The organism is Curtobacterium sp. PhB130, from assembly GCF_003755165.1.
In the GTDB taxonomy this organism is placed as follows: domain Bacteria; phylum Actinomycetota; class Actinomycetes; order Actinomycetales; family Microbacteriaceae; genus Curtobacterium.
Window position 1 is genome coordinate 253,687 of record NZ_RKII01000006.1, and the last position, 223,365, is coordinate 477,051.

Annotated in this window: 226 protein-coding genes and 1 pseudogene; 66 read left to right on the plus strand and 161 right to left on the minus strand. The window is 70.9% G+C overall.

The features are described from left to right. A pseudogene (locus tag EDF24_RS01300) lies at window positions 1-188 on the minus strand (tRNA pseudouridine(38-40) synthase TruA); the annotation flags it as partial. Window positions 189-278: 90 nt separating this feature from the next. On the opposite strand from EDF24_RS01300, the gene EDF24_RS01305 reads away from it, so the two are divergent. Next, complete coding sequence (locus tag EDF24_RS01305) at window positions 279-1,271, plus strand: ATP-binding cassette domain-containing protein (RefSeq protein ID WP_123654806.1); 993 nt, start codon at window positions 279-281, stop codon at window positions 1,269-1,271. Further along, on the plus strand, window positions 1,268-2,098 hold the full coding sequence (locus EDF24_RS01310; RefSeq protein WP_123654807.1) for an ABC transporter permease: 831 nt from the start codon (window positions 1,268-1,270) through the stop codon (window positions 2,096-2,098). Before EDF24_RS01305 ends, EDF24_RS01310 begins: the two co-directional genes overlap by 4 nt. A 6-nt stretch (window positions 2,099-2,104) precedes the next feature. Here the strand turns inward: EDF24_RS01310 and EDF24_RS01315 are convergent, their stop codons facing one another. From EDF24_RS01315 to infA, 8 genes are all read right to left on the minus strand, one after another. Beyond that, window positions 2,105-5,320, minus strand: a complete 3,216-nt coding sequence (locus EDF24_RS01315; RefSeq protein WP_123700875.1) for a BTAD domain-containing putative transcriptional regulator — start codon at window positions 5,318-5,320, stop codon at window positions 2,105-2,107. 28 nt (window positions 5,321-5,348) lie between these two features. Then, the gene (locus EDF24_RS01320; protein ID WP_123654809.1) at window positions 5,349-6,467 is read right to left on the minus strand and encodes a hypothetical protein; all 1,119 of its coding nucleotides are present in this window, start codon (window positions 6,465-6,467) and stop codon (window positions 5,349-5,351) included. A 124-nt stretch (window positions 6,468-6,591) separates the two neighbouring features. Then, window positions 6,592-7,158 carry a 50S ribosomal protein L17 gene (rplQ, locus tag EDF24_RS01325; protein ID WP_123654810.1) on the minus strand — a complete coding sequence of 189 codons (567 nt, stop codon included), beginning with the start codon at window positions 7,156-7,158 and terminating at the stop codon, window positions 6,592-6,594. 65 nt (window positions 7,159-7,223) lie between these two features. Further along, window positions 7,224-8,219: a DNA-directed RNA polymerase subunit alpha gene (locus tag EDF24_RS01330; protein ID WP_056121453.1), complete on the minus strand. Its 996-nt coding sequence runs from the start codon at window positions 8,217-8,219 to the stop codon at window positions 7,224-7,226. Between the two features lie 207 nt (window positions 8,220-8,426). Then, entirely contained in the window at window positions 8,427-8,825 is a 399-nt protein-coding gene (rpsK, locus tag EDF24_RS01335; protein ID WP_017885507.1) for a 30S ribosomal protein S11, read from the minus strand. A gap of 9 nt (window positions 8,826-8,834) precedes the next feature. Beyond that, window positions 8,835-9,209, minus strand: a complete 375-nt coding sequence (gene rpsM / locus EDF24_RS01340) for a 30S ribosomal protein S13 (protein ID WP_071299484.1) — start codon at window positions 9,207-9,209, stop codon at window positions 8,835-8,837. A gap of 169 nt (window positions 9,210-9,378) precedes the next feature. After that, entirely contained in the window at window positions 9,379-9,495 is a 117-nt protein-coding gene (gene rpmJ, locus EDF24_RS01345) for a 50S ribosomal protein L36 (RefSeq protein ID WP_071276701.1), read from the minus strand. 70 nt (window positions 9,496-9,565) lie between these two features. Next, on the minus strand, window positions 9,566-9,787 hold the full coding sequence (gene infA / locus EDF24_RS01350; protein ID WP_017885509.1) for a translation initiation factor IF-1: 222 nt from the start codon (window positions 9,785-9,787) through the stop codon (window positions 9,566-9,568). 263 nt (window positions 9,788-10,050) lie between these two features. Here infA and EDF24_RS01355 point away from each other — a divergent pair, with 263 nt between their 5' ends. Then, window positions 10,051-11,322 carry an LCP family protein gene (locus EDF24_RS01355; RefSeq protein WP_260233326.1) on the plus strand — a complete coding sequence of 424 codons (1,272 nt, stop codon included), beginning with the start codon at window positions 10,051-10,053 and terminating at the stop codon, window positions 11,320-11,322. Window positions 11,323-11,439: 117 nt separating this feature from the next. Here EDF24_RS01355 and map read toward each other — a convergent pair whose 3' ends face one another. The 44 genes from map to EDF24_RS01580 all read right to left on the minus strand — a co-directional run bounded on the left by map (window position 11,440) and on the right by EDF24_RS01580 (window position 55,343). Beyond that, window positions 11,440-12,219: a type I methionyl aminopeptidase gene (gene map, locus EDF24_RS01360; RefSeq protein WP_243698228.1), complete on the minus strand. Its 780-nt coding sequence runs from the start codon at window positions 12,217-12,219 to the stop codon at window positions 11,440-11,442. A 59-nt stretch (window positions 12,220-12,278) separates the two neighbouring features. Further along, window positions 12,279-12,869: an adenylate kinase gene (locus EDF24_RS01365; RefSeq protein WP_123654813.1), complete on the minus strand. Its 591-nt coding sequence runs from the start codon at window positions 12,867-12,869 to the stop codon at window positions 12,279-12,281. Next, window positions 12,866-14,188, minus strand: a complete 1,323-nt coding sequence (gene secY / locus EDF24_RS01370) for a preprotein translocase subunit SecY (RefSeq protein ID WP_123654814.1) — start codon at window positions 14,186-14,188, stop codon at window positions 12,866-12,868. The genes EDF24_RS01365 and secY overlap by 4 nt, the downstream gene beginning before the upstream one ends. 176 nt (window positions 14,189-14,364) lie before the next feature. Further along, on the minus strand, window positions 14,365-14,829 hold the full coding sequence (gene rplO / locus EDF24_RS01375; protein ID WP_071299488.1) for a 50S ribosomal protein L15: 465 nt from the start codon (window positions 14,827-14,829) through the stop codon (window positions 14,365-14,367). Beyond that, complete coding sequence (gene rpmD, locus EDF24_RS01380; protein WP_082517835.1) at window positions 14,826-15,011, minus strand: 50S ribosomal protein L30; 186 nt, start codon at window positions 15,009-15,011, stop codon at window positions 14,826-14,828. Before rpmD ends, rplO begins: the two co-directional genes overlap by 4 nt. After that, window positions 15,011-15,823: a 30S ribosomal protein S5 gene (gene rpsE, locus EDF24_RS01385; RefSeq protein ID WP_123654815.1), complete on the minus strand. Its 813-nt coding sequence runs from the start codon at window positions 15,821-15,823 to the stop codon at window positions 15,011-15,013. The genes rpmD and rpsE overlap by 1 nt, the downstream gene beginning before the upstream one ends. Then, entirely contained in the window at window positions 15,820-16,191 is a 372-nt protein-coding gene (gene rplR / locus EDF24_RS01390) for a 50S ribosomal protein L18 (RefSeq protein WP_123654816.1), read from the minus strand. Before rplR ends, rpsE begins: the two co-directional genes overlap by 4 nt. Before the next feature lie 2 nt (window positions 16,192-16,193). Continuing rightward, window positions 16,194-16,730, minus strand: coding sequence for a 50S ribosomal protein L6 (rplF, locus tag EDF24_RS01395; RefSeq protein ID WP_123654817.1), 537 nt, complete (start codon window positions 16,728-16,730; stop codon window positions 16,194-16,196). Window positions 16,731-16,736: 6 nt separating this feature from the next. Further along, window positions 16,737-17,135 (minus strand): 30S ribosomal protein S8, encoded by a 399-nt coding sequence (gene rpsH, locus EDF24_RS01400; RefSeq protein WP_071276748.1) that lies wholly within the window; start codon window positions 17,133-17,135, stop codon window positions 16,737-16,739. A 153-nt stretch (window positions 17,136-17,288) separates the two neighbouring features. After that, on the minus strand, window positions 17,289-17,879 hold the full coding sequence (rplE, locus tag EDF24_RS01405) for a 50S ribosomal protein L5 (RefSeq protein ID WP_123700877.1): 591 nt from the start codon (window positions 17,877-17,879) through the stop codon (window positions 17,289-17,291). After that, complete coding sequence (gene rplX, locus EDF24_RS01410; RefSeq protein WP_123654819.1) at window positions 17,879-18,238, minus strand: 50S ribosomal protein L24; 360 nt, start codon at window positions 18,236-18,238, stop codon at window positions 17,879-17,881. Before rplX ends, rplE begins: the two co-directional genes overlap by 1 nt. Before the next feature lie 3 nt (window positions 18,239-18,241). Beyond that, window positions 18,242-18,610 (minus strand): 50S ribosomal protein L14, encoded by a 369-nt coding sequence (gene rplN / locus EDF24_RS01415; protein WP_017885523.1) that lies wholly within the window; start codon window positions 18,608-18,610, stop codon window positions 18,242-18,244. Between the two features lie 35 nt (window positions 18,611-18,645). Next, window positions 18,646-18,930: a 30S ribosomal protein S17 gene (rpsQ, locus tag EDF24_RS01420; protein WP_071276754.1), complete on the minus strand. Its 285-nt coding sequence runs from the start codon at window positions 18,928-18,930 to the stop codon at window positions 18,646-18,648. After that, entirely contained in the window at window positions 18,930-19,250 is a 321-nt protein-coding gene (rpmC, locus tag EDF24_RS01425) for a 50S ribosomal protein L29 (RefSeq protein WP_123654820.1), read from the minus strand. The genes rpsQ and rpmC overlap by 1 nt, the downstream gene beginning before the upstream one ends. Then, a complete protein-coding gene (gene rplP / locus EDF24_RS01430; protein ID WP_123654821.1) occupies window positions 19,250-19,669 on the minus strand; it encodes a 50S ribosomal protein L16 in 420 nt (139 codons plus the stop codon). Before rplP ends, rpmC begins: the two co-directional genes overlap by 1 nt. 2 nt (window positions 19,670-19,671) lie before the next feature. After that, complete coding sequence (gene rpsC, locus EDF24_RS01435; protein WP_123654822.1) at window positions 19,672-20,487, minus strand: 30S ribosomal protein S3; 816 nt, start codon at window positions 20,485-20,487, stop codon at window positions 19,672-19,674. After that, the gene (gene rplV / locus EDF24_RS01440) at window positions 20,487-20,882 is read right to left on the minus strand and encodes a 50S ribosomal protein L22 (protein ID WP_123654823.1); all 396 of its coding nucleotides are present in this window, start codon (window positions 20,880-20,882) and stop codon (window positions 20,487-20,489) included. The genes rpsC and rplV overlap by 1 nt, the downstream gene beginning before the upstream one ends. A 25-nt stretch (window positions 20,883-20,907) precedes the next feature. Then, window positions 20,908-21,189 carry a 30S ribosomal protein S19 gene (gene rpsS / locus EDF24_RS01445; protein WP_071276761.1) on the minus strand — a complete coding sequence of 94 codons (282 nt, stop codon included), beginning with the start codon at window positions 21,187-21,189 and terminating at the stop codon, window positions 20,908-20,910. 11 nt (window positions 21,190-21,200) lie between these two features. Then, entirely contained in the window at window positions 21,201-22,040 is an 840-nt protein-coding gene (rplB, locus tag EDF24_RS01450) for a 50S ribosomal protein L2 (protein WP_123654824.1), read from the minus strand. Window positions 22,041-22,058: 18 nt separating this feature from the next. Beyond that, entirely contained in the window at window positions 22,059-22,358 is a 300-nt protein-coding gene (gene rplW, locus EDF24_RS01455) for a 50S ribosomal protein L23 (protein ID WP_056121415.1), read from the minus strand. Beyond that, window positions 22,355-23,014 carry a 50S ribosomal protein L4 gene (gene rplD / locus EDF24_RS01460; protein WP_123654825.1) on the minus strand — a complete coding sequence of 220 codons (660 nt, stop codon included), beginning with the start codon at window positions 23,012-23,014 and terminating at the stop codon, window positions 22,355-22,357. Before rplD ends, rplW begins: the two co-directional genes overlap by 4 nt. Window positions 23,015-23,016: 2 nt before the next feature. After that, on the minus strand, window positions 23,017-23,673 hold the full coding sequence (gene rplC / locus EDF24_RS01465) for a 50S ribosomal protein L3 (RefSeq protein ID WP_123654826.1): 657 nt from the start codon (window positions 23,671-23,673) through the stop codon (window positions 23,017-23,019). Window positions 23,674-23,685: 12 nt separating this feature from the next. Next, a complete protein-coding gene (gene rpsJ, locus EDF24_RS01470) occupies window positions 23,686-23,994 on the minus strand; it encodes a 30S ribosomal protein S10 (RefSeq protein ID WP_017885534.1) in 309 nt (102 codons plus the stop codon). A gap of 611 nt (window positions 23,995-24,605) precedes the next feature. Next, window positions 24,606-25,433 carry a DarT ssDNA thymidine ADP-ribosyltransferase family protein gene (locus tag EDF24_RS01475; protein ID WP_123654827.1) on the minus strand — a complete coding sequence of 276 codons (828 nt, stop codon included), beginning with the start codon at window positions 25,431-25,433 and terminating at the stop codon, window positions 24,606-24,608. 91 nt (window positions 25,434-25,524) lie between these two features. Continuing rightward, window positions 25,525-26,502, minus strand: a complete 978-nt coding sequence (locus EDF24_RS01480; RefSeq protein WP_123700878.1) for a DNA topoisomerase IB — start codon at window positions 26,500-26,502, stop codon at window positions 25,525-25,527. A 100-nt stretch (window positions 26,503-26,602) separates the two neighbouring features. Beyond that, window positions 26,603-35,125: an isopeptide-forming domain-containing fimbrial protein gene (locus EDF24_RS01485; RefSeq protein WP_123700879.1), complete on the minus strand. Its 8,523-nt coding sequence runs from the start codon at window positions 35,123-35,125 to the stop codon at window positions 26,603-26,605. Between the two features lie 285 nt (window positions 35,126-35,410). Then, complete coding sequence (gene tuf / locus EDF24_RS01490) at window positions 35,411-36,598, minus strand: elongation factor Tu (RefSeq protein ID WP_123700880.1); 1,188 nt, start codon at window positions 36,596-36,598, stop codon at window positions 35,411-35,413. Between the two features lie 156 nt (window positions 36,599-36,754). After that, entirely contained in the window at window positions 36,755-38,872 is a 2,118-nt protein-coding gene (fusA, locus tag EDF24_RS01495) for an elongation factor G (protein WP_123654832.1), read from the minus strand. An 87-nt stretch (window positions 38,873-38,959) separates the two neighbouring features. Continuing rightward, a complete protein-coding gene (gene rpsG / locus EDF24_RS01500) occupies window positions 38,960-39,430 on the minus strand; it encodes a 30S ribosomal protein S7 (protein ID WP_056121395.1) in 471 nt (156 codons plus the stop codon). 5 nt (window positions 39,431-39,435) lie between these two features. Continuing rightward, on the minus strand, window positions 39,436-39,804 hold the full coding sequence (rpsL, locus tag EDF24_RS01505) for a 30S ribosomal protein S12 (RefSeq protein WP_058728453.1): 369 nt from the start codon (window positions 39,802-39,804) through the stop codon (window positions 39,436-39,438). 293 nt (window positions 39,805-40,097) lie between these two features. Beyond that, window positions 40,098-41,279: a hypothetical protein gene (locus EDF24_RS01510; protein WP_123700881.1), complete on the minus strand. Its 1,182-nt coding sequence runs from the start codon at window positions 41,277-41,279 to the stop codon at window positions 40,098-40,100. A 177-nt stretch (window positions 41,280-41,456) separates the two neighbouring features. Next, entirely contained in the window at window positions 41,457-41,879 is a 423-nt protein-coding gene (locus EDF24_RS01520) for a DUF6121 family protein (protein WP_123700883.1), read from the minus strand. Window positions 41,880-41,950: 71 nt separating this feature from the next. Continuing rightward, complete coding sequence (locus EDF24_RS01525) at window positions 41,951-42,481, minus strand: hypothetical protein (RefSeq protein ID WP_132047575.1); 531 nt, start codon at window positions 42,479-42,481, stop codon at window positions 41,951-41,953. A gap of 225 nt (window positions 42,482-42,706) precedes the next feature. After that, window positions 42,707-43,441: a type 4a pilus biogenesis protein PilO gene (pilO, locus tag EDF24_RS01530; protein ID WP_123700885.1), complete on the minus strand. Its 735-nt coding sequence runs from the start codon at window positions 43,439-43,441 to the stop codon at window positions 42,707-42,709. Window positions 43,442-43,446: 5 nt separating this feature from the next. Further along, window positions 43,447-44,217 carry a hypothetical protein gene (locus EDF24_RS01535; RefSeq protein WP_123700886.1) on the minus strand — a complete coding sequence of 257 codons (771 nt, stop codon included), beginning with the start codon at window positions 44,215-44,217 and terminating at the stop codon, window positions 43,447-43,449. Next, complete coding sequence (gene pilM / locus EDF24_RS01540; protein WP_123700887.1) at window positions 44,214-45,266, minus strand: type IV pilus assembly protein PilM; 1,053 nt, start codon at window positions 45,264-45,266, stop codon at window positions 44,214-44,216. The genes EDF24_RS01535 and pilM overlap by 4 nt, the downstream gene beginning before the upstream one ends. Window positions 45,267-45,288: 22 nt before the next feature. Beyond that, window positions 45,289-46,140 carry an A24 family peptidase gene (locus tag EDF24_RS01545; protein WP_123700888.1) on the minus strand — a complete coding sequence of 284 codons (852 nt, stop codon included), beginning with the start codon at window positions 46,138-46,140 and terminating at the stop codon, window positions 45,289-45,291. Continuing rightward, window positions 46,137-47,975 carry a hypothetical protein gene (locus EDF24_RS01550; RefSeq protein ID WP_123700889.1) on the minus strand — a complete coding sequence of 613 codons (1,839 nt, stop codon included), beginning with the start codon at window positions 47,973-47,975 and terminating at the stop codon, window positions 46,137-46,139. The genes EDF24_RS01545 and EDF24_RS01550 overlap by 4 nt, the downstream gene beginning before the upstream one ends. Beyond that, window positions 47,975-48,679: a prepilin-type N-terminal cleavage/methylation domain-containing protein gene (locus EDF24_RS01555; RefSeq protein WP_132047573.1), complete on the minus strand. Its 705-nt coding sequence runs from the start codon at window positions 48,677-48,679 to the stop codon at window positions 47,975-47,977. Before EDF24_RS01555 ends, EDF24_RS01550 begins: the two co-directional genes overlap by 1 nt. Beyond that, window positions 48,679-50,058, minus strand: a complete 1,380-nt coding sequence (locus tag EDF24_RS01560) for a prepilin-type N-terminal cleavage/methylation domain-containing protein (protein WP_123700891.1) — start codon at window positions 50,056-50,058, stop codon at window positions 48,679-48,681. The genes EDF24_RS01555 and EDF24_RS01560 overlap by 1 nt, the downstream gene beginning before the upstream one ends. A 98-nt stretch (window positions 50,059-50,156) precedes the next feature. Beyond that, window positions 50,157-50,618, minus strand: a complete 462-nt coding sequence (locus EDF24_RS19620) for a type II secretion system protein (RefSeq protein ID WP_123700892.1) — start codon at window positions 50,616-50,618, stop codon at window positions 50,157-50,159. A 191-nt stretch (window positions 50,619-50,809) separates the two neighbouring features. Then, window positions 50,810-52,033: a type II secretion system F family protein gene (locus EDF24_RS01570; protein WP_123700893.1), complete on the minus strand. Its 1,224-nt coding sequence runs from the start codon at window positions 52,031-52,033 to the stop codon at window positions 50,810-50,812. Beyond that, complete coding sequence (locus EDF24_RS01575; RefSeq protein WP_123700894.1) at window positions 52,033-53,655, minus strand: type IV pilus twitching motility protein PilT; 1,623 nt, start codon at window positions 53,653-53,655, stop codon at window positions 52,033-52,035. The genes EDF24_RS01570 and EDF24_RS01575 overlap by 1 nt, the downstream gene beginning before the upstream one ends. A gap of 17 nt (window positions 53,656-53,672) precedes the next feature. Beyond that, window positions 53,673-55,343, minus strand: a complete 1,671-nt coding sequence (locus EDF24_RS01580; protein WP_123700895.1) for a GspE/PulE family protein — start codon at window positions 55,341-55,343, stop codon at window positions 53,673-53,675. A gap of 233 nt (window positions 55,344-55,576) precedes the next feature. On the opposite strand from EDF24_RS01580, the gene EDF24_RS01585 reads away from it, so the two are divergent. Then, window positions 55,577-55,975 (plus strand): VOC family protein, encoded by a 399-nt coding sequence (locus EDF24_RS01585; RefSeq protein ID WP_123654847.1) that lies wholly within the window; start codon window positions 55,577-55,579, stop codon window positions 55,973-55,975. 134 nt (window positions 55,976-56,109) lie between these two features. Further along, window positions 56,110-57,261: a hypothetical protein gene (locus EDF24_RS01590; protein ID WP_132047571.1), complete on the plus strand. Its 1,152-nt coding sequence runs from the start codon at window positions 56,110-56,112 to the stop codon at window positions 57,259-57,261. A 72-nt stretch (window positions 57,262-57,333) separates the two neighbouring features. Here the strand turns inward: EDF24_RS01590 and EDF24_RS01595 are convergent, their stop codons facing one another. The 6 genes from EDF24_RS01595 to EDF24_RS01620 form a co-directional block, all read right to left on the minus strand. After that, entirely contained in the window at window positions 57,334-61,215 is a 3,882-nt protein-coding gene (locus EDF24_RS01595; protein WP_123654849.1) for a DNA-directed RNA polymerase subunit beta', read from the minus strand. Window positions 61,216-61,262: 47 nt separating this feature from the next. Then, on the minus strand, window positions 61,263-64,751 hold the full coding sequence (gene rpoB / locus EDF24_RS01600) for a DNA-directed RNA polymerase subunit beta (RefSeq protein WP_123700897.1): 3,489 nt from the start codon (window positions 64,749-64,751) through the stop codon (window positions 61,263-61,265). A 347-nt stretch (window positions 64,752-65,098) separates the two neighbouring features. Continuing rightward, window positions 65,099-65,710: a hypothetical protein gene (locus EDF24_RS01605; RefSeq protein WP_123700898.1), complete on the minus strand. Its 612-nt coding sequence runs from the start codon at window positions 65,708-65,710 to the stop codon at window positions 65,099-65,101. Window positions 65,711-66,056: 346 nt separating this feature from the next. Beyond that, the gene (locus EDF24_RS01610; RefSeq protein ID WP_123700899.1) at window positions 66,057-66,692 is read right to left on the minus strand and encodes a response regulator transcription factor; all 636 of its coding nucleotides are present in this window, start codon (window positions 66,690-66,692) and stop codon (window positions 66,057-66,059) included. Next, window positions 66,689-67,960 carry a sensor histidine kinase gene (locus EDF24_RS01615; RefSeq protein ID WP_123700900.1) on the minus strand — a complete coding sequence of 424 codons (1,272 nt, stop codon included), beginning with the start codon at window positions 67,958-67,960 and terminating at the stop codon, window positions 66,689-66,691. The genes EDF24_RS01610 and EDF24_RS01615 overlap by 4 nt, the downstream gene beginning before the upstream one ends. Next, window positions 67,957-68,457 carry a hypothetical protein gene (locus tag EDF24_RS01620; protein ID WP_123654854.1) on the minus strand — a complete coding sequence of 167 codons (501 nt, stop codon included), beginning with the start codon at window positions 68,455-68,457 and terminating at the stop codon, window positions 67,957-67,959. Before EDF24_RS01620 ends, EDF24_RS01615 begins: the two co-directional genes overlap by 4 nt. Window positions 68,458-68,589: 132 nt before the next feature. Between EDF24_RS01620 and EDF24_RS01625 the strand changes: the two genes are divergently transcribed. The 5 genes from EDF24_RS01625 to EDF24_RS01645 all read left to right on the plus strand — a co-directional run bounded on the left by EDF24_RS01625 (window position 68,590) and on the right by EDF24_RS01645 (window position 72,531). Beyond that, a complete protein-coding gene (locus EDF24_RS01625) occupies window positions 68,590-69,432 on the plus strand; it encodes a spermidine synthase (RefSeq protein ID WP_123654855.1) in 843 nt (280 codons plus the stop codon). 83 nt (window positions 69,433-69,515) lie between these two features. Next, the gene (locus EDF24_RS01630) at window positions 69,516-70,238 is read left to right on the plus strand and encodes a DUF4064 domain-containing protein (RefSeq protein ID WP_123700901.1); all 723 of its coding nucleotides are present in this window, start codon (window positions 69,516-69,518) and stop codon (window positions 70,236-70,238) included. Between the two features lie 96 nt (window positions 70,239-70,334). Further along, entirely contained in the window at window positions 70,335-71,204 is an 870-nt protein-coding gene (locus EDF24_RS01635; protein ID WP_123700902.1) for a hypothetical protein, read from the plus strand. Next, window positions 71,201-71,704 (plus strand): SprT-like domain-containing protein, encoded by a 504-nt coding sequence (locus EDF24_RS01640; RefSeq protein ID WP_123654858.1) that lies wholly within the window; start codon window positions 71,201-71,203, stop codon window positions 71,702-71,704. The genes EDF24_RS01635 and EDF24_RS01640 overlap by 4 nt, the downstream gene beginning before the upstream one ends. A gap of 131 nt (window positions 71,705-71,835) precedes the next feature. Continuing rightward, window positions 71,836-72,531, plus strand: a complete 696-nt coding sequence (locus EDF24_RS01645; protein WP_123654859.1) for a CGNR zinc finger domain-containing protein — start codon at window positions 71,836-71,838, stop codon at window positions 72,529-72,531. A gap of 87 nt (window positions 72,532-72,618) precedes the next feature. Here the strand turns inward: EDF24_RS01645 and EDF24_RS01650 are convergent, their stop codons facing one another. Further along, window positions 72,619-73,182, minus strand: coding sequence for a hypothetical protein (locus tag EDF24_RS01650; protein ID WP_148070770.1), 564 nt, complete (start codon window positions 73,180-73,182; stop codon window positions 72,619-72,621). A 123-nt stretch (window positions 73,183-73,305) separates the two neighbouring features. Between EDF24_RS01650 and EDF24_RS01655 the strand changes: the two genes are divergently transcribed. Continuing rightward, entirely contained in the window at window positions 73,306-74,562 is a 1,257-nt protein-coding gene (locus tag EDF24_RS01655) for an Nramp family divalent metal transporter (protein WP_123700904.1), read from the plus strand. A gap of 212 nt (window positions 74,563-74,774) precedes the next feature. Here EDF24_RS01655 and EDF24_RS01660 read toward each other — a convergent pair whose 3' ends face one another. Both EDF24_RS01660 and EDF24_RS01665 read right to left on the minus strand, forming a co-directional pair. Next, window positions 74,775-75,077, minus strand: a complete 303-nt coding sequence (locus EDF24_RS01660; RefSeq protein ID WP_123654862.1) for a DUF427 domain-containing protein — start codon at window positions 75,075-75,077, stop codon at window positions 74,775-74,777. A 46-nt stretch (window positions 75,078-75,123) separates the two neighbouring features. After that, window positions 75,124-75,732, minus strand: coding sequence for a 2-phosphosulfolactate phosphatase (locus tag EDF24_RS01665; RefSeq protein WP_185021535.1), 609 nt, complete (start codon window positions 75,730-75,732; stop codon window positions 75,124-75,126). 95 nt (window positions 75,733-75,827) lie between these two features. Between EDF24_RS01665 and EDF24_RS01670 the strand changes: the two genes are divergently transcribed. After that, complete coding sequence (locus EDF24_RS01670; protein ID WP_123654864.1) at window positions 75,828-76,460, plus strand: GNAT family N-acetyltransferase; 633 nt, start codon at window positions 75,828-75,830, stop codon at window positions 76,458-76,460. Window positions 76,461-76,497: 37 nt separating this feature from the next. On the opposite strand, the gene EDF24_RS01675 is transcribed toward EDF24_RS01670, so the two are convergent. Then, window positions 76,498-77,280 carry a carbonic anhydrase gene (locus EDF24_RS01675; RefSeq protein WP_185021536.1) on the minus strand — a complete coding sequence of 261 codons (783 nt, stop codon included), beginning with the start codon at window positions 77,278-77,280 and terminating at the stop codon, window positions 76,498-76,500. A gap of 73 nt (window positions 77,281-77,353) precedes the next feature. On the opposite strand from EDF24_RS01675, the gene EDF24_RS18980 reads away from it, so the two are divergent. From EDF24_RS18980 to EDF24_RS01690, 3 genes are all read left to right on the plus strand, one after another. Continuing rightward, window positions 77,354-77,830 carry a hypothetical protein gene (locus tag EDF24_RS18980; RefSeq protein WP_185021537.1) on the plus strand — a complete coding sequence of 159 codons (477 nt, stop codon included), beginning with the start codon at window positions 77,354-77,356 and terminating at the stop codon, window positions 77,828-77,830. 158 nt (window positions 77,831-77,988) lie between these two features. Then, window positions 77,989-78,558, plus strand: a complete 570-nt coding sequence (locus EDF24_RS01685) for a DUF1684 domain-containing protein (RefSeq protein ID WP_123655419.1) — start codon at window positions 77,989-77,991, stop codon at window positions 78,556-78,558. A gap of 10 nt (window positions 78,559-78,568) precedes the next feature. After that, window positions 78,569-78,955, plus strand: a complete 387-nt coding sequence (locus tag EDF24_RS01690) for a GntR family transcriptional regulator (RefSeq protein WP_123654867.1) — start codon at window positions 78,569-78,571, stop codon at window positions 78,953-78,955. A 66-nt stretch (window positions 78,956-79,021) separates the two neighbouring features. Here the strand turns inward: EDF24_RS01690 and EDF24_RS01695 are convergent, their stop codons facing one another. Beyond that, on the minus strand, window positions 79,022-79,888 hold the full coding sequence (locus tag EDF24_RS01695; RefSeq protein ID WP_123700907.1) for an endo alpha-1,4 polygalactosaminidase: 867 nt from the start codon (window positions 79,886-79,888) through the stop codon (window positions 79,022-79,024). A 343-nt stretch (window positions 79,889-80,231) separates the two neighbouring features. Here EDF24_RS01695 and EDF24_RS01700 point away from each other — a divergent pair, with 343 nt between their 5' ends. Beyond that, complete coding sequence (locus EDF24_RS01700) at window positions 80,232-81,824, plus strand: DEAD/DEAH box helicase (protein ID WP_123654869.1); 1,593 nt, start codon at window positions 80,232-80,234, stop codon at window positions 81,822-81,824. Window positions 81,825-81,948: 124 nt separating this feature from the next. Next, on the plus strand, window positions 81,949-82,149 hold the full coding sequence (locus EDF24_RS01705; RefSeq protein ID WP_123654870.1) for a CsbD family protein: 201 nt from the start codon (window positions 81,949-81,951) through the stop codon (window positions 82,147-82,149). A gap of 238 nt (window positions 82,150-82,387) precedes the next feature. On the opposite strand, the gene EDF24_RS01710 is transcribed toward EDF24_RS01705, so the two are convergent. Further along, a complete protein-coding gene (locus tag EDF24_RS01710; protein ID WP_123700908.1) occupies window positions 82,388-82,930 on the minus strand; it encodes an NUDIX hydrolase family protein in 543 nt (180 codons plus the stop codon). A gap of 85 nt (window positions 82,931-83,015) precedes the next feature. On the opposite strand from EDF24_RS01710, the gene EDF24_RS01715 reads away from it, so the two are divergent. Further along, window positions 83,016-83,633, plus strand: coding sequence for an alpha/beta hydrolase (locus tag EDF24_RS01715; protein WP_123700909.1), 618 nt, complete (start codon window positions 83,016-83,018; stop codon window positions 83,631-83,633). Window positions 83,634-83,713: 80 nt separating this feature from the next. Here EDF24_RS01715 and EDF24_RS01720 read toward each other — a convergent pair whose 3' ends face one another. Continuing rightward, window positions 83,714-84,397: a PadR family transcriptional regulator gene (locus EDF24_RS01720; RefSeq protein WP_123700910.1), complete on the minus strand. Its 684-nt coding sequence runs from the start codon at window positions 84,395-84,397 to the stop codon at window positions 83,714-83,716. Window positions 84,398-84,571: 174 nt separating this feature from the next. On the opposite strand from EDF24_RS01720, the gene EDF24_RS01725 reads away from it, so the two are divergent. Together EDF24_RS01725 and EDF24_RS01730 are read left to right on the plus strand one after the other, a co-directional pair. Further along, window positions 84,572-89,254: an ATP-dependent helicase gene (locus EDF24_RS01725; RefSeq protein ID WP_123700911.1), complete on the plus strand. Its 4,683-nt coding sequence runs from the start codon at window positions 84,572-84,574 to the stop codon at window positions 89,252-89,254. Beyond that, window positions 89,247-90,026 carry a DNA-formamidopyrimidine glycosylase family protein gene (locus EDF24_RS01730; protein WP_123700912.1) on the plus strand — a complete coding sequence of 260 codons (780 nt, stop codon included), beginning with the start codon at window positions 89,247-89,249 and terminating at the stop codon, window positions 90,024-90,026. Before EDF24_RS01725 ends, EDF24_RS01730 begins: the two co-directional genes overlap by 8 nt. A gap of 57 nt (window positions 90,027-90,083) precedes the next feature. On the opposite strand, the gene EDF24_RS01735 is transcribed toward EDF24_RS01730, so the two are convergent. Further along, window positions 90,084-91,127, minus strand: coding sequence for an aldo/keto reductase (locus EDF24_RS01735; protein WP_123700913.1), 1,044 nt, complete (start codon window positions 91,125-91,127; stop codon window positions 90,084-90,086). 120 nt (window positions 91,128-91,247) lie between these two features. Here EDF24_RS01735 and EDF24_RS01740 point away from each other — a divergent pair, with 120 nt between their 5' ends. Continuing rightward, on the plus strand, window positions 91,248-91,793 hold the full coding sequence (locus tag EDF24_RS01740; protein WP_123654877.1) for a TetR/AcrR family transcriptional regulator: 546 nt from the start codon (window positions 91,248-91,250) through the stop codon (window positions 91,791-91,793). Here EDF24_RS01740 and EDF24_RS01745 read toward each other — a convergent pair. Then, on the minus strand, window positions 91,775-92,719 hold the full coding sequence (locus EDF24_RS01745) for a LysR family transcriptional regulator ArgP (RefSeq protein WP_123700914.1): 945 nt from the start codon (window positions 92,717-92,719) through the stop codon (window positions 91,775-91,777). The genes EDF24_RS01740 and EDF24_RS01745 overlap by 19 nt on opposite strands. Window positions 92,720-92,787: 68 nt before the next feature. Here EDF24_RS01745 and EDF24_RS01750 point away from each other — a divergent pair, with 68 nt between their 5' ends. Then, a complete protein-coding gene (locus EDF24_RS01750; protein ID WP_123700915.1) occupies window positions 92,788-93,612 on the plus strand; it encodes a LysE/ArgO family amino acid transporter in 825 nt (274 codons plus the stop codon). Window positions 93,613-93,721: 109 nt separating this feature from the next. On the opposite strand, the gene EDF24_RS01755 is transcribed toward EDF24_RS01750, so the two are convergent. From EDF24_RS01755 to EDF24_RS01775, 5 genes are all read right to left on the minus strand, one after another. Next, window positions 93,722-95,197 carry an APC family permease gene (locus EDF24_RS01755; RefSeq protein ID WP_123654880.1) on the minus strand — a complete coding sequence of 492 codons (1,476 nt, stop codon included), beginning with the start codon at window positions 95,195-95,197 and terminating at the stop codon, window positions 93,722-93,724. Between the two features lie 130 nt (window positions 95,198-95,327). Continuing rightward, window positions 95,328-96,203 carry a hypothetical protein gene (locus EDF24_RS01760; RefSeq protein WP_123654881.1) on the minus strand — a complete coding sequence of 292 codons (876 nt, stop codon included), beginning with the start codon at window positions 96,201-96,203 and terminating at the stop codon, window positions 95,328-95,330. A gap of 12 nt (window positions 96,204-96,215) precedes the next feature. Next, window positions 96,216-97,025 (minus strand): alpha/beta fold hydrolase, encoded by an 810-nt coding sequence (locus EDF24_RS01765; RefSeq protein WP_165931358.1) that lies wholly within the window; start codon window positions 97,023-97,025, stop codon window positions 96,216-96,218. Between the two features lie 151 nt (window positions 97,026-97,176). Then, window positions 97,177-97,689, minus strand: a complete 513-nt coding sequence (locus tag EDF24_RS01770; protein ID WP_123700916.1) for a methylated-DNA--[protein]-cysteine S-methyltransferase — start codon at window positions 97,687-97,689, stop codon at window positions 97,177-97,179. Continuing rightward, the gene (locus EDF24_RS01775) at window positions 97,686-99,236 is read right to left on the minus strand and encodes an AlkA N-terminal domain-containing protein (protein ID WP_123700917.1); all 1,551 of its coding nucleotides are present in this window, start codon (window positions 99,234-99,236) and stop codon (window positions 97,686-97,688) included. The genes EDF24_RS01770 and EDF24_RS01775 overlap by 4 nt, the downstream gene beginning before the upstream one ends. Before the next feature lie 82 nt (window positions 99,237-99,318). Between EDF24_RS01775 and EDF24_RS01780 the strand changes: the two genes are divergently transcribed. Beyond that, complete coding sequence (locus tag EDF24_RS01780; RefSeq protein WP_123700918.1) at window positions 99,319-99,882, plus strand: molybdenum cofactor biosysynthesis protein; 564 nt, start codon at window positions 99,319-99,321, stop codon at window positions 99,880-99,882. 3 nt (window positions 99,883-99,885) lie between these two features. On the opposite strand, the gene EDF24_RS01785 is transcribed toward EDF24_RS01780, so the two are convergent. The 5 genes from EDF24_RS01785 to folE form a co-directional block, all read right to left on the minus strand. Then, window positions 99,886-100,446, minus strand: a complete 561-nt coding sequence (locus EDF24_RS01785; protein ID WP_123654886.1) for a type 1 glutamine amidotransferase domain-containing protein — start codon at window positions 100,444-100,446, stop codon at window positions 99,886-99,888. A 122-nt stretch (window positions 100,447-100,568) separates the two neighbouring features. After that, entirely contained in the window at window positions 100,569-101,222 is a 654-nt protein-coding gene (locus EDF24_RS01790; RefSeq protein ID WP_123654887.1) for an HAD-IA family hydrolase, read from the minus strand. 143 nt (window positions 101,223-101,365) lie between these two features. After that, window positions 101,366-102,157 (minus strand): pyrimidine reductase family protein, encoded by a 792-nt coding sequence (locus EDF24_RS01795; protein ID WP_123700919.1) that lies wholly within the window; start codon window positions 102,155-102,157, stop codon window positions 101,366-101,368. Then, window positions 102,154-103,065, minus strand: a complete 912-nt coding sequence (gene folP / locus EDF24_RS01800; RefSeq protein WP_123700920.1) for a dihydropteroate synthase — start codon at window positions 103,063-103,065, stop codon at window positions 102,154-102,156. Before folP ends, EDF24_RS01795 begins: the two co-directional genes overlap by 4 nt. Beyond that, window positions 103,062-103,643 (minus strand): GTP cyclohydrolase I, encoded by a 582-nt coding sequence (folE, locus tag EDF24_RS01805; RefSeq protein ID WP_260233327.1) that lies wholly within the window; start codon window positions 103,641-103,643, stop codon window positions 103,062-103,064. Before folE ends, folP begins: the two co-directional genes overlap by 4 nt. A 55-nt stretch (window positions 103,644-103,698) precedes the next feature. Between folE and EDF24_RS01810 the strand changes: the two genes are divergently transcribed. Further along, entirely contained in the window at window positions 103,699-105,171 is a 1,473-nt protein-coding gene (locus EDF24_RS01810) for an NCS2 family permease (protein ID WP_123654891.1), read from the plus strand. Between the two features lie 198 nt (window positions 105,172-105,369). Here the strand turns inward: EDF24_RS01810 and EDF24_RS01815 are convergent, their stop codons facing one another. Then, on the minus strand, window positions 105,370-105,822 hold the full coding sequence (locus EDF24_RS01815) for a hypothetical protein (protein ID WP_123654892.1): 453 nt from the start codon (window positions 105,820-105,822) through the stop codon (window positions 105,370-105,372). Between the two features lie 99 nt (window positions 105,823-105,921). Between EDF24_RS01815 and EDF24_RS01820 the strand changes: the two genes are divergently transcribed. Then, the gene (locus EDF24_RS01820) at window positions 105,922-106,185 is read left to right on the plus strand and encodes a hypothetical protein (RefSeq protein WP_123654893.1); all 264 of its coding nucleotides are present in this window, start codon (window positions 105,922-105,924) and stop codon (window positions 106,183-106,185) included. 24 nt (window positions 106,186-106,209) lie between these two features. On the opposite strand, the gene EDF24_RS01825 is transcribed toward EDF24_RS01820, so the two are convergent. Together EDF24_RS01825 and EDF24_RS01830 are read right to left on the minus strand one after the other, a co-directional pair. Beyond that, a complete protein-coding gene (locus tag EDF24_RS01825) occupies window positions 106,210-107,499 on the minus strand; it encodes an MFS transporter (protein WP_123700922.1) in 1,290 nt (429 codons plus the stop codon). Continuing rightward, window positions 107,484-108,056, minus strand: coding sequence for a transcriptional regulator (locus EDF24_RS01830; protein ID WP_123700923.1), 573 nt, complete (start codon window positions 108,054-108,056; stop codon window positions 107,484-107,486). Before EDF24_RS01830 ends, EDF24_RS01825 begins: the two co-directional genes overlap by 16 nt. Before the next feature lie 100 nt (window positions 108,057-108,156). On the opposite strand from EDF24_RS01830, the gene EDF24_RS01835 reads away from it, so the two are divergent. Next, on the plus strand, window positions 108,157-108,672 hold the full coding sequence (locus tag EDF24_RS01835; protein WP_185017312.1) for a DUF1697 domain-containing protein: 516 nt from the start codon (window positions 108,157-108,159) through the stop codon (window positions 108,670-108,672). A gap of 211 nt (window positions 108,673-108,883) precedes the next feature. Here EDF24_RS01835 and EDF24_RS01840 read toward each other — a convergent pair whose 3' ends face one another. Continuing rightward, entirely contained in the window at window positions 108,884-111,394 is a 2,511-nt protein-coding gene (locus EDF24_RS01840; RefSeq protein WP_123700924.1) for a glycoside hydrolase family 65 protein, read from the minus strand. 67 nt (window positions 111,395-111,461) lie between these two features. Further along, window positions 111,462-112,229, minus strand: coding sequence for an HAD family phosphatase (locus EDF24_RS01845; RefSeq protein ID WP_123654897.1), 768 nt, complete (start codon window positions 112,227-112,229; stop codon window positions 111,462-111,464). 173 nt (window positions 112,230-112,402) lie between these two features. Here EDF24_RS01845 and EDF24_RS01850 point away from each other — a divergent pair, with 173 nt between their 5' ends. Both EDF24_RS01850 and EDF24_RS01855 read left to right on the plus strand, forming a co-directional pair. Continuing rightward, a complete protein-coding gene (locus EDF24_RS01850; RefSeq protein ID WP_123700925.1) occupies window positions 112,403-113,773 on the plus strand; it encodes an APC family permease in 1,371 nt (456 codons plus the stop codon). Between the two features lie 10 nt (window positions 113,774-113,783). Then, complete coding sequence (locus tag EDF24_RS01855; RefSeq protein WP_123700926.1) at window positions 113,784-114,251, plus strand: NUDIX domain-containing protein; 468 nt, start codon at window positions 113,784-113,786, stop codon at window positions 114,249-114,251. Here the strand turns inward: EDF24_RS01855 and EDF24_RS01860 are convergent. The 4 genes from EDF24_RS01860 to hxlB all read right to left on the minus strand — a co-directional run bounded on the left by EDF24_RS01860 (window position 114,196) and on the right by hxlB (window position 117,352). Beyond that, the gene (locus tag EDF24_RS01860) at window positions 114,196-114,939 is read right to left on the minus strand and encodes an alpha/beta hydrolase (protein ID WP_123654900.1); all 744 of its coding nucleotides are present in this window, start codon (window positions 114,937-114,939) and stop codon (window positions 114,196-114,198) included. The two genes, EDF24_RS01855 and EDF24_RS01860, sit on opposite strands and share 56 nt — an antisense overlap. After that, a complete protein-coding gene (locus tag EDF24_RS01865; protein ID WP_123700927.1) occupies window positions 114,936-116,012 on the minus strand; it encodes a bifunctional GNAT family N-acetyltransferase/class I SAM-dependent methyltransferase in 1,077 nt (358 codons plus the stop codon). The genes EDF24_RS01860 and EDF24_RS01865 overlap by 4 nt, the downstream gene beginning before the upstream one ends. Before the next feature lie 124 nt (window positions 116,013-116,136). Next, the gene (gene hxlA / locus EDF24_RS01870; protein ID WP_123700928.1) at window positions 116,137-116,775 is read right to left on the minus strand and encodes a 3-hexulose-6-phosphate synthase; all 639 of its coding nucleotides are present in this window, start codon (window positions 116,773-116,775) and stop codon (window positions 116,137-116,139) included. Between the two features lie 13 nt (window positions 116,776-116,788). Continuing rightward, window positions 116,789-117,352 (minus strand): 6-phospho-3-hexuloisomerase, encoded by a 564-nt coding sequence (gene hxlB / locus EDF24_RS01875; protein ID WP_123700929.1) that lies wholly within the window; start codon window positions 117,350-117,352, stop codon window positions 116,789-116,791. Between the two features lie 111 nt (window positions 117,353-117,463). Between hxlB and EDF24_RS01880 the strand changes: the two genes are divergently transcribed. Continuing rightward, window positions 117,464-118,321: a LuxR C-terminal-related transcriptional regulator gene (locus tag EDF24_RS01880; protein WP_123700930.1), complete on the plus strand. Its 858-nt coding sequence runs from the start codon at window positions 117,464-117,466 to the stop codon at window positions 118,319-118,321. On the opposite strand, the gene EDF24_RS01885 is transcribed toward EDF24_RS01880, so the two are convergent. The 6 genes from EDF24_RS01885 to kdpF all read right to left on the minus strand — a co-directional run bounded on the left by EDF24_RS01885 (window position 118,311) and on the right by kdpF (window position 126,230). After that, window positions 118,311-118,997: a response regulator gene (locus EDF24_RS01885; protein ID WP_123654905.1), complete on the minus strand. Its 687-nt coding sequence runs from the start codon at window positions 118,995-118,997 to the stop codon at window positions 118,311-118,313. The genes EDF24_RS01880 and EDF24_RS01885 overlap by 11 nt on opposite strands. A gap of 13 nt (window positions 118,998-119,010) precedes the next feature. Continuing rightward, window positions 119,011-121,503 carry an ATP-binding protein gene (locus EDF24_RS01890; RefSeq protein ID WP_123700931.1) on the minus strand — a complete coding sequence of 831 codons (2,493 nt, stop codon included), beginning with the start codon at window positions 121,501-121,503 and terminating at the stop codon, window positions 119,011-119,013. Between the two features lie 253 nt (window positions 121,504-121,756). After that, complete coding sequence (gene kdpC, locus EDF24_RS01895) at window positions 121,757-122,362, minus strand: potassium-transporting ATPase subunit KdpC (protein WP_123654907.1); 606 nt, start codon at window positions 122,360-122,362, stop codon at window positions 121,757-121,759. Between the two features lie 3 nt (window positions 122,363-122,365). Continuing rightward, window positions 122,366-124,462, minus strand: a complete 2,097-nt coding sequence (gene kdpB / locus EDF24_RS01900; protein ID WP_123700932.1) for a potassium-transporting ATPase subunit KdpB — start codon at window positions 124,460-124,462, stop codon at window positions 122,366-122,368. Beyond that, window positions 124,459-126,141, minus strand: a complete 1,683-nt coding sequence (kdpA, locus tag EDF24_RS01905) for a potassium-transporting ATPase subunit KdpA (protein WP_123700933.1) — start codon at window positions 126,139-126,141, stop codon at window positions 124,459-124,461. Before kdpA ends, kdpB begins: the two co-directional genes overlap by 4 nt. Further along, window positions 126,141-126,230: a K(+)-transporting ATPase subunit F gene (kdpF, locus tag EDF24_RS01910; RefSeq protein WP_123654910.1), complete on the minus strand. Its 90-nt coding sequence runs from the start codon at window positions 126,228-126,230 to the stop codon at window positions 126,141-126,143. The genes kdpA and kdpF overlap by 1 nt, the downstream gene beginning before the upstream one ends. Before the next feature lie 322 nt (window positions 126,231-126,552). Here kdpF and EDF24_RS01915 point away from each other — a divergent pair, with 322 nt between their 5' ends. Continuing rightward, on the plus strand, window positions 126,553-127,344 hold the full coding sequence (locus EDF24_RS01915; RefSeq protein WP_165931356.1) for an Abi family protein: 792 nt from the start codon (window positions 126,553-126,555) through the stop codon (window positions 127,342-127,344). A gap of 5 nt (window positions 127,345-127,349) precedes the next feature. On the opposite strand, the gene EDF24_RS01920 is transcribed toward EDF24_RS01915, so the two are convergent. Further along, window positions 127,350-128,315 (minus strand): YafY family protein, encoded by a 966-nt coding sequence (locus EDF24_RS01920; protein WP_123700935.1) that lies wholly within the window; start codon window positions 128,313-128,315, stop codon window positions 127,350-127,352. 62 nt (window positions 128,316-128,377) lie between these two features. Here EDF24_RS01920 and EDF24_RS01925 point away from each other — a divergent pair, with 62 nt between their 5' ends. After that, window positions 128,378-128,803, plus strand: a complete 426-nt coding sequence (locus tag EDF24_RS01925; RefSeq protein WP_123654913.1) for a VOC family protein — start codon at window positions 128,378-128,380, stop codon at window positions 128,801-128,803. 7 nt (window positions 128,804-128,810) lie between these two features. Here EDF24_RS01925 and EDF24_RS01930 read toward each other — a convergent pair whose 3' ends face one another. Further along, window positions 128,811-129,656, minus strand: a complete 846-nt coding sequence (locus EDF24_RS01930; protein WP_123700936.1) for a putative RNA methyltransferase — start codon at window positions 129,654-129,656, stop codon at window positions 128,811-128,813. A gap of 35 nt (window positions 129,657-129,691) precedes the next feature. On the opposite strand from EDF24_RS01930, the gene EDF24_RS01935 reads away from it, so the two are divergent. The 3 genes from EDF24_RS01935 to EDF24_RS01945 all read left to right on the plus strand — a co-directional run bounded on the left by EDF24_RS01935 (window position 129,692) and on the right by EDF24_RS01945 (window position 132,104). Further along, on the plus strand, window positions 129,692-130,447 hold the full coding sequence (locus EDF24_RS01935; RefSeq protein WP_123700937.1) for an SDR family NAD(P)-dependent oxidoreductase: 756 nt from the start codon (window positions 129,692-129,694) through the stop codon (window positions 130,445-130,447). Window positions 130,448-130,497: 50 nt separating this feature from the next. Next, window positions 130,498-131,100 carry a CG0192-related protein gene (locus EDF24_RS01940; protein ID WP_123700938.1) on the plus strand — a complete coding sequence of 201 codons (603 nt, stop codon included), beginning with the start codon at window positions 130,498-130,500 and terminating at the stop codon, window positions 131,098-131,100. A 77-nt stretch (window positions 131,101-131,177) separates the two neighbouring features. Continuing rightward, window positions 131,178-132,104 carry an aldo/keto reductase family oxidoreductase gene (locus EDF24_RS01945; RefSeq protein ID WP_123654917.1) on the plus strand — a complete coding sequence of 309 codons (927 nt, stop codon included), beginning with the start codon at window positions 131,178-131,180 and terminating at the stop codon, window positions 132,102-132,104. A 43-nt stretch (window positions 132,105-132,147) separates the two neighbouring features. On the opposite strand, the gene EDF24_RS18985 is transcribed toward EDF24_RS01945, so the two are convergent. The 5 genes from EDF24_RS18985 to EDF24_RS01965 form a co-directional block, all read right to left on the minus strand. Then, window positions 132,148-132,300 (minus strand): hypothetical protein, encoded by a 153-nt coding sequence (locus tag EDF24_RS18985; protein WP_165931281.1) that lies wholly within the window; start codon window positions 132,298-132,300, stop codon window positions 132,148-132,150. Window positions 132,301-132,422: 122 nt separating this feature from the next. Continuing rightward, window positions 132,423-132,911: a hypothetical protein gene (locus EDF24_RS01950; RefSeq protein WP_148070771.1), complete on the minus strand. Its 489-nt coding sequence runs from the start codon at window positions 132,909-132,911 to the stop codon at window positions 132,423-132,425. A 126-nt stretch (window positions 132,912-133,037) separates the two neighbouring features. Then, entirely contained in the window at window positions 133,038-133,892 is an 855-nt protein-coding gene (locus tag EDF24_RS01955) for a LamG domain-containing protein (RefSeq protein ID WP_260233328.1), read from the minus strand. Further along, complete coding sequence (locus tag EDF24_RS01960) at window positions 133,889-134,773, minus strand: S26 family signal peptidase (RefSeq protein ID WP_123654920.1); 885 nt, start codon at window positions 134,771-134,773, stop codon at window positions 133,889-133,891. The genes EDF24_RS01955 and EDF24_RS01960 overlap by 4 nt, the downstream gene beginning before the upstream one ends. 128 nt (window positions 134,774-134,901) lie before the next feature. Next, the gene (locus EDF24_RS01965; RefSeq protein ID WP_123654921.1) at window positions 134,902-135,555 is read right to left on the minus strand and encodes a hypothetical protein; all 654 of its coding nucleotides are present in this window, start codon (window positions 135,553-135,555) and stop codon (window positions 134,902-134,904) included. Window positions 135,556-135,740: 185 nt separating this feature from the next. On the opposite strand from EDF24_RS01965, the gene EDF24_RS01970 reads away from it, so the two are divergent. Then, window positions 135,741-136,211, plus strand: coding sequence for a MarR family winged helix-turn-helix transcriptional regulator (locus EDF24_RS01970; protein WP_165931355.1), 471 nt, complete (start codon window positions 135,741-135,743; stop codon window positions 136,209-136,211). A gap of 3 nt (window positions 136,212-136,214) precedes the next feature. Here the strand turns inward: EDF24_RS01970 and EDF24_RS01975 are convergent, their stop codons facing one another. From EDF24_RS01975 to EDF24_RS02030, 12 genes are all read right to left on the minus strand, one after another. After that, entirely contained in the window at window positions 136,215-136,421 is a 207-nt protein-coding gene (locus EDF24_RS01975) for a hypothetical protein (protein ID WP_123700940.1), read from the minus strand. A 33-nt stretch (window positions 136,422-136,454) separates the two neighbouring features. Beyond that, complete coding sequence (locus EDF24_RS01980; RefSeq protein ID WP_260233329.1) at window positions 136,455-139,577, minus strand: GH92 family glycosyl hydrolase; 3,123 nt, start codon at window positions 139,575-139,577, stop codon at window positions 136,455-136,457. 177 nt (window positions 139,578-139,754) lie between these two features. Beyond that, window positions 139,755-141,326, minus strand: coding sequence for a serine/threonine-protein kinase (locus EDF24_RS01985; RefSeq protein ID WP_123654924.1), 1,572 nt, complete (start codon window positions 141,324-141,326; stop codon window positions 139,755-139,757). A gap of 443 nt (window positions 141,327-141,769) precedes the next feature. Then, a complete protein-coding gene (locus tag EDF24_RS01990; protein ID WP_123700941.1) occupies window positions 141,770-142,576 on the minus strand; it encodes a phosphatase PAP2 family protein in 807 nt (268 codons plus the stop codon). A gap of 47 nt (window positions 142,577-142,623) precedes the next feature. Continuing rightward, window positions 142,624-144,309, minus strand: a complete 1,686-nt coding sequence (locus EDF24_RS01995; RefSeq protein WP_123700942.1) for a bifunctional 3'-5' exonuclease/DNA polymerase — start codon at window positions 144,307-144,309, stop codon at window positions 142,624-142,626. Between the two features lie 39 nt (window positions 144,310-144,348). After that, window positions 144,349-144,591 carry a hypothetical protein gene (locus EDF24_RS02000; RefSeq protein WP_123654927.1) on the minus strand — a complete coding sequence of 81 codons (243 nt, stop codon included), beginning with the start codon at window positions 144,589-144,591 and terminating at the stop codon, window positions 144,349-144,351. 34 nt (window positions 144,592-144,625) lie between these two features. Then, window positions 144,626-145,420 carry a hypothetical protein gene (locus EDF24_RS02005; RefSeq protein ID WP_148070772.1) on the minus strand — a complete coding sequence of 265 codons (795 nt, stop codon included), beginning with the start codon at window positions 145,418-145,420 and terminating at the stop codon, window positions 144,626-144,628. Between the two features lie 10 nt (window positions 145,421-145,430). Next, a complete protein-coding gene (locus EDF24_RS02010) occupies window positions 145,431-146,285 on the minus strand; it encodes a carbohydrate ABC transporter permease (RefSeq protein WP_260233330.1) in 855 nt (284 codons plus the stop codon). Then, window positions 146,282-147,268 (minus strand): carbohydrate ABC transporter permease, encoded by a 987-nt coding sequence (locus tag EDF24_RS02015; protein ID WP_123700944.1) that lies wholly within the window; start codon window positions 147,266-147,268, stop codon window positions 146,282-146,284. Before EDF24_RS02015 ends, EDF24_RS02010 begins: the two co-directional genes overlap by 4 nt. Window positions 147,269-147,293: 25 nt before the next feature. After that, complete coding sequence (locus tag EDF24_RS02020) at window positions 147,294-148,613, minus strand: sugar ABC transporter substrate-binding protein (protein ID WP_123700945.1); 1,320 nt, start codon at window positions 148,611-148,613, stop codon at window positions 147,294-147,296. Window positions 148,614-148,636: 23 nt separating this feature from the next. Beyond that, entirely contained in the window at window positions 148,637-149,842 is a 1,206-nt protein-coding gene (locus EDF24_RS02025; RefSeq protein WP_123654931.1) for a Gfo/Idh/MocA family protein, read from the minus strand. A 166-nt stretch (window positions 149,843-150,008) separates the two neighbouring features. Beyond that, window positions 150,009-150,797, minus strand: a complete 789-nt coding sequence (locus EDF24_RS02030) for a DeoR/GlpR family DNA-binding transcription regulator (protein ID WP_165931354.1) — start codon at window positions 150,795-150,797, stop codon at window positions 150,009-150,011. A gap of 133 nt (window positions 150,798-150,930) precedes the next feature. Here EDF24_RS02030 and EDF24_RS02035 point away from each other — a divergent pair, with 133 nt between their 5' ends. From EDF24_RS02035 to EDF24_RS02055, 5 genes are read left to right on the plus strand one after another with little or no spacing between them, the layout of a single operon-like run. Beyond that, window positions 150,931-151,809: an SIS domain-containing protein gene (locus tag EDF24_RS02035; RefSeq protein WP_123654933.1), complete on the plus strand. Its 879-nt coding sequence runs from the start codon at window positions 150,931-150,933 to the stop codon at window positions 151,807-151,809. Further along, window positions 151,809-152,744, plus strand: coding sequence for an ROK family protein (locus tag EDF24_RS02040; RefSeq protein ID WP_123700946.1), 936 nt, complete (start codon window positions 151,809-151,811; stop codon window positions 152,742-152,744). The genes EDF24_RS02035 and EDF24_RS02040 overlap by 1 nt, the downstream gene beginning before the upstream one ends. Beyond that, a complete protein-coding gene (locus tag EDF24_RS02045) occupies window positions 152,741-153,853 on the plus strand; it encodes an N-acetylglucosamine-6-phosphate deacetylase (protein ID WP_123700947.1) in 1,113 nt (370 codons plus the stop codon). The genes EDF24_RS02040 and EDF24_RS02045 overlap by 4 nt, the downstream gene beginning before the upstream one ends. After that, the gene (locus EDF24_RS02050; RefSeq protein ID WP_123700948.1) at window positions 153,850-154,806 is read left to right on the plus strand and encodes a 1-phosphofructokinase family hexose kinase; all 957 of its coding nucleotides are present in this window, start codon (window positions 153,850-153,852) and stop codon (window positions 154,804-154,806) included. Before EDF24_RS02045 ends, EDF24_RS02050 begins: the two co-directional genes overlap by 4 nt. Continuing rightward, a complete protein-coding gene (locus EDF24_RS02055) occupies window positions 154,803-155,639 on the plus strand; it encodes a class II fructose-bisphosphate aldolase (RefSeq protein WP_185021538.1) in 837 nt (278 codons plus the stop codon). The genes EDF24_RS02050 and EDF24_RS02055 overlap by 4 nt, the downstream gene beginning before the upstream one ends. A gap of 66 nt (window positions 155,640-155,705) precedes the next feature. Here the strand turns inward: EDF24_RS02055 and EDF24_RS02060 are convergent, their stop codons facing one another. From EDF24_RS02060 to EDF24_RS02075, 4 genes are all read right to left on the minus strand, one after another. Beyond that, window positions 155,706-158,003: a S8 family serine peptidase gene (locus EDF24_RS02060; protein WP_148070773.1), complete on the minus strand. Its 2,298-nt coding sequence runs from the start codon at window positions 158,001-158,003 to the stop codon at window positions 155,706-155,708. 179 nt (window positions 158,004-158,182) lie between these two features. Further along, window positions 158,183-159,562 (minus strand): L-serine ammonia-lyase, encoded by a 1,380-nt coding sequence (locus tag EDF24_RS02065; protein WP_123700950.1) that lies wholly within the window; start codon window positions 159,560-159,562, stop codon window positions 158,183-158,185. Window positions 159,563-159,608: 46 nt separating this feature from the next. Next, complete coding sequence (locus tag EDF24_RS02070) at window positions 159,609-159,800, minus strand: PspC domain-containing protein (RefSeq protein ID WP_123701415.1); 192 nt, start codon at window positions 159,798-159,800, stop codon at window positions 159,609-159,611. Between the two features lie 82 nt (window positions 159,801-159,882). Next, the gene (locus EDF24_RS02075; RefSeq protein ID WP_260233331.1) at window positions 159,883-160,809 is read right to left on the minus strand and encodes an NADP-dependent oxidoreductase; all 927 of its coding nucleotides are present in this window, start codon (window positions 160,807-160,809) and stop codon (window positions 159,883-159,885) included. An 82-nt stretch (window positions 160,810-160,891) separates the two neighbouring features. Between EDF24_RS02075 and EDF24_RS02080 the strand changes: the two genes are divergently transcribed. Then, a complete protein-coding gene (locus tag EDF24_RS02080) occupies window positions 160,892-161,710 on the plus strand; it encodes a shikimate 5-dehydrogenase (RefSeq protein ID WP_123700952.1) in 819 nt (272 codons plus the stop codon). A 61-nt stretch (window positions 161,711-161,771) separates the two neighbouring features. On the opposite strand, the gene EDF24_RS02085 is transcribed toward EDF24_RS02080, so the two are convergent. Genes EDF24_RS02085 through EDF24_RS02095 form a run of 3 tightly spaced genes read right to left on the minus strand, consistent with a single transcriptional unit; the run spans window position 161,772 to window position 164,396 of the window. Then, complete coding sequence (locus EDF24_RS02085; RefSeq protein ID WP_123654940.1) at window positions 161,772-162,215, minus strand: SRPBCC family protein; 444 nt, start codon at window positions 162,213-162,215, stop codon at window positions 161,772-161,774. Window positions 162,216-162,220: 5 nt separating this feature from the next. Further along, window positions 162,221-163,666, minus strand: a complete 1,446-nt coding sequence (locus EDF24_RS02090; protein WP_123700953.1) for an NAD(P)/FAD-dependent oxidoreductase — start codon at window positions 163,664-163,666, stop codon at window positions 162,221-162,223. Window positions 163,667-163,718: 52 nt separating this feature from the next. Next, window positions 163,719-164,396: a hypothetical protein gene (locus EDF24_RS02095; protein ID WP_123700954.1), complete on the minus strand. Its 678-nt coding sequence runs from the start codon at window positions 164,394-164,396 to the stop codon at window positions 163,719-163,721. Window positions 164,397-164,499: 103 nt separating this feature from the next. On the opposite strand from EDF24_RS02095, the gene EDF24_RS02100 reads away from it, so the two are divergent. Beyond that, complete coding sequence (locus EDF24_RS02100; protein WP_123700955.1) at window positions 164,500-164,775, plus strand: hypothetical protein; 276 nt, start codon at window positions 164,500-164,502, stop codon at window positions 164,773-164,775. A gap of 21 nt (window positions 164,776-164,796) precedes the next feature. Here the strand turns inward: EDF24_RS02100 and EDF24_RS18990 are convergent, their stop codons facing one another. From EDF24_RS18990 to EDF24_RS02115, 3 genes are read right to left on the minus strand one after another with little or no spacing between them, the layout of a single operon-like run. Further along, complete coding sequence (locus EDF24_RS18990; RefSeq protein WP_185017320.1) at window positions 164,797-165,324, minus strand: GNAT family N-acetyltransferase; 528 nt, start codon at window positions 165,322-165,324, stop codon at window positions 164,797-164,799. A 26-nt stretch (window positions 165,325-165,350) separates the two neighbouring features. Beyond that, window positions 165,351-166,628, minus strand: coding sequence for an ABC transporter permease (locus tag EDF24_RS02110; RefSeq protein WP_123700957.1), 1,278 nt, complete (start codon window positions 166,626-166,628; stop codon window positions 165,351-165,353). Then, the gene (locus EDF24_RS02115; RefSeq protein ID WP_260233332.1) at window positions 166,625-167,380 is read right to left on the minus strand and encodes an ABC transporter ATP-binding protein; all 756 of its coding nucleotides are present in this window, start codon (window positions 167,378-167,380) and stop codon (window positions 166,625-166,627) included. Before EDF24_RS02115 ends, EDF24_RS02110 begins: the two co-directional genes overlap by 4 nt. Window positions 167,381-167,460: 80 nt before the next feature. Between EDF24_RS02115 and EDF24_RS02120 the strand changes: the two genes are divergently transcribed. After that, the gene (locus EDF24_RS02120; RefSeq protein ID WP_123700958.1) at window positions 167,461-168,105 is read left to right on the plus strand and encodes a TetR/AcrR family transcriptional regulator; all 645 of its coding nucleotides are present in this window, start codon (window positions 167,461-167,463) and stop codon (window positions 168,103-168,105) included. Here EDF24_RS02120 and EDF24_RS02125 read toward each other — a convergent pair. From EDF24_RS02125 to EDF24_RS02160, 8 genes are all read right to left on the minus strand, one after another. Beyond that, complete coding sequence (locus EDF24_RS02125; protein WP_123700959.1) at window positions 168,092-169,102, minus strand: glycine betaine ABC transporter substrate-binding protein; 1,011 nt, start codon at window positions 169,100-169,102, stop codon at window positions 168,092-168,094. The genes EDF24_RS02120 and EDF24_RS02125 overlap by 14 nt on opposite strands. Beyond that, complete coding sequence (locus tag EDF24_RS02130; RefSeq protein ID WP_185017323.1) at window positions 169,099-169,866, minus strand: ABC transporter permease; 768 nt, start codon at window positions 169,864-169,866, stop codon at window positions 169,099-169,101. Before EDF24_RS02130 ends, EDF24_RS02125 begins: the two co-directional genes overlap by 4 nt. Continuing rightward, window positions 169,859-171,175, minus strand: coding sequence for an ABC transporter ATP-binding protein (locus EDF24_RS02135; protein ID WP_123700960.1), 1,317 nt, complete (start codon window positions 171,173-171,175; stop codon window positions 169,859-169,861). The genes EDF24_RS02130 and EDF24_RS02135 overlap by 8 nt, the downstream gene beginning before the upstream one ends. A gap of 7 nt (window positions 171,176-171,182) precedes the next feature. Beyond that, on the minus strand, window positions 171,183-171,833 hold the full coding sequence (locus EDF24_RS02140; RefSeq protein ID WP_123654950.1) for an ABC transporter permease: 651 nt from the start codon (window positions 171,831-171,833) through the stop codon (window positions 171,183-171,185). A 208-nt stretch (window positions 171,834-172,041) separates the two neighbouring features. Next, window positions 172,042-172,752, minus strand: coding sequence for a DinB family protein (locus EDF24_RS02145; protein WP_123700961.1), 711 nt, complete (start codon window positions 172,750-172,752; stop codon window positions 172,042-172,044). Then, on the minus strand, window positions 172,749-173,360 hold the full coding sequence (locus tag EDF24_RS02150; protein WP_123654952.1) for a hypothetical protein: 612 nt from the start codon (window positions 173,358-173,360) through the stop codon (window positions 172,749-172,751). Before EDF24_RS02150 ends, EDF24_RS02145 begins: the two co-directional genes overlap by 4 nt. 59 nt (window positions 173,361-173,419) lie before the next feature. After that, window positions 173,420-174,295 (minus strand): aminoglycoside phosphotransferase family protein, encoded by an 876-nt coding sequence (locus tag EDF24_RS02155; RefSeq protein WP_123700962.1) that lies wholly within the window; start codon window positions 174,293-174,295, stop codon window positions 173,420-173,422. Between the two features lie 136 nt (window positions 174,296-174,431). Continuing rightward, on the minus strand, window positions 174,432-175,091 hold the full coding sequence (locus tag EDF24_RS02160) for a ScbR family autoregulator-binding transcription factor (protein WP_123654954.1): 660 nt from the start codon (window positions 175,089-175,091) through the stop codon (window positions 174,432-174,434). Between the two features lie 94 nt (window positions 175,092-175,185). Here EDF24_RS02160 and EDF24_RS02165 point away from each other — a divergent pair, with 94 nt between their 5' ends. After that, a complete protein-coding gene (locus EDF24_RS02165) occupies window positions 175,186-175,647 on the plus strand; it encodes a hypothetical protein (protein ID WP_123700963.1) in 462 nt (153 codons plus the stop codon). Here EDF24_RS02165 and EDF24_RS02170 read toward each other — a convergent pair. Genes EDF24_RS02170 through EDF24_RS02180 form a run of 3 tightly spaced genes read right to left on the minus strand, consistent with a single transcriptional unit; the run spans window position 175,601 to window position 178,652 of the window. Further along, the gene (locus tag EDF24_RS02170) at window positions 175,601-176,782 is read right to left on the minus strand and encodes a GAF domain-containing protein (RefSeq protein ID WP_123700964.1); all 1,182 of its coding nucleotides are present in this window, start codon (window positions 176,780-176,782) and stop codon (window positions 175,601-175,603) included. The genes EDF24_RS02165 and EDF24_RS02170 overlap by 47 nt on opposite strands. Then, entirely contained in the window at window positions 176,779-177,531 is a 753-nt protein-coding gene (locus tag EDF24_RS02175; RefSeq protein ID WP_123654957.1) for a ThuA domain-containing protein, read from the minus strand. The genes EDF24_RS02170 and EDF24_RS02175 overlap by 4 nt, the downstream gene beginning before the upstream one ends. Beyond that, a complete protein-coding gene (locus EDF24_RS02180; RefSeq protein ID WP_123700965.1) occupies window positions 177,528-178,652 on the minus strand; it encodes a Gfo/Idh/MocA family protein in 1,125 nt (374 codons plus the stop codon). The genes EDF24_RS02175 and EDF24_RS02180 overlap by 4 nt, the downstream gene beginning before the upstream one ends. A 263-nt stretch (window positions 178,653-178,915) precedes the next feature. Between EDF24_RS02180 and EDF24_RS02185 the strand changes: the two genes are divergently transcribed. Then, a complete protein-coding gene (locus EDF24_RS02185) occupies window positions 178,916-179,371 on the plus strand; it encodes a DUF3817 domain-containing protein (RefSeq protein ID WP_123700966.1) in 456 nt (151 codons plus the stop codon). A 209-nt stretch (window positions 179,372-179,580) separates the two neighbouring features. Here the strand turns inward: EDF24_RS02185 and EDF24_RS02190 are convergent, their stop codons facing one another. After that, a complete protein-coding gene (locus tag EDF24_RS02190; RefSeq protein WP_123700967.1) occupies window positions 179,581-181,791 on the minus strand; it encodes an NADP-dependent isocitrate dehydrogenase in 2,211 nt (736 codons plus the stop codon). 170 nt (window positions 181,792-181,961) lie between these two features. On the opposite strand from EDF24_RS02190, the gene EDF24_RS02195 reads away from it, so the two are divergent. Both EDF24_RS02195 and EDF24_RS02200 read left to right on the plus strand, forming a co-directional pair. After that, on the plus strand, window positions 181,962-182,327 hold the full coding sequence (locus EDF24_RS02195) for a hypothetical protein (protein ID WP_123700968.1): 366 nt from the start codon (window positions 181,962-181,964) through the stop codon (window positions 182,325-182,327). Window positions 182,328-182,355: 28 nt separating this feature from the next. Further along, on the plus strand, window positions 182,356-184,053 hold the full coding sequence (locus tag EDF24_RS02200) for a sodium:proton antiporter (RefSeq protein WP_123700969.1): 1,698 nt from the start codon (window positions 182,356-182,358) through the stop codon (window positions 184,051-184,053). Between the two features lie 18 nt (window positions 184,054-184,071). Here EDF24_RS02200 and EDF24_RS02205 read toward each other — a convergent pair whose 3' ends face one another. Beyond that, window positions 184,072-184,566: a hypothetical protein gene (locus EDF24_RS02205; RefSeq protein WP_123700970.1), complete on the minus strand. Its 495-nt coding sequence runs from the start codon at window positions 184,564-184,566 to the stop codon at window positions 184,072-184,074. An 80-nt stretch (window positions 184,567-184,646) separates the two neighbouring features. Between EDF24_RS02205 and EDF24_RS02210 the strand changes: the two genes are divergently transcribed. The 6 genes from EDF24_RS02210 to EDF24_RS02235 all read left to right on the plus strand — a co-directional run bounded on the left by EDF24_RS02210 (window position 184,647) and on the right by EDF24_RS02235 (window position 189,947). Next, on the plus strand, window positions 184,647-185,261 hold the full coding sequence (locus tag EDF24_RS02210; RefSeq protein WP_123700971.1) for a TMEM175 family protein: 615 nt from the start codon (window positions 184,647-184,649) through the stop codon (window positions 185,259-185,261). Window positions 185,262-185,326: 65 nt separating this feature from the next. Further along, entirely contained in the window at window positions 185,327-186,163 is an 837-nt protein-coding gene (locus EDF24_RS02215) for a M23 family metallopeptidase (RefSeq protein WP_123700972.1), read from the plus strand. Window positions 186,164-186,220: 57 nt separating this feature from the next. Then, window positions 186,221-187,474 (plus strand): hemolysin family protein, encoded by a 1,254-nt coding sequence (locus EDF24_RS02220; RefSeq protein ID WP_123700973.1) that lies wholly within the window; start codon window positions 186,221-186,223, stop codon window positions 187,472-187,474. A 102-nt stretch (window positions 187,475-187,576) separates the two neighbouring features. Then, a complete protein-coding gene (locus tag EDF24_RS02225) occupies window positions 187,577-188,482 on the plus strand; it encodes a helix-turn-helix domain-containing protein (RefSeq protein ID WP_185017325.1) in 906 nt (301 codons plus the stop codon). 20 nt (window positions 188,483-188,502) lie between these two features. Next, the gene (locus EDF24_RS02230) at window positions 188,503-189,276 is read left to right on the plus strand and encodes a class I SAM-dependent methyltransferase (protein WP_123700974.1); all 774 of its coding nucleotides are present in this window, start codon (window positions 188,503-188,505) and stop codon (window positions 189,274-189,276) included. A gap of 188 nt (window positions 189,277-189,464) precedes the next feature. Continuing rightward, the gene (locus EDF24_RS02235) at window positions 189,465-189,947 is read left to right on the plus strand and encodes an FBP domain-containing protein (RefSeq protein ID WP_123700975.1); all 483 of its coding nucleotides are present in this window, start codon (window positions 189,465-189,467) and stop codon (window positions 189,945-189,947) included. 4 nt (window positions 189,948-189,951) lie between these two features. Here the strand turns inward: EDF24_RS02235 and EDF24_RS02240 are convergent, their stop codons facing one another. After that, window positions 189,952-190,938 carry an aldo/keto reductase gene (locus EDF24_RS02240; protein ID WP_123700976.1) on the minus strand — a complete coding sequence of 329 codons (987 nt, stop codon included), beginning with the start codon at window positions 190,936-190,938 and terminating at the stop codon, window positions 189,952-189,954. 32 nt (window positions 190,939-190,970) lie between these two features. On the opposite strand from EDF24_RS02240, the gene EDF24_RS02245 reads away from it, so the two are divergent. Both EDF24_RS02245 and EDF24_RS02250 read left to right on the plus strand, forming a co-directional pair. After that, window positions 190,971-191,498, plus strand: coding sequence for a thioesterase family protein (locus EDF24_RS02245; protein WP_123700977.1), 528 nt, complete (start codon window positions 190,971-190,973; stop codon window positions 191,496-191,498). A gap of 9 nt (window positions 191,499-191,507) precedes the next feature. Then, complete coding sequence (locus tag EDF24_RS02250) at window positions 191,508-193,082, plus strand: FAD-binding oxidoreductase (RefSeq protein WP_123700978.1); 1,575 nt, start codon at window positions 191,508-191,510, stop codon at window positions 193,080-193,082. A gap of 146 nt (window positions 193,083-193,228) precedes the next feature. Here the strand turns inward: EDF24_RS02250 and EDF24_RS02255 are convergent, their stop codons facing one another. Further along, the gene (locus EDF24_RS02255; protein ID WP_123654972.1) at window positions 193,229-193,612 is read right to left on the minus strand and encodes a hypothetical protein; all 384 of its coding nucleotides are present in this window, start codon (window positions 193,610-193,612) and stop codon (window positions 193,229-193,231) included. A 66-nt stretch (window positions 193,613-193,678) separates the two neighbouring features. Between EDF24_RS02255 and EDF24_RS02260 the strand changes: the two genes are divergently transcribed. Next, a complete protein-coding gene (locus EDF24_RS02260; RefSeq protein ID WP_123700979.1) occupies window positions 193,679-194,272 on the plus strand; it encodes a YdeI family protein in 594 nt (197 codons plus the stop codon). A gap of 34 nt (window positions 194,273-194,306) precedes the next feature. Next, window positions 194,307-195,188, plus strand: coding sequence for an aldo/keto reductase (locus EDF24_RS02265; protein WP_123700980.1), 882 nt, complete (start codon window positions 194,307-194,309; stop codon window positions 195,186-195,188). Between the two features lie 49 nt (window positions 195,189-195,237). On the opposite strand, the gene EDF24_RS02270 is transcribed toward EDF24_RS02265, so the two are convergent. Then, window positions 195,238-195,435, minus strand: a complete 198-nt coding sequence (locus EDF24_RS02270; RefSeq protein ID WP_148070774.1) for a hypothetical protein — start codon at window positions 195,433-195,435, stop codon at window positions 195,238-195,240. Window positions 195,436-195,518: 83 nt separating this feature from the next. Here EDF24_RS02270 and EDF24_RS02275 point away from each other — a divergent pair, with 83 nt between their 5' ends. Beyond that, window positions 195,519-196,064 carry a TetR family transcriptional regulator gene (locus EDF24_RS02275; RefSeq protein ID WP_123654976.1) on the plus strand — a complete coding sequence of 182 codons (546 nt, stop codon included), beginning with the start codon at window positions 195,519-195,521 and terminating at the stop codon, window positions 196,062-196,064. Window positions 196,065-196,080: 16 nt separating this feature from the next. Here EDF24_RS02275 and EDF24_RS02280 read toward each other — a convergent pair whose 3' ends face one another. Further along, window positions 196,081-197,103 (minus strand): SDR family NAD(P)-dependent oxidoreductase, encoded by a 1,023-nt coding sequence (locus tag EDF24_RS02280; protein WP_123701416.1) that lies wholly within the window; start codon window positions 197,101-197,103, stop codon window positions 196,081-196,083. An 86-nt stretch (window positions 197,104-197,189) separates the two neighbouring features. On the opposite strand from EDF24_RS02280, the gene EDF24_RS02285 reads away from it, so the two are divergent. Continuing rightward, a complete protein-coding gene (locus EDF24_RS02285; protein ID WP_123700982.1) occupies window positions 197,190-198,176 on the plus strand; it encodes an aldo/keto reductase in 987 nt (328 codons plus the stop codon). 4 nt (window positions 198,177-198,180) lie between these two features. Here EDF24_RS02285 and EDF24_RS02290 read toward each other — a convergent pair whose 3' ends face one another. Further along, on the minus strand, window positions 198,181-198,486 hold the full coding sequence (locus EDF24_RS02290; RefSeq protein WP_123654979.1) for an EthD family reductase: 306 nt from the start codon (window positions 198,484-198,486) through the stop codon (window positions 198,181-198,183). A gap of 38 nt (window positions 198,487-198,524) precedes the next feature. Then, on the minus strand, window positions 198,525-199,010 hold the full coding sequence (locus EDF24_RS02295) for a DUF4126 family protein (RefSeq protein WP_123654980.1): 486 nt from the start codon (window positions 199,008-199,010) through the stop codon (window positions 198,525-198,527). 70 nt (window positions 199,011-199,080) lie between these two features. Here EDF24_RS02295 and EDF24_RS02300 point away from each other — a divergent pair, with 70 nt between their 5' ends. Further along, window positions 199,081-199,611 carry a hypothetical protein gene (locus EDF24_RS02300; RefSeq protein ID WP_132047435.1) on the plus strand — a complete coding sequence of 177 codons (531 nt, stop codon included), beginning with the start codon at window positions 199,081-199,083 and terminating at the stop codon, window positions 199,609-199,611. 174 nt (window positions 199,612-199,785) lie between these two features. Further along, the gene (locus EDF24_RS02305; protein WP_123654982.1) at window positions 199,786-200,526 is read left to right on the plus strand and encodes an alpha/beta fold hydrolase; all 741 of its coding nucleotides are present in this window, start codon (window positions 199,786-199,788) and stop codon (window positions 200,524-200,526) included. Window positions 200,527-200,605: 79 nt separating this feature from the next. Here EDF24_RS02305 and EDF24_RS02310 read toward each other — a convergent pair whose 3' ends face one another. Further along, a complete protein-coding gene (locus tag EDF24_RS02310) occupies window positions 200,606-201,310 on the minus strand; it encodes an SDR family oxidoreductase (protein ID WP_123700984.1) in 705 nt (234 codons plus the stop codon). Between the two features lie 78 nt (window positions 201,311-201,388). On the opposite strand from EDF24_RS02310, the gene EDF24_RS02315 reads away from it, so the two are divergent. Then, window positions 201,389-201,772 (plus strand): MerR family transcriptional regulator, encoded by a 384-nt coding sequence (locus EDF24_RS02315; protein ID WP_260233333.1) that lies wholly within the window; start codon window positions 201,389-201,391, stop codon window positions 201,770-201,772. Here the strand turns inward: EDF24_RS02315 and EDF24_RS02320 are convergent. The 5 genes from EDF24_RS02320 to EDF24_RS02340 form a co-directional block, all read right to left on the minus strand. Further along, complete coding sequence (locus EDF24_RS02320; RefSeq protein ID WP_123654984.1) at window positions 201,729-202,355, minus strand: hypothetical protein; 627 nt, start codon at window positions 202,353-202,355, stop codon at window positions 201,729-201,731. The genes EDF24_RS02315 and EDF24_RS02320 overlap by 44 nt on opposite strands. Beyond that, on the minus strand, window positions 202,352-203,140 hold the full coding sequence (locus EDF24_RS02325) for an endonuclease/exonuclease/phosphatase family protein (protein ID WP_148070775.1): 789 nt from the start codon (window positions 203,138-203,140) through the stop codon (window positions 202,352-202,354). The genes EDF24_RS02320 and EDF24_RS02325 overlap by 4 nt, the downstream gene beginning before the upstream one ends. Before the next feature lie 50 nt (window positions 203,141-203,190). After that, complete coding sequence (locus tag EDF24_RS02330) at window positions 203,191-204,057, minus strand: glycosyltransferase (protein WP_123700986.1); 867 nt, start codon at window positions 204,055-204,057, stop codon at window positions 203,191-203,193. Between the two features lie 39 nt (window positions 204,058-204,096). Continuing rightward, window positions 204,097-204,417: a hypothetical protein gene (locus EDF24_RS02335; RefSeq protein WP_123700987.1), complete on the minus strand. Its 321-nt coding sequence runs from the start codon at window positions 204,415-204,417 to the stop codon at window positions 204,097-204,099. A 68-nt stretch (window positions 204,418-204,485) separates the two neighbouring features. Beyond that, window positions 204,486-205,736, minus strand: a complete 1,251-nt coding sequence (locus EDF24_RS02340) for an FAD-dependent monooxygenase (RefSeq protein ID WP_123700988.1) — start codon at window positions 205,734-205,736, stop codon at window positions 204,486-204,488. 157 nt (window positions 205,737-205,893) lie between these two features. On the opposite strand from EDF24_RS02340, the gene EDF24_RS02345 reads away from it, so the two are divergent. Next, a complete protein-coding gene (locus EDF24_RS02345; protein ID WP_123700989.1) occupies window positions 205,894-206,322 on the plus strand; it encodes a MarR family winged helix-turn-helix transcriptional regulator in 429 nt (142 codons plus the stop codon). 55 nt (window positions 206,323-206,377) lie between these two features. Here EDF24_RS02345 and EDF24_RS02350 read toward each other — a convergent pair whose 3' ends face one another. Genes EDF24_RS02350 through EDF24_RS02365 form a run of 4 tightly spaced genes read right to left on the minus strand, consistent with a single transcriptional unit; the run spans window position 206,378 to window position 210,446 of the window. Continuing rightward, the gene (locus EDF24_RS02350) at window positions 206,378-207,148 is read right to left on the minus strand and encodes a GntR family transcriptional regulator (RefSeq protein WP_123654990.1); all 771 of its coding nucleotides are present in this window, start codon (window positions 207,146-207,148) and stop codon (window positions 206,378-206,380) included. Between the two features lie 12 nt (window positions 207,149-207,160). Next, on the minus strand, window positions 207,161-208,072 hold the full coding sequence (locus EDF24_RS02355) for a PfkB family carbohydrate kinase (protein WP_260233334.1): 912 nt from the start codon (window positions 208,070-208,072) through the stop codon (window positions 207,161-207,163). Beyond that, window positions 208,069-209,016, minus strand: a complete 948-nt coding sequence (locus EDF24_RS02360) for a nucleoside hydrolase (protein ID WP_221181331.1) — start codon at window positions 209,014-209,016, stop codon at window positions 208,069-208,071. Before EDF24_RS02360 ends, EDF24_RS02355 begins: the two co-directional genes overlap by 4 nt. Next, window positions 209,013-210,446, minus strand: coding sequence for an MFS transporter (locus tag EDF24_RS02365; protein WP_123654992.1), 1,434 nt, complete (start codon window positions 210,444-210,446; stop codon window positions 209,013-209,015). The genes EDF24_RS02360 and EDF24_RS02365 overlap by 4 nt, the downstream gene beginning before the upstream one ends. A gap of 215 nt (window positions 210,447-210,661) precedes the next feature. On the opposite strand from EDF24_RS02365, the gene EDF24_RS02370 reads away from it, so the two are divergent. Further along, the gene (locus EDF24_RS02370; protein ID WP_123700990.1) at window positions 210,662-211,195 is read left to right on the plus strand and encodes a putative immunity protein; all 534 of its coding nucleotides are present in this window, start codon (window positions 210,662-210,664) and stop codon (window positions 211,193-211,195) included. A 38-nt stretch (window positions 211,196-211,233) separates the two neighbouring features. Here the strand turns inward: EDF24_RS02370 and EDF24_RS02375 are convergent, their stop codons facing one another. After that, window positions 211,234-211,800, minus strand: coding sequence for an isochorismatase family protein (locus tag EDF24_RS02375; protein WP_123700991.1), 567 nt, complete (start codon window positions 211,798-211,800; stop codon window positions 211,234-211,236). Between the two features lie 75 nt (window positions 211,801-211,875). Between EDF24_RS02375 and EDF24_RS02380 the strand changes: the two genes are divergently transcribed. Continuing rightward, window positions 211,876-212,337: a MarR family winged helix-turn-helix transcriptional regulator gene (locus EDF24_RS02380; RefSeq protein ID WP_123700992.1), complete on the plus strand. Its 462-nt coding sequence runs from the start codon at window positions 211,876-211,878 to the stop codon at window positions 212,335-212,337. A gap of 30 nt (window positions 212,338-212,367) precedes the next feature. Here EDF24_RS02380 and EDF24_RS02385 read toward each other — a convergent pair whose 3' ends face one another. The 4 genes from EDF24_RS02385 to EDF24_RS02405 form a co-directional block, all read right to left on the minus strand. Continuing rightward, entirely contained in the window at window positions 212,368-213,486 is a 1,119-nt protein-coding gene (locus EDF24_RS02385) for an IS30 family transposase (RefSeq protein WP_395867206.1), read from the minus strand. Window positions 213,487-213,663: 177 nt separating this feature from the next. Beyond that, window positions 213,664-216,027 carry an arylsulfatase gene (locus tag EDF24_RS02390; protein WP_123700994.1) on the minus strand — a complete coding sequence of 788 codons (2,364 nt, stop codon included), beginning with the start codon at window positions 216,025-216,027 and terminating at the stop codon, window positions 213,664-213,666. A gap of 405 nt (window positions 216,028-216,432) precedes the next feature. Beyond that, entirely contained in the window at window positions 216,433-217,008 is a 576-nt protein-coding gene (locus EDF24_RS02400; protein ID WP_185021539.1) for a PadR family transcriptional regulator, read from the minus strand. 87 nt (window positions 217,009-217,095) lie between these two features. Continuing rightward, window positions 217,096-218,286, minus strand: a complete 1,191-nt coding sequence (locus tag EDF24_RS02405) for a 4-hydroxybenzoate 3-monooxygenase (RefSeq protein ID WP_123700997.1) — start codon at window positions 218,284-218,286, stop codon at window positions 217,096-217,098. 87 nt (window positions 218,287-218,373) lie between these two features. On the opposite strand from EDF24_RS02405, the gene EDF24_RS02410 reads away from it, so the two are divergent. Continuing rightward, on the plus strand, window positions 218,374-219,162 hold the full coding sequence (locus tag EDF24_RS02410) for an SDR family NAD(P)-dependent oxidoreductase (RefSeq protein WP_123700998.1): 789 nt from the start codon (window positions 218,374-218,376) through the stop codon (window positions 219,160-219,162). Between the two features lie 289 nt (window positions 219,163-219,451). Here EDF24_RS02410 and dnaB read toward each other — a convergent pair whose 3' ends face one another. From dnaB to rpsF, 5 genes are all read right to left on the minus strand, one after another. After that, window positions 219,452-220,819, minus strand: a complete 1,368-nt coding sequence (gene dnaB, locus EDF24_RS02415) for a replicative DNA helicase (protein WP_123655006.1) — start codon at window positions 220,817-220,819, stop codon at window positions 219,452-219,454. Window positions 220,820-221,481: 662 nt separating this feature from the next. Continuing rightward, window positions 221,482-221,934, minus strand: a complete 453-nt coding sequence (gene rplI, locus EDF24_RS02420; protein WP_123655007.1) for a 50S ribosomal protein L9 — start codon at window positions 221,932-221,934, stop codon at window positions 221,482-221,484. A 14-nt stretch (window positions 221,935-221,948) separates the two neighbouring features. Continuing rightward, window positions 221,949-222,206, minus strand: coding sequence for a 30S ribosomal protein S18 (rpsR, locus tag EDF24_RS02425; RefSeq protein WP_071278496.1), 258 nt, complete (start codon window positions 222,204-222,206; stop codon window positions 221,949-221,951). Between the two features lie 48 nt (window positions 222,207-222,254). Continuing rightward, entirely contained in the window at window positions 222,255-222,824 is a 570-nt protein-coding gene (locus tag EDF24_RS02430) for a single-stranded DNA-binding protein (RefSeq protein ID WP_123655008.1), read from the minus strand. 3 nt (window positions 222,825-222,827) lie between these two features. Beyond that, window positions 222,828-223,220 carry a 30S ribosomal protein S6 gene (gene rpsF / locus EDF24_RS02435; RefSeq protein WP_123655009.1) on the minus strand — a complete coding sequence of 131 codons (393 nt, stop codon included), beginning with the start codon at window positions 223,218-223,220 and terminating at the stop codon, window positions 222,828-222,830. Between the last annotated feature and the right edge of the window lie 145 nt (window positions 223,221-223,365).

The window sequence follows — 223,365 nt, forward strand, 5'->3', positions numbered from 1 at the left end:
TGCACGCCCGCGTCGGTCCGCCCGGCCACGGTGAGCAGCGGCGGTGCACCCCACCGGGTGAAGACGGTGGCGAGCGCGGTCTCGAGCGCGCCCTGGGCGGTCCGCAGCCCGGGCTGCCTGGCCCACCCGGAGAACGCGGCCCCGTCGTACGCGACGTCCAGCCGGAGCCGCACGGTTCCTTCACTCACGCCCCAACGGTACCGATGTCAGCGCCGCGTCAGTGCCGCGTGAGCGCCCCGCGGCACGATCGTCCTCGACATCGACGAAAGGACACGACGATGACCACGACACCACTCGCGGTGGAGGCCACCGGCCTCGTGAAGACCTTCGGGCAGAACCGCGCTGTGGACGGTGTCGACCTCCGTGTCGAGGCCGGCACCGTGTACGGCGTGCTCGGCCCGAACGGGGCCGGCAAGACGACCACGATCAGCATGCTCGCCACGCTCATGAAGCCGGACGCCGGCGAGGCCCGCATCTTCGGCCACGACGTCCGCCGCGAAGCGCAGGAGGTCCGCCGGCTCATCGGCGTCACCGGCCAGTACGCCAGCGTCGACGAGACGCTCAGCGCGACGGAGAACCTGGTGATCTTCTCCCGGCTCCTCGGGCTCTCCCGGGCGGAGTCGAAGCGGAAGTCCGCCGAGCTCCTGGAGCGCTTCGGCCTGACCGAGGCCGCGACCCGCCCCTTGAAGAACTTCTCCGGCGGCATGCGCCGACGCCTCGACCTGGCGGCGAGCCTCATCGCGCAGCCGCCGCTGATCTTCCTCGACGAGCCGACCACGGGCCTCGACCCGCGGACCCGTGCGCAGATGTGGGACACGATCCGGGAGCTCGTCGCGACCGGCTCGACCGTGCTGCTCACGACGCAGTACCTCGACGAGGCCGACCAGCTGGCCGACCGGATCGCCGTCATCGACCACGGCCGTGTGGTCGCGGAGGGCACCGGCGACGAGCTCAAGGCATCGATCGGCACCGCCTCCCTGCAGCTCCGGCTGCAGGACGCGCTCCGCCTCGACGCGGCGCGCACGCTCGTCCGCCAGACGCTCGGCGTCGACGCGGTCGCGAGCCCGGAGGGCACCCGCCTGACGGCCCCGATGGCGGACCCGGACCGCGTCACCGACCTCCTCGTGTCGTTCCGCGACGCGGGCATCTCCCTCGCCGAGATGAGCGTGCAGAAGCCGACGCTCGACGAGGTCTTCCTCACCATCACGGGCGCCCCGGCCACGACCGACGACGCCGACACCACGCGCGAGCTCGAAGGGAGCAACGCATGACCACCATCGCCCCCACCCCGACCGCTGCGCCCCGCATCACCCCGCGCCCCGGCGTCGGTGGCACCGGACTCGGTGCCACGATCCGGCAGTCCTTCACGATGGCGTACCGCGGCCTGATCAAGGTCCGTCGCACGCCGGAGCAGCTGTTCGACGTCACCCTGATGCCGATCATCTTCACCGTGATGTTCACGTACATCTTCGGTGGCGCGATCTCTGGGAACGTGGCGGCCTACCTGCCGATCATCATCCCGGGCATCCTCGTCCAGACGAACATCACGTCGTCGATCGTCACCGGCGTCCAGCTCCGCGAGGACATGGACAAGGGCGTGTTCGACCGCTTCAAGTCGCTCCCGATCGCCCGGATCGCCCCGCTCGCCGGTGCGCTCCTCGCGGACACCGTCCGGTACGCCATCGCGACGACGATCACGTTCGTGGTCGGCATCATCATGGGACTCCGCCCGGCCGGTGGCGTCGGTTCGGTGGTCCTCGCCGGGCTCCTGGTGATCGTGGTCGCGTGGGCGATCAGCTGGATCTTCGCCTACTTCGGCGTGATCGCCCGGACCGCGTCGAGCGTCTCCGGCATCTCGAACATGGTGCTCTTCCCGCTGACGTTCCTCTCGAACGCCTTCGTCCCCGCTGACACCCTGCCCGACTGGCTGCGCTGGTTCTCCGAGGTCAACCCGATCTCGCACCTGATCACCGCGGTCCGCGAGCTCGTGAACCACGGCCAGGTGGGCGGCGACCTGTGGATCTCGCTCGTCGGTGCCGCCGTCGTGGTCGCGGTGTTCGCACCGCTCACGGTCCGCGCGTACATGCGGAAGGCGTGACGCCGCTCAGCGGCTGAAGCGCAGTTCCTCGAGCAGCAGGCGCGCCTGCGAGACGGCCTCGGCCCGGTCCCATCCGGCCGAGGCCGTTTCGGCGTCGAGGACCGTCGGGTCGCCGAGCACCTCGACCAGGAGCGGACGGATCCGGGCGTGCGCGAGCACCGCGAAGTCCTGCCGTGACCCGAAGCGGCTCGCCAGCCCCCAGCACCGTGCGGCCCGGTCGTGGTCGCCGAGCCGGGCCGCGGCGAGCGCCAGGCCCAGCAGGGCCGTCCCGATGACGGGCAGGTCCAGCCACCAGGGGTGCAGGCGCAGCATCACGAGTGCACCGACGCGCATGCGGCGCGCGATGGCGGACGTGGTGGCCACGGCCGGGAGGCCCGGCTCGGTTCCGTCGGATCGGCCCACCGTCGCCTCGTCCAGCGCCGCGAGCCGCGCGGCGCCCGCCATCAGCGTCCAGTGCGGCGTCTGCTTCCGGCGCGGCAGGACGAAGTCCCAGGCGTCCCCGTAGCGGGCGGCAGCAGCGTCGAGGTCGCCGAGACTCCGGCTGCACTCGGCGTCGATCGCGATCGCGAGGACCCCGATCTGCGCGGCGTCGCCGTCGAACCCGCCGCGGTTCGTGACGGGCTGGTTCCCGAGCTCGGCGGCGATGGAGCGGGCGAGTGTCACGTCCCCGGTCGCTGCGGCGCAGAGCCCGACGGTCCAGCCGATCTCGTACAGGTCGTCCTCGGCGCCGAAGACCTCGAGCCGCTCCCGCGCCAGGGCGGCTGCGGCGAGCGCATCGGTGTACCGGCCGGTCTGTGCGAGGAGCTGCGTCATCGTGACGGCGCCGGACCCCATCGCCCAGGCGTCGTCCACGGTGACCGCGAGGGTCTCGCCGCGCTCGGCGTACCGGAGCGCCAGGACGAACTCGCCGTCGTTCTCGGCGAGCGGCGCGCTGAGCATGTGCGCGAGGCACGCGACACCGTCGTCCGGGTCCTCGCGGTACCGGGCGAGGAGCGCCATCCCCTCCGCCGGCCGTCCGATGGTGAGGAGCAGCGCGGCCTGGGCGTCGAGCACCGGGAACCCGCTCCAGCCCGCACGCGTCACGTGCCGCAGCGTCGAGATGGCACGGACGGCGGTGCGTCGGTCGGAGAACGCCGACGACCCGCCGGTGAGCACGAGCCCGAGGATGGTTGCGGCACGGTCCTCCGCTGCCGGCGGCGCCTGCCGGAGCACCGTGACGACGTCCGCGGCGATCGCGACGACCTCGCCGTGCGCACCGCGGAGCGTCCAGTAGCCGCCGAGCGCCGAGAACACCTGCGCGACGGCGGGACGGTCCTCGGCCTGCAGACCCCAGCGGAGCAGGGTGACGAGGTTGTCGGCTTCGCGACCGACCTCTCTGAAGTACCGTCGCTGCGGCTCCCCGGTCGCGGCGAACATGTTCCGGGCGGCGGAGAAGTCGCGCCCCCACCGGATCATCGCGGCGCGGACCTCGTCCGTCCGGCCGCGTTCGTAGAGCCGGGCCGCGCCGAACTCCCGCACGGTCTCGAGCACGCGGTAGCGCACGGGGTCGCCCTCCCGCTCGACGAGCTGCACCAGGGACTGCTCGACCAGTTCGGCGAGGTCGTCGAGCGCGTCGTCCCGGCGCTCGTCCGCCGCGACGGCCTCCACCGCGTCGACGGCCAGTCCGTCCGGGAAGAGCGCCAGCCGGGTCAGCAGGTCCTGCGCGCCGTCGTCGAGGAGCCGCCAGCTCCACTCGATGACGGCCAGAAGCGTGCGGTGCCGCTCGGGGGCGGTGCGGTCGCCGCCGCGGAGCAGGGCGAACCGGTCGTCGAGCCGGCGTTCGATCTCCTCGGCGCTCATGCCGCGGATCCGGGCGGCGGCGAGCTCGATCGCGAGCGGGGTGCCGTCGAGCCGGGTGCAGATGCGCCGGACGGTGTCCACGGGGAGCACCGCGCCCGGTCGTGCCGCGCGGGCCCGCTCGGTGAACAGGCGGACTGCTGCCCCCTCGGCCTCGACCGGCAGCGGCGCGAGGGGCGCGACGACCTCGCCCGCGATGGCGAGCGGCGCACGCGAGGTCGTCAGGACCCGGAGCGCCGGCAGCACCGCGAGCAGGTCGGCGGTGAACGCGGCGACGTCCGCGACGAGGTGCTCGCAGTTGTCCAGCACCAGGACGGTCGGTTCGTCCCCGAGCGCCCGGACCACGCGGCCACGGAGGTCGGCGACGACGGCGTCCCGGAGCGCCCGGGCGGAGCGGACCTCGGCGATCCCGAGCAGGGCACCGAGTGCGGGGACGATGTCATCCCCCGCGGCGAGCGGTGCGAGCTCGAGCACCACGACCCCGCGGTCCGCCGGCACCGACGCGGCGACCGCCTGCGCGAGGCGGGTCTTGCCGAGCCCACCCGCACCGAGGATCGTGACGAGCCGTTCCCGCGACAGGAGGTCCGCGACCGTGGTGAGGTCGGCCTCCCGACCGATCAACGCGTTCGGCGATGCTCGGAGGCCGATCCGGCGGACGGCCCCCGAGGCGGACGCGGATCGTCGGAGGAGCTCCGCGTTGAGGCGGACGAGGTCGGCGGAGGGGTCGGCGCCGAGCCCGTCGGCCAGGCGTTCCCGGTGCGCTGCGAACGCGGCGAGCGCTTCCGTGGTCCGGCCGGCCGCAGCGAGTGCGCGCATCGAGCCGGCGACGGCCACCTCGTCGAAGGGGTCCGCGTCCGCCTGCTCGCGCCACAAGTCGACGGCGGCGTCCGCGTCGCCCGAGGCGAGGAGCGCCGAGCCGAGCGCACGTCGGAGTCCGCGTCGTGCCGTCGCTGCCCGTTCGCCGAGCGCGGCACCGAGGTCACCCTCGACGTCGGCACCCGGGTCGCCGCGCCAGAGCTCGAGCGCGGCGTGGACGTCGTCGTCCGCCGCACCCGCCGTCCCGGCGACGCGTTCGGCCGCGGCGAGGTCGACGTCGTCCGGGCCGACCCCGAGCGCGTACCCGGTGCTCGTCGACACGACGAGGCCGTCCGCGGTGCTCCGTCGCAGCCGCGACACGAGGGTCTGCAGTGCGGCCCGTGAGCCCTTCGACTGCGCCTCGCCCCACAGCTCGTCGATGATCGCGTCGGTGGACATGGCGTGCCCGCGGGCCAGGACGAGGGCGGTGACGAACGCCCGTGCCAACGCTCCCGGGACGGGCGTCGGCGTGCCGGTCGGATCCATGACCAGCACGGGCCCGAGGACGGCGATGCGGGGGTGTCCTGGCACGGGCCGAGTCTACGGGCGGAGGCCTCGTTCAGCGCCGCTGCCGACTGAACGCGGACGGACCGGTCGAGGTGTCCAGGTTCTCGGTCGCCCGGCGCTCCGACTCCACGATCCCGCGGAGCGACACCAGGGCAGCCGCGGTGACGGCGACGTGCGACGGGTTCTCCCGGCTCGCATCGAGTGCCCGTTCGACCTCCTCGATCGCCTCTTCGCCCGCGGTCTCCGGGCACTCGCCGCGGATCATGCAGGCGAGCTGCGTCATCGCCTTCGCCAGGGGCTCGGCGAAGGCCGGATCAGGGCGACCGACGCCCTCGGAGACCGGACCCGAGCGTGCGACGAGCTCGGTGAGGTCGGTCGTGTACCAGGCGACCCGTTCCAGGGCGCGGAAGCGGGCACCGTCCTGCTGGAGCCGCGCCCGTGAGCCCCGGAGTGCCCCGCGCGGGTTGATCTTGCGGCTCTCGTGCGCGATCGAGACCCGTGACCGGACGTCCGCGATCGCCCGGTCGAGACGGTCCTGCTGGCGGTCCCACGCCGGCTCGTCGCGCTTGCCCTCCCGCATGACCGCGGCGAGGCCGTCGAGGTGGTCGGCGAGGACGTCGTTCACCGCGTCGATCCGGTGTTCGGCGTCCCAGAAGTGCAGCGGCGGGAACACCAGGAAGTTCACGAGCAGCCCGACCACAACGCCGACGGCCATCTGCACGAGGTACCCGAGCGAGTAGCCCTCGGCGTGCGCACCGCCCACCAGCAACACGAACAGCGCCGCCGTGGACACCCACGAACTGCCCTCCCCGAGGATCCGGAACCCGCCGACGAGCACACCGACGCCGACCGCGAGGGCCACGGCGAGGATGCCCGGGTCCCCGACCCACATCGTGAACGCGGCGACGCCGATGCCGAGCGCGATGCCGACGAGCGTCTGGATCCCGCTCCGGAGCCCGGCGAACACCGTCGTCTGCATCGCGATGACGGCGCCGAGCGGGGCGTAGTAGGGGTAGTCGGACGCGACCCCGGGGACGTGCCGTGCGACGAACCACGCGAGCGCGGCGGCTCCGGCGGCCTTCGCGGCGTGGAGCAGGCGCGGCTGGGTGCCGGACGTCCGGCTCCATCGCCAGATCCTGGTCCCCACCCCCGCGACGTGTTCGAATCCCATGTGTCCTCCTGGTGTCGGCCCTCACCCGATGGGCCGACGCGTCACCCTACGGTGCGCCCGCTGACCGGACGCCAAACGGCCCCCGCAGCAGAGCTGCGAGGGCCGTTCGTGGTGGTGCGTGTGACTACTTGTCGTCCGACTTCTCGGCGGCGTCTTCCTCGACCTCGGCGGCAGCCTCGGTCTCGGTCTCCGACTCGACGGGAGCCGACTCCTCGGTGGTCTCGGTCTCCTCGACCGGGGCCTCCTCGGTGGTCTCCTCCGCGGCGGGCTCGGCGGCCGGCGCAGCAGCAGCCGGAGCCGAGTTGCGCGTGACGGGGGCCGGGGTGCCGGAAACGGGCTCGAGGACGAGCTCGATCGAGGCGAGCGGCGCGTTGTCACCCTTGCGGAAGCCGAGCTTCGTGATGCGGGTGTAGCCGCCCTGGCGGTCGGCCACCTGCGGCGCGATCTCCGTGAACAGCGTGTGCACGACGGTCTTGTCGCGGAGGGCCGCGATGACCCGACGACGAGCGTGCAGGTCGCCGCGCTTCGCGAACGTGATGAGACGCTCGGCGACCGGGCGGAGGCGCTTGGCCTTCGTCTCGGTGGTCGTGATGCGACCGTGCGTGAAGAGGGCGTTGGCGAGGTTGCTCAGGAGCAGGCGCTCGTGGGCGGGGCCGCCACCGAGGCGGGGGCCCTTGGTGGGCTTCGGCATGTCAGTTCTCCAGTGGTGAAAGAGTGGTGCGCGCCGTGACGACGCGCGTGCGCATCAGCGCGAGGTCAGTTGCTGGACTCGTCCTCGTCGTACCCGCTGTAGAAGTGGGCGCCGTCGAATCCGGGGACGGTGTCCTTGAGGGACAGGCCGAGCTCGGTGAGCTTGTCCTTGACCTCGTCCACCGACTTCTGACCGAAGTTGCGGATGTTCATGAGCTGCGTCTCCGAAAGGGCGACGAGCTCGGACACCGTGTTGATGCCCTCCCGCTTCAGGCAGTTGTAGCTGCGGACCGAGAGATCGAGGTCCTCGATCGGGGTCTGCAGCTCGTTCGAGAGCACTGCGTCGACCGGCGCGGGGCCGATCTCGATGCCCTCGGCCGCCGTGTTGAGCTCACGGGCGAGACCGAACAGCTCGACGAGCGTCCGACCAGCCGACGCGATGGCGTCGCGCGGCGTGATGGCCGGCTTCGACTCGACGTCGACGACCAGACGGTCGAAGTCCGTGCGCTCACCGGCACGCGTCGCCTCGACGCGGTAGGTGACCTTGAGGACCGGCGAGTAGATCGAGTCGATCGGGATCTGACCGGCCTCGCTGAACTCCGAGCGGTTCTGCGTCGCCGAGACGTAGCCGCGGCCACGCTCGATGGTGAGCTCGAGCTCGAAGCGCGCGGTGTCGTTCAGGGTCGCGATGACGAGGTCCGGGTTGTGGATCTCGACGCCGGCCGGCGCGGAGATGTCCGCGGCGGTGACCTGACCGGCACCCTGCTTGCGCAGGTACGCCGTGATGGGCTCGTCGTGCTCGCTGGAGACGACCAGGCTCTTGATGTTGAGGATGATCTCCGTGACGTCTTCCTTGACACCGGGAACGGTGCTGAATTCGTGGAGGACACCGTCGATGCGGATGCTGGTGACAGCCGCGCCGGGGATCGAGGAGAGGAGCGTGCGGCGCAGCGAGTTGCCGAGGGTGTAGCCGAAGCCAGGCTCGAGCGGCTCGATGACGAAGCGCGAGCGGTGCTCGGAGATCGACTCCTCGGTCAGGGTGGGGCGCTGTGCAATGAGCACTGTGGGATTCCTTTCGGCGAAGTGTCCGCTATATGACACTTGGCGGTACGACGGGGCCGACCGGGCCCCGACGGGTCTGTTGAGTTGTGATCACGCGCACCGAGGTGCGCGATCGAACGACCAGGAATGGCCGCCCCCGCTCGCTCCGGTCAGGGAACGAACTGTTCCGTCACGGATCGAGCGGGGAACGGCCGGTTGCTCCTCGCGTCAGACGCGACGGCGCTTGGGCGGGCGGCACCCGTTGTGCGCCTGCGGCGTGACGTCGTTGATCGAACCGACCTCGAGGCCAGCGGCCTGGAGGGAGCGGATCGCGGTCTCACGACCCGAACCCGGGCCCTTCACGAACACGTCGACCTTCTTGACGCCGTGCTCCTGCGCCTGACGCGCAGCGGACTCGGCGGCGAGCTGCGCCGCGAACGGCGTCGACTTGCGCGAGCCCTTGAAGCCGACGGCCCCGGAGGACGCCCAGCTGAGGACGGCACCCGACGGGTCGGTGATGCTGACGATCGTGTTGTTGAACGTGCTCTTGATGTGGGCCTGGCCCACGGCGACGTTCTTCTTCTCCTTGCGGCGCGGCTTGCGCGCGGCAGTCTTGGGGGTAGCCATGATGATCTCCTATCGGGCCTTCTTCTTGCCTGCCACGGTGCGCTTCGGGCCCTTGCGGGTACGCGCGTTGGTCTTGGTGCGCTGACCGCGCACCGGGAGACCACGACGGTGACGAAGACCCTCGTAGCTGCCGATCTCGACCTTGCGGCGGATGTCGGCTGCGACCTCGCGGCGGAGATCACCCTCGACCTTGTAGTTGCCCTCGATGTAGTCGCGGAGGGCGACGAGCTGGTCGTCGGTGAGGTCCTTGACGCGGATGTCACCGGAGATACCGGTGTCCGCGAGCGTCTTGACCGCGCGAGTGCGGCCGACGCCGTAGATGTACGTGAGTGCGATCTCCACGCGCTTCTCGCGCGGGATGTCGACGCCTGCTAGACGTGCCATGTGCTGGCTGCTCCTGTTGTCGATGGAGGTGTGGCGCAGTACCGGTGCTCGGGCCTCCGACCCGGGGTGTCCCCCGCTCGCGGACGAGCGGGATCTGGTACTGCGTTGTCGATGTTGAGTTGTGGTTCGTGCTCGAGCCGCCTGCGACGGCCCCGGTCACGCGCTGGGACTAGCCCTGGCGCTGCTTGTGACGCGGGTTGCTCTTGCAGATCACCATGACGCGGCCCTTGCGGCGGATGACACGGCAGTGCTCGCACATGGGCTTGACGCTGGGGTTGACCTTCATTGCTGATTCCTCGTGCTCGCTGGCTTCGTGCTCGGCGGGTTCGCCGAGTCGTTCCTTTCCAGCTCGCGGATCACTTGTAGCGGTAGACGATCCGGCCGCGGGTCAGGTCGTACGGGCTCAGCTCCACGATCACGCGGTCCTCTGGGAGGATGCGGATGTAGTGCTGGCGCATCTTCCCGGAGATGTGCGCGAGGACCTTGTGCCCATTGGTCAGCTCAACGCGGAACATCGCGTTGGGCAGAGCTTCGAGCACCGAGCCTTCGATCTCGATGACGCCGTCTTTCTTGGCCATAGCCTCACTGTCGCTTGGTTGGATTACCGGTGTGATCCCCGAGCCGGTCTGCGGGTCGGGCGCCACGCCCAGAAGGCATGGCACACCAAAGATCGATCTTATGGGATCTGCGCCCGATTGCCAAGTGCGCGCGCCGTGCCCCCTCCTCTGGGGTGTTCCTGAGGGGAGGGCCAGCGTTCCACAGTGGTTCCACGGCGCGCTCCTGGGGCCGCGCAGGACTCCGGCCCTACGGTGACAGTGCAGCCCCCCGAACGGAGACACCTGTGCCCGCCACCCGCAACCAGCGGACGATCGCCCGCCACGGCCGCCTCGCGCGCCGTCGGGGCTGGACCACACTCGTGTCCGTCGTCGCCTCCGCCCTCGCCGTCGTCCTCGTCAGCGGCACCAGCGTCGCCGCCATCGCCGGCGCCCAGCTCGCGACCGCACCGACCAGCGTCCAGCTCAGCACCGACGACCAGAGCACCGCGAAGACCGCCGACATCACGGCGATCAAGGGCGGCGCGAACATCCTGCTCATCGGCAGCGACACCCGCGTCGGCCAGTTCGACTCCGCGGACGACGTCGACGGCGCCCGCAACGACGTGACGATGCTCATCCACATCTCCGCGGACCACCAGCAGCTGACCGCGGTGAGCTTCCCGCGCGACCTGATGGTGCCGATCCCCGCGTGCACGAACCCGGAGACGGGGACCACCTACCCCGCCGCGTCCTCCGCGATGTTCAACACCGCGCTCGGCAACGGCGGCGTCTCGTGCGTCGTCGACACGGTCGAGAACCTCACCGGCCTGAGCATCCCGTACGCCAGCCTCATCACGTTCGACGGGGTCATCGAGATGTCGAACGCCCTCGGCGGCGTCGACGTCTGCGTGGCGAAGGCGATCGACGACACCTACACCGGCCTGCACCTCACCGCGGGCGAGCACACGCTCGAGGGCTCCGACGCCCTCGCGTTCCTGCGCACCCGGCACGGCGTCGGCGACGGCAGCGACCTCGCCCGGATCAGTTCCCAGCAGGTGTTCCTGTCGGCGCTGCTCCGCAAGGTCACGTCCGACGGCACGCTCTCGAACCCGATCACGCTCTACAAGCTCGCCGGAGCGGCGCTCAGCAACATGGTCCTCTCCGACGGGCTCGGCCAGGCGAAGACCCTCGTGGGCCTCGCCGGCATGCTCCGCGGGATGAGCACGTCGAGCATGCTCTTCGTGCAGTACCCGGTCGCGGACGACCCGGCGGACAGCGCCAGGGTGATCGTCGACCAGGACACCGCGCACGCGCTCAACGTCGCGCTCCAGACGGACGAGAAGACCACTCTCAGCGACTCGACCACCGGACGTGCGTCCGAGGAGAGCTCCAGCGGGACGTCGTCGAGCGCCTCACCGTCGGCCACGCCGTCGAGCGCTGCGTCCTCGTCCTCGTCCTCGTCCTCATCGTCGTCGTCGTCGAGCAGCACGAGCACGCCGAGTGCCTCCGCGACGCCGCTGCCGTCGTCGATCACCGGACAGAGCGCTGCAGAGGAGACCTGCTCCGTCGGCAACTGAGCCGGCGCGGCGGGCCCGCCCCGCGCCTCCCGTCCGATCGGGACGTGACCACCTGCGGACGCGACGGATCGGCTCGCGTCCGCAGTTCGGGACGACGAGCGGGCCGGGAGGCTCGTGCTACGGGATCGGGACGGGCGTCACACCCAGCGGGGTCAGGTGCGCGGCGCCGCCGTCGGCGGCCGTCAGGACCCAGATCCCGTCCGCGTGCACCGCGACGCTGTGCTCCCAGTGCGCAGCATCCGAACCGTCGAGGGTGCGGACGGTCCAGTCGTCGTCGTCGGTCGAGCTGTCGATCGTACCGGCGGTGACCATCGGCTCGATCGCGACCACGAGGCCCGGACGCACCGCCGGACCCGCGCCACGGATGCGGTAGTTGAAGACCGGGGGCTCCTCGTGCATGGACCGACCGATGCCGTGGCCGGTGAAGTCCTCGACGATGCCCCACTTGCCGGTCTCGTCGATGGCGTCCTCGACCGCGTCGCCGACCTCGTTGAGGTTCTTCGCCTTCGCGAGCGCCACGATGCCGTGCCAGAGTGACCGCTCGGTGGTGTCGCTGAGCCGCTGTCGGGCGGCCGACAGGGAGGCGTCGCCACCCGGGACCACCGTCGTGAACGCGCTGTCGCCGTTCCAGCCGTCGACCTCCGCACCGGCGTCCACCGACACGATGTCACCCGGCTGGAGCACCCGGTCCCCCGGGATGCCGTGCACGATCTCGTCGTTCACCGACACGCAGAGCGTGTGCCGGTACCCGGGGACCAGCTGGAAGTTCGGGATCCCGCCGCCGTCACGGATCGTCCGCTCGGCGATCGCGTCGAGCTCCCCCGTGGTGATGCCGGGCCGGATCGCCGCACGGACGGCGTCGAGCGCTGCCGCGGTCAGGAGCCCCGGGCGCACCATGGCGCGGAGCTCGTCCGGGGTCTTGTAGATCGAGGGCTTGCGGAACCGTGCCACGCGGGTCAGACGCCGGCGGTCAGCCCGCGCGACGCGAGCGCTGCCTGGATGCGGTCACCGACCTCGTCGATGGCGCCGAGGCCGTCGACCTCGACCACGAGCCCACGCTGCTGGTAGGCGTCGACGATCGGGGCGGTCTGCTCGGCGTAGACCTGCTGGCGACGACGGATCGTCTCCTCGTTGTCGTCGCTGCGGCCCTGCTGCTCAGCGCGCTTCAGGAGCCGCTCGACGAGCGCGTCCTGGTCGGCCACGAGCCGGATGACCGCATCGATCCCGGCGCCCTGCTCGGTCAGCAGCGCGTCGAGGTACTCGACCTGGCCGACCGTGCGGGGGTAGCCGTCCAGCAGGAAGCCGCTCTCGGCGTCCGGCTCTTCGAGGCGGGACTTCACGAGCTCGTTCGTCAGCGAGTCCGGGACGTAGTCGCCCGCGTCCATGATCGCCTTCGCCTGGACCCCGAGCGGCGTGCCTTCCGACACGTTCTTCCGGAAGATGTCCCCGGTGGAGACGGCCGGGATGCCGAAGGACTCGGCGATGCGGCCGGCCTGGGTGCCCTTCCCCGCTCCGGGAGGTCCGACGATGATGAGACGTGCGCTCAACGGAGAAGCCCTTCGTAGTGACGTTGCTGCAGCTGCGAGTCGATCTGCTTCACGGTCTCGAGACCGACACCCACGATGATGAGGATGCTCGCGCCACCGAACGGGAAGTTCTGGTTCGCGCCGAACAGCGCCAGTGCTGCCAGCGGGATGAGCGCGATGAGACCGAGGTAGAGCGAGCCGGGCAACGTCACCCGGGTCAGGACGTAGTCGAGGTACTCGGCGGTGGGACGACCGGCACGGATGCCGGGGATGAACCCGCCGTACTTCTTCATGTTGTCGGCGACCTCTTCGGGGTTGAAGGTGATCGCGACGTAGAAGTAGGTGAACCCGACGATGAGCAGGAAGTACAGGACCATGTAGAACCAGTTGTCACCCGAGGTCAGGTTGTTCTGGATCCAGGTCACCCACGCGGCCGGCTCGGAGCCGTCGGAGGGCTGGTTGAACTGCGCGACCAGTGCCGGCAGGTACAGCAGCGACGAGGCGAAGATGACAGGCACGACGCCGGCCATGTTCACCTTGATCGGGATGTACGTGTTGTTGCCGCCGTAGGTCCGACGGCCGACCATGCGCTTGGCGTACTGCACGGGGATCCGCCGCTGCGACTGCTCGACGAAGACGACGGCCATCATGATGACCAGGCCGACCAGGATGACGAACAGGAAGAGCTCGAACGACTGCGACTGCTCGATCGCCCAGAGCGCGGACGGGAACTGCGCTGCGATGGACGTGAAGATGAGGAGCGACATGCCGTTGCCGATGCCGCGCTCGGTGACGAGCTCGCCCATCCACATGATGAGGCCGGTGCCGGCGGTCAGGGTGACGACCATGAGCATGATCGCGTACCAGCTGTCGTTCGAGATGATCGACGAGCAGGAGGAACTGGCGTTCGTGCCGAAGAGCTGGCCGGAGCGGGCGACCGTGATCAGCGTCGTGGACTGCAGCACACCGAGCGCGATGGTGAGGTAGCGGGTGTACTGGGTCAGCTTGGCCTGACCGGTCTGACCCTCCTTGTAGAGGGCGTCGAAGTGCGGGATCACGACGCGCAGGAGCTGCACGATGATCGACGACGTGATGTACGGCATGATGCCGAGCGCGAAGACCGAGAGCTTCAGCAGCGCGCCGCCGGAGAACAGGTTGATCAGGTCGTAGAGACCGCCGGAGGACGAAGCGCTCGCGAGGCAGGTCTGCACCGCGGCGTAGTCGACGTACGGTGCCGGGATGTACGACCCGAGGCGGAACAGCGCGATGATCGCGAGGGTGAAGCCGATCTTCTTCCGAAGATCGGGGGTGCGCATGATGCGCGCGACCGCTCTGAACACGAGAACTCCGAACTTCTGGGGACCGGTCTTGCCGATCGTGCCGGGCGGATCCGCCCGTGGCCGGAAGCGCCGACCGCGTGGCCCGGCGTCCGTCGTCGAACCGACGGGGGGATCCGGGCCTCCATCAAGGAAACCGTAACGGCGGCCCGTGCGCAATGCACGGGCCGCCGACGGGACTACTCGGTGACGGTGCCGCCCGCAGCCACGATCTTGTCCTGGGCGGAGCCCGAGACCTTGTCGACCGTGACGGTGAGCTTCACGCTGATGTCACCCTGACCGAGAACCTTGACCTTCTCGTTCTTGCGGACGGCGCCCTTGGCGACCAGGTCCGCAACGGTGACGTCGCCACCGTTCGGGTACAGCTCCGCGAGCTTGTCCAGGTTCACGACCTGGTACTCGACGCGGAACGGGTTCTTGAACCCGCGGAGCTTCGGGGTGCGCATGTGCAGCGGCATCTGCCCACCCTCGAAGCCGACGCGGACCTGGTAACGGGCCTTCGTGCCCTTGGTACCGCGGCCCGCGGTCTTGCCCTTCGAGCCCTCACCGCGACCCACACGGGTGCGGTCCTTCTTCGAGCCAGCGGCCGGACGAAGGTGGTGCACCTTCAGGATCTGGACGCGCTCGTTCTTCTCGTCGCTCATGCGTCGACCTCCTCGACCTTCACGAGGTGCGCCACCGTCGCGATGTAGCCGCGGTTCTGGGAGTTGTCCTCACGCAGGACCGTACGGCCGATGCGCTTGAGACCCAGGCTGCGGAGCGTGTCGCGCTGGTACTGCTTCTCGCTGATGACTGACTTCGTCTGCGTGATCTTCAGCATGGCCATCAGGCACCTGCCTTCTCGCTCGCGGCGGCACGTGCGGCCGCCTCGGCACGGAGCAGGCGGGCCGGCACGACGTGGTCGATGTCGAGGCCACGACGTGCTGCGACGGCGCGGGGCTCCTCGAGCTGCTTGAGGGCCTCGACCGTGGCGTGCACGATGTTGATGGTGTTCGACGAACCGAGCGACTTGCTCAGGACGTCGTGGATGCCGGCGCACTCGAGCACGGCGCGGACGGGACCACCGGCGATGACACCGGTACCCGGGCCGGCCGGACGCAGGAGGACGACACCGGCTGCGGCCTCACCCTGCACGGGGTGCGGGATGGTGTTGCCGACGCGCGGGACGCGGAAGAAGTTCTTCTTCGCCTCTTCGACACCCTTGGAGATCGCCGTGGGGACCTCCTTGGCCTTGCCGTAGCCGACACCGACCAGGCCGTTGCCGTCACCGACGACGACGAGCGCGGTGAAGCTGAAGCGACGACCACCCTTGACGACCTTCGAGACGCGGTTGATGGTCACCACGCGCTCGAGGAACTGGCTGTCGCCACCGCGGTTGTTGCGGTCACGGCCCTGCTGACGGTCACGACCGCCACCACGACGGCCACGGTTGTCGGCCGAGTCGCGGTTGTTGGACGCGGAGCCTGCAGCGGTCTCGACCGGACGCTCGGCGACGGGGGCAGCTGCCTCCGCCTCCTTGCCCTTCGGGGTCTCCTCGGCGCTGGTGGCCTCGGTGGTCTCGCTGGTCTCTTCGACGCTGGTCGTCTCCTCGACGGCCGGGGTCTCTTCGGCGTTGCTGTTGTTCGCGATGTCGCTCACAGGTTCAGCCCTCCTTCACGGGCACCATCGGCGATCGCGGCGACGCGACCGGCGTACTTGCTACCACCGCGGTCGAACACGACGGCTTCGACACCGGCGGTCTTCGCACGCTCGGCGAGGAGCTCGCCGACGCGACGCGCCTTGGCGGTCTTGTCGCCGTCGAACGAGCGGAGGTCTGCCTCCATCGTCGATGCGCTGGCGAGGGTGTGACCCTTCGAGTCGTCGATGACCTGCACGAACACGTGACGTGACGAGCGGGTGACGGCGAGACGGGGACGTGCCTCGGTGCCGGTGATCTTCTTGCGGAGACGGTTGTGGCGGCGGGCCTTGGCGGCCGCCTTGCTCTTGCCTCGAGTTCCGATAGCCATGATCACTTACCTGACTTTCCGGCCTTGCGGCGCACGTTCTCGCCGGCGTAGCGGACACCCTTGCCCTTGTAGGGCTCCGGCTTCCGCAGCTTCCGGATGTTGGCCGCGACCTCGCCGACGGCCTGCTTGTCGATGCCGTTGACGGTGACCTTGTTGTTGCCCTCGACGGCGAAGCTGATGCCCGCCGGCGGCTCGATCGTGATCGAGTGGGAGTAGCCGAGCGCGAACTCGAGGTTCGAGCCCTTCGCCTGGACGCGGTAACCGGTACCGACGACCTCGAGGCCCTTGGAGTAGCCCTGGGTGACGCCGATGATCTGGTTCGCGATGAGGGTCCGGGTCAGCCCGTGGAGCGAACGCGAGGTGCGCTCGTCGTCCGGACGGGTGACGAGGACCTGGTTCTCCTCGACGTTGGCCTGGATGGGCTCCGCGACGACGAGCGAGAGCTCGCCCTTCGGGCCCTTGACCGCGACGTTCTGACCGTCGATGGAGACGGTCACGCCCGCGGGGATGTCAATGGGAAGACGTCCGATTCGAGACATGTTCGATCACCAAACGTAGGCGAGGACTTCCCCACCCACGCCCTTCTGCTCGGCTTCGCGGTCGGTCAGGAGACCCGAGGAGGTCGACAGGATCGCCACACCGAGGCCACCGAGGACCTGGGGGATCTCCGTCGACTTCGCGTAGACCCGGAGACCGGGCTTCGACACGCGCTTGATGCCGGCGATCGAGCGCTCGCGCTCGGGGCCGTACTTGAGCTCGATGGTGAGGGTCTTGCCCACGCGGGCATCCTCCACCTTCCACTCGCTGATGTAGCCCTCGCGCTTGAGGATGTCAGCGATGGTGGTCTTGAGCTTCGAGCTCGGAAGCGAGACGGCGTCGTGGTGCGCCGAGTTCGCGTTCCGCAATCTGGTCAGCATGTCTGCGACCGGATCGGTCATCGTCATGATGTGATTCCGTTTCTCACCTGGTTTCGACACCCGTTCCACGAATGCCGACCTGAGCGATCGAGTGACTCCAGGGCGATTCCCCGGAGTCCGTGTGTTCGTGCGGGCGGGCCGGAGGACTTGCATCCTCCGGCCCGCGTCGCTCGAAGTAGTTTAGACCGTCTGCTCGGCAGAGCGGAACGGGAAGCCCAGCTGCTTGAGCAGGGCACGTCCCTCGTCGTCCGTCTTCGCGGTGGTCACGACGGTGATGTCGAAGCCGCGGACACGGTCGATGCGGTCCTGGTCGATCTCGTGGAACATGCTCTGCTCCGTGAGACCGAACGTGTAGTTGCCGTTGCCGTCGAACTGGCGGTCGGAGAGACCTCGGAAGTCGCGGATACGGGGGAGGGCGAGCGAGAGCAGGCGGTCCAGGAACTCCCACGCACGGTCACCGCGGAGGGTGACGTGTGCGCCGATGGCCTGGCCCTCACGCAGCTTGAACTGCGCGATGGACTTGCGGGCCATCGTGACCTGCGGCTTCTGACCCGTGATCGCGGTGAGGTCCTTGATGGCCCCGTCCATGATCTTCGAGTCGCGAGCTGCCTCGCCGACACCGGTGTTCACGACGACCTTCACCAGGCCGGGGACCTGGTTCACGTTGCCGTAGCCGAACTGCTCGGTCAGCGCTGCCTTGATCTCGTTCTTGTACTTCTGCTTGAGGCGCGGCTGAACTTTCTCAGTCGTCGCGGCAGTCGTGTCAGTCATCAGAGCTTCTCACCAGACTTCTTGGCGTAGCGGACGCGGACGGTCTTCTTGACGCCGTCCTTCTCCACCTCTTCGGTGCGGAAGCCGACGCGGGTCGGCTTCTTCGTCTTGGGGTCGACGAGCGCGACGTTCGACACGTGGATCGAAGCCTCGTGCTGCTCGATGCCGCCGGTCTTGGAACCACGCTGCGTCTGGCCGACGCGGACGTGCTTCGTGACGAAGTTCACGCCCTCGACGACGACACGGTTCTTGCCCGTGATGACCTCGATGACCTTGCCCTGCTTGCCACGGTCGCCGCCACGCTCCTGCGTCGCGCCCGTGATGACCTGGACCAGGTCACCCTTCTTGATGTTCGCCATGGCTTACAGCACCTCCGGCGCGAGCGAGATGATCTTCATGAACTTCTTGTCACGAAGCTCGCGACCGACCGGACCGAAGATGCGCGTGCCGCGCGGGTCGCCGTCAGCCTTGAGGATCACTGCCGCGTTCTCGTCGAACTTGATGTAGGAGCCGTCCTGACGACGGGTCTCCTTCTTGGTGCGAACGATGACCGCCTTGACGACGTCACCCTTCTTCACGTTGCCGCCGGGGATGGCGTCCTTCACCGTGGCGACGATGACGTCACCGAGTCCGGCGTAGCGACGACCCGAGCCACCGAGAACGCGGATGGTCAAGATCTCCTTGGCACCCGTGTTGTCGGCGACCTTCAGGCGGGATTCCTGCTGAATCACTGCTGTCTCCTATTTCCGCAAGCGGGCCGCGAGGCCTACTTGGCCTTCTCGAGGATCTCGACCAGGCGCCAGCGCTTGGAGGCACTGAGGGGACGGGTCTCGCTGATCACGACGAGGTCGCCGACACCGGCCGAACCGGCCTCGTCGTGCGCCTTCACCTTGGAGGTGCGGCGGATGACCTTGCCGTAGAGGGCGTGCTTCACGCGGTCCTCGACCTCGACGACGATGGTCTTGTCCATCTTGTCGCTGGTCACGTAACCGCGGCGCGTCTTGCGGTAGCCGCGGGTGAGGGCGGCGGAGTCCTTCTCTTCGTTCGCCATCAGTTCTCCTCGGCGGTCTCGGCCTCGGTCGACTCAGCCGGCTTCTCGGCCTTCTTCGTCGACTTCTTGGCCTTGGTTGCGGTCTCGACGGGAGCGGGAGTGGCACGGATGCCGAGCTCGCGCTCGCGGAGGACGGTGTAGATCCGGGCGATGTCGCGCTTGACGGCACGGAGACGACCGTGGCTCTCCAGCTGGCCGGTGGCCGACTGGAAGCGGAGGTTGAAGAGCTCCTCCTTGGCCTTCTTCAGCTCGTCAGCGAGACGCTCGTTCTCGAACGTGTCGAGCTCCGTCGGACGGAGCTCCTTGGAACCGATCGCCATTATGCGTCGCCCTCCTCGCGCTTGATGATGCGTGCCTTGAGGGGCAGCTTGTGAATTGCACGGGTCAACGCCTCACGGGCGATGTCCTCGCTGACGCCGGAGAGCTCGAAGAGCACACGGCCGGGCTTGACGTTCGCGATCCACCACTCGGGCGAACCCTTACCGGAACCCATGCGGGTCTCAGCAGGCTTCTTGGTGAGCGGACGGTCCGGGTAGATGTTGATCCACACCTTGCCGCCACGCTTGATGTGACGCGTCATGGCGATACGAGCGGACTCGATCTGACGGTTGGTCACGTAAGCGGGCGTGAGGGCCTGGATGCCGTAGTCACCGAAGGAGACCTTGGTGCCACCGGTGGCCTGACCCGAACGCTTCGGGTGGTGCTGCTTGCGGTGCTTGACTCGACGGGGGATAAGCATGGTTACGCCTCAACTCCTGCGCCGGCCGGCGCTTCCTGCGGGGCCTGCTGCTCACGGCCGCCGCGGTCGCCGCGGTCGCCGCCACGACGGTCACCGCGGTCATTGCGGTCGCCACGCGGGCCGCCACGACGCTCCGGGCGCGACGAACGCTGGTTCGCCTGCTCGCGAGCGAGCTCCTTGTTCGTGATGTCGCCCTTGTAGATCCAGACCTTCACACCGATGCGACCGAACGTCGTCCGGGCCTCGTAGAAGCCGTAGTCGATGTTGGCGCGGAGCGTGTGCAGGGGCACGCGGCCCTCGCGGTAGAACTCCGAGCGCGACATCTCGGCGCCGCCGAGACGGCCGGCGACCTGGATGCGGACACCCTTGGCACCGGCGCGCTGTGCACCCTGGAGGCCCTTGCGCATGGCGCGACGGAACGCGACACGAGCGGAGAGCTGCTCCGCGATGCCCTGCGCGACGAGCTGGGCTTCGGTCTCGGGGTTCTTGACCTCGAGGATGTTGAGCTGGATCTGCTTCTTGGTGAGCTTCTCGAGCTCACCGCGGATGCGCTCCGCCTCGGCGCCGCGGCGGCCGATGACGATGCCCGGACGCGCCGTGTGGATGTCCACGCGGACACGGTCACGGGTGCGCTCGAGCTCGATGCGGGCGACGCCGGCACGGTCGAGGGTCTTCTTCAGGTACTGACGCACCTTGATGTCCTCGGCCACGTAGTCGGCGTAACGCTGACCCGGCTTCGTGCTGTCGGTGAACCAGTGCGAGACGTGGTCCGTCGTGATCCCGAGACGGAAGCCGTACGGGTTGACCTTCTGGCCCATTACTTGCTCGCCTTCTTGCTCGTCGCGGCAGCAGCCTCGGCCTCGTCAGGGGTCGCGAGGACCACCGTGATGTGGCTGGTGCGCTTGTTGATCCGGAAGGCGCGGCCCTGGGCACGCGGCTGGAACCGCTTGAGGGTCGTGCCTTCGTCGACGAAGACGCGGCTCACGTAGAGGTCGCGCTCGTCCAGGAAGCTGTTCGTCGAGTCCGCCTTGACACGTGCGTTGGCGATCGCCGAGGCGACCAGCTTGTACACGGGCTCCGAAGCGCCCTGGGGGGCGAACTTCAGGATGGCGAGCGCCTCGTGGGCCTGCTTGCCGCGGATCAGCTCGATGACGCGACGGGCCTTCTGAGGCGTGACGCGGATGTGTCGCACGCGTGCGATCGACTCCACCATTTCGTTCCTCCTCTGCGTCGCCGCCTTAGCGGCGACGGCCCTTCTTGTCGTCCTTCACGTGACCGCGGAAGGTACGGGTCGGCGCGAACTCGCCGAGCTTGTGACCGACCATCGATTCGGTGACGAACACCGGGATGTGCTTGCGTCCGTCGTGCACCGCGATGGTGTGCCCGAGCATGTTCGGGACGATCATCGAGCGGCGCGACCACGTACGGATCACGTTCTTCGTGCTGGCCTCGTTCTGCGTGACGACCTTGCGGAGCAGGTGCTCGTCGACGAAGGGGCCCTTCTTCAGACTGCGTGGCATCTTCTGAACTCCTACTTGCGCTTCTTGCCGGCGTTACGGCGACGGACGATGAGCTTGTCGCTCGGCTTGTTCGGCTTGCGCGTGCGGCCCTCGGACTGGCCCCAGGGGCTGACCGGGTGACGTCCACCGGAGGTCTTGCCCTCACCACCACCGTGCGGGTGGTCGATCGGGTTCATCGCGACACCACGGACGGTCGGGCGGACGCCCTTCCAGCGCATGCGGCCGGCCTTGCCCCAGTTGATGTTCGACTGCTCGGCGTTGCCGACCTCGCCGATCGTGGCGCGGCAGCGGGCATCGACGTTGCGGACTTCACCCGACGGCAGACGGAGCTGCGCGTAGGGGCCGTCCTTCGCGACGAGACGCACCGAGGAGCCGGCCGAACGCGCGAGCTTGGCGCCGCCACCGGGGCGGAGCTCGATCGCGTGGATGACCGTACCCACGGGGATGTTGCGGAGCGGCAGGTTGTTGCCGGGCTTGATGTCAGCACCGGGGCCCTGCTCGACGACGTCGCCCTGCTTGAGCTTGTTCGGGGCGATGATGTAGCGCTTGGTGCCGTCCACGAAGTGCAGGAGCGCGATGCGCGCCGTGCGGTTCGGGTCGTACTCGATGTGCGCGACCTTGGCGTCCACGCCGTCCTTGTCGTGACGACGGAAGTCGATCACGCGGTACTGGCGCTTGTGGCCACCACCGATGTGGCGGGTGGTGATGCGGCCCGAGCTGTTGCGGCCACCGGTCTTCGGCAGCGGACGAAGCAGGGACTTCTCCGGGGTCGAGCGGGTGATCTCGGCGAAGTCGGCGACCGAGGAGCCACGACGACCCGGGGTCGTCGGCTTGTAGTTACGAATAGCCATGATTTATCCCTCTGGTCCTCAGCCGACAGCCGTGAAGATGTCGATCGAACCGGACTTGAGCGTCACGATGGCACGCTTGGTGTCCTTGCGCTTGCCCAGACCGAACTTGGTGCGGCGGGTCTTGCCCGGACGGTTCAGCGTGTTGATGCCGGCGACCTTGACGTTGAAGATCTTCTCGATCGCGAGCTTGATCTCGGTCTTGTTCGCACGGGGGTCCACGATGAACGTGTACTTGCCCTGGTCGATGAGGCCGTAGCTCTTCTCCGACACGACCGGCGAGATGATGATGTCGCGCGGGTCCTTGTTGAAGCCGCTCATGCGGTGATCTCCTTCGCGGTCTTCGACGCGATGAAGGCGTCGAGGGCGCTCTTGCTGAAGACGATGGCGTCCGACACGAGGACGTCGTAGGCGTTCAGCTGGCCGTACGAGAGCGCGTGGACGTTCGGCAGGTTGCGGATCGACTTGAGCGTGAGCTCGTCGTCCGACTCGAGCACGACGAGCACGTTCTTGACGGGCGCGACCTTCTCGAGGAGCGTGCGGGCGGTCTTGGTCGACGGCACCTCGGCCGCGACGAAGCCCTCCACAGCGGAGATGCGGCCACCGCGGGCGCGGTCCGAGAGCGAGCCGAGCAGAGCCGCGGCGATCATCTTCTTCGGGGTGCGCTGCGAGTAGTCGCGCGGGGTCGGTCCGTGGACGACGCCACCGCCGGTGTGCTCCGGAGCACGGACGGAACCCTGACGGGCGCGGCCGGTGCCCTTCTGCTTGAACGGCTTGCGACCGGCACCGCGGACTTCGCCGCGGTTCTTGGTCTTGTGGGTGCCCTGACGCGAAGCGGCGCGCTGCGCGGTGACGACCTGGTGGATCAGCGGGACGTTGGTCTCGACGTCGAAGAGCTCGGCGGGGAGCTCGACGGTGCCGGACTTGACACCCGATGCGTCGAGGACGTCGATCGTGGTTGCGGTCGTGGTGGCCATGATCACTTACCCTTCACGGCGGTGCGGACGAAGACGGAGCGACCGCGAGCACCGGGGACGGCGCCCTTGACGAGCAGCAGACCCTTCTCGGCGTCGACGGCGTGCACCGTGAGGTTGAGGACGGTGACGCGCTCGCCACCCATGCGACCGGCCATGCGCATGCCCTTGAAGACACGCGACGGGGTCGAGGAAGCACCGATCGAGCCGGGCTTGCGGTGGTTGCGGTGCGAACCGTGCGAGGCGGAGACGCCGGCGAAGCCGTGGCGCTTCATGACACCCGCGAAGCCCTTGCCCTTGCTCGTGCCGACGACGTCGACCTTCGCGCCGGCTTCGAACGTGGCGTCCACGGTGAGCTCCTGGCCCAGCGTGTACTCGCCGGCGTCCGACGTGCGGATCTCGGTGAGGGTGCGGCGCGGGGTGACCCCGGCGGCCTCGAAGTGGCCAGCGGCCGGCTTGTTCACCTTGCGCGGGTCGATCTGGCCGGCGGCGATCTGGATCGCCTCGTAGCCGTCACGCTCGACGTTGCGGATCTGGGTGACCACGTTCGGGCCGACCTCGATCACGGTGACGGGGATGAACTTGTTGTTCTCGTCCCACACCTGGGTCATCCCGAGCTTCTTGCCGAGGAGGCCCTTGACGGACTTGGTTGAATTCGCCATCAGTCAGCCCCCTTACAGCTTGATCTCGATGTTGACGTCGGCCGGGAGGTCGAGACGCATGAGCGAGTCGACGGCCTTCGGCGTCGGGTCGACGATGTCGATGACCCGCTTGTGCGTGCGCTTCTCGAAGTGCTCGCGCGAGTCCTTGTACTTGTGAGGGGAACGGATCACTGCGATCACGTTCTTCTCGGTGGGGAGCGGCACCGGGCCGACCACGGTCGCACCGGCACGGGTCACCGTGTCGACGATCTTCCGGGCCGACGTGTCGATGACCTCGTGGTCGTACGACTTGAGCCGGATGCGGATCTTCTGTCCCGCCATGTGTTCTCTGTCCTCTCTGCGCCGCGCACCCTCGGGCCGCCTGACGCCGCCGGGTTCCGCCCTGTGCGGACCTGGCTGTTTGCGTGAATCACCGGACGCATCCGCTGGGGATGACCGCTGTTCTCCTGTCAACCGCGTGGGCGGGCATGCTGCTGGTGCTCACACCGGCCCACGTGGACGTGTCGCTTCCCACACACGCCGGCGGACCGGCGTGCTCCCTGGGATTCGAGCTGTTCTGCTGCCTGCGGCCCAACCCAGCCCTGCTGAACAAGGGGGTTGTGCACTGCCAGAGCAGTGATCCTTGCGGGCGCGGACGCCCGTGGAATTTCGGAACCGGACAAGTCTCCCATAGGCACAGCATCCGTGCAACCCGGGCGTGTCGCGCTTCACCGGGCGTGTCGGAACGGTGCCACTCCCCCGGTCTGCCGCGGATCCAGCGGCCTGGAGGCCCGGGTCGCGCCCGCCCCGGAACACGCCTCCGGAAGCCGCCCGGGACCACCGCCGGAAGCCGTCCGGAAGCCCGCCGCGGACCTGTCGAACCGCAAAACGGACACAGCACCACGCGATCGCGCGGTGCTGTGTCCGGAAGGTGGTGCGGTGACGACTGCGGGCTAGTCCTCGTCGTCGATCACCGGGGGCACGAACCACGGCGGGAAGACGGCGACGCGGGGAGCGTGACCGCCGTGCTCGGCGAGGATGTCCTTCACCGCGTGCCGGGCCCGGTCGTTCGGCACGCCGATGACCGCGACCGAGGTGAACGGGACGCTCGGGCCGGCGAGCACCTCGAGGCCGTGCATCTCCGGGTCGGTCAGGTCGGTGCGGCGCAGCATGTTCGCGGACGCCTCGGGGCCGACGGCGAACCGGACGTCCTCGGCGTCGGCGTCGGTGTCCGACAGGATCACGGAGGCGCCGAACGCCGCCGTGGGGACGACGAGCACGACGTAGTCGGTGCCACGGGTGTGCCGGGCGGCGTCCGACCAGCGCGTCTCGTCGAGCGCACCGCGGCGGACCTCGTCCCAGCGGGCCCCGTCGGGCGAGAGCGAGAACGGCACGTGCGCGGCGACGCTCGAACCGTCGGGAGCGGTCGCCGCTGCGCGGGACTCGCGGAGGGCCGGCGCGCTGATGTCGTACGACGGGGTGACCCGGTCGGACGCCAGGATCGCCTGGTCCGCGACGATGCCGTCGAAGTTGTCGATGTGGGTGACGTGGTGCGCCCGCAGCGTGCCGAACACCCGCGCGGCGGGCATCTCCGGCTCAGCGGTGCGCAGCGCGGTGGCCCGGGCACGTGCCGGGGAGCCGCCGGGGGTCGACCGGAGGGACGTGCTCACGCGGGTCCGCCGCGGTGCCGGGGTCTTGGGGACGTCCGGCAGCTCGCGCTGGCGCGGCGCGCAGATGTCGCAGAGTTCGGTGGGGAATCCGTGGATGCACTCGTCGGTCACGACTGGTGTGGGTCCTTCCGTGCCGCGTGGGGGTGGAACGGCACAAGGGTCAACGCTACGTCATCACGGCCGTTCTGCGGCACCGTCCAGCTCATTGGCGGTAGAGGAGCGCCCGGACCTCGGCCTCCGCGGCGTGCAGACGGGCCGGGTCGATGGTCTCACCGTGCTCGTACGCGTCGAGCAGGCGTGGGTCGATGTAGCTCTGCCGGGCGACGGTGGGGGTGTTCCCGAGGACCTCGCTCGCGGCCTTCACCGCGTGCGAGACGGCCTGCTTGCGACGGCTCGCGGCGGACTGCGGGCCGGTCTCGGCGAGGTCGACCGCGGCGGCCACCGTGCCGTGCAGGGTCCGGAAGTCCTTCGCGGTGAACTCCTCCCCCGCGCGCTCCTTCACGTAGGCGTTGATGTCCTCGGCGGAGAGCGGCTCCCAGTCGGCGCCGCGGGACTCCCGGTACGACAGCAGCCGGGCGTTCGGTCCGCGCCGCTTCATGCCGACGACCACCCGGGCCAGGTCTGCGTCGTGGATCGACGACGACCACTCCTGCCCGCTCTTGCCGGGGAAGTCGAGCTCGATGTCGTCCCCGGACACGTGGGCGTGGGCGCAGAGCAGCGTGGACAGCCCGCGGCTGCCGTGCTCGGACGCGTACCGCTCGGACCCGACGCGCAGCGAACCCTGGTCGAGCATCCGGAACGCGGCTGCGAGCGACCGGCGCTGGTCCGGCTCCGGTCGACGGAGGTCCTGCGTGACCATCCGACGCGCACCGGGGAGGGACTCGGCGAGGGCGAGCGCCCGGTCGTACTTGATCTTGTCCATCCGGTCACGCCAGGACGGGTGGTACATGTACTGCCGTCGCCCGGCCCCGTCGATCCCCGTCGCCAGGATGTGGCCGTTCTCGTACGGCGAGATCCAGACGTCGTCCCACGCGGGCGGGATGACGAAGTCCTCCAGGCGCTGCCGGACCTCGGGGTCGGTGACGGTGTTGCCGTCGGGGTCGCGGTACGTGAACCCGCGTCCGCTGCGGACCCGGTGGTAGCCACGACCGTTCGTCTTGGATCTGCGGAGACGTGTCACCTCTCCGAGGATGCACGCCCGGCCCTGGGCGCACGCACGTGACGGACGGGAGGCCCGGTACCAGCCGGCACTGGGCCTCCCGTCCGTCAGGTGGTCACCGTCACACGCGTCGGCGACGCAGCAGGAGCAGCACCAGTCCGGCCATCACCGCTGCCAGGGCGAGCAGGCCGCCCAGGCCGAGGCCGACGGCACCGGTGAACGCGAGCTCGCTCGCCGGCTTCGGCGCCGCGTGCACCGGGGCCGGGTCGCTCGCGCGGAGCGGGTCGCCCGCCGTCACCGTGCTGGGGTCGCTCGGGACGACCTGCGCCGTCGAGGACTGCACGGTCGCGACGTTGGTGATCCGGTCCGGCGCGTCCGCGGCGACGCGGACCGTCAGCTGGAACGCGACCTGGCTGCCGCTCGCGAGCGGCTCCGACAGCGTGCAGGCCACGGTCGACCCGGTGGTGCAGGTCGCGCCCCGGTCGTCGACGCTCACGAACGACAGGCCGGTCGGCAGCTCGTCCGTGACGACGACGGGACCCGGGTCCTCGGTCGGGCCGTCGTTGCGCACCGTGATCGTGTAGCCCACGGTCTCGCCGCGGACCACCGCACCGGTGTGCGTCTTCGTGACGGACAGGCTGGACGCCGGTGCCACCGCGAGCTCGTCGTCGGCGTCGTTGTCCGCCAGCGTCGTCTCGGTCGTGGACGTCGCGACGGTCGCGGTCGGGGTCACACCCGGGTAGGCCGCTGCGGTCGGCGTCTGGTGCACCGTGATCGCCGGGGCGAGCGCACCCGCCGGCAGCGTGCCGGTGAGCGCGAACGACACCGTGGTGCTGCCGTCGGCGTTCGTGACGACGCCCGTCACCGTCCAGGCCGCGTCCGCCTCGGTGGACACGTACGTCAGGCCCTTCGGCAGCGTGTACGTGGCGGTGACCGTGTCGGCGTCGGAGACACCGGCGTTCCGGACCTGGACCGTCTCCGGCAGGTCCTTCCCGATGACGGCGGTGCCGCTGTGCCCGATGGTGATCTGGACGTTCGCGACCGCGTCGACCGGCAGGTCCGCCGTCGCCGTGTCCGCGTCCGTGCCGTTCGGCGCGGGCGTGCCCTGGGACGTGATCGACGCGCGGTTCTCGATCGAGCCGGCGGTGAAGCCGGACGCGACCGCCGTGGTGATCCAGAGGCCGGGGGCGTCGTCGCCGGCGACGATCGTCGTCGGCAGCGTGCAGGTCACGACCGTGGTGTCCGTGACGCCGTCGCAGGTCCACACCGCACCGTCGGAGGAGGCGCTGACGAACGTCATGCCCTCCGGCAGCTGGTCGGTGACGACCGTGTCGGGCTGTTCATCCGACGGGCCGGTGTTGGCGACGTGCAGGTACCAGACCTGCTCCGCGCCCGCGGTGACCTTCGCGGACTTCCCCGTCGCCCCGGCCTTCGCCACCGGCGTCTTGGACAGCGTGAGCGACGCGTGGGTGGTCACGTCGACGTCGTCACCGGAGGTGTCGTCTGCGGTGTCCGGGTCGTCGGTCGCCGAGGAGACCGTCGCCGTGTTCCGCAGCGTGCCGGCCGGCGTGCCGGACGCGATCGTCGCGGTGACGTGGAACGTCGTCGTGGCGTCGTTCGCGAACGTGTCCGTCGACCAGGTGGTGACGTCGTCGCCCTGCTGCCACGCGTCGTCGTCCGTGGTGACCGCCGTGACGGTCATCCCGGCCGGGGCGGTGTCGGCCCAGGTCACGCGCTGCGCGTCCGAGGGGCCGTCGTTCGTCACCGTCACGTCGTACGTCACGTCCGTGCCCGCGTCGGCCGAGGCCGCGCTGGTCCGGGTCTTCGTGATCGAGAGGTCGGCCTCGGTGGTGACGTCCACCGTCGCGCTGTCGTGCGCCGTGGCACCCTGCGCCGTCACCGGTGCGGCGGTCGCGGTGTTCACGACGGACGATCCCGTGAACGAGGCCGGCACGTGCACGACGATGCCGATCGTGTTCGGGTCCTCGGCGCCGACCGCGATGCCGTCGGTGCTGACCAGCGTGAGGACGCCGTCCTCGTTCGACTCGAGCGCCCAGTGCGCCGTGGTGCCGTCGGTCAGGCCGACGTACTGCACACCCGCGGGCAGGGTGTCCTGCACCCGGACGCTCGGGGTCGTGCCGGCACCGGCCGGCAGGTCGGAGGGGCCGTCCGGGTTCGCGACCCGGACCGTGTACGTGACGTCCTGCCCGGCGTCGATGCGCTCCACGTCGGCGGTCTTCGTGACGCTCAGCCCGGCGGTCTGCGTCGCCTCGCTCGAGGTGCCGGCCTCCTGCGTCGCGGCGTTGTCCGCCGAGACCTCGGCCGTGTTGGCCAGCGTCCCGGTCAGGTCGGCCGGCGTCGTCACCGTGATGGTGAAGGACGTCGTCGCACCGGCCTGCAGCGTGCCGTCCAGGGCACAGGACGCGGTGTCCCCCGACTCCGCCGTGCAGGTCCAGTCACCGTCGGTCTGGGATCCGCCCCGGAGGCTCGTCCCCGACTCGAGCGCGTCCGTCACCACGACGTTCCGCGCGTCGGCCGTCCCGGTGTTCTCGACCGTCATGGTCCAGTCCGCCGTCTTCCCGGCGACGAGGGCGTCGCTGGTGAACGCCTTGGCGATGGTCAGCGACGTGGTGTCGTCGACGGTCGTCGTGGTCGTGCTGGTGTCGTTCGAGGACTTCGGGTCCGTGGTGGTGCCACCGACCGCGACGGTCGCGGTGTTCTTCACCGTCTGGTCCGCCGTGACGGCGGACTTCACGAGCGCGGTGACCGTGATCGGCGCCGCGGTGGTGCCGTTGGCCAGGCCGTCCCTGGTGCACGTGACGGTGTTGCCGTCCGTGTCACAGGTCCAGCCGCTGCCGACCGCCGCGGTGGCGCTCTGCAGCGTCACCGTGTCGGGCAGCGTGTCCGTCACGGTGACGGTGCCACGGGCGTCGGAGACGCTCTGCTCGCCGGCGTCGCGGACGTTCTGGACGGACAGCGTCCACGACGTCGTGCCACCGGCAGCGGCCTGCTCGTCGAGCGCCGTCTTCGTGATCGCCAGGTCGGCGATCGCGACCGGCGTGACGCTCGCGCTGTCGGCGTCGTTCGCCGCGTTCGGGTCGAACGTCTGCCCGGTGCCCTGCGCGATGGTCGCGGTGTTGCGGATCGCGGTGAGCGGTGCGTTCGCGGGCAGGGTCAGGGTGACGTCGAGCTCGGGGAACGTGTCGCCCTTCGCCACGACGGCGCCGTTGACGCAGGTCCACGTGCCGTCCGTCGGGGTGCAGGTCCAGCCCGTGCCCGTCGGGGTGAGGGTCGCACCGGACGGCAGCCCGGCGGTCGAGTCGACGACGGTGGTGCCGTGCGCGGCGTCACCGCCGTTGTTCGTCACCACGATGGTCCAGGCCTTCGTCGTCGTCGCACCGGCCACGACCTGTGCCGTCGTGGCGGTCTTCACGACGGACAGGTCCGCCGCGGCGATCGAGGCGTCGGCCGTCGCGTCGGTGCCGCCCTTCGGGTAGGTCGTGAACGAGCCGTCGCCACCGTCGTAGCCGGTGCCACCGGAGGCGTCGGTGACGGTCGCCGTGACGTGGTTCGTGTGCTGCACGGTGGTCCCGGCAGCGCTGGCCGCCTTCGCCGTCGGCGCAGCGCGGTAGTGCAGCGTCAGCGTCTGGTTCGCGCCGAGCGGGCCCAGGTTGCTCCACGTGAGGGTGGTGCCGTCGACCGTCGGGTCCGGGGCCGTCGTGCTGGCTCCCCCGGCGAGGACGGTCGTCGCGCTGCCGGCCGTGTAGACCCAGCCAGCCGGCAGGACGTCCTTCGCGGAGACCGACTTCGCGGCGCTGCCGGTGTTCGTGAAGGTCACGGTGAAGTCGGACGGGACGCCGACGTAGGACAGCCCACCGGCGGTGTCGTTCGACTTCGCGACGGCGACGTTCGGGAACGACGGCGTGACGGTGGCCTTCGCGGTCGCGGGGCCGTAGGGGCCGCCGTCGCCGTTCGGGAGCGACGAGTAGGTGCCCGTCGTCGCGGTGTTCGTCAGGACGCCACCGGTCAGGGAGGTGTCCTCCGCGAGGACCGCCCGGTAGGTGTGCTGCACCGAGGTCGTGGTGCCGAACGTGGCGACCGGCCAGGTGATGACACCGCCGGCGCAGTCCGCGCTCGTGCGGATGGTGCCGCCGTCGGAGATCGTGGTGCCGTCCACGACGATGCCGTCCGGGACGCAGTCCGACACGGTGGTGCCGTAGGCGGGCGAGCCGGAGCTCGTGACCGTCACCGTGTAGGTGATCTGCTGGCCCGGCTCTGCCTTCGCCGTCGTCGTGGTCTGACCGGCGACGGTCGCGGTCTTCGCGATCGCGAGCGACGGGGTGACGACCGAGGCGTTCGCCACGTTCGAGGTGACGGTCGCGTCCGTCGGCTCGGCCTTCTTCGCGGTGCGGTCGTAGGCGAACGCCGCCGTGTTCGACAGTGCCGTGCCGGCCGCCTGGTCGGTGCCGACGCGGACCGGGATCGAGACCGTGATGGTCAGCGCGCTGCCGAGGCCGGTCGGGATGTCGTCGATCTTCGCCGTGACGACGCCCGAGGAGACGCTCGGGGTCACCGCGACCGACGGGTTGCTCGCGGTCGCCGTGGGGGTGCCCACCGCGGTCAGGCCCTTCGGGAGCGTGTCCGTGACGCGGCCGTCGTAGATCGCGACGTTCGCGGGGACGGTCGTCGTGATCGTGTACGTGGCGGTGTCACCGGCACGCACGGACAGTGCGGTCGTGTTCGCCGGGTTCGTCGTCGCGTCCGCGGTGGGCGCACCCGTGGTCGCGTTCCACGTCGGCGCGGTGAGCGTCTTCACGATCGACGGGCCGGTGACCTTCACGTCGTCCGATGCCGTGACCACCTGCACGTAGGAGGTGTTCGCGGTCGCGTAGTCCGTGTCGAGGCTCGAGGTCAGGGCGCGCGCGGTGTTCGTGTACGTCTGGCCGGCGGGGGCGTCCTGCTTCACCGTCGCGGTGACGGTGATCGTCGCGCTCGCGCCGGCAGCGATCGTGCCGACGTTCCAGGTGTGCAGCGTCGTGCCGGTCGGGCACGTGCCGAGCGCGGTCTTCTGCGCGTCGGTCGGCGTGCTCTCCGTGGCGGAGCTGCTCGTCAGCGTGAGGGTGTTCGGGAAGCAGTCCGCGATCACCGTCGAGCGGGCGTCGGCCGTCGCCGCGGAGTTCTTCGCCGTGAGGGTCCACGTGACGGTGTCGCCGCCGGCGATGGTCTTGCCGGCGAGGTTGTCGGTCTTCGTGACGGCGACCTTCGGCGCCTGGACGGCGATGGACTTCGACGCGGTCCACGACGACGCGGTGCCCCCGGTCGGGGTCGACGTGAACGTCGCCGTGTTCTGCACCGTGCTCGCCGTGTACCCGGCGGCCGTGTAGTTGCCGACGCCCTTGGTGACGCGCAGGTCGGTGACCGTGACGGAGAACTTCGCGGTGGATGCGCCCGCGTTGTCGAACGTGGCCGGGAAGAGCACCGCGCCCGCACCACGGCTGTTGCCCGTGCCGGTGAGGGTGAACGTCTGGCCGCCGTAGGTGCCCGTGACGTCCGTCGCCTGTGCCGTCGCCGGCACCGTGATCGTCGTGGCGTCCGGGAACGTGAGCGTCCAGGCGGAGGCCGCGGTCGTCACCACGCCGGTCGGCAGCGGGTCGACCAGTGTGCCGTTGCCGACACTCGTCGCCGCGGGGACGGTTGCCGAGTACGTGTAGGCGAGCGCCTGCCCGGGGGCTGCGGTGTCACCGGAGAGGTTCGTCGTCGCGGCGGCGACCGCGCTGCCGCTCTTCGCGACGGCCACGGCCGGGATCGTGACGAGCCGGGTGGCGTCGGCGTTCGGCGCGGTGCCCTGGCCGGTGGTCGGGGTCGCGGCGAACGTGCTGTTCGTGCCGGTCGTGGGGATCCAGGTGGTCGTCGTCCCCGAGTCCGTCGCCGTCGTGAAGCGCGTGACGGAGGCCGAGTTCTGGTAGGCCGTGCCGACGTAGCCGGGGGTCGGGACCGCGAAGTCGTACGTCAGCTGCTTGGTCGCAGCAGCGGCGATCGAGGAGACGGTCCACGTGATGTACGAGTTCTTCACGAACTTCGTCGCGGCACCGGTCGGCGCAGTGGCGCACACCCCGCCGTCGGAGATGTTCGTGACGACGGCGCAGGTGACGTTCGCGGGCAGGGCGTCCCACACGGTGACGTTGCCGATGGCCGCGGTCGTGCCGGTGGCGGCCTTGTTGCCGACGGTCAGGCGGTAGTGGAGGGTCTGCCCCTCCGTCGTGGCGGCCGGGTTCGTCACGGTGCCCGAGTCGCTGACGATGTCCTTCGCGAGGGTCGCCGTGGGGGCCCCCGCGACGTTGTAGCCGACGTCCGTGCGGAGGCTGGTGACCGACCCGGCGGTGTTCTGCTGCGAGAACTTCATCAGGTTGTCGGCCAGGTCGACGGTGGTCGAGGACGTGGTCTGCGTCGCGATGCGGGCGGCGACGTACAGGACGACGCTCGCACCAGCGGTGTCACCGTCGACGTAGGTGCCGGTCGCGCCGGAGACCGTGTGCCCGACGGAGAACGCGCCCATGGTGGACGACGAGGACTTCAGCGCGACGTCGCTCTTCGGGACGCTGCTCTCGGTGCCGTAGGTCCAGTCGGTGCCCTCGACCCAGCTGCTCCCCGCCGCGGTGGTGTGGACCGGGAGCATGTCGGTGATCGTCGCGTTGCGGCTCTGCACGCCCGCCGGGAAGTCCACCTCGAGCTTGAAGCAGACCACGTCGCCGAGCTGGAACGCGTCGGCCGGGGTGCTCGTCACGTACGAGCTGGTCCGCGCGCTCGCGGTGCAGTCGGCAGAACCGGTCACACCGTCGCTCGCGCTGCGCGGCAGGACGGACTTCGTGATCTTCGGCGAGTTCGAGACGATCGACGCCGTCGAGTCGTCGACGACCTTCGTGTCGCCGGTGTCGCCGTGGACGCCGGTCGAGGTGCCGGCGATCGCCACGGTGTTGTCGAACGAGTCACCAGCGGCGGTCGGGCCACCCGAACCGGTGACCGAGTACGCGTTCCGCATGAGCGCCTTGTACGTCACCGTCGTGGAACCGTCGACCGGCTGGTCGGCGAGCGTGAAGTGCACGACGAACTTGCCGCTGGCGGCGAGGTAGTCGACCGAGGTGATCGTCGCACCGGAGGGCGATCCGGCGACCGTGGCGCTCTTGGCCGGGTCGCAGTCCGCGGGGAAGGTCCCCGTGGTCGGGGTGCCGGCCGGGAAGACCGGGCAGAGGCCGTCGCCGAGCGTGTCGGTGAGGGTGATCGCCTTCGACGACTCGTACTCGCTCGTGCGGACGAGCAGCGAGTAGGTCGCGAGCTTGCCCGCGGCGAACATGTTCCCCGCCACGGGGGTCGACACCGACTTCGCGACGGCGAGGTCCATCGCCTCCACCGTCAGCGAGGTGGACGCGGTCTGCGTGGACGTCGCGGTCCCACCGACCTTGCCGGTGTATGTGCCCGTCGCGTCGACGAGGTTCGTCTGGCCGCGGCCGTTCGACGTCGCGTCCGCGGTGTTCTGCCGGGTCGAGGCGCCGTTGTTGTTGTCGAGGTTCGCCTCGCTCGTGAACGAGGTGGCGGCCGGCGCGGTGACGGCGCCCGCGGGCTTGCCGGTGCCCTGACCGCTGAAGGTCATGGTGTTCGCGAGCAGCGGGACCGCTGCGAGGTACTTGATCGTGACCGGGGTGTTCGTCAGCGTCGGGATCGTCCAGACGACCTTCGTGAAGACGGCCGAGCCCTGGCCGGCGACGGTGTTCACGGTGGTGACGCTCTGCGGCGTGAGGCAGGCGGTCTGGTCCCAGGTGCCGGTGGCGTTCGCCGACGTCGCGGTCTGCAGCGACGCGGCGCCGGTGTACTCCGGGCCCGAGGTGGTGTTGTCGATCGCGCCGCACTGCAGGAACTCGAGCCCCGCCGGCAGGTAGTCGGTGACGGTGACGTTCGTGCTCGGCGCCGTCGAGGTGTTCTGGACCGTCAGCGTGTAGACGGTCGGGTGGTTGTGGACGCCACGGACGAGCTCGTTCTCGGAGCTCGCCTCGGCCTTGGTCACCTTGATGGCCGAGATCGCGGTCGTGTTCGACGTCGCGGTCGCGGAGTTGGTGAAGTTCGTCGCCGGTGTGCCCGTGGCGTCGAACGTGGGGATGTTCCGCGCGTCGCTGTTCGCCGCGATCTGCGCCGATCCGGAGAACGTGGTGCCGACGGGGTAGGCGGCGTCCGTGGCGGTCACCTGGAACGTGATCGACTTCTGGTCGCCCGAGACCAAGTCGGACACGTTCGAGAACACCAGCAGTGTGCCGCCGCCCGCCAGCGTCGTGATCACGGGTGCGGGCAGTGCGGTCCCGTCCGCCTTCGCCGAGCCCGCGGCGAAGCTCACTCCCACCGGCAGCGTGTACGAGTACCCGAGGTTGTAGAGGTCCGTCCCGCCGGAGGAGTCCGCCGTGTTCTTCGCCGTCAGCGTCACCGTCGCCGGAGCGCCGCTCAGGACCGTGGCGTCGGCCTTCGCCGTGACGCCGATGCTGGAGGCGGCGGCTGCGGGCTGCGCCAGCGCGAACACCGCGAGGAGGCCGGTGACGAGTGCCACCACCACGATCATCGCCAGGGCGCGCGGACGGGCAGGGAGGAAGGACAGTCGCATCGGGTGCTCTCGGGTCGGGCGACGGGCGACTCCGGGCACGCGGGATCGCGCCGTCGACCGGGCATGGTCGAACGACGCGAGAAAGGGTGTCGGGTTCACCGAGGGGCCGGGCAGCCCCGCGACTCAAGAGTATCGACTGAACAACAGGTGTCGATGCACCCAGAGTGGGGTACATCGCGTGTCCACCATGGCACCGACGGCACCGGTGACGGCCCCGATGACGACACCAACACGAAAGCGGGGCCGGGCCCGAAGGCCCGACCCCGCTCGCGCAGGTAACGGAAGTTACTTGATGATCGACTCGACGGTGCCGGCGCCGACCGTGCGGCCACCCTCACGGATGGCGAAACGCAGGCCCTCTTCCATGGCGATCGGCTGGATCAGCTCGACCGTCATCGAAACGGTGTCGCCGGGCATGACCATCTCGGTGCCCTCGGGCAGCGTGATGACGCCGGTGACGTCCGTGGTGCGGAAGTAGAACTGCGGGCGGTAGTTCGCGTAGAACGGGTTGTGACGGCCGCCCTCTTCCTTGTTCAGGATGTACGCGTTCGCCTTGAACTCGGTGTGCGGCGTGACCGAACCCGGCTTCACGACGACCTGACCGCGCTCCACGTCCTCACGCTTGAGGCCACGGATGAGCAGACCGGTGTTGTCACCCGCGACTGCCTTGTCGAGCAGCTTGCGGAACATCTCGATGCCCGTGACCGTGGTCTTCTGGGTCGGCTTGATGCCGACGATCTCGACCTCGGAGTTGAGGTCCAGCTCGCCGCGCTCGACGCGACCGGTGACGACGGTGCCACGACCGGTGATCGTGAAGACGTCCTCGATCGGCATGAGGAAGGGCTGGTCCGTGGCACGCACGGGGTCCGGCACGAACTCGTCGACCTGGGCCATGAGGTCCTGGACGGACTTGACCCACTTCTCGTCGCCCTCGAGCGCCTTGAGCGCCGAGACCTGCACGACGGGGGCGTCCTCGTCGAACTCCTGCGAGCCGAGGAGCTCACGGACCTCGAGCTCGACGAGCTCCAGGATCTCCTCGTCGTCCACCATGTCGGACTTGTTCAGTGCGACGACGATGTACGGCACGCCGACCTGGCGGGCGAGCAGCACGTGCTCACGCGTCTGGGGCATGGGACCGTCGGTGGCGGCGACCACGAGGATCGCGCCGTCCATCTGGGCCGCACCGGTGATCATGTTCTTCACGTAGTCGGCGTGACCAGGAGCGTCGACGTGCGCGTAGTGGCGCTTCTCCGTCTGGTACTCGACGTGCGAGATGTTGATCGTGATGCCGCGCTGGCGCTCTTCGGGGGCGTTGTCGATCTGAGCGAAGTCACGGGCCTCGTTGAGGTCCGGGTACTGGTCGTGCAGAACCTTGGTGATCGCCGCCGTGAGCGTGGTCTTGCCGTGGTCGACGTGACCGATGGTTCCGATGTTGACGTGCGGCTTGGTGCGCTCGAACTTGGCCTTGGCCACTGTGGGTCCTCCTCAGGACTCGGATGCGACACCACCGGGAGCATCCCGATCCGGGGTGCTGCACCGTTGGTCCGCGGTGTGTGTGTCTTTACTTTACTTGGTGGCGAGGGGCCCGTCGCCGGGCTCCCCCGCCTGTGGAGAACACGCTCGGAAGCGTTATTCGCCCTTGGCCTTCGCGACGATCTCCTCGGCGACGTTCGACGGGACCTGGTTGTAGGTCTCGAAGGTCATCGAGTAGACGGCACGACCGGAGGTCTTCGAACGAAGGTCCCCGACGTAGCCGAACATCTCGGACAGCGGCACGCTCGCGCGGACCACCTTGACGCCCGAGGCGTCCTCCATCGCAGCGATGTTGCCACGACGGGAGCTGAGGTCACCGATCACGTCGCCCATGTACTCCTCGGGCGTGCGGACCTCGACGGCCATGATCGGCTCGAGGATGACCGGACCGGCCTTGCGGGCCGCTTCCTTGTACGCGATCGAGCCGGCGATCTTGAACGCCATCTCGGACGAGTCGACGTCGTGCGCCGCGCCGTCCTTGAGGGTCGCCTTCACGCCCACCGTCGGGTACCCGGCCAGGATGCCGACCTGCATGGCGTCCTGGATACCGGCGTCCACCGACGGGATGTACTCACGGGGCACGCGACCACCGGTGACGGCGTTCACGAACTCGTAGACCTTCTCGGAGGTGACCTCCATCGGCTCGAGCGCGATCTGCACCTTCGCGAACTGACCGGAACCACCGGTCTGCTTCTTGTGGGTGTAGTCGTAGCGCTCGACGACCTTGGTCAGGGTCTCGCGGTAGGCCACCTGCGGCTTGCCGACGTTGGCCTCGACCTTGAACTCACGCTTCATGCGGTCGACCAGGATGTCGAGGTGGAGCTCGCCCATGCCCTTGATCGTGGTCTGACCGGTCTCGGCGTTGAGCTCGACGCGGAACGTCGGGTCCTCTTCGGCGAGCTTCTGGATGGCCGTGGAGAGCTTCTCCTGGTCAGCCTTCGTCTTCGGCTCGATCGCGACCTCGATGACGGGCTCCGGGAAGGTCATCGACTCGAGGACGACCTGGTCCTGCGGGTCGCAGAGCGTGTCGCCGGTGGTCGTGTCCTTGAGGCCGATGACCGCGTAGATGTGACCAGCGGTGACGGCGTCGACCGGGTTCTCCTTGTTGGAGTGCATCTGGAAGATCTTGCCGATGCGCTCCTTCTTGCCCTTGGTCGAGTTGATGACCTGTGCACCGGACTCGATGTGACCGGAGTACACGCGGACGTAGGTGAGGCGACCGAAGAACGGGTGCACCGCGACCTTGAACGCGAGCGCCGAGAAGGGCTCGGAGGCATCCGGCTTGCGGATGATCTCCTTCTCCTCGTCCTTGACGTCGTGGCCGATCATCGGCGGGACGTCGAGCGGCGACGGCAGGTAGTCGATGACCGCGTCGAGCATCGGCTGGACACCACGGTTCTTGAACGCAGAACCGCAGAGGACCGGGTAGAGCTCGGAGTTGACGGTGAGCGAACGGATCGCGGCCTTGATCTCGGCGACCGAGAAGTCGGTGTCGCCCTCGAGGTAGCGCTCCATGAGCTCGTCGTTCGCCTCGGCCACGCGCTCGATGAGCTTCTCGCGGTACTCGGCGGCACGGTCGACGAGATCCGCGGGGATCTCCTCGATCTCGTACTTCGCGCCCATCTGGACGTCACCCTTCGCGTCGCCGCGCCAGGTGAGTGCACGCATCTCGACCAGGTCGACGACGCCCTCGAAGGAGGACTCCGCACCGATCGGGAGCTGCAGCACGAGGGGCTCGGCGCCGAGGCGCTTCACGATCGTGTCGACGGTGAAGTAGAAGTCCGCGCCGAGCTTGTCCATCTTGTTGACGAAGCAGATGCGCGGGACGTTGTACTTGTCCGCCTGACGCCACACGGTCTCCGACTGGGGCTCGACGCCCTCTTTCCCGTCGAACACGGCGACCGCACCGTCGAGGACGCGGAGCGAACGCTCCACCTCGACCGTGAAGTCCACGTGACCCGGGGTGTCGATGATGTTGATCTGGTTGTTGTCCCAGAAGCAGGTCGTCGCGGCCGACGTGATCGTGATGCCGCGTTCCTGCTCCTGCGCCATCCAGTCCATCGTGGCTGCGCCGTCGTGGACCTCACCGATCTTGTGCGTGATGCCCGTGTAGAACAGGATGCGCTCGGTCGTCGTGGTCTTGCCAGCATCGATGTGCGCCATGATGCCGATGTTGCGGACCTTGTTCAGGTCGGTGAGCACGTCCTGTGCCACAGGGTTCCTCCGGAAGAGTTGTAGGAGAGATGGCGTCCGTCAGGGCGCCGGGGTTCTTGACCGCCGGCGCCCGGACGATGCCGGTGACTACCAGCGGTAGTGCGCGAAGGCCTTGTTCGACTCGGCCATCTTGTGGGTGTCTTCACGACGCTTGACAGCGGCGCCGAGACCGTTGGACGCGTCCAGGATCTCGTTCATGAGGCGCTCGGTCATCGTCTTCTCGCGACGAGCCTTGGCGTACGAGGTCAGCCAGCGCAGGGCCAGCGTGTTCGCACGGTGCGGCTTGACCTCGACCGGGACCTGGTAGGTCGAGCCACCGACGCGGCGGCTGCGGACCTCGAGGGTCGGTCGGACGTTGTCGAGCGCCTTCTTGAGCGTGACGACGGCATCCTGCTGGTTCTTGGCGGTCACGCCTTCGAGTGCGTCGTAGACGATGCGCTCGGCGAGACCCTTCTTGCCGTCCAGGAGGATCTTGTTGACGAGCTGGCTGACGATCGGGGCGCCGTAGACGGGGTCTGCGACGACCGGGCGCTTGGGGGCCGGTCCCTTACGAGGCATCTAACTCAACCCTTCTTCGCGCCGTAGCGGCTACGCGCCTGCTTACGGTTCTTGACGGCCTGCGTGTCGAGGGCGCCACGGATGATCTTGTACCGCACACCGGGGAGGTCCTTCACACGACCGCCGCGCACGAGCACCATCGAGTGCTCCTGGAGGTTGTGACCCTCACCGGGGATGTAGGCCGTGACCTCGGTGCCGTTCGAGAGCTTGACACGAGCGACCTTGCGCAGTGCCGAGTTCGGCTTCTTCGGGGTGGTGGTGTAGACGCGGGTGCACACACCACGCTGCTGGGGGTTCGCCTTGAGTGCCGGCGCCTTGGTCTTGACGACCTTGGGCGTACGACCCTTGCGAACCAGCTGCTGAATAGTAGGCAACTGTTCTCCTGGTTCTTCGCTCGTGTTCTCTGTCCGACGCGGTCCGTCGGCATCCTCGCCCACGCAGACGGCCGCCGATGAGGGCGGGCCGTGGATTGGGGGCGGACAGTCCGGGCGTGGTCTCAGACCCGCCGGACTTTCAGGCGCGCCCGAGGGCGCACACCCAAGAGAGACTACCCGCGTCACCGTGCGAAATCAATCCCGGCCACCCCGCCGGGCGGGCGGTCGTGCGGGAGGGGTGTCGAGCCTCCAGGCCGGGGTCCGAGACGACCCCCGCCGGGCGTGCCCCGGTGTCAGGAACCGGACTCCGTCGAGCCGTTGCCGATCGCCGAGACGAACGTCGCGCCGCTGTCCGAGAAGCCGGTGATGTAGCCGCTCGCGTTGACGTTGATCGGGCCGGCCTTCGCCGTCCCGGTGCCGGACGGGCCGGTGAAGTCCGCCGTGAACGTGGCCGAACCGTACGACGACGTCGAGACCATCCACCCCTTCGACAGCCATCCCGACACCTTCACCGTCGGGCGGGAGTCGAGCGTCCACTTCTGGTTCGTGTAGGTGTTCGCCGGGTTCTCGCCGTAGGCGTAGAAGCTGCAGCCGTCCGGCGTGGTCGAGGTGGACGCGATGCAGGCGTCGACCCAGGCGTCCACCGCCTTCGTCGCGGCACTTGTTCCGTCGTCCGTCAGGGTCGTCGTCAGGGTGACCGGCTGTGCGGCCGCACTGCCGAAGCCCGTGACCTCGGCCGTCGTGGCGTCCGCGGAGAACCACTTGCCGCCGTCCACCGCCACGTCGTACGTGCCGGGCAGTGCCCGCAGCGAGACCGCACCCGACGAGTTCGTGGTCGCCGATGCGCCGGCGACGTCGACCGCGGTCTTCGCCGGCCCCTGCACGGTGACGTCGACGGTCGCGAGGTCCGGTGCCTGCAGCTCCCACTTCGGGAACACGCCCCAGTCCGTTCCGGTCTTGTCGAGCGTGAACGTCGTCGCGACCTGCTTGCCACCCTGCGTCAGGTACGCACCGACCTTCGCGGTGTCGCCGTCCGTCTGCGTCGCGGTGATCCGGTACGACGTGACCCGACCCGTCGCCTTGGCGTAGGCGGCGTCCGTCAGCAGCACGTCCGACTTGCCGTGTTCCACCCCGGCGTCCTGCAGCGCGGCGTCCACCTTGCCGGCCGTCAGGTCGTCGAGGAAGGCCTGGACGGGGCGGTCGGGCGAGTGCGTGCTCGAGCCCACCGAGTAGCCGACGATGCCGGCGACGGCCAGGAGCACCACGGCGGTCCCACCGGCGACCAGGCCGATGAACTGGCCGCGGCGGAGCCGGCGACGGGGGCGCGGCGGGACAGCCGGCTGGGCGGTGCGGCCGGGCTGGGGCGCTTCGGCCGTGCCGGTGATGTCGGCGACGAGCGGGACGGCACCCCAGCCGTCCGGCTGCTGGTCCGGCTGGTGCTGCGGCGCTCCCGGCGTCGTCGGCTGGTCGGTCATGGTCCCCCCGTTGCATCGCTGCCGGGTCGGTCATCCGGCAGCATCGAGCCTACCGGCGTGGCCCGCCGGTCTCCGGGTCTGCTTCGGCTGGTGCCGTCATTGCGGCTGCTCCGGCTGGTGCCGTCACTGCGGCTGCTCCGGCTGGTGCCGTCACTGCTGCTGCTCCGGCTGGTGCCGTCACTGCGGCTGCTCCGGCTGGTGCCGTGCCAGGGCGATCCCGCCGACCACGGACACGAGCGCCACCACCACCGAGCCGACGACGAACGGGCCGAGCGCGTAGCCGGCGGGGAAGACCAGGAGCTCCGTGACGTCCTGGCGGATCAGCGTGTAGCCGACCGCGCCGACGCCGAGCATCACCAGGTAGGAGGTCGCGGCCGCCACCAGTCCGGTCACACCGGGGTTGCCCTCCGGGATCCCGAGGGCGGTCGCGACGAAGACGACGACCGCTCCCCCGAGGACCATGGCCGGGCCGAGGTAGGGGGTCGCATCGGTCTGGGAGATCACCTCGACGTTGGCGAGGAGCGCTTCGAACCCCGTCACGGCGATCACGAGGGCGATGAAGAGGACTGACGTCATCGTCGCCACGAGCCATCGGGACATGGAGCGATCGTATCGCCGGTGGCGGGTGCGGCGTGGCTCGTGCGGCGGTGGTTCCGCGCTGGGGCCGCGGGTCAGGTGACGGGCTGCTGGTCGCGATCGAGTTGCTCGTCGCGATCGAGCTGCTCGTCGCGATCGAGCTGCTCGTCGCGACGGGCGCGCTGCTCGCGCTGCTGCTCCTGCGCCGCGCTCACGAGCGCGAGGGCGATCGCGGCCGTGATGACGGGGACGCTCTCGGTCATCGGGGCGGCTGGTTCCGGCTCGGTCTGGAGGCTCGGGGTGGCGTCCGCGGCGTCGGTCGCGCCCGGCTCGTGCTGGCGGACGGCGGGACCGATCACGGGCAGCACCGCGGTCGTGGCCGGCGGCTCCGTGCTGAGCTCCTGGTGCGTCACGACGCCGTCACGCTTCGAGGTCGCGCGCGCCCGCGCCATGCGGACCAGCACGACCACTGCGACGATCGCCCAGATGCCGTTCACGATGGTCGAGGGGATCGCGTGGTGCGCGGCGACGTTCACCGCGACGGCGACTCCTCCGACGAGGTTGAAGAGTTGGTAGACGGGGCCGTTCGGCAGCTTGCCCGTCGAGAAGAGTATGTAACCAGCCAAGACGGTTACGGCTCCGAACCAGCCGAGGAATTCCACGATTCCAGACAACACGCGCGACTCCGGCACGACGAGGAACGGCCGATTCGAGCCGGCCGTTCGAGAGGGTGTGACGAGCCGCAGAACGCGGCATCGGGAGCATCGTAGGCACACCGACAGGCGTTGCGGAAGAGGGCTCGGCGTGGCGCCGGTTCCCCCAGTTGGCGGGGGTTTCCTGGAGGGGTCCGGTCAGCCGTTCGTGGGGGTGGCGGCGGGGGTCGACGCGGCGGTTCCGGCGCTCCGGTCCAGCACGTAGATCGAGCCGCCGAAGGTCCAGGTGGACTGCGCGGAGGTCGAGCCGTCGTCGCCGCTCTTCTCGGCCGAGGAGATGGTGGTGATGAGGAAGAGACGGCTCCCCGTCTGCATGCCCTTGACGAAGGACAGCGCCTGGTCGAAGGTCCCGTCCACGGCCACGGTCACCGGCACCACGGAGAAGTCCGTTCCCGTGATCGCGGCGTTCGTGGTGACCGTCGGCGAGGTGGGGGCCGCCGGCGCCGTCGGGGTCGCGGTGGCCGTCGCCGAGCTCGTCGCGGTGTCGCCCGCGGACGTGCCGCTCGTCTCTGCCGCCGAGGCGGCGGGCGCGTAGGCCGTGGCGTCGCTCGTCGTGTAGGACGACACCTGCATGCCGGAGGCCGTCGCGACGGCGTCGATCTGGTCGATGAACGCCGAGATCCCGGCGGAGTCCGGGACGGACGCCGACAGCTGGGCGAGGCGCTTCTGCATGGCAGGGAGCTGCTCGGCCTGCTTCCGCAGACGGTCGAGTTCGTGCTGGCTCGATGCGTTGCTCTGCTCGACGGTGGCGCGCTGGTCGTGCGCGGTCGACGCCTGTGCGAGCTGCGGCTGGACGGCGAGGAAGAAGCCGCCGACGGCGACGACGGCCATGGCCACGAAGGCGAGCAGGAGGCTCAGTCGGTTCCGGGACATCGCGCTCAGCCCTTCTTCGCGGCGTAACGGTCGTCGTACGCCTTCTCATCGAGGTGGATGGTCATGTTCACCGTGTAGCCGCTGGACGTGTCGTCGCGGGTCACGGAGTTGGCAGATGCATCGACGAACCCCGTCACGCCGCGGAGTGCCGTCAGCCAGTCGGGCACCGACGGGAGCGTCGTGCTCGTCGCGTCGATCGTGAGCGTGGCGATGCGCTGCCCCTGCAGCGGGTCGTCGGACTGCGCGTACGCCTCGGTCGCCGACGCGGAGTCGATCGCGACCCCGACGATCTGCACACCGGCCGGGAGCTTGCCCTGCACGGACTGCAGCGTCGCGGACCAGTCGATCTCGGTCGCACCGCCGACCTGTTGCGAGGCTTCGAGGAGCGTCGAGTCGCGCTCCGTGGTGCGGACGTCCTTGTACTGCAGCTGCTGCTGGAGGAGCGTGGAGGTCTCCGCCTGGGCGGCAGTCAGGTCGTCCTCCGCGGACATCCGCGTCAGCGCTGCCGATCCCGCGCCGATCCCGACCGCCAGGGCGACGACGACGACGCCGGCCCAGGCACGCCGGACCGACGCTCGCTGACGCCGGTGCACGTGCACCTCACTCGGGAGGAGGTCGACCCGGGGAGTGCCTCCGACGACGAAGGGAACGGTGCCCCGCCGCGGACGCTTCGTGGTCTCCCGCGTTGCCTTCTCGGTCGGCGTGCTCTTCCGGCCGAGCCGCTTGCGCGGGGCGGTTGCTCCGTCGACCGACGGTGCGTCGATGATCTCGGTCATGCTGCTCGGCTCCCGACCGCGAGGCTCCAGGCGACGGAGATCGCCGGGCCTCGCTCACGAAGGACTTCTGGCGAGATGCCTCGCCCGGCTCGTGCGGACACGAAGGGGTTGCCGATCGCCACGGGGAGTCCGGAGAAGTCCCCGAGCCCCTCCCGGAGGCCGGGGAGCACGGAACCCCCACCGACGAGGACGATGCTCTGGACCGGCTCGTCTGCGCGGGTGTTCGCGAAGTAGTTCACGGTGTTGCGGATGCTCTGGAGGAGCTCGCCGACGGACTCGCGCGTCGCCGCCACCGCACGGAGGTCGTCCGGCGTGCGCGGCTGCCCGGACAGGCCGAAGTGCCGCTTGACCGCCTCGGCCTCGGGGAGGCCGATCTCGAGACGGGCGGCGATCGTCTTCGTGACGTCGTCACCGCCGGTGGGGATGATGCGGACGAACTTCGGGACCCCGTCGGTCGCGATGACGACGGAGGTCGTGTTCCCCCCGCAGTCGACGATGGCGACCGTGCCGGAACCGGCGACCCGCGGAGCGAGCATCCGCGTCAGGGCGAACGGGATCAGGTCCACACCGACCGGGTTGAGCCCGGCGAGCTGCGCGGCGCGGACGTTGGCGAGCACCGCGTCCTTGACGGCGGCGACGAGGAGACCGTGCACGACGGGACCGTTCTCGCCGATGCCCTCGGACGTCGGGTAGAAGTCGAGGATCGCGTCGCCCACGGGCACCGGGAGCATGTCCTGCACGAGGAAGGGCAGCGACTCGCGGATCTGGGCCAGCGGACCGCGGGGGACGGTGAGGTCACGGGAGAGCACACGCTGGTTGCCCATGCCCAGGACGACGTCCCTGCTCCGGAACCTGCCGACGGACCAGAGCGACCGGATCGCGCCCGCGACGGTGTTCGCCTCGAGCACCTCGCCGTGCTTCGTCGCGTCGATCGGGATCGGGACCTCGGCGAACCGCAGGATCGTCGGGACCGCCTTGTCGACGTCCGCGACCTCGACAGCGCGGATCGCTTCCGAGCCGATGTCGATGCCGACCACGTTCTTCGCCATGTCGTGTTCCTTCCGAGGCCCGTCAGGCCAAGCCGATGAGACGGAGGTAGGCGTCCCAGATCGCGGTGCCGCAGAACGCACCGATCCACGCGCCGAGCAGCATCCACGGTCCGAACGGGATCCCGGTCGAGCGGCCCGTGCGGCGCACGAGCACCAGGCCGATGCCGAAGGTACCGCCGAGCAGGAACGCCGCGAAAGCACCCACTGCGAGGGGGCCCCATCCGAGGTACGCGAGCACCAGCCCGAGCGCCCCGGCGAGCTTCACGTCACCGAGACCCATCCCGCGGGGCACGGCGATCGCGAGCAGGAGGTAGACGCCGCCGAGCACCGCCATGCCGCCGAGCCCGCGCACGAACGCTGCCCAGTCTCCGGTGAGGACACTGCTGCCTGCCAGCAGGACCGCGAGGACCGGGTACATCGGCAGCACGATCCGGTTCGGCAGTGTGTGGGTGTCGAGGTCGATCATGGCGAGCGCGACACTCACCGCCATCACGTAGAGCAGCGCCACGAGGAGGACGGCGTGCCCGGCGAAGGCCCGCGCGTCGAACGCTGCGGTCGCCTCGGTCGGGAGGAACCGGACCGCCACCACCAAGAACAGGACCGCGGTCGCCATCTCCACCAGCGGGTACCGGACGGAGATCGGCTCGGAGCAGTCCCGGCACCGCCCGCGGAGCAGCAGCCACGACAGGACCGGCACGTTGTCGAACCCGCGGATGGCGTTCCCGCACCGCGGGCACGACGAGGCCGGCGCGACGACCGACATCCCGGCCGGCACGCGGTACACGACGACGTTGAGGAAGGAACCGATCGCCAGCCCGAGGACGGCGCCCAGCCCGACGATCATCACGATCAGGGGCAGCAGTGCAGCGGTCATGCGATCGGCGCCCCGTTCGCGTCGTACGCCGTCTTCGATTCGACCTGGTTCGCGACCCGGTAGGTCGTGACGGTCGGCTGCGGGAACTTCGGTGGGGTGTAGGTCGCGAGGCTCGGGTCGAACTTGTAGGCCTTGTCGTAGCCCTGACCGCTCGCGAGCCCGACGGCTCCGCGGAAGTTCTGCGCGATCGAGCCGCTGACGGTCAAGGTGCCACGACCGCTCGTCGAGCCCCTCGCCCAGTTCTGCACGGCGAAGGTTCCCTGGTTCGAGAGGATCGCGGCGTCGATCTCGCGGTTCGCGGCGAGGATCGTGCTGCCGTCGGCGTTGATCGGGTTCCACACCCAGACGGCGCGCTGTCCGATGAGCCCGAGGACCGTCGACGCGGAGCGGGTCGTCGGGTACTTGATGTCGCCGGTGACGTAGGCGTAGTTCTCCGCGGCGATCGTCACCGCCTTGTCGACGGTGCCCTGCACGAAGGCGTCGCCGCGGTCGCAGCCGTACGGCGTCGACAGGTTCACGATGTTCGTGCCGCTCCCCGCGGTCGGTTCGACCTCCGAGGTCGACCGCGACCCGGTGGACCGCGGGAACCCGACGCCGTTCGACGTCAGGTTCGTCCAGCTGTTGGCTCGGGTCGTCGAGTCGCATGCCGTGGCCTGCGTCTTGTAGGTGGACGCGTCCCAGCGGTTCGGGTCCGCCGTGGTGCCGGCAGCGCGGGCCGCCGGCTCGTTCTGCACGTAGATCATGTTGTTCTTCGGGATCGCCACGGTCGCCCCGGCCGTGCTGTGGAGCGCGTCGATCCCGCCGCACTTGGCGGACGCCTGCCCGGCCGTGATCGTGGCCCCGGAGACCGCACTCGCGCCCTTGATCGTCGTCATCACCGTGAGCGGTGAGACCACCGTCATCGTGCCGTCACCGTTGAACGTGATCTTCGTCGGCCCGGTGTACAGGCAGCCGGTTCCTTCGACGGTGCTCGTCGTGGCCGTCAGGTCGTAGCGCATGTAGTCGCGGAGGTCACCGATCGTCGACGGCGGCGTCAGCGTCGAGACGGTCGTCGGGTTGGACGCGAACTGCGCCGCGGCCGTCCCGCACCCGGAGCTCGTCCAGCTGTAGACGCTCTGCACCGTGCTCTTGAACTGCGAACCGCAGATCTTCAGCTGGTCGTTCGAGCGGACCGGCCCCTCGAGCACGTCGTTCGGGCCGAACTGGATCTGGTCACACGTGGACGACGTCGCGGCAGGCCGGTACGCGGTCGTGCACGCGCTGCTGCCGGTCCCCTTCTCGTTGGTGACGGTCGGGTCGCCGGCTTCGTAGTTCGTGAAGTACAGGTAGTTGGAGAACCCGTCCGGTCGCACGTTCGCCACCACCGTGCGCGTGGTCGATCCCGAGCGCCCGGTGGCCTGCAGACGGATGACGCCCTGCGCGGAGAGCTTGCTGTTGTCGACCGCGTACCGGTAGGACTCGTCGCTCGCCGAGCCGTCCGCACCCGGGACCGACACCCAGGCCGCACCGGACTGGTAGTTGAAGGCCGTGTTGCTCCCGGTGCCCTTCGAGAACACGCTGCCGGAGGCCCGGCTGAACGGCGCGTTCGCCTGACCGTAGAGCCCGTAGGTGTTGTCGGCGTTCAACCGCGACTGGTAGTCCGCGACCCCCGCGTACGCCGCGGCGATCGCGCGGTTCCACGCCGTGTCGGTCGTCGTGACCCGCGCGCCGCTCGTGGCGACGGAGACCATCGTCGCCACCAGGAGCATCACGACGGCGCCGATCCCCACGACGGCGACCAGGGCGATCCCGCGCTCGTCGTCGCGGGCGCGGAGGCGTCGGAGGAGACGGATCATCACGGGGCTCCCATCACGATGTTCGGCATGCTCGTCGTGTTCGACAGGGTGACTGCGCTGGCGTCCGAGGTGCTCTTCCCGACCGTGACCGCCACGTCGACCGACCGGATGTTCGGGAGATCCGCAGCCGCGACCGGTGTCGTCGGGGATCCGAGCACGCCGTTCGACCCGTCCCGGAAGACGAACATCGCGCTGTTGACCGCCGGGGACGCGAGGGTCCTCGTCGAGGTCGGCGTGGTGGAGAGCGTCGCACCGCTGTTGAGCGGGAAGGAGTAGTACGAGCTGTTGCCGGACACGGCGGTACCGACCCACTTCTTCTCGGTGATCGTCTTCGCGACGGGGTCGAGCGTCAGCTGGACCTCGACCGCCTGGGACAGCGTCGAGTCGAGGTTGACGTACGCGAAGAACCGCACCGAGTTCGTGCTCGCGTACTGGAACGCGTACTGCGAGTCGTCGCCCGTCGGCACCGGGTTGTCGGTCGCCGCACGGAGCATGCGGCCGATCTCGTTCATCGCGTTCGACGCGACACGGGTGTTGGTGCTGACAGAACTGGCCGTGTTCGATGCCTTCTGCGACGAGATGAGGAACGACCCGGCGACCGTCAGCACGATGAGCGAGAGCGTCATCGCGACGAGGAGCTCGACGAGCGTCAACCCACGCTCGTCCCGCCGCGCGACGTCGAGCCGCCGCCGGAGCGCGCGCATCACGAGCCGCTCACGATCCGGGGGTCCAGCGTGACGACGTTGCCGCTCACCGAGACGTTCACGTTCGTCACGTTCGGGTTCGCCGCGACCACGGGGTTGTTGGAGCTGAGGAGTCCGGCGAGGGCCGTCGTGCCGCGGAGCGTCCACGTGCCGTACGGCAGCGCCACCGTCGTCGCCGCAGTGGACTTGAGGCCGGTGAAGTAGTACGTGGTCGACGGCGAGCAGCCGGGGTCCCCGCCGCTGACCGCGGTGGTGTTCTTCACCGTCGCCACGAGCACGGTGTCGATCCCGCTCATCTTCACGTCGATGATCCCCATCGGGGCGCGAGCCGTCGCCGTCGTCGCGCTGGTCGGGAGGACCCCGGGCTGACCGTTCACGTCCGTGAAGATGTTCGGGGACACCACGAGGTTGTTCACCGGGGTCGTCCACTCGGTCGGGTCGACGTCCTTGCACGTGCTGGTGTAGCTGCCCGCGACGGCCGTCCAGCCGTCCGTGTACGGGAAGAGCGTCGTCGACGTCGTCGAGATCGTGCTGACGCGGTCCGCGTGGCGGAAGCTCGTCGTCATCGACGTCGGGAGCTTCGCGGTGCCCTGCGTGAGGTTGAGCGGTGCACCGACGCTGACGCTCAGCGCCTGGTCGTAGAGGAAGGACTTGTTGCCGATGCCGCCCGCGGTGGTCGTGATGTTGTACGTCGGCGCCGTGGCGCCGGACTCGTCGACGTTGCCGCTCTTGCTGATGGCGATCTTGTACGTGCCCGGCGTCACGCCGAGGGCGTAGCTGCAGCCGTTGCCGTCCGTGGCGGCAGGCTGCGCTGCCAGGCTGGTGGCGCCGCCGGACACCGGCGTGATGTTCACGGCGACGTTCTCGTTCGGGCCGCCGCTCGCCGTCCGGACTCCGACCACGATCGTGGAGCCGCTCGCACTCGAGACGGCTGCCGGCGGGGAGATGAGGGTGTCGAGGACGACGTTCTTCTGGCGGGGCGAGGTGCCGCTCGTCCAGGAGACCGTGATCGCGACGCGTTTGTAGGAGAGGACCCCGGAGCCGGCGCCGCACGAGTTGTCCGTGCCGTCGGAGTTGATCCAGTTCGTGGTCCGCTTGACCGTGTACCCCTGGGTCCCGACGGTCTGCGTCCGCGTGTCGTCGTCGAGGGTGAAGACGTCCTTGGTGCTGCGTGCCGCGTCGAGCGCTTGGTTCGCGAGGTTGAGTGCCGCTTCGCGGGAGCGGTTGTCCTGCGTCAGGTACATCGTGGAGACGATCCCGGCAGCGACGCCGGCAGCGATGATCGCGAACACGGTCATCGCGACCATGACCTCGATGATCGTGAACCCGTCCTCGTTCTCACGCGCCGCGCGGAGGCGGTCGACGATGCGCAGCAACATGCTCTCTGCCTCTCTGCCTCTCTGACGCGGGGGTGTCCGGGTGGTGGTGCGACAACGGGCCGTGACGGTCGTCACGGCCCGTTGTCAGGGGGTCAGGGTCAGCAAGAGCCGTCCGTGACTCCCTCGTTGTCGGTGATGTGGAACACCTTGGTCGTCTTGCTGTTCGCCTGGACGCAGAACGAGGTAGCGGAGACGTACTTGTACTGCAGGTTGATCGTGTTGTCGCTGAGCGATGCGCCGTTCGACTTCAGATCAGCGGGGATCGTGCCGGTCACGGCATTGGTCGTGCCGTCGCGAGTCAGCGTGACGTTCGTCGCGTAGAGCGACCCGTTGTTGGTCTGGTACGCGACCAGCGCGGTCTTCCAGTTCGTGATGTCCGACTTGGCCGAGCTGTCCTTCGCGTTGTTCGTGATGCCCAGGTACACCGGGATCGCGATGGCGGCGAGGATGCCGATGATGATGACGACGACGAGGAGTTCGATGAGCGTGAAGCCCTTCTCCTTGTCCTCGAGGAGACCCTTGCGGCGAGCGTTCAGCTTGCCCATGAGAGCGAAGTACATGGCTGGTCCATTCATTGGGAATGTGATCGGTGATGATTGATGGGGCTGTGCTCTGCCGCCGGTACGAGCGTATTCACCGACGATTCAGTGCATAATCCCGAGAACGGGGGGTCACCGGGCAGCGAAATACCCCCACTACCGGGGGTGGCTTCTCGATGAACCACCCCCGATGGAGGGGGCTTCGCGCATTACTACTTGACGAGCGAGGAGATCTGGAAGATCGGCAGGTAGAGCGCCACGATCATCCCGCCGACGACCACGCCGAGGAACGCGATGAGCAGCGGCTCGATCAGCGAGGTCAGCGCCTCGGTGGTGGCCTCCACCTCGTTGTCGTAGAAGATCGCGATCTTCTCGAGCATGATCTCCATCGAACCGGCATCCTCACCGACGGCGATCATCTGCGAGACCATCGACGGGAAAACGGGTTCGCGCTCCAGCGGAGCCGCAATTGATTCGCCTTTCCGAACCGATTCGGAAACCCGCCCCAACGCCTTTTCCACAACGAAGTTCCCGGAGACCTGACCGGCGATCTGCAATGCCTGCAGAATGGGCACACCGGCGCCGATCATGTTCGAGAGGTTGCGCGAGAACCGCGCCATCACGATCTTCTTGTTGAGGTCACCGAACACCGGCAGACGCATCTTCAGCGGGTCGAGGAAGCCGCGGACCCGATCGGTGTTCTTGTTCGCACGCCACCAGATCCAGCCGACGACGACCGCGACCGCGAGGACCGGTCCGACGTAGACCATCGCGTGCGACATGTAGACGAGCATCATCGTCGGGAGCGGGAGCTTGCCGCCGAGCGACTCGAACATGCCCTGGAAGATCGGGACGATGAAGATCAGCATCACGACGACGGCGAGCAGCGACATGATCAGCACGACGACCGGGTAGGTCATCGCGGACTTGATCGTCGAGCGGAGCTTGTGCTCCTTCTCGAAGTTGGTGGCGATGGAGTCCATCGCCTGGTCGAGGAACCCGCCGGTCTCGCCGGCACGGATCATGTTGATCATGATCGGCGGGAACTCGACCGGGTACTTCGCGACGGCGTCCGAGAACGAGACGCCGCGCTCGACGTCGTCCCGTACCTTGCCGAGGATGTCCTTGAGCTTCTTCGACTCGGTCTGATCGGCCAGGATCGACAGGGCACGGAGCAGCGAGAGCCCCGACGACAGCATCGTCGCGGCCTGCCTGGCCATGATCGAGAGGTCCTTGAGCCCGACGCCCTTCTCGAACCCCGGGATCTTGATCTCGGTCTGCAGCCCGCTGCCGACCTTCGCCTCGGTGATCGCGATCGGCGAGACGCCCATCGTCCGGAGCCGCTGGACGACGGCCCCTTCCGAGGCAGCGTCGAGCCGCCCCTTGACGAGCTTGCCGCCGCCGTCCCGCCCGCGGTAGTCGAACGCGAGTGACATCAGTGCCCTCCGGAGAACTTGTCGCCGAAGTCGATCTCGCTCGCGGCGATGGCCGCGGCGGACGAGTCGGACGGGGACTCGACGCGCTGCACGAGCCGGTCGAACCCTTCGAGGTCGTGCACCTTCTCCAGCGCCGCGGCCCGGGTGACGGTGCCGACGTTGACGAGCTCCGCGAGGTCCTGATCCATGGTGTGCATGCCCATGTCCCGCCCGGCCTGCATGGCCGAGGTGATCTGGTACGTCTTGCCTTCGCGGATGAGGTTGCCGATCGCCGGCGTGGTCTTCATGATCTCGGTCGAGACGACGCGCCCCGCCCCGTTCGCCTTCGGGACGAGCGTCTGGCAGACGACTCCTTCGAGCGTGGCGGCGAGCTGCGTCCGGATCTGCCCCTGCTGGTGCGGCGGGAAGACGTCGATGACACGGTCGATCGTGCCCGGTGCGCTCTGCGTGTGCAGGGTCGCGAAGACCAGGTGGCCGGTCTCGGCGGCGGTCAGTGCGACGGAGATCGTCTCGAGGTCGCGGAGCTCACCGATGAGGATGACGTCGGGGTCCTGGCGCAGCACGTGCTTCAGGGCCTTCGCGAACGACTGCGTGTCCGCTCCGACCTCGCGCTGGTTGATGATCGCCTTCTTGTGGTCGTGCATGAACTCGATCGGGTCCTCGACCGTGACGATGTGGTCGGCACGGGTTTCGTTCACCAGGTCGATGAGCGCGGCGAGCGTGGTCGACTTGCCGGACCCGGTCGGCCCGGTGACGAGGACGAGTCCGCGTGGCAGCTTCGCGAACTCCCCCACGTGGGCGGGGATGCCGAGCTGCTTGAGCGTCTTGATCTTGGTGGGGATGATGCGGAAGGCCGCACCCCAGTTGCCGCGCTGCTGGTAGTAGTTCACGCGGAAGCGGTACTCCGGCGAGAGCGAGTACGCGAAGTCGAGTTCCTGCTCGTGGTCGAACTGGCCGGCCTGCTCGACGGTCATGAGCGTCTTCAGCGCGGCGATGACCTTGTTCCGCGCCCAGGGTCCGCCGGGGACGGCGGGCCGGAGGGAGCCGTCGACGCGGACCGTCGGGGCGGCGTCGGCGGTCAGGTGCAGGTCGGAGCCGCCCTGGTAGACGACCTGGGCGAGCGCCGTCACGAGGTCGGGGTCGGCCACTTCACGCGCGTGCCGCGTGAACCCGATCTCTGGGACACCGGCGCCACCGGCGGCGGGAGCAGGAGCGGCGTACGTCGGCACCGTCTGGAGGCTCGTGGTCGGCACCGCGGGCGCGACCGGCAGGTGCTCGGTCACCGCGTCGGGGTAGCCGTAGCTCGCAGTGGACGGCGGGACCGCGGCGGGCGGGGTCGCCGGCGCCGCCAGCGGCTGCGCCACCGGCACGGCGACGGGCGCACCGGAGGGTGCCGGCCAGCCGGCGGTGTCGTCGCCGAGGTCGTACACGGGGACGGCGGGAGCGGCCGCGGGCGCTGCGGCGAACGGCGCCGCCCCAGCCGCTGGCACGGTCGGCTGCGCGCCGGTCTCGGCGAGCCGCGCGGCGCGGCGCGACCCGATCTCGTGGCCGGGACGGCCCGGGTGCCAGCCGGCCACGGGCTCGTCGCCCGCAGCGGTGATGTCGTACACGGAGTCGGTCATCTCGTGCTCTCCTCGGCCTACGCCACCACGCGCAGGATCTCGTCGACGCTCGTCATGCCGAGCTTCACCTTCTCCCACCCGTCCTGACGGAGGGTGAGCATGCCCTGGTCCTGCGCGACGCGGCTGATCTCGGCGCTCGAGGCGCGGGCGACGGCGAGCCGCTCGATCTCCTCGGACACGGTCATCACCTCGTGCAGGGCGATGCGGCCGCGGTAGCCGGTGTTCGAGCACACGGCGCAGCCGATCGGGGCGAAGAACTCGGGGATCTCGGCATCGGCGCCGTCGACGAACCCGAGCGCCCGCAGCTGGGACGGCTCGTAGACGGCGGGCGCCTTGCAGCGGTCGCAGAGCTTCCGCGCGAGGCGCTGTGCGACGACGCAGTCCAGTGCGGACCCGACCAGGAACGGCTCGATGTCCATCTCCGTCAGGCGGGTGACCGCGGACGGGGCGTCGTTGGTGTGGAGGGTCGAGAGGACGAGGTGGCCGGTGAGCGACGCTTCGATCGCGATCTGCGCGGTCTCGTGGTCGCGGATCTCGCCGAGGAGCACGACGTCGGGGTCGGAGCGGAGGATGCTGCGGAGCGCCGAGGCGAAGGTCAGTCCGGCCTTCGGGTTCACCTGCACCTGGTTGATGCCGGCCATCCGGTACTCGACCGGGTCCTCGACGGTGATGACGTTGATCTCGGGACGGGCGACGGCGTTCAGGGTCGTGTAGAGCGTGGTCGACTTGCCCGAACCGGTCGGTCCGGTGACGAGGATCATGCCGTACGGCTTCGAGTAGGACCGCTGGTACGCGGCGGCGTTCCGCTCCAGCAGGTTGAGGTCCCTGAGGGTCATCGACGTGTTCGTGTTGTCGAGGATCCGCATGACGACCTTCTCGCCCCAGACGGTCGGCAGGGTCGCGACGCGGAGGTCGATCTGGCGGCCGCCGTGGCGGACCGACATGCGGCCGTCCTGCGGCTTCCGTCGCTCGGCGATGTCGATGTCGCTCATGATCTTCAAGCGGCTGATCACGCCGTTCTGGATGTTCTTCGGCGCCGGCGCCATCTCGTGCAGCACGCCGTCGATGCGGTACCGCACCCGGACCTCGTGCTCGCCGGGCTCGATGTGGATGTCGGACGCGTGGTCCTGGATGGCCTGCGAGACGAGCAGGTTCACGAAGCGGACGATCGGGACGTCGTCGAGCGACCCTTCCGAGATGTCCGCCTGCTGCTGCGCCGTCGCCGACGCTTCTTCTTCGAGCGAGGAGGTCAGGTCGTTCAGCTCGTCGTCGGCGCGGAGGTAGCGGTCGAGGGCGCTGGCGAGGTCCCGTTCCTCGACCTGGAGGGGCTTGATCGCCCGGCCGGAGGCGGCGCGGGCGTCGTCGATCGCCAGGACGTTCGTCGGGTTCACCATGGCGAGGACGAGGACGTCGCCTTCGAACCCGACGCCGAGCACCCCGTGGCGGCGGCAGAGCGCTGCGGGCAGGATCGACACCGCGGTGCCGTCGACCGGGTAGTCGGTGAGCGGCACGGTCTTGGAGTTGTTCGAGGCCGCGCGGGCGGTGATGAACTGCGCCTCGCTGACCACGCCCTGGCTCACCAGGGAGCGGATCGACCGCTCGTCGATCTCCTCGTCGCCGGTGAGCGAGTCGAGGTGCTCGATCGGGAGTGCTCCGTTGAGGATCAGGATCTCGGAGAGCGTCGCCATGGGCTCGGAGCCTCCTGGGTTGAGTGAACGCTGGCGTGGGGTACGGGCGCTGCGCCGCTCGGGTTCGACGCCTGTCCACGCTATGTCCGGGACCGGCTGGCCCCGCAGTCCCAGAATGAGGGGGCGGAGGCCTCCTGGCGCACCCAGAACGGGGGCTGTGGACAACGGCTTCGGGATGCCTCCTGTGGAGAAAAAGTCTCGACGCGCGGCACGCCGCCGGGACATGATGAGTCATGGAGATCACGAGCGTGACCGTCGGGCTGCCCGTCACCGACCTCGAGGCGTCCTGCCTCTGGTACGGCGCGGTGTTCGAGCGCGTGGACCCCGACCTCGAACCGGCCGAGGGCGTCGCCGAGTACGAGATCGGCGGGATCTGGATCCAGCTCGTCGAGGACCCGGACGCCGAGGAGAACTCCGCCGTCGTCCGCTTCGGCGTCGACGACGTCGCCGCGCAGCACACCCGGATCGCCGCGCTCGGCATCGACGTCGGCCCGGTGGAGCGCGTCGAGGGTGCGATCGACTGGTTCGACGTCCACGACCCCGACGGCAACGTGCTGAGCCTCTACTCCCTGGCGGACGAGACGGGTCACGGTTCCGACGGCCGGGACAGCGGGGCCGGTCGCGCGCTCTAAACGCGACCAGGCGACCGCCGGGAGGCACGGTGCCGGTCCGCACCGTGCCTCCCGTCGGTTCTGCGGTGCAGCAACTTCGTGAACGTCACGTTTCGGGCCTGGACGCGGCAGCCGCGCAGTGCCACGCTGTCGGCATGCAGAAGACACGTATTTCAGATGTGGTACAACGGCGGATCACCGGCGGGCTCGTCGTGCTCGCGCTCTCGCTCGGTTCCGTGGCCCTCGCCGCGCCGGCGCAGGCCGCGGAGTTCTCCGCACGGATCGGATCCGTCGCGCACAACGCCGGCGACGTCGCGGTCACCGGGAACGGCGACCCGGGCGACCTCGTCGAGGTGACGCCGTCCGACGGCGCCCCGGTGCAGACCCGGGTGAAGCCGAACGGCACCTGGCGGACCGTCGCGCACGTGGACGGTCCCGGCGACCACACGTTCCGCGTCACCGATTCGATCGGCTCACCGGCCCGGACCCTCGCCGCCACGACGCGCGACGTCAGCTACACGGGTCTCGTCGTGGTCCGCGAGAACTGGGAACGGTCCCTCCTGGTGCGCGGATCGGGCTTCGAGCCTCGCGCACACGTCGACCTCACCGTCGACGGTGTCCCACGAGGCACCACGACGGTCGATCGCGACGGCGCCTTCGCCCACCGGATCTCCGGCATGGCGTTCGGCCAGCACACGGTCACCACCAGCGAGCGCTTCGACGGCGCCGAGCAGCTCCGCATCAACTCCTCCGCACTCCTCGAGCCCTTCCCGGTCGTCGACGACGTCCGCGTCGACCCGGCCGGTCACCTCGTGCACCTGGCCGGTCGCGGGCCCGCCGGCACCGACATGCGCTTCGTCGACGAGTCCGGCGCCCCGTGGCCGTTGACGGACGGCACCGACTGGATCACGAACGCCGACGGGACCTGGACGGCTGATGTCGCATACCCGGGCGTCGGCACCCGCTTCATGGGCATCGTCGCCGAGGTGTACGACGACGGCAAGCTGGTCGGTTCCACGACCACCAGTGCGACGATCCCGTTCCCGGTGACGGCCGTGGTCACGAAGTACACCGCCAAGAAGCTGGTGCTCTCCGGCACCGCCGAACCCGGCGCCCGTCTGTCGTTCGTCGACGCCGACGGCACCCCGGTGACCGACGCCGACGGCAACCGCGTCGAACCGCCGGTCCCCGGGACCTCGAAGTGGACCGTCACGCTCGACCCGCGCCGGATGGCCGGCGGCACCGTGACCGCCACCGTCACCGGCGACGAGGGCGTGCACGGCAACGTCACCCTGACCTACCGCTGACGACCACACCCCAGAAACGGGGAAGGGCCCCGCATCCAATGGATGCGGGGCCCTTCCTTCGGATCACTCGGTTCAGTTGTACGTACCCGGCGTGAAGTCGTCCGACGAGAAGCTGTCGAAGTCGACGAAGCTCAGGTCGGCGTCCGAGAACGACGAGTCGTCCGCGAAGATGCGGTTGGGGTACCGCTCTGCCTTCGCTTCTTCCGTCGCGTTCACGTCCACGTCGCGGTACCGGCTGAGGCCCGTCCCGGCGGGGATGAGCTTCCCGATGATGACGTTCTCCTTGAGGCCGACGAGGTGGTCCTGCTTGCCCTCCATGGCCGCCTGCGTGAGCACGCGGGTGGTCTCCTGGAAGGACGCGGCGGACAGCCACGACTCGGTCGCGAGGGACGCCTTGGTGATGCCCATGACCTCCTGGCGAGCGGAAGCGGTCTTGCGACCCTCCTGCAGCGCCGCACGGTTGATCGCGTTGTAGCGCGACCGGTCGACGAGCTCACCGGGCAGCAGGTCCGTGTCGGCGTGGTCGACGACCGTCACCTTGCGGAGCATCTGACGGACGATGACCTCGATGTGCTTGTCGTGGATCGGCACGCCCTGCGAGCCGTACACGTCCTGCACACCGTTGACCAGGTGCTTCTGGACCTCACGGACACCCTTGACGCGAAGGACTTCCTTCGGGTCGACGGTGCCGGCGATGAACTGCTCGCCGAGCTCGACGTGCTGGTTGTCCTCGATGAGGAGGGTCGCACGCTTGAGCACCGGGTAGATGAACGGCTCGTCGCCGTTGTCCGGCGTGAGGATGATGCGACGGCCCTTGTCCGTGTCCTCGATGACGACGCGGCCGGGGGCCTCGGCGATCGGGGACGCGCCCTTGGGGGTACGAGCCTCGAAGAGCTCGGTGACACGGGGCAGACCCTGGGTGATGTCGTCGGCCGAGGCCGAACCACCCGTGTGGAAGGTACGCATCGTCAGCTGGGTACCGGGCTCACCGATGGACTGGGCGGCGATGATGCCGACCGCCTCGCCGATGTCGACGAGGTTGCCCGTGGCGAGCGAACGGCCGTAGCACTTCGCGCAGACACCGACGGCCGACTCGCAGGTCAGGACCGAGCGCACCTTGATGCTCTCGACACCGGCCGCGACCAGCTTGTCGATGAGGACGTCACCGACGTCCTCGCCTGCCTCGGCGACCACCGTGCCCTTCGCGTCCGTCGCCGCGGTGGCGAGGGTGCGCGAGTACACGGTGTTCTCGACGCGGGCGTCGCGGACGAGCTTGCCGTCGGCGTCGACCGTGGCGATCGGCAGTTCGAGACCACGCGTGGTGCCGCAGTCGTCCTCGCGGATGATGACGTCCTGCGACACGTCCACGAGACGACGGGTGAGGTACCCGGAGTCCGCGGTACGGAGCGCGGTGTCGGCAAGACCCTTACGAGCACCGTGGGTGGCGATGAAGTACTCCGCCACGGTCAGGCCCTCGCGGTACGAGTTGATGATCGGGCGGGCGATGATCTCGCCCTTCGGGTTGTTCACCAGACCACGCATACCGGCGATGTTGCGGACCTGCAGCCAGTTACCACGAGCACCCGAGGACACCATGCGGTTGATGGTGTTGTCGATCGGGAAGTTGTCGCGCATCTCCTGCGCGATCTCGTTGGTGGCCTCGGTCCAGATCTTGATCAGGTCGGCGCGACGTTCCGCGTCGGTGATCAGACCCTTGTCGAACTCACCCTGGACCTTGGCGGCCTGGATCTCGTAACCCGCGATGATCTCCTTCTTGCGAGGAGGCGTCACGACGTCGGAGAGCGCCACGGTCACACCGGAGCGCGTGCCCCAGTAGAAGCCCGCGTCCTTGATCCGGTCGAGCGCAGCGGCCGTCTCGGTCTTGGAGTAGCGCTCGGCGAGGTCGTTGACGATCGCGGAGAGGGTGCCCTTGTCGGTGACCCGCTGGACGAACGGGTAGTCCGCCGGCAGGGTCTCGTTGAAGAGCGCGCGACCGAGGGTGGTCTCGAGGAGGATCGACTGACCCACCTCGTAGCCCTCGGGGGCTTCACCCTCGGCGAAGTGGACACCCGACATGCGGATCTTCACCTGCGCGTTGAGGTGCAGCGTGTTCTGGTCCTTCGCCATGATCGCCTCGGCGACCGAGGAGAACGAACGGCCCTCACCGACGGCGCCCTCGCGGACGGTCGTCAGGTGGTGCAGACCGATGATCATGTCCTGTGCGGGCAGGGTCACCGGGCGGCCGTCGGACGGCTTCAGGATGTTGTTCGAGGCGAGCATCAGGATGCGGGCCTCGGCCTGGGCCTCGACCGACAGCGGCAGGTGCACGGCCATCTGGTCACCGTCGAAGTCCGCGTTGAACGCAGCACACACGAGCGGGTGGAGCTGGATGGCCTTGCCCTCGACGAGCTGCGGCTCGAACGCCTGGATGCCCAGACGGTGCAGCGTCGGCGCACGGTTCAGCAGGACGGGGCGCTCGCGGATGATCTCCTCGAGCACGTCCCACACCTGCGGACGCGAACGCTCGACCATGCGCTTGGCCGACTTGATGTTCTGCGCGTGCGACAGGTCGATGAGGCGCTTGATGACGAACGGCTTGAACAGCTCGAGGGCCATCTGCTTGGGCAGACCGCACTGGTGGAGCTTGAGCTGCGGGCCGACGATGATGACCGAACGACCCGAGTAGTCGACGCGCTTGCCGAGCAGGTTCTGGCGGAAACGACCCTGCTTGCCCTTGAGCATGTCGCTCAGGGACTTCAGGGCGCGGTTGCCGGTACCCGTGACGGGGCGACCACGACGACCGTTGTCGAACAGCGCGTCGACCGCTTCCTGCAGCATGCGCTTCTCGTTGTTCACGATGATCTCGGGGGCACCGAGGTCGAGCAGGCGGCGGAGGCGGTTGTTGCGGTTGATCACACGACGGTAGAGGTCGTTGAGGTCCGACGTGGCGAAACGGCCACCGTCGAGCTGCACCATCGGGCGGAGCTCCGGCGGGATGACCGGCACGACGTCGAGCACCATCGCTGCCGGCGAGTTGCCGGTGGCGAGGAAGGAGCTGACGACGCGCAGACGCTTGATCGCACGGATCTTCTTCTGGCCCTTGCCCTCGGCGATCTGCAGACGCAGTGCCTCGGCCTCGGCGGCCAGGTCGAAGGCCTCGAGCCGCAGCTTGATCGCCTCGGCGCCCATGTAGGCGTCGAAGTAGATCCCGAAGCGGTCCTGGAGCTCGTGGAAGACCGCGTCCTCGGGCTTGAGGTCGCCCACCTTGAGGTTGCGGAAGTCCTCCCACACACGCTCGAGACGGGTGATGTCCTCGTCGAAGGACTTGCGGACCTGGGACATCTCCTTCTCGGCGGTGTCCTTGGTGCGGCGCTTGATGTCGGCCTTGGCGCCCTCTTCCTCGAGCGCTGCGAGGTCGTCCTCGAGCTTCTTGAGGCGGTCGGCGATGATCGAGTCGCGCTGGTTCTCGAGGTTCTTGATCTCGAGGCGCATCTCGTTCTCGAGACCCGGCATGTCAGCGTGCCGGCCCTCTTCGTCGATGCTGATGATCATGTACGCGGCGAAGTAGATGACCTTCTCGAGGTCCTTCGGCGCCATGTCCAGCAGGTAGCCCAGGCGCGACGGGACGCCCTTGAAGTACCAGATGTGCGTGACGGGTGCGGCGAGCTCGATGTGGCCCATGCGCTCACGACGGACCGAGGACTTGGTGACCTCGACGCCGCAACGCTCGCAGACGATGCCCTTGAAGCGGACACGCTTGTACTTGCCGCAGGCGCACTCCCAGTCGCGGGAAGGACCGAAGATCTGTTCGCCGAACAGACCGTCCTTCTCGGGCTTCAGGGTGCGGTAGTTGATGGTCTCCGGCTTCTTGACCTCGCCGTACGACCACTGGCGGATGTCTTCGGCCGTGGCGAGGCCGATCCGCAGTGCGTCAAAGGAAGTTGCTTCGAGCAATGTTCTTCTCTCTTGCTGAATTCGAAACGTTGTCGGGCGGGGCGGGATCAGATGTCGTCGACGGAGGACGACTCGAACCGCGAGGAGATGTTGATGCCGAGCTCTTCAGCGGCACGGAAGACCTCGTCGTCCGTGTCGCGGAGGCTGACCGCCTGGCCGTCGGCCGAGAGGACCTCGACGTTCAGGCAGAGCGACTGCATCTCCTTCATGAGGACCTTGAAGCTCTCCGGGATGCCGGGCTCCTGGATGTTCTCGCCCTTGACGATCGCCTCGTAGACCTTCACGCGGCCGAGGATGTCGTCGGACTTGATCGTCAGGAGCTCCTGGAGGGCGTACGCGGCGCCGTATGCCTCGAGCGCCCACACCTCCATCTCGCCGAAACGCTGTCCACCGAACTGCGCCTTACCACCCAGCGGCTGCTGCGTGATCATCGAGTACGGACCGGTCGAACGGGCGTGGATCTTGTCGTCGACCAGGTGGTGGAGCTTCAGGATGTACATGTAGCCGACCGACACGGGCTCCGGGAACGGCTCGCCGGAGCGGCCGTCGAAGAGCTGGGCCTTGCCGGAGGAACCGATCAGGCGCTCGCCGTCACGGTTCGGGAGCGTCGAGTCGAGGAGGCCCTCGATCTCACGCTCGTAGGCGCCGTCGAACACCGGGGTCGCGACCTTGGTGCCGGGCTCCGCGCTGCGGGCGGCCTCGGGGAGAGCCGAAGCCCACTCCTGGATGCCCTCGACGTTCCAGCCCTGCTTCGCGAGCCACCCGAGGTGGATCTCGAGGACCTGGCCGAAGTTCATGCGGCCGGGGACGCCGAGCGGGTTCAGCACGATGTCGACCGGGGTGCCGTCCGCCAGGAACGGCATGTCCTCGACCGGCAGGATCGTCGAGATGACGCCCTTGTTGCCGTGACGACCGGCGAGCTTGTCGCCAGCGGTGATCTTGCGCTTCTGGGCGATGTAGACGACCACGCGCTGGTTGACGCCCGAGCCGAGCTCGTCGTCGCCGTCCTGCGCGTCGAACACCTTGACGCCGATGATCGTGCCCTCTTCACCGTGGGGCACCTTCAGCGAGGTGTCGCGGACTTCGCGCGACTTCTCGTTGAAGATGGCGCGGAGGAGGCGCTCTTCGGCGCTCAGCTCGGTCTCGCCCTTCGGCGTGACCTTGCCGACGAGGATGTCGCCGGGGCGGACCTCGGCGCCGATGCGGATGATGCCGCGCTCGTCGAGGTCGGCCAGGAGGTCCGGGCTGACGTTCGGGAGGTCGCGGGTGATCTCTTCCTTGCCGAGCTTGGTGTCGCGGGCGTCGACCTCGTACTCCTCGATGTGGATCGAGGAGAGCGTGTCGTCCTTCACGAGGTTCTGCGACAGGATCATCGCGTCCTCGTAGTTGTAGCCCTCCCACGGCATGAACGCGACGAGGAGGTTCTTGCCGAGCGCGAGCTCGCCGTTCTCCGTCGCGGGGCCGTCGGCGATGACCTCGCCCTGCTCCACACGCTCACCGGCGCTGACGATCACGCGGTGGTTGTAGCTCGTGCCCTGGTTCGAGCGGTCGAACTTGCGGAGGTAGTAGGACTGCGTCCCGCCCTCGTCGAGCTGCAGGGTCACGGCGTCGGCCGAGACCTCGGAGACGACACCGGCCTTCTCGGCGATGACGACGTCGCCGGCGTCGATGGCGGTGTAGCCCTCCATGCCGGTGCCGACGAGCGGCGACTCGGAGCGGAGGAGCGGCACGGCCTGGCGCTGCATGTTCGCACCCATGAGGGCGCGGTTCGCGTCGTCGTGCTCGAGGAACGGGATGAGCGACGTCGCGACCGACACCATCTGGCGCGGGGAGACGTCCATGTAGTCGACCTCGCCGCGGGCGACGAGTTCGACCTCTCCGCCCTTCTTGCGGACGAGCACCTTGTCGTCGGCGAAGTGGAAGTCGGCCGTCAGCGGGGCGTTGGCCTGCGCGACGACGAACTCGTCTTCTTCCGAAGCGGTCAGGTAGTCGATGGTCTTCGTGACCTCGCCGTTGACGACGCGACGGTACGGGGTCTCGATGAAGCCGAACGAGTTGATCCGACCGAAGGACGCGAGCGAACCGATCAGGCCGATGTTCGGGCCTTCCGGGGTCTCGATCGGGCACATGCGGCCGTAGTGCGACGGGTGGACGTCGCGGACCTCGACGCCGGCACGCTCACGGGACAGACCACCCGGGCCGAGGGCCGAGAGACGACGCTTGTGCGTCAGGCCCGCGAGCGGGTTGTTCTGGTCCATGAACTGCGACAGCTGGGACGTCCCGAAGAACTCCTTGATCGCGGCGACGACGGGGCGCACGTTGATCAGGGTCTGCGGCGTGATCGCCTCGATGTCCTGCGTGGTCATGCGCTCGCGGACGACACGCTCCATGCGGGACAGACCGGTGCGGACCTGGTTCTGGATGAGCTCACCGACGGCACGGATGCGGCGGTTGCCGAAGTGGTCGATGTCGTCCACGTCGAGGCGGAGCTGCACGGGCTCGCCGTCGCGGACGCCGTCGATCGTGGTGCGCTCGGCGTGCAGCGAGACCAGGTACTTGATCGTCGCGACGATGTCCTGCACCGAGAGCACGGAGTCGGACAGCGGCGCGTCGATGCCGAGCTTGCGGTCCAGCTTGTAACGACCCACCTTGGCGAGGTCGTAGCGCTTCGGGTTGAAGTAGAAGTTGTCGAGGAGCGCACGCGCGGCCTCGGCGGCGACCTGCTCGCCCGGACGCAGCTTGCGGTAGATGTCCTTGAGCGCCTCTTCCTTGGTGAGGATGGCGTCCTTCTCGAGGGTCGACTCGATGGAGGCGAAGCCCTGGAACTCGTCGAGGATCTCTTCGCTCGTCAGGCCGAGGGCCTTGAGGAAGACCGTGACCGACTGCTTGCGCTTGCGGTCGATGCGCACGCCCACCTGGTCGCGCTTGTCGATCTCGAACTCGAGCCATGCACCACGCGACGGGATCACGCGAGCCGAGTAGATGTCCTTGTCGGACGTCTTCTCCTGCTGGCGCTCGAAGTACACGCCCGGCGAGCGGACGAGCTGCGAGACGACGACACGCTCGGTGCCGTTGATGATGAACGTGCCGCGCTCGGTCATGAGCGGGAAGTCGCCCATGAAGACCGTCTGCGTCTTGATCTCACCGGTCATGTGGTTCATGAACTCGGCGTTGACGTACAGCGGAGCGGCGTAGGTCTTGCCGCGTTCCTTGCAGTCGTCGATGGAGTACTTCGGGTCCTCGAGCTCCGGGGACGTGAACGAGAGCTGCATCGTCTCGCCGAGGTCCTCGATCGGGGAGATCTCCTCGAAGATCTCCTCGAGGCCGGAGTGCAGCGCGAGGTCGGTACGACCCTGCTCCTGCCCCTCGGCCAGTCGGGCCTTCCAGACGTCGTTGCCGACGAGCCAGTCGAAGCTCTCCGTCTGGAGAGCGAGCAGATCAGGAACCGTGAGGGTGTCCGTGATCTTGGCGAACGAGAGTCGCGAGTGGTTGCGACCGTTCTTGGGGTTGGTGGATGCGTTGGGCGCAGCAGCCAAGGGTGTGACCTCCGTAGGCCCCGTCGGGCCGGTACTGACGAGCAGCATGTAGGTGAGTGGATTGACGCTCGGCGCAACCCCGAGACACGCACGCACGCCTGTGTCACGAGGACGAAGGGCATGTGCGATGATCTGAGTGAGCGGCACCCGCCGACATATACGGGTCCGGCTTCACAAGGGCGTCGGAGTCGACCGCAATATGACGACACGCAGCCAGGGAGCGCGAACTGCCATCATAGGCAGCGGCCGCGCATGATGTCCAGTCCTGGCTTGACCAAATTCGTGGACGACGTGTATAAGCACCGTCCGGCCGCCGGTATTCCGCCGTGCGGACCCCGGCCACCCGCCTAACCGAGGCGTTCGCGGTCGACCCGAGCCGAGCCTCCGGTCCGGTTCTCGAACCCCGCCAGCGCACGGAACGCGTCCTCCGGACGACGGGTGCGCACGAAGGTGACCCGGCCACGGTCGTCGGTGAGCTCGATCCCGAGCCCCGGGGTCAGCATCAGGGCGCGGACCCCGCGACCGAGCCGCAGGCCGATGCCGCCGTAGGTGCGCGCGTCGGCCTCGACGAGCCGGACGTCCGTGATCCGGTGACGCGGGATCCGGCGCGGCGGGAGCGGACGGAAGTGCAGGGTGACGTGCGTCGCGGTGACGGTGAAGCCGGACCGGGCGAGCAACAGGAGCAGTCCGACGACCATGCCGAGGACGCCCGGGACGATGAGGGCGACCTCCGGCGCTTCGCCCGGCCAGCCGAGGACCGCGCCGGTGAGGCCGCCGCCCGCAGCGAGGAGCACGCTCCCGACCACGCGCATCCAGGCGGGTGCGTGCTCGCGGTCCGCGTGGAACGGACGGGAGGGACGGGTTGCCACACGGGGTCGGCTCGCGTTCGTGCGCGTGCTGGCGCTGGCGCTGGCGCTGGTGAAACGGTGCGTCGGGATGCTCAGGGTGTCGGCGGACAAGGGTGACTCCTGCGGTTCGGGGCCGTTCGGATTCTGCACTCCGTATTTTACATAACGAACGACATGTGTTCAACGGTCGTTCGCGGTGGGGGCGCGACGACGGCGCGGGCGCGACGGCACGCGGGTGACGGCGGTGGGGGCACTCGTCACGGTCGGCCGGTGTGCGGACCCGCAGCGGGGTGGGGTCCCGGCGAGTCGACGCAACCGGCGCGACGACGGGAACCGACGCTACGTGACGTCCCTTGGCATCGACTGGCAGTCCATGTGTACGCATTCATCCGCATCGCGTGCGGTGGGCGTCGGCACCGCTGGGCGCCGCAGTGCCGACGGGCCCCGCGGTCGGGCGTCAGCGCAGGACGAGCGCGACGGCCTCCGCGCGGGTGCGGACCCCGAGCTTCTGGAACAGCTGGTTCACGTACGACTTCACGGTCGGCACCGTCAGGAACAGCTCGGCGGCGATCTCCGGGTTCGTCCGGCCGTCCGCGATCCGCTCGAGCACGTCCGCCTCACGCGGGGTGAGCTCGGGGAAGCGGTCGCGCAGGCCCGTCGGTGCAGCGGGCGCCGGTGCCGCGAGCTGCGCGACGAGCCGGGCCCCGATCGCCGCGTCGAACGTCGACTGCCCGGAGGCCACCGCCCGGATCGCGGTCGCGATCTCCACCCGGCCGGCGTCCTTCGTCAGGTAGCCGCGTGCCCCGGCCCGCAGCGCGGTCGTGATCGACTCGTCGTCGGCGAAGGTCGTCAGCACCAGCACCGCGACCCCCGGGTGCTGCTCGGTGATCCGGGCCGTCGCGGTCGGGCCGTCCACGACGGGCATCCTGAGGTCCATCAGCACCACGTCCGGCGCGTGCTCCGCCACGGCGGCGAGCGCCTCCGCTCCGTCGGCCGCCTCACCGACGACCTCCAGGTCGGGCACCAGCGACAGCACGGTCACCAGGCCGTCCCGGACGATCGCCTGGTCGTCGACGACCAGCACGCGGATCACCGGTCACCGTCCACGCGGCGTGCGAGCTGCTCGCCGGCGACGGGCAGGTGCATCGCCACGACGAACTCGTCGTCGGATCGGTCGGCGTCGATCGTCGCGCCGTCGGAGAGTTCCGCGAACCGCTCCCGCATGCCGATGAGGCCGTGCCCGCCGCTGGACAGCGGGTTCGCGAGGACGACGTCCACGGCGTCGCCGTCCCGGATGACCGAGAGGGAGACGGGGCAGCCGGGGGCGTGCCTGCGGGCGTTGCTGAGGGCCTCCCGGCTGGCGGCGACGACAGCGGTCCGGTGGGCGTCGTCGAGGTCGGCGAGGGTCAGGTCGCCCTGCGTGAGGACCTGACCGCCGAAGGAGCGGTGCGCGGCGACGAGGGCGGGCAGGCCGGGTGCGCCTGGTGCGTCGTTCGTCTCGGGTGCGCCGTTCGCGTCGGGTGCTTCGTTCGTGTCGGGCGCATCCGGCCTGGAGGCTCGGGTCGGCTCCGGTGCGTCGGTCCCACCGGCACGGTGGTCGCGGGTGTCGTCGTCGTCGCGCAGGGCGTGCACCGCGCGTCGGGCCTCGGCCAGGCCGTCCGCCGCGAGGGTCCGGGCATCGGCTGCCCGGCGGGTGGCCTCGTCGACACGACCGGCTTCGAGGAGCGCCTCGACCGCGTCGAGCTGCAGCACGAGGCCGCCGAGCGAGTGCGCGAGGACGTCGTGGATGTCCCGGGCAGCGCGGGAGCGGTCGGCGAGGAGCTCCGCGCGTGCCTGGTCCCGTTCCGCCTGCCGCGCCTGCGCCTCGGCGAACCGGAACTGCCGGCGGCTGAACCCGACCAGGACACCGAGCACCAGGCCACCGCACGACGCCAGGACGAACAGGACGGCGGTGCCGGCCGCGGCGGCGGACACCGCGATCTCGACCAGGGCGACCAGCACGGCGACGATGCCGCTCCACACGGGCAGCCGCGGGCTGGCCTGGAGCACCACGACGCCGACGATCACCGGCGCGAGCATGAGCGCATCGGTCGACACCACCACGGCAGCGCCGGCGACGACCATCACTGCGGCCGCGACGACGGTCGTCCACGGCGTCCGGAGGAACTCCCGGACCGCCCACGCGGCGAGCGCCACCGTCCCGACGACCCAGACCCACGCGGGCAGGTCCATCGCGACGCCGTTCTTCACGAACCAGAACCCGACGGCGATGATGCCGACCGCGCTGAGGCTCCACCCGAGACGCGACCGCGACCGGCCTCCGGAGAGGTCGGTCGGGTCGTCGCCGGACAGCAGGGTCACCGGACCATCATGCCGCTGGCGCGGTTCGGGATGCGCTGGTCGAGGACCAGGGCGCGGGCGGCCCGGTTGATCGCGAGCATCAGCAGCACCGCGCCCGTCGAGGTGAGGAGGTGCGCTCCCATGTGACCGCCGAGCACGTCGAGGCCGACGCGCACGGCGATGAGGACGAACCACAGTCCGGCGCCGAACCACCCCGTGCGGGACTGCAGCGTGCGGCCCTTCTGGTCGGGCGTCGACACGGTGCGGAACGTCGTGATGGATCCCATCGAGAGGCCCACGGCGACCGAGATGAGCGCCTCGATGCCGAGGAAGACGATGTCCGTGGTGGTGATCGTCGCCTTGGTCTGGGCCATCACGACCACGCCGATGATCGCCATGATGAGCGGCGTCCGCCAGATGCGGGCGGGGTCGAGGTACTGCCAGGTCGCCTGGCGGAACGCGAGGAACCCGACGAGGGCGAGCCCGATGACGATGTTCGCGAGGAGCTGGACCGACATGGTGGTGGACCTTCCGTGGTGTCCGGCGGGGTGGTTCCCGGCCGGTGATCCCATCGTGGTTCGGCGGCGTCCGCGGCCCCACCACCCACGGGTGGGGACGTGGGTGGTGATGCGGTGGTGTTCGATGGGGGCATGGCTGACGCGTTCGACGGATTCAAGCTCGGTGCGGGGTTCTCGGTCATCGAGCCGGACCGGCACCGCCCCGGGTCCTTCACGCTCGTCGTCGACGGGACGCCGCAGTCGCACGTCGACCTCGAGGACCCGACGCACCTGGCGTTCGAGTACATCCGGCGGATCGGGCACGCCATCGACCTGCTGCCGCCCGGGCCGATCACCGCGGTGCACCTCGGTGCCGGCGCCCTGACGCTCCCCCGCTACGTGGCCGTCACCCGCCCGGGTTCCCGGCAGCAGGTGATCGAGCTCGAGCGGGACCTCGTCGACCAGGTGCGCGATGTCCTCCCCTTCCCCCGCGGGGCGTCCATCCGGGTGCGGTACGGCGACGCGCGAGAAGTCCTGTCGAAGCTCCCGCACGGGCTCCGGGGCACCGTGGACCTGGCGGTCGTCGACGTGTTCGGCGGCTCGCGGATCCCGGCCCACGTCACGAGCGTCGAGTTCTACCGTGAGGTCGCGGCCTTCCTGTCCCCGACCGGCATCGTCGCCGTGAACGTCGCCGACGGCGCCGGGCTCGCCTTCGCGCGCGGACAGGCGTCGACGCTGCAGTCGGTGCTGCCCTCGGTCGCCGCCGTCGCGGACACCGGGATGCTGAAGGGCCGGCGATTCGGGAACATCGTGCTGCTCGGCTCCCCCACGGACCTGCCCGTGGCGGAGATGCCGCGCCGGTACTCCTCGGACCCGATGCCGGCGAAGGTCGTGCACGGCGCCGAGCTGCGGGCCTTCATCGCGGGGGCGCCGATCGTCACCGACGCCACGGCCGTCGCGTCGCCGGAGCCGAACCGCTCCGTCTTCGGCGCGTAGCCCGGGCACCGTCCGGGTGGCGCTGCCAGGATGGGTGCTGCACGACCGCGCAGGCGCGCGACCGACGAGACGGGGATGCCCTCATGACGAACGACGACCGGAGCAACGACGACCGGACGGCCGACGGCCAGGCACCGAGCTGGGGCGAACCGCAGCAGCCGGCGAACCAGGACGCGCCCCGCTACGGCGAGCGCATCACCCCCGCGTCGGCACCGCAGTACGGCGAACAGGCACCGCAGTACGGGCAGCAGTCGCCCGAGTACGGACAGCAGCAGGCGCCGCAGTTCGGGCAGCAGGCACCGCAGTACGGGCAGCAGCCCCAGCAGTACGGGCAGCCCCAGCAGTCCTCCGCCGCCGCCCCGGCGTCCTCCGCCAGCCCCGCGTGGCAGAGCTACGACGAGCCGAAGGCGAAGAAGAAGACCGTCGGCGTCATCGCGTTCTTCGCCTCCGTCGTCGCACTCATCGTCGGCATCGTCGGCGGCTACCTGCTGGGCACCGCGCTCGGCGCCAGCGGTGCACTGCGCGACGTCATCGACAGCGGCGGCACCTCGAGCGCCGACCAGCAGCAGCTCCAGGACTCGCTGATGAACGGCTCGAACGCCGGCCAGCTCGCAGCGGGCTCGGTGTTCATGTGGATCGGCACGCTCTTCGGACTGTGGGGCATCGTGCAGGGCATCGTCGCGATCGCCACGAAGCGCGGCCGCGGTTGGGGCGTCTTCGCGCTGATCCTCGGCGTCGTCGCCGCACTCGTCGCGTTCTCCGTCTACATCGGCATCGCGGTCTCCTCCTCCGGTGCGGCGTCCTGACGCAGGCACTCGGAGGCAGTCGGTCCGAGGACGACGTCACGTGATCGGCGTGTGGCACCAGCCGCTCCCGGGTGACCGCGGATACCCTCGACCCTGATGTCCCTCCCGCCCGACGACCGCCAGCACAACGCCCGGGACGACCGCGCCCGGGAACCGCGTCACGCGGCTCCCGTCACCGCGGGCGTCAGCCCCGGCAGCACCTTCGCGCCGATCAGCCTGCGTCCCGCCGTCGACGTGCAGGTGATCCAGGACCGCCTCCGCGACCTCGGCCAGAGTCGCAGCACGGACGCGCTCGCCGAGCGGGCCGAGCTCCTGCGCCTGCTCGGACGGCTCGACGAGGCACTGGTCCTGGCGGAAGAGGTCTTCCGCCTGACGATGTTCACGGGTGAACGGGCCGACAAGGTCGCTGCCCGTGTCCGCCGAGCCCACGTCCTGCACGACCTCGGCCGCTACGAACGTGCCGCGACCGAAGCCGCACTGGCACGGGACACGGCGACCACCGAGGAGTGGCCGGAGCTCGAGGGCGCCGCCGCCGAGATCGAGGGCTGGTCCCTGTTCGAGCTCTCCCGGTTCGACGAGGCGCGTGAGGTCCTCGGCCGTTCCTACGAGGCGTTCCGCGCGGCCGGCGCACCGGCCGAACGCACCGACGCACTCCGCACCGCGGTCGAGGCCGCCATGCGCGCCTCGATCGCCCGGCCGGCCGCCGCTCCCGAGCGTGACCGTGCCGACGGCGCACGGCGTGACGAGGCCCCAGCAGCCGAGGACCGACCCCGCACCGCCCGTGAAGCTGCGATGCGTCGGGAGACCGACCCGGCCACCCGCGTCGCGGAGCCGGTCAAGGAGATCCCGCCCGTGCGCCGCCGGGTGCTCGGCGCCCCCGATGCGGCCCGCACCGAAGCGGACACCCTGTGGGGCAAGCTGACCGACCGAGCCGACCGGACCCGTCCCACCGACCGCGACCGGTGACCTCGCTCGACCTGGTCCGGTCACGGGCCGACGAACTCATGCGCACGCACCTCGGCGCGGGCACGTGGGCGTTCGCCTTCGACCACGCCAAGACGCGCGCCGGGCAGTGCGACTTCGCGAAGCGGCGGATCACGGTGAGCCGGCACCTCGCGGCACGGTTCTCCGACGAGGACGTCGACCAGGTGCTCCTGCACGAGATCGCGCACGCGATGAGCGGGGCGCGGGCCGGGCACGGGCCGAAGTGGCGGCGGACCGCGGCGTCGATCGGGTACACCGGCTCGCGGCTGCACGACGGGCCGATCGCCAGCGAGCTCGCACCGTGGGTCGGTGCGTGCCCGGCCGGACACGAGCACTACCGCTACCGCACGCCCACCAGGCCCCTGGCCTGCGCGAAGTGCTCCCGGCGCTTCGACGAGCGGAACCTCATCGCGTGGAGCCGCCGGACCGATCCCGCACCCTCCGGCCGGGGCGCGAAGCCGGGGACCATGGCTGGCGTGTGACCCGTCAGCCCGGCCCGATGCACCCCGTCGGATCCCGGCAGCACGACTCGCGTGTGACCCGTCAGCCCGGCCCGATGCACCCCGTCGGATCCCGGCAGCACGACCCGCGTGTGACCCGTTAGCCTGGCCGGATGCACACGGGGCAGCACATCCGCACGGACTCGGGGTCGTCGTGGTTCTTCGACGCCGGTCGGATCGCCCTCGACTTCGCGCACACCGGCGGCTTCGCCGACGATCCCCACGGTGGGCGTCCACGTGCGCAGCTCGGTGAGCTCCTGATGACCCCGGCCGACCTCGACGAGTGGCTCAGTGACCACACCGAACCGATCGACCTCGGTGCGACCGCCCGCGAACTGCAGGACGCCCGGGAGCTCCGCGCCGCGATCGGCCGACTCGCCGTGGCCGCGGCACCGGCACCCGCGTCGACGGCCGCGGAGCGCACCGCGGTGGCGGCGGGCCTGCGCGCCGGGACCGGCCGCACGCGCCCCGCGCCCGACGACATCGACACCGTCAACCTGTTCGCCGCCCTGCCGGACGTGCCCCCGAGCCTCCCGGGTGGCCGTCGTCGGGCCGGAGCGAACCGTGTGCGGCTCGCACAGGCGCTCTCGAGCGTCGCGCGCGACGCGGTCGCCCTCTTCACCGAGGTCGGGTTCGACGACGTCGAGGCCGACGGCCGCCCGACCCGGCTCAGCCGGTGTTCCGCGCCGGACTGCGGGCTGGTGTTCTACGACTCGTCCCGCGGTGGCACGCGCCGGTGGTGCGCGATGCAGCGGTGCGGGAACCGGGCGAAGGTCCGGGCGCACCGCGCCCGCCGCGCGGCCGCCTGAGCGCAGCGCTACCGCCTCACCGCCGCGCCGCCGGCACGGGCAGGGCGCGCACCCGAGTCCACCCGAGACGCACCCGCCCGCCCGCGCCTAGGACGAACGCCAGGTGATCGTCGAGTCGCCCTCGGGCGCCTCGTCGACCGGCGCCGCACGCATGTAGCTGACGGCGTCGACGGTGCTGCCGGACGGTGCGAGCAGCACCGCGCAGACGTCCGCGGTCCCGTTCCCGGTGAGCGCCTCGGCGATGGCCTTCCGCTCGAACGGGCACGCATCCTGCAGGACGTCGTTCCGGTCGCTCGCGTCGAGTGACGGCCCCGCCTGCAGCCGGTCGTCCGCCCGGAGCCCCCAGGCGTCGTTCGTCAGGTCGCCGACGGCGTCGGTGTCGAACGTGCCGCTGACCCGCTGCACGGTGAAGTGCGCCAGGTACGCGTCGTCGCCCTTCGAGCTCAGCCCGAACTGGTCCATCGCGTCCGAGGTCACCCGTTCGACCTTCGTCGCCCGGATCGCGAGCTGGCCGTGGAACGCGGAGCCGTTGAGCTTCGTCGTCACCCGGTCGCCCATGTCGTGGCCGCCCTGCGCGCACCCGGTGAGCGTCGCGGCGGCGGCGATGGCGAGCACGCCAGCGCCGATCTGTCGTCGTCTCGTCCCCTGCATGGTCGCCACGGTACGGACCCGGGCGCTTCCGGGCACATCGTCGACACAACCTCGCGTCAGCCGGGGACAGATCGCACCGAATTCCTGAATTCGGCACGCCGAATCCTCTGGCATGCTGGTGCCATGACCGACACCGCCACCCCGCGCCTCGCCCCCACCGGCGATGCTCCGCGGAAGCGCGCGGCGAGCCTGACGCTCCTCGGCCCCGCGTTCGTCGCCGCCATCGCGTACGTCGACCCCGGCAACGTGGCCGCGAACCTCACGGCCGGGGCGAAGTACGGCTACCTGCTGCTGTGGGTCCTGGTCGCCGCGAACGCCAGCGCCGTGGTGGTCCAGTACCTCTCCGCCAAGCTCGGGATCGTCACCGGGAAGTCCCTGCCGGAACTCCTCGGCATGCGGATGCGGCGCACACCCCGGCTGCTGTTCTGGGCGCAGGCGGAGGTCGTGGCCGCAGCGACCGACATCGCCGAGGTGATCGGCGGCGCGCTCGCCCTGCACCTGCTGTTCGGGCTGCCCCTCGTCGCGGGCGGGCTCATCACGGGCGTGGTGTCGATGGCGATCCTCGTGCTGCAGAACCGGCGGGGTGCTCGCACGTTCGAGGTCGTCGTCACCGCGATGCTCGCGATCCTGACGATCGGCTTCTGCGCGGGGCTGCTCTTCGCGCAGGTCTCCCCCGGCGAGCTCGTGTCGGGCCTGGTGCCGCGCTTCGCGGGCTCCGAGTCGGTGATGCTCGCGGCCTCGATGCTCGGCGCCACGGTGATGCCGCACGCGGTCTACCTGCACTCGGCGCTCGCACGGGACCGGCACGGAGACACCCCGGCCGGTCCGGATCGGCGCCGGGTGCTCGTGATGACGCGGTGGGACGTCGCGCTCGCGCTCATCGTGGCCGGCGGGGTGAACGTCTGCATGCTCGTGCTCGCGGCGGCGACGCTGCCCGGTGTGCCGGGGACGGACTCCATCCCGGGAGCGCAGGCGGCGATCGCGACGCACGTCGGGCCGGTGGTGGGCGTGCTGTTCGCCGTCGGGCTGCTGGCGTCCGGACTGGCCTCCACGTCGGTGGGCTGCATGGCCGGCGCGGAGATCATGCACGGCCTGCTGCACGTGCGGGTGCCGCTGCTCGTGCGGCGCATCGTGACGCTCGTCCCGGCGATCGTGCTGCTCGCGCTGGACGCGGACGCCACGATGCTGCTCGTCGTGAGCCAAGTGGTGCTGAGCTTCGGGATCGCCTTCGCGATCATCCCGCTCGTGACCTACACGTCGCGGCGGAGCGTGATGGGCGCGGACGTCAACGCACTCGGGACCCGGGTGGTGGCGTGGGTGATCGCGACGGTCATCGTCGCGCTGAACGTCGCGCTGGTCGTGCTGACGCTCACGACCTGAGCGTCAGCACGCACCGCGGCGCAACCCGCACCGCGGTTCCCGTCGGCGCGTCCGATGCGATTCGGCGTCGCACAACCGAATCCGGCTCGCACCACGGGGATCCGCGGTTCGAGCCGGTCATGGTTGTGCGACGCCGGCAGGAACCGCACGACGTCACGAACGCCACGAACGCCACGAACGCGCGACGTCACGTGTGGGCGCGAGCGCACCGGCTACTCGACGACGCGGACGCCCTTCCAGAACGCGACGTACCCGCTGTAGTCCTTGCCGACACGGTCGAACGACGACGGGATCGGCGTGGGGTACGACCACGCGGCATCGGTGAGCGTCTGCCCGTCCGCGGTCACCGTGAAGTACTGGGTGTCGCCCTTCCACGGGCAGTGGTACTGCGTGTCGGTCTCGGTGAAGTACTCGGTGTTCACGCTCGACGGCGGGAAGTACCAGTTGCCCTCGATCTTGATGAGGTCGTCCTCGGATGCCTCTGCGATGACGGTGTCGCCAGCGACTGCCTTCATGGTGCGCTCCTTCGTTGGTGGGCGGTCTGCCCTGCCGGTCGGAACGCTACGCGCGGGCGCTGTGTTCCCCGGGCCGGATCGTGACGAGCTCCGGCCCCACGGCGAGCGCCGCGTTGGCGCGCTCCGGCCCGAGCTCCCGCGCTGCCTCGGACGCGGTGACGAGGTGCTTCACGGCACGCCGGAGCCCGGTGTAGGCGGCGCAGGCGGCAGCGGCCTCGGGCGAGGAGTGGTCGATCCCGACGGCGGACAGCGCGTCGATGACGGCGCCGGCACCGAGCAGGTCCTCGACCGCGAAGTCGGGTGCGTCCGGCACGTCGGCGGACTCGCCTGCGGCTTCGGCCACGTCGATGCCGGAGGGCGCGTGGTGCGTCCCGGCAGCGATGACCGCGACGACGCACCGGTCGCCACGATCGGTCTGGAGGCTCGTCACCCGTTCCGCGACCGCCGCCGCGTTGGCGAGGTGGCCCGCCACCACCTCCGCGCCCGCGGGGAGCTGCCGGGCGACGGCGCGGTGGTCGGCGGCGTGGTCGCCTCCGGCACCCGCGGGCAGCACGTCGACCCAGACGACGAGGTGCGCTCCGATCGCGACGCGGTGGGCTCCGGCGACGCCCCATCCGAAGCGGACCTGGTACTGCTGCTGGCCTCGTTCACGCACTCCGTCACGATAACCGCTGTGGAGGACCTGTCCCTTTCCACAGGGGGCCCGCTGACCGCCGATCGGCACTCGGACCGCCAGTACGATCGACTCCCATGGAGATCGCCCCCGCACCGACCCTGACCGGTGACCGCGTCACGCTCGAGCCCCTCGGCCACGAGCACGCGGACGACCTCCGGGTGGCGGTCGCGGACGGCGATCTGTGGCGCACCTGGTACTCCTCGATCCCGGCACCGGCGCAGGTCGACGCCGAGATCGACCGCCGTCTCGCGGAACAGGAAGCGGGCCGGATGGTGCCCTTCGCGGTGCGTGACCGGCCGACCGGACGCGTGGTCGGCTCGACGACGTTCATGGCCATCGACACCGGGAACCGCCGGGTCGAGATCGGATCGACCTTCCTCGCGAAGTCGGCGCAGCGCTCCGGCATCAACACCGAGTCGAAGCTGCTGATGCTCTCGCAGGCGTTCGACGTCTGGCAGTGCATCGCGGTGGAGTTCCGGACCCACTGGCACAACCAGCAGTCGCGCGCGGCGATCGCCGGCCTCGGGGCGAAGCAGGACGGTGTCCTGCGGAGCCACCAGATCGGCCGGGACGGCACCCTCCGCGACACCGTGGTCTTCTCGATCACGGCGGCGGAGTGGCCGACGGTCCGGCTCTCCCTGGCCGAGCGGCTCCGACGTCACGACCGCGCCGAGGGCTCCCGCCGCCGTTCCGCCCGGCACGCCTGACACCGACACGCCTGACCCCGACACGCCTGATCCCTCGTCAGCGCAGTTCGTGTTCGACCGTCCGGTCGCCGAGCGGCTGCACGGGGCGGGCGTTCTCGACGTGCGCGGCCTCGAGGTCAGCGAGCTGGTCGGCACCGAGCTCGACCGTGTCCTCGAGCACGATCCACTGCACGCCCTCGGTGCAGGGCGGCGTCGTGAGGGACCCGGAGTAGGCGTGGTGGGAGCGCCCCTCGGGCAGCATCGCCCCGATGTCGACGGTGCTCGCGCGGCCGGCGCCGGCGGTCGATCCCGCGACGTAGCTGTCGTACGCCGCGTTGTGCGCACCCTGCTCGGCGAGGACACCCACCACCGTCAGGGCACCCTTCCCGTCGGCGTGCACGAAGTGGAACTCGGCGTCAGCGGCCTTCCCCCGGACGGTGTGCTCGGACCCGGCGTGGAAGTGCATCTGCACGAGGTGCAGGTCCTCGCCGCCGATCCGCGTCGTCGCGCCGTCGTCCGCCGTGAACTGCACGGTGTGGCCGTTGTCCGCGGTGAGGCCCTTCGCGGGCGCGCCGGCGACGAGGTCGAGCGGGGCACCCTTCGTCGGCGCCGGCAGGTCCACGGGCGACTGCTCGGTGCCGGTGGAGCACACGTCGTACTCGTCGGACAGGTCGCCCCAGTGTTCGGGTGACCCGGGACCGTCGTAGGACCATGCGGTCCCGGCGTCACCATCGTGCGCCGCATCCGCGGTGGGCGTGCCGGCGCACCCGGCGAGGACGAGCAGCACGGCGGGTGCTGCGAGGAGGGGGGATCGGCGGACGCTCAGGCTCGAAGGGGTCATGCTGTGCAGCGTCGCAGGCTTGATATGTGAAATACCTGCGGTCGAACCGCAGGCGAGGGGTAGCGTCCGCCGCATGCACGTCGGTCTCCGTCTCGTCCTCGATGCCCCGGTGGACGCCGTCCGCGACGCCCTGATGGCCCCGGCGGTGATGGTCGGGGTGACGAAGCCGTTCCTGGTGTACCGGTCGCTCGACCCGTCGGGCTTCCCCGACCGCTGGACGCCGGGCGTGCCGCACCCCATCGCGGCGAGCGCCTTCGGCGTGGTCCCGAGCGGGGCCAGCCACGTGGACATCGACCGCTACGAGGTGGACGGCGTCCCCGTGCAGCGCGACAACGGCGGCGGCACGAGCGGCCTCTTCGCCCGGATGGCGATGCGGCACCGGATGGCGGCGACGGAGCTGCCGGACGGCAGGACGCTGCTCGTCGACCGGCTCGACTACCGGATGACACCCGCGGTCCTCGGCGTCGCGCTCTGGCCGGGCATGTGGGTGATCTGGCAGTGGCGGGCGCTCCGGATGCGGCAGCAGGCGCCCACCTGGCCCCCGGCTTGACGGGCTGTGCCGGGCGGGACACGCACGATCGGGCGAGATGAGCCTCCCGTCCGCCGCGCAGCGGGCGTAGCCTCGACCACGTGAGCCAGACGCGCCCCGAGGAGCCGACGACCGACGACCGTGTGCACCGCACGCTGGCGACCGTGGACTGGCGTCGGATGACGTTCGACCTCTACCGCCGCGTCCGGGCCACCCCCGACCCGGAGACCGCGCACGCGATGTGGCGCGAGACCCGCGACGCGATGTTCGCCGAGCACCCGGCCAGCCCCCTCCTCGACGAGGACGCCGTGGACTTCGAGGAGCTCCCGGTGCCCGCGTACGACCCGGACTGGCGCTTCCGTGCCCGCATCGAACCCGCCGAGGAACAGGTGCTCGACGTCGAGACCGGCACCGACGGCATCGTGCACTTCGACCGGCTCGGGGTCGTCAGCCTGCCGGGCATCGGCACCCTCGACGTGTGGTCGCACGGCGGCTACGCGGGCGGCGTGTTCGTCCCGGTGAAGGACGCCAGCGCCGGGAAGGCCCGCGGGACCTACGGCGGCGGTCGCTACCTGCTCGACACGATCAAGGGCGCGGACCTCGGCGGTGACGACGGGGAGATCGTGCTCGACTTCAACTTCGCGTACAACCCCTCGTGCGCGTACGACCCGGCGTGGGCGTGCCCGCTCGCGCCTCCGGGCAACACCGTGCCGGTGGCGATCCCCGTCGGCGAGCAGTACGACTTCTAGGGCGGGCACGATGTCTTCCAAGACCGGCACCGGGACGACGACCGGACTCGTGGCGATCGACGCCGGTGGACGGATCCCGCCGTTCGAACAGGTGCGCTCGCAGATCGCGGCGCAGATCACGGCGGGCTACCTGGTCGACGGGCAGCGGCTGCCGAGCGTGCGCTCGCTCGCCGAGGAACTGGGACTCGCTGCCGGGACGGTCGCGAAGGCGTACACGGTGCTCGAGGAGACCGGGCTGGTGCACACCGCTCGTGGTGCCGGCACCCGTGTCGTGCGACCCGCGGCGGTGCCGGACGCCGTGGCCGACGCGGTCCGCTCCCTCATCGCCGAGGCGAAGGCGGCCGGGCTGTCCCCGGACCAGACCGCGACGGCCCTGCGGGACGCCTGGCCCGCGTAGCAGAACGGGCCGGCGCCGCGGCGCGGAGCGGTCCGGCGCCGCGGCGCGGAGCGGTCCGGCGCCGTCTCAGCAGTGCTCGAAGACGTACGCCTCGCTCCCGCGGGCGACCAGGTCGCGGTCGCGCAGGATCGTCATCGCCGGTCGGCTGTCCGAGGCGCAGACGTCGGACCACGGGCCGTCGGTGTCGTCCGAGTACTCGATGTCGATCACCCGCTGCCCGTAGGCCTTCGTGTACGCACCGCACTCGTCGTACGTCATGCACTCCTCGGCCACGACGAAGTCGAAGCCGGTGTCGCGCTTGCCGGCAGATCCGAGCTGCGGGGTGTTCTTCTGCCCGGCCGCGAGCCCGTGCTCGTGCGCGACGTCCACCAACGACTTCGCCAGCGCCAGGTTGCCCGCTCGCGTCAGCGCCCCGTGCGAGCGCGTCCACGAGTCCAGGTTGTCGAACTCGACCGCGTCGAACCCGCGGTCGCCGCACCGGGCGATCGACCTCGTCAGGACGTGGACGATCGAGGCCCGTGCGCTCGCGCTCGACGTGTCGAGGAGCATCTCGTCCGGCCAGCCCGGGTCGGACACGGGCTTCCCGTCGTCGTTCCGCAGGATCGCGTCCGGGTACCGCTCGTTCCACATGGCCGCGTCCTCGGGCTGTGTCTGGAACCCGTTGACGTAGCAGATCGAGTACCTGCCCGAGGCCGGGTGGGCGGTGCTGTCGCGCTCGACGATCGTCACGTCGTCCGCGGGTCGGTACGCGCCGCCGAGCTGGTAGTCGGGGATGCCCGAGGTCGGCAGGTTCGTGTAGCCGTGGCCGACGTCGCCGTCGGCGTCGCTCCCGGCATCGCTGCCCACGCCGCTGCCGGCGCCCGCTGCGCACCCGGACAGCAGCAGGGCACCCACGACGAGCACGGAACCGAGGACGAGGGACCGAGCACGCATGCCCGTGATCCTCGCACGGAGTCGGCGCCCTTCCCCGTGGAGGGGTCCAACCGCTATGCTGGACGTACTCGAGGCGCCGATCGCCTCGTGCGTCGTACGGACGCCCCCGAAACCTCCCGGTCGATTTCGACCGATGCGTATCGCGCACCACCCTCCCCCCGGAACCCGTCCGGGTCGGGAAACCGGTGCCAGGCTCTCTGCTGCGGCGACAGTGCCCGCACCGCCGTGCCTGCTCCCGAGCAGGCTCGCCCGCTCCCAGGAGCGGACACCGGCCGCGGACATGCTCCCGCCCGCGCGCTGATCCGAGCGCGCACCACGGCCGGCAACGGCCCGAAAGGTCATGATGACCAACCTCACCGAAGACATCCGCTTCGCAGATCTCGGCGTTCCCGCCCCGATGGTCGACGTCCTCGTCGGCCAGGGCAAGGAGAACGCCTTCCCGATCCAGGCGGACACCCTCCCCGACTCCCTCAAGGGCAAGGACGTGCTCGGCCGCGGCCGCACCGGTTCCGGCAAGACCATCGCGTTCGCGATCCCCCTCGCCGCGCGCCTCGCCGCGAACCCGCGGAAGCGCCGTGCCGGTCGCCCCCGCGCCCTGGTCCTCGCACCGACCCGCGAGCTCGCGACCCAGATCGACGCGACGCTCGCCCCCCTCGCCAAGGCGATGGGCCTCACCACCACGACGATCTTCGGCGGCGTCTCGCAGGGCCGCCAGGTCGACGCGCTCCGCGGTGGCGTCGACGTCGTCGTCGCCTGCCCCGGTCGCCTCGCCGACCTCATGCAGCAGGGCCACGTGCAGCTCGACGCGATCGAGGTCACCGTCCTCGATGAGGCCGACCACATGGCCGACATGGGCTTCCTGCCCGGTGTCACGAAGATCATGCAGGCGACGCCGGAGCAGGGGCAGCGCCTCCTGTTCTCCGCCACGCTCGACAACGGCGTGGACAAGCTCGTCAAGAAGTTCCTGCACAACCCGGTCATGCACTCCGTCGACGACGAGTCCAGCCCCGTCGAGGCGATGACCCACCACGTGTTCGAGGTCGCCGACGCCGACGCGAAGAAGGACCTCGTCCGCACGCTCGCCTCGGGCACCGGTCGCCGCATCCTCTTCATGCGCACGAAGCACCACGCCAAGCGCCTCGCGAAGCAGCTCTCCTCGCAGGGCATCCCCGCGGTCGACCTGCAGGGCAACCTGTCGCAGGGCGCCCGTGAGCGCAACCTCGCGAAGTTCTCTGCCGGTGAGGCCCTGGTCCTCGTCGCGACCGACGTCGCCGCCCGTGGCGTGCACGTCGACAACGTCGAGCTCGTCGTGCACGTCGACCCGCCGACCGAGCACAAGGCGTACCTGCACCGTTCGGGCCGTACCGCCCGTGCCGGTTCGTCGGGTGACGTCGTCACGGTCGTCATGCCGGCCGAGCGTCGCGACGTCGCGCAGATGATGCGCAAGGCCGCGATCAAGGTCACGCCGCAGCAGGTCACGCCGAACTCGGCGCCGGTCGCGCAGCTCGTCGGCGAGATCGCGCCGATCCGCCACGTGGCCGAGGCCCCGGTCCAGCAGCAGCAGCCGCGTCGCCAGCAGTCCGCGTCGTCGTCCTCGTCCGACTCCACGGGCGGCCGCGGCCGTGCGCGTGGTCGCGGCGGCCGATCGGGAGGCTCGGCTCCGGCCGCGCAGTCCGGCTCGGCTCCGAGCGGCTCGGGTGCAGGGCGTCGCGGCGGTCGTACCGCCGAGGCCGGCGCCGCCTCGACCGGTGGGCAGCGCCGTTCCGGCGGCAGCCGTCGCGCTTCGAGCGACGGCGTCCGTGGCGGCTCGGCTCCGGTCTGGTCGTCCGACGGTGGCTACGCCGCCGGCCGCAGCTCCGGTTCGGAGTCCGGTGGCAACCGTCGCGGCGGTGGCGGCTCGCGTCGCGCCTCGCGTCCGGCTGGCTCCGCGCGCTGACCTGCCGCCCTGGCCAACCTTGACGCGCGCTGCGAGCGTGCGAACGTCGGCGGGTACCTTCTGGTGCACCGGAGGACGCGAGAGCGATCACCGGAGACCTGTCCGCAGACGGAAGGAATTGCCTATGGCTGGCATCGATGACATCAAGAACGCTGCCGAGAAGGCAGCCGGCAAGGCCAAGGAAGCTGCCGGGAACGTGACGAACAACGACCGTCTGAAGGCCGAAGGTCAGACCGACCAGGCCAAGGCCTCGGCCAAGCAGGGCGCGACTGACGTCAAGGACGCCGCTCACGGCGTCGCCGACAGCTTCAAGGACAACAAGTAAGACCCAAGTCGGCCGTCCAGGCCGCACTGCGAAGCCCCCGGGTCCCACAGGGAACCGGGGGCTTCGTCGCGTTCAGGGGCGCTGGGGCCCCTCGCGCCCCGTGGTGCCGGCCGGCGCGGCACAACGCAAACCGGCTCGCACCACGGACGTTCGTGGTGCGAGCCGGTTTGCGTTGTGCGGGTCCGATTCGCGCCGGGCGGGGCGCGGCGGGCGGGCGCGGCGGGCGGGGCGGGCGGCGCTAGAGCAGGGCGCCGACGGAGGCGAGGCCGGCGCGCATGAGCGCTCCGCGGCCGCCCTCCATCTCCTCGGAGACGGCGACCGAGGCGGCTTCCATCGGGCTCATCCACGTGAGTTCGAGGGCGTCCTGGCGCGGCTCGCACGTCCCCGTGACCGGGACGACGTACGCCAGGGAGATCGCGTGCTGCCGCTCGTCGGTGTACACGGAGGCGCCGGGCAGCGGGAAGTACTCGGCCACCGTGAACGGCGCCGGGTTCGAGGGCAGCTGCGGGAACGCCATCGGTCCGAGGTCCTTCTCGAGGTGGCGGAACAGCGCGGTGCGGATCGACTCGCCGAACATCACCCGGCCGGAGACGAGCGTTCGGGCGATCGAGCCGCTCGGTGCGACGCGGAGCAGTACACCGACCTCGGTCACGACGCCGAGGCCGTCCGTGCGGACCGGGATCGCCTCGACGTAGCAGATCGGCAGGCGACGGCGGACCATCGCGAGCTCCTCGTCGGACAGCCAGCCGGAGTCGGGGTCAGGGGTGCGCAACGAGGCCATGCACCGTGTCTACCAGCCGCACGGGCGAACGTGGTGGAAGGGCGCGGGGTTGGGGATGGTTGATGCGTCAACTACTGTCGGCTGCATGATCGATGCCGACGTCGTCCGCTGGACCCGCCCCGAGGCCGACCGTGCCGGCACGCCGCTGCTCGTCGCGCTGCACGGGGTGGGGTCGAACGAGCAGGACCTCCTCGGGCTCGCGCCCGCACTGCCGCCCGCGTGGACCGTCGCGTCGCTGCGGGCACCGATGCCGTGGGGCGGTGGGTTCAGCTGGTACCCGCTCGGGATGCCGGGATCCCCCGCGCTCGAGCCGGTCGACACCAGTGTCGCCGGTGTCCTCGACTGGGTCGACTCGGTCGCCGGCGATCACCCGCGCATCGGGCTCCTCGGGTTCTCCCAGGGCGGGTCGATGGCGTTGCAGCTGCTGCGGGCACGGCCGTCGGGCTTCGCGTTCGCGGTGTCACTGTCCGGGTTCGTGGTGCCCGGCGTGACCGACTCGCGTGACGAGGCCGTCGCAGCCGTGCGGCCCCGCGTGTTCCTCGGCCACGGGGACCTCGACCCGGTCATCCCCGGCGAGGCGACCGCGAGGACGGACGCGTGGGCAGCGGCGAACACCGACGTGACCGACCGCACCTACGAGGGGCTGCCGCACGCGGTGTCGGCGGCCGAGCTGGCGGACGTGGCCGCCTTCATCGGCGACTGACGCCCTGGGCGCGACCAGACGACGAACGGGAGGCACGGTGCCAGCTGGCACCGTGCCTCCCGTCCGTGTGGTGTTGCGCGCTAGTCGGCGAGGATCTGCAGCAGGTCCTTGCGGAGCTGGTCGACCTTGGCGGCTGCCGCCTTGGTCTGCTCCTCCGTCGCACTGGTCCGGTACATGTGCAGGACGCCCATGGTCTTCCGGAGCGACTCGAAGAACTCGCGCTGTGCGTCCGGGACGCCCGGCGTGGACTCCCACGCCGCGGCGATCTCGTCCGCCTTGGACTCCGCCTCGGCCTTGCCGGCGTCGGTGAGCTCGAAGAGCGTCTTGCGGCCGTCACCGGTCGAGACGACGAGGTCTTCGTCGACGAGCTGCTGGAGCGTCGGGTAGACCGAGCCGGGGCTCGGCTTCCAGGCGCCGCCGGTGCGCTCGGCGATCGTCTTGATGATCGCGTAGCCGTTCTGCGGTCCTTCGGCCAGGAGACCGAGGATCGCGAGGCGGACGTCACCGCGACGGCGACGCTCACGGCCGAAGCCGGGGCCGCCGAAGCCGGGTCCGAATCCCGTGCCGGGGCCGAAGCCCCCACGTCCGCCGAACCCGGGGCCGAAGCCGCCGCGTCCGCCGTGGTCACCGCGGTCGCGGCCGGGGAAGCCGCCGTGGTGCTGCCGCGCGCCGCCGAAGCGGGGACCGCGCGGTCCGAAGCCGCGCTGGTCGCGTCGGCCGTGGTCGTCGTTGCTGGTGTTGTCGTAGTCATCGATGGGGCGCATGATGACTCCTTCCTGAGATGGTGTTCGAAGTTGGCTCGCGATGTCCCGGAAGACTCGAACGAACTGTTCCGTTCGTATCGCGATGGGTTAACGATAGATCGGTAACTATCGGTTTGTCAACCATGTCCTCCGTTGGGCTCGTTGTCGGGGGTCGCGGGCAGGATGGGACGGACCATGACGGACGTCCTCGAGCGCTTCTCCCCGGCCACCGCCGAGTGGTTCCGTGGCGCCTTCTCCGCTCCCACCGCGGCGCAGTCCGGCGCCTGGGACGCCATCTCCACCGGACGGCACGCGCTCGTGGTCGCACCGACGGGTTCCGGCAAGACGCTGGCCTCGTTCCTCTGGTCCATCGACCGGCTCATCAGCTCGACCGACCACCCACCCGCCAAGCAGCGGACGCGGGTGCTCTACGTCTCGCCGCTGAAGGCGCTCGGCGTCGACGTCGAACGCAACCTCCGGAGTCCGCTCGTCGGCATCACGCAGACCGCGCGCCGGCTGGGCCTCGAACCGCCGGACGTCACGGTCGGCGTCCGGAGTGGTGACACCCCGTCGTCCGACCGCCAGAAGCTGCTGCGGCTGCCGCCGGACATCCTCATCACGACGCCGGAATCGCTCTACCTGATGCTCACGTCGCGGGCTCGCGAGACGCTCGTGAACGTCGACACCGTCATCATCGACGAGGTCCACGCGGTCGCGTCGACGAAGCGCGGGGCGCACCTCGCCGTGTCGCTCGAACGCCTCGACGACCTGCTCGAGAAGCCCGTGCAGCGCATCGGGCTGTCCGCGACGGTCCGCCCGGCGGAAGAAGTGGCGCGGTTCCTCGGGGGGCGTGCGCCGGTGGAGATCATCGCCCCGCCCGCACAGAAGACGTTCGACCTCCGCGTGGTCGTGCCCGTCGACGACATGTCCGAACTCGGCGCACCGCCGGTCGGGGCCGACGCGTCCGATGCGCCGTCGAACGGGTCGATCTGGCCGCACGTCGAAGAACGCGTGGTCGACCTCATCGAAGAACATCGGTCGACGATCGTGTTCGCGAACTCCCGGCGGTTGGCAGAACGGCTGACCGCCCGGCTCAACGAGATCCACGAGGAACGGGTGACGGCAGCCGCCGACTCGCTCGTCCCCGCCGGGGTGGTGCCGGCCGACGTCGGGCTGCCTTCGGCGCGGCCGCAGTCGCCCGCGCGGGCCTCGGCGCACGCCCCCGCGCCGTCTCGACCCCCCGCAGAGATGATCGGGGCATCGGGACAGACCGCCGGCTCCCTGCCCGTCCTGGCGCGGGCGCACCACGGGTCCGTCTCGAAGGACCAGCGCGCCATCATCGAGGACGACCTGAAGTCCGGACGCCTGCGGTGCGTCGTCGCGACGAGTTCGCTCGAGCTCGGCATCGACATGGGCGAGGTCGACCTCGTCGTCCAGGTCGAGGCACCGCCGTCCGTCGCCAGCGGGTTGCAGCGGGTCGGTCGCGCCGGGCACCAGGTCGGCGAGATCTCCCGCGGGGTGCTCTTCCCGAAGCACCGTGCCGACCTCGTGCACAGCGCCGTCACCGTCGAGCGCATGGTCTCGGGGCAGATCGAGTCGATCTCGGTCCCCGCGAACCCGCTCGACGTCCTCGCGCAGCACACCGTCGCTGCCGGCGCGGTCGACACCCTCGACGTCGAGCACTGGTTCGAGCTCGTCCGGCGGAGCGCGCCGTTCAGCGGGCTGCCGCGCTCGGCGTTCGAGGCAACGCTCGACCTCATCACCGGGCGCTACCCGAGCGACGAGTTCGCCGAGCTCCGCCCGCGTCTGGTGTGGGACCGGGTGCACGGCACCCTGACCGGTCGCCCGGGTGCGCAGCGGCTCGCGGTGACCAGCGGCGGGACCATCCCGGACCGCGGCATGTTCGGCGTGTTCATGGTCGGCGAGCGGGCGTCCCGCGTCGGTGAGCTCGACGAGGAGATGGTCTACGAGTCCCGCGTCGGGGACGTCTTCGCGCTCGGGGCCACCAGTTGGCGCATCGAGGAGATCACCCACGACCGGGTCATCGTCAGCCCGGCGTTCGGGCAGCCGGGCCGGGTGCCGTTCTGGAAGGGCGACGGCATCGGTCGGCCCGCCGAACTCGGCCGCGCCACGGGTGCGTTCATCAGGGAGGTCGAGGGCGCCTCCGACGCCGATGCCCGCGCACGGGTCGCCGCCGGTGGCCTGGACGAACGAGCGGTCACGAACCTGCTGACGTTCCTCCGCGAGCAGCGCGAGACCACCGGACACGTGCCGAACGACACCACGCTCGTCGTCGAGCGGTTCCGCGACGAGCTCGGCGACTGGCGGCTGATCCTGCACTCCCCGTACGGCATGCAGGTGCACGCGCCGTGGGCCCTCGCGGTCGCGGCACGACTGCGGGAACGGCACGGGATCGACGGAGACGCCATGGCCGCGGACGACGGCATCGTGGTGCGGATCCCCGAAACCGACGCCGAACCGCCCGGTGCGGACCTGTTCGTGTTCGAGCGGGACGACCTCGAAGCGCTCGTCACCGACGAGGTCGGCGGCTCCGCGCTGTTCGCCGCACGCTTCCGCGAGTGCGCGGCCCGTGCGCTCCTGCTCCCCCGGCGCGACCCGGGCCGGCGCTCCCCGCTCTGGCAGCAGCGGCAGCGTGCCTCGCAGCTGCTCGAGGTCGCGCAGAAGTACCCGAGCTTCCCGATCGTGCTCGAGACGGTGCGCGAAGTGCTGCAGGACGTGTACGACGTGCCGTCCCTGCTCGGCATCGCGGACGAGATCGCCCGACGGAAGATCCGGCTCGTCGAGACCGAGACCGAGCAGCCGTCCCCCTTCGCCCGGTCGCTGCTCTTCGGGTACGTCGCCGCCTTCATGTACGAGGGCGACTCCCCGCTCGCCGAGCGCCGTGCGGCCGCGCTCTCGCTCGACTCGACGCTCCTCGGGGAGCTGCTCGGCCGGGCCGAACTCCGGGAACTCCTCGACCCCGCCGTCATCGCCTCGACCGAACAGGACCTGCAGCGGCTCTCCCCCGACCGTCGTGCCCGGGACACCGAGGGACTGGTCGACGTGTTCCGGCTGGTCGGTGCGCTCGACCTCGACGAAGCCGTCGACCGCAGCTGGCTGGCTGACGCCACGGATCGCGATGCCGCACGCGACACGGTTCGGACGACGCTCGAGTCACTCGAACGCGACCGCCGGGTGCTGTCCTTCTCGCACGCCGGAGCGACCCGGTGGGCCGTGATCGAGGACGCCGCCCGACTTCGTGACGCCCTCGGGGTGCCGCTGCCGATCGGCGTGCCCACCGCGTTCATCGAGCCCGTCGCCGATCCCCTCGGCGACCTGGTCGGCCGGTACGCCCGGTCACACGGACCCTTCGCCGCGCAGGACGCCGCATCCCGGCTGGGCCTCGGCATCGCCGTCGTGCAGGACACCCTGCGCCGACTCGTCGCCGACCGTCGCCTGGTCGAGGGCGAGTTCCGCCCGGACCGCCAGGGCGCCGAGTGGTGCGACGCCGAGGTGCTCCGGCGCATCCGCACCCGGTCGCTCGCGGCACTCCGCCACGAGGTCGAACCGGTCTCGCCGGACACCCTCGCCCGCTTCCTGCCCGCGTGGCAGCACGTCACCGTGCCCGGCACCCGCGGCGGACTGCGCGGCATCGACGGCGTGCTGCAGGTCATCGACCAGCTCGCCGGTGTCGCACTGCCCGCCAGTGCCTGGGAGACGCTCGTGCTGCCCGCCCGGGTCTCCGACTACGCACCGAACATGCTCGACGAGCTCACCGCCACCGGGGAAGTCCTGTGGTCCGGCGGCGGCACGCTGCCCGGCAACGACGGCTGGGTCCGGCTGCACCTGGCCGACACCGCGCCGACCACCCTCGCGGAACCGGCGGGCGACGAGACCACCGAGCTCCAGCGGGACGTGCTCGGCGCCCTGGCCGGCGGCGGAGCGTACTTCTTCCGGCAGCTCGGCCAAGCCGTGGGCAGCACCGACGACCAGGCACTGACGACCGCGCTGTGGGACCTCGTGTGGGCCGGGCAGATCACCAACGACACCTTCGCACCGCTCCGGTCGATGCTCGGCGGCAAGGCCCGCTCGAGTGCTGCGCCGCGAACCCGCGCGTACCGCGGGCGTCGCCGTCCGACCCTCCCGACGCAGTCCGGTCCACCGAGTGTCGGCGGGCGGTGGTCGCTCCTGCCGCTGGCCGAGGCAGACGCCACGGTGCGGGCCGCGGCGACCGCGGAGCAGCTGCTCGAGCGGTACGGCATCGTCACCCGCGGCGCCGTGCAGGTCGAGGGTGTCAGGGGTGGCTTCGCCGGTGTGTACCGGGTGCTCGCCCGGTTCGAGGAATCCGGTCGTGCGCGCCGCGGGTACTTCATCGAAGGACTCGGAGCGGCGCAGTTCGCGACCTCGCCGACGATCGACCGGCTCCGGACCTACGCGCGGGACCTCGACGACGACGAGCGGGCGAACCCGGACCGCGCGAGAGAGGTCCTGACCCTCGCGGCGACGGACCCGGCGAACCCGTACGGGGCGGCGCTGCCGTGGCCGACGGACGCCGTCGATCCCGACGCCCCTCCGGTCGAAAAGGCGAAGTCGCGGGGACACCGGCCCGGTCGCAAGGCCGGGGCGCTCGTCGTGCTCATCGACGGGGAGCTCGGGGTCTACGTCGAACGCGGCGGCAAGTCCGTGCTGACGTTCACCGAGGACCCCGCCGACCTCGCCGCCGCCGCGACCTCGATCGCCGCCACGGTCCGGAGCGGCCTCGGGAAGCTCTCCGTCGAACGGGTGAACGGCGTGTTCGTGCTCGAGTCCCCACTCGGTGCAGCGTTGCGCACCGCCGGGTTCACCGCGACGCCGCAGGGGGTGCGGCTGCGTGCCTGAGGGCGACACCGTCTACCGAGCCGCACACCAGCTGCACACCGCACTGGCCGGCAAGGTCCTCACCCGGAGCGACTTCCGGGTGCCCGCGTTCGCGACGCTCGACCTCGTCGGACGCACCGTCGACGAGGTCGTCCCGCGCGGCAAGCACATCCTGCACCGCATCGGTGACCTCACGGTGCACTCCCACCTCAAGATGGAGGGGCGGTGGGACGTCTACGCCCCGGGCGACCGGTGGCGACGCCCCGCCCACCAGGCCCGCGCGGTCCTCGACGCGTCGGACGTGTCGACGGTCGGTTTCGCCCTCGGGGTCCTCGAGGTCGTCCCGCGCGACGAGGAGTCGGAGATCGTCGGGTACCTCGGTCCGGACCTGCTCGGGCCCGACTGGGATGCTTCCGTGGCCGAGGCGAACCTGACGGCGGACCCCGCGCGGCCGGTCGGGCTCGCGCTGCTCGACCAGCGCGTGCTCGCGGGGCTCGGGAACGTGTACCGGAACGAGCTCTGCTTCCTCCGCGGGGTGCTGCCGACGCGGCCCGTCGGCGAGGTCCAGGACGTCCCGCGGATGATCGCCCTCGCCCACCGGCTGATCCTGGCGAACCGGGACCGCAGCGCCCGGGTGACCACCGGCGTCGACCGGCCGGGGTCCCGCTTCTGGGTCTACAACCGGCGGGGCAAGCCATGCCTGCGGTGCCGGACGCCGATCCGGGCGGGCGAGCTCGGCGACTCCGAGCTCACCCTCCGCGACACGTACTGGTGCCCGCGCTGCCAGTCCTGACCGCCGCGCGCGGGCCCGGCGCGTACGTCAGGCGGGGGCAGGCGGAACGGCGTGCGGTCAGGCGGTGGCGGTGGCGGGGCGCTGGGCAGCCGGACGCCGGCGGAGCTCGGGGCGCAGGACCGCCGGCGGGTTGTACTGCTGGTCGAGGCGGCCGACGTCGGTGCCGGGCGGGACGATCGCGTCGATGCGGTCGAGCACCTCGTCGGAGAGCGCGACCTCGGAGCCGGCGAGCAGGTCGTCGAGCTGCTCCATCGACCGGGGGCCGATCAGCGCACTCGTGACGCCCGGGTGTGCGATCGCGAACGCCATCGCGAGGTGCGTCATCGGGATGCCCGTGTCCTCGGACAGTGCCACGACCTGCTCCACGGCGTCGATGCGGCGCTCGTCGGAGTTGTGCTGGAACATCCGGACGCGAGCGAGGTCACTGTCCTGCCCCTTCCGGAACCGCCCCGTGAGCATGCCGCCGGCGAGTGGGCTCCACACGAGCGTGCCCATGCCGTAGCGCTCAGCGGTCGGCAGGACCTCGCGCTCGATGCCGCGGTTCAGGATCGAGTAGGTCGGCTGCTCCGTGCGGAAGCGCTCGAGCCCTCGGCGCTCCGACGTCCACTGCGCCTCGACCTGCATCGACGCCGGGAAGTCCGAGCTGCCGATCGCGCGGACCTTGCCGCTCCGGACCAGGTCGGTCAGCGCGGAGAGCGTCTCCTCGACGTCGACCGTGTCGTCGGGGCGGTGCGCCTGGTAGAGGTCGATGTGGTCGGTCTGCAGTCGGCGGAGGGAGCCTTCGACCGCCTGCATGATCCATCGCCGGGAGTTGCCCTGCTGGTTCGGGTCGTCGCCCATCGGGCCGTGGAACTTGGTGGCGAGGACGACATGGTCACGGCGGCCCTTGAGCGCCTTGCCCACGAGTTCCTCCGATCCGCCCTGCGAGTAGCGGTCCGCGGTGTCGATGAGGTTGATGCCCGCGTCGAGCGCACGGTGCACGATGCGGATGGAGTCCTGCTCGTCGCCGTTGCCGATGCGGCCGTCCGTGCCGAGCATCATGGCGCCGAGTGCGAAGGGGCTGACCTGGATCCCGGTGCGGCCGAGGGTGCGGTACTGCATGGTGGTGCCTCCTGTCGATGGCGTCCTGACCGTCGGTGCCGTATCGTGGACCGAACCGGAACGCCCTTCCGGAACTATACGGAAAGCCATTCCGTTTACGCAAGGAGCAAGGGAGAACCCGTGCGCGCCGACGCCCGACGCAACCTCGACGCGCTGACCGACGCCGCCAAGGCCGTGTTCGCGACCGACGGGGTCGACGCCCCCGCGAAGGTCATCGCCGATCGGGCCGGAGTCGGCGTGGGCACGCTCTACCGGCACTTCCCCCAGCGGTCCGACCTGGTCGTCGCAGTGTTCCAGCGCGCGGTCGACGCCTGCGCCGACGCCGCTCCCGAGCTCGCTGCGACCCACGCTCCAGACGAGGCGCTCGCGCTCTGGGTGCAGCGGTTCACCGAGTTCGTCGCGACGAAGCGGGGCCTCGCGTCGGCGCTGCACTCCGGGGACCCCGCCTTCCAGGCGCTGCCGGAGTACTTCCTCGGCAGGCTCGGCGACGCGCTCACCGGGCTCCTCGACACCGCCGCCGCGGCGGGCACCATCCGCCCGGACGTGGACGCCCGTCAGCTGCTGCACGCCGTCGCGGACCTCTGCCACGGCGCACCGACGCCCGAGCAGAGCCAGCTCATGGTCGGGCTCCTGGTCGACGGACTCCGCTACCGCGCGACGGTCTGACCCGCGCGCTGACCGATCGGGTGCAGCCGCTCGTCGGCCGTGGCGCGTACCGCGTCCGTCACCCGTTCCAAGAGCGGCGACGCGAGGTTCCAGCGCTGCCACCACAGCGCCACGTCGGCGCGACGCCCGGGGGTCAGCTCCACGAGCGAACCCTGCTCGAGGGCTCCGAGACACTGCGCCTCCGGCAGCAGCCCCCACCCGAAGCCGAGCGACACCGCCCGCGCGAAGTCCGCCGAAGTCGGGACGAAGTGCCGCGGACCCCGGGGAGCGTGCCCCACGACCCGTCGCAGGAACCCCTGCTGCAGGTCGTCGTCGTGGTCGTAGTCCACGAGCGACACCCGGTCGAGCCGCTGCAGCATCCGGCGCTCCGTGTCCGCGCCGTCCAGGTAGCGAGCGACGAACGCCGGCGACGCCACCGCGCGGTACCGGTCGATGCCGAGCGGCACCGACGAACAGCCCTGTACCGGCTCCGACTCCGCCGTGACCGCGGCCATCACCGTGCCGGAGCGGAGGAGCTCGGCGGTGCGGTCCTGGTCTTCGCGGTGCAGGTCGAAGACCACCTCGGTGTCCGCGCGCACCAGCGCCAACGCATCGAGGAACCACGTGCCGAGTGAGTCCGCGTTCACCGCAAGCGGGATCGACGGGATGGACGACCGCGCGTCCCCGCCCTCGCCGAGTGCCCGTGCCGTCTCGTCGTCGAGCAGTCGGACCTGCCGCGCGTGTCGGAGCACCACCGCCCCGGCGGCCGTCGGCTCGATCGGGACGGTCCGCTGCAGCAGGACCCGTCCGACGAGCTGCTCCATCGCCTTGATCCGCTGCGAGACGGCCGACGGGGTGATCGACAGCGCGCGGGCAGCGGCCTCGAACGTGCCGAGGTCGACCGCCGCGAGGATCGTCTCGAGGTGTTCGCGCTGCAGTCGGAGCATGAGCTGAGCTTACGGCGCATCAGGAACGTGAGCTGTACTGCATCGACGCCGACCCCTACCGTCGTCTCGTGACCGTCATCCTCCCCGTGCTCGCCGGCCTCGGCACCGGACTCGCCCTCATCGTGGCGATCGGTGTGCAGAACACGTACCTGCTTCGGCTCGCGGTGAGCGCACGTCTCCGGGTCGTGGCAGCCGCGGTGGTGGTGTGCGCGGTGTCCGACGCCGTGCTCATCATCGCCGGGGTGCTCGGCGTCGGGGCCGTCGTCGAGCGGTTCCCCGTCGCGCTCGTCGTGGTCCGGCTCGTGGGCGCTGCCTTCCTGCTGACGTACGGGGTGCTCGCGGCGCGGCGGGCACTGCGCCCCTCGGGCGATGCGATCCGGGTGGCAGCCGAGGACGACGGGGTCGCCGTGGGCACCTCGACGGGCGGCGGGAACGCGGACGACGACGGGGTCGCGCCCCCGGGCGAACACCGCGCCCCGGTGCACGGGGGCGCGACGTCCGTGGCGGGGCGCGACACGGCAGTGGACCCGGCCACGGTGGGAGCCGGGCCGGCGCGGACGACGCTCGCCCAGCCTCCAGGCCGGAGCGGCGGCGCCGCCCCCGCGATGCGCACGGCGGTCCTGACCATGCTCGTCTTCACGTGGGCGAACCCGCACGTGTACCTGGACACGCTCGTGTTCCTCGGGTCCGTTGCCAACCAGCAGGGCGCCGACGACCGATGGTGGTGGACGCTCGGTGCCGTCGCGGCGAGCTGCCTGTGGTTCGGCGCGCTCGGGTTCGGCGGGCGGCTGCTCCGGCCGCTGTTCGCGAAGCCGCTCACCTGGCGCGTCTTCGACGGCTGCGTCGCCGTGGTGATGCTCGCGTTCGGCGTCGCCTTGCTCGTCGGCGCCTGACTCCGGCGGCGCTTCTTCGACAACCAAAAGCAGTTCGCACCACGGGATCACGTGGTGCGAACTGCTTTCAATTGTGCGAGGCCAAGACGCACCACGCGGCGGCGGATGCCTACTGCAGCCCGCGCCCCACCCGGCTGTTCCGGCGGCTGTACCCGAAGTAGATCGCGAAGCCGATGACCAGCCAGACGACGAAGCGCAGCCACGTCTCGACCTCGAGGTTCAGCATCAGCCAGAAGCACAGCACGGCGGACAGGATCGGGATCACCGGCGACCACGGCACCCGGAACGACCGCGGCGCGTCCGGCCGGGTCCGACGGAGCACGATGATCCCGATCGACACGAGCACGAACGCGGAGAGCGTCCCGATGTTGATCATGCCCTCGAGCTTGTCCACCGCGGTGAACCCGGCGAGCAGCGCCACGACGATGCCCGCGACGACCTGCACCCGGACGGGCGTCTGCGTCTTCGGGTTCGTCACCGAGAACCAGCGGGGCAGCAAGCCGTCGCGGCTCATCGAGAACACGATGCGGGACAGGCCGAGCAGCAGCACCATCACGACGGTGGTGAGGCCGATGAGCGACCCGATCGCGATGATCCCGGCGGCCCACGGCAGACCCACGAGGTCGAAGGCCGAGGCGAGGGAGGGCGCGTCCTCCTGCGCGAGCTGCTTGTAGGAGACCATGCCGGTGATCACGATGCTGACGCCGACGTAGAGCAGGGTGACGATGCCGAGCCCGATGAAGATGCCGCGCGGCAGCGTCTTCTGCGGGTTCTCGGTCTCCTCCGCGCTGGTCGCGACGACGTCGAAGCCGATGAACGCGAAGAAGACCAGCGATGCGGCGGCGAGCAGACCGAAGACGCCGTACTGCGCGGGCTCGGAGCCGGTGAACCAGGACACGAGTGACTGCGTCCAGACACTGCCCTCTGACCCCTTCGACGGCTGCGCGGCGGGGATGAACGGGGTGAAGTTCGCGGCCTTGACGAAGAAGGCGCCGACCACGATGACGAACACGACGATCGCGACCTTGATGATCGTGATGATCGCGGAGACGCGGGAGGACAGACGGGTCCCGAACGCGAGGAGCGCGGTGAAGATGCCGACGATGAGGACGGGTCCCCACGTGAAGCCGATCGGGCCGAGGGCGATCGTGCTCGGGAGCTTGACGCCGAAGACCTCGAACGCGGTGCTGAGGTAGATGCCCCAGTACTTCGCGATCACGGCACTGGCGGTGAGGGTCTCGAGGATGAGGTCCCAGCCGACGATCCACGCCAGCAGCTCGCCCATCGTGGCGTAGGTGAACGTGTACGCGGAGCCGGCGACCGGGATGGTGGAGGCGAACTCGGCGTAGCACATGATCGCCAGGCCGCACGTGACGGCGGCGAGCAGGAACGAGATGATCACGCCCGGGCCGGCGAAGTTCGCCGCGGCGTTCGCCCCCACCGAGAAGATCCCGGCGCCGACCGCGACCGCGATGCCCATCGCGGCGATGTCGAACGTCTTCAGGGAGCGCTTCAGCGAGCGTCCCTGTTCTTCCGAGTCGGCGAGGGAGGCCTCGATCGACTTCGTGCGGAGCTTCGTTGCCATGGGGTGGTTCCCGTCATCGGCTGGCGTGGGACCCCGGAAGGGTACTGGCGTACCACCCCGGTACGCAAAGCGTCCGCATGGACGGTCCGGTCTGCAGACGGCGGTGCAGAACCGGACGGGAGGCCCGGTGTCAGTCCGCCGCGCGTCGCCAGTCCGCCAGGTAGCGGGCTCCCGCCTCGTCGTGGATGACACCGTCGGGTGCGGTGAGCACCGGGTACGGCGTCGCCGGGACACCGTCCGACGGACGGACGTCCACATGCGCCACGTCGTGCCCGTTCGCGTGCAGCCAGTCGGCCATCGCGTAGTCGCTCCGGGAGTCGCCCATCGTGCGCCAGGTCAGCGGCAGCTCGCCGTCCTCGGCGAGGAGCTCGAGGGAGCGCTCTGCACCCATGTCCTTGCCGCTGCGGTCGGACTCGACGTCAGTGGAGATGATCGTCGGGTCGATGCGCCACGCGACGGAACCGTCGGCAGCGGGCCGGACGTCGTCGAGCCGGCGGACGCCGAGCCCGCGGCGCTGGAGTGCGGCCATCGCCCGCTCGTCGAACTCCGGCTGGCGGGCGAGGTAGGTGGCGTTCGGCACCTCGACGCGCTGCTCGACGGACACCATCGCGCGCTTGGTCTCGTCGAAGAACACCAGGTCGGCGTACTCGGCACGCACGAGCTCGCGCATCTCGTCGGCGTAGTCGGTGGGGAGCGCGAGGTCCTCGGCGATCGCGATGTCGCTCATGCCGTCCTCGTACTGCGGGCCGATCGAGCACCAGACGGCGCCCTTCTCGCACACGGCGTGCACTCGGCCGCCGGGAGCCAGACCGCCGGCGAGCAGCGGACGGACGACCTGTTCACGGATGAAGGCGTCGCTCCGGCCCGTGTTGAACACCACGGGGATGCCCTCTGCCGCGAGCGCGACGAGGTCCTCCACGATGCTCTGGATCGCGATGGTGCGGGAGACGGGACTGGCGATCGGGCCGTCGACGTCCAGCAGGAGTCCGAGTCGGGGTGCGCTCACCCGACCATCCTCTCAGTGCCGCGGGGTCCGGAGCGCGCCGAGCAGCCGTGCGAGGGTCGCGGCGTCGGGGATGTGCCCCTGGCCGTCGATCATCACGAGCTCGGAGCCGGGGATCGCCTCGGCGGTGGCCCGTGCGGCGAGCCGGAGCCACCGCGGGCTGGCGGTGCCGGAACCCACGACGACCGGCACCCCGACCGCGGCGAGCACCCGCTCCGGGATCGCGAGCCCGTTGAGCATCCGGACGTCGCGCGCGAGCACGTGCGCGTCGGCGAGCAGGGTGCGCCACAGGCGGGGACGGAGGCGGAACGCGCTCACCTGGCTCATCGGCAGCCCGAGCACCTGGGCCAGGAACGCCCGGACCGCTGCGGCACGACGGCCGGCGGCGACCTGCTCGTCGAGGGTGTCCGCGAAGACGACGTCGTCGGCGTGCGGGTCGACGCTCGCGCGGTACGGCGGTTCCCACAGCACGGCCGCCTCAGCCGGGAGACCGGCGGCGAGCGCGTGCAGGACCACTCCGGCACCGACGCAGACGGCCAGGACGGTGACCGGGCCGTCGACCTGGGCGACGACGGCGTCGAGGTCCTCGACCTCCCGCTCGATCGCCCACGGACCGGTGTCCCCACTGTCCCCACGGCCGCGACGGTCGTAGGTGACCACACGGTGGTGATCGGCGAGGCCCTGGACCACGGCTTCCACGAACGGCGTGCCACGGTGGCCGAACGCACCACCGACCACGACGACCGCGGGGCCGTTGCCCGCGTCGGACACCGCGATGCGGGTGCCGTCGGCGGAGACGACCGTTCGGTCGGTGGAAGGGTGCATGTGATCCTCAGCGGTGGTTCGACGGCACTGCGTCGGGTCCTCGGGGAGGGGCCGTGCGGGTCGTCCTCCGAGTGTCGCAGCCCGGCGCGCTGCCGTCATCCCCCGCAACCAGGGGCAGACGACCCTGATCGGGGCAGGCGGACGGTGTCGATCAGACCAGCGCGGTCGTCCCCACCGACTCCCGCTCGAGCAGGGAACGCTTCACGTCGAGCCCCCACGCGAAGCCGCCGAGCGACCCGTCGGAGCGGAGCACGCGGTGGCAGGGCACGAACAGCGCCGGGGCGTTCCGGGCACACACGCTCGCCGCTGCCCGCACGGCGTCCGGCCGGCCCATCGCCGCCGCGAGCTCGGTGTAGGTCAGGGTGGACCCGGCGGGGATCTCCCGCAGCTGCAGCCACCCCGCTTCGAAGAGCTCGGTGCCGACCTGCCGCACGGGGACCTGCATCGCGTGCTCGATCTCCCCCGCGTAGAAGGCGTCGACGGCGTCCGCGGAGGACACTGGCCCCTCGATCACGGTGGACGGTCGGTGGCGCGCCGGTACCCGCGCCAGGATCCGGTCGAACGAGTCCGTCCAGCCGGACGCGAGCACCCGGCCCTGGTCGTCTTCGAGCACGGTGAACGCGCCGTCGGGGGTCTGGAGGGTGGAGATCACTGCATCGGTCATGGGGTGTCCTTCCGGGACGTCGTGGAAGCAGCACGCGCGGCTGCGGTCGCGCGGTCGACGATCGGCCGCCAGCAGTGCATCGTGAGGTAGCTCCGCCAGGGGGCCACTTGCTCCGACCATAGGGAGAGCTCGCGCGCCGAACCGGGCAGTCCGAGTTCCTGTGCACCGTTCCGCACGGCGAGGTCGCTGTGGAGGAACAAGTCCGGATGGTGCCGGACCCGCAGTGCCACGTAGTCCGCGGTCCACGGTCCGATCCCCCGCACGGCGAGGAGTCCGTTCCGGAGCTCGTCGAGGGACTGCCCGCCGTCGACGACGAGCGACCCGTCCGCCAGCGCGGACGCGACGCGGAGGATCGTCTGGATCCGGGCGGACGGCCCCCGGAGCACCGAACCGCCGCGCTCCGCGATGACGGCGGCGGACGGGAACAGGACACCGTCCGGGGCGATCGCCGTCGGCACCGGTGCACCGAGCGCTGCCACCAGCCGCGTCTGCGCCGTCCGGGCCGCGGCCACCGAGACCTGCTGCCCGATGAGCGTGCGGAACACCACCTCGTGCGCGTCCACCGCGCCCGGCAGCCGGATCCCGGGCACCCTCGTGACGGCGGGCACCAGGGTCGGGACCGATCCGAGCACCGTGTCCACCGCGACCGGATCGGCATCGAGGTCGAACAGCGCCCGCACCCGCGCCACGAGCGTCGGCAGGTCACTGAGGTCGGTCACCCGCACGACCAGGTCGATGCCGGTGCCCCGCCCGGCCCCGTCCGGGACCGCGGCCGATGCACTGAACCAACCGGGGCCTCCCGGCAGGTCGAGGAGCCGGCCGTAGGACCGGACCGTGCCGTCGTCGCCCCGCACCACCTGCTCCAGCCCGGCGAGCGCGTGCAGCGCGTGCCAGTCGAGGAGGCCCTGCGCGTCGAACGGCGCGCGGGCCGGCAGGTGCACGTGCAGGCCGCCGTCGAGGGTCGGCTGGATCCGCCGGCGGGCACGGAGCTCCGACGGGGTGACGGCGAAGACCTCGCGCACGGTGTCGTTGAACTGCCGGACGCTCGCGAACCCCGCGGCGAACGCGACGTCCGCGATCGGCAGGTCGGACGACGTCAGCAGCGTCCGTGCGGTCTGCGCCCGGTGCGCACGGCTCAGCGCCTTCGGTCCGGCCCCGAGCTCCTCCGTCATGATCCGACCGAGGTGCCGTTCGGAGTAGCCGACGCGTGCCGCGAGCCCGGGGACGCCTTCCCGCTCGACGACGCCATCGAGGACGAGACGCATCGCGCGGCCGGCGACGTCTTCGCGGAGGTCCCACTCCGGGCTGCCGGGAGTGGCCTCCGGCAGGCAGCGCTTGCACGCGCGGTACCCGGCCAGGTGTGCGGCGGCGCTCGTCCGGTAGAAGGTCACACCCGTCGACCGGGGCGTGCGCGCCGGGCAGCTCGGGCGGCAGTAGATGCCGGTCGAGTGCACGGCGGTGACGAACTGGCCGTCGAACCGCGCGTCGCGCGACGCCGCGATGCGGTACCGCTCGTCGTGCAGTGCGTCGGTTCCCGTGGTGGTCATGCGGCAAGCCTGACACGCGCCACCGTCATCGACTGGCGGAAATCGGACGGCGCAGCCGGGAGGCTCCGGTACCGTCGGGCACATGGGTTCCGGTGCCGAGACGGTCGCGTCCAGTGCCCTCGACCACGTCACCCAGGTCGAGGTCGCGATGCTCCTCGTCTCCCGGCGACACCGCTACGAGGGACGGCCCGCCGACGGCGCACTCCCCGCGGACGAGGAGGAACTGCGCGACCGGGTCAGCCTGCGCGCCGGCCTCGGGATCGTCGGCGACCGCTACTTCGCGTCCCGGGCACACGTGCACGCGTCCGTCACCGTGATCGGGCTCGAGGCGCTCGAGGACGTCGGACGGTCGCTCGGCGTCGCGCTGGACCCGGTCGCGACCCGTCGGAACGTGTTCCTGCGGGGCGTCGACGTCGAGGCGCTCCGGGGCGAGCCGTTCTCGCTCGACACCGGCGACGGCCCCGTGCTGTTCCGCGGGTACCGGCCGGCGAACCCCTGCGCCTGGATGGACCACGAGATCGCTCCCGGCGCGTTCCGGGCGATGCGCGGACGGGGCGGGGTGCGGTGCGACCCGGAGTCCGACGGCGTGCTCACCCTCGGCCCCGCGGTGCTCCGCACGGCCCGCCCCGTGCCCGTCGGTGTCTAGCGGCTAGACGCTCGCCGGTGCGAGCGCAGCCTGGATCGCGTCGACGAACGCCGGCAGGTCACCCGGGTTCCGCGACGTGATGATCGTGCTGCCGGTCTCGTCGACCTGGACCTCCTGGTCGACCCACTCGGCGCCCGCGTTCCGGATGTCGGTCTGCAGCGACGGGTAGGACGTGATCGTCCGACCGGTCAGCACGCCGGCCTCCACGAGGGTCCACGGGCCGTGACAGATCGCGGCGACGGGCTTGCCGGCGGCGACGAAGGCCTGCACGAGGTCGACCGCTGCGGTCTCCTGACGGATCGTGTCGGCGTTGATGGTGCCGCCGGGGACGACGAGTGCGTCGAAGTCGCCCGCCTGGACGTTCGCGAGCGTGGTGTCGGGATCGAGGGACTTGCCCGGGTCCTTGTCGCCGACGAGGGTCTGGACCGTGTCGGTCTCCTTCGCCGCGATCGTCACCGAGGCACCGCGCTTCCGAAGTTCTTCCGTCGGGACGATGATCTCGTCCTGCTCGACGCCGTAGTTGGTCGTGATGACGAGGACGTTCTTCCCGTCGAGGGCTGCCATGATCACTCCTTCCACGTGCCGGGGTCTCCGGCCGCACCGACCAGGGTGCTCGGTGGCGCTGGGCGTCGACTCAGCCGCTCGCTGGCGCACCGGGCGTCAGCCGCACAGCGGCGCTCCGGGCGTCAGCCGCGCAGCCGGAACGCCGACCCCTCGGCCGTCACCTCGATGCCGTCGAAGCCCCGCACCCGCGCGAGCCCGACCGTCACGTCCGCGTCGAGCTCCCCCACGACCACGGTCGTCGCACCGGAGGCGATCGCGGACTGCAGGCCGGCGGGGGCGTCCTCGAACGCGACGCAGTCCTCGGCCCGGAGACCGAGGAGCGCCGCGCCCCGGACGTACCCGTCGGGGTGCGGCTTGCCCTGCTCGACGTCCTCCGACGTGACGACCGACTCCGGCACGGTCACCCCGGCGGCGCGCATCCGGTTCAGGGCGAGGTCGCGCGGTGCGCTCGTGACGAGCGCGACGGGGACGCCGGCGTCGACCAGCCGGCCGAGGAACGCGGCGGCGCCGGGGATCTCGATGATGCCGTGGGTGTTCTCGACCTCGTCCGCGACGAGCTCGTCGGCCAGACGACGCTGTTCGGCGTACGGCAGGTCGGGCAGGAAGTGCTGCACGGTGTCGATCGTCTGGCGGCCGTGCGAGAACGCCAGGATCGTCGACGGGGCGATGTCGTGCTGCGCACCGAAGCGGCTCCACGCTCCCTCGACGACCGACGTCGAGTCGACGAGCGTCCCGTCCATGTCGAAGAGGACCCCGGACGCCACGATGTCGATCACGCGCCCGACCCTACCTGTCGGTGGATCCACGCCCGTGTGATCGCGCCCCGCCGCGAACACTGCGCCCGCGCATGTCGGGGCGCGATGTGCGTACGCGGGCGCAAAGCACCCAGAGCGACCGCGACCGCGGCAGATCAGCTGGATCAGGGGCGCCGGAGGTACCGCGTGAGCAGGACGTCGCCCTCGCCGCGGAGCACGTGCGCCAAGCGCATCCGGCGCAGCTCGGGCGAGGCGCCCCGGGCGATGCGCGGCCCCGCGCCGCCTTCGAGCGACGGGTCGACCGTCAGGCACAACTCGTCGACGAGGTCCGCCGCGATCAGCGAGCCGAGGAACGAGGGACCGCCCTCGCAGTGGATCCGCGCGAGCCCCCGGTCCACCAGCGCCGCCCGCACGAGCGCCACGTCCACACGGTCGTCCCCGCACGCGACCACGTCGGCGACCTCGGACAGGGCAGCGCGCCGGTCGGCAGGGGCTACGGACGAGGTCAGCACGAGCGGCCGCACCGGCGCCTCGGTGAAGACGTTCGACGTGGGGTCGAGCGACAGCGACCCGGACACGATGGCGAACACCGGGTGGTCGGGCATCCCGTGCGCCCGGCGCCACGCGACGTCGGACTCCCGCACCCGCATCGGCCCGTACCCCTCGTCGCGCACGGTTCCCGCGGCGACGAGCACCACGTCCGCGACCCGGCGCAGCAGGTCGAACACCCGCAGGTCGTCGGGGCCACCGATGCCGGCCGTGACACCGCCGGCCGATGCGGAGCCGTCGAGGGTGCTCACGAAGTTGACCCGCAACCAGCCGCCGGCCGACGCGGCGGAGTCGACCCGGGCCTCCAGGCCGTCGCCGACCTGCGCCGCACCGAACGGGACCGCACCGTAGAGCGCGATGAGGTCGTCGTCCGTCAGGTCCGCGATCGACGGCGGCAGCACGTTCACGTGTTGTGCCGCGCTTCCACCGGCACACGCCAGCCGAGCGTCGCCTCGACCATGCGCATGGCGTCCACGGACTCCGCGACGTCGTGCATCCGGACGATCCGCGCACCCAGCATCGCGCTCACCGTGGCGACCGCGAGCGAGCCCGCGAGACGAGCACCGCGGGGCCGGCCGAGCGACTCCCCCACGAAGTCCTTGTTCGACACCGCCGCGAGCACGGGGTACCCGAGCGCGACGACCTCGGGAAGTCGGCGGGTGAGCTCGAGCGTGTGCACGGTGTTCTTGTTGAGGTCGTGGCCGGGGTCGACGATGATCCGCGAGTCCGGGATGCCCGCGGCGAGCGCCCGGTCCACGCGCTCACGCAGGAACCCGACCACGGACGCGGTGACGTCGTCGTAGGACGGCGGGACGGGCAGCTGCTGGCGCGGCGGCGCCGTCGAGTGCGTGATGACGATCGTCGCGTCGGAGTCGGCGACGACCGATGCCATCCGCGGGTCGGAGAGCCCCGTCGTGTCGTTGATGACGCTGGCACCGGCGGCGATCGCTGCCGACGCGACCTCCGGGCGGAAGGTGTCGACGCTGATCGTGACGTCGGACTGTCCGGCGAGCTGGGCGACGACGGGGACGACGCGCTCGATCTCCTCGGACGTGGGGAGTTCGGGGCCCGGCGCGAACTTCACGCCACCGATGTCGACCCAGTCGGCACCGAGTTCGGCGGCACGCACCGCTGCCTCGACGGCGCGGTCGAGCTCGAAGGTCGCGCCGCGGTCGTGGAAGGAGTCCGGGGTGCGGTTGACGATCGCCATCACGGCGATGCGGTGGTCGAAGTCGATCGTGCGGCGTCCGATGGTGCGGACCGGGCTCCGGAGGACGGGGACGACCCATCCGGGCGCGGCCGGCACCGCCGTCATGCGCCGGCGCCGATCAGGGCGATCGCCTCGGCACGCCCAGCCGTGTCGGCGAGCGTTCCGGTGGCGGCGACCGTGACGGTCGACGACGCGGTCTGGCGCTCCCCGCGGGTGGTGACGCACTGATGGCCGGCGTCGAGCACGGCGAGGACGCCCCGTGCCGCCAGGCCCTCCTGCACCGCGGCGACGATCTGCTCGCCGAGCCGCTCCTGCAGCTGCGGGCGGGACGCGAGCGCATCCACCACCCGCGACAGCGTGCCGAGCCCGATGAGCCGCTCGCCCGGTGCGTAGGCCAGGTGGGCGACGCCGGTGAAGGGCAGCAGGTGGTGTTCGCACACCGACCGGAAGCGGATGTCGCGCACGATCACCAGCTCGCCGCGCTCGTCGTCGTCGGTGGGCACGGTGCCGTCCCGGGCGATCGCGACGGCGTCGAGGTCGGTGCCGGAGAAGAACTCGGTGAACGCGTCGACGACCCGCTGCGGGGTGCGGTCGAGCTCCGGACGGTCAGGGTCCTGCCCGAGTGCTGCGAGGAGCTCCCGCACGGCGGCCTCGGCGCGGGCACGGTCCAGGCGCGGGTTCACGTCCTCCATCCAACACCAGGCCACCGACGTTGCCAGGTTCCTTTAAACTTGGGCGGTGAGCGCCCCGCAGACAACCGAAACGACGCCCCGGAACCGAGTCGCCTCCGGCCTCGACCGCTTCTTCTCGATCACCCAGCGTGGTTCGAGCATCCCCCGCGAAGTCCGTGGTGGTCTCGTCTCCTTCGTGACCATGGCGTACATCGTCATCCTCAACCCGCTCATCCTCGGTGGCTTCAGCGCCGACCAGGCCGCGAAGGACGTCACCGGCGGCTGGCTCGAGAACGCCCAGGTCGCCGCGGCGACGGGACTCGTCGCCGGCCTCATGACGATCGCGATGGGGGTGATCGCGAACCTGCCGTTCGGCATCGCGGCCGGCCTCGGGATCAACTCGTTCCTCGCGGTCAGCGTCGTGCACCAGGTCACCTGGGCGGAGGCGATGGGCCTCGTCGTGATCAACGGTGTGATCATCGTGATCCTCGCGTTGACGGGGATCCGGACGATGATCTTCACCGCGGTGCCAGCGCAGCTGAAGGCCGCGATCACGGTCGGCATCGGCCTGTTCATCGCGTTCATCGGTCTGGTGGACTCCGGGTTCGTGCGCTCCTCGGGTCTCGCGTCGCCGCCGCTGCAGCTCGGCGAGGACGGCTCCGTCGGGGCGCTCCCCACGATCGTGTTCCTCATCGGCCTGGTGATCATCGGCACGCTCATGGCCCGCAAGGTCAAGGGTGCGCTGCTCATCGGCATCATCGCGACGACGGTCATCGCGATCATCCTGCAGGCGATCTTCCACGTGCCGACCTCGGTCGACTCCAAGACCGGCTGGAACCTCAACGCCCCCGGCCTGCCGAGCGCGCTGTTCGCCCTGCCGGACCTGTCGCTCGTCGGCCACTTCGACTTCGGTGCGTTCAGCCGCATCGGCCCGCTCGCCGCGTCGATGCTCGTCTTCACCCTCGTGTTCACGAACTTCTTCGACGCGATGGGCACGATGACCGGCCTGGCGAAGGCCGCCGGGGTCGCGAAGCCCGACGGCACCTTCCCCCGCCTCCGCTCGGCGCTCGTCGTCGAGGGTGCCGGCGCGATCGCCGGTGGTGGCGCATCGGTGTCGTCGAACACCGTCTTCATCGACTCGGCGGCGGGCATCGGCGAGGGCGCCCGGACCGGCATGGCGTCGGTCATCACGGGGCTGCTGTTCCTGGCGTCGATGTTCCTGACGCCGCTGACGCAGGTCGTCCCGCTCGAGGTCGCCGCCGCCGGGCTCGTCGTCGTCGGTGCGCTCATGGTGGCGCAGGTGAAGGACATCGAGTGGAGCGACTTCGGTTCGGCGCTCCCCGCGTTCCTGACGATCGTCGTGATGCCGCTGACGTACTCGATCGCGAACGGCATCGGCGCGGGCTTCATCAGCTGGGTGCTGATCAAGGCGCTGTCGGGCAAGGGTCGCGAGGTCTCGTGGCTGCTCTACGTGGTCGCCGCCGGCTTCCTGCTGTACTTCGCGCGCGGTCCGCTGGAGAGCGTGCTCGGCGTCGGCTGACGCGCGGCGGCGCGCGGCGGCGCGCTGGCGCACTGCGCGCTGCTGCGGCGGCGGCGGTTCACTTCGGCAGCGCACAACCGCAACCGGCTCGCACCACGGACGTCCGTGGTGCGAGCCGGTTCCCGTTGTGCGGGTCCGGTCCGCGCCACGGTGCAGTCGGCAGCCGCGGACGCGGCAGGGCGGACGGGAGGCGCAGGGTCAGTCCGGCAGGTCGGCCGGGGTCGCCTCGTGGTGGCGTCGGCCCCCGGTGCGCCGGTCCTCCTTCATGCCCGCCTCGAGCAGGTGGCGGCGGCCCGCGGCGAGGTCGTCCCGCGCGGTCCGTTCGAGCTCCTTGGCGAGGGCGTAGTAACCGTCGTCGTAGTCCTCGACGATCTGGAACGTCCACCGCCCCTCGATGACGTTCCGCCCGATCAGCTCGGTGTCGATGCGGTCCGCGAGCTCGGTGTGCCCGGCCTCCCGGAGCTGTTCGACCGCGTCGCCGAGGTTCAGGTCGGCCATCCCGGTGAGCCGGTGGAAGCCGTAGAGCAGGCCACGCGCGTGCTCGATGACCTCGACCGCGGCGGACAGTGTCCCGAGTGCCTCGACGGTGGCGTCGGACACCCCTTCGGGAACCTGGTGCTGCTCGTCGGGGCCCTGTGCGTCGTTCGTCATGCCCCTCGTCTACACGACTGATCCGGGAACCGCTCCCCGGTTGCGACACCCTCGACGCCCGCCTACCATTCGAACACACGTTCGAACGAGGAGGACCCGATGATCGTCGTCGATGCAGCCGTCACGGTCTGGTGGCACCAGGGATCGCCGTCACGCATCGTGTGGCAGGGCCGTCGCTGGTGGGTGTCCGACGTACCCACCCGGCTCACCGTCACCCCCGCCGACCTGCCCACCGCCATCACCCACGCGCCCGAACGGACCGCCGGGTGGCGGTTCCAGGTCACGGCAGAAGACCGCGAGACCCTGGTCGTCGACATCGTCCCCGACGGCGACGGGTGGCGGGTCGCCCGCACCTGGTCGTGAACCCACCGCTCGGGCCGTGCACGTTCAGGCGGACGCGCGGGCTGGATCGGCCGGCGTCGGCGTCGGCGTCGGCGTCGGGCGCTCCATGAGCCGCCACGAACCGCCGAGCAACGGGGCGAGCGTGACCACGGTGTAGACCGCGGCGACGATGCCGAACGTCGCCGACACCCCGAGTCCGTCCGCGGCGACCCCGGCGAGCAGCCCACCGAGCGGGATCCCCGCCCACGACCCCGCGCCGAGCAGGCCGAACACCCGCGCCCGCATGTGCTCCGGGATCCGCTCGAGCTCGACCGCGCCGAGGATGGGGTTCAGCGCTCCGGCGGCGAGCCCGGACACCGCCGCCGCACCGAGCACCCACGGCAGGGCGAGCCCGAGCGCCGGTGCCACGAGCGACGGCCCGCCGGCGAGCACGAAGCACACGACGAACGTGATCCGCCGCGGGACCCGGTGCGCCACGTACCCGAACACCAGCGACCCGAGGAACGCCGCCCCACCGAAGGTCCCGGTCACGAAGCCGAGCGACTGCGCACCGCCGAGCCGTTCGTCCGCGTACAGGGGCAGCAGCGTCGTCGACCGTGCGGCGTCGAGCAGGTTCGTGACGAGCACCAACGCGATGATCAGCCGGAAGAAGGGATCCCGCACGCAGAACCGGAAGCCCTCGGCGATGTCCCGCCAGTACCCGGCTTCCGACACCACGACCGGCTCCGTGTCGCTCGTATGGGCGCTCGGAACGGCCGGACGCACGAAGAGCGCCGTCAGCAGCGCCGCCCCGCCGAACGCCAGCGCCGTGCATGCGAGCGCCGGCATCGGACCGAGGACCGCGACGAGCACCCCGCCGACCGGTGCCCCGACGAGCACGGACAGCCGGGCCGACGCCTCGAAGTGCCCGACCGCCCGCTCGAGCGAGACACCGGCATCGGTCGCGAGTCCCGGCAGCAGCACCCGCCGTGCGGACTCCCCCGGCATGTCGAACAGCCCGCTGACGAAGACGAGCGCGAGCAGCGCCCAGAACGGCAGCCCGACGGTCCAGGCCAGCACCGGCATCGCGAGGAGCGTCACGCCGCTGATGAGGTCCGAACCGATGCTCGACCGGACGAACCCGATCCGCTCGACCAGGGCGCCGCCGAACGGGCCGCCGAGGACGATCGGCACCGTCGCCATGAACGCCGTGATCCCGACGTCGGTCGCGGAACCACCGCGGGCGAGCACCACGAAGGGGACGCTGACCGTCGTGACGACGTTCCCGATCCGCGAGGCGACCTGCACCGCGAGCAGCGCACGGAGCCGCCCGCGGGGGCTCAGACGCGCGGCCATCGGTACGCCTGCTGGAGCACGACGACCTGCTCGGACCCGTCACCCTCGACGTGGTCGACCCCGACGGCACGCCACCGCTCGACGACCGCACGCATCTCGGCGCCGAGCTGAGCGAGTTCCGGCGCGGTCAGTCGGATCACGCGGTCGGAGCTCGTCCCTGCCGCGACCCATTCCCGACCGAAGGTGGCCGCCCGGTCGACGTACGCCTCGAAGTTCGCCGCGTACGTGCGGGCCACGGCGCGGTCGAGCGTGCTGGCGGCGAGCGCCCGCTCGGGGTCGTCGAGCGCGTCCTCGAGGTGCCACGACGACGACGCGTGCGCCGCCTGCCACCATCGTTCGCGACGGTCCGCCACCGGCACGTCCGCCGGCTCGATGAACCCGGCACCGGCGAGCTTGCCGCAGTGGTAGCTGATCGTGCCGGGTGCTTCGTCGATGAGCTCGCCGAGCATCGCCGCCGTCTGCGGTCCGTTGGCCCGGAGGAGCCCCAGGATCCGCAGCCGAGTCGGGTGTGCGAGCGCCCGCATCTGTGCCGGGTCGTCGATCCGTCCGTCGTCCATGCCGCCACGATAGGTCCACAAGAGTCGTTGCGCAACACTTCTTGTGGATCTTCGCCACGGAGGCTCGCCTCGCGTCGGACGATCGCGGTACGGTCACGGCATGGCCAGGTGGATCGCACTGCTGCGCGGCGTCAACGTCAACGGGATCACGATCAGGTCGGCCGAGCTCCGCGCGCTCTTCGAGGAGCGCGGGTACTCGGACGTCCGCACGGTCCTCGCCTCCGGGAACGTCGTCTTCGACAGCGACGCCACGAGCGCGACGCTCAAGGCCGACGTCGAGCAGGCACTCCGGGACCGCTTCGGGTACGACGCCTGGATCGTGCTGGTCCCGCACGACCGGCTCGCGGCGATCGTCGACGGGTTCCCGTTCGACTCCGCCCCGGACCGGCACGACTACGTCCTGTTCGGCTCCGACGAGGCAGCACTCGACGACCTGCTCGCGGACCTCGAGCTCGACCCGGCGGTCGAGCAGGTCGCCCGCGGCCACGGCGTCGTGTCCTGGTCCTGCCCGAAGGGATCCAGCACCGACACCGTGTTCGCCAAGCGTGCCGGAGCGGCCCGGTTCAAGCGCACGACGACCACCCGCAACGTGAACACGCTCCGGAAGCTGCTGTAGGACCGACGCTGCCGGAGCGCCCGCGCGCCCCGCGCGCTGTTCGGTCGCCTCGTCCCCGGGGCCGACCCGATGCGCGGCCGCACAACCGAAACCGGCCCGAACCACGGACGTCCGTGGCGCGAGCCGGTTTCCGTTGTGCGGCGCCGATCCGAGCTGCGCAGCCGCGCAGCTGCGCAGCCGCGCAGCCGCGCAGCCGCGCAAGCGCCCCGCGCTACGCGGTCGTCTCGTCCACCTCGAGTTCGCGCTCGAGCGAGATCGTCGGGATCGACGCCGTGATGACGGAACCGTCCGCCCGCAGCGTGCCCTGGATGTCGCTCGTCGTCGGCGCGTGCCCGGACATGCGCGGTCCGTGGTGCGGGATCGGCACGACCGTCGGCTCACCGGATTCGATGTCGTAGGGCTGGTTGTGCACCCAGGCCGTGAACCCCGAGCCGGTTTCGACGGTGAACGTCATCTGCTCCTGCTCGAGGTCGACACGCACCCGCGAACCGCGCACGGTCAGCCGGTACGACAGCCGTTCCCACTCCTTCGGCAGACGCGGGTTGAACGACATCTTGCCGCCGTGGTCGCGCATGCCGCCGAACCCGTTGACGAGCGCACCCCAGATCCCACCGGTCGAGGCGATGTGCACTCCGTCGGTGGTGTTGCCGTGCAGGTCGGCCAGGTCGACGTAGAGCGCCGTGTTGAAGTACTGCTCGGCGAGCTCGTGGTACCCGACCTCGGCCGCCATGATCGACTGCACGACCGCGGACAGCGTGGAGTCGCCGGTGGTGAGCGCGTCGTAGTAGTCGAAGTCGCGGCGCTTCTCGGCCGGGGTGAACTCGTGCCCCTGCAGGAACAGCGCGAGCACGACGTCCGCCTGCTTGAGCACCTGGAAGCGGTAGATCACCAGCGGGTGGTAGTGGAGCAGCAGCGGACGCTTGGACTCCGGCGTGTTCTCGAGGTCCCAGAGCTCCTTGTCCAGGAACTGGGCGTCCTGCGGGTGGATCCCACGGTGCGGGTCGAAGGGGATCTCCATCGACTCCGCCGCACGCTCCCAGTCCACGACCTCGGTCTCGCTGAGACCGGTCCGGCGGACCATCCGGGCGTACTCCTCGGGGTCGTCGACCGCGAGCTCACGCGTGGCGTTGACCGCGAACCACAGGTTCGCGCGCGCCATCACGTTCGTGTACATGTTGTCGTCGACGACCGTCGTGTACTCGTCCGGGCCGGTGACGCCGTCGATGTGGAACTTCTGGTCGCCGTTGGACCGCCAGAAGCCGAGGTCTTCCCACAGGCGGGCGGTCTCGACGAGGATGTCGATCGCCCCGCGCTTCAGGAACTCGGTGTCGCCGGACGCCCGTACGTACTGCATGAGCGCATGCGCGATGTCCGCGTCGATGTGGTACTGCGCGGTGCCGGCGGCGTAGTAGGCGCTCGACTCCTCGCCGTTGATGGTCCGCCAGGGGAAGAGCGCGCCGTGCTGGTTCAGTTCGCGGGCACGCGCACGTGCCGCGTCGAGCATGTTGTAGCGGAACCGGAGGGCGTTCCGGGCGACGATCGGCGCCGTGTAGCTCAGGAACGGCAGGACGTAGATCTCCATGTCCCAGAAGTAGTGGCCGCCGTAGCCGGAACCGGTGACGCCCTTCGCCGCGATGCCGTGGCCGTCGGTGCGAGCCGTCGCCTGCGCGAGCATGAACAGGTTCCAGCGCACCGCCTGCTGGATCTCCGGCTGCCCGGCGACCTCGACGTCGCTGCGCGACCAGTAGTCGTCCATCCACGTGCGCTGCTTGGCGAAGGTCTCCTCGACCGTCTCGGCACGTGCACGGTCCAGCGTGCGGTCGCAGCGGTCCGCGAGCTCTCGCGCCGGCACCCCGCGGGAGGTGTGGTAGACCACGTTCTTGGTCAGCCGGATCGGTCGACCGGCCTTCGCCTGCACCCGGTAGACGTGCTTGGCGAGGTCGTCCTCGATGGAGGAGGACTCGTCCCACGTGTTGTCGGTCTCGATGCGGTGCTCGACGCCGACGCAGATCGTCATGCCCGAGGTCGCCGCCTGGTACCCGAGGAGGGACCGGCTGCCGGAGTTCCGCTTCAGGCGGGGCTCGAGCACACGGTCGGTGAACGTCTCGGCCTTGCGCGGGTCGAACGCGTTCGCCGCCGCGCGCATGCCGGCGTGGTACTCGTCGACGACGTCCTGGCGGTTGAGGATCTGGCTCGACAGCAGGATCGACGCGTCGTGGTCGAGCATCGTCACCTCGTAGTCGATGACGGCGAGGTGCCGGTCGGTGAACGAGACGAGGCGGCGGGAGCGGATGAGCACCCGCTTGCCGGACGGCGTCGACCACTCGGTCTCCCGCAGCAGGTACCCGCCACGGAAGTCGAGTCGCCGGGTGTGCCGCAGGATGTCCGCCTCGGCGAGGACCAGCGGCTCGTCGTCGACGTACAGCCGGATGACCTTGGCGTCGGGCGCGTTGATGATCGTCTGCCCGGTCTTGGCGAACCCGAACGCGTCTTCGGCGTGCCGGATCGGCCAGGTCTCGTGGAAGCCGTTGATGTACGTGCCGTACTGCACGCCGCCGCGACCTTCGTCGAGGTTGCCGCGCAGGCCGAGGTAGCCGTTGCCGACCGCGAAGTTCGTCTCCGCGACGCCCTGCTGGTCGGGCGCGTACTCGGTCTCGACGAGTGCCCACTCGTCGACCGGGTACCGGACGCGGTCGAGGGGGTCCGAGGTGATGGGGTTCATGGGGCTCCGTGGGAAGGGAGAGCGGTCAGGAACGGCCTGGAGGCACGGATCGTGCCCGGCGGGTCGTCTACGTCGTCAGCGTGGCGGGCTGGGGGAGGTCGGGGACGAGGTCGGCGAGGTCCGTCACGACGACGTCCGCCCCGTTCGCGAGGAGGTCGTCGGCACCGGCGCCGCGGTCGACGCCGATCACGAGCCCGAAGGCGCCGTTCCGGCCGGCGGCCACGCCACTCGTCGCGTCCTCGACGACGACGCACTCGGCGGCGGTCAGGCCGAAGCGGCTCGCTGCGTCGAGGTAGGTGTCCGGTGCGGGCTTGCCCGCGAGCCCGTCTTCCCGCGCGACGAGGCCGTCGACGATGACCGGGAAGCGCTCCAGGATCCCCGCGGTGCGGAGGACCTGCTTGGCGTTCGCGGAACTCGAGACGACCGCGACCGACAGGCCGGCGTCGGTGGCCGCCGTGAGGAAGCGCAACGAGCCCGGGTAGGCCTCGACGCCGTGCTCGGACAGCTCGGCGGTGAACTCGGCGTTCTTCCGGTTGCCGAGACCGCACACCGTGTCGTCGTCGGGGCCGTCGTCCGGCGTGCCCTGCGGCAGGTCGATGCCACGCGAGTCGAGCAGCGAGCGGACGCCGTCGTAGCGGGGCTTGCCGTCGATGTACGCGAAGTAGTCCTGCTCCGTATAGGGAGCGACACCGTGCGCAGCGAGGTACGGCGTGAACAGCCGGCTCCACGCGCGCATGTGCACGTCGGCGGTCGGCGTCAGGACCCCGTCGAGGTCGAAGAGCAGGGCACGGGCATCCGCGAGGCGCGCAGGAGCCCGACGGTCAGACGACGTCATGGACACACCTTCCAGGGAGTGGTGTCGTACGAGTGCTGCGCCCGAGTCTAGGACCGCTCCAGGCAGCGCGTCGCACCCCGACCCACCCCTGTGGAGAGTTCACCGGGAGGTCGGCCCGGCCGTGAGGACGCGCAGTCCACGACCGGTTCGCTCGTCGTGACGAAGGGGACACGATGACCACCGACACCACGGACCGGGCCGCTGACGCGCAGGGGTCCAAGCTCCGGCAGGCGATCACCGGGCCACTGCTCTACCTGTTCATCCTCGGGGACGTGCTGGGCGCGGGGATCTACGCCCTGATGGGCACGCTCTCCGGCGACGTCGGTGGGGCGCTCTGGGCACCGCTCGTGCTCGCGCTGCTGCTCGCGCTGCGGACCGCGGGCTCCTACGCCGAACTCGTCACGAAGTACCCGAAGGCCGGCGGTGCCGCGGTGTTCGCGGAACGGGCCTACAAGGTGCCGATGGTGTCGTTCCTCGTCGGGTTCTGCATGCTCGCAGCGGGCGTCACGAGTGCGGCCGGCCTGTCGCTCGCGTTCGCCGGCGACTACTTCGGCACCTTCGTCGACCTGCCGCCGGTACCCACCGCGATCGTCTTCCTCGCGCTCATCGCGTGCCTGAACGCGCGCGGGATCTCGGACTCCCTGAAGAGCAACGTGGTGATGACGATCATCGAGGTGTCCGGCCTGGTGATCGTGATCGTGGCGGTCGCCGTGATGATGGGCGGCGGGGGCGGCGACGTCGCGCGGATCGGCGAGTTCCCGTCCGGGGCGAACCCCGCGCTGGCCACGCTCAGCGCCGCGATCGTGGCCTACTACTCCTTCGTCGGCTTCGAGACCTCGGCGAACGTGGCCGAGGAGGTCCGCGAGCCGCGGAAGGTGTACCCGAGGGCACTCTTCGGCGCGCTCGCCACGGCCGGGGTCGTCTACGTCCTGGTCGGGTTGGCGAGCGCGATCGCCCTGCCTGCGTCGGAGCTCGGCGAGTCATCCGGGCCGCTGCTCCAGGTGGTGGCGGCGACCGGTGTGCCGATCCCGGACTGGGTGTTCAGCTTGATCGCCCTGGTCGCCGTCGCGAACGGAGCGCTCCTGACGATGATCATGGCGAGCCGCGTGACCTACGGGATGGCCGAGCAGCGTCTGCTCCCGGTGGTGCTCGGCAAGGTGCTGCCGAACCGGAAGACCCCCTGGACCGCGATCGTCGCGACGACCGTCGTCGCGATGCTGCTCACGCTCGTCGGCGACGTCGGCACGCTCGCCGAGACCGTCGTGCTCCTGCTGCTGTTCGTGTTCATCAGCACGAACGTCGCGGTGCTCGTGCTCCGGCGCGACCACGTCGAGCACGACCACTTCCGGGTCTGGACGTTCGTGCCCGTGCTCGGCGTCGCGTCGTGCGTCCTGCTGCTCACCCAGCAGAGCGGTCAGGTCTGGCTCTACGCCGCGATGCTGATCGCGGTCGGCGTGGTGCTGTACCTGGTCGCCCGGCTCACCGGGGGCCGGCGGAGCGGCGGCAGGCGGACCGACGACCGCCCGGGATCCCCCACGGCGTAGCGTCGTCCTCGTGCCAGAGACGATCCGGATCCGCGCCGTCGCAGTCGCCCTGCGCGGAGCCGACGTGCTGGTCGTCCGCCGTCACCGTGACGACCGTTCGTACGCCGTCCTGCCGGGCGGCGGGGTGGAGGCGGGCGAGACACCGCAGCAGGCGTGCGCCCGGGAACTCCACGAGGAGACCGGCCTGACGGGCGTGCCCGAGCAGCTCCTGCCGGTCGGGGTCGACCGCGACGCTCCGGCCGTGTACTTCCGTGTCCGGGTCGACGACGGCACCCCGGCCATGCCCGCAGACTCCCCGGAGGCGCAGCGGGCGACCGATGGGAACCGCTACGAACCTGCGTGGGTACCGGTCGCCGACCTCGACCGCATCGGGCTCGTGCCCGACCGCGCCCGGAGAGCCGTCGCGCTCGCGGTCGAGGGGCTCAGCGGAGGCCGGCCGCCCGGATCCCCTCGACCCACCGCTCGACCGCAGCGCTGATCTGCGCGCGGGCGTCCGCCCGGGAGATCGTCGCGGTGCCGTCACCCGGCTGCGCGCCGTAGGCACCGAAGTCGGCGTGGTTCGAGCCCTGGATCTCGGTCATCGTCGCGTCCGCCGGCAGCTCGTGCCGCGCCGCGGCGACCTTCTCCGGCGTGGAGAGCCCGTCGCGCGACCCGGAGACGCTCAGCACGTCCAGGTCCGTCCCGGACAGGTCGTTCGCGCAGTAGCTCCCGAGGAGCAGCAGTCCGGCCACGCCCGGGTCGTCGGCCAGCTGGCACGCGCGGACCCCACCGAGCGAGTGCCCGCCGACGGCCCAGGTCTGCACGGACGGGGCGTGCGCCTCGAACGTGGACAGGGGGCGGAGGTCGAAGAACGCGAGGTGCAGCGTCGGCTTCGTGATGACGACGGTCGTGCCGCTCGCGACCACCTGCCGGAACGTGGCCATGTAGGCGTACGGGTCGACCTTCGCGCCGGGGATGAACACGACCCCGACACCGTTCGCCGTGCCGGTCGGGGTCATCACGACCGAGTCGCCGGCGTCCCGCACGGCCACCCGGTCGTCCCGCCACACCTGCAGCGCTGCGGACCGGGTGCCTTGCATCACGATGTTCGCCCACACCAGGAACACGATCACGACGACGAGCAGCACCGCCACGATCCAGGCGGTCCAACGCAGTGCTCGGTTCATCGGGTCTCCTCCGGTCGTCGTGCGGTGACGGTCAGCCACCGTTCCTCGGCTCCCGGTGCGGTCGTCTCGCGGACGTCGACGTCGGTCCAGCCGGTCTCGGAGACCACCGACGCGAGCGCGTCGCCGGTCCAGTAGGTGAAGTGCCGGGGCCGGTCGAGCTTCCTGGTGCTCCAGTCCTCGCCGTCGCCGCGCTTCACGGTCGCGGCGAGCACGCCCCCGGGGACGACGGCCACGAACGCACGGCGGAGCACCCCGGGGAGTTCTTCGCGCCGGACGTGCAGCAGCACCGCGTTCGCGAAGACGGCGTCGTAGCCGCTGCCGAACACCCCGGTGCGGACGTCGAGCACCCGGGCGACGTGTCCGTCCTCGCGGAGCCGGTCCACGAAGGACCGGGCTCCGTCGGTCCGGTCCACGCGGAGCCCGGCGGCCTCCAGGGCGAGTGCGTCGCGTCCGGGGCCGGACCCGAGCTCGAGGACGCGTGCCCCCGGCGCGACGAGGCCGAGGAGGTCGTCGACGAGCCCGGCCCGGTGCCCGTCGGTCCGGTCCGCGTAGCGATCGGCAGCGCGCTCGTAGGTGTCGAGGGTGCGGTCGGTGGCGAGGTCCCGGCGCATGACGACCTCGTGGCGGCCGTCCGGGAGCAGGTCACCGAGTTCGTCCGCGATCGTGAAGCCGTGGCGTTCGTACGTCCGCCGGGCGACGGTGTTGTCGGGCATCACCGAGAGTTCGAGCTCGGCGGCCCCGACGCGTGCGGCCCAGCGGACGATCGCGTCGATGAGCAGTCCGGCGACGCCGCGTCCGCGGACAGCCGGGTCGACCCACATCGAGATGAGTTCGGCGTGGTCGCCGTCCCCCGGTGTCCCGCTCGCCATCCCCACCGCGCGCTCGCCGTCGAAGGCGACCAGGTCGAGCGCTCCCGGGATCGAGAGCCGTGTCCGCCAGCGCTCCTCGGGCGCGTCGACCCAGTCGTGCAGCCGGGATCCGAACGCGTCGGGTGCGTCGGCGAGTGCCGCCAGTCGTACCGGCCGCCACTCCCGCCAGTCGTCGGCGGTCAGGGCACGGAGCTCGATCGTCACGCCCCGACGCTATCCCGTCCGTGCCGGAGATGCGGTCGCGCGCGGTCGCGCCCCGGGACGACCACCGCGCCCCGCTGTGACGGGGCGCGGTGTTCGGAACGGGGCGCGAACTGACCGCCAGCGCTCAGGACGCGACGGTCTCCTGGATCGCCGCGCGGATCTCCGCGGCGGCCGCGCCGACGTCCGACGCGCTGTAGATCGCGCTGCCGGCGACGGCGATCGTCGCCCCGGCCGCCTGGACGTCGGCGACCGTGGCCGCCGAGACGCCACCCGCGACGGAGAACGGCACACCGGAGGCCTTGCCCGCATCGAGGAGCGTGGAGAACGTGAAGCCGTCCTCGGCCTGCTCGTCCAGCCCGGCGTGCATCTCGACGAACTCGGCGCCGAGCGCGATGACCTCACGGGCACGGCCAGCCTTGTCGGCGACCCCGATGAGGTCGACGACGACGCCCTTGCCGTGCTTCTGGGCGGCCTTCACCGCGCCGGCGATCGTGCTGTCCCCGGCGACACCGAGCACGGTGACGAGGTCGGCACCGGCGGCGAACGCGATGTCCGCCTCGAGCTCGCCGGCGTCCATCGTCTTGAGGTCGGCGAAGACGGTCTTGTCCGGGTGGGCTTCCTTGATCGCGGTGATCGCGGAGAGGCCGGCGCTCTTGATGAGCGGCGTGCCGAGCTCCAGGACGTCGACGTGCGGGGCGGCCGCGGCGGCGAGTTCGAGGGCGGCTTCGGTGGTCAGGGTGTCCATGGCGAACTGGAGCTGCATGGGGTGTGCCTTTCTATTCGAGGTTGGCGTGCCGGGGCCAGAGGTCGTCGGCGGACTGCCCGCCGCGGGCCCACAGGGTGTGGAAGAGTGCGTCGCCGAGCAGCGCGACGGCCTGCTCGAACAGGCTGCCGGCGTACTGCGCGGAGGCGGTGCCGGAGCGGTCGGTCTTCGTGGCCGCGGGGAGCACGATGGTGACCGCCGCGACCGCGGACAGCGGGGAGTCGGACGTGGTGGAGATCGCGACGACGGATGCGCCGACGTCCGTGGCGGTGCGTGCTGCCGCGACGATGCCGGCCGTCGTCCCCGAGCCGCTGGCGACGACCAGGACGTCGCCGGCGCGGATGGCCGGAGTCGTCACCTCGCCGACCACGTGCACGTCGAGCCCGAGGTGCATCAGGCGCATCGCGGTCATCCGGAGCGCGAGTCCGGAACGGCCGGCACCGTGGACGAAGACGCGGTCGGCGCCCTCGACCAGGTCGACCGCGCGGCCCGCATCGTCGTCGTCCACGCTCGCCGCGAGCGACCGGATCTCGTCGACGATCAGGCCGAACGACCGGGAGACCGAGAGTTCCTGCATGACGACGAGCCTGACGGGGACCGCGCCGGCCCGCCGCTACCCGCGACGGCGGGCGCCCCACCCGATCGGGTGGCCCCGTCCACTCGGGTGGGGCAGGTAGGTTCGGCTGTCATGGACGGTGCAGCGGAAGACGGTCCGGAGGCCCGGCTCGGCCCCGCCAGTCGGCTCGCGGCCACGGAGCACGCCAGGACCGTGGCGGAGCAGGCCGACCGGCACGCGCTCACGCTCGAGTCCGTGCTCGCGGTGCTCCGCTCCCCGCGCGTCGGCGACGCCGCGGCCCGCGCCGAGGCGGTCGAGATCGCGTCGGCGGCGCTCGTCGAGCTCCGCACCGTGACGGACCGGCAGCGGAGCACCCTCCTCGAACCGGTCACGGGGGCGTTCTCGCGGCTCCGGGCCGACCTGCGCCCACTCGTCCGGTTCGGCGACCTGGACGTGCAGTTCGTCGAGCCCCCGGCGACCGGGCGGGCACTCCCCGGTGACGTCGCGCACGCCGCCCGCGCGATCGTCCGGACCGCCGTGCTGGCGCTCGTCGACGCCGGCGACGCCCACCGCGTGCGGATCCAGTGGGACTGCGACGGCCGGAACCTCCTCATGCAGCTCCGCGACGACGGCGCCGGGACGCTCGATGCGCACGACGATGCCGTGCGGCCGATCGCCGAGCGGGTGGTCGCACTCGACGGACACCTCGCGGTCGAGTCGACGCCCGCGTGGGGGTCCGTCCTCGACATCTCACTGCCCCTGGACCCGGCACCGGGTGCGGTCGACCTGCCCGACGACGCCGACCTGACGCCGCGCGAGCAGGACGTGCTGCGGCTCCTCGCGACCGGTGTCGGCAACCGGGAGATCGCCGACGGGCTCGGCATCACCGTGAACACCGTGAAGTACCACGTGGCGAACCTGCTCCGGAAGCGCGGTGCCCGCACCCGTGCGGAGCTCGCCGCGCTCGGGGCGCGGCCGGTCACGGGCTGAAGCGGTACCCCATCCCGGACTCGGTGACGATGTACCGCGGGGTCGACGGATCCGGTTCGAGCTTCCGGCGCAGCTGCGCGACGTAGAGCCGGAGGTACCCGGAGTCGTTGCCGTGCGACGGTCCCCACACCTCGGTGAGCAGCATCTCCCGCGTCATCAGCCGGTCCGGGTTGGCGACGAGGACCTCGAGCAGCCGCCACTCGGTCGGGGTCAACCGGATCGCGGGACCCTCGGCCGGCAGGACCTGCTTGGCGACGAGGTCCACGACGAGGTCCCCGAACCGGACGGTCGGCGCGGTGTCCGCTGCGGCGGTGGCAGCGGCCTGTCGCCGCCCGAGCGCCCGGAGCCGCGCGAGCAACTCGTCCATCTGGAACGGCTTCGTCACGTAGTCGTCCGCGCCGGCGTCCAGCGCGTCGACCTTGTCGGACGAGTCCGTCCGTCCGGAGAGCACCAGCACCGGGACCTGCGACCACGCGCGGATGCCCTCGAGCACACCGATGCCGTCGAGCCGCGGCATCCCGAGGTCGAGCAGCACGATGTCGGGGCGTTCGGTGATGACGGCGTCGATCGCGGCGCGGCCGTCCCGCGCGGTGACGACGTCGTACCCGCGCGCGGACAGCGTCACCCCGAGGGCGCGGACGAGCTGGGGGTCGTCGTCGGCGATCAGGATCCTCATCGGTTCCGGGTCCTCATCGTGTCTGCACCCCGATGTGTCCTGCGATCGGCAACCGCACCACCATGGTGAGTCCGCCGCCGGGGGTGTCGTCGGCCTCGATGCTGCCACCCATCCCCTCGGTGAAGCCCCGAGCCAGCGCCAGCCCGAGCCCCAGTCCGGTGTCGTTGTCCGTGTCGCCGAGCCGCTGGAACGGCTGGAACACGTCGTTCCGCTGCGCCTCCGGGATCCCGGGCCCGTGGTCGACCACGCGGAGCTCGACCGCCCCGTCGAACGCGCTCGCCGCGACCCGCACGCTCGTCCCCGACGGGGTGAACCGCACCGCGTTCGCGAGCAGGTTCACGAGGACGCGCTGCAGCAGCACCGGGTCGGCCAGCACCTGCGGCAGTTCGGCGGGCAGGTCGAGGTCGACGTCGTCCGGCCCGAGCTCCAGCTCGTCGAGCGCCGGCGCGACCACGGTCTCCAACGGGAGGGCGACGGGGGTCGACGCGACCACCCCCGCCTGCACACGACTGACGTCCAGCAGGTCGCCGAGCAGCACCGCGAGACGGCCGAGGCTCTCGTCGGCGGTCGCGAGCAGGGCCTCCCGGTCGGTGTCGGACAGGGCGATGTCGCTGGCACGGAGGGTCTGCACGGCCGCCGATGCGGCCGCGATCGGCCGTCGGACGTCGTGGCCGACGGCTGCGAGGATCGCGCTCCGCACGCGGTCCGCCGCGGCGATCCGTTCCGCGTCGACCGCGGCGCGGGTCAGGTCGCGGTGCTCGACGGCCGCGTCGATCTGCTGTTCCACGACCCGGAGCAACCGGCGCTGGGTCGGGTCGTCCGGTGCGCCGGCGAACTCCAGGACCGCTCCGGACGGGAGGCTCGTGGTGGCGTCCGGCGCCGCACCGAACGCTCCGGACGTGGCCGGCACCAGGTCCCCCTGCCGGACCCGCAGACCGGTGAAGCCGAACGCCTCACGCGTCCGGTCGACCAGCGCCTGCAGGGCGTCGTCACCTCGGAGGACGCTGCCGGCGATCCCGATGAGCAGCCCGGACTCGGCGGCCGCGCGCCGGGCGGCACGCGACCGACGGGCCGAGCGGTCCACGACGAAGCTCACGAGCACCGCACTGATGACGTACATCACGAGGGCGACCAGGTGCCAGGGCTGCTGGACCGTGACGCGGTGCAGCGGCTGCACGAAGAAGAAGTCGAGGCTCAGCCCGGACAGCACGGCCGCGAAGACCGCCGGCCACATCCCGCCGACGAGGGCGACGACGAGGACGAGGAGCTGGTAGGCGAGGACGTCCACCGTGATGGCGTCCGGGGTGTCCCCGATCGAGAGCAGCAGCGTCAGCAGGGGCCCGGCGACGAGCGCGAGGACGAACGCGGCGGTGATCCGGCCACGCGACAGGCTCCCGCCGAGCCGGGGCAGGGCGAACCCGCCGCCTGCTCGCTCGTGGGTGACCACGTGCACGTCGATGTCGCCGGACTCGCGGACGACGGTGTTGCCGATGCCCGGGCCGGTCAGGGCCGCGGCCGCACGGCTCCGACGACTCACGCCGACGACGATCTGCGTCGCGTCGATCGACCGCGCGAACCGCACCAGGGTGCTCGGGACGTCGTCACCGACCACCTGGTGGTACGTCCCACCGAGCTGCTCGAGGAGCGCCCGCTGCGCGCCGAGCGCACCCGGGTGCCGCTCGCGGAGGCCGTCGTTCGTCGTGACGTGCACCGCCGCGAGTTCGCCGCCGGACGACCGCGCCGCGATCCGGGCACCGCGGCGGAGGAGCGTCTCCCCCTCCGGCCCACCGGTGAGTGCGACGAGCACACGCTCCCGCGCCTCCCACCGGTGCTCGATGCCGTGCTCGGCGCGGTAGCGCTTCAGGGCGTCGTCGACCTCGTCGGCGAGCCAGAGCAGGGCGATCTCGCGGAGCGCGGTGAGGTTGCCGAGGCGGAAGTAGTTCGACAATGCCGCGTCGATCCGGGCCGCCGGGTACACGAGCCCGTCGGAGAGCCGCTCGCGGAGGGCCTGCGGCGACAGGTCGACCACCTCGATCTGGTCGGCGCCACGGACCACGGCGTCCGGCACGGTCTCGCGCTGGACGGTGCCGGTGATCTCGCGGACGACGTCGCCGAGGGACTGCATGTGCTGGATGTTCACCGTCGAGATCACGTCGATCCCCGCGGCGAGCAGCGCCTCCACGTCCTGCCACCGCTTCTCGTGCGGGCCGCCGGGGGCGTTCGTGTGGGCGAGCTCGTCGACCAGGGCGACCTCGGGGTGCCGCGCGAGGACGGCGTCGAGGTCCAGGTCGTCGAGCTCGACCCCGCGGTGGGTCTCGGTGCGGCGGGCCACGGTCTCGAGGCCGTCCACGAGTGCGGCGGTGGCCGCGCGGCCGTGGGTCTCGACGACGGCGACGACCACGTCGCGGCCCTCGTCGCGGAGTCGGCGCCCCTCTTCGAGCATGGTGAAGGTCTTCCCGACGCCGGGTGCGGCACCGAGCAGCACCCGCAGCTTCCCTCGCTTCACGCGCTCATCCTCTCGCTTCTCCGGTGGTCGTGCCGGCGCTCGGGTCGCGCGGCGCCGCTCCGCTCGCGTGGCGCGGCGCCGCCCCCTGCGCTGCCCGCGCCGCCGCGCCCGGTTCCGATCGGCGGCGCACAACCGATTCCCGCTCGAACCACGGTCGTCCGTGGTTCGAGCGGGTTTCGGTTGTGCCGCGCCCAACCGCACCGCGGCCAACCGCACCGCGCCCAACCGCACCGCGGCAGGTTGCTCGGCTCCGTCACGCCGACAACGACGCGACGGCCAGGTTCAGCGACAGGACGTTCACCGCCGGAGCGCCGAGGACGCCGAGCTGGCGACCCTCGGTGTGCGACTCGACGAGCGCGCGCACGACGGACGACGACAGCCCGCGCGCCGATGCCACGCGGGACACCTGCTCGAGCGCGTACTCCGGGCTGATGTCCGGGTCGAGACCGGAGCCCGAAGCCGTCACCGCATCCGCGGGCACGTCGGCAGCCGGGACCCCGTCGGCCGCGGCGATCGCAGCCTTCCGGGCCTCGATCGCCTTCGTCAGGTCGGGGTTCGACGGGCCGAGGTTCGACCCCGACGAGGCGTTCGCGTCGTAGCCGTCCTCGCCCGCGGCGGACGGCCGGGACTGGAACCACCGGTCCGCCTGCTCGCCGGCGAAGGACTGCCCGATGAGCGAGGACCCGACGGGCTTGCCGTCCCGGGACACGATCGAGCCGTTCGCCTGGTCGTGGAACGCCGCCTGGCCGACGCCCCAGACGGCGACCGGGTACGCGATGCCGAGCACCACCGTCGCCAGGAGCATGAGCCGGATCGCGACGCCGGTGGAGCGGATGAAGGAACGAGAGCTGGTTGCCATGAGTCAGAACCCCGGGATGAGACCGACCACGAGGTCGATCAGTTTGATGCCGATGAAGGGGACGATCACGCCGCCGAGCCCGTAGACGAGCAGGTTGCGGCCGAGGATCGACGACGCCGACGCTGCGCGGTACCTGACGCCGCGCAGCGAGAGCGGGATGAGCGCCACGATGACGAGCGCGTTGAACACGACGGCCGACAGGATCGCGGACGACGGGCTGTGCAGGCCCATGACGTTGAGCGCGGCGAGGCCGGGGAACGCCAGCTGGAACATCGCCGGGATGATCGCGAAGTACTTCGCGACGTCGTTGGCGATCGAGAACGTGGTGAGTGCCCCGCGGGTGATGAGCAGCTGCTTCCCGATCCGGACGATGTCGATGAGCTTGGTCGGGTCGGAGTCGAGGTCGACCATGTTCCCGGCCTCCTTCGCCGCGGTCGTCCCGGTGTTCATCGCGACGCCGACGTCCGCCTGCGCCAGGGCGGGGGCGTCGTTCGTGCCGTCACCGGTCATCGCGACGAGGTTCCCGCCCTCCTGTTCCCGGCGGATGAGCGCGAGCTTGTCCTCCGGGGTGGCCTCGGCGAGGAAGTCGTCGACGCCGGCCTCCGCGGCGATCGCCTTCGCGGTGCGCGGGTTGTCACCGGTGATCATCACGGTCCGGATGCCCATGCTGCGGAGCTCGTCGAACCGCTCGGACAGGCCGTCCTTGACGACGTCCTTGAGGTGCACGACCCCGAGCAGCGCGACCTCGCCGGAGGGGGCCCGTCGACCGACGACGAGGGGTGTGCCGCCCTGGTCCGAGATCTCGGCGACCGATGCGTCGATCGCCGCGACCAAACCTGCATCGGGGGTGTCAGCCCATGCGAGCACTGCGGCTGCGGCACCCTTCCGGACCGATGACCCGTCGGGCAGGTCCATCCCCGACATCCGCGTCTGCGCGGTGAACGGCACCTCGACGGCACCGTCCGGCGCAGCCACGGCGACCCCGGCGTCCGCCGCGAGCGCGACGATCGAGCGACCTTCGGGGGTCCCGTCCGCGGCACTCGACAGTGCCGCGGCCGCCATCAGCTCCGGTTCGGAGACCCCGGGCACGGGCACCACACGGGATGCCCGTCGGTTGCCGTACGTGATGGTCCCGGTCTTGTCGAGGAGCAGCGTGGTGATGTCCCCGGCGGCCTCGACCGCACGACCGGACATCGCGAGGACGTTCCGCTGCACGAGGCGGTCCATCCCGGCGATGCCGATCGCCGACAGCAGGGCGCCGATGGTCGTCGGGATGAGGCAGACGAGGAGGGCGATGAGGACGGTGATGCTGACCGTCGCGCCGACCATCCCGGCGATCGGCTGCATCGTGAGACAGACGATCACGAAGACGATCGACAGCGACGCGAGCAGGATGTTCAGCGCGATCTCGTTCGGCGTCTTCTGCCGTGCAGCGCCCTCGACGAGGCGGATCATCCGGTCGATGAAGGTCTCGCCCGGTGTCGAGGTGATGCGCACGATGATCCGGTCGGACAGCACGCGGGTGCCACCGGTGACCGCACTCCGGTCACCGCCCGACTCGCGGATCACCGGCGCGGACTCACCCGTCACGGCGGACTCGTCGACCGAGGCGATCCCGTCGATCACGTCGCCGTCGCCCGGGATCACCTCACCGGCGACCACGACCACCACGTCGCCCTTCGCGAGGTCGACGGACGCGATGTCCTCGGTCGCGTTCGCCGTGGCGGCCGGGTCGGCTGCGTCGTACCCGAGCACCCGTCGGGCGCTGGTCGTCGACCGGGTCTTCCGGAGCGTGTCCGCCTGGGCCTTGCCGCGGCCCTCGGCGACGGACTCCGCCAGGTTGGCGAAGACGACGGTCAGCCAGAGCCAGACCGCGATCGCGATGGTGAACGCCGAGGCGTCGACGAACGCGGCGGCCGTGGTCAGGGCTGCGCCCACCTCGACCAGGAACATGACCGGGTTCCGCCACATCAGTCGCGGATCGAGTTTCCGCAGTGCGCCCGGGAGGCCCGCCACCAGTTGACGGGGCCCGAAGGCGGACGAGCGGGTGGTCGGCTCCACCGCGGTGCGCGGTTCCGACTCGGAGGTCACGGTGGTCATGACAGTCCTTCTGCGAGGGGACCCAGTGCGAGCACCGGGAAGTAGGTGAGTGCGGTGACGATGACGGCGACACCGGCGAGGAGTCCGACGAAGAGCGGCCGGTGCGTGGGCAGCGTGCCGACGGTCGCGGGGACCCGGTCCTGCACCGCGAGTGACCCGGCGAGCGCCAGGACGAACGCGATCGGCACGAAGCGGCCGAGCAGCATCGCGATGCCGAGCGCCGTGTTCATCCAGGTCGTGTTCGCGGTGAGGCCGCCGAACGCCGACCCGTTGTTGTTGCCGGCGCTGGTGAACGCGTAGAGCAGTTCGGACAGGCCGTGGTTGCCGGGGTTGAACACCGAGGTGCCGAGCACCTGCTCCCGGACGCCCGGGATGGCGAGGGACAACGCGGTCCCGAGCAGCACGACGGTGGGCGTCACGAGGATGTACAGCGCCGCGAAGGTCATCTCCCGCGCCCGGATCTTCTTGCCGAGGTACTCCGGCGTCCGGCCGACCAGCAGCCCGCCGATGAACACCGTGATCACGGCGAGGACGAGCATGCCGTAGAGACCGGACCCGACGCCGCCGGGGGTGACCTCGCCGAGCATCATGTTCAGGAGCGCCATCATCCCGCCGATCGGCGTGAAGCTGTCGAACATCCCGTTCACCGCACCCGTGGAGGTGGCGGTCGACGTGGTGCCGAACAGGGTGGTGCCGAGGATGCCGAAGCGGACCTCCTTGCCCTCCATCGCGGCACCGGCGGCGTGCGTGGCCGCGCCGCCGCCGGCGAGTTCGGCGATCGACATCGCGGCGAGGGACACGAGGAAGATCGCGCCCATCACGGCGAGGATCGCGTACCCCTGACGACGGTCGCCCACCATCCGGCCGAACGTGCGCGGCAGTGAGAACGGGATCGCGAGCATGAGGAAGACCTCGACGATGTTGGTCCACGCCGACGGGTTCTCGAACGGGTGCGCCGAGTTCGCGTTGAAGTAGCCACCGCCGTTCGTGCCGAGGAGCTTGATCGCCTCCTGCGACGCCACGAACCCGTCCGGGATGTGCTGCGTCCCGCCGGCCAGCGTCGCGACGTCGGTGCCGCTCCCCCACGACTGGACGACGCCGCCCGCGACGAGCACGATGGCGAAGACGAAGGACAGCGGCAGGAGCAGCCGGCCCGTGCCCCGGACGACGTCGACCCAGACGTTGCCGATCGTCGACGAGCGGCGCCGGGCGAACCCGCGGACCAGGGCGACGGCGACGGCGAGCCCGACGGCGGCGGAGAGGAAGTTCTGCACCGCGAGGCCGGCGAGCTGTACCGAGTACCCGACCGTGGCCTCGGGCGAGTACGACTGCCAGTTGGTGTTCGCCACGAAGGACGCCGCCGTGTTGAACGCGAGCGACCATCCGACGTCCGGCAGCCCGAGGTCCCCCGGCAGCACCGTCTGGATGCGCTGCAACAGGAACACCACGAGGAGCCCGGCCGCGCTGAACAGCAGCACCCCGCGGAGGTACGCGCCGGAGGACTGCTCCGCGTCGGGGTCGACCCCGATCAGCCGGTAGACGATCCGCTCGGCGCGGCCGTGGTGCGACGAGGTGAACACCCGCGCCATCCAGTCACCGAGCGGGCGGTGCACGACGACGAGCAGCAGGACGAGGACCGCGACCTGGGCGATGCCGGCCCAGGTCGCCGCGGCCCCCATCAGAACCGCTCCGGGCGCACGAGCGCCCAGACGAGGTAGACGACCGCGGCGACGCCGAGGACGGCGGCTGCGATGGTGATGCCGAGCACGTGGACTCCTGGAGGTTCTTCGGGTCCGCGGCAGGTGCCGTGGACGGCACCGTTCCTGGTGCCGATCCGATGGTGGATCCGGCACCGGGCCTCCAGGCCGCTCCTAACGCCCTCCTAACGCCGCCTTCCACGACGCATGCGCTCCCCTAACACTTGCCCCCGTCCCGACCCGCTGATATGTTGGCTGCAACGGTTCCCGCCAAGGCTCGACGCTCGCGTCTCCTCAAACGGGCGGGACTGCTCCGTCCTGTGCTGCTTCGGCAGCACAGGACGGATTCCTCCAACCGCTCATGTTGTTTCCTGCGCTGTAGTTGCTGCCGGCTTGCCCGAGATCGAACGAATCGACGATCTCGAAGGCGCCATCATCACGTTCACCAGCTCTCACCTCTCGCCCTGGCGCGTGACCCAGTTCCGCCGGGCGCTCCGGACAGTCGGACTCCCGCACTCCGATGGTGATGTCCACCGTGTCCATGAGTTCGACAGTGCGATCCGGTTTGCCCTGCTCATACGGATCGAGCGGATCGAACTCGCGCTTCGGGGCCAGATGGCATCGACATGTGCAACGAGGTTCGGACCGAGCTGGCACATCGACCCGCGCGCATTCCGACCAGGCGTCGACATCGAGGCGCTTCGTGCGCAGTTCACCGGCGCGCTCGACAGGAGCACAGACCCAGCCGCTCGACAGATCTGGTCGAGACGCGACCTCGATCAGATCTCGTTCGGCATGGTCTCCGAGCACCTGAGCCTCGGCGCGATCTCTCGCATCGCCGGGCTCCTCGATCCGCAGGTCTCCCGTGTTCTGGCGCAGACGTTCCAGCTCCCCGCACCGACGCTCCGCGCCACGCTGCAGCACGTCACGCACGTTCGGAACTGCTGTGCGCACCACACTCGGATCTGGGGCACACGATTCGGCGTACCGACGCCGAAGTACCGATCGCCAGCAACGCTGGTCGCACGCCTCGAGGGGGGGCAGCCGAGGTCCCCGTCCCGCTCGCTCGCGCTCATCAGCCACATGGCCGACAGCGTCTGCACCGACCCGGCACGCACGACGGCACTCGAGCTCCTCCTCGCCGATCACCGGGATCTCCTCGTCGGCCTGGGAACGACTCGGTGAGACCGTCACACGACGGCGGCCCGCAAGCGGTCCGCAACCACGGCGCAGGCATCGCGGAGCGCCGCCGGCCCGACGACCTCGAACGACGCGTCGAAGCCGGCGATCCGCGCGGCGAGCGCCGTCCACGACCAGGACCCGATCGTGAGCCGGCAGCGGTCGGCGCCGAGCTCCTCGAGCTCGGTGCCACCGTCGAGGTACGGCGCGATGGTCCGCGCGGCGACCTGCAGCTCGACGGTCCCGGTGCACGGCCACGCGTCCCGGACGTCCGAGCCCTTGAAGCGCGCGGCGACGAACGTGGCGGGGTCACCGCCGGGCACGTCACGCGGCGTGAAGCGGAGACCCGTCGGCGTCCGCGGGTGCATCCGGTCGATGCGGTAGGTCCGCCAGTCCTGCCGTTCGTCCACCCATGCGAGCAGGTACCACCGGCCGTTCCGGGCGACCACCGCGTGCGGCTCGACGCGACGCGGCGGCCGGTCGCCCGGATCGTCGCCGGCCCAGGCGGTGTCGAGGTCGAAGCGGAGCACCTGCCTGGTCCGCACGGCATCACTGACGGCGACGAGCACCTCCGGATCGACGGTCGTCGTCCCCGGCGTCGCGATGACGTCCACCGCGTCGATGCGGTGCCGGAGCCGTGCGGGCATCACCTGCCGGACCGCGGCGAGCGCCCGCGCCGCTGGTTCGGCGATGTCCGCACCCGATGCCGGGGCGACCGCCAACGCGAGGGCGATCGCGACCGCCTGCTCGTCGTCGAAGAGCAGCGGCGGGAGTTCCGCGCCGGCGGAGAGCCGGTAGCCGCCGGCCGGGCCCTTGAGCGCCTCGACCCGGTACCCCAGCTCACGGAGCCGGTCGACGTCGCGGCGGACGGTGCGGGGACTGACATCGAGGCGCTCGGCGAGGACGTCGCCCGGCCAGTCGCGACGGACCTGCAGCAGGGAGAGGAGCGCGAGCATGCGCGAGGACGGTCCGGACACGGATCCAGTATCCGTCGAGAAGCGGACATGATCTGACCGCTACCGTCGCCAGACTCGTTCCCATGACGATCACCACGACTCCCCACCTCAACTTCGACGGCAACGCCCGCGAGGCCCTCGACTTCTACGCGAAGGCCCTCGGCACCGAGCCAGCCACCATGACCTACGGCGCGATGGGCGCCACCGACGACCCCGCGTGGGCGGACCGCATCGTCTGGGGCCAGGTCCAGACGGCGAGCGGCATCCGCGTGATGGCGTTCGACGTGTGGCCCGGACAGCCCTACGACCAGGGCACGAACGCGTCCTACGTCTACCTCAGCGGCACCGACGCCGACGAGATCACGGCCGCGTGGGACGGACTCTCCGACGGGGCAGAGATCCGTCAGCCGTTCGGGCCGGCCGCGTGGTCACCGCTCGCCGGGCAGCTCCGCGACAAGTTCGGCGTGATCTGGGCACTCGACGTCGCCCCGGAGTCCACCGACCACTGACACGGGGTCACCGTGTCGGCACCCACGTCGACACGGTGACGGCGGCGGTCACCGTGGCCGGCGCGAACACCGCGTCGGGAGCGACGTGGTGGTGACTCGGCCCCATGTGCACGACGTCGTGGACGTCCTCGGCGGACAGGTCCATCGTCCACGTCAGGTCCTCCGACGACGACTGCACGAACGACGGCGTCAGGGAGTCGTGGAGCCGCCGCTCCTTCTCCGGGTCGACGCTGATCGTCGCCTCGGCGAGCTCCGCCAGGTGCCCCGCCCGCGGTGTCACGACCGCGAGCACCCCATCCTCGTGCAGCACCCGCGCGTACTCCCGCTGGTTCCGCGGGGCGAAGACGTCGAGGACGACGGCGGCAGCGCCGTCGACGATCGGCAACCGCTCCGTGACGTCACCGACCACGGCCCCGGCCCGGACGTGCACCCGAGCAGCCCGCCGGATGGCGACGGCCGACAGGTCCAACGCGACCCCGAGCCTCCCGGCCGGATCGGACGGATCGGACGGGTCGGACGGGTCGGACGCATCGAGCGCGTGTGCGAGGTAGGTCCCAGGACCGGACCCGACGTCCAGCACGACCCCCGGTGCGTCGGCGGACGAGACGACGGCGGCGAGCGCCCGCTCGACCGGCGCATAGTGCCCACGACCCAGGAACCGGATCCGCGCGTCGACCATCTCCGGGGTGTCCGCGGTCAGCGCGCGCCGCTTCGCCGGGAGGAGCGTCAGGTGCCCCTGCTTGGCCTCGTCGAACCGGTGCCCGTTCGCGCACCCGGCCTGCCCGACGCCGGTGCGACCGAGCGGCTCGCGGCACACGGGGCAGGCGAGCACGGGCAGCAGGTCGTCACGCACGCCGTCCAGCGTACGGGCGTCGGTAGCCTGGCCCGATGTCGCTCCAGCAGCTCTTCGGTCTCGACGGACGCACCGCACTCGTCACCGGCGGCAGTTCCGGCATCGGCCGTGCCATCGCGGGTGCGCTGGCGGACGCGGGAGCACGCGTCGTCATCGCTGCGCGGACCGCCGACACGATCACTGCAGCCGTCGACGAGATCCGCGCCGACGGCGGGTCGGCCGAGGGTGTCGTCGCGGACCTCGCCACCCGCGCCGGAGCCCATGCGCTCGCCGATGCCGTGGGCGACGTCGACGTCCTGGTGAACTCCGCGGGGATCAACCTCCGGCCGCCGATGCCGGACCTCGACGAGGCGACGTGGGACGCGACGATGGCGGTGAACCTCGACGCGCCGTTCGTCCTGGGGCAGCGTCTCGCCCCCGGGATGGCTCGTCGCGGGTACGGCCGTCTCATCGCGATCAGCTCCCAGCAGGCCCACCGTCCGTTCGCGGCCAGCGGCGCGTACGGGGTCTCCAAGGCCGGCCTGGAGGCTCTGGTCCGGTCCCAGGCGGAGGCCTGGTCCGCGCAGGGGGTCACCGCCAACGCCCTGGTCCCGGGGTTCGTGCAGACGCCGCTGAACCGACGGCTCAGCTCCGACCCCGCGACCGTGGAGCGGCTGGCGGCGCGGACCCTGGTCGGGCGGAACGGGCGGACGTCGGACTTCGCTGCTGCGGCGGTGTTCCTCGCCGGCCCGGGCTCGGCCTACGTCACCGGGCAGTCGATCGCGGTCGACGGCGGATTCTCCGTGCACTGACCCCGTGCTCCGCCCCCGCCGGGTCCTCGCCGTGGCGCTAGGTTCGCTGCATGGCACTCATCCACCGCGCCGAACTCCGTCCGTCCAAGGCCGAAGCGCTCGCCGCGTGGTTGCCGTCGCAGCCCTGGAGCGGCGTCGCACCCGGCGCGACCGTGGACGTCGTCGGGCGGTTCCGTTTCGACGACCCCGCGGGCGAGGTCGGTGTCGAGACGATGCTCGTCCGGGTGGGCGACGGCGCGGTGCTGCACGCGCCGTTGACCTACCGCGACGCGCCCCTCGCCGGTGCCGCGTCGTTCCTGGTGACCGAGATGGACCACTCCGTCCTCGGCCGGCGCTGGGTCTACGACGCCGCCGGGGACCCGGTGTACGCCGACGTCCTGCGGCGCACGATCGCGACCGGTGGCCACGAGGCCGAGCTCGTCGGAGCGCCGGGCCTCGACGCACCGCCGTCGCACGGCTCGGCGCGGGGCAGTGGTTCCGCCGCGTCCTCCCCCGCCGTCACGACCGTCGCCCCGACGACCGAGGGCGCGCTCACGACCATCGGCGACCTCACGATCCTGCGCGTCGTCGAGACGCCGCTGCCCGCTGGCGAGACCCTGACCGCGACGTGGGCCGACGCCGGTCCGACCGTGCTGGCCGTCCTCCGCGCCTGAGCGCCCTCCGCGCCGACCACCCGACGGGTACCGACAGGGCCTCGTTCGACCGCGTCCTGCCTGGCAGGATCGGGGACGTGAAGACACTGGAGTTGCCACAGACGGACCTCACCGCATCCGACGTCATCGTCGGGCTGATGCGGATCAACGACATGAGCGACGAGGACATCCGTTCGCTCTACACGGCCTCGCGCGACGCGGGCGTGACCATGTTCGACCACGCCGCGATCTACGGCGGCTGGCACGGCTGCGAGGAGCGCTTCGGCGCCGCGGTCACGCTGTCCGCGTCGGAGCGCGCCGACATCCAGCTGCAGACGAAGGTCGGCATCCGCCAGGGGTACTTCGACTTCTCGTACGACCACATCATGTCCTCGGTCGAGGAGTCGCTGACGGCCCTCCGCACGGACTACATCGACGTCCTGCTGCTGCACCGCCCCGACGCACTCGTCGAGCCCGAGGAAGTGGCGAAGGCGTTCGACGAACTGCACGCCGCCGGCAAGGTGCACCACTTCGGCGTCTCGAACCACACCCCCGGGCAGGTCGAGCTGCTGAAGAAGTCGGTCACGCGTCCGCTCGCGTTCAACCAGGTGCAGCTGAGCATCACGCACGCGAACGTCATCACGCAGGGCCTCGCCGCGAACATGGGCGGCCTCGACCAGTCGATCGACCGCGACAACGACATCCTCAACTACTCGCGCCTGCACGACATCACGCCGCAGGCCTGGTCACCGTTCCAGAAGGGCTTCTTCGACGGCGTCTTCCTCGGCGACCGCGAGCACTACGCCGAACTGAACGACGTGCTCGAGGAGCTGGCGTCGGCGCACGGGGTCACCCCGACGGGCATCGCCGTGGCGTGGATCACCCGGCACCCCGCGCACTTCCAGGTCGTCCTCGGCACGACGAACCCGCAGCGTGTGCGGGACTCGGCCGCCGGCTCGGACGTCGTGCTCACGCGCGAGGAGTGGTACCGCGTCCTGACGGCCGCGGGACACACCGTCCCCTGACCCGCTGCTGGCCGGGCAGGGTCGCTCCGGCGGCCCTGCCCGGTCAGTTCTCGGAGTCCAGCTCGCTGCGGGAGCAGCCGAACGCCTCGATCACCTCGTCCAGTTCGGTTCGTCTGCCATCGTCGGCCGCGAAGCGCAGGGCGACGAGAGCAACGTCGAGTGCGACCATGAGGTCGTTGCCCGTGTCCGTCACCATGCGAGACTCGTTGCCTTTCGGGCCGTGAAATGTCACACTGTCTGGAGTCGCCCCATCGCGGTGGGAGCGGAAGTGGTCCCTGGGAGATCCTGCGGTATAGCGGGGCCCGGGGATTCGCGCTTTCACCGGCGTTCCACGTGCGTGACGAGCTTCGTGCCCACGACGGCCCGGTACCGTTCCACGCATCGTCGGTCGGCGGCGATGATGCCGCACATCGCGTCGGCAGCCCAGAGCAGCGGCTCGGCCGCCCCGGGAATGTGCTCCACGCGGATGCCCGTGAGCAATCGACGCGCGCGAAGCGCGTCCAGGTGCTGACGGTCGAGCCGATCGGCGGGCCCGCGCGATTCCAGGACGACCCGGTCGACACCGACCGTCGTCAGTTCGAGGAGCAGGCGCTCGAACGCGATGCGGCGTCGGCGTTCGCTGCGCGCCAGCAGATCGAGAATGGCAACGAGGCCGATGGACGACACGGGTTCGGCCGAGATCTCCTCGACGACGCGATCGCGGTGCCGGGAGTCACTCTCGGTCCAGTGCAGCTTCTTCGCCGACCTGGGCTTGAGCGCGAGCAGGACGTCGCGGAGGCCATCCTGCGCTTCGTCCGGCACGAGCACGGCAGCGAGGATGTACGCGCCGGGATCTCGCGCGTCACCTGGTTCGGATTCGTCGACGTACGCCGTCGGTGTCATTCTGGAACACTACCGGTCACTGATCCTCCCCTGCCGTTGTTGCCCGGCGGGTCAGCGGCTCGAGACGTAGTGGTTCGTGACCTGGGTCTGCGACAGCACGGTGCTGTACACCGCGGCGTAGCGCATCGAGCCGGTGAAGGAGTAGTTGTTCGCCGTGCCCGGCCACCCGGTCGTGGTGTCGTACCCGACCCGCCAGTACCCGGTGGCGTTCTCCGGCAGCGTGTACGCGGTGTTCGACGCGACCAGGACACCGTCGGCGTAGAGCCGCATCCCGGTGGCCGCGGACATCGTCGACACGACGTGGTGCCAGGCGCCGTCGTTGTACGACGCCGGTGAGGTCACGACCTGCACGGCGTTGTTGTACGCGCCGAACACGAGCTGGCCGCTGGTGTTCAGGTAGATCTGCCGGTCGTGCTGGCCGGACACCGCGACCTGGTTGCTGCCGAAGCCGATGAGGAGCCCGCCGGCGACGGTCGTCTTGAACCAGACCTCCTCGCTGAAGGTCGTCGGGTTCTTGACCGCGGTGGGCGTGGAGACGAACGACGTGCTGCCGTTGAGGACGTACGAGCTCCCCGGGTCGCGCGGGCACGCGTTCGGGCTCGGCGTCGCGGCGGTCATCGTGCCCTGGTAGGTGCCGTTCGCACCCTTGCCCGACCAGTCGACGGCGGTCTTCGCGCCCGTCGCCTCGCCGAGCTTGTAGGCGAAGACCGCTCCGGTCAGGTCGTCGTCGATCGCACCCGAGCAGGTGAAGTCCTTCGCGGTGCCAGCGGTGTTGCTGCTGTCGGTGACCTTCGCGCTGAAGGCCGAGCGGGTCGGCGCGAACTGGGCGAGCAGCACGACGGCGACGAGGGCCAGCACGAGGACCAGCGCGACGACCTTGCCGTCGCGGAGCCGGACGCCCCTCACGAGGGCCGCACCGTGTGGACGCGGCCGACCGCGAGGCACAGCACGAGGGGGATCAGGCATGCGGCGATGAGCAGCGCCCACCCGAGCGGGTCGAGGTCGATGTTCGACGTGAGCTGGTACTGGCCGTTCCGGGTGAGCTCGTGGACAACCACGCGGCCGACCTCACCGTCGACCAGGTGGACGCTGTTCCCACCGTGCGCGTCGACCCGCACCGGGAACATGCCGGAGGAGATGATCGTCGCCTCGACGGAGTGCGGGTGCGCGGTGTTCGTGATGGTCGTCACGTTCACGAACGGCTTGAGCACGAACGCCGCGTACGAGACCGTGAGCGCCGATCCGGCGATGCGGAGCGAGCTCCGGGTGACCCGGTCGCTGAAGGGACTCGTCAGCACCCAGATCAGGAGGGTGCCGATGAGCAGCAACGGGGCCGCCCGGAAGAGCCAGCCGAGGTGCGGGACGAGCAGGGCCGGTGCCCCGACGAGGTTCTCCTGCGTCAGCGTCCACGGGTCGGTCGCGCCGTTCACGTCGCCGCGGGTGTGGATCCCACCGTCGGCGTCGATGCTGATGACCCGGTGCGTGTACGTGGTGTCGGGGGCCTCGCTGACCCGGAACGAGACGATGTCGCCCACCTGGAGCGACGACGCCTGGACGGGGAGGTCGAGGACGAGCGTGCCGACCGGAGCCGCCTCACCCATGGACGGCGTCTCGACGACGAACATCCGGCCACCGCTGGTGAGGAACAGGGCGGCGGCAGCGAGGAGCACCGCTGCGACGACGGCGACCGACCAGGCGAGGGTGACCTCGAACCGGCTGGCGGTCGGGGCGCCGAGGAGCGGGCGGGAGAGGGTGCCGGTCAGTGGGACGGCCGAGGTCTGGCTCATGGTCGTCCCTCCGGTTCGGATCGAGGTCGTGCGGGTGGGGTGGTGGTACTGGTGCTGGTGTCCCAGCGAGGAGGTGACACCTCGGCCGGCTCGGGCTCGGTCGAGGTGTCACCCGGGGGTGGAGCAGATCAGGCCGTGAAGGTCCAGGTCATCGGGACCGAGGCGGCGAGGCCCTGGTAGGTGTTGCCGGCCGAGGAGTCCAGCGTGACCGCGAAGTTGAACGGGACGCTCACACCGGCAGCCGGAGCGGCGGGCATCGTGAAGGCCGATGCTGCGGCGCCCTTGAAGCTGGCGAGCGTGCCGGAGAACACGGTGGTCGACCCGGAGGTGATGACCAGGTTCATCTTCGCGCAGAGGTCGGTCGCGGTGCCGTTCGCCGAGCCGTTGTTCGACTGGGTGCAGGTCGCACCCGGGGTGAGCGTGAAGGTGCTCGCAGCGGCGGTGCCGGTGTTCTTGATGCTGATCGCCGTGTTGACCGTGTTGCCCGGCGTCATCGTCGTGCTGCCACCGAACTTGTTGATCGTGGCGCAGGTCGCGGAGTTCGTCGAGACCGAGCCGCCGTCGGTGCTGAGGCAGGTCACCGATGCGTTGGCGTTCTGCTCCTGCATGACGAGCGTGCCGCTGGCGGCGGTGTTGCTGCTGTTGGTGATGCTCGCCGCGAACCCGGAGAGGGTGCCGGTGAGGGAGAGGGAGAGCAGGACGGCGGCGAAGATGCCCGCGATGAGCGCAACAGGCGCAAAGCGGAGGCGCTTCACCGGGGAGATGCGGTGCGGGTTCGACACGGGGTACCTCGATGATCAGGAGTGGATGGGGCGCCACCGGGATGGCGTTTCTTGCTTGATCATCAAGATAGCCAGTCATTCACATAACTGGAAGCGCAGCCATTGCCCCAGAGCGGGGGGCAGCCAGCGACCACGCCGGGAGTCCGTGCCATCCTTGCGACGGAACACGACAGGGAGAGGACCCGGTGGCAGGGACAGCAGAGGGTGACGCGGCGGAGCTGCTCGGGGCGCTCGACGCCGTCATCCGCGCGGAGCGGGGCCTCGCCGGGCAGCTCAGTGACCGCGCGGGGATCCACGAGACCGGCCTCCGCGCGCTCGCACAGATCAGCGACACCGGGTACGCGACGGCGACGGAGCTCTCCGGCTACCTCAGCCTGACGTCGGGCGCGGTGACGAACCTGGTCGACCGGCTCGCCGCCGCCGGCCTGGTCGAGCGTCGCCCGAACCCCTCGGACCGCCGGGGGTCCCTGATCCTGCTCAGCCCGGCGGGTGAAGCCGTGATCGCCGACGCGCGGGAGCGGTACGCCACGGTCCTGCGGGCCGTCCACGCCGCCACCGGGGTCGACCTGACGAGCGTGCTGAACGATGTCGCGACCGGGCTCCTCCAGCAGGGTGCTGCGATGGAGTCCGAAGAGGACGCCGCGGGGAACGCCTGAGCGCTACTCCGGGTTGCTCGGCGACGGGCTCGAGATCGGCGCGAGGAACAGCGACGGTGCCGCCGGGTCGGCAGCAGCGCCGCTGACCACCTCGACCGCGATGTCCAGGCCGCGTGCCGGGTCCTGATCGAGTTCGAGGCCGTTCTCGGCCACCTGGTCCTCGGGGATCGCGCGGCCCTGCGACGGATCGAACGCGCTGCTCATCGACATGGGACGAGCATGCCCGCCGTCGATGAGCAGCGCCTATGAATCACCCCTGTCGGACGCGATGAGTTCGAGCTGCGTGAGCGCCACGGCGGACGTCGGGGTGAAGTCGAACGTGTCACCGCCCCCGGAGATCCGGAACACCCGCGTCTGCCCGGCCCACTCGAACACCGCGTCGGCGACCGTGACCACCGTCGATCCGAGCGCGACCTGCCACGAGTACGCCCCGGGCGCGGCGGCCGTCACCGTGTACAGCGAGGCCGACGCGATCGCGACCGGGAACGAGACCGTCGACCCCGCAGCGAGCGCCGCCACGGTCCGGCCGGTGTCGTCTGCCAGCGGCGACGCCCCCACGGGGAGCACGTCGGTCGGGGTGTCCCGGTACCCGTGCACGTCCGAGGCCGAGACCGGCCGCGTGTCCGCTGCCCAGCCGGTGGGGGTCTCGGAGAGCTCGATGACGATCGTCGCCGCGCCGGCGACGACCGCGTGCGGGATGCTGATGGAGTTCCAGGGCGACCCGTCGACGGTGACGGAGGCGACGAACCGACCGGCGCCGGCGGTCTCGATGATGGTGGGCGAGCCTCCCGTCGGGCGCAGCACCACGCGACGGACCGACGGCGGCACGATCACGTAGGAACCACTGGCCGGTGCCAGCGGGTACAGGCCGATCGTCGCGAAGACGTACCAGGCGCTCATCTCGCCGTTGTCCTCGTCACCGGGGTAGCCCTGGCCGAGGTCCGACCCGACGAACAGGCGGTCGACGGATTCGCGGACGATCCGGTGTGCGTCGTCGTGGCGTCCGGTGAACATCGGGAAGAACGGGATGTGGTGCGCGGGCTGGTTCGAGAGCCCGAGCATGCCCATCCGCACGTCGCGGGCCTCGGTCATCTCGTGGATCGGGAAGCCGTAGTGTCCGGCACGGTCGGTCGCGCCGGTCTCCCGGGCGGCGAAGAACCGGTCGATCGCGGCGTCGAACCCGGTCGGCCCGCCGTGCAGGTCGACGATGCCGACGCCGTCGTGCGGCGCGGTGAACATCGTCCCCCAGGCGTTCGTCTCGGTGTAGTCACCGCCCCACTGGTCGGGGTCGTAGCCCTCGCCCTCGCGCCACCGCCCGTCAGGGGTCCGCCCGATGAAGAACCCGCGGCGCCGGTCGAACACGTTCCGGTACTGCAGGGACCGGCGGGCGAACCACTCGGCCTCGGCCGCGTACCGCTCGCGTTCCGTCGCGTCGGTGGTGCGGTCCGCCAGGGCGGTGGCCATCACCGAGAGGCTCCAGTCGTTGATCGCGGCGTCCAGGGTCCAGGACATCCCCTCGGCGGTGTCGGTGTCGACGTGGCCGCGGAAGGCGCCCGGGAGGCTCCCCTTGCGGCCGACACGCTCGTCCCGCGGCGGGACGGTCGCGTTCTTCACCGCGCTCCGGTACGCCTGCTCCAGGTCGAACCCGTCCACGCCCTTCGACAGGAGGTCGCCGAACACCGTGTCGCTCGTGGTGCCCGTCATGCAGTCCTCGGCGCCGGGGGCGCTCCAGCGGGGGGTCCACCCGCCGTCGGAGAAGTGCTGGACGAAGCCCTGCGCGAGCTCGGCAGCGGTGTCCGGGGTGAGCAGTCCGAGGAGCGGCCACGCGGTGCGGTACGTGTCCCAGAACCCGTTCGTGGTCGTCATCGCCCCGTCGACCACCTCGGGACCGGGCTCGTCGCGGATCGGCTCCGCGAGGACGTCGCCGTACGGGGAGCGGTAGTGCGGCGTGCCGGTGAGCGCGGCCTCGCCGGCACGGTTCGGGTAGAGGAACAGGCGGTACAGGTCCGAGTAGATCGAGGTCAGCTGGTCCTCGGTCGCACCCTCGACCTCGAGCGTCGCGAGCTCGGCGGTCCAGAGCTCCTCGGCGCGGGCGCGCATGGCGTCGAAGGAGCCGGCGGCGTCGAGGTTCGCCCGGGCGTCCGCGAAGGAGACCGTCGAGATCCCGAGGAGCACGTCCGTGTCCCCCGCGACCGCGAACCACCCGCGGAGTTCCCCGTCCGCGGACGTCGTGTGGTCCTCGGTCACCCCGGGGACCCGCAGGTGCACGAAGTGCGGCGGCGTGCCGGGGCGGTCGTCGAGGTGCGCCTCCACCACCGCGGTGCCGTCCTCGATGCGCACGGTCGCGTCGAGGACCCGGCCGTGGTGGTCGAGGACGACGCTGCGGATGCCGGTGAACCGGAAGCCGAGGGCGAACTCCCCCGCGGTCATCTCCGCCGTGACGCCGTGCTCGAGCGCCACCCGGTAGCGGTGCGGGCCGTCGAGTTCCTCGTCGTGGTCGAACGCCAGCGCCCGGGCCACCCGGTCCGGGTCCGGCGACGCGAGCGGGGACGGCATCACCTGGAACACCCCGCGGTCCCCCATCCACGGCGACGGGATGTGGCTGGTCGCGAAGGCCTGGATCGCGGGCCGGTTGTCACGCGGACGGTTGTGCTCCTGGTACGCGTACGGCCACCGGTTGCTCGCGGCGTCGGTCATCGGCAGGCCGAACACGCCGCCGTGCGGGAGTCCGACGAGGGGCGCGTTGTTGCCGCGGGAGAACCGGGAGGACGCCTGGGTGCCGCGGGTGGTCCGCACGTGGTCCAGCGGGCGGGTCGCTGCGGGCCGCCGGGACGGTGCGATCCGGACGTCGTCGAGCCAGCCGCGGAGGGCCGTCAGGGTGCCCATGTCGTCGGCGGCGGCCGGCGTGGCGGAGCCGAGCCGGGCCTCCAGGCGGTCGACGACCCGACCCGCGAACGGCGCGAGGTCGACCTCACGCCGGTTCCACTGGTCCACCCACTGCTTGCGCGCGGCGTCCTGGGCGGCGGGGGTCAGCGCGTCGCCGTAGTGGTCGGTGGCGGAGTCGCTCAGCCGGGAGCCGTCGGTGAACAGCACGTCGAGGGTGAAGGCCGTGGCGTCCCAGAAGTGGTCGAGGTCCGCGACGTCCGGCTCGGTCCGGCCCGCCGGCAGGGTGCGCTCCGCGAACCAGACCCAGGACAGCCGGTCCCCCGACTCGATCGTCCGTCCCGAGAAGCCGGGAACGCTCGCGTCGACGGTGCCGGTGCCCTCCGGTCGTTCGACGAGGTACCCCTCGAGGGACGTGAAGCCGACATGGTTCCTGGCGGCGACGGCCGTCGTCGGGCCACCGCTCCGTTGCAGTTCTCGCACGCCCCCACCCTATTTGCTCCAACGGATGGACGAAACCCCGTGCTCGTCGGGACGTCGCCGACCGGGCGCTCGATCGAGTGCGCAGCAATGGGCCCCCACTGCTGCACCAGCCGCCGTTCGTGCGCAGTCGATCACCGTCGACGACGACCCGTTCCTCGTCCCGTCCGCCGGGTCGGGTCAGCCCTGGTTGTGACCCGGGGCGTTCTCCGAGTTGCCGGGACCCGTGTCCGCGGAGGTCGTGTCGGCGGAGGTCGAGTCGGCAGCGCCCGTGCCGGACGACGAGGTGTCCGCCGCACCGCTGTCGAGCGGTGTCTGGACCGGCAGCGTCGGCTCGACCGAGGGTTCCGGACCGTTCGACGGCTCCGCGGGCTGGGACGGCGCGGGCTCGACGGTCTGCGAGGGCTGCGGCGCGGTCGTCTGCGACGGCTGGGTGGGCTCGGACGGCTCGTCCTGGGGCTGTGAGGGCTCGTCGCTCGGCTGCTCGTCGACCGGCGCGGACGGCGAGGTCGAGCTCGACTCGGTCGGAGCCGGGGTCCCGCCGCCGTTGCCGAGCGCGAGCACCGCGACGACGATCCCGGCGAGCACGAGCACACCGACGATCACGAGCGTGATCACCAGGCCGCGCCGACGCTTCTTCGCAGGTGGCGCGTCCGACACCGGCGACGCGGCGACCGGGCCACCTCCGCCGCCGGTCGGCTCGCCGGTTCCGCGCTGGGTCCCCAGGATCGTGGTCGCCTGGTCGTCCGATCCGGAGGCCTGACTCGCCGGCATCACGCGGGTCGCGTCGTCATCGGGTCCGCGCACGGGCATCGCGCGCGTCGCCTCGTCGGCCTGCGCCGATCCCGGGGCGCCGAGCACGGCGGTGGCACCTGCGGCCCCGGCGGCCGCAGCCGCCGCGGTGAGCGTGCCGGGGCCTCCTGGCAGGAGCTGCGTCGCGGGCGCACCGTCGTCGTACGCCAGCGCGCGGAGTCGTTCGGCCGCTTCCGTGGCCGACGGCCGCTCGGCGGGGTCGGTCGCCGTCATCACGTGCAGGAGCACGCGCCAGGCCGTCGGCAGTGCCGGGTCGATCTCCGGCGAGCGGGTGAGCCGTGCGGTCGCGGACTCGACCGCGCTGCCGGGGAACGGCATCCGGCCGGTCAGGCACTCGAGGAGCACGAGACCGAGCGAGTACACGTCGGACTTCCCGCTGATGCCCTGCGCGGTGACCTGCTCCGGGGCGAGGTACGCGGCGGTCCCCATCACGGTGCCGGTCCCCGTGACCCGGGCGGCGTCGCGGAGGAGCGCGATCCCGAAGTCCGCGAGCTTCACGTGCGAGCCGTCCGCCTCGAGCAGGACGTTCGCCGGCTTCACGTCGCGGTGCACGATGCCCTGCGCGTGCACGGCGGCGAGGCCGTCCGCGACCTGCGCACCGACCCGAGCCGTGGTCGAGCGGTCGAGCGGTCCTTCACGGAGGCGGGTGGCGAGGTCACTGCCCGGGACGAGTTCCATCACGAGGTACGAGTCACCGTCGGCGTCGTCGAGCGCGGCGTCGTAGAGCGTCACGAGCGCCGGGCTGCGGAGGCCGGCGAGGACCTGGATCTCCGCCTCGGCGCGGGCGCGTTCCCCGTGGTCCACCGCCCCCATGCGGAACACCTTGACCGCGACCTCCCGCCCGAGTTGCTCGTCGACCGCGCGGTACACGGACGCCATGCCCCCGTGTCCGAGCGTTCCCGTGACGCGGTACCTGCCGCCGAAGACCCGTTCTTCCATGCCCGGCAACCTACCGGCACGACCTGACGGCCCCCGCGTGGACGGGGCGGCTCCGGTGTCCCCGGAGCCGCCCCGCGGACCTACAGCAGCTGCAGGACCGCGCCCGCGAGGGTCACGATCGCCGTCACGAGCCCGAGGACCTCGAGCACGAGGACGGACGTCCTGCGGCTGCCGCACCGATGCCGGTGTTTCGCCATCGTCGGCCTCCCTTCCCAGGGCAGGAGACCGTGGTCCGAGCTCCCCTTCCGATGGTCCGGAGGGTCGCGTAGACTCGATCACCGTAGGCGGTTCGAGTTACTACGCAACTCAGACCACTGACCTCTTCACGAGGTGAGATCAGCCCCTGGTTGCCACCGGGGGCTTTTCTCGTGCTTCTTCGAGTCCGGCCGGGCTTCGCCTGGAGTCCCGGCCGACGTATCGATCCTTGCCTGGTCCGACCGTCGTCACGAAGGCCTGTGGATATCGCTCGCCCCGTCGCGGCGGAGGGCCGTGAGGTAGAGCCGGTGCGCCGTGATGACGAGGGCCAGCCAGGCGAGGCCGAGCGCCCACGCCGCCAGGACGTCGGTGAGCCAGTGGTGTCCGAGGAACACGCGGGAGAGCCCGACGGAGACGACGAACACGCTTCCGAGGACCACCGTCCACACCCGCGACACCCGCCGCGACTGCCGGAGGAGCAGCAGGTACACGATCGTGCCGACGATCACCGTCGCGTTCAGCGTGTGTCCCGACGGGAACGAGGGCGAGTGCTCGTACGGCGGCACCGCGTCTGCGAGCGGCGGTCGAGCGCGCCCGATGAGGTCCTTGCCCGCGACGGTCATCAGGAGCGAACCGGCACTCGCCGCGACGAGCAACACGAGGGGTGTCCAAGCGCGGCGCTGGATCGTGAAGCCGACGAGGAACCCGACGGCGACGATCGGCATCCCGACGGTGCCGGCGACGTTCGTCCACCACGTGACGACCGTGTCGAGTCCTGGCGTCCGCAACGACATGGCGAAGTCGAGGACCGGTCGGTCGAGGACCGCGACGTCGTCGGCCTCGCGCACCGCGTCGTAGACCTCGGAGGCGACCCACGTGCAGACGGCGGCGATCGCGATGCCGATCAGCAGTGTGACGAGGAGCAGCGGCAGCGCGCCGAACCGGTCACCGAGCCGCACCCACGCGGATGCCGACGCCCGGCCAGCTCGGGTCCGCCAGGTGGTCAGGTCGACGTCACCGACGGTGCGGTGGTCGCGGCGCGCTTCGTCGTCCATCCACCCAGCCTGCCCGGCGGCACCCGAACGCGAGCGCGGAGCGCGCTTCAGTCCTTCGCGCTGCCGTAGTCGTCGACGATGCCGACCGACAGCGGGAAGGTGACGGGGAAGTCCCCGAAGAGGATGCGGCCGGCATCGGCAGCAGCGGCCTCGACCTGCTCGGCGACCCAGGCGGCGTCGGCCTCCGGGGTGTGCAGGACGATCTCGTCGTGCACGAAGAACACGAGGTGCGCGCCGTCCCGCACGGGGCCCCGGTACCGTGCGGCGAGTCGGGTCCGGAGCGACGCCATCCACGACAGCGCCCACTCCGCCGCGGTGCCCTGCACCACGAAGTTCCGCGTGAACCGCCCCCAGCTCCGGGCGCGCGACTCGACGGAGCGCTGCATGGCCGGGGTGCCCTCGACGGACCAGGCGAGGTTCTTCGCCTCGAACCAGGCCTGCTCGGGGACCGGCGAGGTCCGCCCGAGTCGTGTGGTCACCGGTTCGCCGCGCTCCCCCGCCCGCGCCGCGCGCTCGACGAGGTCCAGCGCCCGCGGGAAGGCCCGGGCCAGCCGCGGGACGAGCCGGCCGCCCTCACCCTGGGTCGCGCCGTACATCGCGCCGAGCATCGCGCCCTTCGCCTGCTGCCGGGTCTCGACGGCACCGGAGGCGACGACGCCGTCGTACAGGTCGCGTCCGTTGCCGGCGGCGGCCATCGCGAGGTCGCCCGCCATCGCGGCGAGCACCCGCGGTTCGAGCTGTGCGGCATCGGCGACGACGAGCTTCCACCCGTCGTCGGCCACCACGGCGCTCCGGACGGCCTTCGGCAGCTGCATCGCGCCGCCGCCGTTCGCCGCCCACCGCCCGGTGACGACACCGCCGACGGCGTACTCCGGGTGGAACCGCCCGTCCTGCACCCACTCGTCGAGCCACGACCACCCGTTCGCGGTGAGCAGCCGGTAGAGCCGCTTGTACTCGAGCAGCGGTTCGATCGCGGGGTGCTCGAGTCGCTGCAGCTCCCACTTCCGTGTGCTGTCCACCACGAGTCCGGCGCGGCGCAGGGACCGCAGCACGTCGGCGGGCGAGTCCGGGTTCAGGGACGGGTCGTCGAGCCGGTCGCGGAGGACATCGGCGATCTCCTCGAGTCGTCGCGGGCGTACGCCGTGGGGCACCCGTGGTCCGAGCGTGTCCGCGAGCAGGCACTCGTGCACGTCGACGCGCCACGGGAGTCCGGCGAAGCGCATCTCGGCGGCGACGAGGGCTCCGGCGGACTCGGCGGCGAGCAGCAGCCGGAGCGCCCCGGGGTCGGTCGACCCGGCCACGGCAGCGAGTTGCGCACGGAGCTCGGCGACCGGTTCGGCGTCGTCGGCCGCCGGTGCCACGTCGAACAGTGCGTCGTCGAAGAGCTGCGCCTGGGTCGCACGCTGGAGGCGCTCCTGCGGTGCCGCGGCGTCCCACGACCCGGGCGGCGACGCCTGCAGGTCGGACCCACGCGCAGCCAGCGCGGAGCGGAGGATCCGGTGGCAGAGGCGCAGGTCGACGCACCGGGCGACTCGGCCGCCGGCGGCGAGCACCGCCGGGTACCAGCGCGCGGTGTCGTCCCACACCCAGCGCACGCCCGCGGACTCGCGTTCCGCGACGAAGGCCGGGAGGCTCGACTCGCGGAGGTGGACCGGCTCGTCCTCCGGGGTCCCCGCGTCGGTCAGCGGGGTCGCGAGGACGCCGCCGTCGACGCGGCTGAGGACGAGGTGCACGGAACGATCATGCCGTGCACCACCGTCCTCGCCGGACGTTCAGCGGTCGCGGCGGCTCGGGTCGGTCCCACCGGGTCGCACGGCAGCGGTGTCGGCGACGTCGATGCGGACGGTGCCGTCGGACTCCTCGTGCACCTCGACGCGGGGGTCCTCGTCGTGGGCGTCCGATCCCGACATCCGTCGGAGCGTGTCGTGCCGGCGCTCGTCGAACGTCATGTCGACCCCGTCGTCGAGGTGGTCGCGGTCCGGACCGTGCGGGTGCTTCGGTGTTGCTTCGCTCATGCCCGCGACGGTACGCGTCGGCGGGTGCACGGGCTCACCCGACCGGTGCCGTCCCGGTGCGCTCGGTCCAGTGCGCTCCGGCGTCCCACCGCGCGCGGACGGCGGCCTGGACCCGACCGCGCGGCGCGGTCGCGCGTGCGGTCGCCAGGTCGGTCCCGAAGACGAACTTCGCGGCGCTGTCGTCGCCCTCCGCCGCGTCGTGGGCGCCGGGCGGGAGCAGCGTGAACCGCCGGGCGAAGCGCACGAGGTTCGCGTCGGGGCCGAGGACATCGGCCAGTCCGGGGTCGAGCGTCCACGACCGGCAGTTCCACACCGTCACGGCGACCTGCGGTGCGAGGCGGCGGAGGACGTCCGGGGCGGCGGCGAACGCCCGGTCGCAGGCGAACGGGTCGAGCGGCCCGGTCTCCGGGACGTGCACGCCCCAGGCCGGCGTGCCGTCCGCCAGGTGCGCGCCGAGTTCGAACTGGAGGCGCCCGACGGCCACCACGCGTCCGGTCGCCACCGCGCAGAACCAGTCGAGGCCCGTGCCCCGGACCCCGTACCGGTCGCGTTTGCGCGCCACGTCCGCGATGCTCGCGTCCGCCTGCTCGGCGGTCAGCCCTCGGCTCCGGAGCCATCGGTGGGTGACGGGCAGCACGGCGGAGACCGTGGCGAACACCAGGTCGTCCCGCTCCCCCGGCGGTGCGTCGGCGACGGTCGCGGCGAGCGCCGCCGCGAGGTCCGTGACGGGCGCGGCGGGGTCCTGGAAGCGACCGATGGCGGCGGTGAGCAGCGCGACGGAGGCGGGTCGGGCCTCCAGGCCGGTCGTGTCCGCCACCGGTCCGCTCACGGTGCGTCCCTCACTTCAGCCCGGACGACGCGAGCCCGTCGATGACCCGGCGCTGCAGGACGATGAACATGATCAGCACCGGGGCCATCGCCATCAGGCTGGCGGCCATCAGCACCGGGTAGTCGATCGTCCGGTCACTCGACAGGGTCGCGAGCCCGGCGGCGAGGGGCATGTCCTCGGCACGGGTGGACACGACGAGCGGCCAGAGCAGCTCGTTCCAGGACCACAGCACGGTCGTGATCGCGAGGACGCTGATCGACGGACGGGCGAGGGGCAGCATGATCCGCCAGAACACCTGGAACGGGTTCGCACCGTCCATGCGCGCCGCCTCTTCGAGCTCCGGCGGCATGTTGAGGAACGCGGTCCGCATCAGGAACGTGCCGAACGCGCTGAACAGCCCCGGAGCGACGATCCCGGCGAGGGTGTCGAGCCACCCGAGTCCCTGCACGATCTGGTACTGCGAGATCAGGTAGACCTGCGACGGGACCAGCAGGATCGACAGCACGATCGCGAGCAGGACCGTCCGGCCACGGAACCGCATCCGGGCGAACGCGTACCCGGCGAGCGTGCAGAGGATGATCTGCGCGATCGTCCGGATGATCGTGACGTACACGGACGTGCCGAGCTGGCTGAGGAACGGCAGGCGCTCGAACACCTCGGTGAAGTTGTGCCACTGCAGCTGCCCCGGCCAGAACACCGGGGTGACGGACTGCACCTGCGCGTTCGTGGACAGCGACATGATGATCTGCCAGAGGAACGGGAACGCCATCGCGAACCCGCCGACGCCGAGGACGACGTGGATCCACCAGTGGCTGCCGCCGCGGCGACCTGGGCGCTTCCCGCTCCGGATCGTGGTGGTGGTCATGACTGCACCCACTTCTTCTGGACCCGGAACTGCACGAGCGTGACGATGCCGATGAGCACGAAGATCACCATGGCGATCGCCGCCGCGAAGCCCTTGTCGTTGTCGATGAACCCGGCGCTGTAGAAGTAGAAGACGAGGGACATCGTCTTCGGGATCACCGGGTTGGTGCTGCCGAGGATCGCGTAGAGCAGGTCGAACAGCTGGAAGCTCGAGATCGTCGTGACGATGACCACGAAGAAGATGCTCGGGGTCAGGAGCGGCACCGTGACGGAGCGGAACTGCCGCCACCGGCTCGCGCCGTCGAGCTCCGCTGCCTCGTAGAGCTCCGGCGGGATGTCCTTGAGACCGGCGCCGAGGATGATCATCGAGAAGCCGAGGGACGACCACAGGCCGACGAGACTGACGGCGACCAGCGCGAAGCCGGGGGTCGAGATCCAGTAGGGGCCGTCGATGCCGAACCGCCCGAGGAACCAGTTCACGATGCCGTAGTCGCCGTTGAACATGATCCGCCAGACGAGGGCGATCGCGGCCGGCATCGCGACGTACGGCAGGAAGAACAGCACACGGTAGAACTGCGCGAACCGCAGACCGGGGGTGTTCAGCAGACTGGCGAGCCAGACCGCGATCGGGATCCCCACGAGGACGATCGCCGTGTAGATGACGGTGTTGAGCAGCGACTGGTAGAGCTGCGGGTCCGACAGCAGCCGGCCGTAGTTCGCCAGGCCGGAGAACGTCGCGCCGCCGAAGACGCCCCACGTGGTGAACGAGTACCAGAAGGTCTGGATGATCGGCCAGATGTAGAACGTGCCGACGCCGAGCAGGAGGGGCAGCACGAAGAGCCAGGGCCAGGCGCCGTCGGTGCGGGTCCGGCGGGGGTTCCGGTCGCCCCGCGGGGCGCCCCGCCCGGACGCGCGCTGCGTCCGGGCGGGGGTGGCGGCGACCGGGGTCGCCGCCGTGTCGGGATGCTCGGTGTTGATCGTCATCGGGTCTCTCCGCGACGCCGGGGCGTCACTGCTCCTTGCCGAGGGCGGTGTCCATCTTCTGGGCGAGCTCGGTCGCCACCTGGTCGACGGGGGTGGAGCCGTCGAACGCGCTCGGGAGCAGGTTCGTCTCGAGGGTGTTCCACGCGGCGGTGTTCTTCGACACGGGGAGGGGCTGGGCGTAGTCGACCGCGTCGAGGAAGACCTGCAGGTCCGCGTCGGGCATCGTCTTCGTGAAGGCGTCCTGCGTCCCGGTGTACGCCGGGATCACGGCGCCCATGTCGCCCTGCTGCTGCTGCGCGGTCTTGCCCGCGAGGTACACCTGGAGCGCCTGCGCGGCGGCCTTGTGCTTCGAGTTGGCGGAGACGACGTTCGAGACGCCGTGGATGACCGTGGCCTGCTGCTTGCCCTTGGGCAGCGGGTAGACGACGACGTCCTTCTCCATGGCGGTGTCCGTCAGCGCGGAGCGGAACCAGCTGCCGCCCTGGTACATCGCGAGCTTGCCCGAGGTGAACCACTGGTCGGCGGTCGTGTCGGTGAGCTGCTTGATCGACGGCGATGCACCCGACTTGATGAGGTCGGTCCAGAACTGCAGGCCCGCTTCGGACGCCTTCGACGCGTACCCGGACTTCGTGCCCGCGGCGTTCACGACCGAGCCACCCGCCTGGAAGATCGTGTCGTAGTACGTGGTCTGGCCGTCCATGCCACCGGCGGCGCCGTACGCCCCGTCGGTCTTGAGCTTCTCGGAGAGCTCGGCGCCGGTCTTCTGGAAGTCGGCCCAGGTCCAGTCCTTCGACGGCAGCGCGACCCCGGCCTTCTCGAACAGCGCCTTGTTCACCCAGACGCCGATCGTGTCGAAGTCCTTCGGGACGCCGTACTGGGTGCCGTCGTACGTGTAGAGCTTGTTCAGCGCGGACGAGTAGTTCGCCGGGTCGATGGCGCCCGCCTTGACCTCGCCGGTGATCGGCGCGATCTTGCCGTTGGCCGCGTAGAGCTGGAAGTTCGGGCCGTTCATCCAGAACAGGTCGGGGAGCGTGTCGCTCGAGCCCTGGGTCTGCAGCTTCGTCCAGTAGTTGGCGAACGGCGTCACGTCGACGTTGACCTTGATGTCCGGGTACTCCTCGTTGAAGCCCTTGATGTTCGCCTTGATCGCGGCGACCTGGTTCTCGTCCCAGACGGCGTAGTTCAGCGTCGCCTTGGTGTCCTTCGCGGCCTTGTCGTACGCGCTGCCGGAGCTCGCGGCGCCCGAGGACGTCGAGCAGCCGGCCAGCAGGACGGCCGCGCCGAGGGCGGCGACGGCACCGAGGAGGACGCGACGTGCTCCTCGGGCTGTGGTGTGTGCGGGCATCGGGGGGTCCTTTCGCACGGCCGTCAGCGGCTGACGGTCTGGGTGGGGTGGGTGAAGTGGGTGAGCGTCTCGTCCGGCAGCGCCGGGACGTCGATGGGGACGGAACCGTTCCGCAGCGAGCGGGTGGCCAGGGCGCCGGCGGCGACCGCGGCACGGGCCGCGATCGGCGACAGGGAGGTCGGTTCCCCGAGGGCGACGAGGCGCAGGAACTCGGTCATGGTGAGGAGGTCGGCGTCCGCGTGCCCGGACTCGACGCCGTCGATCGGGTACTCCCGGTCGCCCTGCACGTCCCAGCCCCGCCGGTGGTTCCAGACCTTGACGACGCCGCCGCCGGTGTCGCCGATGTTCTCCAGGCGCCCTTCGGTCCCGATGACGGTGTAGTTCCGCCAGTAGTCCGGCGTGAAGTGGCACTGCTCGTAGCTGGCCTGCACGCCGTTGTCGAGCGTCATCATCACCATCGAGACGTCCTCGACGTCGACGACGGGGTTGAGGCCGGTCTGCTCGAGCGGCGGCCAGTTGTCCAGCGAGAACCAGTCGCCCATCAGCTCGCCGGCGCGGTCACGGCGGTCGGTGACGTCGCCGTAGACCGACAGCGAGCCCATGCCGACGACGCGGCTGGTGTACCCGCCGGCCAGGGCGTGGATGACGTCGAGGTCGTGGCTGGCCTTCTGCAGGAGGAGCGAGTTCACCTTCGTGCGGTCGGCGTGCCAGTCCTTGAAGTAGTAGTCGCCGCCGTTGCCGACGAAGTGCCGGCACCAGACGGCCTTGACCTCGCCGATCTCCCCGCGCTCCACGATCTCCCGCATCAGCCGGACGACTGCCGCGTGCCGGAAGTTGTGCCCGACGTACAGCGGGGTGCCGGTCTCGGCCGCGGTGTTCAGGACGGCGTCGGCGTCCTCGACGGTGATCGCGAGGGGCTTCTCGAGGTAGACGGCGATGCCCGCGCGGAGGAGGTCGATCGCGATCTCGGCGTGGGTCCAGTCGGGCGTCGTCACGATCGCGGCGTCCACCGCACCGACGAGGTCACGGTGGTGCTCCACGACGAGCGCGTCGGGGTACTCGGCGTGCCCACGTTCCCGCCCGTCGGCGGTGACGTCCGCGACGGCGGTGACCGACGCCCGCAGGTCGGGGTGTGAGGCGACCGCCTCGGCGACGTGTCGGGCGATGGCGGACCGTTGGCCCATCCCGATCACCGCGACGCGGAGGGGTTCGTTCGTGTCGACGCTCATCTCGCTCCCTTGCGTGATTGTGACGCCCATGATGCCGAATCGATCATGAATGCACAATAGGCGCTCACGGATCGCTCACGGAAGCGAGATGCAAGGGTTTTACACGCCGGTAACGTCCGCGGCGCGCAGACGAGCGCCCGGCCGACCGGCGGGAGCCCCGTCCGGCTCAGTCGGCGACGACGAGCTCCACGCCGGCCGAGGCGAGGTCCGCGGCGAAGGCCGGCGGGACGGGCTGGTCCGTGACCAGCACGTCGATGCGGTCCAGCGGGCAGATGCGCGCGAACGTCGAGCGCTCGATCTTCGTCGAGTCCGCGACGACGATGACCCGACGGCCGACGGACGCGAAGTGGCGACTCACCTCGGCCTCCCCCTCGTGCATCGTGGTGGCGCCGTACTGACCGGTGAGACCGTCGACTCCGAGGACGACGACGTCCAGCGCGAACTCGTCGAGCGTGTCGCGGACCAGCGGCCCCACGAGCTCGTACGACTGGCGGCGTGCGACGCCACCGGTCACCACGATCTTGACGTTCGCCCGCACGGACAGCTCGTACCCGATGTTCAGCGCGTTCGTCACGATGGTGACGCCGTACTCGCCGTCGGCACGGATGAAGCGCTCGCTCTTGCCGAGCTCGCGCGCCACCTCGGTCGTGGTGGTGCCCCCGTTCAGGCCGACGGTCTCCCCCGGTCCGACGAGCGCGACCGCGGCACGGGCGATGGCGGTCTTCGCCTCGGCCTGCCGGGCGATCTTGTACTGCAGCGGCAGCTCGTACCCGGCCCCGAGCGCGGCGGCCCCGCCGTGGGTGCGCGTGACGAGCCGCTGGTCGGCGAGGGTCGCGAGGTCACGGCGAGCGGTCGCTGGGGAGATCCCGAGCATCTCGCCGATCTCGGAGATCGACACGTTGCCCCGTTCGCTCACGAGTTCGAGCAGGGCGTTGAGCCGCTGTTGCGGAGTCATGGAGGCCATCCTACGGGCGAGCTGTGCGCGGCCGTTGATCGGAAATGACGTTTTGCTCTCGCTTCGCGCATGATCGCTCGCTATGCTTCCGACCACATCGATCATCGGGATCGATCCGGACCGGAAGGCACCCATGACCGACACCTTCGTGAGCGAGGAGCTCGCGTCGCAGCCGGAGACCTGGCGCGCCGCCGCGGCGCTCCTCCCCTCCTTCGTCGACTCCCTCCCCCAGCCCGGCGAACGTGTCGCCGTCGTCGGCTGCGGGACCAGCTGGTTCATCGCGATGAGCTACGCCGTCGCCCGTGAGCAGGCCGGCCTCGGGGTCACGGACGCCTTCGCCGGGTCCGAGTACCCGACCGGGCGCGAGTACGACCGCGTCGTCACGATCAGCCGTTCCGGCACGACGACCGAGATCATCTCGCTCCTGTCCGAACTGCCGACGCAGCGCACCGTCCTGATCACCGCCGTGGCGGACAGCCCCGCGGCAGCCGTCGCCGACGCCGTCGTCGCGCTCCCCTTCGCCGACGAGCGCTCGGTCGTGCAGACCCGATTCGCCACCACCGCGCTCGCGCTCCTCCGCGCGTCCATCGGTGACGACGTCGACGCGCTGGCCGCCCAGGCCGAGACCGCCCTCGCGCTCCCCATCGACGACCTGCTCGGCGCCGAGCAGGTGTCCTTCGTCGGGCGTGGTGCCGCGGTCGGTCTCACCTACGAAGCCGCGCTGAAGACCCGCGAAGCCGCGCAGTTCTGGGCGGAGTCGTACCCGGCGATGGACTACCGGCACGGACCGATCGCGATCGCACAGCCCGGGCGCCTGGTGTGGTCGCTCGGTGCGGCCCCCGAGGGCCTCGCGGACGAGGTCGCGGCCACCGGTGCCCGGTTCGTCCACCACGACCTCGACCCGATCGCCGGGCTCGTCGTGGTGCACCGGTTCGCGGTCGCCCTGGCCGAAGCCCGCGGGCTCGACCCGGACCACCCGCGCTCGCTGACCCGGTCGGTCATCCTCACCTGATGCCCGGCAGCGGGGTCGTGCTCGGGGTCGACGTCGGCGGCACGGGCGTCAAGGCCCGACTGACCGACGCCGTCGGCACCGTGCTCGCCGAGCAGAGGGTCCCGACCCCGCGGGACGATCCGGACGCCGAGCGGCTCGCGGCCACCGTTGCACGACTCGTGGTGGCCGCGCTCCGGACGACGGGTGGCGCCGGCCCCGCCGACCGGTCACTCGATGCCGTCGGGGTGGTCGTGCCCGGCGTCGTCGACGAGTCCACCGGCCGATCCGTCCTCTCGGTGAACCTCGGCTGGCAGGACGTCCCCGTCCGCGACCGCCTGCGGGACGCCCTCGCAGCACAGGGCATCGACGTCCCCGTGGCGTTCGGCCACGACGTCCGCGCCGGTGCCCTCGCCGAGACCCGGTCCCCCGCACTCGCCGTCGGGTCCGTCGCCTTCGTGCCGGTCGGCACCGGACTCGCGAGCGCGCTCGTCGTCGACGGTGCCCTGGTGTCCGGTGGCGGCTGGGCGGGAGAGGTCGGGCAGGTGCGCATCGCACACGGCCCGCACGCCGGGCTCCGGGTCGAGGAGATCGCCTCGGCGAGCGCCGTCGCCCGTCGCTCCGGAACGGACTCCGCGCACGGCGCGATGCTGCGGGTCCGCGACGGCGATCCCACTGCCGGAGCCGTCTGGGCGGAGTGCGTCGACGTCCTCGCCGACACCCTCGCCTGGATCACGGCCGTCGCCGGCTGCCACACGGTCGTCGTCGGCGGTGGGCTCGCCGAGTCGGGCGCGCTGCTGTTCGACCCGCTCCGTGTCGCCGTCGCCGAACGGCTCGTCGGACTGCGGGTGCCCGCCGTCGTGCCGGCCCGCCACGGTGACGCGGCCGGGGCCATCGGCGCCGGCCTCCTCGCACAGGACCTCCTCGCCACGCTCGCGACCGTCGGGGAGCACGCATGACCACGCTCGTCCGTGCTCCGCGCATCGTCACCCCGGACGCCGTGCTCGACGACGGGTGGCTGCTCGTCGGCGACGGGGTCGTCGTGGCACGTGGATCGGGCCGAGCGCCCGAGCACGCGGACGGGCCCTTCCGCGTGCACGAGGTCGCGGGCACCGTCGTCCCCGGCTTCGTCGACCTCCACGCGCACGGCGCACTCGGGCACGACTTCGCGACCTGTTCCGCCGACGACGCCCGCGCGGTCGCCGCGCACCACGCCGCCCGCGGCACCACGTCGCTCGTCGCCTCGATCGCGACCGGCACCCCCGAGGACACGGTGGCCGCGCTCCGGCGGCTCCGCCCCCTCGTGGCCGACGGCGTCCTCGCCGGCCTCCACCTCGAGGGGCCGTGGCTCTCGCCCGCTCGCCGCGGAGCACACGCGCCGACGCTCCTGCACGCTCCCGGACCGGCCGAAGTCGGCGCGTACCTCGACGCCGCCCAGGGGGCGCTCCGGATCGTGACGCTCGCTCCCGAGCTCCCCGGCGCACCGGACGCGGTCGAGCGGCTGTCCGACGCGGGCGTCATCGTGGCGATCGGCCACACCGACGCCGACGCCGCGACGGTCGAGCGAGCGGTCGACGCCGGTGCCCGGCTCGTCACCCACGTCTTCAACGGCATGCCGCCGCTGCACCACCGGTCGCCCGGCCCGGTCGGCGTCGCGCTGACCGATCCCCGTCTGAGCGTCGAGGCCATCGTCGACGGCCATCACCTCGACCCCGTGACGGTCGACCTCGTGCGGCGGAGCGCTGCGGGCCGGATGGTCCTCGTGTCCGACGCGATGGCGGCCACCGGGTGTCCCGACGGCGCCTACCGGATCGCCGGGTCCGACGTCGTGGTCGCGGACGGGGTCGCGATGCTCGCGGACGGGTCGTCGCTCGCCGGCAGCACGGGGGTCGTCGCGGACGGCTTCGCCCGCTTGCTCGACGCCGGTGCTCCGCTCACCGAGGCGGTCGATGCGTCCTCCGCCCACGCCGCCGCCCTGCTCGGTCTCCCGGTCCCCCTGGCGATCGGCTCACGCGCCGACCTGTTCGTCGTCGGGGTCGGTCCGCTCCTCCCGGAGGTCCTCGCATGATCGTCGTCGTCACCCCGAACCCGGCCGTGGACGTCACCTACCGCGTCGACGAGCAGCGCATCGGCACGACCCAGCGCGTCCGCAGGGTCGAACGACGCCCGGGCGGCAAGGGGCTCAACGTGGCCCGGGTGCTCGCTGCCGAGGACGTGGTGACCCACTCGGTCCTCCCCCTCGGCGGAGCATCGGGCACCTGGATGGCCGATGCCGTCGCGGCCCTCGGGCTGCCGGTGACCGTGGTGCCGGTCCCCGGTGAGACCCGGAGCACGATCACCGTCGTGGACGACCTCGCCCACCCGACGATGTTCGGCGAACCCGGGCCGGACGTGCCGGCCATGACCTGGCTGCGTGTCGACGAGGCGGTGCGCGCCGCGGTGCGCGCCGCGGTGTGCGCGGAGCCCGCGGCGCCCGCGGCGCCGGACGCCGATGCGCTGGTGATCGCGGGGTCGCTCCCCGTCGGCAGCCCGCCCGACGTCGTCGTCCCGTGGATCACCGACGCCCTCGCGGCCGGCGCACTGGTCGTCGCCGACCTCTCCGGACCCGCACTGCTCGCAGCCGCCGACGCCGGCGCGACCATCTGCAAACCCAACCGCGACGAACTGGCGGAAGCGACCGGCCGCACGGACGAACGTGCCGGCGCGCTCGACCTCCTCCGCCGCGGGGCGGGCACCGTCGTGGTCTCCCGCGGTTCGGCGGGCATCGCAGCACACACGGTCGACGCCGTCGTCGAGGTCCCCGCCGTCCCCGGTGTCACCGGGAACCCCACGGGCGCCGGTGACGCCGCCACCGCCGGCCTCGTCCTCGCCCTGGCCCGTGGCGCGGACATCGCCACAGCACTCCGCACCGCTGCCGCGTTCGGCGCCGCCGCGGTCCTGCGCCCGGTGGCCGGCGAGATCGACCACGACGCCGCCCACCGCTTCACCACCGACCTCGAGACGACCCGGAGCCACGCATGATCACCGACCTCGCCCTGACCGGACTGCTCGACTCGGCGCGCACGACCCGCAGCGGGGTCGGCGCGTTCAACGTCGTCCTCCTCGAGCACGCCGAGGCGATCGTGGACGGGGCCGTGCACGCCGGCCTGCCCGTGATCCTGCAGATCAGCGAGAACTGCGTGCGGTACCACGGCGGCCTCGCACCGATCACGGCGGCCACGCAGGCGATCGCCCGGGCCGCCGACGTCGAGGTCCTGGTGCACCTGGACCACATCGAGGACGTCGACCTCGTCGCCGAGGGCATCGCGCTCGGCGTCGACTCGATCATGTACGACGGGTCGCACCTCGACTACGACGCCAACGTCGCTGCGACGCGGACCCTCGCCGAGCGCTGCCACCGGGCCGGCATCGCGATCGAGGCCGAGCTCGGTGAGGTCGGCGGCAAGGACGGCGTCCACGCCCCCGGTGTCCGCACCGACCCGGCCGACGCGGCGGCGTTCGTCGCGGCGACCGGTGTCGACGCGCTGGCCGTCGCGGTCGGGACCTCGCACGCGATGCAGACCCGTGAAGCCGCGGTGGACCGTGACCTCATCGGACGGCTGCACGCCGCGGTCCCCGTGCCGCTCGTCCTGCACGGGTCATCCGGGCTGTCCGACGACGAACTGCGGGGCGCGGTGGCCGCCGGGATGACGAAGATCAACATCTCGACGCACCTGAACGGCCTGTTCACGCGGGCGCTCCGGGACGTCCTCGACGAGCGCCCCGACGTCGTGGACCCGCGGAAGTACGTGGCCGCGGGGCGGGACGCGATCGCCGCGGAGACGGCGCGGCTGCTCACACTGCTGGCAGCCTGACGGCGACGCGGTCCCGGCCGCGACGTCCCGGCTGCGACGTCCGGCCCGCGGCAGCGTGCGGGGGCGTCACCCCTTCGTCTTGGAGTGCCACCGCAGCGTCGTCCCCTGGTACAGCGTGACGTCGCCGTTCGTCTGCATCCGGAGCACCATGCCCTTGCCCCCGTACCGGGACGTCCCCGTCGACCACTTCGCCCGCCCGAACGCGTCGTAGAGCACCACGTTGCCGTCGGACTGGACGCGGAGCGAGCTGCCCCGACCGCCGGCGACGGTGAACACCGTCTTCGTCCCAATGACGATCCGGAGCGACCCGTCGTCGAGCACGACGAACCGCCGGTGCGCCGCGGTGTCCCGGATCTCCTGCCCGGGGACCAGGCTCGCTCCGGGGAGGAGCCGGTCACGGGTCGCGGGCGCCTGCTGCCAGAGGACGGTCGAGCCCCGGACGAGCTGCACCGCCCCGAGGTCCGTCACCTGCAGCCGCGGCGCACTGCCGGTCGAGGCCTTCCCGGCACGCCAGACGGTCGCACCCGTGGTGCTGCGGACGGCCAGCGTGCCGTTCGTCCCGACCACGAGCGACGCGCCCTTCGACGCCACGTTCGACGACCACACGGCACGTCCGCCGCCCCACTCGACGAGCTTCCCGTCGGCCTGCAGGTCGAGCCACCACAGCCCGTGCGGTGACCGGATGGACGTGCCGGACGGCACCACGACCGCGGACCCGGTGATCCCGGTCGCGGTGGCCCCGGCAGCGGCGGCGGACCCGACGACCCGCCCACGGGTGCACCCGGCGGTCGGCAGGAGCGCGCCGAGCACGGACCACCTGGGCGTCCCCAGGCCGGTCGCCCGGTCGTGCCCCTTCGTCGCCGGATAGGTGCCGTTCGTCCCCGCGGTCACGTCGCGGAAGGCCGTGGGGTGTGCGTAGAGGGTCTGGTGGAGGTCTCCGACCCCGGAGGCGCAGCCGCGGGCGCTGAGCGCCGCCGCGAGCTGCCCGGCGACGACGGGCGACGCGAGACTCGTCCCACCGCCGAGCGCGAACCCGCGCGCGGCGCCGAGGTAGATCCCGGGACCGGTCGCGGGATCGGCCACGGACGCGATGTCGGGGACCAGGCGCTTCGTCCCGGAGACCCCGACACCGCTCTGCCATGCCGGGCGTGCGTACGCGGCAGACGTGCCGCCGCCGCTCGCGCCGTACGAGTTGCCCCAGGCCGTCTCGCTCGTCGCCGAGGACGTGGTCCGGAGCGAGGTGCCCCCGACCGCGACGACGGCGGGCGACGACGCCGGGTACGTGACCGACGTCACGACGGTCTTCGGTCCGGTCGGGCACTTCGCTCCGTCGTCACCGGATGCGGCGAAGACGGTCGCCCCGGCGGCGACGATGCGCGCGATCGCGTTGTCGAACGCGGCTCGGACACCGGGCGAGGTCAGCGACTCGCACGACCCCCACGAGACGCTGACGGCCACGATCCCGGCTCGACGGACGTCGTCGGCGATGCGGCTGTAGCTGTCGTAGAGCCCCTGGAACGAGTTCGGCGCGACGTACACGCGCTGGCGGGCGCCCGGTGCGGTCGCGAGCAGTGCCTCCTGGTCGAGTGCGACCTCGGACTCGCCGCCGGAACCGTCTGGAGCGTGCACGTCGGCCCCGTCGACGGAGACCTGGTCGAGCGCGGGGACCTCGCGCCCGACCGCCTTCGCGTAGGCGACGAGGTCGTTCCGGTCCCACCCGGAGAGCTGGACCGTCGCGACCGTCGTCCCCGCGCCGGCGTTCGCAGCGCTCGACGAGGCGTACGCACGGGCCAGGTCTGCGGGGGCGTACCCGCCGGGCAGCGCGGCGTGTGCGGCGGCCGGGCGCGCGTCGAGCCCGAGCACGGCGGTGACCGCACCGCCGAACGACGACGGCAGGACGGGTTCGGCGGACGGGTGCATGCCGTCGCCGCTCCCGAGCAGCCGGATCCCGAACAGCGCCTCGGCACGGGCGGCGGTGCCGGTCGCCTCGAGCTCCCAGGTGTCACGGTCGGTGACGGTGAACCCCGCAGCCGTCAACGCTGCGCGGACCGTCGCGCCGTGCGGTGCCTCGGGGGCGACCGCGGCGACGGCGTCGGCCCGGTCTGCGGCGGTGTCGCCGGTGGTCGTGGTGGGCAGCGCGCGGAGCGCGGTCTGGTCCGTCGGCCGGAGCACGATGGTCAGGTCCACTGTCGCGTCGCCGGGCGTCCGTCCGGTGGCCGGGTCGGTCGGCGTCGGAACGGAAGCGGGACCCGCAGCGGTCGGGGACGGCACGGCAGGAGCGGCGGACGCCGGGGCGGCGAGACCGGCGGCGAGGGTCACGGCGAGCGCGATCGCCGTCACGAGGGCGAGGGGTCGGTGCAGCATCGGCGTCACTCCATGACTGGTGCGGCACCCGATCCGTGGGCGCCGGTCCACCCGCGTCGGAGTGGACGCGAGCACGGTAACCCGTCAAGGCACCGCGGCGCTCCCCCAGTTGTGAGGCGATGTACCCCGCCAGGTCCCCCTCGCGCGCGGGCAGGCGGACCGCTGGCAGTGGACCCCGGTCAGCAGAGGGGGACGTTCACCGCGAGACCGCCCATCGCGGTCTCCTTGTACTTGGTGGACATGTCGGCACCCGTCTGCCGCATCGTCTCGACGACCTGGTCGAGCGACACGTGGTGCACCCCGTCTCCACGGAGGGCCATCCGTGCGGCGTTCACGGCCTTGTTCGCCGCGATCGCGTTCCGCTCGATGCACGGGATCTGCACGAGGCCGCCGATCGGGTCGCACGTCAGCCCGAGGTTGTGCTCCATCGCGATCTCGGCCGCGTTCTCGACCTGCTCGGGCGTCCCGCCGAGCAGTTCGGCGAGTCCGGCGGCGGCCATCGACGCCGCGGACCCCACTTCGCCCTGGCAGCCGACCTCGGCGCCGGAGATGGAGGCGCGCTCCTTGTAGATCGAGCCGATCGCGCCGGCGGTGAGCAGGAACCGCACGATCGCGTCGTCGCGGAGCTCCGGCGTGATCGCGGGGACGTAGGTCAGCGCGTAGTACAGGACTGCGGGGATGATCCCGGCGGCACCGTTGGTCGGGGCGGTGACGACCCGGCCGCCGGAGGCGTTCTCCTCGTTGACCGCCATCGCGGTGAGGTTCACCCACTCCATCGCGAAGAGGGGGTCGTGCCCGGGGTCGTCGCGCGTGAGCTGCTCGTACCAGTTCGCGGCACGGCGGCGGACGTCGAGGCCGCCCGGCAGCGTCCCGCCCCGTCGGATGCTCCGGTCGACCGAGGACTCCATCACGGCGTGGATGCCGAGGAGCCCGGAGCGGACCTCGTCGTCGGTGCGGGTCGCGGTCTCGTTCGCCAGGGCGATGCCGCTCACCGGCAGCCCGGATCGCGCGCAGGCGGCCAGGAGCTCGGCGCCGCTCGAGAACGGGTACGGCACGGCGTCGCCGACCGGGATGGCGGCGCTGGCCACGGCGGAGGTGTCCTCGCCGTCGCGGGCGATGAAGCCGCCGCCGACCGAGTAGTAGGTCTCGACGGCGAGCTCGGAGCCGCTGGCGTCGAAGGCGCGCAACCGCATCGCGTTCGGGTGGCGCGGCAGCATCGTCAGGGGGTGCTGGACGATGTCCCGGAGCCGGAACGGGACGGTCTGCCCACCGGAGAGCCGGAGCGACCCCGTCGCTTCGAGGCCGTCGAGCGATGCGGTCATGGCGTCGGGGTCGACGCGCTCGGGCTGCTCCCCCGTCAGGCCGATCGCGACGGCGCCGAGCGTGCCGTGCCCCTGCCCGGTCGAGGCCAGCGAGCCGTACAGGTCGACGCGGATCGTGGTCAGGGGCAGCCCGGCGACACGGGATGCGAAGTCCGCGGCGGCGCGCATCGGTCCGACGGTGTGGGAACTCGACGGACCCACGCCGATGCTGAAGAGATCGAAGACGGAGACCGGCACGCCGCCACCCTAACCCGTCCGGACGGACGGACGGACGAACCGGACCTCAGCGGCGGTTGCCCTCCGAGGGCATCAGGAACCACAGGACGACGTAGGCGATCCAGAGCGGCCCGGGGAAGAAGCTCAGGACGACCCAGGCGACACGGACGAACATGCGGGACCAGCCGAAGCGGTCGGCGATGCCGGCACAGACGCCGGCGAGGACGCGCCCGTTGCGGGGGCGGATGAGTGAGTTCATGTGCATCACGCTACGCACGCCGGGCGGCAGGCAGAAGGAGGTCAGCCTCCCGATCGAGGGTGGGGAGAACCCCACCGGGCGCTCAGGGGACGAGCACGATCTTCCCGCGGGTGTGCCCCTGCTCCAGTTCCTCGTACGCGTCCTGCACACGCTCGAGCGGGTACGTGCTCGCGACGGGGACCTCGATCGCCCCTTCGGCGACCATCGCGGCGAGCGCCCCGAGGATCTCCGGGTCGGCGGTGTCCGTGCTGCCGGAGGCCTTCGCCCCGACCTCGGCCGCCGCCTCGAACGCGATGATCGTCTCGATGCGGTCCGCCGGGATCCCGAGGGCGATCCCGAGGTGCACGTACTCGGCGCCGTGCGTGTCGATGAGCGCGTCGATGCCGTTCGTCGCGAGCTCCTCGATGCGCTGCTGGAGCCCGTCGCCGTAGGCCACGGGGCGTGCACGCTTCGACGCGAGCCACTCGTGGTTCGCCTCGGACGCGACGGCGATCACGTCGACCCCCTCGTTCGTGAGGAGCTGCGTGACGAAGCCGCCGACGCCACCGGCGGCGCCGGAGACCACGACGGTCTCCCCCGGCCTCGGGTCGACCGCGCGCACGGCCGCTGCCGCCGTGGTCGCGACGACGTCGAGCCCGCCGGCGACGGTCCAGTCGAGCAGGCGTGGCTTCTGGACGACCTGCTCGGCGGGGACAGAGACGTACTCCGCCTGGCTCGAGCGCTCCCACGACCAGCCGATGACCTCTTCGCGCTCGTCGACACCGTCGACGCCCTCGCCGACGGCCACGACGATCCCGGCGAAGTCGGTGCCCTGCCCGGACGGCAGGTCACCGCCGAAGGTCCCCTGGCGGATCGCGGACTCCCCAGGGTTGATCCCGGCGGCACGGACGCGGACGAGCACCCGGCCCGGTTCGACCGTGGGGACGGGGACCTCGGCGACGTGGAGGACGCCGCGGTCACCCCACTCGTCGAAGCGGACGGCACGCATGGTCTCAGGAAGGTCAGTCATCACCCCAGACGGTACCCCTGCCGGGACGACCACCGAGTGTGGACCGCTCCAATCCGTCGGGATCCCGTGCGAGACTGACCGGATGCCCATCCTCAACAAGGACATGCAGGTGTGCATGTCGCTCGCGGCCCGGCCGAGCAACATCGGCACCCGGTTCCACAACTTCCTCTACGACGAGCTCGGGCTGAACTTCCTCTACAAGGCGTTCACGACGACCGACCTCCCCGGCGCCGTCACCGGGATCCGAGCGCTCGGCATCCGCGGATGCTCGGTGTCGATGCCGTTCAAGGAGGCGATCATCCCGCTCGTCGACACCATCGAGGAGTCGGCCGCCGCGATCCAGTCCGTGAACACCGTCGTGAACGACGACGGTGTGCTCACCGCGTCGAACACCGACTACGAGGCCGTCGCCGCCCTCCTCGCCTCCCACGACGTGGATCCGGCCTCCCGCGTGCTGCTCCGCGGCTCCGGCGGCATGGCGAAGGCGGTCACGGCGGCGTTCCGCGGCGCGGGCTTCGACCACCTCACGGTGCTCGCCCGCAACGAGGACACCGGTCCGGCCCTCGCCGACCAGTACGGCTACGCGTGGGCGCGGTCGGAGCAGGACGCCGGCGACGTCGACCTGCTCGTCAACGTCACGCCGCTCGGCATGGACGGCGACCAGGCGGAGACCCTCGCCTTCGAGCAGGACCGTGTCGACGCGGCCCACACCGTCTTCGACGTCGTCGCGTTCCCCTCGGAGACCCCGCTGGTCCGCGCGGGTCGCGCCGCGGACAAGCACGTCATCACGGGTGCCGAGGTGATCGCGCTGCAGGCAGCGCGGCAGTTCGAGCGGTACACGGGCGTCGCCCTCACCGAGGACCAGGTGACGCGCGCGAGCGTCTTCAGCCGCGCTGTGTAGGTGGCAGCCAGGCGGACGGGAGGCCCGTGGCGGCGCCGCCACGGGCCTCCCGTCCGGCTCGTCAGGAGTTGCGGGCGCGACCCGTCGCGACCCAGCCGAGCCGGCGCAGCGTCTCGCGGTTCCGGATCCAGATGAGCGGCTGGATGACGAAGCCGGGCACCCAGGACCCCGGTCCGGCGACGGCGTTCTCGACGATCGTGACCTTGCACCCCTTGGCGTGCGGTTCGACGCTCAGCTCGACCCGGGCCTCCCCGATCGGCCACCCCTTCGGCTGGATCACCATGTGGCGCGGCGGGTCCCACTCGAGCGAGGTCGTCTCGTCGTTGATGACCAGCGGCCAGACCCCGAACGAGTGGTGCAGGCGTGTGCCGACCTCGGGCCACCCGCGCTCCTCGTTCCGGAGCCGGGACGCACCGACGACCCACGTCGTGTAGAGCCAGCCGTCCCCGAACACGTCGAAGACGTCCTCGGGCGTGCAGTGCAGGATCCGGACGTTCTTGGCCATGGTGTTCAGTCCTCCGGTGTGAGATCGACGTCTTCGGGGAGCCCGAAGGTGTGACGCAGGGCGCTCCGTGCGGCGTGCCAACCGGCCATGCCGTGCACGCCCGGGCCGGGTGCGGACGCCTCCGAGCAGAGGTACATCCCACCGCCCATCCGCCACGGGTCGCCGGAGAGCAGCGGGCGCTTCACGAGCTGCCAGAAGCTCGCGGCGCCGGCGGCGATGTCCCCGCCGACGTAGTTCGGGTTGTACTCGCCCATCTGGACCGCGGTGCGCGAGCTCGTCGCGAGGACCGTGTCGCGGAACCCCGGGGCGAACCGCTCGATCTGCCGCGTGACGATCTCGGTGTGGTCGACGTCGGATCCCGCGGGGACGTGCGCGTACGCCCAGAAGACGTGCTTGCCCTCCGGGGCGCGGCTCGGGTCGACCACGGTCGGTTCGGCGCCGAGGACGTACGGCCGCTCGGCGTGACGTCCGCGTGCGACATCGCCCTCGGCCGCGGCGATCTCCGCGCGTGTCCCGCCGATGTGCACGGTGCCGGCCTTCCGGAGCTCGGCGTTCGTCCACGGCACCGGGTCGGACAGCGCGAAGTCGACCTTCGCCGCGGCGTTGCCGAACCGGAACCGCCGCAGCGCACCGCGCTTCGGCGACGGGATCTGCTTCCCGGCGATCCGCAGCATCCCGGGGACGCTCGTGTCGAAGAGCACCGCCTTGGCGGGTGTCAGGTCTGCGAGGGACCGGACTTCCCGCCCGGTCTCGATCGTGCCACCGTGCGCGACGAGGTCTGCGGCGAGCGCGTCGACGATCGCCTGGCTGCCCCCGATCGGCACCGGCCAGCCCCTGGCGTGGGCGTAGACACCGAGCGAGAGGGCTGCTGCGGCCGTCGCGAGTGAGGGCATGTGCTGGATGGAGTGCGCCGCGACCCCGGTGATCATCGCCGGCGCGACGTCCTGCCGGAAGCGGGCGTTCCAGGCACTGCTGCCCTGCTCCAACGCGCGCAGGCCGAACTGCAGGACGGTGAGCGGGTGCCGTGGGACGTGGAGCAGCGCGTCCGTCGCGAAGTCCGCCACCTGGTCGGCGTGCCGCGCGAGCGGGCCCATCAGGTTCCGGAACGCCGGCCCGTCCACGCCCAGCTCGGCGGCCGTGCGCTCGAGGTCCCGGTACGCGATGCCGGCGCGCCCACCGTCGAGCGGGTGGCCGTACTGCACCTCGGGGAGCCGCAGTTCGATGCGGTCCTCGAGCCGGAAACGCCGGAAGAACTCGGACTGCAGCGCCATCGGGTGCACGGCGGAGCAGACGTCGTGCAGGAACCCGGGCAGCGTGAGCTCGGCGGTACGGGCCCCGCCGCCGATGGTGTCGTTGCGCTCGACCACCTCGACGGAGAGCCCGGCACGCGCCAACGTCACCGCGGCGGCGAGCCCGTTCGGTCCCGCCCCGACCACCACCGCATCGACCATGCACCGAGCCTACGAGTCGCGCGTGTGCGGACCCCCAGCCGCGGTGCCGGGGTCAGCTGCGGGTGGTGTCGGCGTCGGCGGCGTCCGTGCCGTCGTCGTCGGAGGCGCCGTCCGAGGCGTCGTCGGTGTCCTCGACCGCGCTCGGGCCGGAGCCGACGGGGTGCTCCGCGAGCAGGGCCGCGAAGTCCTCGTCGAGCATCTGCTGCACGCGGTCGTCCCGGCCGATCTCGTAGCCCTCGGTCGGGCGCTGCGCCCACCCCAGGCGGCCGACGACGGTCGTGCCGATGTCGTCCCACGCGCGGGCCCGCGCGGCGAGGACGATGCCGTCGACGAAGCCCTGGTCGTCACGGCGTCGGTCGAGCATCGTCGCGAGCTGCTCGTACTGGGCTTCGCGCGTGCGGAGCTTGACGTCGTCGCCGCGCCGGTAGTCGTGCTGGTGCTTCGAGCGGCCCTTCTGCTTGATCGCCTTCGACCGGATCTCCCGCATCCGCTGGGCGTCGCCGCGCTGCTCCTCGGCCATCCGGTGCAGTTCTTCGCGCGTCGCCTCGGCTGCGACCGCGTGGTCGAAGAACCCCTGGTCACGGAGGGAGTTCGTGATGATCCGGTTCGCGACGGCGATCACGACGGCCGCCTTCGAGATGAGGAAGCCCTCGTCCACCGCACGCTTGAGCTCGACCTGGCTGATGGGTCGCTCGGTGGAGTCCTTGCCACGCCGTCCGAACAGAGCCATGACGACGACGATACCGGCGGCGGGTGACCATCAGTCCGCAGGGGGACCCGGATCCCCACCGGGAGGGACGACTCGCCACGAGCGGGTCCGTAGCGTCGCAGGCATGGTCACGTACTCCGAATCCCCCAGGACCGGCCTCGGCACCGCGAGTCTCGTGCTCGGCATCTGCTCGTTGCTCGCGGGGTGGACGTTCTTCGCCCCGATCGTCGGGCTCTGCCTCGGGATCGCGTCCCGCGGCCGCGAACCGCTCGCGCGCGGTCGCGCCGGGTGGGGCATCCTGCTCAGCGTCATCGCCCTCGCCGTCTGGATCGTGCTCGTCGCACTGTTCGTCGGGTTCGGCACGTTCGCGGCGTGGCAGCACGCCACCCAGGGCTCCTGACGGCCGACCGGAGCGGTCGGGTCAGAGGACCCGGCCGTAGAGGGCGACGTCGACCCGCGCGGGCCCGAGCGGCAGTGCGCTCCGCAGGGTCCCCTCGTGCGTGAAGCCGAGCCGCTCGGCGAGCCCGCGGCTCCGCTCGTTGCCGACGGCCGTGCGGATCTCGACCCGTCTCGCGCCCCGCGCCCCGGCGACCGAGACGAGGACGGAGGCCGCCCGCCGGACGATGCCCCGTCCCTCCTGGCCGGCATCGATCCAGTAGCCGAGCGATGCCTGCCCGAGGTACGTGTCGAAGGCCAGTGACGCGGCACCGACGACGCGGTCGTCCACGCGGATGACGCACGGCAACGACCGGTCCATCGCGTACTGGGCGAGCATCCGTTCGGTGTGCAGGGACGTGTCCTCGAGCGTCTGCGACCCCCACGCCCACGGTTCGGCGGCACGGAGGCGGTCGAGGTTCGCGAGCACGAGGTCGTGCACCGCCTCGACGGTCGAGAGGTCCCGCAGCGTCAGCGTGCAGCCGTCGCCGAGGTCCCGCCCGAATGCCGTCACCGGTCCGACACTATGCACCTGCGGCGCTACTCGTACCGGAGTGCCTCGATCGGGTTCTGACGCGCTGCCCGTCGGGCGGGCAGCGTGCCCGCGAGGAAGGCGATCACCATCACCACGACGATGATCGTGATCACCGAGGACGGCGCGAACTGCAGGATGTGCAGCCCCGGCAGGTCCTTGAGCACGGTCCCGGCGAGGACGTTGGAGATCCCCGTCCCGAGCGCGATCGCCACACCGGCGCCGATCGCACTGCCGAGGAAGCCGATGAACACGGCCTCGAGCGAGAACAGCGTGTAGACCTTGCCGCCGCCCATGCCCATCGCCTTCATCAGGCCGATCTCGCGGGTGCGCTCCTGCACGCTCATCAGGAGCGTGTTGATGATGCCGAACCCGGCCGCGATGAGCGCGATCACGGCGAAGGCGTTGAGCACGCCGACGATGCCGTTGATGACGGTCTGGAACTGCCCGAGCTGGTCCTGGATGGTCTGCCCGGTGTAGCCGTCCTTCGACAGCGCGCTCTTCACCGTGGACGCGGTCGCACCGTCGCTCAGGGTGGCCGAGGCGCTGGCGTACGAGGTGGCGATCGATGCCGGCTTGCCGGTCTCCTGCGCCTGCTGCATCGCGTCCGTCAGGGCGGAGTTCGCACCGGCGCTCCCGCCGAACAGCGACTCGTTCTGCACGCCCACCACGGTCGCGGTGAGGGTGTGCTCGGCGCCCTGGTAGTCGTCCACCGCGAAGGTGAGCTCCTTGCCGACGGCCGCCTTCGCGGTGCCGAGCCCGAGGTTCTTCAGGTAGTTCGTCGGCAGGATCACCTGGTTCGCGTCGGTGCTGTCGTCGAGCTGCTTGCCCGAGGCCAGGTCCGCCTTGAGTTCACCGGCATTGGCGGACAGCGTGACGACGTACTTGCCCTCGCTGCCGTACTCGGCGTACTTCGGGCTGAGCGCGACCGCAGGCCGCACCGTGTCGATGCCCGTGACGTCCTTGATCTTGTCGACGTCGGACTGCGAGAGGTACCCGAAGGAGGCCGGCCCGCGGTCGACGCTCTGGGTGGACGCATCCGGGTCGTACTTCGCGGGGCCGCTGTCCGTCGAGGAACTGTCGACCGTCTTCGTGATCGTCAGCGCCCCGGTGTCGCCGATCGACGCGACCTGGGTGTCGATGTAGTTGCCGACGCCGGTGCCGATGGCGGAGGTGAGGGTGATCGTGAAGGCACCGATGAAGATCGCGATGACCGTCAGCGTGGTGCGGAGCTTGGAGCGGAAGGTGTTGCCGACCGCGGTCTTCAGGAGGTCGAGGAAGTTCATGCGGAGTGCCTTCCGTGCTCGTGGGCACCCGGGGCGGGCGCATCGGCGCCACCGGACCCGCCGGACCCGCCGGACCCGCCGACGATGAGACCGTCGCGGACGTTGACGCTGCGGTCGCACCGTGCGGCCAGTTCCTCGTCGTGGGTGACGACGACGAGCGTGATCCCGCGCTCGCGCTGCAGCCCGAAGAGCATGTCCTCGACGACTTCACCGGTGTTCGTGTCGAGGTTGCCGGTGGGCTCGTCGGCGAAGATCACGCTCGGCTCCCCCACGAGCGCTCGCGCGATGACCACGCGCTGCTTCTGCCCGCCGGAGAGGTCGTTCGCGTCGTTCTTGGCCTTGTCCGCCAGCCCCAGGGCGTCGAGCGCGGCCATCCCCCGGCGCTTCCGCTCCGCACCAGAGATGCCCGCGATCTTCAGCGGCAGCACGACGTTGTCGAGCACGGAGGTCTTCGGCGTCAGGAAGAACTGCTGGAACACGAACCCGAAGGTGCTGTTCCTGGTGCGGTTCACCTGCCGGGCGCTGAGCGTCGCCGCGTCGGTGCCGTCCAGGAGGATCTCGCCCGAGGACGGCTTGTCGAGCAGCGCCAGCAGGTGCATGAGCGTCGACTTGCCGGATCCGGACTTGCCGACGATCGCCAGGCTCTCGCCCTGGTGCACCGCGAGCGACACTCCCTTCAGCGCATCGAACCGCGTGGAACCGCGGCCGTAGGTCCTCGTGAGGTCTCTGGCCTCGAGCACGGGAGTGGTCATGCGCCAACCGTACTGTCCGTTGCACGACTGAAAGTTTGCGTTTGCTGCAAACCAGATGACGTCCCGGTTACAGTCGTGCCATGCCCGACAGTGTCACCCCCGGCGAGATGGGTCTCCGCGACCGCAAGCGCATCGAGACCCGCACCCGCATCGCAGCGGCCGCGCGGGCCCTGGTGCTCGAACAGGACATCGACCGCACCACGATCGAGCAGATCGCCGCCCGCGCGGACATCTCGCCCCGGACGTTCTTCAACTACTTCGAGAGCAAGGAGGACGCGGTCCTCGGGCACACCGAGCTCGACCTGTCCCCGGAGACCCTCGGAGCCCACGTGCTCGCCGTCGCCGGGCGACCCGCGGCGCAGGCGGTCGTGGACCTGGCGTTCCTGGTGTTCGGCGACACGTTCGGCGACGAACGACACCGGCACGAGCGCAAGGAGCTCATCGTCCGGTTCCCCCAGCTCATGCGCCGCCAGGTGACCAGGATGACGACCGTCGCGGAGGCGATGACCGGCGCGGTGCGGACCGTCCTCGAGCGCGATCCCGCCTGGGGGCCGGAGGCAGCCACCCCGCAGGCCGCGGAGATGCTCCTCGGCATGGTGATGACCGCACTCCGGAGCGCCGCACGGCACGAGGGCACCGACCCCGAGGAGGTGCGCGTCCAGGTCGTCGCCCTGATGCGCGACACCGCGGCCCGGATCGCCGGAGTCGCCGTCATCCCCGCGTGACGAACCCTTCCTTGACCATCCAGTCGAACGCGACGTCGGCCGGCTCGCGCCCCTCGACGTCCACCTGCCGGTTCAGCTCCTGCAGCACCGCGTCGGTGAGCTTCGGCGAGATCTGGTCGTAGACGTCCTCGAGCTCCGGGTACTCGCGCAGCACGGAGCTGGAGAGCACCGGGGCGACGTTGTACGCCGGGAAGAACCCCTCGTCGTCCTCGAGCACCTGCAGGCCGAGCGACTTGATGCGACCGTCGGTGGTGAAGACCTCACCGAAGTTGCACGTCCCGCGGTCGGTCGCCGTGTACACCGTGCCGGTGTCCAGGATGTCGACGTTCCCCTTCGGGATCGCGTTCGCACCGGACCCGCCGAGCTGGAGCCCGTACTTCGCGAGCATCGGCTTGAAGCCGTCGGCGCGGGAGTTGAACTCGGACTCGACGCAGAAGGTGCGCTGGTCGGCCGGCAGGTCCGCGATCTGGGACAGCTTCGTGATGCCGCCGAGCCCCTTGACCGCTTCCTTCCGCACGGCGAACGCGTACGTGTTGTTCATCGGCGCCGGGTCGAGCCACGTGAGCCCGTTGTCGGCGTCCTCGTCCTTGACCGCCTGCCACTGCTCGGTCTTGTCCGGGATGCCCTCCTTGTGGCCCATGTAGGTCAGCCATGCAGTGCCGGTGTACTCGTACGTCATGTCGGCGTCGTGGCTCGTCATGAGCTGGCGGACGGCGACGCTGCCGGGGACGTTGGTCTCGTCGGTGACCTCGAACCCGGCGGCCTTCGCGGCGAGCACGGCGATCTTCCCGAGCACGAGCTGCTCGGTGAAGTTCTTCGAGGTGACGGTGATGTGCGCGCCGTCGGGCAGGTCGTCGATGCGCTTGATGGTGCCCGGTTCGGCCGCGGGGACGAACGAGGTCGCCGGTTGCAGGCCGCAGCCGGTGAGTGCGAGGGCCGCGGCGCCGGCGACGAGACCGGCGACGATGCGTCGGCGGGTTCGGGTTCGGGTCGTCATCGGAGTCCCTTCGGTCGTGCGACGGTCTCGACGATGCGGCCGATCCAGTCGATGGACAGCGCGAGGAGCGCGATGAGCAGGGCGCCGGAGACCAGCACCTTCGGCAGGAACAGGTTCACGCCCGTGGTGATCAGGAGGCCGAGACCGCCGGCGCCGATGAACGTCGCGAGGGCCGCCGAGCCGACCAGGAGCACCAGCGCGGTGCGGATGCCGGAGAGCATCACCGGGACGGCGAGGGGCAGTTCGACCCTGAGCAGGACCGCGAACGCGCTCATGCCCATGCCACGGCCGGCCTCGACGAGCCGGGAGTCCACGCTCTCGATGCCGATGATCGTGTTCCGCAGCACCGGCAGGATCGCGTAGAGGACCAGCGCGATGACGGCGGCCCAGAACGAGAAGCCCAGCCAGAACGCCAGGAGCACGACGAGGCCCACCGCGGGAGCGGCCTGGCCGAAGTTCGCGACCGCGAGGATGACCCCGCTGGCCCGGCGCAACGGCCCACGGGTCAGGACGATGCCGAGCGGGATGCCGATCACGAGCACGATGAGCGTCGACACGATGGTGAGCAGCACGTGCTGCCAGGTGAGCGCGAGCAGGTCCGCGGGGTTCAGCGTCGAACGCTCGGTCGCGGTGAGGTCGGCGGTGGCCAGCCAGATCGCGAAGGCGCCGAGCACGACCAGGATCGCGACGGGCTGGATGACCAGGGGTTTCCAGGACGCACTACGCGCCGGGCGCACGCGCGGTTCGGTCACGACGTCAGTCATCGACGACCTCCGAACCACCGGCGGACGAACTACCGGCGGACGAACCACCGGCGGACGAACCACCGGCGCTCGACCCGGCAGACGCTGCCGGACGGGTCGACGGCATGGTCTCGATCGGGTTCGTGTTCGTCCCGACCGGCGTGTACGCCTGCTCCTCGGCCGCGGCGGCGCGGGACCGGGTGATCGCGTCCATCACGGTCTCGACGGTGATGACCCCGCGGAACGCGTCGCGACGCCCGGTGACCAGTGCGGCTCCGGCGCTCGAGACGAGCATGGTGTCGAGCGCGTCGTTCAGGGTCGCACCCTCACCGACGACGGGCAGGTTCGGCTCGATGCCCTCCGGGATCCGGTCGAGGCGTTCGAGCTGCCGGCGCGACGGCCAGCCGATCGGACGCTGCCGGCGGTCGACGACGACGGCGTGCCCGTGGCCACCGGCCTCGCGCATCCGCTGGAGCACGGCCGCGGCCTGTTCCCCCGGCGAGCAGGTCACCGCGTCGACGACCTCGACGTCGCGGACCCGGTTCAGCGTCAGCTGCTTGAGGCCGGCGCCGGACCCGATGAAGTTCTCGACGAACTCGTTCGCGGGCTCGGCGAGGATCCGCTCCGGGGTGTCGTACTGCACGATGTGCGCACCCTCGGAGAAGATCACGATCCAGTCGCCGAGCTTCACGGCCTCGTCGAAGTCGTGCGTGACGATGACGATCGTCTTGTGCAGCTCCTCCTGGATGCGGAGGAGCTCGTCCTGCAGGCGCTGGCGGGTGATCGGGTCCACGGCGCCGAACGGCTCGTCCATGAGCAGGACGGGCGGGTCCGCGGCGAGCGCGCGGGCGACACCGACACGCTGCTGCTGCCCGCCGGAGAGCTCACGGGGGAAGCGGTCGCGGTAGGTGTCCGGGTCGAGGGAGACCAGGTCGAGGAGCTCGTCGACGCGGGCGGCGATCTTGTCCTTGGACCAGCCGAGCATCTTCGGCACGATCGCGATGTTCGCGGCGACGGTCATGTGCGGGAAGAGCCCGCCGGCCTGGATGACGTAGCCCATCCGGCGGCGCAGCTCGTCGCCGTCGATCGCGGTGACGTCGTCGTCGCCGACCACGATGCGGCCCTCGGTGGGCTCGATCAGGCGGTTGATCATCTTCAGCGTCGTGGTCTTGCCGCAGCCGGACGGGCCGACGAGCATGACGATCTTGCCGGCCGGGATCTCGAGCGTGATGCCGTCCACGGCTGGCTTCGACGTTCCGGCGTACCGCTTCGTCACGGTGTCGAGCAGGATGCTGCGGCCGGTGACGTCGGCCGAGACGTCGTGGGACATGGGTGCGTCAGTGCTGGACACGGATACCTCGCGAGATGGTCAGACGGCCGAGGCCGAGGAGGAGCAGGTCGAGGACGAGGGCGAGCAGGACGACGCCCACGACCCCCACCACGACGGAGTTGAGCGAGTTGGCGCCGCCGAGTCGCGACAGGCCGGAGAAGATGAAGCCGCCGAGCCCCGGGCCGAGCGCGTACGCGGCGACCGCGGCGACGCCCATCACCATCTGGGCGGACACCCGCACCCCGGTGAGGATGATCGGCCACGCCATCGGCAGTTCGACCTGCCAGAGGGTGCGGAAGCGGCTCATCCCGATGCCCCTGGCCGACTCGACGACGGCGGGGGAGATCTCGGAGAGCCCGACGACCGCGTTCCGGAGGATCGGCAGGGCGGCGAAGAAGGTGACGGTCACGACGGACGGCACGACGCCGAACCCGAGCGGGACGAGCAGCAACCCGATCACGGCGAACGAGGGCAGCGTCAGACCGATGGTCGACACCTCGTTCGCGAGCGACCGGAGCCGCGGGCTGCGGTAGACGAGTGCTGCGAGCACCACCGCGATGACGGTGGCGAGCACGGTGCACTGGACGACCAGTGAGAAGTGCTGCCACGACGCGAACCAGATCTGGCTCCATCGCTCCGTGACGTAGTTGAAGAACACCGGTCGCTGGTTCCCCTCTGGTCGGCATTTCTGCCCACGGTTCGGGGCACGATCGCCGCCAAAGGTACGCAGCGCGTGCGCGATCCGTACAACCGAGATCCGCTCGGGGGCCGCTCACCTGCGCGGACGATCAGACGAAAAAGCCTGATCAGACGCCCACTACGGCTGCGTACCTGGGAGAACGGTAACGATGCTGCGCGCGGACGCGCTACAGGCCGGCGCTCCGGAGGCCGGCCTGCTCGGCGATCGACATCAGGTGCTCACGCCACTCGACCCACTCGGCCGGGGTCTTCTCGGCGAGGTTGCCGTCGCCGTCGCCAGCCAGGCCGTCGAGCATCTCGCGGGCGATGTCGGCGTGCCCCGCGTGCCGGGCGGTCTCGTACGCCATGTGCACCAGGATGCGGTGCAGCGTGACGTCGCGGTGCCCCTCCGGCCACCACGGCACGACCCCGCGCGCGTCGAGCGGCAGCGCTGCGATCGTCGCGTCGGCGTGGGCGGCGCTCGCGTGGTGGAACGCGACGATGTCCGCCATCGTCTCGTCGAGGGTCGCGTACATGTCGCGGTCGTCGTCGGAGTCGTGCCAGGCCGGTGGATCGGGGAGCGGCCGGTCGAACACCTGGCCGAAGTACTCCGACTGCACGGCGGCCACGTGCTTCACCAGCCCCAGGACGTTCGTCCCCGTCGGCGTCACCGGCCACCGCGCCTGCCGCTCGGCGAGCCCGTCGAGCTTCCCGAGCAGCGCGGCACGGTGCTTCTGCAGGTACCGCTGCAGCGTCGCCTTCACGTCGTCCTCGTCGGTGACCGCCGACCCGCCCTCGTCGCTGAGGCGTGCGTTCCCGACCGCCGCGAGCGTCCCGCCGGGCGGGGCTGCCCGCACGATCGGGACGTCGTCGACAGCGGGTCCCGGCACGTCGTTCATGCGTTCGATCGTGCCACCACTCGCGCCCGGATGCGCTCCGACTCGGACACCGCGACCCGTTCGGCCGTGAGCAGCAGGGACGCGACGTCGGTCGACGTCCGCGACGGGGCGTCGTTCCAGCTCGTCAGGTCGCGCACGCGCCCCATCCGGACGTCGGGTGCCGGGCACCAGAGCACGGGTGCGCCCTCTTCCACGGCGAGCGCGTGCCAGACGACGTCGAGTGCGCGCTGCACCGGCTGCGAGTGGACCGCGTGCGGTCCGCCGGCCGCGTAGACCACGGCCCCGACGAGGCACGCGCCGACGAGCGGCCGGCCGGCGACGTCCATCGCCGCCGCGCTGGACGCCTTGCGCATCCGGCCCTTGTCGTCGACGTAGGCGAACCAGGCGTGCTGGATCCAGCCCTGCTCGATGACGCCGCGGGCTCCGGAGAGCAGCCGTTCGAGGTCGGCCAGCTCGTGCAGCTGCGCATCGGCCCGGCGGACCCTGGCGGCGGCCCGGCGCTCGGCGAGGCGGTCGAGGAGCCCTCGGAGACCGGATCGGGTGGACGGGGAGGAAGAGGGTGCGGCGTCGGTGTCGACGTCGTGCTGGACGCGGAACTCGAGGGTCATCAGGCCCCTCCGATCTTCACGTGCACGGATGGTGTGGAGAGACGATAACCCCGTTCCGCTCAGCCGTCGAGGGTGGCGTCGATCCCGCGTCGTGCGACCGTCCGGAACACGCTGTCCTCACTCGTCGCGAGGGCGGAAGCGATGGACACGGCCCAGCCACGTGCCCTGGTCCAGGTGTCCTCGTCGACCGCGACGAGCGCGCGGAAGGTGCGCCGGGCCTCCCGGTCGAGCGTCAGCCAGGCGGTCGCGAGGTCGACGGCCGGGTCCCCTGCGGTGACGTCGCCGAAGTCGACGACCGCCGACAGGCGGTCTCCGCGCGGCCCGGGCTCGACGAGGACGTTGAACGGGTGCAGGTCGCCGTGCACCCAGACGGGAGGCCCGGCGTGGGCGGGAAGGTCGGCCGCGGTCCGCCAGAGCGCGGCCAGCTCGCCGGCACGGGGCACGTCCGCGGTCCGCAGGCGTTCCAGGACGGCGGCAGACCGGTCCCGCAGCGGGACGGCGCGGAACGGGTTCACCGGTGCGTCCGCCGGGGCGGGCACGTGCAGCAGCCCGAGGAACGCGGCGAGCCCCTCGGCGACCGCGACCCCGGCGGGTCGTCCCCCAGCCGGGACACCGGGCAGCCACCGGACGACGCTCCAGGACCACGGGTACCCGAGCGCGGGACGGCCGATCCGGACCGGGTCGGGGACCGGGACGATCGGGGCGACCCGCCGGGCGATCTCGGGGAGCCACCGCTGCTCGTGTTCGACGAGGCGCGCTGCGGCCTCGCGGCGGGGGAGCCGGACGGCCAGCAGGTCCCCGAGCCGGAGGATCACGTTGTCCCACCCGTTCGCCACCACCTCGAGCGGGAGCGCTGCCAGGTCCGGGTGCTGGTCGGTGAGGAGGGCCCGGACGAGCGGCACGTCGACGGCGAACTCGGCAGCGGGGGTGGGCACCGGGACAGGCTAGTCCGACCGTGTGGTCCCGTGAACGGGGGTGGGCGGACGGAACCTACCGCTTGGTATCTTCATAGCGTCGGATGCACGGGTGCCATCGTGGGGGGACCCGTGACCCGCACCGCCGGTCGGAGCCTCAGGGAGCCCCGGCCGGTGCGATGATCCCGACGAGACGCGGGATCTCCGGCCGCACGGCATCGGTGACGATCGCCGCGAGGAGCACCGTCCAGAGGTCCCGCAGCCGTTCGAACAGGTCCGATCGGTCGGCGAGGACGTCCGACACCGTCTGCACCCCCGTGTACGCGGGGATGATCACACGCCCGAGCAGCTCCGGGTCCCAGCGCTCGTCCACCTGGCCCGCGGCGATGCCCTGCCGCATCAGGTCCGCGGTGACCGCCATCCAGTCCGTGTAGGGGTCCGACCGGGCGACCTCGCTCGTGGCCGCTTCGGTGGAGAGCCGGATGCCGGCGCTGACCGCGACCTCGGACACCATCTGCGTCGCGAGGCCCTGGGACATCCACATCATCGCCTCGAGCGGCGAGCTCGCCTTCGCCAGCGCTTCCGCCCCGTACCGCCGGGAGATCGCGTGCTGCTCGGCGATCACGGCGGCGGCGAGGTCGGCCTTCGAGGCGAAGTGGAAGTACAGCGCGCCCTTCGTGACGCCGGCGCGGTCCGCGACGCCGTCCATCGACGCACCGACGTACCCGCGCTCGTCGAACTCCCGTGCAGCGCCCTCGAGGACCGCGGTCCGGGTGAGGACCGCCCGCTGCTGTCGCGCGCGTCCGTCCTGGGCCATCCCGTGATCGTAGCGGCCGCGCCGATGCGGGACGCCCGCGTCCACCGGCCGCGTTCACCGGCGCCCGTCAGGCACCGTGCCCTACCGTTCCGGCATGGACGGATGGCGGAACCCGGGGCGCTGGGCGCGGACAGGACGGTGGCTCCTGCTGCCGATCATCGTGCTCGACTGGTTCACCCTCGTGCCGCAGGGCGCCTTCGTCGCGGCCTTCCTCGTCGCGGTCCTCGGACTCGTCGGCATCGCGGCGGCCCTGGTCGTGCGGATGCTCCGGGCGAGCCGCGGCGCGATGGCGGCACTCGGTGTCGTGATGCTGCTCGGCGGCCTCGCGGTCTTCGCGCTCGACCCGTTCCCCGGCTCCTTCCCGCTGATCGAGGCCTGGTGGCCGGACGCCGTCACGCAGCCGCAGCACGTCGGCAGCGCCTACTGGCAGCTCGCGGGCCTCGGCATCGAGCTCTGCGGGTTCGGGCTGCTCGCGACGCTCCTCGTGGTCGCGCTGACCCGGCCGACGCTCAGCGGTGGGTCGACTCCGGGTGGCGGCGCAGCACCACGACCGTGACGTCCGCGTCCGGGGCCGTCGGCAGCAGTGCACGGACCCGGTCGGCGAACGATCCGGCTCCGGCGGCACCGTCGTCGGCGGCCATCGTCGCGACGGCGTCGACGTCGGGGAGTCCCTCGAGCGCCAGGGTGCCCGCGGTGAACAGCACGAGCCGGTCACCCGGCGCGAGCGTCAGGGTGCCGTGCGTCCTGGACGTGCCGGTCGGCTGCAGCCCGATCGGCAGGTCGTGGGAGCGGAGCACCGCCGCGGTGCCGTCGGCGCGCACGTGGAGCGCCATGCCGTGACCGGCGTCCACCCACGTCACGATCCCCGTCGCCGGGTCGACGCGGGCGTGGAAGAGCGACCCGACGGCGTCCGCAGCGGTCAGGTCGGCGGCGATCTGGGCCTCCAGGGAGGGGCCGTCGGACCCCAGCGGGACGTCCGTGCGGGCGACGACGGCTGCCCGCATCGTGGACGCGAGGAGCGCCGCGGCCCGGCCGGCGGCCGAGATCGTGCCGATCGTCAGCCGGAGCGTGCCGTCCGCGGCGACCCGCCAGTCGAGGACGTCGCCGGAGTCCTGCCGAGCCGAGGAGACGACGTCGAGGTCGTGTCCCTCGACGTCCACGGGCTCCGGGGTGAGCCCGTCGAGGACCTTCCGCACCCGGTCACGGTCCATCGCGTGGCCGAGCTCGCGCTCCGCCCAGCGGGCCAGGTCACGGAGCAGCTCGACGTCCTCGGCGGTGAGCTCGCGCGGCCGTGCGTCCATGATGCAGAGCGTGCCGACGGCCGTGCCGTCCGCCATCGTCAGGGGAGCGCCCGCGTAGAAGCGGATGCCCGGTTCGCCGGTGACCGCGGCCAGCGAACTGAAGCGCGGGTCGAGCGTGGCGTCCGGGACGACCAGCGGCTCGTCCTGCAGGACCGTGGTCGAGCAGAACACCTGGCTCGCCGGGGCGCTGCCGCCCTGCTGCCAGCCCTGCGCGGACTGCGCGGTCGCCACGTCGTCGTGCACGAGGTTCAGGAAGCTGATCGGCACCCCGAACGCCTGCTGGGTCATCCGGGTGATGCGGTCGAACCGCTCTTCCGGACCGCTGCCGAGGATGCCGAGGGCCTCGACGACGGCGGTCCGGCGAGCGGACGTCTCTGCTGTGGAGCTCACGCGTCCTGTCTACCCCGAGCGGGGTCCAGGAACCAGTCCCGCGGGTGCTGGTCCGCCGTCAGCGCACGACGCGCCGACGTCGGGGCGGCCCACTCGGCGGCGTTCGCGAGGACCCGGCGGATGTCCGGGTGGTGGTACACCGGGTACTCCTGGTCGCCGGGGGAGAAGTAGAACACCTTCCCGAGGCCCCGGTGGTAGCCGACGCCGGAGCGGAACACCTCGCCACCCTCGAACGTCGAGAGGAAGACCTCTTCGTCGGGCCGCGGGATGTCGAAGTGCTCGCCGTACATCTCCTGGCGGTCGATGACGATCGGGTGCGGGACGCCCTTCGCGATCGGGTGCTCCGGGGCGATCGTCCAGACCAGCTCGCGCTCCCCGTCGTTCCGCCACTTCAGCGAGCACGTCGTGCCCATCAGCCGGGTGAACGGCTTCGAGTAGTGCCCGGAGTGCAGGACCACCAGGCCCATGCCGGACTGCACGGCGGTGACCACGCGGTCGACGACCTCGTCCGCGACCTCGCCGTGGGCGACGTGCCCCCACCAGAACAGCACGTCCGTGGCGTCGAGGCGCTCCTGGGTCAGCCCGTGCTCCGGTTCCTGCAGGGTCGCCGTGCTGACGTCGGCGTCCGGGTGGTGCTCCCGCAGCGCGTCGGCGACGACGGTGTGGATGCCGTTCGGGTAGTGCCCCAGCACGGTCTCGTCCCCGCGGGACTCGTGCACGTTCTCGTTCCAGACGACGATGTTGGTCACGCCTGCACCTCCATTTCGTGCCCGGCAGCCGCTGACGCGTAGATCGCGTCGACGACACGGCTCCGGTGCAGCGCGAACTCCCCGTGGTGGCCGTCGTGCAGGCCGCTCCGGATGGTCGCGATGAACTCCTCGATGACCCGCTGGTGGTGCCCGGCCGGCACCTGCACCCCGGGTCGCGTGACGGTCGGGACGCCCTGCTCGTCGGAGTAGAGCGTCACCGTGCCCTCGGTCGCGTAGTCGCGGACGAACAGCCGTGCGCCGCCGGTCGAGCCGAGGAGCTCGACCTCGATGTCCTCGACGTCCTTCGAGTAGGACGCCCAGCTCGCCTGGAGCTGCAGGCTCGACCCGTCCTCGAACCGGAGGAGCGCGCTCGCGAAGTCCTCGACGTCGAAGGGCCGACCGGTCGCGGCGGACACCGGCGTGCGGACGCTGCCGCCACGGCCGGCACTGCCGAGCTCGTTGTACGCGACCGCGCTCGCCGTGACGACCTTCGGCTCGCCCATCAGGTGCAGCGCGATGTCGAGGACGTGGGACCCGAGGTCGATGAGCGGGCCCCCGCCCGCGGTCTCCTTGTTCGCGAACCAGCTCTGGATGCCGGGGATCCCGGCGCGACGGAGCCAGCTCGCGCGGGCGTGGTAGACGTGGCCGAGCGGGTTCGGGCCGCCGTCGGCGTGCAGGTGGTTCGCGAGGAACTCGACGTCCGCGCGGCGCCGGTGGTTGTAGGCGACCTCGAGGACGCGGTCGTTCCGCACGGCGGCGTCGACCATCTCCTGGGCCTGGTCCCCGGTCGTGGCGAGGGGCTTCTCGCAGAAGACGTGCTTGCCGGACTCGAGCGCGGCCACCGCGATCGGGTGGTGCAGCGCGTTCGGGACGCCGATCGAGACGATGTCGAGGTCGTCCCGCGCCACCAGGTCCTGCCAGTCCGCGTACGTGTTCGGCACGTGCCGGGTCTCGGCGAGTTCGGCGAGCCGCGCGGTCTCCTGTCCTGCGAGCGCCACCACCTCGACCCCCGGCAGTGCCGTGTAGGCATCGAGGTGCGTGGTCCCGGCGAACCCGAGACCCACCACCCCGACGCGGAGCGTGCGTGTTGCATCCGTCGTCGTGTTCGTCGTCGTCGACATGACATCGACGCTACCGGAGGCTCGGGTCGAATCGATACGACCGTCGGCGTGTCACGGGTTCTCCGCCGGTCCGGCGGGGCAGCGGAATCGCGCGTCGGCAGCGGAATCGCGCGTCGGTGGTCGAATCGCGCGTAGGTGGTCGAATCGCGCGTAGGCAGCCCGAAGTTCCGACCTCCCACGCGCGATTCGCCTTCCCATTGCGCGCGATGTGGGAAGGAACGCGCGCGGGGGTCTCCCATCCCGGGTCCGGGACCATGGAGCGCATGACGCCTCGATCCCTGTTCCGCGCCCTGGCGGTCGCCGAACTCGTGACCTGGACGATGCTCCTCGTGGGCATGCTGCTGGAGTACGGCGCCGGCCTGGGGGACCTGCCGGTGCGCATCGGCGGCAGCGTGCACGGCTTCGTGTTCCTGGCGTACCTCGTCGTGACGACGGTCGTCGCGGTGAACCAGCGGTGGTCGTTCCGGACGACGCTCCTCGGCTGGGCGAGTGCGATCGTGCCCTACACGACGCTGCCGTTCGAGATCGGCGTCGCCCGCCGGGGCATGCTCGACGGGCCCTGGCGCCGATCGTCCTCGTCTGGGCGTCCGGGGCCGCTCGACCGCCTGCTCTTCGTCGTGGTCGCGCACCCGTTGGCCGCTGCCCTGGTCGGTGTGGTGCTGGTCGTGCTCGTGTTCGTGGTGCTGCTGAGCGTCGGCCCGCCGGTCCCCTCCCGCTGACCGGTCGCGACACCCCGCTCGGGCCCGCTGAGTGGTCGGGATCCGTCGCCGTTCACACCGGGGAGCGACAGGAAGTGACCGGTCGGCGGACGTGACCGGTGATTCATGACCGGTGACGAGCGTCACGTGGCGGGGGCGGGCGCGACCACGGACGGACGGGCGGCCCGGTGCCAGCCGGCACCGGGCCTCCCGTCCGTGGGGTGGTGCGCCTACAGCGCGGCCAGCACCGCGTTCAGCGTCGCGGACGGGCGCATGATCGCGCTCGTCTTGGCGTCGTCGGGGCGGTAGTAGCCACCGATGTCGGCCGGGGAGCCCTGGACCGCGACGAGTTCGTCGACGATCGTGGCTTCCTGGGCGTCGAGCTGCCCGGCGATCTCCGCGAACGCCGCTGCGAGCTCGGTGTCCTCGGTCTGCGCCGCGAGCTCTTCGGCCCAGTACTTCGCGAGGAAGAAGTGGCTGCCGCGGTTGTCGATCGTGCCGAGCTTGCGACCGGGGGACTTGTCCTCCTCGAGGAAGGTCCCGGTCGCGCGGTCGAGCGTCTCGCCGAGGATCTTCGCGCGCTGGTTGCCCGTCACGCCGGCGAGGTGCTCGAGGGAGACCGCCAGTGCCAGGAACTCGCCGAGGCTGTCCCAGCGCAGGTAGTTCTGCTGCACGAGCTGCTGCACGTGCTTCGGCGCGGAACCACCGGCACCGGTCTCGAACAGGCCACCGCCACCCAGGAGCGGGACGACCGAGAGCATCTTGGCGGACGTGCCGAGCTCCATGATCGGGAACAGGTCGGTGAGGTAGTCGCGGAGCACGTTGCCCGTGACGGAGATGGTGTCCTCGCCGCGGCGGATACGCTCGAGCGAGAAGGCCATCGCGTCGACCGGGGACAGCACCTCGATCTGCAGGCCGTCGGTGTCGTGCTCGCCGAGGTAGCGGTGGACGAGCTCGATGAGCGCAGCGTCGTGCGAGCGGCTCTCGTCGAGCCAGAAGACCGCGGGCGTCTCGGAGGCGCGGGCACGGGTGACGGCGAGCTTCACCCAGTCGCGGATGGCGACGTCCTTGGTCTGGCAGGCACGCCAGATGTCGCCCTGGGCGACCTGGTGCTCGATGACGACGTCGCCGGCGGCGTTCGTCACACGGACCGTGCCGTCACCGGGGACCTCGAAGGTCTTGTCGTGGGAGCCGTACTCCTCGGCCTTCTGCGCCATGAGGCCGACGTTCGGCACCGAGCCCATGGTGGACGGGTCGAACGCACCGTTGGCGCGGCAGTCCTCGATGACGGCCTGGTAGATGCCGGCGTAGCTCGAGTCGGGGATCACGGCGATGGTGTCGTGCTCGTCGCCGTCCGGCCCCCACATGTGCCCGGAGGTGCGGATCATCGCCGGCATCGACGCGTCGACGATGACGTCGCTCGGCACGTGCAGGTTCGTGATGCCCTTGTCGGAGTCGACCATCGCGAGCTCGGGCCCCGCGGCGATGCCGTCCGTGAAGGCCTGCGTGATCTCCGCGCCGTTCGGCAGCGCGTCGAGTCCGGTGAGGATCGAGTTGAGGCCGTCGTTCGGGGTCAGCCCGGCAGCGGCGAGGTCGGCGCCGTAGCGGTCGAACACGTCGGGGAAGAAGGCTCGGATGACGTGGCCGAAGATGATCGGGTCGGAGACCTTCATCATCGTGGCCTTGAGGTGGACCGAGAACAGGATCCCCTCGTCCTGGGCGCGCTTGATCTGCGCGCGGAGGAACTGCTCGAGCGGCCCCACGTGCAGGACGGTGCCGTCGATGACCTCTCCCGCGAGGACCGGGATCGACTGCTTGAGCACCTGCTCGCTGCCGTCCGCACCGACGAACGTGATCGTCAGGGTGTCGTCGGCCGGGGCGACCCAGGTCTTCTCGTTGGAGCGGAAGTCGTCGACGCCCATCGTGACGACGTTCGTCTTCGATTCCGGGCTCCACGCGCCCATGCGGTGCGGGTGCTTGCGGGCGTAGTTCTTCACCGAGAGCGGGGCACGGCGGTCGGAGTTGCCCTCGCGCAGGACCGGGTTCACGGCGCTGCCCTTGACCTTGTCGTAGCGGGCGCGGACGTCGCGCTCGGCGTCGGTCGTCGGCTCGTCCGGGTACTCCGGCAGGTCGTAGCCCTGCGACTGGAGCTCCTTGATGGCGGTCTTGAGCTGCGGGATCGATGCCGAGATGTTCGGCAGCTTGATGATGTTCGCCTCGGGGGTCTTCGCGAGGTCGCCCAGCTCGGCCAGTGCGTCGTCGAGTCGCTGCTCGTCGCTGAGCCGCTCGGGGAAGAGCGCGATGATCCGGCCGGAGAGGGAGATGTCCCGTGTCTCGACGTCGACACCGGCGGTGCCGGCGAACGCCTGGATGACGGGGAGGAAGGAGTGGGTGGCGAGGAACGGCGCCTCGTCCGTGAGCGTGTAGATGATCTTGGCCATGCTGGCGGGTACTCCCTTGTTCGCGCGTCGGTGCTTCCACGCTACTCGTGGTGAGTGATGTCTCGACATCAAGATACATTGCCGAGACGTCTCCCAGCCACCGTCCAGACGCCGCAATGGAGCGTCATAGCGAAGCGTCGTGCAATGGAGGTGTTCGAGAGGAGCACACCATGGCCACCGCACGACAACGCCCCGAGGACCACGGGTGGACCGCCGAGGACCTCCGCTCCGCGTACGCCTCCGACGGCTCCGGCCCGTACCGGTACGCCCCCGACGGCTCCGGCCCGTTCTCGTACGACCCGGACGGCAGCGGCCCGTGGCTGGTCGGGCCCGATCCGGTGCGCGGCATCGCCCGCTTCGCCCCGCGCAACCGCCGCTCCGCGACGCGCCTGCGGCGGATCGGTACCGCGATCGCCGCGGGCGCCCTCGCACTCACGCTGGTCGCCGGCAGTCTGGCGTTCGTGGCCGCCGAGGTCGTACCGCACCACGCGGTGAACGCCGCCGCACTCCACAGCCAGGGGCCCGAAGCGGACTAGATCCGCCGATCGGTGTCACGCTGGGGCGGTGACAGAACTCCTCGTCGTCGGCCTCGTCGCCATCCTGGTCATCGCGGGCGCCGCGGTGATCGGACCCCGGATCGGCATCGCCGCGCCCCTGGTGCTCGTCGCGGTCGGCATCGTCGCGAGCCTGGTCCCGTGGATCCCGAACGCCGAGATCGACCCCGAGTGGATCCTCGCCGGGGTCCTCCCACCGCTGCTGTACTCGTCGGCCGTGTCGATGCCGACGATGAACTTCCGACGGGAGTTCGGCGCGATCAGCGGCCTGTCGGTGGTGCTCGTCGTCGCGAGTTCCGTCGTGCTGGGCCTGTTCTTCGCCTGGGCGATCCCGGGCCTCGGGCTCGCGTGGGGGATCGCCCTCGGGGCCATCGTCAGCCCGACCGACGCCGTCGCGACCTCGATCGTGAAGCAGACCTCGGTGTCCCGACGGGTCATCGCGATCCTCGACGGGGAGTCGCTGCTCAACGACGCCACCGCCCTCGTGCTCCTGCGCACCGCGATCGTCGCCGCTGCCGCGTCGTTCTCGTTCTGGGGTGCGGTGGGCGACTTCGCGTTCGCGGTCGCCGTCGCGGTCGCCATCGGACTCGTCATCGGGTGGCTGAACCTCCGCGTCCGCGCCCGCGTCCCGAACGCGACCGTCAACACGGCGCTGTCGTTCGCGGTGCCGTTCGCCGCGTCGATCCCGGCCGAGGCCCTGCACGCGTCCGGCCTCGTCGCCGCGGTCGTCGCCGGGCTCGTCACCGGGATCCGCGCCCCCAGGGTCCTGCCGCCGAGCCACCGCCTCTCCGACGCGCAGAACTGGGGCACCGTCGAGTTCGTGCTCGAGGGCGCGGTGTTCCTCGTGATGGGGCTCGAGCTCGCGTCGATCGTCACCGACGTGCAGCAGGACCACGCCGGCATCGGCCCCGCGCTCCTCATCGCGGTCGGCGCGCTCGTGCTGACGGTGCTCGTCCGGACGGCCTACGTGGTGCCGCTGCTCTTCGGCCTGTCGAAGAGTGCGAAGCGCGGTGCCCGGATGCAGGAGCGACTGCAGGGGTTCCAGAACGCCGACACCCAGTCCACGAGTCAGGCGCTGCAGGACCACCGGTTCGGGAACCGTCCGCCGTCCGAGCGGGACCTCGAGCGCTTCGGCACCCGGGTGCGGCAGACGCTCGCGGACATCCAGTACTTCAGGAACGCGCCGCTCGGGTGGCGCGAGGGCACCGCCGTGGTCTGGGCGGGCATGCGCGGGGCGGTCACGGTCGCCGCCGCGCAGACGCTCCCCGACACCGCCCCGCAGAAGTCGCTCCTCGTCTTCATCGCGTTCGCCGTCGCCGGGCTGTCCCTGCTCGTCCAGGGCGGGACGATCGGCCCGCTGCTCCGCCGGATCAGTCCGCCGACGACCGACAGCACGGCGAAGGACACCGAGGAACGCCAACGCCTGATGACCGTCATGCGGGACGCTGCGGAATCCGTCAACGCCACCGCCCCGGACGGGTTCACGCCGCGCACGCGCGAAGAACTCGAGGCGACGGACCCGGCGGAACTCCGTGCCTGGTTCGGGCGGGAGAAGGTGCGGCGGCTCCAGGTGCTCGACGCGCAGCGGTCGGCGCTCCTCGACGCCCGCGACGACGGCACGTTCGACGCCGAGGTGCTCGAGTCGGTGCTGCAGAACCTCGACGCCGAGCAGATCGCGCTCGAACTGCGCGGGGGCCCGACCGGCTGACCCACGCGACCGCGGTGCTCAGTGGCCGATCGTGACGCGGAACACCCGCACGCCGGCGGTCTGCAGCGCCGCGAGCCCGAGCCGCATCCGCAGGTTCCGGAACGGCCGCTTCAAGCCGGTCGGCGCCGCGGCGGCACCCATCTGGTGCAGCACCTCGGTCGTCAGCGTGCGCTCCAGCTTCGGCGCGAGCCGGGTGGCACCGGACACGGTCACGACGATGCGGACCGCGTGCGGAGCGAGGAGCGGGCTGATCGTCTCCGCCGCCTCGTGCGCGCGGTGGAAGGCGGGGTCGTCGCCCGGGCGTCGGATCGCGATGACCGCGAGTTCGGCGTTGCCGGTCTCCGCGGGATCCGGCAGGTCGTCGACGCCGACCACCCGCAGCCGTGCGGCATCGACGCCGGCGCGTACCGCTGCGACGCGGAGCACCGGCAGGAGGTCCTGCGTGCCGGCCAGGACGACCTCGGCGTGCTGGAGGTCGATCGGTTCGTGGCGTTCCCGGGGCGTTCGGGCCATGAGGGGTCCTTCCGCTCGCTGCTCCTCGGACACTACTGATCTGCGGGCCGACACGCCCGCCAGCGCCCTAGGCTGGCGGCATGGCACGGACGCTGCGCACCGACCGGGGTCTCGACCGGCTGGTCAACTTCTCCGACGCGACCGTCGCGATCGCGATCACGCTGCTGCTCCTGCCGCTCGTCGACGTCGCCGACGACATCGAGCACGAGTCGCTCGGCAAGCTCCTGGGGGAGAACGTCGGGACGATCATCGCGTTCTTCGTCAGCTTCGTCGTGATCTCGCGCCTGTGGCTCTCCCACCACCGGCTGTTCGAGGCGACGCAGTCCTACTCGAACATCGTCCTGCGCGTGAACTTCGTCTGGCTGGCGAGCATCGCGTTCCTGCCGTTCTCGTCGAACCTCATCGCCCAGACGACCCACGACCGCGGTGTGAACGCGCTCTACATCGGGACGATCGCGATGGCGAGCCTGAGCATGACCGTGATGCAGTGGACGGTCTGGCGCGATCCGGCGCTCATCCGCGAGGACGGCCGCGCGATGCTCCACCCGGTGGACGGCACCGTGACGTTCATCGCGCTCGTGGTGGCACTCGTCGGCGCGGTGCTCGTGCCGGGTGGCGGAGCGTACTGGCTGCTGCTGCTCGTCCCGGCCGGTTGGTTGTCGAACTGGCTGGAGCGTCGTCTCCACGACCAGTGACGCGACAGGTGACGCCGACTGGGGGCTGTACAACCGGACAGGTTCGTGCAGAATGGTCTGCGGCCATGACGACACCACTCGACGCAGACCAGCAGCCCGACTCCCCGGTCGTGCACCACTCGCGTCGTGCTGCCCTCGCGGCAGAGCGGGCGGCAGCAGCAGCAGCAGCAGCAGCAGCAGCAGCGAAGCGTCGGCGGCCCGTGCCGAAGCAGCCCGCCCCGACCACCACGAAGCAGCGCACCAGCCGCATCACGCTCACCAGCGCGATCGCCGCGGTCGCGATGTTCGCCGCGTCCGCGATGCCGGCCCACGCGAGCGCCGGCACCTCGAGCGCCACCTCGACCCTCGCCCCGATCGTCCGCACGCAGGACTTCGCCGTGACCCAGGCGGTCGCCACGGCCACCACGACGCGCGACGGCTTCACGGTCGGCGGCAGCGGCGGCAGCACCCCCGGAGCCGAAGTCACGCTCGGCGGGGAGGTCCGCTCGCCGTTCCCGACCCCGGTCCGGATGAGCTCCGGCTTCGGCTACCGCACGGCCCCCTGCGCCGCGTGCTCGTCGCTGCACCAGGGCCTCGACTTCAACCCGGGCATGGGCGCCCCGATCGGTGCCGTCGCCGCGGGGACGGTCCGGGTCTCGGGGACGTACTTCTCCTACGGCAACGCCGTCGTCATCGACCATGTGGTCGACGGGCGCGAGGTCTCCACGCTGTACGGCCACATGATCCCCGGTTCGTCGCCGCTCAAGGTCGGCGACCGCGTCGAGGCCGGCGAGTTCGTCGGCAACGTCGGTTCCTCGGGTGTGTCCACGGGCGCGCACCTGCACCTCGAGGTGCTGATGGACGGCACGCTGCCGGTCGACCCCCGCGCGTGGATCGAGTCCCACACGGGCCGGTCGCTCTAGACGCTTCCCCACGGGTTCCGGGCCGGTCACCCAGCGAACCTGTGCAGGATCACAGGGGTGGACACCTGGATCGCCTTCGGACTCGTCGTCGTCTTCGTGCTGGTCGGCGGGGTGTTCGCCGCCGCCGAGATCGCGCTCGTGTCCCTCCGCGAATCCCAGCTCCAGCAGCTCGAGCACCGGGGGAGCCGCGGTGCCCGGGTCGCCGCACTCGGCCGTGACCCGAACCGCTTCCTCTCCGCCGTGCAGATCGGCGTGACCGTCGCCGGCTTCTTCTCCGCCGCGTACGGTGCGTCCTCGATCGCACCGGACGTCGCACCGCTCTTCGTCGGGCTCGGTCTGGCGACCGGCACGGCGGAGACCGTCGCCCTGATCGCGATGACCCTGGTCATCGCCTACCTGTCGCTCGTGTTCGGCGAGCTGGTCCCCAAGCGCCTGGCACTGCAGCGCGCCGAGGGCTTCTCGATGCTCGTCGCGCCGACGCTCGACCGCTTCGCGACCCTGATGCGCCCGGCGATCTGGGTGCTGTCGCGGAGCACGGACGCGGTCGTCCGGCTGCTCGGCGGGGACCCGGACGCCCGGAGCGAGTCGATGAGCACCGAGGAGCTCCGCGGGCTGGTGTCGGAGCACGACGCGATCGACGAGCAGGGGCGCCGCATCGCCCGCAGCGCGCTCGACGCCCAGGGCCGGATCCTCCGCGAGTCGATGCGCCCCTGGTACGACGTCGCGACCCTGCACGGCCGGCAGAGCATCGCCGAGGCCACCGACGCCGCACTCGACCTCGGCCACACGCGGTACGTCGTGACGGACGGCTCCCGCGACGAGGTCACCGGATTCGTGCACCTCCGCGACCTGCTCCGGCCCGTCGATCCGGGCGCCGACGTCCGCACCATCAGCCGGCCGATCGTCGCGTTCCCGGAGACGAAGTCCCTGTCGAGCACGATCGCCGAGATGCGGACCGCGGGCACGCAGATCGCGCTGGTCGTCGACGAGTACGGCGGGAGCGCCGGCATGGTCACGCTGGAGGCCCTGCTCGAGGACCTCGTCGGTCCGATCCGCGACGAGTACGACGCCCCGGTCCGCGCGACCGGTGACGTGGACGGCGCCACGGTGCTCGAGGACCTCGTCGCGGACGGCGGGCCGGCACTGCCGGACGGGGACTACGAGACGGTCGGCGGCCTGGTGCAGGTGCACCTGGACCGCGTCCCCGAGGTCGGTGACGTCGTCGAGGTGGGGGACCACCGTCTCGAGGTGACCCGCATGGACGGTCACCGCGTCGCACGCGTCGCCATCAGGGAGACCGCGACCCGGTGACGGACGGGAGGCCCGTGGCGACGCCGCCACGAGCCTCCCGTCAGGTGACGGGTTGCGGTGGTACCTGCCTCGGGCCAGGCGCCACGACGTAGCCTGTGGACCATGGGTATCGACGTGCGCAACGAGATCCGCGACTTCCTGTCCTCGCGGCGGGCGCGGATCACCCCCGAGCAGGCCGGCATGCCGTCCTTCGGCGGGGGAGTACGGCGGGTACCCGGACTCCGTCGGCACGAGGTCGCGATGCTCGCTGGCGTCAGCGTCGACTACTACACGCGGCTCGAGCGCGGCACGCTGAAGGGCGTCTCGGACAGCGTGCTCGAGGGCCTCGCCGGAGCACTGCAGCTCGACACGGACGAGCGCACGCACCTCTGGGACCTCGCCCGCCTGGCGAACTCCGGCGTGAAGATGATGCACAAGACCATGCCGACCCGGATCCGTCCCGGCGTGCAGCGGCTGCTCGACGCGATCACCGGTGCGCCGGCGTGGGTACGGAACGAGCGCGGCGACGTCCTCGCCGCGAACGAGCTCGGCCGGGCCCTGTACGCACCGATGTTCGCCGGCCCCGGTCGCCCCGTGAACTCCGCACGCTTCACGTTCCTCGACCCCGCTGCGCGCTCGTTCTTCATCGACTGGCCGCAGACCGCCCGGGACTCCGTGGCGATCCTCCGCGCCGCCGCCGTCGCGAACCCCTGCGAGCCCGGCCTCGTGACGCTCGTCGGGGAGCTCTCCACCCGCAGCGAGGAGTTCCGCACGTGGTGGGCCGAGCACGACGTCCGGCTGCACCGCACCGGCAAGAAGCGGATCGCCCACCCCGTCGTCGGCGACCTCGAGCTCGACTACGAGGCACTCGACCTCGTCGCCGACCCCGGGCTGACGATGTTCACGTACAGCGCCGAGCCCGGGTCGTCCTCCGAGCGTTCGCTCGCGCTCCTCGGGACGTGGGCCGCGACCGAGCGTGCGGAGCGTGTCGCCGCCCTGCGCGAAGCGGAGTCCGAGTCGGTCGACTGACCCGGCCGTAGGCTGACGGCGTGACGAGGACTGCGGACGGCTCAGCGGGGGACGCGGACTACGGCGCGATCGGCGCCGGGTACGGCCGCTACCGCCGCCCCGAGCCGTCCTTCGGCCGGGCGATCGCGAAGGAACTCGGCGACGCCCGCACGGTGCTCAACGTCGGCGCCGGTGCCGGTTCGTACGAACCCCGTGACCGGGACGTGACCGCCGTCGAACCCTCGGAGTCGATGCGCGCCCAGCGTCCGCCGGAGCTCGCCCGGGCGATCGACGCCACCGCGGAGGACCTGCCCTTCGAGGACGACACGTTCGACGCCGCGATGACGACGTTCTCCGTGCACCAGTGGCAGGACGTCGAGCGCGGTCTCGCCGAGATGCGTCGGGTCACACGGGGCCCGGTCGTCGTGATGACCTGCGACCCCGAGCGCGTCCAGGACTACTGGCTCGCCGAGTACGCCCCCGACGTGATGGCCACCGAGGCCCGCCGCTACCCCGCGCTCGACCGGATCGCCGCGGCACTGGGCGGCGAGGTCACGACGACCCGGCTGCCCATCCCGTTCACGTGCGTCGACGGATTCTCCGAGGCGTACTACGGCCGGCCCGAGCGGCTGCTCGATCCCGGAGCGCGCCGGGCGAACTCGGCGTGGGCCTTCGTCGACGAGATGAGTGCCGCCCGCTCGGTCGCCGCACTCCGCACGGCGCTGGAGTCCGGTGCGTGGGACGACCGCCACGGTCCCCTCCGGGTGCAGCCCTCCTACGACGGGTCGCTCGTGCTCGTCACGGGTCGCCCTTGACAGGCCCTCGTAGGCTGGTGTCGTGAGCAACCATCCCGAGGAGGTCGTCGGCGCCCCAGCCGGCATCAGGGCCTGACGCCCCCGGCTGTGTCGTCCGACACGGCCGCACTCGTCGACCCATCCTCGGAAGAACCGCCCGGTGCGGCGCCGACCAGCGCCCCGGACGACATCACAGAACGGCTCACCCCATGCTGCCCATCAGCGAGACCACCATCCGCGCGTCCTTCGTCAACGCCTCCCGCAAGGAGACCAGCGACATCACGCTGCCCGCCGACTTCGACACCCTGTCGTTCGAGGACCTGGACTACCTCGGCTGGCGCGACCCGAAGATCGGCCGTCGCGCGTACGTCGTCGTGCCGACGCTCGACGGAGAACTCGTCGGGATCCTCTTCCGGCAGGCCGAGGCATCGCCGCGCTCCCGCGCACAGTGCACCTGGTGCCAGGACGTGAAGCTCCCGAACGACGTCGTGTTCTACAGCGCGAAGCGGTCCGGCAAGGCGGGACGGAACGGCAACACGGTCGGGACGCTCGTCTGCCAGGACTTCCAGTGCTCACGGAACGTCCGGCAGACCCCGCCGCTCGCCTACGAGGGCTTCGACGTGGAGGCGGCCCGCCTCCGGCGCATCGAGGACCTGCAGCTGCGAGCGGCGGGGTTCGCCGCCGACGTCTGAGCCGCTACCGCCCGATCGTCGACATGTCGGGGTAGCGGTCGCCGGTCGGGGCCGGCAGCGCCGACAGCCGCTCCACCTGCTCGGCGGAGAGGGTGAGGTCGGCCGCGCCGACGTTCTCCTCGAGGCGGCTGACGCGCTTCGTCCCGGGGATCGGGACGATGTCGTCGCCCTGGGCGAGGAGCCAGGCGAGCGCGACCTGCGCCGGCGTCCCACCGACCTCGTCCGCGACGTGCTTGACCTCGTCGACGATGCGCATGTTCGTGGCGAAGGCCTCTTCCTGGAACCGGGGGTTCGCCAGGCGGAAGTCGTCGGCGTCGAGGTCGGAGGGCTTCGTGATCGCACCGGTGAGGAACCCGCGGCCGAGCGGCGAGTACGGCACCAGCCCGATGCCGAGCTCGCGGAGGGTGTCGAGCACCTCGCCCTCGGGGTCGCGCGTCCAGAGCGAGTACTCGCTCTGGAGCGCCGTGATCGGGTGGACGGCGTGCGCCTTCCGGATCGTCGCGGCACTCGCCTCGGAGAGCCCGATGTGGCGGATCTTGCCCTCCTGGACGAACTGAGCGAGCTGGCCGATGACGTCCTCGATGGGGACGTCCGGGTCGACGCGGTGCTGGTACCAGAGATCGACGTGATCGGTCCCGAGGCGCTGGAGCGACCCTTCGAGCGCGATCCGCACGGACTCCGGTGACGAACTGATGCCGCGCTGGCTGCTCGGCGTGATCTCGTCGGCGGTGTGGGTGATCAGCCCGAACTTCGTGGCGATCACGACGTCGTCGCGGCGGTCGGCGAGGGCCCGGCGGAGGAGCTCCTCGTTCGTGTACGGCCCGTAGGCCTCTGCGGTGTCGAAGAGGGTGACGCCGAGGTCGATCGCACGGTGGATGGTGCGCACCGACTCGTCGTCGTCGGTGCCGGCGCCCGTGTAGAAGGCGCTCATCCCCATCGTGCCGAGGCCGATCGCTCCCACGTCGAGGTCGTTGAGCTTGCGTGTCTGCATGCTCCCCGGTCTACTCGTGCTGTGATCAGAGCGTGAACCTGTACTTCCGTCTGCTGCTCCTGCGCCTCCGCACGCGCCGCGCCTCGCGCCTGTCGCTCTGGGACGAGGCGCGGACGCCGTTCCGGGTGGTCCCGACGGACCTCGACCCGTTGCGGCACGTGAACAACGGGAAGTACCTCTCGATGCTCGACCTCGGGCGGATGGACCTGATGATCCGCTCCGGTTTCTGGCAGGAGCTGTCGGACCGCGGCTGGTACCCGGTGGTCGCCGCGCAGACGATCACGTACAAGCGGTCGCTGACGCTCGGGCAGCGGTTCGAACTCGTGACGCGGGTGCTCGGCGTGGACGAGCGATCGGCGTACATGGAGCAGACGTTCCTGCGGCGCGGCACCGTCGTGGCGCGGGCGGTCGTCCAGGCGCGCTTCCTCCGGGTCACCGGCGGCACGGTGTCGACCGAGGAGCTCCTCGACGTCTTCGGCGGTGCACCGTCGGACCTCGTACTGCCGGCGTGGGTGCACGACTGGGCCGCAGCCGTCCGGATCAGCTCCGCGACGGGGTAGACAGGTGCGGTGACGGAACCGCGCGAAGGCAGCACGAGCACCCCCAGCACGACCACCACCACGCGACGGGCGCTCATCGCCGGCGGCGTCGGACTCGGCATCGCCGGTGTGCTCGCCGCCTGCTCCGGGCCGTCCCCGACACCGACGGGGTCACCGTCCTCGACGCCCACCCCGTCCCGGACGCCGGGTCCGACGCCGTCCACGACGACCGGGCCGACGACCTGGTCCGCCCTCGCCGCCGCGACGACGGGCACGCTCCTCCGCTCCGGCTCGCAGGGATGGGACGGTGCACGCGTCCTCCGGAACCCGCGCTACGACGACGCCGATCCGCAGGGGATCCTCCGCGTCGCGAACGCGGACGACGTCACGGCAGGTCTGGCCTTCGCGCGGAACACGAACACCCCGGTGGCGCTCCGCTCCGGCGGTCACTCGTACACGGGCTGGTCGGCGGGCGGGGCCTCGGGCACGGACGTCCCGCGCTCGCTCGTGATCAGCACGGCGGCGCTCGACGGCATCGAGGTGTCCGGCGACTCGGTCACGATCGGCCCGGGCGCCGAGCTCGGTGACGTCTACGCGGCGCTCGCGAAGGCCGGCCGGGCGATCGGGGCCGGCTCCTGCCCGACCGTCGGCATCGGCGGACTCACGCTCGGCGGCGGTGTCGGCGTGCTCGTCCGCTCGTTCGGTCTGACGTGCGACCAACTCACGGGCGTCACGCTCGTGACGGCGGACGGCGCCGTGCACCGGGTCTCGTCCACGAGCGAACCGGACCTGTTCTGGGCCTGCCGCGGCGGGGGCGGCGGAACCGTGGGCGTCGTGACGTCGATGACGTTCCGGACCCAGCCCGCGCCTCCCGTCCTGCTCGTCACCATCGTCTTCCCCTGGTCGGCCGCCGCGCGGGTGGTACGCGCTTGGCAGGCGTGGGCGCCGAAGGCGGACCCGAAGCTCTGGTCGACCCTGAAGCTGCTCGGCGGTTCCCGGCACAGCACGCCGACCGTGACCATCACCGGGGTCTGGACCGGCGAGAAATCGGGGGCGGACACCTCCGTCGACGGTTTCATCCGGTCGGTCGGAGTGACGCCGACGACACATACCGCGACCGACATGAGTTACGGGACGGCGATGGCGAAGCTCGGCGGGGGAGCGCAGCGCGTGTCCCAGTCGGCCACGTCCTCGATCGGATCGGCGGCACTGACCGATTCCCAGATCGACCTGCTCGTGCAGCACGCTGCGGCCGCGTCGCACGTCTCGGGACTGACCGAGGGCGGGGTCGCGCTCGATGCCCTCGGCGGCGTCGTGTCGGACGTGGGGCGGACGGACAGTGCCTTCCCGTGGCGGTCAGCGCTCTGCACGGTGCAGTACACCGCGGCGTTCCGGGACGGAGCCGACCCGGCGCCGTTCGATGCCTACGTCCGGGGCTTCCGCAAGGCGATGACGCCCGCGTGGGGCTCCGGCGCCTACGCGAACTACTGCGACGCGGCGATCACGGACCCGTCCGCGTACTTCGACGTGAACACCTCGCGGCTGCACCGCATCGCGGAGCAGGTCGACCCCGGCGGGGTGTTCGCGCAGCCGCACTGGGTGTGAGCCGCGCCGCGTCCGCGGTGCCGATCGGCTCCGCACAACCGAAACCGGCTCGCACCACGTGTTCCCGTGGTGCGAGCCGGTCTTGCTAGTGCCGCGGTGCGGGCGCCCGAGGGTGCGGGCGCCGCGAGCGCCGCGAGCGCGACGCGTCAGCGGCGGAAGTACGCGTTCGACGCGGGGAGGAACATCAGGATCGTGGCGATGATCACGGCGATGAGGCCGATCGTGCCGACGATGCTGAACGCGCTCACGACGCCGAGGACCTGCAGGATCGCCAGGACCAGCAGCACGATGCGCGCCCAGTTCCGGCCGTCGCGCATCCGGAACACGATGAACAGCTGGACCAGTGCGATCACGATGCCGATGACGCCGCCGATCACGACGGCGGTCGTGCCCATCGAGTCCGTTGCCTGCGAACCCGACGAGAACAGGCTCACGATGCCGCCGATGATGCCGATGAGGACCGTGATGAGCCAGAGGACGAACGAGATGGTGACCGATGTCGGACGGCCAGAAGCAGAAGTGCTGCTCATGATGAGTGTTCCCTTCGTGGCCCCTGTGGGCCGGTTGTGGGAGACGGTAGTCGTGGGAGTCCTACGATGTGCGCCGTGGACATCGATCCCTTCGTCGTCGCCGACGCCGCCGCCTGGCGGGACTGGCTCGTCGCGCACGACGACGAGTCCGACGGGGTGTGGCTCGTCCTGGCGAAGAAGGGGACTACGGAACCGACCTCGGTGACCTACGCCGAAGCGCTCGACGAGGCGCTCTGCTCCGGGTGGATCGACGGGCAGAAGCGCTCCCTGGACGCCGCCACCTTCCTGCAGCGGTTCACCCCGCGGCGGAAGGCGTCCCTGTGGTCGGAGCGGAACATCGGCCTCGTCGCGACGCTCGTCGCGGACGGGCGGATGCGCGCCCGCGGCCAGGCAGAGGTGGACCGGGCGAAGGCCGACGGGCGCTGGGACCGGGCGTACGCGGGTGCCGCCGGGGCGAGGGTGCCGGAGGACCTCCGGGCGGCGCTCGACGCGTCCCCCGCAGCCGCTGCCCTGTTCGACGAGCTCGACCGTACGAACCGGTACGCCGTGCTGTTCCGGATCACCTCCGCGCCGAGTGCGACCGCGCGGACGAACCGGCTCACCAAGCTCGTCGGGATGCTGGAGCGGGGCGAGACCCCGTACCCGCGACCTGCGCGCTGAGCGGGCTCGTCACCGCACGGCGTACACCGGACTGATGACGACTGGCACTGACACCACCACCCGTCCCGCTGACGCCTCCGGCACCTTCCGCATCGGCGGCGACCTCGAGGTCAACCGACTCGGCTACGGCACGATGCAGCTCACCGGACCCGGCGTGTGGGGTCCGCCGAAGGACCACGACGAGGCGATCCGTGTCCTCAAGCGCGCCGTCGAGCTCGGCGTCGACTTCTTCGACACGGCCGACAGCTACGGCCCGTACGTCGCCGAGGACCTGCTCCACGAGGCGCTGCACCCCTACGGCGACGACATCGTGATCGCGACGAAGGCCGGCCTGACCCGCACCGGTCCGAACGAGTGGCCGCCGGTGGGTCGCCCGGAGTACCTCCGCCAGGAAGCCGAGATGAGCCTCCGCCGCCTCGGGCTCGAGCGCATCGACCTGTTCCAGCTGCACCGCATCGACCCGAAGGTCCCGCTCGAGGACCAGGTCGGGGAGCTGGCGAAGCTCCAGGACGAGGGCAAGATCCGGCACATCGGGCTCTCCGAGGTGTCCGTCGACGAGGTGCAGGCGGCGCAGGCGATCGCCACGATCGTCTCCGTGCAGAACCTCTACAACCTGCAGAAGCGCGACGCCGAGGAGCTCCTCGACTGGTCCACCGACCAGGGCATCGCGTTCATCCCGTGGTTCCCGCTCGCCACCGGTGGGCTGACCGGGGAGGACTCGCCCCTGACCGACCTCGCGAAGCAGCACGACGCGACGCCCGCGCAGCTCGCCCTCGCGTGGTTGCTCAAGCGGTCGCCGGTCGTGCTGCCGATCCCCGGGACGTCGAGCGTCGCGCACCTGGAGGACAACCTCGCTGGTGCGAACGTCACGCTCTCCGACGAGGAGTTCGAGGAGCTGTCCCGGCTCGGGAGCTGAGCGACGACGCCGCAGCGCCGCCGCAGCGCCGGTGTCAGCGGAGGCGGCGTCAGCGGCGGCGGAACAGGTCGGCGATCGCCCACGGGCCGGGCGCCAACCGCACCGCCGCCTCCGCGCGCACGCGCTCCTCGCGCTCGCGATCCCGCGTGAGCTCGTGGATCTCGGTGCTCACCGTCCACCACGTCGCGATGCGCTGCCCGAACGAGAGGCGAGTGCGCACGAGGTGCGTGCTCCTGTCGTCGTCCATCCCGCCACCGTAGGAGCGCACGGCGCCGGGAGGGAGGCACCGTCGGTACACCGACCAGCAGCACCCCCGACTACGATTCGAGCGTGACGGACGAGCCTCGGACCAAGCGCGCGGCGATCCTCGCGTCCGCCGGCCGGCTGTTCGTGGCCAACGGGTACGGCGGCACCTCGCTCCGTGACATCGGCCGCGACGCCGGGGCCGACGCCGCACTCGTCATCCACCACTTCGGCTCGAAGGACGGCCTGTTCGTCGCCGCGATGGCCGGTCGGCTGCCGCACTTCCCGCTCACCGAGGGCACAGTCGAGACGATCGGCGAGCGGTTCATCGGGTACCTGCTCGGCACCGAGCCGGAGGTCCGCTCGACCTTCCTGGCGCTCATCCACGCCAGCGACTCGGACGAGGTCGGCTCGGAGCTCCGGCGCCAGCACCTCCGGTCGGTCGTCGACCCGCTCCGCGAACGCATGAGCGGGCCGGACGCGGAGCTCCGCGCATCGCTCGCGGCCGCCACGGTCGGCGGGCTGCTCTACGCCCTGTGGGTGGTCGGCGACGAGACGCTGCTCGCCGCCGACCGGTCGGACCTGGTGCAACGCTACGGCCGCGTGGTGCAGGACCTCGTCACGCCCCGGTAGTCGACGGGCACCGACCTCACTGGACGGACCAGCCACCGTCCGACGCGAGCACCGCACCGTTGATGTTGACCCCGTCGTCGCTCAGCAGGAAGGTGATCGACGCCGCGAGCTGCTCGGCGGTCGCCAGCGACGGGATCGCCGCCTGGAACGGCCCGAGCCGCGCCGCCCCGACCTCCGACACGTGCGGCGGCATCGGGATCCCGGTCGCGACGCCGCCCGGGGCGACGGCGTTCACGCGGATGCCCTGCTGCGCGTACATGAAGGCGGCGCTCTTCGTCAGCCCGACCACACCGTGCTTGGACACCGTGTAGGCGTTCCCGGAGGCGTTGCCGCGGAGCCCGGCCTCGGACGCGACGTTCACGATCGAGCCGGAGCCGGCGGCGAGCATCACGGGCAGCACCGCGCGGGAGAGCTTGAACGCCCCGGTGAGGTTCACCCCGATGACCCGGTCCCACATCGCGTCGCTGGTCTCGTGCAGGGGCGAGAAGTCGTCGTTGATCCCGGCGATGTTGGCGAGCGCGTCGATCCGGCCACCCGCGGCCGCCACGATCGCGTCGACGTCGTCCTGCTGGGTGATGTCACCGGTCACCGTGACGACCTCGCCGTCGAACGAGGTGGCGGACGCTGCCAGCGACGCCAGCCGCTCGGCGGACACGTCCACGGCGACGACGCGGCCCCCTTCCCGGAGGATGCGGGACGCCGTCGCACGCCCGATCCCGGAGGCGGCGCCGGTCACGACCACCGTCTTGCCGCCGAACCGGCCCGCGGTGACCTGTTCCTTCCACGCGCCGTCGTCGGACGGCTCCGGGATCTCGCCGCCGTTCGCGGCACGGACCAGGCCGTCGACCGCGGACTGCGGCATCTGCCCGTTCGACATCGCGACCATCTGCTGCAGGGGGAGCGTCCGCACCGGCGCGAGCATCTCCTCCCCGACGCCGGCCTGCGCGAGCAGCCCGCGGATGAGGTCACCGCCGACGGGATGGGCGAGCCACGTCCCGATGGTGGATCCGGCGGTGAGGGTGATGTCGTCGTTGCTCATGCCGGTCATTCAACACCGTTGAACGCTCCGGTTCAACAGTGTTGAACCAAGAAGCGGCACAGCGAACGCCGACTACCGTCATCGGCATGCAGCGTCGCACCCTCGGCCGTACCGGCCGTCAGTCCTCCGTCATCGGTCTCGGCACCTGGCAGTTCGGCGGTGACTGGGGTCCCGTCGCCGACGAGGACGCCTTCGCCGTGATGGACGCCTCAGCGGAGTCGGGTGTCACCCTCTTCGACACCGCCGACGTCTACGGCGACGGCCGCAGCGAGACCCTGATCGGCCGGTGGCTCCGCGCGAACCCGGACGCCGACGTCACGGTCCCGACCAAGATGGGCCGCCGCGTCGACCAGGTCCCCGCCAACTACGTCGCGGCGAACTTCCGCGAGTGGGTCGACCGGTCGCGGGCGAACCTGCAGCAGGACACGCTCGACCTCGTGCAGCTGCACTGCCCGCCGACGGCGGTCATCGAGGACGACGCCGTCTACGACGCACTCGACGCACTCGTCGACGACGGATCGGTCGCCGCCTACGGCGTCAGCGTCGAGACCGCGGACCAGGCGCTCTCCGCCATCGCCCGGCCCGGTGTGGCGAGCGTCCAGATCATCCTGAACGCGTTCCGGTTGAAGCCGCTGGACGCGGTCCTCCCCGCCGCTCGGGAGGCAGGGGTCGCCATCCTCGCGCGCGTCCCGTTGGCATCGGGGTTGCTCTCCGGCAAGTACACGACCGACACCGAGTTCGCCCCGCAGGACCACCGTTCCTACAACCGGCACGGCGAGGCGTTCGACCAGGGCGAGACCTTCAGCGGTGTGCCCTTCGAGGACGGCGTCCGCGCCGCCCAGGAGTTCGCGGCGGCACTGCCCGAGGACGTCTCGGTCCCGCAGGCGGCGCTGGCGTGGGTCGTCGCCCAGGACGGTGTGACCGCGGCGATCCCCGGTGCCCGGAACGCCGAGCAGGCGCGCTCGAACGCCGCGGCGGGTTCCCTCGGGCTCGACGCCCTGCCGGGGCTCGACGCCACCGTGCAGGACCTCTACGACCGCTGGTTCCGCGCCACCGTCCACCCCCGGTGGTGACGGGTCACTCCTCGACGTCGGTGAAGAGCCCGGTCACCTTGCCGCCGGCGGCGCCGATGAACGCGGGGAAGAACGCGGCGCCCTCGGGGGAGGACGTCGCCGCCGAGGCCTCGTCGTAGCCGGCGAAGTACAGGTCGAGGGAGCGGTGCGCCGGGCGCGCGGTGCCGTCCTCCTTCGGCCAGACCTTGCCGGACTCCAGACGCTGGAGTGCCGGCAGTGCCCGGGCGAGGTCGAGCAGCCCGGGGAGCTGGGCGTCGAACGCCTCGGTGTCGTCGAGGTCGTCCACGATGAGTTCGATCTTGGTCGTCATGCCCTCATCACACACCCGTTCACCGGAACCCGCACGGCTCAGCGCGTGGTGAGCACCTTCGTCGTCCCCGCGATCACCGCGGCGTCCTCGGCGAGCGCCACCAGCGGGTCGCGCAGGCCCGTGGTCTTGCCGACGGCCTTCCGCGCGAGGTAGCCGGCGTAGCTGCCGACGATCGCCCCGACGGCGCCGAGCACGGCACCCTCGACACGGCGGTCGCGCTTGCCGGTCGTGCCGATCGCCAGTCCGACGAACGCACCGGACGCGGCACGTCCGATCAGGCCCGCGGCGGCGATCCGGCTCGGCGTCACGGGGAGCTTGTCCCCGATGAGCTCGCCGATCGCTCCCGCCACCAGCAGGCCGCGGCCGAGCGGCGTGCGGAACGCCGGCCAGTCCTGCCACGCGCCGGAGAGCTCCTTGCGGTCGCGGTTCAGCGCCAGCAGTGCGAGCGGGGTCGCGCTGCGGCCGCCGGACAGGATCCCGAGCAGCAGTGCCTTGGTCCCGGTGTGCTTCGTGTTCTTCGCCATGGGCCCGACGCTACCCACGCCAGCCTGGGACGGGCGGGGGCTCCGAGCGGACTGGTGTAGTCATGGTCCCGTGGGAGTGATCGACGAGGCAGGGCGGCTGCGGCTGCTCGGGAACGCGGTGGCCGGCGCGGCCTTCGCCGTGGTGCTCACCATGCTCGTCCTGTCCTCCTGGACCGCTGCGACCACGAACGTGCTGGTGTCGGTCGGTGTCCCCGCCGCGGTGCTCGGCGCCGGGATCGGTGTCTTCCTGCTGCTGCGCTCCTGGCGCATCGACGGCGGGTACGAGCGGGCCAGCGCCGTCCAGCGGTGGATCTCCGACGGCCGGGTGCCCTCGGACGTCCCCGTGCAGGTGTGGGTGCCGCTGCTCGTCGCCCAGGCCGAACGGCAGCGCGCCGGCTGGGGGAAGATCGTGCTCGCCGTGTTCTGGACCGCGATGACCTGGTCGATGCGTGACGTGCACGGCACCCTCATCACCGTGCTGCTGTCCGGTCTCTGGGTCGGCCTCGCGCTCTGGGCTGCCGTCGTCGTGATCCCCCGGGCGCGCGTCGCCGCCGCGATCCTCCGCCGCGAAGCCGCGATCCCGGAGCCGACGACCGACTGAGCCGGGTCTGTTGCGCGCGCGGCTGCCGGAGTAGCCTCCGAACGTTCGATGAACCCTCATGACCGCGCGGTCGCCACGTGACGCCCGGCCTCTCCCGTGTCCCGTCGCCCGAGGGGACACGTCCTGCCGCCCAGCGGCGGCGCGCCCTCCGGGGCGGAACGTGAGGAAACACGCATGCCGAAACCGACCATCGTCCTCGTCCACGGCGCCTGGGCCGACGGGTCCAGCTGGGACCTCGTCACGGCTCCGCTGCAGGAACAGGGCTACACCGTCCTCGTCCCGCCCAACCTGCTGCACGGCGTCGCGAGTGACGCCGAGTACATCTCGTCCTTCGTCGCGCAGCGCACGAGCGGACCGGTCGTCGTCGTGGGGCACTCCTACGGCGGCTTCGTGATCACGAACGCGACCTTCAGCGAGGACGTGAAGGCGCTCGTCTACGTCGACGCCTTCATCCCGGACGAGGGCGAGTTCGTCTTCCAGCTCCTCGGCGGTTCCGGGTCGGCGCTCGACGTGCCGGACCCGACGACCGTGCTCGACCTGATCGGGTACCCGACCGCTCCGGAGGGGGACCTCGAGGCCTTCCTCAAGCCGGAGACCGTGCACACGGCCTTCGCGCAGGACCTCCCCGAACAGGACCGGCTCCTGATCGCGGCCAGGCAGCGTCCGATCACGCTGAGCGCCAACACCGCGCCGTCCGGGCCGCCGTCGTGGCGGGACCGTCCGAGCTGGGCGGTCGTCGGGACCGAGGACCTGGTGATCCCCCCGGCGGTCCTCCGCTCGATGGCGGAACGCGCGGGGTCGACGATCACCGAGGTCGCCGCCTCGCACGTCTCGATGGTCTCCCACCCGGAGGTCGCGCTGGCGGCGATCCTCGCCGCGGCTGCGGCGTCGGAACCGGCGGGCGAGATGGCCTGACCGGATCGGCCCGTCCCGGGGTGACCAGCGCCGGACGGGAGGCACGGTGCCGGCTGGCACCGTGCCTCCCGTCCGCTGCTCAGCCGGGCAACTGCGCGTAGAGGGCCGCGGGATCGGCCGCCAGTGACGCCTTCACCATGGCGCTCCAGTCGTCGACGACGACCTCGATCGCGTCGCGCTCGACGCCGTCGAGTGCCGCGCGGGCGGCCTCCGCCGGGTCGATCATCGGCCCCTCGTAGCCGGCCATGATGTCGGTGTCCGCCGCCCCGAGGTGCACGCCCTGGACGAGCACCCCCTTCGGCGCGAGTTCGAGCCGAACGGCGTTGGTCATGTTCCACTCCGCCGCCTTCGCCGCGGCGTAACCACCTGAGCCCGGGTAGGCGAACCACGAGAGGGCGGACAGGACGTTGACGATCGCGCCGCCGCCGTTGCGCTCGAGCACCGGGGCGAACGCCCGGACCATGTCGAGGTTCCCCCAGAAGTGCGTGTCCATCTCACGACGCACGTTCTCCAGGTCGTCCGTCAGCAGCGAGGACTGCGTCGCGATCCCGGCGTTGTTCACGAGCAGGGTCACGTCACTCGCGTGCTCCGCAGCTGCCAGGACCGAGGCGTGGTCGGTGATGTCGAGGGGCAGCACCTCGACCCCGGCGATGTCGACGAGCTCGGGACGGCGAGCCGTGGCGTAGACCTTGGCCGCTCCGCGCTCGAGCAGCTGGGTGACGAAGCGGCGTCCGATGCCGCGGTTCGATCCGGTGACGAGTGCGACCGATCCGGCGATGTCCATGGGTTCCTCCCGTCGTCCGGGCGTCTCCCGGAGCGACGGAGGTACGCTAAGACCTCACATGGACGTCAGGGGCAAGTCGTGATCGACGAACGGATGCGCATCGGGGACCTCGCCGCCCGAGCGGGCGTGAGCGTGCGGTCGCTCCGGTACTACGAAGAACAGGGCCTGCTCACCGCGGACCGCACCGCGTCGGGGCAGCGGACGTACGACGAGGCCGCGGTCGACCGGGTGCGACTCGTGCAGCAGCTCTACGCCGCCGGACTCCCGAGCCGGACGATCGCGCTGCTCATGCCGTGCGTGGACGCCGGGGTCGCGACGGCGGAGAGCGCGGCACTCCTCACCCGCGAACGCGACCGGATCTCGGCCCAGCTCCTCGAGCTCGAAGCCGCTCGGGACCGGCTCGACGAGGTCATCGCGATCAGCGAGCACCCGACCCCGGAGCACTGCCCCGCACTGCGGTGACCCGGCGGTCCGCCGCGCTCCACCGCACCAGGAAGCCGGAGGCGACCGCGCCGGCGGTGTCCGCCGCGAGGTCCCCGATCGTGTCGTCGTACCCGACGTAGATCGACGAGTCGAGGTGGGTGTGGCCGACCCACTCGCACATCTCCCACACGCCACCGATCGCCAGCCCGGCGGTCCCCGCGAGGACCACCAGCGCGACGAGGGGCAACCGGCCGAGGTCCGGCAGGACACCGACGTCGGCGCCGATCACGACGACGAGGATGCTCAGGGCGCCGATGAGCAGGAAGTGGATGAGCTTGTCCCAGCCGAACACCGTCGTGTACCACTCGAGGACGCTGCTCCAGCCGGCGACGAGCGCGAGCAGGCACAGCACGATGTCGAACCCGGGCCGCAGGCCGAGGACCCGGGGGACCACCACCCCGAGCAGCGAGAGCGCCATCACGGCGAACGCCACGGCGCCCCAGCCGATCGCGGCGACCGGGATGCTGATCAGCGTGAGGACACGGAGCGCGTCCGCGACGTACTCGGCGCCACGCGGGCGACGGAGGAAGGTCGGGCCGGCGGTGGTGACGATGCTCGTCACGGGGCCTCCCATCGGATGACGGCGTGCACGGGCAGGTGGTCGGAGGGCCAGACGTCCGCCGGGCGTCGGGTCGAGATCGCGACGCGGTCGACCGCGACGCGCGCATCACGCCCCTCCCGGACCAGGATCCGGTCGAGACGCGCGCCCTGCGGCTTCGGGGTCCGGTAGTTCGCGTACGTCCCGGCGCTCGACGGGCGGTCCTCGTCCGGCACGAGGTCCCAGGTGTCCCGGAGTCCTGCAGCCGTCAGGATCCGCGCCGACGCCGAACCCGCTCCGGCGTTCCAGTCGGCCATCGCCACCGTCGGCAGCCCCACGCCGTGCACGACCTCCCCGAGGAGCCGCGCCGAACGGACCTGCGCGAGCGGCGAGAACGGGTCGACGTGGGTGGCGACGGCGAGGAACCGGACACCGGTCACGCGGTCCTCGAGCTCGGTGAGCACCGCGATGCGCGGGAACGGCGCACCCCAGTCGCGGCTGCCGACGAGCTCCGGGTGCCGGGCGAGCGCGATCGTCCTCGTGTCCCCGACGCGGAGCCGGTCCTGGTCGACGAAGAACCCCACGCCCTCGGCGCCGCCCGACGGTCCGCGGCCGGAGACGGCGGCGTGCCAGCGCGACCCGAGGGCGGTCCGGAGGTGCTGCACCTGCTCGGGCACGGCCTCCTGGACGGCCAGCAGGTGGGGCACTTCGGACCGGACCAGCGTGGCGATCGCGGGTGCCCGCCGGGGCCAGGCGTCCGGGTGGGCGCGCCGCAGGTGCGGGACCGGGCGTCGGACGTTGAGGGTCATGCAGTGGAGTGCGGGAGGCCCGACGGGGCCGACCACGGGGTCGTCCGACGTCACTGCGGCACCGGGGCCGGGGCCGGCCGATCGGTCGGGTCTGCGCGGTCGGTCCGGTCTGCGCGGTCGGTCCGGTCTGCGCGGTCGGTCCGGTCTGCGTGCTCCACGCGCCGCACCACCGGCACCGGACGGGTCCCGATCAGGACACGGCGCATGATCCGGGCAGGGGAGAACGCCCGCATCCCGGACCGCCACATCGTCCGCAGCGCCTTCTCCGTGCGCACCACCAGCCCGGACGCGTCCCGCACCGGCGCACCCGAGACCGACGCGACCAGACCCGTGTCGAGCACCGTCCGCCACGTCGGGTCGAACTGGATCGACAGGTCGACGTCGTCGTGCACCATCGCGTCGTCGCGGTGCACACGGTGCCGGACCGCGAGCCAGGCGCTCCGGCGCATGAGCATGTTCGAGCCGAAGAGCGGCGGCCGTGCCAGCGCCCCCGTCATCAGGAAGAAGTAGGCACGCATGTACGCGACGTCCCAGAACAGGCCGGCGATCGGACCGAGCCCACGGAACCTGCCCGGGCCGGTCACCGCCGTGACGAGCGGGTCGTCGAACCAGCGGGTCGCCCTCGCCAGCCAGTCCGGGGGCAACTCCGAGTCGGAGTCGACGCGGGCGATCACCGCACCCCGTGCCGCGTCGTAGCCGTGACCGGCCGCGGCGCCGATGCCCCGCTGCGGCTCGTGGAGCACCGTCGCGCCCGCCGCCAGGGCGACCTCGACGCTGCCGTCCGAGCTGCCGTTGTCCACCACGACGACCTCGTCCGGCTGCCGTGTCTGCGCCGCCAGGGAGGCCAGGCACGCCGCGAGCTGCTCGGCGTCGTCGAGGACCGGGATGACGACGGACACGGTCGGCGGGGACTGCATGACTCCACCCAACCAAGGTGGTGCTGAGGGCCGGACCGCCTACGCGTCCGTCAGGTCGTCACGGGTGTTCGCGTGGATGGGCTCGCTGTGCCCGAACGTGCGCGCGGCGGCGCGGAGACGTTCGACGAATTCGCCGTTCTCCACCTCGAGCTCGTCTTCTTCCGCGTCCTCGATGACGACCTCGCTCGCCGGGCCGATGAGGATCTTCGTCGTGGTCATCGTGCCGTCGTGTGCCACCGCCGGGACCGCGACGGTGTCCGCGCGGTCGCCGCCCGCCAGGGCCGCCGCGTACTCGATGACGGCGTCGGCGACGTCGTCACTGGTGAGGATGATCGAACCGTCGTACTTGATGTGCTTCATCGGAGCTCCTTCCGCCGCGCTTGCGCTGCTTGCCGCTCCCAGTGAAACGGAAGCGCGTGGAGGCACTTTCAGGTGCGGTCCTGCGACTCGAGGTGCGCGTAGTCGGGCAGGTCGATCGCGTCTGCGGGTGGTGTGGAGAACCGCTCTCCGAGGCGACCGACCAGCGGGGTGGCTACGATCCGCACCGCCGCGCCGAACACGGCGATCCCGAGCCGCGACTTCGGGTTCGCGACGCGCGGCGTCCCGGGCGGCAGCTGCTGGGCCTGGGCGACGTACGGACGCATGATCCGCTCGTAGCCGCGGAACGCATCGCGGTGGTCGACGTGCGCGGCGAGTTCCCCGGCGAGCACGTACGCGCCGGTGAGCGAGAGGCTCGTGCCCATCCCGCTGACCGGCGACGCGCAGTACGCGGCGTCGCCCACCAGCGCCACGCGGCCGTCCCACCAGCGCGGGGCACGCACCTGGCCGATCGACTCGGCGTAGAGGTCGTCGGCGGCGTCGAACCCCGCGAGCACGCGGCGCGCTTCCCACCCGGCGTCCGCGAACGCCTCGTGCAGGTGTCGGCGCTGCGCGTCGAGGTCCCGCCGCTCGGACCCGGCGCGCTCCCGCTTCCGGTCCGTCACGATCGACATCGTCGCGCGGATCGTGCCGTGGGCGTCCGGACGCAGGGTGATCGAGCGTCCACCGGGGGCGTTGTACCAGCGCCACCAGTCGTCGTCGGCGTCCGTCCGGGGGATCGTGCCGAAGGTCGTCTCGAGGCCGAGCGAGCGGATCTCCGGCTCGTCGCCGAAGACCAGGCGCCGGGTGCTCGAACCGATGCCGTCCGCGGCGATCACCAGGTCGAAGCGTTCGTCGGGGGCGTGCTCGAAGTGGACGGTCACGCCCGCTGGGTCGCCGTTCCCGGCGTCGTGCTGCACCATCCCGGTGATCCGGTCGCCGTAGCGGTACTCGGTGTCCGTCTCCGTGCGGTCCACGAGCAGCTGTGCGAGGTCGCCGCGGAGGATCTCGAGCTCGGCCGTCGCGCCACCGGAGTCGGTCGTGCCGGCGGGGAACTCCGCGATCGTGGCACCACGGGGTCCGATGAAGCGCGTGCCGACCTCGCCGGTCGTCGCCGCCCGGATGTCGTCCTCGATGCCCATCCGGCGCGACACCTCGCGCCCGGCTCCGCGGACGTCGATGTTCTGCCCGCCGGTCCTGAGCGCCGGAGCGCGCTCGACGATCACCGTCGCGAAGCCGTAGCGGTGCAGCCAGTACGCCAGTGCGGGTCCGGCGATGCTCGCTCCGGAGATGAGGACGCGGCCGCGGTTCGTGCTGTGCATGTTGCCTCGATTCTTGATTATCAACGAGATTGGCAATCTACACGATTAGGATGGGCGGGTGTCGACGCTTCCCCCCGCTGATCGCTCCGATCGCCGTGATCGCCGTGATCGCTCCGATCGCCGTGACCGGGAGTCTGCTCGTCGCGACGGCCGCGAGATGCCCGAGGACGACATCCGCGCCCGGGTCCAACAGGTCGCCGTTCGGCAGCAGCGGTTCGAGCGGCACCTCGCCCGAGCCCTCGACGTGGATGCGATGGGCCTCGAGGCCATGGACCACCTCATCACCAGCGGCCCCGCGACGCCGACCGAGCTCGCCCGACGCCTGGAGATCTCGACCGCGGCGATGACCCTCGTGCTCAACCGGCTCGAGGGCGCCGGGCACGTGCGGCGCGACCGGCACCCGAGCGACGGGCGGAAGCTCGTCGTCACCGCGGCGTCGAGCTCCTCGGACCGCGCGTACGAGCTCGTGCTGCCGATGATCGACGGGATCGAGGAACTCGTCGCGGGGATGGACGCGGCGGAGCGGGCGACGGTGCAGACGTTCCTGGACCGGCTGATCCGGATCTACGACGACGCGACGGACTGACCGCCGTTCTGGGGTGTCGTGCCGTGCTCGTGCTGTCCCCTAGGGTCGTCGCGACTCAGGGTGCGCCGTGCGTCACGGTGATCCGGGCCTCGCGCGGGTTCACCAGGGTCTTCGAGACGTAGAGCGGCCGACCCGCGAAGCGCAGGCTCCGCGTCAGGACGAGCACGGGCTCCTCGGCAGGGACACCGAGCCGGTGCCCGCGGGTCTCGCCCGGTGTGCCGATCGAGACCTCGGTGGTGCCGGGCCCCGGCACGATGCCGGCGTCGAACATCGCCGCGAGCATCGTCTGGTCGGGACGGCTCATCCGGATCAGCTCGCGGACCGGGGCGAACTCCCCGACCAGGGCATCATCGGGCGGCAGGTGCTCCTGCACGAGTCCGACGACCGTGTCGCCACGACGGACGACGCTCTCGACGAACCAGGAGGGCGACGACTCCGCGATGCCGAGCGACTCCGCGGCGAACAGCCCCGTGCGGTCCTGCACGACCATCTCGGTCCGCTCGACGTCGCCGCCCTCGGGCACGAGCAGGCGCTCCGGGGCCTCGATCCGCTCGAGGCCGGCGACCGGCAGGCGCTCCGCGACGAAGCGTCCGATGCCCCGGCGGGAGCGGATGAAGCCGTCCTCCTCGAGGAAGATCAGCGCCTCGCGCACGACCGTCCTGGACACCCCGAGCAGCTCGACCAGCTCCGCCTCGGACGGCAGGAGGATGCCTGGCTGGATGGCGCCGCTGCGGATCGCGTCGCTGATGCGCATGTACGCGGCGACACGGAGCGGGACTCCTGCGTGCGCGGGGAGCGGGCCCCGGAGGACGTCGGCGGTCGTCATGTGCTCAGCCTGTCAGACCGTGGTCGGTGCGATGGTCGCGGCCCGGGCCGTGTACGACGCGAAGGGTTCCAGGTCGGGCTGGGACGCCTCGTCCGCCACCGCCGCGGCGCCGACGTGCGCGGCGACGGCGAGCGCGTCCTCCGCGGAGAGTCCGGCGGCGAACGCGATCGTGGCCGCCGCGGTGAAGGCGTCCCCGGCGCCCACCGTGTTCCGGACCTCCGCGCGGACCGACGGCACCCGGACCATGCGCCGCCCGTGCTCGAACACCGACGCCCCCGACGACCCTGCCGTGACCACCACGCGGCGGCACCGTGCGAGCTCCGGGAGTGCGGCCCACTCGAGCTCGTTGACGACGAGCAGGTCGGCCCGCTCCAGGGTGGCCGACGCGAGGTGACGGGCGGGCGCCGCGTTGATCGCGACGAAGGCGTCCGAGCGGGCGACGGCGTCCTCCACCACGGCAGGATCGACCTCGAGCTGGCAGAGGAGCACGTCGGTGTCGGGTATCGAGACGGGCACCGCGACCAGGTCGTTCGCGCCCGGGAACACCGCGATCGCGTTCTCGCCGGCATCGTCGACCGTGATCGCCGCGGTGCCCGTCGGTGCGGCCGGGGTCTGCAGGACGAGCTCCGTCCGGACACCGGCCAGCCGGAGCTGCTCGACCGAGAACGCACCGTCCGGATCCGCTCCGACGGCGCCGATCATCGTGACCGCAGCGCCGAGCCGTGCCGCCGCGACGGCCTGGTTCGCGCCCTTGCCGCCGAGGAACGTCCGCCGCCCGGTGGCCAGGACCGTCTCGCCCGGCGCGGGGAGCTCCGGCACGCGCAGCACCGAGTCCACGTTGATACTGCCGAGGACGGTCAGCGACGGCAGCGCGGTCACGGGCAGTGCGGTCGCGGACAGTGCGGTCACGGGCAGTGCCGTCACGCCGGCACCGCGTCGAGCGCGAGGATCCGGTTCCGGATGACCTCGGCGGCAGCCGCGTCCGCCGCCACCACGACCTGCACCGCCGGACCCTGCTCGACGGGCACGGTCCGGCCGTGCTCGGCGCCGTCCGTCACGACGTCGAGCGGGGTCTCGCGGACGGTCGGTGCCACCTCACCCGCGGCGATCGCGGCCGCGAGCGGGTCGTGCAGCGGTGCGCGGCGGACGTGGTCGACCGTCTCGTAGAAGTCGATGTACCGGTGCAGCATCGTCCCGAGCGCGACGCGCAGCGGATCGCCCGCCGCGATGAAGCGGTCACCGTCGGCGTCGTCGAACCGGTGCTGCCGGGTGACGTCGAGCGGCACCAGGACCAGGTCGAACCCGGCGGTCAGGACCCGGCGTGCGGCCTCAGCGTCGTTGTGGATGTTCGCCTCGGCAGTGGCTGACACGTTTCCGGGCTCCCAGACGGCTCCGCCCATGATCGTGAGCGTGCCGATCAGCTCCGGCAGCCGGGGCTCGAGCTCGAGCGCCACCGCGAGGTTCGTCAGCGGTCCGATCGCGAGCACGTCGAGCTTCCGGGTACCAGCAGCAGCAGCGTGCGAGCGCGCCAGCCGCACCAGCAGCTCGGCGGCCGGGTCGTCAGCGGCTGCCACACCGGCGGGCAGGTCCACCCCACCGACACCGTTCACGCCGTGCACGTGCGGAGCACCCCCGCCGTACGCGCCGCCGAGCGGGTCGTGCGCACCGACCGCCACCGGCACCGAGCGGCCGACCATGCCGAGCAGCGCCGAGGTGTTCACCGCAGCGGTCGTGGAGTCGATGTTCCCGGAGACCGTGCCGATGCCGACCAGGTCCACGTGCGGGACGTCGAGCAGGTAGGCGAGTGCGAGGGCGTCGTCGACACCGGTGTCGCAGTCGAGGAAGAGCGGGATCGTCGGGGTGGTCATGCGGTTGCGGCTCCTTCGGGGCGGGCTCCGGCTGGCAGAGCGTTCGGGGTGGGACGGAGGACGAGCGCCGCGGCGAACGCGGCGGCGGTGAGGGCGACGGAGATCCAGAGCGCCAGGTGGTACCCCTCGGGCGTGCCGGCGCTGACCGCCGGCCCGACCAGGGCCACACCGGTGCCGGCGCCCAGTCCGAAGCATGCACCGTGGATCCCGGGCAGGGAACCCGGGGCGTCGGCGGGGGCGTTCAGCACCGAGAGGCCGTTCGCGGTCGCCTGGTACAGCCCGAGGTAGAAGACGCCCATCACGATGAGCAGCCCGAAGGCCACCCACTTGTCGAGGGCGAAGAACGCGAGCGCGACGGAGATCAGCAGGATCGCGCCGGTGGCCATGCGCAGCGACAGGACCCAGCCGATGCGCTGCGCGATCCACCCGGCGGCCGGCGCGGTGAGGAGCCCGGCGACTGCCGTCGGGGTGAGGAACAGCAGCCCCGACATCGCCGCGTTCAGGCCGAACCCGGAGCTTCCGTCCTGGCTGAGCACCACGATCGTGAAGTTCGTCGACGCGAACACCCCGGACAGCGTCAGGAACGTGCACATCAGCACGGGCCACGCCGTCCGCGCCCGGAGCGCCGGCACCGCGATCAGTGGCTGGGCGACGCGTCGCTCGACGAGGACGAACGCGACGGCCGCCAGGACCGCCACCGTGAGCCACACCAGCGTGCGCGCGTCACCGATGCCGCGCGACGGCACTTCGCTGACGAACTGGGAGAAGCCCACCAGGAACGCGCCGAGGATCGTCGCGCCGAGCCAGTCCATCCGTCGCGCCGCGCTCCGGCGGACCCGCGGCACGAACGCCAGCACCGACAGCGTCCCGAGCACCGCGACGACGAGGATCACGACGAACACCGCGCGCCACCCGAACGTGTCCGTGATCGCACCGCCGATGTACCCGTCGAGGCCGCCGAGGCCGCCGTTCACCGCGGTGACGACCCCGACCGAGATGCCGAACTGCTTGGCCGTGAGCTCCTCGGACAGCACCAGGAACGCGATCGTCAGGGCTGCCGACGACGTCCCCTGCAGCACCCGCCCGGTGAGCAGGAGGGGGAGCGACGGTGCCGTCACCGTCAGCAGCGTCCCCACGAGCAGGGCGGCCATCGTCACCAGCAGCGCCCGGCGCCGACCGATCGTGTCCGACCAGCGCGACACGACCATGCCGAGCACCGAACCGGACAGGAAGAAGAGCGACTGCACCTGGGACACGACGCCGGCCGAGGCGTGCAGGTCGATGGCCATCGACGGGATGGCGGGGGTGAGCAGGCTCGCGTTCAGCTGGAACGCGAGCACGGCGACGATGAGCGATCCGACCAGCAGGGGGATGCGAGCGCCGGACAGGCGCTCGCGTTCCGCTTCGGGGCGGGTGGGGGCGACAGTCATGCGAACTCCTTCGTCCGGTTGTCGTACGTACCTGTAATACAGGTCCGTACTCTATGGTCCGGACACCCCGCTGGCAAGTGGGCCGACCCGATGGCCGGTTCCGGCCATGGAGCCGCCACGACCGGACGGGAGGCACGGGTCGAGCCCGCACCGAGCCTCCCGTCCGGTGGGTGGCAGCCCGCGCGCGGTCACGCTGGAAGTGGGAAGGTGCAGGCATGCCCTCCGCGCAGACCCTCAGCGACGACGACCGCAGGGTCGTCGCCGCGTGGGCCGCAGACTGCGCGGAGCGCGTCCTGCCCCTGTTCGAAGCGGAGGCGCCGGACGACGACCGCGCACGGGACGGCATCCGACGCGCACGGTCGTTCGCGAGCGGAGCGCTCGGTGCGGCGGGCGAGATCCGTCGTCGCTTCACTGCGGGGCGTGCATCCGCAGCAGCGACCTCGCCGGCAGGGAAGGCGGCGGCGTGGGCGGCCGGTCAGGCCTCGGCAGTCGCGCACATGGGAGCGCACGCCCTCGGCGCTGCCACCTACGCGGCGAAGGCCGCGGAACTCGCGGACCCCGGTCGTGGCGGCGCTGCTGAGCTCGCCTGGCAGATGGCGCACATGAGCGAGCCGGTGCGGGTGGCGCTCCGGCGGCTGCCCCCGCTCGGGGAGGACCCGTCCGGTCCGCTCGGTGCCGGACTCCTGGCGTCGGGGGTGCTCGGGGAGCACATCAGGGCGATCCAGGCGGCGCTCGGCGGCGGCGGTTGACGCGCTTCTCGGCCCGTCGTGCTCCGCCGGGAGGAGTCTCAGCGCGCGTCGAGCAGGGCGAGCACGTCGTCGGTCGTGCCGAGTTCCCCGATCTTCGGGAGCTGCAGCGAAACGGACGCTTCGTGTGCCTCGGCGGCATCGGTCATGGCGTCGGTGACGAACGCGACGTCGTACCCGAGCTCATGGGCGGACCGTCCTGTGGACTCGACGCCGGAGGAGGTGGCGACCCCGACCAGGACGATCTGCGTGACGCCGAGGCTGCGGAGTCGGGCGTCGAGATCGGTCGAGCCGAACGCTCCGAGGGTGCGCTTCGTCACGGTGATGTCCGTGGGCTGCTGGTCGAGCTCGTCCAGCAGGCGGGTACCCGCTTCGGGGATCGTCTGCGATCCCGACAGGTTCATCGCCCTGGTGCGTTCCGTGCGGCCCGGCGCGGTCGCTGCGACGTTGACCAGCACGACGGGGAGCCGGCGCGCGCGGAAGGCTCGTGCGAGAGCTGCAGCGCGGGAGACGACCCCGTCGATCGGGTGCGCCGTCGGTTGGCCGAGGATCCCGGTCTGCAGGTCGATGACCACCAGGGCCGGCGTCGGGTCGAGTTCGATGCTCACGGGCTTCCTCCGAACAACTGTTGACTGAATCAACCATTTGTACCACGAATGATTAGCGGACGGTAGGATCGGCGCATGTCACGTGGCAACGGGAACCGCGCAGAGCCTCCACTTCCCCTTGCGTACCTGCTGAAGCAGGCGCACCTGCGTCTCGCTTCCCTCGCGGATGATGCACTCGCCGCGTCAGGCGTCGACCGGCGCGACTTCGGCGTCCTGCGGGCGCTCGCCACGACCGGCCCGCTGACCCAGCAGCAGCTCGGGAAAGAGGCGGGCGTCGATCCCGCGACCCTGGTGCGGATCATCGACGGGCTCGAGAGCAGAGGCCTCCTGACCCGGCGCCCCGACGCCGCTGATCGCCGGCGGAACCTGGTCGCGCTGACCGACGCGGGAGGGGAGTCCTGGGACAGTGCTCATGCCGCGTACTCCGAGGCTGAGCAGCGCTTCACTGCGTCCATGTCGAGCGGAGGCGCAGAGCGGTTGCGCCGGGAGCTCACTGTCTTGCTCGGGGTGGGTGTGGACGAAGTCCACTTGTCCTGACGTGAACAGCGTCGTTAGCCGATGGCGGTTTCAAGGGGTCGTTGCAACGGGTGGTTGTTTCGGGTCTGACAGTAGCTGCTCGAATGCTTCTGCCGGGGTGCGGTAGCCGAGCGTCTTACGGGGTCGGCCGTTGAGTTCAGCAGCGACGTCGCGGAGCCGTTCCGGGGTGTGGACGCTGAGGTCGGTGGATTTCGGGAAGTACTGGCGGAGGAGGCCGTTGGTGTTCTCGTTCGAGCCGCGCTGCCACGGCTTGTGCGGGTCGCAGAAGTAGATCGCGAGGTCCGTGGCGAGGGTGATGTCCTTGTGCCGGGCAAGCTCGGTGCCCTGATCCCACGTCAACGACCGGCGGAGATGCTCGGGCAGGGTCTGGATGGTGGGGATCATCGCGTCGCGGACGGCGTCGGCGCTGTGCCCGTTGGGTAGGTGCAGCAGCATCACGTAGCGGGTGGTGCGTTCGACGAGGGTGCCGTTGGCACTGCGCGCGTTCGTGCCGACGATGAGGTCCCCTTCCCAGTGGCCGGGAACGGCCCGGTCGTCGGCCTCGGCGGGGCGTTCACTGATCAGGATCATGTCGCGGATCTTCGACCACGACGCCCGCCGCGGCTCACGCCGGTGCCGGCGGATCGCACGGCCGGTGCGGAGGTGTTTGTGCAGGTCAGCGCGCAAGTGCCCGCGGCCCTGGACGAACAGGGACTGGTAGATCGTCTCGTGGGACACGTGCATCTCCGGCCGGTTCGGGAAGGACCGTGTCAGGTCATCACGGATCTGCTCCGGGGACCAGTTCCGCACCAACCGCAGCTCGACCTGCAGGGCGAGCTCGACCCGGTCCAGCTTCCGCGGTTTCGGCCGCCGCGCTCGGACGCGGCACCGCTTCTCGGCCGCGTATGGCCGGTAATCGCCGTTGCGGGTGCTGTTTCGAGCCAGCTCTCGACTAACCGTTGATGGCGCCCGCCCAAGTTCTGCTGCGATCTGGCGGATACCGACGCCAGCCAGGCGCAGGTCAGCGATCCGGAGTCGATCCTTCTCGCTCAAGTACCGGCCAGAACGAGGTGTCCGCTCGAACGGGTTCTTCCCGCGGGCGGCTTTGAACCATCGGTATCCCTGACGTGGATGCACCCCGACAGCATCGCAAGCGACCGGCCTGCTCATGCCCTGTCCGAGTAGCTCCCAGAATCGTGCCTCTCGAGCACGCTGCTCCAGCCTGGATCCCATCTGCAACACTCCGAATCACGGGGGTGTTGCAACGACCAGCTGAACCCAAGGATCCTCCAGCGGACAAGCATCTGGAGGGATCGTGCTCACCAACCCTCCGAGTGGCACTGGCTGTCACTGCCGGGTGGTGATGATGCGCATGCGTTCTTCCGGACTGATGAGGTGGTCGGCGTCGTTGGCGTCGTCACCGAGGTCGATCTGGACGCGGTCGATGCTCCCGGTGAACACGCTCCCGCGGCTGTCGTAGTCGTCGCTGACCGGGGTGCCGGTGTCGGAGCCGACGTCCATGGTCTCGTCACCGGAGAAGGCCAGCGGCACCGTGGCATCGATGCGGCCGGAGGCGATCTGCGCGCCGTCGAGGTACAGGTCGACGGTCGCGCCCTTGCCCAGCCCACCACCGTCGTAGGTGAACTCGACGCGAACCTGGTGCGATCCCGCGGCGACGGCCGTGTCGGAGCGCACGTGCGTGCGTTGCATGCCGAACAGGTTGTAGCAGTACGCGGGACGGCCGTCGTGGAAGTAGATGCTCCAACCGCCGAACGCGCCGCCCTGCGCGATGACGACGCCGTTCGCGCCTGATTCTGGGACGGTGAGGTCGGCCGTGATCGCGTGGGATTTGTTCTTGACGTTGAGCACGACGTTCTCGGTGAGCCGGCCCATGCCGCCGAAGAGCACCTGTCGATTGCCGTGGATGAGGGTCGGCCGGCCAGCGAGGTCGGAGTTGAAGCGTTCGATGCGTCGGTCGTCGAGCGGGAACACCTTGTACTTCGAGGCCTCGAGCAGGAACTTCCGTCGAAGGTGCGCCAACCGCTCGGGATCGGTCGCGGCGAGGTCGTGCGCCTGCGTCCAGTCGTCGGGTCCGTAGAGTTCCCACACGTCGTCGTCGATCGGCGGCAGGGGTTTCCCCTGGTCCCAGGGAACCGAGTGCCGGGTCACGGCGGTCCATCCCTGGTGGTAGATGCCTCGGTTGACGAACATCTCGAAGTACTGCGTCCGGCGCCGCTCCGCCGCCTGGTCGTCGTCGAACGTGTAGGCCATGCTGACGCCCTCGTAGGGGTGCTGTTGCACGCCGTGCACGAAGGTCGGCTCGGGGATGCCCGCCATTTCGAGGATGGTCGGGGCGACGTCGATGACGTGGTGGAACTGGTGCCGGACCTCACCGGCTCGTTCGATGCCCTTCGGGTAGCGCACGATGGTGCCGGTCCGCGTCCCGCCCCAGTGCGACGCGACTTGCTTGGTCCACTGGTACGGGGTGTTCATCGCGTGTGCCCACCCCACCGCGTAGTGGTTGTACGCCGCCGGGGTGCCGAAGTCCTCGATCCGCTCGGCCATGAACTCCGGTGTCTGCATGGCGGTGGCGCCGTTGAGGTTGATCAGCTCGTTGAAGCAGCCGTTCACGTCTCCCTCCGCCGATGCGCCGTTGTCCCCGACGATGACGTACACGAGGGTGTCGTCGAGCACGTCGAGCTCCGCAAGGGCGTCGATGAGCCGTCCGACGTTGTGGTCGGTGTGCTCCAGGAAGCCCGCGTAGACCTCCATCTGCCGGGCGAGGACCGGCTTCAGGTCGTCGGGCATCTCGTCCCAGCTCGGGATCTGCTCGTGCCGTGCGGTGAGGTCGGCGGTGTCCGGGACCACACCGAGTTCCTGCTGCCGGGCGAAGGTCCGTTCCCGGAGAGCGTCCCAGCCGTCGTCGAACTGCCCCCGGTACTTCTCCGACCACTCCTTCGGCACGTGGTGCGGTGCGTGGGTTGCGCCGGGTGCGAAGTACGCGAAGAACGGTTTCGTCGGCATCAGCGCCTTTTGCTGCCGCACCCAGTCGATCGCGCGATCGGTGAGGTCCTCGGTGAGGTGGTAGCCCTCTTCGGGTGTCCGGTCCGGCTCGATGGGTGTGGTGTTGTGGTAGAGCGCCGGCGCGTACTGGTTGGTCTCGCCGCCGATGAACCCGTAGAAGTACTCGAAGCCGCCGCCGCCCGACGGCCAGCTGTCGAAGGGGCCCATCGGGCTCGTCTGCCACACGGGGACCTCGTGGCACTTGCCGAACTGTGCTGTGGAGTACCCGTTGAGCTTCAGGGTCTCCGCCAACGGCGCGCAGTCGTTCGGGCGGACCGAACTGTAGCCGGGAGCCGAGGTCGCGATCTCGGTGATCCCGCCCATCCCGACCGTGTGGTGGTTCCGCCCGGACAGCAGGGCCGCCCGCGTCGGCGAGCACAGCGCCGTCGTGTGGAACCGCGTGTACCGGAGCCCCTCGGCGGCGAGGCGTTCGAACGTCGGCGTCGCGATCGGGCCGCCGAACGCACTGGACGCGCCGAAGCCGCAGTCGTCGATCAACACGATGAGCACGTTCGGTGCCCCCTCCGGGGGCAGTAGCGGTTCGATCGGTGGGAACGCGGTATCGGGGTCCTTCGCGTCGTACGTCGCCGGGAAGTCCGGGGTACCGGCGGGAATCGGAAGCACCTGCCGCTGCGGTAATCCAGTCATCGGTAATCCTCCATGCTCGATCAAGAGCGGCACGAGCCGACCTACGACGAGGATGAGGCCAGACCACCAAAGCGGACTCACCCAGTACGGGCGAATCAAGCGTGAGGTGCAGCCGACTCAGCCGTCCCGGTAGCCGGTGGCTCAACGAACACGACCCGGCTCGCGTAGCTCTGCTGGTGGAGGATGCGTGCCGAGCGCGGCGGGGTAGCGCGGAGGTGCTCGCTCACGCGGCCCAGGAGGCGGGCGAGCTGCTCGGCGTCGTCGTCGCTGACCGCTGCGAAGAGGAGACCGTTGAGCGTGGCGATGTGTCCCGGGAAGACCGCCGCCCGGACATTGCGGCCCGTATCCGTGATAGCGACCATCGTGCTGCGCTCGTCGTCGGGCGAGGGAGAGCGGGGGAGTCGTTCACTTGCTGAAATTGTAGCTACCGGTCGTAAGGCGCTCGATGAGCGCTTCGACGTAGGCGCGTTCCCCGTCGATGCGGCTGGCGGCAAGACGGATGAACTCGGTCGAATGCACAGGCTTGTCCGGATCGATGGACACGTTCGTCTCGTCCTGACGGAAGGCGTTGAGCTGTTCTTTGAGGCCGGACGCGCGGTCTCGGAGCGCCATGATGACTTGGTTTCGAGGGAGGTCGACGAGGAAGCAGAGCGCAGCCATAAACGGGGCGGGGCGGTACGGGTCGATGTCTTGGAGTGCCGTCCCCAAGAGCTGGGTGAAGGCGATGTCGCCCTCGGAGGTGAGCGCGTACTTGGCGCTGGTCTTGTAGGCGCGAGAGCCCTTCTCGGCCGCTTCCGTGTCGAGGGCGACGAGGCCTTCCTTGTCGAGAGTGCGAAGTGCACCGTAGATGGATCCGGGGTTGACGCTGGCCCAGTCCTGGACCCCCCAGCCGGTGAGTTCGCGCATGATCGCGTACCCGCTGGCGGGCTGTTCTTGTCGGACGGCGCCGAGCACGAGGAGACGGGTCGGGTCGATGCTCATACTCGATGCTCCCATGTAGCGGCTTTGCCCCTCTCGCAGGGTTGGGTGGCGTTGCGACGAGAGGGGCGAGCGCTGAGGTAGTGGCGGCTAGTTGAGGCCGAGCTGGTACTCGGCGTGGAGGCGGGCAGCGGTGGGGGAGGCGTGCAGCTGGGCGAGCCTGGCGCGGGCTGTCATCTGCAGGAATGTGCCGTGCTGGGTGGGGTCGCCAGCGTTGTGCATGGTGTCCGTCATCCAAAGCGCAAAGTCCTGGTAGTTCCAGACTCGCTCGAGGCAGGTGTCCGAGTAGGTGTCGAGGGCTTCGGCGTCGCCATCGCGAACGGCGGCGACGAGGGCCAGGGCCAGGGTGTCGACGTCGAATAGGGCGAGGTTCATGCCCTTGGCGCTGGCAGGTGGGACAAGGTGTGCTGCGTCGCCGGCGAGGAACAGGTTGCGGTGTCGCATGGGTGCGTGGACGACGCTGCGGAGGGGCACGAAGAACTTCTCGTGTACCTCGGCGGCTTGGATGCTGTCGTCGTTCAGGCGCAGGCGGATCTCCTTCCAGATCCGCTCGTCGGGCCAGTCCTCGGCGGTGTCGCTGAGCTCGCACTGCAGGTAGTAGCGGCTGCGCTGTGGGCCGCGGGGAAGCTGTCCGACGAAGCCATGGTCACTCGGAGCCATGATCGCCGCCCCAACGACGGGCGCCTCGACGAGGACGGCGAGCCAGGCGTACCCGAATTCGTAGTGGTACGTCGTCAGGACTCCGTCAGGGATGGATGCGCGGCTGACGCCACGGTCCCCGTCGCTGCCGACGATGTAGTCGCACTCGATCTCGTGTCGCCCTTCGTCGTCCGAGAACGACACGGAAGGGCGCTGCCCGTCCTCGTTGCGCACGACGACGTCGGTGGTCTCGAAGCGGACGTCACCGCCCATCTCGTCCAGGAGCACGTGGAGGAGGTTGTTCACGAGCATCTGCTGCGTGCAGAAGCGGCTGGGCTGACGTCCTTCGACGTCGATCGTGAATACCTCCGGCACGCCGTTGACCCGGTAGTCGATCGTCTGCGCGACGGGCCCTGCGAGCAGTCGCTCGGCCAGTCCCCACCGCTCGAACATGTCCACGCCGCGCGCTTCGACCACGCCGGCCCGGTTGCGTTGCTCGATGTAGGCGCGGTCGCGGCGTTCGACCACGACGCAGTCCACACCGGACTGCGTCAGCAGCGTCGCCAGGGTGAGCCCCGCGACGCCGGCGCCGATGATGACGACTCGAGATGCCGTCTGGTCTTGCTTCTGGGAGTGATTCATGGCTGAATGTTCACACGTGAATATTGCGGATGTCAAGCAGCTGCCCGACGGGGCTGCCCCGCCAGACCAGCAGCCGAAGGAACTCACATGACGACGAAAACGATCCTGATCACGGGAGCGACAGACGGCCTGGGTCGCGCCCTCGCGCACGACCTCGCTCGGCAAGGGCACACGCTCCTGCTCCACGGCCGCAGTCAGCGGCGCCTCGATGAGGTGGCAAAAGCACTCCCGACCACGGTGCGCACGTATCGAGCGGACTTCTCCTCGCTTGCCGAAGTACGGAACCTGACGGACGCCTTGCTGTCTGCCGAACCACGCATTGACGTTCTGATCGCGAACGCTGGCATCGGGGGCGGGCCTCGACGCGAGAGCATCGATGGGTACGAGCTGAACTTCGCCGTCAATTACCTGGCCCACTACCTGCTGATCACCCAACTGCGAGAGCGCCTCGAGGCGTCGGCGCGGGCACGAGTCGTGCTGGTGAGCTCTATCGGGCAGGCGCCGGTCGACTTCGATGACGTCATGCTCGAAGACCGCTACGACGGGATGCGGGCCTACTGCCAGTCAAAGCTTGCGCAGGTCGCTTTCGGGATCCGCCTCGCACGCACGACGGATCCCGCGAACGTGACCGTGACGAGCCTTCACCCTGCGTCCGAGATGCCGACGAAAATGGTGGGCCGCCGCGACGGAGAACCCATCTCGCTCGGGGTTGCAACGACAGCCCGGCTCGCTCTTGCCCCGACACTTGAGGGCGTCACGGGGCTCTTCTTCGATCGACAGCGCCCCGCGGCACCGCACCCCTGGGCCCTCAATTTCGCAGTCCAGGAGCACCTGTGGACGGTGAGTGAACAGTTAGTCGGTCGATTCAGTGGCTAACGCGAGTGCCGATACGCCCGTCCGGTAGTCGGTCGTTCCGCGCACGTACGGATACCTGAAGGCCACCCTGACTCCTCCCGCCCTGGTCCGAGGCGAAGCCTGTCTCACTTAGGTGGTCCGCGAACTGTCTCACTTCACGCACGCCATACGAACGCCTCGCGACGCACGAAGAACTATCCGACCCCTAGCCAACGTGGCCCGTCCGTACTGCCAAACATCGTGTCCACGTCCGTATTTCAGACACGTTGAGTGGCAGTCGGACAAGTTAGCTGGCGGAAGACAAACACCCCTACTGCGGCATGTCGACGAACCGCGAGAACATCCCGTGGAACGCGACAGTGATGGTGTCCGTCGGCCCGTTGCGGTGCTTCGCCACGATGAGGTCCGCCTCACCCTGACGCGGGTTGTCCTTCTCGTACGCCGACTCACGGTGCAGCAGGATCACCATGTCGGCGTCCTGCTCGATGGACCCCGACTCACGGAGGTCGGAGATCATCGGCTTCTTGTCCGCACGCTGCTCGGGACCACGGTTCAGCTGCGACAGGGCGATGACGGGGACCTGGAGCTCCTTCGCCATGAGCTTCAGCGCACGGGAGAACTCCGAGACCTCTTGCTGGCGGCTCTCGACCTTCTTGCCGGAGGTCATCAGCTGCAGGTAGTCGATGACCACGAGCTTGAGGTTGTGCTGCTGCTTGAGTCGACGGCACTTCGCGCGGATCTCGACGAGCGTCATGTTGGGGGAGTCGTCGATGAAGAACGGGGCGTCGTTGATCCGCCCGCGGGTCTGCGCGATGGTCGTCCAGTCGCGGGAGTCCACGGTGCCCTTGCGCATGTTCTGCAGCGGGACGCTCGTCTCGGCGGAGAGCAGGCGCATCGCGATCTCGGCGCGCCCCATCTCGAGCGAGAAGAAGGCGGCGGTCTGGTTGTGCTTGACTGCTGCGGCGCGGCAGAGGTCGAGCGCCAGCGTGGACTTGCCGAGCGCGGGGCGGGCGGCGACGATGATGAGCTGCCCGGGGTGGAAGCCGTTGGTCAGGCCGTCGAGCTGTGCGAACCCGGTCGGCACGCCGGTCATCTGCCCGTCGCGGCCCTTCGCGGCTTCGATCTCGTCGATCGCGGCGGAGATGGCTTCGGTCAGGGGGACGTAGTCCTCGGTCTGGACACCGCCGGCGACGTTGTAGACCTCGGCCTGGGCGCTGTTGACGAGGTCCGTGACCTCACCTTCGGACGCGTAGCCCATCTGCACGATGCGGGTCCCGGCGTCGACGAGCCGCCGGAGGACGGCCTTCTCGGCGACGATCGCGGCGTAGTAGCCGGCGTTCGCGGCCGTGGGGACCATGCTCGTGACGCTGTGCAGGTACTCGGCGCCACCGGCACGGGACAGCAGGCCGGTCTTCGTCAGCTCGTCGGTGACGGCGATGACGTCGGTCGGCTCACCGTGGGAGTACAGCGAGAGGATCGCGTCGAAGATGACCTCGTGCTTGGGGATGTAGAAGTCCACGCCACGGGCGGTCTCGATGACGTCGGCGACGGCGTCCTTCGAGAGGAGCATCCCGCCGATCGTCGACTGCTCTGCCAAGAGGTCGTGCGGCGGGGTGCGCTCCATGCCACCGCGCTCCGCGTAGTCCTGCGGCGCCGGGTCCAGATGCGCGATCGACACACTTGCTCCTCTTGTTGGTCGTGCGGACACGAGCTCTCGCCCACACGGCTGTTCTACCCCGAGCGACCGACATCCCCGAGTCGCTGGGCCAAGCTACGGGGGGCAAGTTATCCCCAGCAAACGGGCCTGTGGATAACTCTGTGGACGAATCGCGGAACACGCCGGAAGTTCGTGTGGACAACTGTGGACAGGCATGTGGAGAACCTTGCCACCGAACACACTTTCGACGACTTGATCTGGGCTTTTCGTTTCCACACTGTGTGTGGACAACTGGGCTTCAAGGTGCAGTTGAAGGTTCCCGATTTGACGTTTCCACTGTGTAAAACGACTTGACAAACGTACCCGCCGGGGACAGCGTTCCCGGCTGGCTCCCAGCCACCCCCGAGCACGCGCAGGACGTAACCGGTCAGCCCAGCGCACCCCGAGCCTCCCGGCAGAAAACGGGGGAGAAGTAACCACCCAGCGCACGCGCACAACCACGCTCCGGAACCCACATGGGCGCAACGTGGGAGGTGCCGGACAGTGTGCCGCCCGGTGTCCGTCGCACGGCGTACGGAAGCTCGCACAGTGCCAGAAGCCCCTGGGTACAGCGAAAGGCGGGCCACCCCCTGAGGGGAGACCCGCCTTCCGAACGGAACCGACGCTGTCGGACCGACGCAGCCCTACTTGGCGGCGACGACCTTGAGCGAGATCACTGCGGTGATGTCCTCGCGCAGACGCACGGTGGCCTCGTGGTCACCGACGGTCTTGATGGTCGCGGGGACCTCGACCTTGCGCTTGTCGAGCGAGCCGACGCCCTGGGCCTCGACGGCCGAGGCGACGTCCGCCGGACGGACGGAGCCGAACAGGCGACCGTCCTTGCCGGCCTTGACGGACAGCTGGATGGTGGCGTTCTCGAGCTTCATCTTGAGGTCCTGTGCCTCTTCGATGGTGGCGAGCTCGCGAGCGGCACGGCCGGCGCGGATCGACTCGACCTGCTTCTCGCCGCCCTTGGACCACGCGACAGCGAAGCCCTGGGGGACGAGGTAGTTGCGGGCGTAGCCGTTCTTGACGTCGACGACGTCACCGGCGGAACCGAGGCCGGAGACCTCGTGGGTGAGGATGAGCTTCGACATGGTGATCCTCCTGATCAGCGGCCGGAGCCGGCGTAGGGGAGGAGCGCCATTTCACGGGCGTTCTTCACGGCACGGGCGATGAGGCGCTGCTCCTGGACGGAGACGCCGGTGATGCGACGGGCGCGGATCTTTCCACGCTCCGAGATGAACTTGCGAAGGGTCGCAACGTCCTTGTAGTCGATGACACCGACCTTGATGGACTTCGCGGGAGCGGCGTTCTTGCCGCCCTTGCCGCGAGGCTTGCGGCGGTCGCCGCTGCTCTTTCCAGCCATTGTGTTTTTTCCTTAGAGAAGAAGAAGTTGTGTTCTACCGCGAACGGATCAGAACGGGGTCTCGTCGTCGTAGGTGCCACCGGGGGTCGACCACACGTCGTTCGACTGTGCTCCACCACCCTGCTGCTGGCCACCCTGCGGGGACCACGGCTCGTCGGAACGGCCACCACCAGCAGCGTTGCCGCCGCCGTTGTTGCCACCGAAGTTGCCGCCGCCCGAACCGCCGCCGACCTGTCCACGACCGCCGCCGCCACCCGCTGCACGGGTGACCTGCGCGGTCGCGTACCGGAGCGACGGGCCGATCTCGTCGACCTCGAGCTCGATGCTCGTACGCTGCTGGCCCTCACGGTCCTGGTACGAGCGCTGACGGAGACGACCCTGCGCGATGACGCGCGAGCCCTTCGTCAGCGACCCCGCGACGTGCTCGGCGAACTCGCGCCACACGCTCGCACGGAGGAACAGCGCGTCGCCGTCCTTCCACTCGTTCGCCTGACGGTCGAACGTGCGAGGGGTGGATGCGATGGTGAAGTTCGCCACAGCGAGCCCGTTCTGCGTGTAACGCAGCTCCGGGTCAGCAGTGAGGTTCCCCACCACCGTGATGACGGTTTCGCCGGCCATCGGTTACTCGGCGCTCGCGGTCGCGGCGGCCGGGGCAGCAGCAGCGTTGGCTGCCTTGCGCGCGGCACGGGCCTCGTCGCGCTGCTTCTGGGCGGCGACCTGCGCGATGCCCTCTTCGGCGCGGAGGACCTTGGTGCGGAGCACGGCCTCGGAGAGACCGAGCTGGCGGTCCAGCTCCTTGGCGGCGTCGGACGACGACGTGAAGTTCACGACGGCGTAGAGGCCTTCGTTCTTCTTGGCGATCTCGTAAGCGAGACGACGACGACCCCAGACATCCACGTTGTCGACGGTGCCACCGTCGTTGCGGATCACTGCGAGGAACTTGTCCAGGCTGGGAGCGACGGTGCGCTCGTCGAGCTCGGGGTCGAGGATCGCCATCAGTTCGTACTGGTGCATGCGGAACCCACCTCCTTTGGTCTTGGCGGCTCCGGGCGGTTCCCGGAACAGGAGGGTTGATGCATGTGTGCCGGCACGCAGGTGCGTTCGGCACAACCCGGCAAGCTTAGCCCACGGCCGGGAGGCACGCCACCGGCCGGTGGAG

Bases quoted from the DNA above. Each gene is read 5' to 3' on its own strand.
- rplD (WP_123654825.1), bottom strand. From the start codon at position 23,014: ATGGCCACCACGACCGCAACCACGATCGACGTCCTCGACGCATCGGGT.
- rpsQ (WP_071276754.1), bottom strand. From the start codon at position 18,930: ATGGCGAACGAAGAGAAGGACTCCGCCGCCCTCACCCGCGGCTACCGC.
- EDF24_RS02020 (WP_123700945.1), bottom strand. From the start codon at position 148,613: ATGCCCGCACACACCACAGCCCGAGGAGCACGTCGCGTCCTCCTCGGT.
- EDF24_RS02135 (WP_123700960.1), bottom strand. From the start codon at position 171,175: ATGTCCCACGACGTCTCGGCCGACGTCACCGGCCGCAGCATCCTGCTC.
- EDF24_RS02070 (WP_123701415.1), bottom strand. From the start codon at position 159,800: ATGAACTCACTCATCCGCCCCCGCAACGGGCGCGTCCTCGCCGGCGTC.
- rplQ (WP_123654810.1), bottom strand. From the start codon at position 7,158: ATGCCGAAGCCCACCAAGGGCCCCCGCCTCGGTGGCGGCCCCGCCCAC.
- EDF24_RS02380 (WP_123700992.1), top strand. From the start codon at position 211,876: ATGTCACGTGGCAACGGGAACCGCGCAGAGCCTCCACTTCCCCTTGCG.
- rpmC (WP_123654820.1), bottom strand. From the start codon at position 19,250: ATGGCGATCGGTTCCAAGGAGCTCCGTCCGACGGAGCTCGACACGTTC.
- pilO (WP_123700885.1), bottom strand. From the start codon at position 43,441: ATGTCCCGGAACCGACTGAGCCTCCTGCTCGCCTTCGTGGCCATGGCC.
- EDF24_RS01655 (WP_123700904.1), top strand. From the start codon at position 73,306: ATGACCGACACCGCCACCCCGCGCCTCGCCCCCACCGGCGATGCTCCG.
- EDF24_RS01485 (WP_123700879.1), bottom strand. From the start codon at position 35,125: ATGCGACTGTCCTTCCTCCCTGCCCGTCCGCGCGCCCTGGCGATGATC.
- EDF24_RS01745 (WP_123700914.1), bottom strand. From the start codon at position 92,719: ATGCTCCGACTGCAGCGCGAACACCTCGAGACGATCCTCGCGGCGGTC.
- kdpC (WP_123654907.1), bottom strand. From the start codon at position 122,362: ATGGCAACCAGCTCTCGTTCCTTCATCCGCTCCACCGGCGTCGCGATC.
- EDF24_RS01620 (WP_123654854.1), bottom strand. From the start codon at position 68,457: ATGTCGGTCCAGCTCCTCGCGAACATCGTCATCGGGCTCGCCCTCGTC.
- EDF24_RS01990 (WP_123700941.1), bottom strand. From the start codon at position 142,576: ATGGACGACGAAGCGCGCCGCGACCACCGCACCGTCGGTGACGTCGAC.
- EDF24_RS02160 (WP_123654954.1), bottom strand. From the start codon at position 175,091: ATGGCCCAGGACGGACGCGCGCGACAGCAGCGGGCGGTCCTCACCCGG.
- EDF24_RS01625 (WP_123654855.1), top strand. From the start codon at position 68,590: ATGGCTGACGCGTTCGACGGATTCAAGCTCGGTGCGGGGTTCTCGGTC.
- rplF (WP_123654817.1), bottom strand. From the start codon at position 16,730: ATGTCTCGAATCGGACGTCTTCCCATTGACATCCCCGCGGGCGTGACC.
- rpsK (WP_017885507.1), bottom strand. From the start codon at position 8,825: ATGGCTACCCCCAAGACTGCCGCGCGCAAGCCGCGCCGCAAGGAGAAG.
- hxlB (WP_123700929.1), bottom strand. From the start codon at position 117,352: ATGCAGGAACTCTCGGTCTCCCGGTCGTTCGGCCTGATCGTCGACGAG.
- EDF24_RS02035 (WP_123654933.1), top strand. From the start codon at position 150,931: ATGACCGACACCTTCGTGAGCGAGGAGCTCGCGTCGCAGCCGGAGACC.
- EDF24_RS01575 (WP_123700894.1), bottom strand. From the start codon at position 53,655: ATGACCGACTCCGTGTACGACATCACCGCTGCGGGCGACGAGCCCGTG.
- EDF24_RS01695 (WP_123700907.1), bottom strand. From the start codon at position 79,888: ATGCGTGCTCGGTCCCTCGTCCTCGGTTCCGTGCTCGTCGTGGGTGCC.
- EDF24_RS01770 (WP_123700916.1), bottom strand. From the start codon at position 97,689: ATGACCGATGCAGTGATCTCCACCCTCCAGACCCCCGACGGCGCGTTC.
- EDF24_RS01685 (WP_123655419.1), top strand. From the start codon at position 77,989: ATGACGTTCGACCTCTACCGCCGCGTCCGGGCCACCCCCGACCCGGAG.
- EDF24_RS01735 (WP_123700913.1), bottom strand. From the start codon at position 91,127: ATGCAGTACCGCACCCTCGGCCGCACCGGGATCCAGGTCAGCCCCTTC.
- EDF24_RS01785 (WP_123654886.1), bottom strand. From the start codon at position 100,446: ATGGCAGCCCTCGACGGGAAGAACGTCCTCGTCATCACGACCAACTAC.
- EDF24_RS01850 (WP_123700925.1), top strand. From the start codon at position 112,403: ATGACCACCGACACCACGGACCGGGCCGCTGACGCGCAGGGGTCCAAG.
- rplW (WP_056121415.1), bottom strand. From the start codon at position 22,358: ATGAGCGGCTTCAACAAGGACCCGCGCGACATCATCATCTCGCCGGTC.
- EDF24_RS02235 (WP_123700975.1), top strand. From the start codon at position 189,465: ATGCTGCCCATCAGCGAGACCACCATCCGCGCGTCCTTCGTCAACGCC.
- hxlA (WP_123700928.1), bottom strand. From the start codon at position 116,775: ATGCAGCTCCAGTTCGCCATGGACACCCTGACCACCGAAGCCGCCCTC.
- EDF24_RS02115 (WP_260233332.1), bottom strand. From the start codon at position 167,380: ATGACCACTCCCGTGCTCGAGGCCAGAGACCTCACGAGGACCTACGGC.
- EDF24_RS01880 (WP_123700930.1), top strand. From the start codon at position 117,464: ATGGACGGTGCAGCGGAAGACGGTCCGGAGGCCCGGCTCGGCCCCGCC.
- rplI (WP_123655007.1), bottom strand. From the start codon at position 221,934: ATGTCGAAGCTCATCCTCACCCACGAGGTCTCCGGCCTCGGTTCCGCC.
- EDF24_RS01720 (WP_123700910.1), bottom strand. From the start codon at position 84,397: ATGCGCCCCATCGATGACTACGACAACACCAGCAACGACGACCACGGC.
- EDF24_RS02145 (WP_123700961.1), bottom strand. From the start codon at position 172,752: ATGAACGACGTGCCGGGACCCGCTGTCGACGACGTCCCGATCGTGCGG.
- rpsF (WP_123655009.1), bottom strand. From the start codon at position 223,220: ATGCACCAGTACGAACTGATGGCGATCCTCGACCCCGAGCTCGACGAG.
- EDF24_RS02050 (WP_123700948.1), top strand. From the start codon at position 153,850: ATGATCGTCGTCGTCACCCCGAACCCGGCCGTGGACGTCACCTACCGC.
- EDF24_RS02365 (WP_123654992.1), bottom strand. From the start codon at position 210,446: ATGACTGTCGCCCCCACCCGCCCCGAAGCGGAACGCGAGCGCCTGTCC.
- rpsJ (WP_017885534.1), bottom strand. From the start codon at position 23,994: ATGGCGGGACAGAAGATCCGCATCCGGCTCAAGTCGTACGACCACGAG.
- folP (WP_123700920.1), bottom strand. From the start codon at position 103,065: ATGACGGCGGTGCCGGCCGCGCCCGGATGGGTCGTCCCCGTCCTCCGG.
- EDF24_RS01550 (WP_123700889.1), bottom strand. From the start codon at position 47,975: ATGATCCGTCTCCTCCGACGCCTCCGCGCCCGCGACGACGAGCGCGGG.
- EDF24_RS02285 (WP_123700982.1), top strand. From the start codon at position 197,190: ATGCAGCGTCGCACCCTCGGCCGTACCGGCCGTCAGTCCTCCGTCATC.
- EDF24_RS02360 (WP_221181331.1), bottom strand. From the start codon at position 209,016: ATGACCACCCCGACGATCCCGCTCTTCCTCGACTGCGACACCGGTGTC.
- EDF24_RS01940 (WP_123700938.1), top strand. From the start codon at position 130,498: ATGGCACTCATCCACCGCGCCGAACTCCGTCCGTCCAAGGCCGAAGCG.
- EDF24_RS01585 (WP_123654847.1), top strand. From the start codon at position 55,577: ATGGAGATCACGAGCGTGACCGTCGGGCTGCCCGTCACCGACCTCGAG.
- EDF24_RS02260 (WP_123700979.1), top strand. From the start codon at position 193,679: ATGTGCGCCGTGGACATCGATCCCTTCGTCGTCGCCGACGCCGCCGCC.
- EDF24_RS01925 (WP_123654913.1), top strand. From the start codon at position 128,378: ATGACGATCACCACGACTCCCCACCTCAACTTCGACGGCAACGCCCGC.
- EDF24_RS02045 (WP_123700947.1), top strand. From the start codon at position 152,741: ATGACCACGCTCGTCCGTGCTCCGCGCATCGTCACCCCGGACGCCGTG.
- EDF24_RS01635 (WP_123700902.1), top strand. From the start codon at position 70,335: ATGTCCCTCCCGCCCGACGACCGCCAGCACAACGCCCGGGACGACCGC.
- map (WP_243698228.1), bottom strand. From the start codon at position 12,219: ATGGTGCGCCCGGGGCTCCTGACCGCGGCAGCGCTCGACGCCGTCCGT.
- EDF24_RS01320 (WP_123654809.1), bottom strand. From the start codon at position 6,467: ATGGGATTCGAACACGTCGCGGGGGTGGGGACCAGGATCTGGCGATGG.
- EDF24_RS01675 (WP_185021536.1), bottom strand. From the start codon at position 77,280: ATGACCCCTTCGAGCCTGAGCGTCCGCCGATCCCCCCTCCTCGCAGCA.
- EDF24_RS01700 (WP_123654869.1), top strand. From the start codon at position 80,232: ATGACCAACCTCACCGAAGACATCCGCTTCGCAGATCTCGGCGTTCCC.
- EDF24_RS01985 (WP_123654924.1), bottom strand. From the start codon at position 141,326: ATGGAAGAACGGGTCTTCGGCGGCAGGTACCGCGTCACGGGAACGCTC.
- EDF24_RS02385 (WP_395867206.1), bottom strand. From the start codon at position 213,486: ATGAGCAGGCCGGTCGCTTGCGATGCTGTCGGGGTGCATCCACGTCAG.
- EDF24_RS02190 (WP_123700967.1), bottom strand. From the start codon at position 181,791: ATGGCCAAGATCATCTACACGCTCACGGACGAGGCGCCGTTCCTCGCC.
- EDF24_RS01660 (WP_123654862.1), bottom strand. From the start codon at position 75,077: ATGAAGGCAGTCGCTGGCGACACCGTCATCGCAGAGGCATCCGAGGAC.
- EDF24_RS02400 (WP_185021539.1), bottom strand. From the start codon at position 217,008: ATGAGCATCGACCCGACCCGTCTCCTCGTGCTCGGCGCCGTCCGACAA.
- EDF24_RS02080 (WP_123700952.1), top strand. From the start codon at position 160,892: ATGCCCATCCTCAACAAGGACATGCAGGTGTGCATGTCGCTCGCGGCC.
- EDF24_RS01975 (WP_123700940.1), bottom strand. From the start codon at position 136,421: ATGTCGATGAGCAGCGCGTTCGATCCGTCGCAGGGCCGCGCGATCCCC.
- EDF24_RS02000 (WP_123654927.1), bottom strand. From the start codon at position 144,591: ATGAGCGAAGCAACACCGAAGCACCCGCACGGTCCGGACCGCGACCAC.
- rpsC (WP_123654822.1), bottom strand. From the start codon at position 20,487: ATGGGCCAGAAGGTCAACCCGTACGGCTTCCGTCTCGGGATCACGACG.
- EDF24_RS01845 (WP_123654897.1), bottom strand. From the start codon at position 112,229: ATGACGTCGTCTGACCGTCGGGCTCCTGCGCGCCTCGCGGATGCCCGT.
- EDF24_RS02295 (WP_123654980.1), bottom strand. From the start codon at position 199,010: ATGGCGAAGAACACGAAGCACACCGGGACCAAGGCACTGCTGCTCGGG.
- EDF24_RS02215 (WP_123700972.1), top strand. From the start codon at position 185,327: ATGACGACACCACTCGACGCAGACCAGCAGCCCGACTCCCCGGTCGTG.
- rplX (WP_123654819.1), bottom strand. From the start codon at position 18,238: ATGGCGAACATCAAGAAGGGTGACCTGGTCCAGGTCATCACGGGCGCG.
- EDF24_RS02410 (WP_123700998.1), top strand. From the start codon at position 218,374: ATGACGACGAAAACGATCCTGATCACGGGAGCGACAGACGGCCTGGGT.
- EDF24_RS01780 (WP_123700918.1), top strand. From the start codon at position 99,319: ATGGGTTCCGGTGCCGAGACGGTCGCGTCCAGTGCCCTCGACCACGTC.
- EDF24_RS02030 (WP_165931354.1), bottom strand. From the start codon at position 150,797: ATGACTCCGCAACAGCGGCTCAACGCCCTGCTCGAACTCGTGAGCGAA.
- EDF24_RS02240 (WP_123700976.1), bottom strand. From the start codon at position 190,938: ATGCAGACACGCAAGCTCAACGACCTCGACGTGGGAGCGATCGGCCTC.
- EDF24_RS02290 (WP_123654979.1), bottom strand. From the start codon at position 198,486: ATGACGACCAAGATCGAACTCATCGTGGACGACCTCGACGACACCGAG.
- EDF24_RS02015 (WP_123700944.1), bottom strand. From the start codon at position 147,268: ATGACGATCAACACCGAGCATCCCGACACGGCGGCGACCCCGGTCGCC.
- EDF24_RS02185 (WP_123700966.1), top strand. From the start codon at position 178,916: ATGACGCCTCGATCCCTGTTCCGCGCCCTGGCGGTCGCCGAACTCGTG.
- EDF24_RS02055 (WP_185021538.1), top strand. From the start codon at position 154,803: ATGATCACCGACCTCGCCCTGACCGGACTGCTCGACTCGGCGCGCACG.
- EDF24_RS01555 (WP_132047573.1), bottom strand. From the start codon at position 48,679: ATGCGCGCGCTCCGGCGGCGGCTCGACGTCGCGCGGCGGGACGAGCGT.
- EDF24_RS01840 (WP_123700924.1), bottom strand. From the start codon at position 111,394: ATGAACCCCATCACCTCGGACCCCCTCGACCGCGTCCGGTACCCGGTC.
- EDF24_RS01820 (WP_123654893.1), top strand. From the start codon at position 105,922: ATGATCGTCGTCGATGCAGCCGTCACGGTCTGGTGGCACCAGGGATCG.
- EDF24_RS01885 (WP_123654905.1), bottom strand. From the start codon at position 118,997: ATGAGGATCCTGATCGCCGACGACGACCCCCAGCTCGTCCGCGCCCTC.
- EDF24_RS01765 (WP_165931358.1), bottom strand. From the start codon at position 97,025: ATGCACCCTTCCACCGACCGAACGGTCGTCTCCGCCGACGGCACCCGC.
- EDF24_RS01645 (WP_123654859.1), top strand. From the start codon at position 71,836: ATGCACACGGGGCAGCACATCCGCACGGACTCGGGGTCGTCGTGGTTC.
- EDF24_RS02085 (WP_123654940.1), bottom strand. From the start codon at position 162,215: ATGGCCAAGAACGTCCGGATCCTGCACTGCACGCCCGAGGACGTCTTC.
- EDF24_RS02370 (WP_123700990.1), top strand. From the start codon at position 210,662: ATGCCCTCCGCGCAGACCCTCAGCGACGACGACCGCAGGGTCGTCGCC.
- EDF24_RS02340 (WP_123700988.1), bottom strand. From the start codon at position 205,736: ATGCACAGCACGAACCGCGGCCGCGTCCTCATCTCCGGAGCGAGCATC.
- EDF24_RS02405 (WP_123700997.1), bottom strand. From the start codon at position 218,286: ATGAATCACTCCCAGAAGCAAGACCAGACGGCATCTCGAGTCGTCATC.
- EDF24_RS19620 (WP_123700892.1), bottom strand. From the start codon at position 50,618: ATGTACTTCGCTCTCATGGGCAAGCTGAACGCTCGCCGCAAGGGTCTC.
- EDF24_RS01670 (WP_123654864.1), top strand. From the start codon at position 75,828: ATGGAGATCGCCCCCGCACCGACCCTGACCGGTGACCGCGTCACGCTC.
- EDF24_RS02090 (WP_123700953.1), bottom strand. From the start codon at position 163,666: ATGGTCGATGCGGTGGTGGTCGGGGCGGGACCGAACGGGCTCGCCGCC.
- rplC (WP_123654826.1), bottom strand. From the start codon at position 23,673: ATGGCGAATTCAACCAAGTCCGTCAAGGGCCTCCTCGGCAAGAAGCTC.
- rpmD (WP_082517835.1), bottom strand. From the start codon at position 15,011: ATGGCCATGCTGAAGATCACGCAGACGAAGTCAGTCATCAGCGAGAAG.
- rplR (WP_123654816.1), bottom strand. From the start codon at position 16,191: ATGGCTATCGGAACTCGAGGCAAGAGCAAGGCGGCCGCCAAGGCCCGC.
- rpsM (WP_071299484.1), bottom strand. From the start codon at position 9,209: ATGGCACGTCTAGCAGGCGTCGACATCCCGCGCGAGAAGCGCGTGGAG.
- rplV (WP_123654823.1), bottom strand. From the start codon at position 20,882: ATGGTGGAGTCGATCGCACGCGTGCGACACATCCGCGTCACGCCTCAG.
- EDF24_RS01545 (WP_123700888.1), bottom strand. From the start codon at position 46,140: ATGACCGCTGCACTGCTGCCCCTGATCGTGATGATCGTCGGGCTGGGC.
- EDF24_RS01815 (WP_123654892.1), bottom strand. From the start codon at position 105,822: ATGACGAACGACGCACAGGGCCCCGACGAGCAGCACCAGGTTCCCGAA.
- rplP (WP_123654821.1), bottom strand. From the start codon at position 19,669: ATGCTTATCCCCCGTCGAGTCAAGCACCGCAAGCAGCACCACCCGAAG.
- EDF24_RS01960 (WP_123654920.1), bottom strand. From the start codon at position 134,773: ATGAGCCAGACCTCGGCCGTCCCACTGACCGGCACCCTCTCCCGCCCG.
- EDF24_RS18985 (WP_165931281.1), bottom strand. From the start codon at position 132,300: ATGGTGACGGACACGGGCAACGACCTCATGGTCGCACTCGACGTTGCT.
- EDF24_RS02025 (WP_123654931.1), bottom strand. From the start codon at position 149,842: ATGAGCGTCGACACGAACGAACCCCTCCGCGTCGCGGTGATCGGGATG.
- rpsH (WP_071276748.1), bottom strand. From the start codon at position 17,135: ATGACGATGACCGATCCGGTCGCAGACATGCTGACCAGATTGCGGAAC.
- EDF24_RS02180 (WP_123700965.1), bottom strand. From the start codon at position 178,652: ATGTCGACGACGACGAACACGACGACGGATGCAACACGCACGCTCCGC.
- EDF24_RS01860 (WP_123654900.1), bottom strand. From the start codon at position 114,939: ATGAACCGAGCACTGCGTTGGACCGCCTGGATCGTGGCGGTGCTGCTC.
- EDF24_RS01590 (WP_132047571.1), top strand. From the start codon at position 56,110: ATGCAGAAGACACGTATTTCAGATGTGGTACAACGGCGGATCACCGGC.
- rpsG (WP_056121395.1), bottom strand. From the start codon at position 39,430: ATGCCTCGTAAGGGACCGGCCCCCAAGCGCCCGGTCGTCGCAGACCCC.
- EDF24_RS01690 (WP_123654867.1), top strand. From the start codon at position 78,569: ATGTCTTCCAAGACCGGCACCGGGACGACGACCGGACTCGTGGCGATC.
- EDF24_RS02390 (WP_123700994.1), bottom strand. From the start codon at position 216,027: ATGACTGGATTACCGCAGCGGCAGGTGCTTCCGATTCCCGCCGGTACC.
- rpmJ (WP_071276701.1), bottom strand. From the start codon at position 9,495: ATGAAGGTCAACCCCAGCGTCAAGCCCATGTGCGAGCACTGCCGTGTC.
- EDF24_RS02195 (WP_123700968.1), top strand. From the start codon at position 181,962: ATGGCCACCGCACGACAACGCCCCGAGGACCACGGGTGGACCGCCGAG.
- EDF24_RS01835 (WP_185017312.1), top strand. From the start codon at position 108,157: ATGGCCAGGTGGATCGCACTGCTGCGCGGCGTCAACGTCAACGGGATC.
- EDF24_RS02130 (WP_185017323.1), bottom strand. From the start codon at position 169,866: ATGACTGACGTCGTGACCGAACCGCGCGTGCGCCCGGCGCGTAGTGCG.
- kdpA (WP_123700933.1), bottom strand. From the start codon at position 126,141: ATGGGGGCCGCGGCGACCTGGGCCGGCATCGCCCAGGTCGCGGTCCTC.
- EDF24_RS02310 (WP_123700984.1), bottom strand. From the start codon at position 201,310: ATGGACATCGCCGGATCGGTCGCACTCGTCACCGGATCGAACCGCGGC.
- EDF24_RS02100 (WP_123700955.1), top strand. From the start codon at position 164,500: ATGGTCACGTACTCCGAATCCCCCAGGACCGGCCTCGGCACCGCGAGT.
- EDF24_RS02150 (WP_123654952.1), bottom strand. From the start codon at position 173,360: ATGACCCTCGAGTTCCGCGTCCAGCACGACGTCGACACCGACGCCGCA.
- EDF24_RS02120 (WP_123700958.1), top strand. From the start codon at position 167,461: ATGCCCGACAGTGTCACCCCCGGCGAGATGGGTCTCCGCGACCGCAAG.
- EDF24_RS02010 (WP_260233330.1), bottom strand. From the start codon at position 146,285: ATGACCACCACCACGATCCGGAGCGGGAAGCGCCCAGGTCGCCGCGGC.
- EDF24_RS02210 (WP_123700971.1), top strand. From the start codon at position 184,647: ATGGCACGGACGCTGCGCACCGACCGGGGTCTCGACCGGCTGGTCAAC.
- EDF24_RS02430 (WP_123655008.1), bottom strand. From the start codon at position 222,824: ATGGCCGGCGAAACCGTCATCACGGTGGTGGGGAACCTCACTGCTGAC.
- EDF24_RS01725 (WP_123700911.1), top strand. From the start codon at position 84,572: ATGACGGACGTCCTCGAGCGCTTCTCCCCGGCCACCGCCGAGTGGTTC.
- EDF24_RS02305 (WP_123654982.1), top strand. From the start codon at position 199,786: ATGCCGAAACCGACCATCGTCCTCGTCCACGGCGCCTGGGCCGACGGG.
- EDF24_RS01520 (WP_123700883.1), bottom strand. From the start codon at position 41,879: ATGTCCCGATGGCTCGTGGCGACGATGACGTCAGTCCTCTTCATCGCC.
- EDF24_RS02345 (WP_123700989.1), top strand. From the start codon at position 205,894: ATGCCCGAGGACGACATCCGCGCCCGGGTCCAACAGGTCGCCGTTCGG.
- EDF24_RS01830 (WP_123700923.1), bottom strand. From the start codon at position 108,056: ATGGACGACGGACGGATCGACGACCCGGCACAGATGCGGGCGCTCGCA.
- EDF24_RS02265 (WP_123700980.1), top strand. From the start codon at position 194,307: ATGACGACTGGCACTGACACCACCACCCGTCCCGCTGACGCCTCCGGC.
- EDF24_RS01935 (WP_123700937.1), top strand. From the start codon at position 129,692: ATGTCGCTCCAGCAGCTCTTCGGTCTCGACGGACGCACCGCACTCGTC.
- EDF24_RS02335 (WP_123700987.1), bottom strand. From the start codon at position 204,417: ATGAAGCACATCAAGTACGACGGTTCGATCATCCTCACCAGTGACGAC.
- EDF24_RS02075 (WP_260233331.1), bottom strand. From the start codon at position 160,809: ATGACTGACCTTCCTGAGACCATGCGTGCCGTCCGCTTCGACGAGTGG.
- rplE (WP_123700877.1), bottom strand. From the start codon at position 17,879: ATGACTGACACGACTGCCGCGACGACTGAGAAAGTTCAGCCGCGCCTC.
- EDF24_RS02040 (WP_123700946.1), top strand. From the start codon at position 151,809: ATGCCCGGCAGCGGGGTCGTGCTCGGGGTCGACGTCGGCGGCACGGGC.
- EDF24_RS02060 (WP_148070773.1), bottom strand. From the start codon at position 158,003: ATGCTGCACCGACCCCTCGCCCTCGTGACGGCGATCGCGCTCGCCGTG.
- EDF24_RS18980 (WP_185021537.1), top strand. From the start codon at position 77,354: ATGCACGTCGGTCTCCGTCTCGTCCTCGATGCCCCGGTGGACGCCGTC.
- EDF24_RS02095 (WP_123700954.1), bottom strand. From the start codon at position 164,396: ATGGCTCTGTTCGGACGGCGTGGCAAGGACTCCACCGAGCGACCCATC.
- rpsS (WP_071276761.1), bottom strand. From the start codon at position 21,189: ATGCCACGCAGTCTGAAGAAGGGCCCCTTCGTCGACGAGCACCTGCTC.
- EDF24_RS01535 (WP_123700886.1), bottom strand. From the start codon at position 44,217: ATGACCGAGATCATCGACGCACCGTCGGTCGACGGAGCAACCGCCCCG.
- EDF24_RS01710 (WP_123700908.1), bottom strand. From the start codon at position 82,930: ATGGCCTCGTTGCGCACCCCTGACCCCGACTCCGGCTGGCTGTCCGAC.
- EDF24_RS01305 (WP_123654806.1), top strand. From the start codon at position 279: ATGACCACGACACCACTCGCGGTGGAGGCCACCGGCCTCGTGAAGACC.
- EDF24_RS02110 (WP_123700957.1), bottom strand. From the start codon at position 166,628: ATGAACTTCCTCGACCTCCTGAAGACCGCGGTCGGCAACACCTTCCGC.
- infA (WP_017885509.1), bottom strand. From the start codon at position 9,787: ATGGCCAAGAAAGACGGCGTCATCGAGATCGAAGGCTCGGTGCTCGAA.
- EDF24_RS01510 (WP_123700881.1), bottom strand. From the start codon at position 41,279: ATGACCGACCAGCCGACGACGCCGGGAGCGCCGCAGCACCAGCCGGAC.
- EDF24_RS02165 (WP_123700963.1), top strand. From the start codon at position 175,186: ATGGACGGATGGCGGAACCCGGGGCGCTGGGCGCGGACAGGACGGTGG.
- rplB (WP_123654824.1), bottom strand. From the start codon at position 22,040: ATGGCTATTCGTAACTACAAGCCGACGACCCCGGGTCGTCGTGGCTCC.
- EDF24_RS02330 (WP_123700986.1), bottom strand. From the start codon at position 204,057: ATGCAGTCCCCGCCGACCGTGTCCGTCGTCATCCCGGTCCTCGACGAC.
- EDF24_RS02125 (WP_123700959.1), bottom strand. From the start codon at position 169,102: ATGACGACCCGAACCCGAACCCGCCGACGCATCGTCGCCGGTCTCGTC.
- EDF24_RS02205 (WP_123700970.1), bottom strand. From the start codon at position 184,566: ATGGCCCGAACGCCCCGGGAACGCCACGAACCGATCGACCTCCAGCAC.
- EDF24_RS01560 (WP_123700891.1), bottom strand. From the start codon at position 50,058: ATGTTGCTGCGCATCGTCGACCGCCTCCGCGCGGCGCGTGAGAACGAG.
- rplO (WP_071299488.1), bottom strand. From the start codon at position 14,829: ATGAGCGACGAGAAGAACGAGCGCGTCCAGATCCTGAAGGTGCACCAC.
- EDF24_RS02325 (WP_148070775.1), bottom strand. From the start codon at position 203,140: ATGACCCTCAACGTCCGACGCCCGGTCCCGCACCTGCGGCGCGCCCAC.
- EDF24_RS01310 (WP_123654807.1), top strand. From the start codon at position 1,268: ATGACCACCATCGCCCCCACCCCGACCGCTGCGCCCCGCATCACCCCG.
- EDF24_RS01825 (WP_123700922.1), bottom strand. From the start codon at position 107,499: ATGGCCGCGCGTCTGAGCCCCCGCGGGCGGCTCCGTGCGCTGCTCGCG.
- EDF24_RS01715 (WP_123700909.1), top strand. From the start codon at position 83,016: ATGATCGATGCCGACGTCGTCCGCTGGACCCGCCCCGAGGCCGACCGT.
- EDF24_RS01705 (WP_123654870.1), top strand. From the start codon at position 81,949: ATGGCTGGCATCGATGACATCAAGAACGCTGCCGAGAAGGCAGCCGGC.
- rpsR (WP_071278496.1), bottom strand. From the start codon at position 222,206: ATGGCTGGAAAGAGCAGCGGCGACCGCCGCAAGCCTCGCGGCAAGGGC.
- EDF24_RS01755 (WP_123654880.1), bottom strand. From the start codon at position 95,197: ATGGCAACGAAGCTCCGCACGAAGTCGATCGAGGCCTCCCTCGCCGAC.
- pilM (WP_123700887.1), bottom strand. From the start codon at position 45,266: ATGGCGAAGAACGTGGTCGGCATCGACATCGGCTCGGAAGCGATCCGC.
- EDF24_RS01630 (WP_123700901.1), top strand. From the start codon at position 69,516: ATGACGAACGACGACCGGAGCAACGACGACCGGACGGCCGACGGCCAG.
- EDF24_RS01650 (WP_148070770.1), bottom strand. From the start codon at position 73,182: ATGCAGGGGACGAGACGACGACAGATCGGCGCTGGCGTGCTCGCCATC.
- EDF24_RS01570 (WP_123700893.1), bottom strand. From the start codon at position 52,033: ATGTCACTCGCGTTCGACTACCGCGGGCGGGACGGCGGCGGCAAGCTC.
- EDF24_RS02225 (WP_185017325.1), top strand. From the start codon at position 187,577: ATGGGTATCGACGTGCGCAACGAGATCCGCGACTTCCTGTCCTCGCGG.
- EDF24_RS02280 (WP_123701416.1), bottom strand. From the start codon at position 197,103: ATGAGCAACGACGACATCACCCTCACCGCCGGATCCACCATCGGGACG.
- kdpB (WP_123700932.1), bottom strand. From the start codon at position 124,462: ATGACCACCGTGACCTCCGAGTCGGAACCGCGCACCGCGGTGGAGCCG.
- EDF24_RS01580 (WP_123700895.1), bottom strand. From the start codon at position 55,343: ATGGCGACGCTCTCCGAGATCCTGATCCTCAACGGAGCACTCCCGATC.
- EDF24_RS02270 (WP_148070774.1), bottom strand. From the start codon at position 195,435: ATGGACGACGACAGGAGCACGCACCTCGTGCGCACTCGCCTCTCGTTC.
- EDF24_RS02255 (WP_123654972.1), bottom strand. From the start codon at position 193,612: ATGAGCAGCACTTCTGCTTCTGGCCGTCCGACATCGGTCACCATCTCG.
- EDF24_RS02350 (WP_123654990.1), bottom strand. From the start codon at position 207,148: ATGACGACCGCCGACGTCCTCCGGGGCCCGCTCCCCGCGCACGCAGGA.
- EDF24_RS01775 (WP_123700917.1), bottom strand. From the start codon at position 99,236: ATGACCACCACGGGAACCGACGCACTGCACGACGAGCGGTACCGCATC.